Annotated in this window: 214 protein-coding genes, 6 tRNA genes, 1 pseudogene and 1 riboswitch (1 of these 222 running past the window's edge); of the genes and pseudogenes, 124 read left to right on the top strand and 97 right to left on the bottom strand. The window is 71.2% G+C overall.

Going from position 1 to position 224,762, the window contains the following annotated elements:
* The 3 genes from Ari01nite_RS04925 to Ari01nite_RS04915 all read right to left on the bottom strand — a co-directional run.
* Positions 1-10 carry the 5' end (the start) of an amino acid ABC transporter permease gene (locus Ari01nite_RS04925; protein WP_203779738.1) on the bottom strand. Its footprint begins 668 nt before the window's first position, so only the first 10 of its 678 coding nucleotides appear in the window; its start codon is at positions 8-10; its stop codon lies off the left edge, out of view.
* 71 nt (positions 11-81) lie between these two features.
* Entirely contained in the window at positions 82-951 is an 870-nt protein-coding gene (locus Ari01nite_RS04920; protein ID WP_203779737.1) for a glutamate ABC transporter substrate-binding protein, read from the bottom strand.
* A 55-nt stretch (positions 952-1,006) separates the two neighbouring features.
* Complete coding sequence (locus Ari01nite_RS04915; RefSeq protein WP_203780313.1) at positions 1,007-1,750, bottom strand: amino acid ABC transporter ATP-binding protein; 744 nt, start codon at positions 1,748-1,750, stop codon at positions 1,007-1,009.
* 141 nt (positions 1,751-1,891) lie between these two features.
* On the opposite strand from Ari01nite_RS04915, the gene Ari01nite_RS04910 reads away from it, so the two are divergent.
* From Ari01nite_RS04910 to Ari01nite_RS04900, 3 genes are read left to right on the top strand one after another with little or no spacing between them, the layout of a single operon-like run.
* On the top strand, positions 1,892-2,371 hold the full coding sequence (locus Ari01nite_RS04910) for a hypothetical protein (protein WP_239162483.1): 480 nt from the start codon (positions 1,892-1,894) through the stop codon (positions 2,369-2,371).
* Between the two features lie 37 nt (positions 2,372-2,408).
* Positions 2,409-3,896 (top strand): tRNA (N6-isopentenyl adenosine(37)-C2)-methylthiotransferase MiaB, encoded by a 1,488-nt coding sequence (gene miaB, locus Ari01nite_RS04905; protein ID WP_203779735.1) that lies wholly within the window; start codon positions 2,409-2,411, stop codon positions 3,894-3,896.
* 31 nt (positions 3,897-3,927) lie between these two features.
* Complete coding sequence (locus Ari01nite_RS04900) at positions 3,928-4,179, top strand: hypothetical protein (protein WP_203779734.1); 252 nt, start codon at positions 3,928-3,930, stop codon at positions 4,177-4,179.
* Between the two features lie 106 nt (positions 4,180-4,285).
* Here Ari01nite_RS04900 and Ari01nite_RS04895 read toward each other — a convergent pair whose 3' ends face one another.
* Positions 4,286-5,494, bottom strand: coding sequence for a DUF349 domain-containing protein (locus Ari01nite_RS04895; protein WP_203779732.1), 1,209 nt, complete (start codon positions 5,492-5,494; stop codon positions 4,286-4,288).
* A 205-nt stretch (positions 5,495-5,699) separates the two neighbouring features.
* On the opposite strand from Ari01nite_RS04895, the gene miaA reads away from it, so the two are divergent.
* Genes miaA through Ari01nite_RS04880 form a run of 3 tightly spaced genes read left to right on the top strand, consistent with a single transcriptional unit; the run spans position 5,700 to position 8,247 of the window.
* A complete protein-coding gene (gene miaA, locus Ari01nite_RS04890) occupies positions 5,700-6,587 on the top strand; it encodes a tRNA (adenosine(37)-N6)-dimethylallyltransferase MiaA (protein WP_239162482.1) in 888 nt (295 codons plus the stop codon).
* A gap of 47 nt (positions 6,588-6,634) precedes the next feature.
* Positions 6,635-7,531, top strand: a complete 897-nt coding sequence (gene dapF / locus Ari01nite_RS04885) for a diaminopimelate epimerase (protein ID WP_203780311.1) — start codon at positions 6,635-6,637, stop codon at positions 7,529-7,531.
* On the top strand, positions 7,531-8,247 hold the full coding sequence (locus tag Ari01nite_RS04880; RefSeq protein ID WP_203779731.1) for a glycerophosphodiester phosphodiesterase: 717 nt from the start codon (positions 7,531-7,533) through the stop codon (positions 8,245-8,247). Before dapF ends, Ari01nite_RS04880 begins: the two co-directional genes overlap by 1 nt.
* Positions 8,248-8,266: 19 nt before the next feature.
* On the opposite strand, the gene Ari01nite_RS04875 is transcribed toward Ari01nite_RS04880, so the two are convergent.
* Complete coding sequence (locus Ari01nite_RS04875; RefSeq protein ID WP_203779729.1) at positions 8,267-9,727, bottom strand: NAD-dependent malic enzyme; 1,461 nt, start codon at positions 9,725-9,727, stop codon at positions 8,267-8,269.
* Between the two features lie 169 nt (positions 9,728-9,896).
* On the opposite strand from Ari01nite_RS04875, the gene hflX reads away from it, so the two are divergent.
* On the top strand, positions 9,897-11,306 hold the full coding sequence (hflX, locus tag Ari01nite_RS04870) for a GTPase HflX (RefSeq protein ID WP_203779727.1): 1,410 nt from the start codon (positions 9,897-9,899) through the stop codon (positions 11,304-11,306).
* A gap of 72 nt (positions 11,307-11,378) precedes the next feature.
* Positions 11,379-13,052 carry a hypothetical protein gene (locus Ari01nite_RS04865; protein ID WP_203779725.1) on the top strand — a complete coding sequence of 558 codons (1,674 nt, stop codon included), beginning with the start codon at positions 11,379-11,381 and terminating at the stop codon, positions 13,050-13,052.
* A 121-nt stretch (positions 13,053-13,173) separates the two neighbouring features.
* Here the strand turns inward: Ari01nite_RS04865 and lexA are convergent, their stop codons facing one another.
* Positions 13,174-13,962 (bottom strand): transcriptional repressor LexA, encoded by a 789-nt coding sequence (gene lexA, locus Ari01nite_RS04860; protein ID WP_438872128.1) that lies wholly within the window; start codon positions 13,960-13,962, stop codon positions 13,174-13,176.
* A gap of 254 nt (positions 13,963-14,216) precedes the next feature.
* Between lexA and Ari01nite_RS04855 the strand changes: the two genes are divergently transcribed.
* From Ari01nite_RS04855 to Ari01nite_RS04840, 4 genes are all read left to right on the top strand, one after another.
* On the top strand, positions 14,217-14,546 hold the full coding sequence (locus tag Ari01nite_RS04855; RefSeq protein WP_239162481.1) for a LysM peptidoglycan-binding domain-containing protein: 330 nt from the start codon (positions 14,217-14,219) through the stop codon (positions 14,544-14,546).
* Positions 14,547-14,819: 273 nt separating this feature from the next.
* Positions 14,820-15,272 carry a transcriptional regulator NrdR gene (nrdR, locus tag Ari01nite_RS04850; RefSeq protein WP_203780308.1) on the top strand — a complete coding sequence of 151 codons (453 nt, stop codon included), beginning with the start codon at positions 14,820-14,822 and terminating at the stop codon, positions 15,270-15,272.
* 29 nt (positions 15,273-15,301) lie between these two features.
* Complete coding sequence (locus Ari01nite_RS04845) at positions 15,302-18,172, top strand: vitamin B12-dependent ribonucleotide reductase (protein ID WP_203779723.1); 2,871 nt, start codon at positions 15,302-15,304, stop codon at positions 18,170-18,172.
* Between the two features lie 76 nt (positions 18,173-18,248).
* Positions 18,249-19,145 (top strand): Gfo/Idh/MocA family protein, encoded by an 897-nt coding sequence (locus tag Ari01nite_RS04840; protein ID WP_239162480.1) that lies wholly within the window; start codon positions 18,249-18,251, stop codon positions 19,143-19,145.
* Between the two features lie 4 nt (positions 19,146-19,149).
* Here Ari01nite_RS04840 and Ari01nite_RS04835 read toward each other — a convergent pair whose 3' ends face one another.
* On the bottom strand, positions 19,150-20,784 hold the full coding sequence (locus Ari01nite_RS04835) for an alpha-amylase family glycosyl hydrolase (RefSeq protein ID WP_203779719.1): 1,635 nt from the start codon (positions 20,782-20,784) through the stop codon (positions 19,150-19,152).
* A gap of 203 nt (positions 20,785-20,987) precedes the next feature.
* On the opposite strand from Ari01nite_RS04835, the gene Ari01nite_RS04830 reads away from it, so the two are divergent.
* The 3 genes from Ari01nite_RS04830 to Ari01nite_RS04820 are packed head-to-tail and all read left to right on the top strand — an operon-like array spanning position 20,988 to position 22,653.
* Positions 20,988-21,668, top strand: a complete 681-nt coding sequence (locus Ari01nite_RS04830; RefSeq protein WP_239162479.1) for a hypothetical protein — start codon at positions 20,988-20,990, stop codon at positions 21,666-21,668.
* Positions 21,665-22,078 carry a phage holin family protein gene (locus tag Ari01nite_RS04825; RefSeq protein WP_203779717.1) on the top strand — a complete coding sequence of 138 codons (414 nt, stop codon included), beginning with the start codon at positions 21,665-21,667 and terminating at the stop codon, positions 22,076-22,078. Before Ari01nite_RS04830 ends, Ari01nite_RS04825 begins: the two co-directional genes overlap by 4 nt.
* Positions 22,054-22,653, top strand: coding sequence for a DUF3618 domain-containing protein (locus Ari01nite_RS04820; protein ID WP_203779715.1), 600 nt, complete (start codon positions 22,054-22,056; stop codon positions 22,651-22,653). Before Ari01nite_RS04825 ends, Ari01nite_RS04820 begins: the two co-directional genes overlap by 25 nt.
* A gap of 18 nt (positions 22,654-22,671) precedes the next feature.
* Here the strand turns inward: Ari01nite_RS04820 and Ari01nite_RS04815 are convergent, their stop codons facing one another.
* On the bottom strand, positions 22,672-23,703 hold the full coding sequence (locus Ari01nite_RS04815) for a LacI family DNA-binding transcriptional regulator (RefSeq protein WP_203779713.1): 1,032 nt from the start codon (positions 23,701-23,703) through the stop codon (positions 22,672-22,674).
* A 146-nt stretch (positions 23,704-23,849) separates the two neighbouring features.
* On the opposite strand from Ari01nite_RS04815, the gene Ari01nite_RS04810 reads away from it, so the two are divergent.
* The 5 genes from Ari01nite_RS04810 (at position 23,850) to Ari01nite_RS04790 (ending at position 31,193) form a co-directional block, all read left to right on the top strand.
* On the top strand, positions 23,850-25,661 hold the full coding sequence (locus Ari01nite_RS04810) for a glycoside hydrolase family 127 protein (RefSeq protein ID WP_203779711.1): 1,812 nt from the start codon (positions 23,850-23,852) through the stop codon (positions 25,659-25,661).
* Between the two features lie 14 nt (positions 25,662-25,675).
* Positions 25,676-28,132: an MGH1-like glycoside hydrolase domain-containing protein gene (locus Ari01nite_RS04805; RefSeq protein ID WP_239162478.1), complete on the top strand. Its 2,457-nt coding sequence runs from the start codon at positions 25,676-25,678 to the stop codon at positions 28,130-28,132.
* A 28-nt stretch (positions 28,133-28,160) separates the two neighbouring features.
* Positions 28,161-29,435 (top strand): ABC transporter substrate-binding protein, encoded by a 1,275-nt coding sequence (locus tag Ari01nite_RS04800; RefSeq protein WP_239162477.1) that lies wholly within the window; start codon positions 28,161-28,163, stop codon positions 29,433-29,435.
* Between the two features lie 63 nt (positions 29,436-29,498).
* Positions 29,499-30,395, top strand: coding sequence for a carbohydrate ABC transporter permease (locus tag Ari01nite_RS04795; RefSeq protein WP_203779709.1), 897 nt, complete (start codon positions 29,499-29,501; stop codon positions 30,393-30,395).
* A gap of 12 nt (positions 30,396-30,407) precedes the next feature.
* Positions 30,408-31,193, top strand: coding sequence for a carbohydrate ABC transporter permease (locus Ari01nite_RS04790; protein ID WP_203779707.1), 786 nt, complete (start codon positions 30,408-30,410; stop codon positions 31,191-31,193).
* A gap of 9 nt (positions 31,194-31,202) precedes the next feature.
* Here Ari01nite_RS04790 and Ari01nite_RS04785 read toward each other — a convergent pair whose 3' ends face one another.
* A complete protein-coding gene (locus tag Ari01nite_RS04785; protein ID WP_203779705.1) occupies positions 31,203-31,565 on the bottom strand; it encodes a diguanylate cyclase domain-containing protein in 363 nt (120 codons plus the stop codon).
* Between the two features lie 42 nt (positions 31,566-31,607).
* Positions 31,608-34,511, bottom strand: a complete 2,904-nt coding sequence (locus tag Ari01nite_RS04780; protein WP_203779703.1) for a galactose oxidase family protein — start codon at positions 34,509-34,511, stop codon at positions 31,608-31,610.
* A 345-nt stretch (positions 34,512-34,856) separates the two neighbouring features.
* Here Ari01nite_RS04780 and Ari01nite_RS04775 point away from each other — a divergent pair, with 345 nt between their 5' ends.
* Positions 34,857-36,080, top strand: a complete 1,224-nt coding sequence (locus Ari01nite_RS04775; RefSeq protein WP_239162476.1) for an MFS transporter — start codon at positions 34,857-34,859, stop codon at positions 36,078-36,080.
* Between the two features lie 178 nt (positions 36,081-36,258).
* On the opposite strand, the gene Ari01nite_RS04770 is transcribed toward Ari01nite_RS04775, so the two are convergent.
* On the bottom strand, positions 36,259-37,155 hold the full coding sequence (locus tag Ari01nite_RS04770; protein ID WP_203779701.1) for an alpha/beta fold hydrolase: 897 nt from the start codon (positions 37,153-37,155) through the stop codon (positions 36,259-36,261).
* A complete protein-coding gene (locus Ari01nite_RS04765) occupies positions 37,152-37,595 on the bottom strand; it encodes a hypothetical protein (RefSeq protein ID WP_203779699.1) in 444 nt (147 codons plus the stop codon). The genes Ari01nite_RS04770 and Ari01nite_RS04765 overlap by 4 nt, the downstream gene beginning before the upstream one ends.
* 96 nt (positions 37,596-37,691) lie before the next feature.
* Here Ari01nite_RS04765 and Ari01nite_RS04760 point away from each other — a divergent pair, with 96 nt between their 5' ends.
* On the top strand, positions 37,692-38,243 hold the full coding sequence (locus Ari01nite_RS04760) for a hypothetical protein (RefSeq protein WP_239162475.1): 552 nt from the start codon (positions 37,692-37,694) through the stop codon (positions 38,241-38,243).
* On the opposite strand, the gene Ari01nite_RS04755 is transcribed toward Ari01nite_RS04760, so the two are convergent.
* Positions 38,240-38,938, bottom strand: a complete 699-nt coding sequence (locus Ari01nite_RS04755) for an iron-dependent transcriptional repressor DtxR (protein WP_203779697.1) — start codon at positions 38,936-38,938, stop codon at positions 38,240-38,242. The two genes, Ari01nite_RS04760 and Ari01nite_RS04755, sit on opposite strands and share 4 nt — an antisense overlap.
* A 120-nt stretch (positions 38,939-39,058) precedes the next feature.
* Here Ari01nite_RS04755 and Ari01nite_RS04750 point away from each other — a divergent pair, with 120 nt between their 5' ends.
* Both Ari01nite_RS04750 and Ari01nite_RS04745 read left to right on the top strand, forming a co-directional pair.
* Positions 39,059-40,243 (top strand): acetoin utilization protein AcuC, encoded by a 1,185-nt coding sequence (locus Ari01nite_RS04750; protein WP_203779695.1) that lies wholly within the window; start codon positions 39,059-39,061, stop codon positions 40,241-40,243.
* An 11-nt stretch (positions 40,244-40,254) separates the two neighbouring features.
* Positions 40,255-42,795: a bifunctional acetate--CoA ligase family protein/GNAT family N-acetyltransferase gene (locus tag Ari01nite_RS04745; RefSeq protein ID WP_203779693.1), complete on the top strand. Its 2,541-nt coding sequence runs from the start codon at positions 40,255-40,257 to the stop codon at positions 42,793-42,795.
* Positions 42,796-42,976: 181 nt separating this feature from the next.
* On the opposite strand, the gene sigB is transcribed toward Ari01nite_RS04745, so the two are convergent.
* Positions 42,977-43,939, bottom strand: coding sequence for an RNA polymerase sigma factor SigB (gene sigB, locus Ari01nite_RS04740; protein WP_203780304.1), 963 nt, complete (start codon positions 43,937-43,939; stop codon positions 42,977-42,979).
* Positions 43,940-44,232: 293 nt separating this feature from the next.
* On the opposite strand from sigB, the gene Ari01nite_RS04735 reads away from it, so the two are divergent.
* The gene (locus Ari01nite_RS04735) at positions 44,233-45,021 is read left to right on the top strand and encodes a sporulation protein (RefSeq protein ID WP_203779691.1); all 789 of its coding nucleotides are present in this window, start codon (positions 44,233-44,235) and stop codon (positions 45,019-45,021) included.
* A gap of 113 nt (positions 45,022-45,134) precedes the next feature.
* On the opposite strand, the gene dtd is transcribed toward Ari01nite_RS04735, so the two are convergent.
* Positions 45,135-45,557, bottom strand: a complete 423-nt coding sequence (gene dtd / locus Ari01nite_RS04730; protein ID WP_203779690.1) for a D-aminoacyl-tRNA deacylase — start codon at positions 45,555-45,557, stop codon at positions 45,135-45,137.
* Between the two features lie 149 nt (positions 45,558-45,706).
* Complete coding sequence (locus Ari01nite_RS04725) at positions 45,707-46,048, bottom strand: BUD32 family EKC/KEOPS complex subunit (RefSeq protein WP_203779688.1); 342 nt, start codon at positions 46,046-46,048, stop codon at positions 45,707-45,709.
* Positions 46,049-46,099: 51 nt separating this feature from the next.
* Between Ari01nite_RS04725 and Ari01nite_RS04720 the strand changes: the two genes are divergently transcribed.
* On the top strand, positions 46,100-46,798 hold the full coding sequence (locus Ari01nite_RS04720; protein ID WP_239162474.1) for an HAD family hydrolase: 699 nt from the start codon (positions 46,100-46,102) through the stop codon (positions 46,796-46,798).
* 16 nt (positions 46,799-46,814) lie between these two features.
* Here Ari01nite_RS04720 and Ari01nite_RS04715 read toward each other — a convergent pair whose 3' ends face one another.
* Positions 46,815-49,121, bottom strand: coding sequence for an FtsX-like permease family protein (locus Ari01nite_RS04715; RefSeq protein WP_203779686.1), 2,307 nt, complete (start codon positions 49,119-49,121; stop codon positions 46,815-46,817).
* Positions 49,115-49,849: an ABC transporter ATP-binding protein gene (locus tag Ari01nite_RS04710; protein ID WP_203779684.1), complete on the bottom strand. Its 735-nt coding sequence runs from the start codon at positions 49,847-49,849 to the stop codon at positions 49,115-49,117. The genes Ari01nite_RS04715 and Ari01nite_RS04710 overlap by 7 nt, the downstream gene beginning before the upstream one ends.
* 119 nt (positions 49,850-49,968) lie before the next feature.
* Between Ari01nite_RS04710 and Ari01nite_RS04705 the strand changes: the two genes are divergently transcribed.
* The 17 genes from Ari01nite_RS04705 (at position 49,969) to Ari01nite_RS04625 (ending at position 65,518) form a co-directional block, all read left to right on the top strand.
* On the top strand, positions 49,969-51,150 hold the full coding sequence (locus Ari01nite_RS04705; protein WP_203779683.1) for a sensor histidine kinase: 1,182 nt from the start codon (positions 49,969-49,971) through the stop codon (positions 51,148-51,150).
* 70 nt (positions 51,151-51,220) lie between these two features.
* Positions 51,221-51,865, top strand: coding sequence for a response regulator (locus tag Ari01nite_RS04700; RefSeq protein WP_203780302.1), 645 nt, complete (start codon positions 51,221-51,223; stop codon positions 51,863-51,865).
* 40 nt (positions 51,866-51,905) lie between these two features.
* Complete coding sequence (locus Ari01nite_RS04695) at positions 51,906-52,901, top strand: hypothetical protein (protein WP_203779681.1); 996 nt, start codon at positions 51,906-51,908, stop codon at positions 52,899-52,901.
* 53 nt (positions 52,902-52,954) lie between these two features.
* Positions 52,955-53,521, top strand: a complete 567-nt coding sequence (locus Ari01nite_RS04690; RefSeq protein WP_203779678.1) for an HhH-GPD-type base excision DNA repair protein — start codon at positions 52,955-52,957, stop codon at positions 53,519-53,521.
* Positions 53,522-53,802: 281 nt separating this feature from the next.
* Positions 53,803-55,737 (top strand): methyl-accepting chemotaxis protein, encoded by a 1,935-nt coding sequence (locus Ari01nite_RS04685; protein WP_203779676.1) that lies wholly within the window; start codon positions 53,803-53,805, stop codon positions 55,735-55,737.
* Between the two features lie 12 nt (positions 55,738-55,749).
* Positions 55,750-57,294: a chemotaxis protein CheW gene (locus tag Ari01nite_RS04680; RefSeq protein ID WP_203779674.1), complete on the top strand. Its 1,545-nt coding sequence runs from the start codon at positions 55,750-55,752 to the stop codon at positions 57,292-57,294.
* A 9-nt stretch (positions 57,295-57,303) separates the two neighbouring features.
* A complete protein-coding gene (gene cheB, locus Ari01nite_RS04675; RefSeq protein ID WP_203779672.1) occupies positions 57,304-58,347 on the top strand; it encodes a chemotaxis-specific protein-glutamate methyltransferase CheB in 1,044 nt (347 codons plus the stop codon).
* Positions 58,348-58,362: 15 nt separating this feature from the next.
* Positions 58,363-58,959 carry a HEAT repeat domain-containing protein gene (locus Ari01nite_RS04670; protein ID WP_203779670.1) on the top strand — a complete coding sequence of 199 codons (597 nt, stop codon included), beginning with the start codon at positions 58,363-58,365 and terminating at the stop codon, positions 58,957-58,959.
* Positions 58,956-59,822: a CheR family methyltransferase gene (locus Ari01nite_RS04665; protein WP_203779668.1), complete on the top strand. Its 867-nt coding sequence runs from the start codon at positions 58,956-58,958 to the stop codon at positions 59,820-59,822. The genes Ari01nite_RS04670 and Ari01nite_RS04665 overlap by 4 nt, the downstream gene beginning before the upstream one ends.
* Positions 59,822-60,214: a response regulator gene (locus tag Ari01nite_RS04660; RefSeq protein WP_203779666.1), complete on the top strand. Its 393-nt coding sequence runs from the start codon at positions 59,822-59,824 to the stop codon at positions 60,212-60,214. The genes Ari01nite_RS04665 and Ari01nite_RS04660 overlap by 1 nt, the downstream gene beginning before the upstream one ends.
* Complete coding sequence (locus tag Ari01nite_RS04655; RefSeq protein WP_203779664.1) at positions 60,211-62,559, top strand: chemotaxis protein CheA; 2,349 nt, start codon at positions 60,211-60,213, stop codon at positions 62,557-62,559. Before Ari01nite_RS04660 ends, Ari01nite_RS04655 begins: the two co-directional genes overlap by 4 nt.
* The gene (locus tag Ari01nite_RS04650; RefSeq protein ID WP_203779662.1) at positions 62,540-62,812 is read left to right on the top strand and encodes a hypothetical protein; all 273 of its coding nucleotides are present in this window, start codon (positions 62,540-62,542) and stop codon (positions 62,810-62,812) included. The genes Ari01nite_RS04655 and Ari01nite_RS04650 overlap by 20 nt, the downstream gene beginning before the upstream one ends.
* Positions 62,809-63,180 (top strand): response regulator, encoded by a 372-nt coding sequence (locus Ari01nite_RS04645; RefSeq protein WP_203779660.1) that lies wholly within the window; start codon positions 62,809-62,811, stop codon positions 63,178-63,180. The genes Ari01nite_RS04650 and Ari01nite_RS04645 overlap by 4 nt, the downstream gene beginning before the upstream one ends.
* Positions 63,181-63,213: 33 nt before the next feature.
* A complete protein-coding gene (locus Ari01nite_RS04640) occupies positions 63,214-64,254 on the top strand; it encodes a methyl-accepting chemotaxis protein (protein WP_203779658.1) in 1,041 nt (346 codons plus the stop codon).
* A 12-nt stretch (positions 64,255-64,266) separates the two neighbouring features.
* Positions 64,267-64,539, top strand: a complete 273-nt coding sequence (locus Ari01nite_RS04635; RefSeq protein WP_203779656.1) for a hypothetical protein — start codon at positions 64,267-64,269, stop codon at positions 64,537-64,539.
* The gene (locus Ari01nite_RS04630) at positions 64,536-65,057 is read left to right on the top strand and encodes a GAF domain-containing protein (RefSeq protein ID WP_239162473.1); all 522 of its coding nucleotides are present in this window, start codon (positions 64,536-64,538) and stop codon (positions 65,055-65,057) included. Before Ari01nite_RS04635 ends, Ari01nite_RS04630 begins: the two co-directional genes overlap by 4 nt.
* 29 nt (positions 65,058-65,086) lie before the next feature.
* Positions 65,087-65,518, top strand: coding sequence for a DUF3099 domain-containing protein (locus tag Ari01nite_RS04625; protein WP_438872127.1), 432 nt, complete (start codon positions 65,087-65,089; stop codon positions 65,516-65,518).
* An 11-nt stretch (positions 65,519-65,529) separates the two neighbouring features.
* Here the strand turns inward: Ari01nite_RS04625 and Ari01nite_RS04620 are convergent, their stop codons facing one another.
* Both Ari01nite_RS04620 and Ari01nite_RS04615 read right to left on the bottom strand, forming a co-directional pair.
* Positions 65,530-66,411 carry a carbohydrate kinase family protein gene (locus Ari01nite_RS04620; RefSeq protein WP_203779654.1) on the bottom strand — a complete coding sequence of 294 codons (882 nt, stop codon included), beginning with the start codon at positions 66,409-66,411 and terminating at the stop codon, positions 65,530-65,532.
* Positions 66,408-67,358: a pseudouridine-5'-phosphate glycosidase gene (locus Ari01nite_RS04615; protein WP_203779653.1), complete on the bottom strand. Its 951-nt coding sequence runs from the start codon at positions 67,356-67,358 to the stop codon at positions 66,408-66,410. Before Ari01nite_RS04615 ends, Ari01nite_RS04620 begins: the two co-directional genes overlap by 4 nt.
* Before the next feature lie 147 nt (positions 67,359-67,505).
* Here Ari01nite_RS04615 and Ari01nite_RS04610 point away from each other — a divergent pair, with 147 nt between their 5' ends.
* Positions 67,506-67,724 (top strand): DUF3039 domain-containing protein, encoded by a 219-nt coding sequence (locus Ari01nite_RS04610; RefSeq protein WP_203779652.1) that lies wholly within the window; start codon positions 67,506-67,508, stop codon positions 67,722-67,724.
* 110 nt (positions 67,725-67,834) lie between these two features.
* Positions 67,835-69,559 carry a DEAD/DEAH box helicase gene (locus Ari01nite_RS04605; protein ID WP_203779651.1) on the top strand — a complete coding sequence of 575 codons (1,725 nt, stop codon included), beginning with the start codon at positions 67,835-67,837 and terminating at the stop codon, positions 69,557-69,559.
* Between the two features lie 95 nt (positions 69,560-69,654).
* On the opposite strand, the gene Ari01nite_RS04600 is transcribed toward Ari01nite_RS04605, so the two are convergent.
* Together Ari01nite_RS04600 and Ari01nite_RS04595 are read right to left on the bottom strand one after the other, a co-directional pair.
* On the bottom strand, positions 69,655-69,894 hold the full coding sequence (locus tag Ari01nite_RS04600; RefSeq protein WP_203780300.1) for a DUF7455 domain-containing protein: 240 nt from the start codon (positions 69,892-69,894) through the stop codon (positions 69,655-69,657).
* A gap of 299 nt (positions 69,895-70,193) precedes the next feature.
* Positions 70,194-71,816: an RNA polymerase sigma factor gene (locus Ari01nite_RS04595; RefSeq protein ID WP_438872126.1), complete on the bottom strand. Its 1,623-nt coding sequence runs from the start codon at positions 71,814-71,816 to the stop codon at positions 70,194-70,196.
* Between the two features lie 225 nt (positions 71,817-72,041).
* Here Ari01nite_RS04595 and Ari01nite_RS04590 point away from each other — a divergent pair, with 225 nt between their 5' ends.
* On the top strand, positions 72,042-72,854 hold the full coding sequence (locus Ari01nite_RS04590) for an inositol monophosphatase family protein (protein ID WP_438872144.1): 813 nt from the start codon (positions 72,042-72,044) through the stop codon (positions 72,852-72,854).
* Positions 72,855-72,858: 4 nt separating this feature from the next.
* Here the strand turns inward: Ari01nite_RS04590 and Ari01nite_RS04585 are convergent, their stop codons facing one another.
* On the bottom strand, positions 72,859-73,410 hold the full coding sequence (locus Ari01nite_RS04585; RefSeq protein ID WP_203779649.1) for a LytR C-terminal domain-containing protein: 552 nt from the start codon (positions 73,408-73,410) through the stop codon (positions 72,859-72,861).
* Positions 73,411-73,746: 336 nt separating this feature from the next.
* On the opposite strand from Ari01nite_RS04585, the gene Ari01nite_RS04580 reads away from it, so the two are divergent.
* Positions 73,747-74,043 carry a DUF4193 domain-containing protein gene (locus tag Ari01nite_RS04580; protein ID WP_203779647.1) on the top strand — a complete coding sequence of 99 codons (297 nt, stop codon included), beginning with the start codon at positions 73,747-73,749 and terminating at the stop codon, positions 74,041-74,043.
* A gap of 137 nt (positions 74,044-74,180) precedes the next feature.
* Positions 74,181-75,020 (top strand): hypothetical protein, encoded by an 840-nt coding sequence (locus Ari01nite_RS04575; RefSeq protein WP_438872125.1) that lies wholly within the window; start codon positions 74,181-74,183, stop codon positions 75,018-75,020.
* Here Ari01nite_RS04575 and Ari01nite_RS04570 read toward each other — a convergent pair.
* Complete coding sequence (locus tag Ari01nite_RS04570) at positions 75,017-75,508, bottom strand: DUF3093 domain-containing protein (RefSeq protein ID WP_239162471.1); 492 nt, start codon at positions 75,506-75,508, stop codon at positions 75,017-75,019. The genes Ari01nite_RS04575 and Ari01nite_RS04570 overlap by 4 nt on opposite strands.
* A gap of 108 nt (positions 75,509-75,616) precedes the next feature.
* Here Ari01nite_RS04570 and dut point away from each other — a divergent pair, with 108 nt between their 5' ends.
* The 4 genes from dut to Ari01nite_RS04550 all read left to right on the top strand — a co-directional run bounded on the left by dut (position 75,617) and on the right by Ari01nite_RS04550 (position 78,054).
* Positions 75,617-76,075: a dUTP diphosphatase gene (dut, locus tag Ari01nite_RS04565; protein ID WP_203779643.1), complete on the top strand. Its 459-nt coding sequence runs from the start codon at positions 75,617-75,619 to the stop codon at positions 76,073-76,075.
* A 15-nt stretch (positions 76,076-76,090) separates the two neighbouring features.
* A complete protein-coding gene (locus Ari01nite_RS04560) occupies positions 76,091-76,786 on the top strand; it encodes a DUF3710 domain-containing protein (protein WP_203779641.1) in 696 nt (231 codons plus the stop codon).
* Between the two features lie 102 nt (positions 76,787-76,888).
* A complete protein-coding gene (locus Ari01nite_RS04555; protein ID WP_203779640.1) occupies positions 76,889-77,266 on the top strand; it encodes an OB-fold nucleic acid binding domain-containing protein in 378 nt (125 codons plus the stop codon).
* Positions 77,263-78,054, top strand: a complete 792-nt coding sequence (locus tag Ari01nite_RS04550) for a DUF3159 domain-containing protein (protein ID WP_203779638.1) — start codon at positions 77,263-77,265, stop codon at positions 78,052-78,054. Before Ari01nite_RS04555 ends, Ari01nite_RS04550 begins: the two co-directional genes overlap by 4 nt.
* Before the next feature lie 13 nt (positions 78,055-78,067).
* Here Ari01nite_RS04550 and Ari01nite_RS04545 read toward each other — a convergent pair whose 3' ends face one another.
* Together Ari01nite_RS04545 and Ari01nite_RS04540 are read right to left on the bottom strand one after the other, a co-directional pair.
* The gene (locus Ari01nite_RS04545; protein WP_203779636.1) at positions 78,068-78,745 is read right to left on the bottom strand and encodes a potassium channel family protein; all 678 of its coding nucleotides are present in this window, start codon (positions 78,743-78,745) and stop codon (positions 78,068-78,070) included.
* 2 nt (positions 78,746-78,747) lie between these two features.
* Positions 78,748-79,413 carry a potassium channel family protein gene (locus tag Ari01nite_RS04540; RefSeq protein ID WP_203779634.1) on the bottom strand — a complete coding sequence of 222 codons (666 nt, stop codon included), beginning with the start codon at positions 79,411-79,413 and terminating at the stop codon, positions 78,748-78,750.
* Between the two features lie 104 nt (positions 79,414-79,517).
* Here Ari01nite_RS04540 and Ari01nite_RS04535 point away from each other — a divergent pair, with 104 nt between their 5' ends.
* Both Ari01nite_RS04535 and Ari01nite_RS04530 read left to right on the top strand, forming a co-directional pair.
* Complete coding sequence (locus Ari01nite_RS04535; RefSeq protein WP_203779633.1) at positions 79,518-81,560, top strand: APC family permease; 2,043 nt, start codon at positions 79,518-79,520, stop codon at positions 81,558-81,560.
* On the top strand, positions 81,557-82,843 hold the full coding sequence (locus tag Ari01nite_RS04530) for a class I SAM-dependent RNA methyltransferase (protein ID WP_203779631.1): 1,287 nt from the start codon (positions 81,557-81,559) through the stop codon (positions 82,841-82,843). Before Ari01nite_RS04535 ends, Ari01nite_RS04530 begins: the two co-directional genes overlap by 4 nt.
* Here the strand turns inward: Ari01nite_RS04530 and Ari01nite_RS04525 are convergent.
* Positions 82,832-83,716 (bottom strand): bifunctional 5,10-methylenetetrahydrofolate dehydrogenase/5,10-methenyltetrahydrofolate cyclohydrolase, encoded by an 885-nt coding sequence (locus Ari01nite_RS04525; RefSeq protein ID WP_203779630.1) that lies wholly within the window; start codon positions 83,714-83,716, stop codon positions 82,832-82,834. The genes Ari01nite_RS04530 and Ari01nite_RS04525 overlap by 12 nt on opposite strands.
* Positions 83,717-83,727: 11 nt before the next feature.
* Positions 83,728-83,809, bottom strand: a riboswitch (ZMP/ZTP riboswitch).
* A gap of 126 nt (positions 83,810-83,935) precedes the next feature.
* Here Ari01nite_RS04525 and dxs point away from each other — a divergent pair.
* The 6 genes from dxs (at position 83,936) to Ari01nite_RS04495 (ending at position 91,859) form a co-directional block, all read left to right on the top strand.
* Entirely contained in the window at positions 83,936-85,861 is a 1,926-nt protein-coding gene (gene dxs, locus Ari01nite_RS04520) for a 1-deoxy-D-xylulose-5-phosphate synthase (RefSeq protein WP_203779628.1), read from the top strand.
* A gap of 59 nt (positions 85,862-85,920) precedes the next feature.
* Positions 85,921-87,225, top strand: coding sequence for an outer membrane protein assembly factor BamB family protein (locus Ari01nite_RS04515; RefSeq protein ID WP_203779625.1), 1,305 nt, complete (start codon positions 85,921-85,923; stop codon positions 87,223-87,225).
* A gap of 3 nt (positions 87,226-87,228) precedes the next feature.
* Positions 87,229-88,590 (top strand): outer membrane protein assembly factor BamB family protein, encoded by a 1,362-nt coding sequence (locus tag Ari01nite_RS04510; RefSeq protein WP_203779624.1) that lies wholly within the window; start codon positions 87,229-87,231, stop codon positions 88,588-88,590.
* 11 nt (positions 88,591-88,601) lie between these two features.
* A complete protein-coding gene (locus Ari01nite_RS04505) occupies positions 88,602-89,873 on the top strand; it encodes an outer membrane protein assembly factor BamB family protein (protein WP_203779622.1) in 1,272 nt (423 codons plus the stop codon).
* A gap of 73 nt (positions 89,874-89,946) precedes the next feature.
* Positions 89,947-90,621 (top strand): response regulator transcription factor, encoded by a 675-nt coding sequence (locus Ari01nite_RS04500; RefSeq protein WP_203779620.1) that lies wholly within the window; start codon positions 89,947-89,949, stop codon positions 90,619-90,621.
* Positions 90,618-91,859, top strand: a complete 1,242-nt coding sequence (locus tag Ari01nite_RS04495; protein WP_203779618.1) for a sensor histidine kinase — start codon at positions 90,618-90,620, stop codon at positions 91,857-91,859. The genes Ari01nite_RS04500 and Ari01nite_RS04495 overlap by 4 nt, the downstream gene beginning before the upstream one ends.
* A gap of 178 nt (positions 91,860-92,037) precedes the next feature.
* Here Ari01nite_RS04495 and Ari01nite_RS51655 read toward each other — a convergent pair whose 3' ends face one another.
* From Ari01nite_RS51655 to Ari01nite_RS04475, 4 genes are all read right to left on the bottom strand, one after another.
* Positions 92,038-93,192, bottom strand: coding sequence for a DUF2637 domain-containing protein (locus tag Ari01nite_RS51655; protein ID WP_275410822.1), 1,155 nt, complete (start codon positions 93,190-93,192; stop codon positions 92,038-92,040).
* A 220-nt stretch (positions 93,193-93,412) separates the two neighbouring features.
* Positions 93,413-94,453, bottom strand: a complete 1,041-nt coding sequence (locus Ari01nite_RS04485; RefSeq protein WP_203779616.1) for a flagellar basal body-associated FliL family protein — start codon at positions 94,451-94,453, stop codon at positions 93,413-93,415.
* Between the two features lie 170 nt (positions 94,454-94,623).
* The gene (locus Ari01nite_RS04480) at positions 94,624-96,684 is read right to left on the bottom strand and encodes a 3-hydroxyacyl-CoA dehydrogenase NAD-binding domain-containing protein (protein ID WP_203779614.1); all 2,061 of its coding nucleotides are present in this window, start codon (positions 96,682-96,684) and stop codon (positions 94,624-94,626) included.
* Positions 96,681-97,877, bottom strand: coding sequence for a thiolase family protein (locus Ari01nite_RS04475; protein ID WP_203779612.1), 1,197 nt, complete (start codon positions 97,875-97,877; stop codon positions 96,681-96,683). The genes Ari01nite_RS04480 and Ari01nite_RS04475 overlap by 4 nt, the downstream gene beginning before the upstream one ends.
* 170 nt (positions 97,878-98,047) lie before the next feature.
* On the opposite strand from Ari01nite_RS04475, the gene Ari01nite_RS04470 reads away from it, so the two are divergent.
* Positions 98,048-98,191, top strand: coding sequence for a hypothetical protein (locus tag Ari01nite_RS04470; protein WP_203779610.1), 144 nt, complete (start codon positions 98,048-98,050; stop codon positions 98,189-98,191).
* A 34-nt stretch (positions 98,192-98,225) separates the two neighbouring features.
* On the opposite strand, the gene Ari01nite_RS04465 is transcribed toward Ari01nite_RS04470, so the two are convergent.
* Positions 98,226-99,548, bottom strand: a complete 1,323-nt coding sequence (locus Ari01nite_RS04465) for a ribonuclease D (protein WP_203779608.1) — start codon at positions 99,546-99,548, stop codon at positions 98,226-98,228.
* 141 nt (positions 99,549-99,689) lie between these two features.
* Between Ari01nite_RS04465 and Ari01nite_RS04460 the strand changes: the two genes are divergently transcribed.
* Positions 99,690-100,763, top strand: coding sequence for a S1C family serine protease (locus Ari01nite_RS04460; RefSeq protein ID WP_203779606.1), 1,074 nt, complete (start codon positions 99,690-99,692; stop codon positions 100,761-100,763).
* Between the two features lie 8 nt (positions 100,764-100,771).
* Here Ari01nite_RS04460 and Ari01nite_RS04455 read toward each other — a convergent pair whose 3' ends face one another.
* Genes Ari01nite_RS04455 through Ari01nite_RS04445 form a run of 3 tightly spaced genes read right to left on the bottom strand, consistent with a single transcriptional unit; the run spans position 100,772 to position 102,843 of the window.
* Positions 100,772-101,374 carry a hypothetical protein gene (locus Ari01nite_RS04455; RefSeq protein ID WP_203779604.1) on the bottom strand — a complete coding sequence of 201 codons (603 nt, stop codon included), beginning with the start codon at positions 101,372-101,374 and terminating at the stop codon, positions 100,772-100,774.
* Positions 101,371-102,243 carry an ATP-binding cassette domain-containing protein gene (locus tag Ari01nite_RS04450; protein WP_203779603.1) on the bottom strand — a complete coding sequence of 291 codons (873 nt, stop codon included), beginning with the start codon at positions 102,241-102,243 and terminating at the stop codon, positions 101,371-101,373. Before Ari01nite_RS04450 ends, Ari01nite_RS04455 begins: the two co-directional genes overlap by 4 nt.
* 33 nt (positions 102,244-102,276) lie before the next feature.
* Complete coding sequence (locus tag Ari01nite_RS04445) at positions 102,277-102,843, bottom strand: DUF3000 domain-containing protein (RefSeq protein WP_203779601.1); 567 nt, start codon at positions 102,841-102,843, stop codon at positions 102,277-102,279.
* 84 nt (positions 102,844-102,927) lie between these two features.
* On the opposite strand from Ari01nite_RS04445, the gene hemE reads away from it, so the two are divergent.
* The 3 genes from hemE to hemQ are packed head-to-tail and all read left to right on the top strand — an operon-like array spanning position 102,928 to position 106,098.
* Positions 102,928-103,965: a uroporphyrinogen decarboxylase gene (hemE, locus tag Ari01nite_RS04440; protein WP_203779599.1), complete on the top strand. Its 1,038-nt coding sequence runs from the start codon at positions 102,928-102,930 to the stop codon at positions 103,963-103,965.
* Between the two features lie 37 nt (positions 103,966-104,002).
* Positions 104,003-105,394, top strand: a complete 1,392-nt coding sequence (locus Ari01nite_RS04435) for a protoporphyrinogen/coproporphyrinogen oxidase (protein WP_203779597.1) — start codon at positions 104,003-104,005, stop codon at positions 105,392-105,394.
* Positions 105,394-106,098 (top strand): hydrogen peroxide-dependent heme synthase, encoded by a 705-nt coding sequence (hemQ, locus tag Ari01nite_RS04430; RefSeq protein ID WP_203779595.1) that lies wholly within the window; start codon positions 105,394-105,396, stop codon positions 106,096-106,098. Before Ari01nite_RS04435 ends, hemQ begins: the two co-directional genes overlap by 1 nt.
* Here the strand turns inward: hemQ and Ari01nite_RS04425 are convergent.
* Positions 106,070-106,546 (bottom strand): GNAT family N-acetyltransferase, encoded by a 477-nt coding sequence (locus Ari01nite_RS04425; RefSeq protein ID WP_203779593.1) that lies wholly within the window; start codon positions 106,544-106,546, stop codon positions 106,070-106,072. The two genes, hemQ and Ari01nite_RS04425, sit on opposite strands and share 29 nt — an antisense overlap.
* Positions 106,547-106,628: 82 nt before the next feature.
* On the opposite strand from Ari01nite_RS04425, the gene Ari01nite_RS04420 reads away from it, so the two are divergent.
* The 5 genes from Ari01nite_RS04420 (at position 106,629) to Ari01nite_RS04400 (ending at position 109,695) form a co-directional block, all read left to right on the top strand.
* Positions 106,629-106,910: an early set domain-containing protein gene (locus Ari01nite_RS04420; protein ID WP_203779591.1), complete on the top strand. Its 282-nt coding sequence runs from the start codon at positions 106,629-106,631 to the stop codon at positions 106,908-106,910.
* A 44-nt stretch (positions 106,911-106,954) separates the two neighbouring features.
* Positions 106,955-107,257, top strand: a complete 303-nt coding sequence (locus Ari01nite_RS04415) for a hypothetical protein (RefSeq protein WP_203779589.1) — start codon at positions 106,955-106,957, stop codon at positions 107,255-107,257.
* 38 nt (positions 107,258-107,295) lie between these two features.
* Positions 107,296-108,135 (top strand): thymidylate synthase, encoded by an 840-nt coding sequence (locus Ari01nite_RS04410; RefSeq protein ID WP_203779587.1) that lies wholly within the window; start codon positions 107,296-107,298, stop codon positions 108,133-108,135.
* Complete coding sequence (locus tag Ari01nite_RS04405) at positions 108,132-108,611, top strand: dihydrofolate reductase (protein WP_239162470.1); 480 nt, start codon at positions 108,132-108,134, stop codon at positions 108,609-108,611. Before Ari01nite_RS04410 ends, Ari01nite_RS04405 begins: the two co-directional genes overlap by 4 nt.
* Before the next feature lie 118 nt (positions 108,612-108,729).
* Positions 108,730-109,695: a glycosyltransferase family 2 protein gene (locus Ari01nite_RS04400; protein ID WP_307837751.1), complete on the top strand. Its 966-nt coding sequence runs from the start codon at positions 108,730-108,732 to the stop codon at positions 109,693-109,695.
* Positions 109,696-109,698: 3 nt separating this feature from the next.
* Here Ari01nite_RS04400 and msrB read toward each other — a convergent pair whose 3' ends face one another.
* A complete protein-coding gene (gene msrB, locus Ari01nite_RS04395) occupies positions 109,699-110,106 on the bottom strand; it encodes a peptide-methionine (R)-S-oxide reductase MsrB (RefSeq protein WP_203779583.1) in 408 nt (135 codons plus the stop codon).
* A 76-nt stretch (positions 110,107-110,182) separates the two neighbouring features.
* Here msrB and Ari01nite_RS04390 point away from each other — a divergent pair, with 76 nt between their 5' ends.
* The 3 genes from Ari01nite_RS04390 (at position 110,183) to ligD (Ari01nite_RS04380) (ending at position 112,520) form a co-directional block, all read left to right on the top strand.
* Complete coding sequence (locus tag Ari01nite_RS04390; RefSeq protein WP_203779581.1) at positions 110,183-110,713, top strand: hypothetical protein; 531 nt, start codon at positions 110,183-110,185, stop codon at positions 110,711-110,713.
* 93 nt (positions 110,714-110,806) lie between these two features.
* On the top strand, positions 110,807-111,316 hold the full coding sequence (locus tag Ari01nite_RS04385; RefSeq protein WP_203779579.1) for an LPXTG cell wall anchor domain-containing protein: 510 nt from the start codon (positions 110,807-110,809) through the stop codon (positions 111,314-111,316).
* A 169-nt stretch (positions 111,317-111,485) separates the two neighbouring features.
* On the top strand, positions 111,486-112,520 hold the full coding sequence (gene ligD / locus Ari01nite_RS04380; RefSeq protein WP_203779577.1) for a non-homologous end-joining DNA ligase: 1,035 nt from the start codon (positions 111,486-111,488) through the stop codon (positions 112,518-112,520).
* 11 nt (positions 112,521-112,531) lie between these two features.
* On the opposite strand, the gene Ari01nite_RS04375 is transcribed toward ligD (Ari01nite_RS04380), so the two are convergent.
* Positions 112,532-113,818 (bottom strand): HNH endonuclease signature motif containing protein, encoded by a 1,287-nt coding sequence (locus Ari01nite_RS04375; protein WP_239162469.1) that lies wholly within the window; start codon positions 113,816-113,818, stop codon positions 112,532-112,534.
* A 375-nt stretch (positions 113,819-114,193) separates the two neighbouring features.
* On the opposite strand from Ari01nite_RS04375, the gene Ari01nite_RS04370 reads away from it, so the two are divergent.
* Positions 114,194-115,624 (top strand): sensor domain-containing diguanylate cyclase, encoded by a 1,431-nt coding sequence (locus Ari01nite_RS04370; protein WP_203779575.1) that lies wholly within the window; start codon positions 114,194-114,196, stop codon positions 115,622-115,624.
* Here Ari01nite_RS04370 and Ari01nite_RS04365 read toward each other — a convergent pair.
* Positions 115,621-116,076, bottom strand: coding sequence for a GNAT family N-acetyltransferase (locus tag Ari01nite_RS04365; protein ID WP_203779573.1), 456 nt, complete (start codon positions 116,074-116,076; stop codon positions 115,621-115,623). The two genes, Ari01nite_RS04370 and Ari01nite_RS04365, sit on opposite strands and share 4 nt — an antisense overlap.
* A 47-nt stretch (positions 116,077-116,123) precedes the next feature.
* On the opposite strand from Ari01nite_RS04365, the gene Ari01nite_RS04360 reads away from it, so the two are divergent.
* A complete protein-coding gene (locus Ari01nite_RS04360; RefSeq protein WP_203779572.1) occupies positions 116,124-116,582 on the top strand; it encodes a potassium channel family protein in 459 nt (152 codons plus the stop codon).
* Here Ari01nite_RS04360 and Ari01nite_RS04355 read toward each other — a convergent pair.
* From Ari01nite_RS04355 to Ari01nite_RS04320, 8 genes are all read right to left on the bottom strand, one after another.
* Entirely contained in the window at positions 116,533-118,098 is a 1,566-nt protein-coding gene (locus tag Ari01nite_RS04355; RefSeq protein WP_438872143.1) for an alpha/beta hydrolase, read from the bottom strand. The two genes, Ari01nite_RS04360 and Ari01nite_RS04355, sit on opposite strands and share 50 nt — an antisense overlap.
* A gap of 63 nt (positions 118,099-118,161) precedes the next feature.
* Complete coding sequence (locus Ari01nite_RS04350) at positions 118,162-119,229, bottom strand: ATP-dependent DNA ligase (RefSeq protein WP_203779571.1); 1,068 nt, start codon at positions 119,227-119,229, stop codon at positions 118,162-118,164.
* 41 nt (positions 119,230-119,270) lie between these two features.
* Entirely contained in the window at positions 119,271-119,639 is a 369-nt protein-coding gene (locus Ari01nite_RS04345; RefSeq protein WP_203779570.1) for a DUF3037 domain-containing protein, read from the bottom strand.
* Positions 119,636-120,355: a HipA family kinase gene (locus tag Ari01nite_RS04340; RefSeq protein WP_203779569.1), complete on the bottom strand. Its 720-nt coding sequence runs from the start codon at positions 120,353-120,355 to the stop codon at positions 119,636-119,638. Before Ari01nite_RS04340 ends, Ari01nite_RS04345 begins: the two co-directional genes overlap by 4 nt.
* Before the next feature lie 10 nt (positions 120,356-120,365).
* On the bottom strand, positions 120,366-120,914 hold the full coding sequence (abmR, locus tag Ari01nite_RS04335; RefSeq protein WP_203779568.1) for an ATP-binding transcription factor AbmR: 549 nt from the start codon (positions 120,912-120,914) through the stop codon (positions 120,366-120,368).
* Positions 120,915-120,941: 27 nt separating this feature from the next.
* Positions 120,942-121,718 carry an ArsR/SmtB family transcription factor gene (locus Ari01nite_RS04330; protein ID WP_203779567.1) on the bottom strand — a complete coding sequence of 259 codons (777 nt, stop codon included), beginning with the start codon at positions 121,716-121,718 and terminating at the stop codon, positions 120,942-120,944.
* 47 nt (positions 121,719-121,765) lie between these two features.
* The gene (locus Ari01nite_RS04325) at positions 121,766-123,256 is read right to left on the bottom strand and encodes a deoxyguanosinetriphosphate triphosphohydrolase family protein (protein WP_203779565.1); all 1,491 of its coding nucleotides are present in this window, start codon (positions 123,254-123,256) and stop codon (positions 121,766-121,768) included.
* Between the two features lie 11 nt (positions 123,257-123,267).
* On the bottom strand, positions 123,268-123,864 hold the full coding sequence (locus Ari01nite_RS04320) for an LURP-one-related family protein (RefSeq protein ID WP_203779564.1): 597 nt from the start codon (positions 123,862-123,864) through the stop codon (positions 123,268-123,270).
* Positions 123,865-123,936: 72 nt separating this feature from the next.
* On the opposite strand from Ari01nite_RS04320, the gene Ari01nite_RS04315 reads away from it, so the two are divergent.
* A complete protein-coding gene (locus Ari01nite_RS04315; RefSeq protein WP_203779562.1) occupies positions 123,937-125,034 on the top strand; it encodes an MBL fold metallo-hydrolase in 1,098 nt (365 codons plus the stop codon).
* Here Ari01nite_RS04315 and Ari01nite_RS04310 read toward each other — a convergent pair.
* The 4 genes from Ari01nite_RS04310 to Ari01nite_RS04295 form a co-directional block, all read right to left on the bottom strand.
* Positions 125,031-125,879 carry an RNA polymerase sigma-70 factor gene (locus tag Ari01nite_RS04310; RefSeq protein WP_203779560.1) on the bottom strand — a complete coding sequence of 283 codons (849 nt, stop codon included), beginning with the start codon at positions 125,877-125,879 and terminating at the stop codon, positions 125,031-125,033. The two genes, Ari01nite_RS04315 and Ari01nite_RS04310, sit on opposite strands and share 4 nt — an antisense overlap.
* On the bottom strand, positions 125,876-126,988 hold the full coding sequence (locus tag Ari01nite_RS04305) for an NAD(P)/FAD-dependent oxidoreductase (protein ID WP_203779558.1): 1,113 nt from the start codon (positions 126,986-126,988) through the stop codon (positions 125,876-125,878). Before Ari01nite_RS04305 ends, Ari01nite_RS04310 begins: the two co-directional genes overlap by 4 nt.
* Before the next feature lie 44 nt (positions 126,989-127,032).
* On the bottom strand, positions 127,033-127,944 hold the full coding sequence (locus Ari01nite_RS04300; protein WP_203779556.1) for a diacylglycerol/lipid kinase family protein: 912 nt from the start codon (positions 127,942-127,944) through the stop codon (positions 127,033-127,035).
* A gap of 76 nt (positions 127,945-128,020) precedes the next feature.
* Entirely contained in the window at positions 128,021-128,599 is a 579-nt protein-coding gene (locus tag Ari01nite_RS04295) for a GAF domain-containing protein (protein ID WP_203779549.1), read from the bottom strand.
* A 165-nt stretch (positions 128,600-128,764) separates the two neighbouring features.
* On the opposite strand from Ari01nite_RS04295, the gene Ari01nite_RS04290 reads away from it, so the two are divergent.
* Positions 128,765-129,595 carry a PfkB family carbohydrate kinase gene (locus Ari01nite_RS04290; RefSeq protein WP_203779547.1) on the top strand — a complete coding sequence of 277 codons (831 nt, stop codon included), beginning with the start codon at positions 128,765-128,767 and terminating at the stop codon, positions 129,593-129,595.
* Positions 129,596-129,870: 275 nt separating this feature from the next.
* On the opposite strand, the gene bioD is transcribed toward Ari01nite_RS04290, so the two are convergent.
* Together bioD and Ari01nite_RS04280 are read right to left on the bottom strand one after the other, a co-directional pair.
* Entirely contained in the window at positions 129,871-130,587 is a 717-nt protein-coding gene (bioD, locus tag Ari01nite_RS04285; protein ID WP_203780294.1) for a dethiobiotin synthase, read from the bottom strand.
* Between the two features lie 614 nt (positions 130,588-131,201).
* Positions 131,202-132,338 carry an 8-amino-7-oxononanoate synthase gene (locus Ari01nite_RS04280; protein ID WP_203779546.1) on the bottom strand — a complete coding sequence of 379 codons (1,137 nt, stop codon included), beginning with the start codon at positions 132,336-132,338 and terminating at the stop codon, positions 131,202-131,204.
* Positions 132,339-132,424: 86 nt separating this feature from the next.
* Here Ari01nite_RS04280 and bioB point away from each other — a divergent pair, with 86 nt between their 5' ends.
* The gene (gene bioB / locus Ari01nite_RS04275) at positions 132,425-133,420 is read left to right on the top strand and encodes a biotin synthase BioB (RefSeq protein ID WP_203779544.1); all 996 of its coding nucleotides are present in this window, start codon (positions 132,425-132,427) and stop codon (positions 133,418-133,420) included.
* Positions 133,366-133,596: pseudogene (bsaP, locus tag Ari01nite_RS04270) on the top strand (biotin synthase auxiliary protein BsaP); the annotation flags it as partial. The gene bioB and the pseudogene bsaP, both read left to right, overlap by 55 nt.
* Here the strand turns inward: bsaP and Ari01nite_RS04265 are convergent.
* Both Ari01nite_RS04265 and Ari01nite_RS04260 read right to left on the bottom strand, forming a co-directional pair.
* Entirely contained in the window at positions 133,593-134,636 is a 1,044-nt protein-coding gene (locus tag Ari01nite_RS04265; protein ID WP_203779541.1) for a GNAT family N-acetyltransferase, read from the bottom strand. The pseudogene bsaP and the gene Ari01nite_RS04265 overlap by 4 nt on opposite strands.
* A 123-nt stretch (positions 134,637-134,759) precedes the next feature.
* A complete protein-coding gene (locus Ari01nite_RS04260; protein WP_203779539.1) occupies positions 134,760-135,482 on the bottom strand; it encodes an ACT domain-containing protein in 723 nt (240 codons plus the stop codon).
* A 360-nt stretch (positions 135,483-135,842) separates the two neighbouring features.
* On the opposite strand from Ari01nite_RS04260, the gene Ari01nite_RS04255 reads away from it, so the two are divergent.
* Entirely contained in the window at positions 135,843-136,571 is a 729-nt protein-coding gene (locus Ari01nite_RS04255) for a pyrimidine reductase family protein (protein ID WP_438872123.1), read from the top strand.
* Here Ari01nite_RS04255 and Ari01nite_RS04250 read toward each other — a convergent pair.
* Positions 136,559-137,485 (bottom strand): CU044_5270 family protein, encoded by a 927-nt coding sequence (locus Ari01nite_RS04250; RefSeq protein ID WP_203779536.1) that lies wholly within the window; start codon positions 137,483-137,485, stop codon positions 136,559-136,561. The genes Ari01nite_RS04255 and Ari01nite_RS04250 overlap by 13 nt on opposite strands.
* Positions 137,478-138,044 (bottom strand): RNA polymerase sigma factor, encoded by a 567-nt coding sequence (locus Ari01nite_RS04245; protein WP_203780293.1) that lies wholly within the window; start codon positions 138,042-138,044, stop codon positions 137,478-137,480. Before Ari01nite_RS04245 ends, Ari01nite_RS04250 begins: the two co-directional genes overlap by 8 nt.
* Before the next feature lie 232 nt (positions 138,045-138,276).
* On the opposite strand from Ari01nite_RS04245, the gene Ari01nite_RS04240 reads away from it, so the two are divergent.
* The 13 genes from Ari01nite_RS04240 to Ari01nite_RS04180 all read left to right on the top strand — a co-directional run bounded on the left by Ari01nite_RS04240 (position 138,277) and on the right by Ari01nite_RS04180 (position 153,682).
* On the top strand, positions 138,277-140,055 hold the full coding sequence (locus tag Ari01nite_RS04240; RefSeq protein ID WP_239162467.1) for an ATP-binding protein: 1,779 nt from the start codon (positions 138,277-138,279) through the stop codon (positions 140,053-140,055).
* A gap of 9 nt (positions 140,056-140,064) precedes the next feature.
* Positions 140,065-141,216 carry an exonuclease SbcCD subunit D gene (locus Ari01nite_RS04235; protein ID WP_203779535.1) on the top strand — a complete coding sequence of 384 codons (1,152 nt, stop codon included), beginning with the start codon at positions 140,065-140,067 and terminating at the stop codon, positions 141,214-141,216.
* Positions 141,213-143,714, top strand: coding sequence for an AAA family ATPase (locus Ari01nite_RS04230; RefSeq protein WP_203779533.1), 2,502 nt, complete (start codon positions 141,213-141,215; stop codon positions 143,712-143,714). Before Ari01nite_RS04235 ends, Ari01nite_RS04230 begins: the two co-directional genes overlap by 4 nt.
* A complete protein-coding gene (locus Ari01nite_RS04225) occupies positions 143,711-144,673 on the top strand; it encodes a hypothetical protein (protein ID WP_203779531.1) in 963 nt (320 codons plus the stop codon). Before Ari01nite_RS04230 ends, Ari01nite_RS04225 begins: the two co-directional genes overlap by 4 nt.
* Before the next feature lie 421 nt (positions 144,674-145,094).
* Positions 145,095-145,769: a sigma-70 family RNA polymerase sigma factor gene (locus Ari01nite_RS04220; RefSeq protein WP_203779530.1), complete on the top strand. Its 675-nt coding sequence runs from the start codon at positions 145,095-145,097 to the stop codon at positions 145,767-145,769.
* Positions 145,769-146,545: a zf-HC2 domain-containing protein gene (locus Ari01nite_RS04215; protein ID WP_203779528.1), complete on the top strand. Its 777-nt coding sequence runs from the start codon at positions 145,769-145,771 to the stop codon at positions 146,543-146,545. The genes Ari01nite_RS04220 and Ari01nite_RS04215 overlap by 1 nt, the downstream gene beginning before the upstream one ends.
* A 214-nt stretch (positions 146,546-146,759) precedes the next feature.
* A complete protein-coding gene (locus Ari01nite_RS04210) occupies positions 146,760-147,437 on the top strand; it encodes a COG4315 family predicted lipoprotein (RefSeq protein WP_203779526.1) in 678 nt (225 codons plus the stop codon).
* Positions 147,438-147,485: 48 nt separating this feature from the next.
* Positions 147,486-148,262 (top strand): DUF4142 domain-containing protein, encoded by a 777-nt coding sequence (locus Ari01nite_RS04205; RefSeq protein WP_239162466.1) that lies wholly within the window; start codon positions 147,486-147,488, stop codon positions 148,260-148,262.
* Between the two features lie 42 nt (positions 148,263-148,304).
* Positions 148,305-149,615: a Pecanex-like protein 1 gene (locus tag Ari01nite_RS04200; RefSeq protein WP_203779524.1), complete on the top strand. Its 1,311-nt coding sequence runs from the start codon at positions 148,305-148,307 to the stop codon at positions 149,613-149,615.
* Between the two features lie 256 nt (positions 149,616-149,871).
* Entirely contained in the window at positions 149,872-150,771 is a 900-nt protein-coding gene (locus Ari01nite_RS04195; protein WP_203779522.1) for a DNA-3-methyladenine glycosylase family protein, read from the top strand.
* A 67-nt stretch (positions 150,772-150,838) separates the two neighbouring features.
* Positions 150,839-152,128, top strand: coding sequence for a hemolysin family protein (locus Ari01nite_RS04190; protein WP_203779520.1), 1,290 nt, complete (start codon positions 150,839-150,841; stop codon positions 152,126-152,128).
* A 65-nt stretch (positions 152,129-152,193) separates the two neighbouring features.
* Positions 152,194-152,949, top strand: coding sequence for an ROK family protein (locus Ari01nite_RS04185; RefSeq protein ID WP_203779519.1), 756 nt, complete (start codon positions 152,194-152,196; stop codon positions 152,947-152,949).
* A 1-nt stretch (position 152,950) separates the two neighbouring features.
* The gene (locus Ari01nite_RS04180; protein WP_203779517.1) at positions 152,951-153,682 is read left to right on the top strand and encodes an HAD family hydrolase; all 732 of its coding nucleotides are present in this window, start codon (positions 152,951-152,953) and stop codon (positions 153,680-153,682) included.
* Positions 153,683-153,838: 156 nt separating this feature from the next.
* Here the strand turns inward: Ari01nite_RS04180 and Ari01nite_RS04175 are convergent, their stop codons facing one another.
* Entirely contained in the window at positions 153,839-154,300 is a 462-nt protein-coding gene (locus tag Ari01nite_RS04175) for a hypothetical protein (protein WP_203779516.1), read from the bottom strand.
* A gap of 67 nt (positions 154,301-154,367) precedes the next feature.
* Between Ari01nite_RS04175 and Ari01nite_RS04170 the strand changes: the two genes are divergently transcribed.
* Genes Ari01nite_RS04170 through Ari01nite_RS04160 form a run of 3 tightly spaced genes read left to right on the top strand, consistent with a single transcriptional unit; the run spans position 154,368 to position 156,606 of the window.
* Positions 154,368-155,105, top strand: coding sequence for a class I SAM-dependent DNA methyltransferase (locus tag Ari01nite_RS04170; protein WP_239162465.1), 738 nt, complete (start codon positions 154,368-154,370; stop codon positions 155,103-155,105).
* 50 nt (positions 155,106-155,155) lie between these two features.
* Positions 155,156-155,518, top strand: a complete 363-nt coding sequence (locus tag Ari01nite_RS04165) for a PadR family transcriptional regulator (RefSeq protein ID WP_203780289.1) — start codon at positions 155,156-155,158, stop codon at positions 155,516-155,518.
* Positions 155,515-156,606, top strand: coding sequence for a hypothetical protein (locus Ari01nite_RS04160; RefSeq protein WP_203779514.1), 1,092 nt, complete (start codon positions 155,515-155,517; stop codon positions 156,604-156,606). The genes Ari01nite_RS04165 and Ari01nite_RS04160 overlap by 4 nt, the downstream gene beginning before the upstream one ends.
* A 50-nt stretch (positions 156,607-156,656) precedes the next feature.
* Here Ari01nite_RS04160 and Ari01nite_RS04155 read toward each other — a convergent pair whose 3' ends face one another.
* From Ari01nite_RS04155 to Ari01nite_RS04140, 4 genes are all read right to left on the bottom strand, one after another.
* Entirely contained in the window at positions 156,657-157,166 is a 510-nt protein-coding gene (locus Ari01nite_RS04155; RefSeq protein ID WP_203779513.1) for a P-loop nucleotide/nucleoside kinase family protein, read from the bottom strand.
* Between the two features lie 10 nt (positions 157,167-157,176).
* Complete coding sequence (locus tag Ari01nite_RS04150; RefSeq protein WP_203779511.1) at positions 157,177-157,854, bottom strand: glycosyltransferase family 2 protein; 678 nt, start codon at positions 157,852-157,854, stop codon at positions 157,177-157,179.
* Between the two features lie 201 nt (positions 157,855-158,055).
* The gene (locus Ari01nite_RS04145; protein WP_239162464.1) at positions 158,056-158,712 is read right to left on the bottom strand and encodes a YdcF family protein; all 657 of its coding nucleotides are present in this window, start codon (positions 158,710-158,712) and stop codon (positions 158,056-158,058) included.
* Between the two features lie 117 nt (positions 158,713-158,829).
* On the bottom strand, positions 158,830-159,462 hold the full coding sequence (locus Ari01nite_RS04140; protein ID WP_203779510.1) for a class I SAM-dependent methyltransferase: 633 nt from the start codon (positions 159,460-159,462) through the stop codon (positions 158,830-158,832).
* Positions 159,463-159,547: 85 nt separating this feature from the next.
* Between Ari01nite_RS04140 and Ari01nite_RS04135 the strand changes: the two genes are divergently transcribed.
* Positions 159,548-162,574 (top strand): putative bifunctional diguanylate cyclase/phosphodiesterase, encoded by a 3,027-nt coding sequence (locus Ari01nite_RS04135; RefSeq protein WP_203779508.1) that lies wholly within the window; start codon positions 159,548-159,550, stop codon positions 162,572-162,574.
* 63 nt (positions 162,575-162,637) lie between these two features.
* Here Ari01nite_RS04135 and Ari01nite_RS04130 read toward each other — a convergent pair whose 3' ends face one another.
* Positions 162,638-162,982 (bottom strand): histone-like nucleoid-structuring protein Lsr2, encoded by a 345-nt coding sequence (locus tag Ari01nite_RS04130; protein WP_203779506.1) that lies wholly within the window; start codon positions 162,980-162,982, stop codon positions 162,638-162,640.
* Between the two features lie 291 nt (positions 162,983-163,273).
* On the opposite strand from Ari01nite_RS04130, the gene Ari01nite_RS04125 reads away from it, so the two are divergent.
* A complete protein-coding gene (locus Ari01nite_RS04125) occupies positions 163,274-164,431 on the top strand; it encodes a glycoside hydrolase family 12 protein (RefSeq protein WP_203779505.1) in 1,158 nt (385 codons plus the stop codon).
* A 72-nt stretch (positions 164,432-164,503) separates the two neighbouring features.
* Here Ari01nite_RS04125 and Ari01nite_RS04120 read toward each other — a convergent pair whose 3' ends face one another.
* On the bottom strand, positions 164,504-166,150 hold the full coding sequence (locus Ari01nite_RS04120; RefSeq protein WP_203779503.1) for an FAD-dependent oxidoreductase: 1,647 nt from the start codon (positions 166,148-166,150) through the stop codon (positions 164,504-164,506).
* Between the two features lie 100 nt (positions 166,151-166,250).
* Here Ari01nite_RS04120 and Ari01nite_RS04115 point away from each other — a divergent pair, with 100 nt between their 5' ends.
* Entirely contained in the window at positions 166,251-166,541 is a 291-nt protein-coding gene (locus tag Ari01nite_RS04115; RefSeq protein WP_203779501.1) for a hypothetical protein, read from the top strand.
* Here Ari01nite_RS04115 and Ari01nite_RS04110 read toward each other — a convergent pair.
* Together Ari01nite_RS04110 and Ari01nite_RS04105 are read right to left on the bottom strand one after the other, a co-directional pair.
* Positions 166,525-167,541: a zinc-dependent alcohol dehydrogenase gene (locus Ari01nite_RS04110; protein WP_203779499.1), complete on the bottom strand. Its 1,017-nt coding sequence runs from the start codon at positions 167,539-167,541 to the stop codon at positions 166,525-166,527. The genes Ari01nite_RS04115 and Ari01nite_RS04110 overlap by 17 nt on opposite strands.
* A complete protein-coding gene (locus Ari01nite_RS04105; protein ID WP_203779497.1) occupies positions 167,538-168,371 on the bottom strand; it encodes a helix-turn-helix transcriptional regulator in 834 nt (277 codons plus the stop codon). The genes Ari01nite_RS04110 and Ari01nite_RS04105 overlap by 4 nt, the downstream gene beginning before the upstream one ends.
* Positions 168,372-168,458: 87 nt before the next feature.
* Here Ari01nite_RS04105 and Ari01nite_RS04100 point away from each other — a divergent pair, with 87 nt between their 5' ends.
* Complete coding sequence (locus Ari01nite_RS04100) at positions 168,459-170,114, top strand: AMP-binding protein (RefSeq protein ID WP_203779495.1); 1,656 nt, start codon at positions 168,459-168,461, stop codon at positions 170,112-170,114.
* Here the strand turns inward: Ari01nite_RS04100 and Ari01nite_RS04095 are convergent.
* The 5 genes from Ari01nite_RS04095 to Ari01nite_RS04075 form a co-directional block, all read right to left on the bottom strand.
* Positions 170,086-171,543 carry a hypothetical protein gene (locus Ari01nite_RS04095; RefSeq protein WP_239162463.1) on the bottom strand — a complete coding sequence of 486 codons (1,458 nt, stop codon included), beginning with the start codon at positions 171,541-171,543 and terminating at the stop codon, positions 170,086-170,088. The genes Ari01nite_RS04100 and Ari01nite_RS04095 overlap by 29 nt on opposite strands.
* Before the next feature lie 76 nt (positions 171,544-171,619).
* Positions 171,620-173,278, bottom strand: coding sequence for an ArnT family glycosyltransferase (locus tag Ari01nite_RS04090; RefSeq protein WP_239162462.1), 1,659 nt, complete (start codon positions 173,276-173,278; stop codon positions 171,620-171,622).
* 9 nt (positions 173,279-173,287) lie between these two features.
* Positions 173,288-175,045, bottom strand: a complete 1,758-nt coding sequence (locus Ari01nite_RS04085) for an AMP-binding protein (RefSeq protein WP_203779493.1) — start codon at positions 175,043-175,045, stop codon at positions 173,288-173,290.
* 55 nt (positions 175,046-175,100) lie between these two features.
* Entirely contained in the window at positions 175,101-175,937 is an 837-nt protein-coding gene (locus tag Ari01nite_RS04080) for a dioxygenase family protein (protein WP_203779492.1), read from the bottom strand.
* A 48-nt stretch (positions 175,938-175,985) separates the two neighbouring features.
* Positions 175,986-176,810: a CDP-alcohol phosphatidyltransferase family protein gene (locus Ari01nite_RS04075; protein WP_203779490.1), complete on the bottom strand. Its 825-nt coding sequence runs from the start codon at positions 176,808-176,810 to the stop codon at positions 175,986-175,988.
* A gap of 96 nt (positions 176,811-176,906) precedes the next feature.
* Here Ari01nite_RS04075 and Ari01nite_RS04070 point away from each other — a divergent pair, with 96 nt between their 5' ends.
* A complete protein-coding gene (locus Ari01nite_RS04070; RefSeq protein WP_239162461.1) occupies positions 176,907-179,066 on the top strand; it encodes a TRAP transporter permease in 2,160 nt (719 codons plus the stop codon).
* A gap of 230 nt (positions 179,067-179,296) precedes the next feature.
* Positions 179,297-180,301: a TAXI family TRAP transporter solute-binding subunit gene (locus Ari01nite_RS04065; RefSeq protein ID WP_203779488.1), complete on the top strand. Its 1,005-nt coding sequence runs from the start codon at positions 179,297-179,299 to the stop codon at positions 180,299-180,301.
* 1 nt (position 180,302) lies between these two features.
* Here the strand turns inward: Ari01nite_RS04065 and Ari01nite_RS04060 are convergent, their stop codons facing one another.
* Positions 180,303-180,821: a VOC family protein gene (locus tag Ari01nite_RS04060; protein WP_203779486.1), complete on the bottom strand. Its 519-nt coding sequence runs from the start codon at positions 180,819-180,821 to the stop codon at positions 180,303-180,305.
* Between the two features lie 258 nt (positions 180,822-181,079).
* On the opposite strand from Ari01nite_RS04060, the gene Ari01nite_RS04055 reads away from it, so the two are divergent.
* The 3 genes from Ari01nite_RS04055 to Ari01nite_RS04045 all read left to right on the top strand — a co-directional run bounded on the left by Ari01nite_RS04055 (position 181,080) and on the right by Ari01nite_RS04045 (position 181,498).
* Positions 181,080-181,152, top strand: a tRNA-Trp gene (locus Ari01nite_RS04055).
* A gap of 194 nt (positions 181,153-181,346) precedes the next feature.
* A tRNA-Lys gene (locus Ari01nite_RS04050) sits at positions 181,347-181,418 on the top strand.
* A gap of 2 nt (positions 181,419-181,420) precedes the next feature.
* Positions 181,421-181,498 (top strand) — tRNA-Met (locus Ari01nite_RS04045).
* A 6-nt stretch (positions 181,499-181,504) separates the two neighbouring features.
* On the opposite strand, the gene Ari01nite_RS04040 is transcribed toward Ari01nite_RS04045, so the two are convergent.
* Genes Ari01nite_RS04040 through Ari01nite_RS04030 form a run of 3 tightly spaced genes read right to left on the bottom strand, consistent with a single transcriptional unit; the run spans position 181,505 to position 184,272 of the window.
* On the bottom strand, positions 181,505-182,455 hold the full coding sequence (locus tag Ari01nite_RS04040) for an oxygenase MpaB family protein (protein ID WP_239162460.1): 951 nt from the start codon (positions 182,453-182,455) through the stop codon (positions 181,505-181,507).
* Positions 182,452-183,237, bottom strand: a complete 786-nt coding sequence (locus Ari01nite_RS04035) for an SDR family NAD(P)-dependent oxidoreductase (protein ID WP_203779484.1) — start codon at positions 183,235-183,237, stop codon at positions 182,452-182,454. Before Ari01nite_RS04035 ends, Ari01nite_RS04040 begins: the two co-directional genes overlap by 4 nt.
* 27 nt (positions 183,238-183,264) lie before the next feature.
* Positions 183,265-184,272 carry a fatty acid desaturase family protein gene (locus Ari01nite_RS04030; RefSeq protein ID WP_203779482.1) on the bottom strand — a complete coding sequence of 336 codons (1,008 nt, stop codon included), beginning with the start codon at positions 184,270-184,272 and terminating at the stop codon, positions 183,265-183,267.
* 110 nt (positions 184,273-184,382) lie between these two features.
* Here Ari01nite_RS04030 and Ari01nite_RS04025 point away from each other — a divergent pair, with 110 nt between their 5' ends.
* From Ari01nite_RS04025 to Ari01nite_RS04015, 3 genes are all read left to right on the top strand, one after another.
* Positions 184,383-185,669: a sensor histidine kinase gene (locus Ari01nite_RS04025; protein ID WP_203779480.1), complete on the top strand. Its 1,287-nt coding sequence runs from the start codon at positions 184,383-184,385 to the stop codon at positions 185,667-185,669.
* On the top strand, positions 185,621-186,256 hold the full coding sequence (locus Ari01nite_RS04020) for a response regulator transcription factor (RefSeq protein WP_203779478.1): 636 nt from the start codon (positions 185,621-185,623) through the stop codon (positions 186,254-186,256). The genes Ari01nite_RS04025 and Ari01nite_RS04020 overlap by 49 nt, the downstream gene beginning before the upstream one ends.
* Before the next feature lie 64 nt (positions 186,257-186,320).
* The gene (locus Ari01nite_RS04015) at positions 186,321-187,109 is read left to right on the top strand and encodes an ABC transporter ATP-binding protein (protein ID WP_203779476.1); all 789 of its coding nucleotides are present in this window, start codon (positions 186,321-186,323) and stop codon (positions 187,107-187,109) included.
* Positions 187,110-187,714: 605 nt separating this feature from the next.
* Here the strand turns inward: Ari01nite_RS04015 and Ari01nite_RS04010 are convergent.
* Together Ari01nite_RS04010 and Ari01nite_RS04005 are read right to left on the bottom strand one after the other, a co-directional pair.
* The gene (locus tag Ari01nite_RS04010) at positions 187,715-188,749 is read right to left on the bottom strand and encodes a WD40/YVTN/BNR-like repeat-containing protein (protein ID WP_203779474.1); all 1,035 of its coding nucleotides are present in this window, start codon (positions 188,747-188,749) and stop codon (positions 187,715-187,717) included.
* A 15-nt stretch (positions 188,750-188,764) separates the two neighbouring features.
* Positions 188,765-190,576 carry an alpha/beta hydrolase gene (locus Ari01nite_RS04005; RefSeq protein WP_239162459.1) on the bottom strand — a complete coding sequence of 604 codons (1,812 nt, stop codon included), beginning with the start codon at positions 190,574-190,576 and terminating at the stop codon, positions 188,765-188,767.
* Between the two features lie 115 nt (positions 190,577-190,691).
* Between Ari01nite_RS04005 and Ari01nite_RS04000 the strand changes: the two genes are divergently transcribed.
* Genes Ari01nite_RS04000 through Ari01nite_RS03980 form a run of 5 tightly spaced genes read left to right on the top strand, consistent with a single transcriptional unit; the run spans position 190,692 to position 197,614 of the window.
* Complete coding sequence (locus Ari01nite_RS04000; RefSeq protein ID WP_203779472.1) at positions 190,692-192,566, top strand: alpha-amylase family glycosyl hydrolase; 1,875 nt, start codon at positions 190,692-190,694, stop codon at positions 192,564-192,566.
* A 48-nt stretch (positions 192,567-192,614) separates the two neighbouring features.
* Positions 192,615-194,435 (top strand): sensor domain-containing diguanylate cyclase, encoded by a 1,821-nt coding sequence (locus Ari01nite_RS03995; protein WP_203779463.1) that lies wholly within the window; start codon positions 192,615-192,617, stop codon positions 194,433-194,435.
* Positions 194,436-194,453: 18 nt separating this feature from the next.
* Positions 194,454-196,178 (top strand): acyl-CoA dehydrogenase, encoded by a 1,725-nt coding sequence (locus tag Ari01nite_RS03990; RefSeq protein WP_203779456.1) that lies wholly within the window; start codon positions 194,454-194,456, stop codon positions 196,176-196,178.
* Positions 196,179-196,187: 9 nt separating this feature from the next.
* Complete coding sequence (ligD, locus tag Ari01nite_RS03985) at positions 196,188-197,168, top strand: non-homologous end-joining DNA ligase (protein ID WP_203779454.1); 981 nt, start codon at positions 196,188-196,190, stop codon at positions 197,166-197,168.
* Entirely contained in the window at positions 197,165-197,614 is a 450-nt protein-coding gene (locus Ari01nite_RS03980) for a YdeI/OmpD-associated family protein (RefSeq protein ID WP_203779453.1), read from the top strand. The genes ligD (Ari01nite_RS03985) and Ari01nite_RS03980 overlap by 4 nt, the downstream gene beginning before the upstream one ends.
* A 10-nt stretch (positions 197,615-197,624) precedes the next feature.
* On the opposite strand, the gene Ari01nite_RS03975 is transcribed toward Ari01nite_RS03980, so the two are convergent.
* Positions 197,625-198,815 (bottom strand): hypothetical protein, encoded by a 1,191-nt coding sequence (locus Ari01nite_RS03975; RefSeq protein WP_203779451.1) that lies wholly within the window; start codon positions 198,813-198,815, stop codon positions 197,625-197,627.
* A gap of 173 nt (positions 198,816-198,988) precedes the next feature.
* Positions 198,989-199,111 carry a hypothetical protein gene (locus Ari01nite_RS50810; RefSeq protein ID WP_275410821.1) on the bottom strand — a complete coding sequence of 41 codons (123 nt, stop codon included), beginning with the start codon at positions 199,109-199,111 and terminating at the stop codon, positions 198,989-198,991.
* 92 nt (positions 199,112-199,203) lie between these two features.
* On the opposite strand from Ari01nite_RS50810, the gene Ari01nite_RS03970 reads away from it, so the two are divergent.
* Entirely contained in the window at positions 199,204-200,160 is a 957-nt protein-coding gene (locus tag Ari01nite_RS03970) for a GlxA family transcriptional regulator (RefSeq protein ID WP_203779449.1), read from the top strand.
* Positions 200,161-200,188: 28 nt separating this feature from the next.
* The gene (locus Ari01nite_RS03965; RefSeq protein WP_203779442.1) at positions 200,189-201,571 is read left to right on the top strand and encodes a glucose-6-phosphate dehydrogenase; all 1,383 of its coding nucleotides are present in this window, start codon (positions 200,189-200,191) and stop codon (positions 201,569-201,571) included.
* A 67-nt stretch (positions 201,572-201,638) separates the two neighbouring features.
* On the opposite strand, the gene Ari01nite_RS03960 is transcribed toward Ari01nite_RS03965, so the two are convergent.
* From Ari01nite_RS03960 to cbiE, 3 genes are read right to left on the bottom strand one after another with little or no spacing between them, the layout of a single operon-like run.
* On the bottom strand, positions 201,639-202,385 hold the full coding sequence (locus Ari01nite_RS03960; protein ID WP_203779440.1) for a cobalt-precorrin-6A reductase: 747 nt from the start codon (positions 202,383-202,385) through the stop codon (positions 201,639-201,641).
* On the bottom strand, positions 202,373-203,116 hold the full coding sequence (gene cobM / locus Ari01nite_RS03955; protein WP_203779439.1) for a precorrin-4 C(11)-methyltransferase: 744 nt from the start codon (positions 203,114-203,116) through the stop codon (positions 202,373-202,375). Before cobM ends, Ari01nite_RS03960 begins: the two co-directional genes overlap by 13 nt.
* The gene (gene cbiE, locus Ari01nite_RS03950) at positions 203,113-204,324 is read right to left on the bottom strand and encodes a precorrin-6y C5,15-methyltransferase (decarboxylating) subunit CbiE (protein WP_239162458.1); all 1,212 of its coding nucleotides are present in this window, start codon (positions 204,322-204,324) and stop codon (positions 203,113-203,115) included. Before cbiE ends, cobM begins: the two co-directional genes overlap by 4 nt.
* 188 nt (positions 204,325-204,512) lie before the next feature.
* On the opposite strand from cbiE, the gene Ari01nite_RS03945 reads away from it, so the two are divergent.
* From Ari01nite_RS03945 to Ari01nite_RS03935, 3 genes are all read left to right on the top strand, one after another.
* A complete protein-coding gene (locus Ari01nite_RS03945; RefSeq protein WP_239162457.1) occupies positions 204,513-206,261 on the top strand; it encodes a ferredoxin reductase family protein in 1,749 nt (582 codons plus the stop codon).
* Positions 206,262-206,417: 156 nt separating this feature from the next.
* Positions 206,418-206,903 carry an FMN-binding protein gene (locus Ari01nite_RS03940; protein ID WP_203779434.1) on the top strand — a complete coding sequence of 162 codons (486 nt, stop codon included), beginning with the start codon at positions 206,418-206,420 and terminating at the stop codon, positions 206,901-206,903.
* 32 nt (positions 206,904-206,935) lie between these two features.
* On the top strand, positions 206,936-207,661 hold the full coding sequence (locus tag Ari01nite_RS03935) for an FAD:protein FMN transferase (RefSeq protein ID WP_203780283.1): 726 nt from the start codon (positions 206,936-206,938) through the stop codon (positions 207,659-207,661).
* Here the strand turns inward: Ari01nite_RS03935 and Ari01nite_RS03930 are convergent.
* A complete protein-coding gene (locus Ari01nite_RS03930; RefSeq protein ID WP_203779426.1) occupies positions 207,658-208,329 on the bottom strand; it encodes a response regulator in 672 nt (223 codons plus the stop codon). The two genes, Ari01nite_RS03935 and Ari01nite_RS03930, sit on opposite strands and share 4 nt — an antisense overlap.
* Positions 208,330-208,530: 201 nt before the next feature.
* Between Ari01nite_RS03930 and Ari01nite_RS03925 the strand changes: the two genes are divergently transcribed.
* Complete coding sequence (locus tag Ari01nite_RS03925; protein WP_203779424.1) at positions 208,531-208,908, top strand: hypothetical protein; 378 nt, start codon at positions 208,531-208,533, stop codon at positions 208,906-208,908.
* Here the strand turns inward: Ari01nite_RS03925 and Ari01nite_RS03920 are convergent.
* Entirely contained in the window at positions 208,905-210,077 is a 1,173-nt protein-coding gene (locus Ari01nite_RS03920) for a GNAT family N-acetyltransferase (RefSeq protein WP_203779422.1), read from the bottom strand. The genes Ari01nite_RS03925 and Ari01nite_RS03920 overlap by 4 nt on opposite strands.
* Positions 210,078-210,192: 115 nt before the next feature.
* Between Ari01nite_RS03920 and Ari01nite_RS03915 the strand changes: the two genes are divergently transcribed.
* The 3 genes from Ari01nite_RS03915 (at position 210,193) to Ari01nite_RS03905 (ending at position 210,461) form a co-directional block, all read left to right on the top strand.
* Positions 210,193-210,265, top strand: a tRNA-Gly gene (locus tag Ari01nite_RS03915).
* Positions 210,266-210,302: 37 nt separating this feature from the next.
* Positions 210,303-210,373: transfer RNA gene (locus Ari01nite_RS03910), tRNA-Cys, on the top strand.
* Positions 210,374-210,386: 13 nt separating this feature from the next.
* Positions 210,387-210,461, top strand: a tRNA-Val gene (locus Ari01nite_RS03905).
* Positions 210,462-210,563: 102 nt separating this feature from the next.
* Here Ari01nite_RS03905 and Ari01nite_RS03900 read toward each other — a convergent pair.
* The 11 genes from Ari01nite_RS03900 to Ari01nite_RS03850 form a co-directional block, all read right to left on the bottom strand.
* Complete coding sequence (locus Ari01nite_RS03900) at positions 210,564-212,078, bottom strand: LacI family DNA-binding transcriptional regulator (protein WP_203779420.1); 1,515 nt, start codon at positions 212,076-212,078, stop codon at positions 210,564-210,566.
* A gap of 13 nt (positions 212,079-212,091) precedes the next feature.
* The gene (locus Ari01nite_RS03895; RefSeq protein WP_203779418.1) at positions 212,092-212,412 is read right to left on the bottom strand and encodes a helix-turn-helix domain-containing protein; all 321 of its coding nucleotides are present in this window, start codon (positions 212,410-212,412) and stop codon (positions 212,092-212,094) included.
* Positions 212,413-212,469: 57 nt separating this feature from the next.
* Positions 212,470-214,140 carry a replication initiator gene (locus Ari01nite_RS03890; RefSeq protein WP_203779416.1) on the bottom strand — a complete coding sequence of 557 codons (1,671 nt, stop codon included), beginning with the start codon at positions 214,138-214,140 and terminating at the stop codon, positions 212,470-212,472.
* A gap of 11 nt (positions 214,141-214,151) precedes the next feature.
* Positions 214,152-215,180, bottom strand: a complete 1,029-nt coding sequence (locus tag Ari01nite_RS03885; RefSeq protein ID WP_203779414.1) for a hypothetical protein — start codon at positions 215,178-215,180, stop codon at positions 214,152-214,154.
* On the bottom strand, positions 215,177-215,440 hold the full coding sequence (locus tag Ari01nite_RS03880) for a hypothetical protein (RefSeq protein WP_203779412.1): 264 nt from the start codon (positions 215,438-215,440) through the stop codon (positions 215,177-215,179). The genes Ari01nite_RS03885 and Ari01nite_RS03880 overlap by 4 nt, the downstream gene beginning before the upstream one ends.
* Positions 215,427-216,113 (bottom strand): hypothetical protein, encoded by a 687-nt coding sequence (locus tag Ari01nite_RS51265; protein WP_307837749.1) that lies wholly within the window; start codon positions 216,111-216,113, stop codon positions 215,427-215,429. Before Ari01nite_RS51265 ends, Ari01nite_RS03880 begins: the two co-directional genes overlap by 14 nt.
* Positions 216,110-216,751, bottom strand: a complete 642-nt coding sequence (locus Ari01nite_RS03870; RefSeq protein WP_203779409.1) for a DUF6197 family protein — start codon at positions 216,749-216,751, stop codon at positions 216,110-216,112. The genes Ari01nite_RS51265 and Ari01nite_RS03870 overlap by 4 nt, the downstream gene beginning before the upstream one ends.
* Positions 216,752-216,874: 123 nt before the next feature.
* Positions 216,875-217,228, bottom strand: coding sequence for a PH domain-containing protein (locus tag Ari01nite_RS03865; protein ID WP_203779408.1), 354 nt, complete (start codon positions 217,226-217,228; stop codon positions 216,875-216,877).
* A 105-nt stretch (positions 217,229-217,333) separates the two neighbouring features.
* On the bottom strand, positions 217,334-218,206 hold the full coding sequence (locus tag Ari01nite_RS03860) for an FtsK/SpoIIIE domain-containing protein (RefSeq protein ID WP_203779407.1): 873 nt from the start codon (positions 218,204-218,206) through the stop codon (positions 217,334-217,336).
* A 1-nt stretch (position 218,207) separates the two neighbouring features.
* Positions 218,208-218,660: a single-stranded DNA-binding protein gene (locus Ari01nite_RS03855; RefSeq protein WP_203779405.1), complete on the bottom strand. Its 453-nt coding sequence runs from the start codon at positions 218,658-218,660 to the stop codon at positions 218,208-218,210.
* Between the two features lie 64 nt (positions 218,661-218,724).
* Positions 218,725-219,435: a hypothetical protein gene (locus tag Ari01nite_RS03850; RefSeq protein ID WP_203779404.1), complete on the bottom strand. Its 711-nt coding sequence runs from the start codon at positions 219,433-219,435 to the stop codon at positions 218,725-218,727.
* 302 nt (positions 219,436-219,737) lie between these two features.
* Between Ari01nite_RS03850 and Ari01nite_RS03845 the strand changes: the two genes are divergently transcribed.
* Positions 219,738-220,517, top strand: coding sequence for a GntR family transcriptional regulator (locus Ari01nite_RS03845; protein WP_203779403.1), 780 nt, complete (start codon positions 219,738-219,740; stop codon positions 220,515-220,517).
* A gap of 605 nt (positions 220,518-221,122) precedes the next feature.
* On the opposite strand, the gene Ari01nite_RS03840 is transcribed toward Ari01nite_RS03845, so the two are convergent.
* A complete protein-coding gene (locus Ari01nite_RS03840; protein ID WP_203779401.1) occupies positions 221,123-222,202 on the bottom strand; it encodes a toll/interleukin-1 receptor domain-containing protein in 1,080 nt (359 codons plus the stop codon).
* 276 nt (positions 222,203-222,478) lie between these two features.
* Entirely contained in the window at positions 222,479-222,805 is a 327-nt protein-coding gene (locus Ari01nite_RS03835; protein ID WP_203779399.1) for a hypothetical protein, read from the bottom strand.
* A 1,265-nt stretch (positions 222,806-224,070) separates the two neighbouring features.
* Between Ari01nite_RS03835 and Ari01nite_RS03830 the strand changes: the two genes are divergently transcribed.
* On the top strand, positions 224,071-224,556 hold the full coding sequence (locus tag Ari01nite_RS03830; RefSeq protein WP_203779397.1) for a peptidoglycan-binding domain-containing protein: 486 nt from the start codon (positions 224,071-224,073) through the stop codon (positions 224,554-224,556).
* Positions 224,557-224,762 lie beyond the last annotated feature (206 nt).

The raw sequence follows: 224,762 nt of genomic DNA, 5'->3' as shown, positions 1-224,762 counted from the left end.
AGACGTCCATCGTCACCTTCAGCGGGGGGTGGGAACAGGGCGGCGGGGCCGGTTCACCCGGCCCCGCCGATCCGTGCTAGATCAGGAACAGTTGGACAGCTTCGCGACGTCCAGCTCGGGGGCCGGCTTGCCGCTCTTGCCGAGCGTGTCGTCCCAGGCCTTCTTGTACGAGCCGTCGGTCACGGCCGCCTTGAGGATGTCGTTGATCTTGTTGCAGCCGGCCGAGTCGTCCTTCTTGACGCCGATGCCGTACGGCTCCTCGCTGAACGGCTTGCCGACCACCTTGAACTTGCCCGCGTACTGGTCCTGGGCCGCGTAGCCGGCCAGGATGATGTCGTCCGTGGTGACCGCGTCCACCTGGCCGCCGGCCAGCGCCGTCACGCACTTGGAGTAGGAGTCGAACTCCTGCAGCTGCGCCTTCGGGTAGTCGGACTTGATCCGCTTTGCCGGCGTCGAGCCGCTCACCGAGCAGACCTTCTTGCCGTCCAGCGACTCCGGGCCGGTGATCGTGGAGGCGGTCGGGACCAGCAGGTCCTGGCCGGCCACGTAGTACGGACCGCCGAAGTTGACGACCTTCTTGCGCTCGTCGTTGATGGTGTACGTCGCGACGACGATGTCCACCTGGCCCTGCTGGATGTACGGCTCGCGGTTGGCCGACACCGTGGTCTTCCAGGTGATGCCGCTCTCGTCGACGCCGAGACCCTTGGCGATGATCTTGCCGATCTCGATGTCGAAGCCGGTGTAGGTGCTGCCGGTCTGAAGGCCGAGGCCGGGCTGGTCGGCCTTCACGCCGATGGTCAGCTTCTTGTCGCTCGACGCCTTGCCGACAATGCCCGAACTCGCGGTGCCGCCGGTGCTGCCGGTGTCGGAGCCGTCGTCCCCGCCGCAGGCGGCCACCGCCAGCGACATGGTCAATGCACCGAGCGCCGCTGCCAATCGGGTGATGCGCATCATTACGCTCCTCGAAATAGTGCTTTCCGGTTCTGGGGAAGAAAGATCCGTGTCGTCAATGAGTAAGAATTTTTGAGAGGAAGTCCTTGGCGCGATCACTTTTCGGATTTGCGAAGAACTCGGCCGGCGGGGCCTGCTCCACAAGTTGACCGTCGGCCATGAAGACGACCCGCTTGGCCGCGTGCCGCGCGAATCCCATCTCGTGGGTGACCACCACCATGGTCATCCCCTCCCGCGCGAGTGACGTCATCACGTCCAGGACCTCGCCCACCATCTCGGGGTCGAGCGCGCTGGTCGGCTCGTCGAACAACAGCGCCTTGGGCTGCATGGCGAGGGCGCGCGCGATGGCGACACGTTGCTGCTGCCCACCGGAGAGCTGGGCGGGATACTTCTCCGCCTGGTTGGCGATGCCGACCCGATCGAGCAGCGACATGGCCCGCTCGCGGACCATGTCCGACTTCTCCTTACGCACCTTGATCGGCCCGATCATGACGTTCTGCAGGATCGTCTTGTGGGCGAACAGGTTGAAGGACTGGAACACCATGCCCACCTCGCTGCGCAGCCGGGCCAGGGCCCGGCCCTCGGCCGGCAGGGGGCGTCCGTCGAAGGTGATGGTGCCGGAATTGATCGGTTCGAGCCGGTTGATGGCGCGGCAGAGGGTCGATTTGCCGGATCCCGACGGTCCGATCACGACCACGACCTCACCCTTGGCAACCGAGAGGTTCACGTCGTCCAGCACGTGGAGTGGCCCGAACCATTTGTGGACGTTCTCAAGGACGATGAGAGCCTCATCGGACACCGCTGAACCACCGTCCCGTTCGTTGGAGATCACCCGGTTGGGCTCACTCTAATTGGACCGTTGTATCGGTTCGCACCGATAATGGTCACGGAGCGGTAACTTAGCGGACGGAAGGCCCGGGCATTGTCGAGCATGTTCGGTATGGGTGACGACGATCCGACAGGTGGCCCATGGAACTGGGCGGTCGGAAATCGCATTGATGCGGAACTGATACGCGGGGCGCTGGCCGGCGCACTCGAGTTGAGTGTCGTCCCGCTGGGTGACGACGGTGCCGTGCTCTGCGACGTCTATCCGGTTGGTGGTGATTTCCCCACCCTGGTCGACGTCTATCTGGCCCCGGCCGGCGTCGCCGAGGAGGTGGCCGCGAGCGCCGTCGCGGTCCGGCTGGGTGCCGCGCTGCTGCTTCCCGACGACACCCTCAACCCGACGCGGTACGTGCTTGCCGAGCCGGACGGCACGCTGCGGGCGGTGCACGTCGACGAGGAGGAGACCGACGACGGCCCGGAACGGCGCCGGGTCCGCCCGTGCACCGGCCTGGACCCGGCCTGCGCCGCCGGACCGGGTTGTGGCCGCTCCCGGTTCAAGCCGGCCGCCGAGCCGGACCGCCCAGCAGCCGCTTAGGCCCTCGGCGCCGCAGGGACTACCCTGGTCAATTGCCATGACTACCGAACTGCACGGCGCCCCGCGCACCTATGACGTGCGCACCTACGGCTGCCAGATGAACGTGCACGACAGCGAGCGCATCTCCGGGCTGATGGAGGATGCGGGCTACGTGCGGGCCGCCGATCCGGACGGCGCCGACATCGTGGTGTTCAACACCTGCGCCGTACGGGAAAACGCCGACAACCGCCTCTACGGCAACCTGGGTCACCTGCGCCCCACCAAGCTCAGGAACCCCGGCATGCAGATCGCGGTCGGTGGCTGCCTGGCGCAGAAGGACCGCGGCGACATCGTCAAGAAGGCGCCCTGGGTCGACGTCGTCTTCGGCACCCACAACATCGGTTCGCTGCCGGCGCTGCTCGAACGCGCCCGGCACAACAACGAGGCCGAGGTGGAGATCCTCGAGTCGCTCGAGGTGTTCCCCTCCACGCTGCCGACCAAGCGCGAATCGACGTACGCCGGCTGGGTTTCGATCTCGGTGGGGTGCAACAACACCTGCACCTTCTGCATCGTGCCGTCGTTGCGCGGCAAGGAGAAAGACCGCCGCCCCGGCGAGATCCTGGCCGAGGTGCAGGCCCTGGTGGCCGAGGGCGTCCTCGAGGTCACCCTGCTCGGGCAAAATGTCAACTCGTACGGCGTCGAGTTCGGCGATCGGTTGGCGTTCGGCAAACTGCTGCGCGCCTGCGGTGAGGTCGACGGCCTGGAGCGGGTCCGGTTCACCAGCCCGCACCCGAAAGACTTCACCGACGACGTGATCGCCGCGATGGCCGAGACACCGAACGTCTGCCACTCGCTGCACATGCCGCTGCAGTCCGGTTCCGACCGGGTGCTCAAGGCCATGCGCCGCAGCTACCGCCAGGACAAATACCTGGGCATCATCGACAAGGTCCGGTCCGCGATGCCGGACGCGGCGATCACCACCGACATCATCGTGGGCTTCCCCGGCGAGACCGAGGAGGACTTCGAAAAAACCCTGGAGGTGGTACGCGAGGCGCGCTTCTCCAGTGCGTTCACCTTCCAGTACTCGAAGCGCCCCGGCACGCCCGCCGCGACCATGGACGAGCAGGTGCCCAAGGCCGTGGTGCAGCAGCGTTACGAGCGGCTGATCGCCCTCCTCGAGGACATCACCTGGTCGGAAAACAAGAAGCTGGTCGGCGAAAAGGTCGAGGTGCTGGTCGCGGTCGGCGAGGGACGCAAGGACGAGCGCACCGGCCGGCTCAGCGGCCGCGCCCGGGACGGCCGGCTCGTGCACTTCGCGACCGGTGGCACCGCGCCCCGCCCCGGCGACGTGATCGAGACCGTCATCACCTACGCGGCCCCGCACCACCTGAACGCCGACGGCGACCCGCTCAGCCACCGCCGCACCCGGGCCGGTGACGCGTACGAGGCCGGCCGGATGCCGCGCATGCAGGGCGTGTCGCTGGGCCTGCCCACGATCGGGGTTCCGGCGCCGCTGCCGCCCGCCACCGACGGCTGCACCCGCTAAACCGGGCGCCGCGCGGGCAGCGGTCGCCCTGGTGGGTGATGGTGACCGCGCTGGGCCTCGACAACACGGGCAACGCGATCTGGATCTGGCTGGTCACCGGCGGCGGATCACCGGCGGCGGCACCTCGCGCCGCCCGGTCGCGGTCCACCTGCTCACCGCCGGCATCTTCTGCGGCCTGGCCGGCAACGTGGCCGCCGTGCTGACCACCGGCCCGCTCACCGATGTGCGCCCGGACTGGACCAGCATGGTCTTCCTGGCCGCGATGGGCGTCGAGGGGTTGTAGCCCGGCCATGCAATAACGCGAAAGGGGCGTTACGGCCAGGTCCATGCAGAGCCCCGGCCGGTGCGCCACGGGACCGGTGCTGACCTCGTACCTCTGCTTTGTGGTTTTATCCGGCCTGTTCGGCGAGGGAGAGGAACTGGCGCTTGGAGGCCAGGGCCTGCTCGGCCTCCTTGATGCGGCGCTGGTCGCCGGCCGCCTGGGCGCGGGCCAGACGCTGCTCGGCCTCGGCCACCTGCTCGCGCATCTGCTGGAGCAAGGGGTTGTCCTGCGGGGTGGTCTTGCGCCACGCGGAGTCCATCGCCAGCCGGATGCGGTCCTCGGCGGCGCGCCAGCGGCGGTCCAGGCCGGCGGCGGACTCGCGGGGGACGCGGCCGGCGTCGTGCCAGGCGGCCTGGGCGTCGCGGAGCTTGTTCTGTGCGGCGCGCGGGTCGGCGTCGACGTCCAGGGCCTCGACCTCGGCGAGGATGGCCTGCTTCTTTTCCAGGTTGCCCTGGTATTCGGCGTCGCGGGCCGAGAAGACCTCGCTGCGTCGCGTGAAGAAGGCGTCCTGCGCGGCCCGGAAGCGTTCCCAGAGGCGCTGCTCGGCCTCCTTGGCGGCGCGCGGGGCCGCCTTCCACTCGGTCATCAGCTCCTTGAGCCGGTTGGCGGTGCTCGACCACTCGGTCGAGTCGGCCAGGCTCTCCGCCTCCTTGACCAGCTCCTCCTTGGCGCCCTGCGCCTGCTTGCGCTGGCCGTCGAGGGTGGCGAAGTGGGCGCCGCGCCGGCGGGTGAAGCCGTCCCGGGCGGCGGCGAAGCGCTTCCACAGCTCGCCGTCGGTCTTCTTGTCGACCCCGCGGATGGTCTTCCACTCCTCGAGGATCTCCTTGAGGCGGTCGCCAGCCGTCTTCCAGCCGGTGGCGTCGGCGGCGATCTTTTCCGCCTCCTCGACCAGCGCGGTCTTGCGGGCCAGGGCCTCGCCGCGGGCCGCCTCGCGGGCCGCGCGGGCCTCGCCGGCCTTTTCCTCGGCCACGGTCGAGAGGTTGTCGAGCCGGACGGCAAGACCGTCGATGTCGCCCACCACGTGTGCCTCGTCGAGCGTGGCGCGCAGGCGCTTCACGCTGGCGAGCGAATGTGACGCGTCGGCGGCGCCGGACTTGAGGCGGGCCTCGACCAGGTCGACCTCGGTAACCAGATCGGCGAAGCGCCGGGCGAAGTGGGCCAGCCCCTCCTCGGGGGTGCCCGCCTGCCAGGAGCCGACCACGCGGTCGCCCTCCGCGGTCTTCACGTACACGGTGCCGTCGGCATCCACGCGCCCGAAGGCCGTCCAGTCGTTCATAACCCGTCCTCAGTCTCCCGGCCCCACCCGGCCCCGTCGGACCCGGTGACTACCGCCACAGCGCAGTGGAACGCCGAAGGTTCCCATCGGCATTCTTTCTCGCGCATTGTCACAGGTCCAACCCGGTTATGGGGAAGCGCCCGCCGATGACCGTGACACAACAGTGTCTTACGGTTGCTCGGTGCCGTTCGGAACAGTTCCGCGCGTGATCACCGTTGTGGGACCAACCGCCGCGGGGAAGTCCGCTCTGAGCGTGTCACTGGCCCAGGAACTGGGCGGTGAGGTGGTGAATGCCGACTCCATGCAGCTCTACCGGGGGATGGACATCGGCACCGCCAAACTGACCGTCGGTGAGCGCTCCGGCGTACCCCACCACCTGCTCGACATCTGGGACGTCACGGTGCCGGCGGCGGTGGCCGAGTATCAGGCGCTGGCCCGCCGCTCAATCGACGACATCCTGGCCCGCGGCCGGGTGCCGCTGCTGGTCGGCGGCTCCGGGCTGTACATCCGGGCGGTCCTCGAGGAGTTCGACTTCCCGGGCACCGATCCGGACATCCGGGCCCGGCTCGAGGCGGAACTGGCCACCGGCGGCGCTGCCCCGCTGTACGAGCGGCTGCGGCGCTGGGACCCGGCCGCGGCCGACAAGATCCTGCCGTCGAACGGGCGCCGGATCGTCCGCGCCCTCGAGGTGATCGAGCTGACCGGCCGCCCGTTCACCGCCTCGCTGCCGCAGCCCACGCCCTACTACGAGTCGGTGCAGATCGGCGTCGACCGGGCGGTGGCCGAGCTGGACGAGCGGATCGAGCTGCGGGTCGACCTGATGTGGGAGTCCGGCCTGCTCGACGAGGTCCGTGGGCTGATACCGGCCGGCCTGCGCGAGGGGCGGACGGCCGGCCGCGCGCTCGGCTACCAGCAGGCGCTCGCCCAGCTGGACGGCGAGATGACCGAGGCGGACGCCAAGGCCGAGACGGTCCGGGGCACCCGGCGGTTCGTGCGCCGGCAGCGATCCTGGTTCCGGCGCGACCCCGCGGTGGTCTGGCTGGACGGGACCTCGGACACGCTCGTGGCGGACGCTCTGGCGGCTGCGCGATGATGGGTGGCGTGTTGTTCACTGAGCCTTCCCGCGGCGGAAAACCCCATATCAAGTTCACAAAGGGCCACGGAACAGGCAACGACTTCGTCATCCTCCCCGACCCCGACGGCGCCCTCGAGCTGACCCCGCAGCGGGTCACCGAGCTGTGCGACCGCCGCTTCGGCATCGGCGGTGACGGCGTGCTGCGCGTGGTGCGCAGCGCCAAGGAGCCGGACGGTTCTCCGATGGCGGCCGAGGCCGAGTGGTTCATGGATTACCGCAACAGCGACGGCTCGGTCGCCGAGATGTGCGGCAACGGCGTGCGCGTCTTCGCCCGCTACCTGCTGTCCGAGGGCCTCGCCACGCCCGGCCCGTCGGGCCTGCCGATCGCCACGCGAGCCGGCGTCGTGGTCGCGGTGGTCGAGGGCGACGAGATCCGGGTGCACATGACAACCCCGCGGGTGTACGCGGCCAGCACCGCGACCGTGGGCCCGCTGACCTTCACCGGCATGGCCGTCGACTGCGGCAACCCGCACCTGGTCTGCACCCTGCACGACGGCGTGGAACTGTCGTCGCTCGACCTGTCGGTGTCCCCCGGCTTCGACCGGTCGCTGTTCGCCGCCGGGGTCAACGTCGAGTTCGTGGTCGGCGCCGAACCGGTCGAAAGCGCGGATCTGCACGTGGCCATGCGGGTCTACGAGCGAGGCTCGGGCGAGACGCTCTCCTGCGGCACCGGCGCGCTGGCGGTCGGCGCGGTGGCCCTGCGCGACGCGGGCCGCTCCACCGGGGTGGTCGCGGTCGACGTCCCGGGCGGCCGGCTCACGGTCACCCATGACGAGACCGGCCGCTGGTGGCTGGCCGGCCCCGCGGTCCTGGTCGCCACCGGTGAGGTCGCGCCGGGTCCGGGCGCCGCTTCTGGCGGCGGGGGCGCCTCGGGCGTCGCTGCCGGTGAGGTCGCCGGCTGATGCGGTACCGGGTTGCGCACCGCGGCTACTCGGCCGTGGCGCCGGAGAACACGCTGCCCGCGTTCGCGGCGGCGGTCCTGGCCGGTGCCACGCATGTGGAGTTCGACGTGCGCACCACGGCCGACGGGGTGCCGATGGTGATCCACGACCGGACCGTCGACCGCACCACGAACGGCACGGGGCAGGTGTGGGATTTGTCGTTTTCCGAGGTTGCTGCATTCGACGCCGGGTCGTGGCTGTCGCCCGCCTACGCCGGACTGCCGGTGCCCACCCTCGCGGCGACGCTCGACCTGCTGGCCGGCACCGCACCGGAGCTGCTTCTGGAGATCAAGCGGCCGGCCAGCCCGGCCGAGGTGAAGGCGATCGTCGAGGCGGTGGCCGAACGCGACCTGCTGCCGCGCACGATCGTGCAGAGCTTCGACCCGGACATCGTCCGGCTGGTCCGCGAGGTCGCGCCCGAGGTGCGGCGCGGCCTGCTCCGGCTGCGGTACGACGAGGAGACCGTGCCGCTCGCCGTCGAGCTGGGCGTGGTCTGCTGCAACCCGTCGCTGGACGACGTGCTCACCGGCCGCGCCACCACGGACGCGCTGACCGCCGCCGGCATCGAGGTGATGCCGTGGACCGCGAACGACGTGGGCCAGTGGACCGCCCTGGTCGCGGCGGGCGCGGCCGGCCTGATCACCGACCGCGTCGCCGAGCTCACCGCCTGGGGCTAGGCCGCAGAGTCAGGCAGAGTCAGAACGCCTCCTCCGGGGCCGCTTCGAGGTCGGCCTCCGGGATGGCGGCCGCGTTGTGCTGGATGTGGCCGCCGCGGACCACGGCCCGGATGGCGGCCGCCACGGCCGGCGTGACCCGCGGGTCGAAGACGCTCGGGACGATGACCGTGGGGTTGAGCTTGTCCTCGCCCACCACGTCGGCGATCGCCCGGGCCGCGGCCAGCGCCATCTCCTCGGTGAACTCCTCGGCGCTCGCGTCGAGCATGCCGCGGAAGACACCCGGGAACGCCAGCACGTTGTTGATCTGGTTGGGCTGGTCGGAGCGGCCGGTCGCGACCACCGCGGCGTGCTGGCGGGCGGCCCGCGGGTCGACCTCGGGGTCGGGGTTGGCCAGCGCGAACACGATCGACTTGTCGGCCATCCGGGCGATGTCGTCGCCGGTGAGCAGGTTGGGCGCGCTCACGCCGATGAAGACGTCGGCACCCGCGATCGCGCCCGGCAGGTCGCCGGAGTAGCCGGTCTTGTTGGTGTGCTCGGCCAGCCACTGCCAGGTGGGCGTCAGGCCGGGCATGCCGCGGTGCAGGGCGCCCTCCCGGTCGTACGCGATGATGTCGCCGACGCCCTGACGCAGCAGCAGCTTCATGATGGCCGTGCCGGCCGCGCCGGCGCCGGACACCACCACGCGTACCGCTGCCAGATTTTTGCCCACCACCCGCAGCGCGTTGGTCAGCGCGGCCAGCACGCAGATCGCGGTGCCGTGCTGGTCGTCGTGGAAGACCGGGATGTCCAACTGCTCGCGCAGCCGCGCCTCGATCTCGAAGCAGCGCGGGGCCGCGATGTCCTCCAGGTTGATGCCGCCGTACGCCGGTGCGATCGCCTTGACGATCCGGACGATCTCGTCGGTGTCCTGGGTGTCGAGCACCACCGGCCAGGCGTCCACCCCGCCGAACCGCTTGAACAGCGCCGCCTTGCCCTCCATCACCGGCATGGCCGCGGCCGGCCCGATGTTGCCGAGACCGAGCACCGCGGAACCGTCACTGACCACCGCGACGGTGTTGCGCTTGATGGTCAGCCGGCGCGCGTCCGCCGGGTTCTCCGCGATCGCCATACAAACCCTGGCAACCCCAGGGGTGTACGCACGGGACAGCTCATCCCGGTTGCGCAGCGCAACCTTGGAGCTCACCTCGATCTTGCCGCCCAGGTGCAGCAGGAAGGTGCGGTCGGACACCTTGCGGACGTCCACCCCGTCCTGCTCCTCCAGCTGCTTGACCACCTGGTCGGCGTGGCTCGAGTCGGCCGTGTCGCAGGTGAGGTCGACCAGCACGCGGGTCGGGTCGGAGTCGACCACGTCCAGCGCCGTGACGATTGCACCGGCCTCGCCGACGCAGGTCGTGAGCCGGCCGATGGACGAGGCGTCAGCGGTTACGGCGATACGGATCGTGATCGAAAATCCTGCGCTGGGCAGGCGGGTGGTCACCACGGTGTGTCCTCCGGCTTTGATGGGTACACCGCATTCTTGCTCGTCAGGAATGCCGGCAACCAATCCGGTGGTTACTGCTGAGTTGGGCACTATTGAGCAACGGCCGGCCCGGTTATGTAGATGCGCTCGACCCTACGACGTGTCACGATCGGGCCGAGGAGGTTCCCTTTTGCGAAACACTTACCAGACACCCGTTCTTGACGAGGTGGACCCGACTACGGGTGAGCTGGAACTCGAGGAGCGGCACTCGCTGCGGCGGGTGGCCGGCCTTTCCACCGAGCTCACCGACGTCACCGAGGTCGAGTACCGGCAGCTGCGGCTCGAGCGGGTCGTCCTGGTCGGCGTCTGGACCGAAGGCAAGATCGCCGACGCGGAGAACTCGCTGACCGAGCTCGCCGCGCTGGCCGAGACCGCCGGCTCCCAGGTGCTGGAGGGCCTCATCCAGCGGCGCGGCCGGCCCGACGCGGCCACCTTCATCGGCCGCGGCAAGGTCGACGAGCTGCGCGACGTGGTGCTGGCCACCGGCGCCGACACGGTCATCTGCGACGGCGAGCTGTCCCCGTCCCAGCTGCGCAACCTTGAACAGCAGATCAAGGTCAAGGTCGTCGACCGGACGGCGCTGATCCTGGACATCTTCGCCCAGCACGCCAAGAGCAAGGAGGGCAAGGCCCAGGTCGAGCTCGCGCAGCTGCAGTACCTGCTGCCGCGACTGCGCGGCTGGGGTGAGTCGCTCTCCCGGCAGACCGGCGGTCGCGCCGGCGGGGCGGGCGGCGGCGTGGGTCTGCGTGGTCCCGGTGAGACCAAGCTCGAGACCGACCGGCGCCGGATCAACACCCGCATCGCGCGCCTCAAGCGCGAGATCAAGGCCATGCGCACCGTACGGCAGACCAAGCGCTCGCGGCGGCAGGCCAGCGGCGTACCGGCCGTGGCGATCGCCGGCTACACCAACGCCGGCAAGTCCAGCCTGCTCAACCGGCTCACCCAGGCGGGCGTGCTGGTCGAGGACGCGCTGTTCGCGACGCTCGACCCGACCACCCGGCGCACCGCCGCGGAGGACGGCCGGGTCTACACGCTGTCCGACACGGTCGGCTTTGTCCGGCACCTGCCGCACCACATCGTCGAGGCGTTCCGCTCGACCCTCGAAGAGGTGGCGCACGCCGATCTGGTGGTGCACGTGGTCGACGGCGCGCACCCCGACCCGGGCGGTCAGGTGAGCGCGGTCCGCGAGGTGCTCGGCGAGGTCGGCGCCGACCGGATCCCGGAGCTTCTGGTGATCAACAAGGTGGACGCCGCCGACGAGGAGACCCTGCTGCGGCTCAAGCGCACGTGGCCGGACGCGGTGTTCGTGTCGGCCCGTTCGGGGTCCGGCATCGCCGAGTTGCACGCGGCCATCGCCGACAAGTTGCCGCGTCCCGCGGTCGACATGCGGGTGCTGTTGCCGTACGACCGGGGTGACCTGGTCGCTCACATTCATCGATCCGGTCAGGTACTGAATACGCGCTATCTGGATGATGGCACGGAGCTCCAGATACGCGTTGACGAGCGGCTCGCTGCCGAGCTGGAGTCGTTCCAGCACTGAGCGTGCCACCTGCTGACCTGCGTTGATCCGTGCGTAACACCGGCATGGGACGCCGCATGCGACACTGATCGGATGCGGCGTCTCGTCTTTCCGGTCATCGTGGCTTCCGGCCTGGTGATGACCGGTCCGTCCAGCGCGTTTGCGGCGGAACCGACACCTACGGTCAGCGTCAAGGCGACCGCGGGCAAGAAGGTCTGCAAGATCACCGATGACCGGCTGGACGAGCTGTCCGGGATCGTGGCGACCAGGACCGGTTTCATCGTGGTCAACGACAGCACCGACCGCGACGCCAACAAGAAGGTCTTCTTCCTCGACACCAAGTGCAAGGTCGTCGATGAGGTGTCGTACAGCGGCAACGGCCCACGCGACCCCGAAGACCTGATCCTGTCACCGGACGGCAGGACGCTGTGGATCGCCGACATCGGCGACAACAACTTCAACAAGGACGAGCGCCGCGAGACGGTCGTGCTCTGGACCATGCCGGCCGACGGTTCCAAGAAGCCGGTGATCCACCGCCTCGCCTATCCCGAGGGCGCCGCGCACGACGCCGAGGCGATGCTGCTGACCGGCGACAACATTCCGCTGATCGTCACCAAGGAGATCGGCAAGCCGGCCGCGATCTACCAGCCGTCCGCCGCCCTCGAGGCCGGCAACGAGACCGGCATCCCGCTGAAGAAGGTCGGCGACCTCCAGGTGTCGGCGACCGAGACGCCCGGCAACCCGTACGCCCGCATCGGCAACAAGACCGTCGACGGCGGCGCGGTCGCCCCCGGCGGCGGCAAGGTCGTGCTGCGCACCTACACCGACGCGCTGGAATGGGACGTCAAGGACAACGACGTGCTGGCCGCGCTGAAGGGCAAGCCGCGCACCACCGGCCTGCCCAATGAGACGCTCGGCGAGGCCATCACCTACAGCGCCGACGGCAAGACCTTCTACACCGTCTCGGACATGAGCGGCGACACCGAGGCCGACAACTACATCCTCTCCTACACCCCCGCCACTACGGTCGCGGTTGTCAAGCAGTCGGCCGCCGACGCGGATTCCGGCAACGGCAAGGCCTGGTACGCCGACCTGACCATCGACCAGATCATGTACCTGGTCGGCGGCGTCGGCATCATCGGCCTGATGCTGGTCGGCGCCGGCGTGCTCGGCATCGCCCGGCACCGCAAGCGGGTGGCCCTGCTGCCCCCCGCCGACCTCGACCGCGTCCCGTCCGAGCCGGGCGGCCCGCAAACCGAACTGATCGGCGTCGGCGGCCCGCGCGGCGGTGGCGGTGGCGGCGGTGGCGTCTACGGCGGCGGTGCGCGCTCCGGCCCGGCGCCGGGTGGCCCCGGCGGGGTGTACGGCGGCGGCGCCCAGCGCGGCGGCGCTGGTGGCAACGGCGCTGGTGGCGGCGGTGCTGGTGGCAACGGCGTTGGTGGCGGCGGCGTTTATGGCGGCGGTGGCCAGGGCCCGCAGTACGGCCGGCCGCAGGAGGGCGGACGCCCGCGCGGGCCGGTCTACGGCGGCGGCGGTGGTGCCGGCGGTGGTGGCCAGCAGTACGGCCGCCCGCCGCAGGGTGGGCAGCGTCCCCAAGGCGGCGGTCAGCGCCCGCAGGGTGGCGGCGGGCAGGGTCAGCGCCCGCAGGGCGTCTACGGCCAGCCGTCCGGTCGACCGGACCGCCCGCCGCAGCGCAACGACGGCTACGCCGACCGCAACGGCCGCCCCGACGGCCGCTTCGACAACCCGGGCTACGGCCGCCGCTGACGGCCGGACCTCGGCGCTTCGGCAAGCCGAGCCCGAGGCTGCGGACGGCCTGGTGTTGCCGCCAGGCCGTCCGGTGTCCGGAGGGCTGGGGGTCGCGCGTACCCCCTCTTTGTTTTTGGTTTCAGACTCTGCGCAGGACGGCTACCACCCGGCCCATGATGGTGGCGGTGTCGCCGGGGATGGGGTCGAAGGCGGGGTTGGCGGGCATCAGCCAGACGTGGCCGTCGCGCTGGCGGTAGCTCTTGACGGTGGCCTCGCCGTCGATCATGGCGGCCACGATGTCGCCGGCGTTGGCGGTGGGCTGCTGGCGGACCACGACCCAGTCGCCGTTGCAGATGGCCGCGTCGATCATCGAGTCGCCCTTGACCTCGAGCATGAAGACGTCGCCCTCGCCGACCAGCTCGCGCGGGAGCGGGAAGAACTCCTCGACGGCCTGCTCGGCCAGGATCGGGCCGCCGGCGGCGATGCGGCCGACCAGCGGGACGTAGGCGGGCTGCGGGCGGGCCGAGCGCAGCGTCTCGTCGTCGACCAGCTCGTTGGGGGAGCGGACGTCGACGGCGCGCGGGCGGTTGGGGTCGCGGCGCAGGAAACCCTTGGTCTCGAGGGCCTTCAGTTGGTAGGCCACGCTGGACGGGGAGACCAGGCCGACCGCCTCGCCGATCTCGCGCACGCTGGGCGGGTATCCGTAGCGCTCCACCCAGTCGCGGATGAACTCGAGGATGCGTCGCTGCCGCGCGGTGAGGTCGGCGGTGACCAGGTCGGGGAAGTGGCTCACCACCGGCGTGACGGAACGCAGCTGCGGCGCGTCGGCACCCCGGGCCCGGGTCGACGCGCGGCGCCGCAGCGGTGTCGCGTTGTCGGGCTTGGAGATCTGCTCTTGTTGCCGGCTCGTCCGGTCGTCGGTCGACACGTCCGCCCTCCCTGTCGGCCAAGTGCCTGGCTCGGCACGTGGTGCATTCGCGGTGGCCGGAGGAACACCGTGGGGATGGTGTTCCTCCGTCTTGACCCCAGACCGTAATCGGGGGGTACGACATATTCAAACATCTGTACGACATTCTCCCCGGCGTGTCGCCCGGAAGTGCTCGACTTCCGTACGCGTGTTCTGATAGACCGTCGTACGGGCGTTCGATCGAACGCCTGTCCGATCGAGCTTGACGAGGGGCGATGGCCATGGTGGGGCACGACGTCCGGCAGGTGGCACCGCCGCTGCGACTGACCCGGCGCGGCCGGGCCGTGGTTCTCGGCCTCCTCATGCTGGTGGCCTCGCTCGCCAGTGCCGTGTTGTTCACCACGGCGTCCCGGGCCGGCGATCCGGTCGCGGGCCCGCCGCCTACGATCACCGTTCGATCCGGCGACACGCTGTGGGACATCGCCGCCCGGGTGATGCCCTCGCGGGACGGCCACCGGGCGGTCGCCGAGTTGCGTGATCTCAATGATCTGGACGGTTATGGTGTGCAACCCGGCCAAGTTTTGATCTTGCCGCGGAACGGGTGAACCGCGCGCTCGGTGATCGCCGGTACACCGCACGTGTTGAGTCGCAAAATACGGCGCGTCGGCGTGCCGCTGAGCTTGCGTCCGCGTCCGCCGAGGCTTAGCGTCTACCCCAACATCTAGTAGTTACATGGGTGTAAGTCATCCACAGGTTGGGGTTTCACCTCCCCGGTTATCCACAGGCCGTCCACGGCGCTGCGCTGGTTGTAACCATCGCGTCGCCGTGTCTTTGCATGCCTGCAGATGACCACCGGAGGGCTCCGGAGGGAGATCGCGGTGCGCTGCCCGTACTGCCGCCACGCCGACTCGCGCGTGGTCGATTCGCGTGAGGCCGACGACGGCGCACTCATCCGTCGCCGTCGCTCATGCCCGGAGTGCAGCAAGCGGTTCACCACCGTCGAGGAGGCGGTGCTGGCCGTCGTCAAGCGCAGCGGCGTGACCGAGCCCTTCAGCCGCACCAAGATCATGAGCGGGGTCCGCAAGGCCTGTCAGGGCCGGCCCGTCGACGAGGACTCGATCGCGCTGCTCGCACAGAAGGTCGAGGAGACCGTTCGGGCCCGCGGCGCGGCCGAGATTCCCAGCCACGAGGTGGGGCTGGCGATCCTCACCCCGCTGCGCGAACTGGATCAGGTGGCCTACATCCGGTTCGCCAGCGTCTACAAGTCGTTCGACTCGCTGGACGCATTCGACAAAGAGATCGCCGCGCTCCGAGCCGCGGCGCGCGACTGATCTACGTAGTACCGACGAGGGGGAGCAGTATGGCCGGGGACGGCATCACAGCAGGTCGGCAGCGCAGCCGTGCGAACGGCAACGCCGCCGGCGGGGGGCTGCGAGTCGAGCGGGTCTGGACGACCGAGGGCGTCCACCCGTACGACGAGGTCGAGTGGGAGCGCCGGGACGTCGTCATGACGAACTGGCGGGACGGCTCGATCAACTTCGAGCAGCGGGGCGTCGAGTTCCCCGCGTTCTGGAGCGTGAACGCGGCGAACATCGTGACCACCAAGTACTTCCGCGGTGCGGTCGGCACCCCGGAGCGCGAGTGGTCGCTCAAGCAGCTCATCGACCGGGTCGTCGACACCTACCGCCGGGCCGGCGAGCAGTACGGCTACTTCGCCACCAAGGCAGATGCCGAACTGTTCGACCACGAGCTGACCTGGATGCTGCTGCACCAGGTGTTCAGCTTCAACTCGCCGGTCTGGTTCAACGTCGGCACCAAGTCGCCGCAGCAGGTCAGCGCCTGCTTCATCCTGTCGGTCGACGACTCGATGGACTCCATCCTGGACTGGTACAAGGAGGAGGGGCTGATCTTCAAGGGCGGCTCCGGCTCCGGCGTCAACCTCTCCCGCATCCGCTCGTCCAAGGAACTGCTGTCGTCCGGGGGGACCGCCAGCGGACCGGTGAGCTTCATGCGCGGCGCCGACGCGAGCGCCGGCACCATCAAGTCCGGCGGTGCCACCCGCCGCGCCGCCAAGATGGTCATCCTCGACGTCGACCACCCCGACATCGAGGAGTTCGTGCAGACCAAGGCGCGCGAGGAGAACAAGATCCGCGCGCTCCGGGACGCCGGCTTCGACATGGACCTCGGCGGCTCCGACATCGTCTCGGTGCAATACCAGAACGCCAACAACTCGGTACGGGTCAGCGACGAGTTCATGCGGGCCTACGAGGAGGGCGGCGAGTTCGCGCTGCGCGGCCGCCTCGACGGCGAGGTCATCGAGCACGTCGACGCCAAGAAGCTGTTCCGCGACATCGCCCGGGCCGCCTGGGAGTGCGCCGACCCCGGCATGCAGTACGACGACACCATCAACGACTGGCACACCAACCCCGAGACCGGCCGGATCACCGCGTCCAACCCCTGCTCGGAGTACATGTCGCTGGACGACTCGTCGTGCAACCTGGCGTCGCTCAACCTGATGAAGTTCCTCAAGGCCGACGGCGGCTTCGAGGTGCAGAAGTTCGTCCGGAGCGTCGAGTTCATCATCACCGCGATGGACATCTCGATCTGCTTCGCCGACTTCCCGACCGAGAAGATCGGGGTCACCACCCGCGCCTACCGCCAGCTAGGTATCGGGTACGCGAACATCGGCGCGCTGCTGATGGCGTCGGGCCTGCCCTATGACTCCGAGGCCGGGCGCGGCGTCGCCGCGGCGATCACGTCCCTGATGACGGGTACGGCGTACCGGCGCTCGGCCGAGCTGGCCGCCGCGGTCGGCGCGTACGACGGCTACGCCCGCAACGCCGAGGCGCACAAGCGGGTCATGCGCAAGCACGCCGCCGCGAACGACAGCATCCGGCCCACCGGCACGGTCGCCACCGAGATCGTCCGCGAGGCCACCAAGCAGTGGCAGAACGGCAACAAGATCGGTGAGAAGAACGGCTGGCGGAACGCGCAGGCGTCGGTGCTCGCCCCCACCGGCACCATCGGCCTCATGATGGACTGCGACACCACCGGCATCGAGCCCGACCTGGCCCTGGTCAAGTTCAAGAAGCTGGTCGGCGGCGGCTCCATGCAGATCGTCAACCAGACCGTTCCGCGGGCCCTGCGCAGCATCGGCTACCCCGAGGAGCAGGTCGAGGCGATCGTCGAGCACATCTCCGACCACGGCAACGTGGTGGACGCGCCGGGCCTCAAGCCGGAGCACTACGCGGTGTTCGACTGCGCCATGGGCGAGCGGGCCATCGCGCCGATGGGCCACGTGCGGATGATGGCCGCGGTGCAGCCGTTCATCTCGGGCGCCATCTCCAAGACGGTCAACATGCCCGAGTCGGCGACCGTCGAGGAGATCGAGAACATCCACTACCAGGGCTGGAAGCTCGGCCTCAAGGCGCTGGCGATCTACCGCGACAACTGCAAGGTGGGCCAGCCGCTGTCGGCTGCCTCGCCGAAGAAGGCCGCCGAGCCGGCCCCGGTGGCGGCCGAGGTCGCGAAGGTCGTGGAGAAGGTGGTCGAGTACCGCCCGGTCCGCAAGCGGCTGCCCAAGAAGCGCCCGTCCGAGACGGTGTCGTTCTCGGTGGGCGGCGCCGAGGGCTACCTCACCGCGTCGTCCTACCCGGACGACGGCCTCGGCGAGGTCTTCCTGAAGATGTCGAAGCAGGGCTCCACCCTGGCCGGCGTGATGGACGCCTTCTCGGTGGCGATCTCGATAGGGCTCCAGTACGGCGTGCCGCTGGAGACCTACGTCGGCAAGTTCACCAACATGCGCTTCGAGCCGGCCGGCATGACCGACGACCCGGACGTGCGCATGGCGGCGTCGGTGATGGACTACATCTTCCGCCGCCTGGCGCTGGACTTCCTGCCCTACGAGACCCGCGCCGAACTGGGCATCTTCACCGCCAAGGAGCGCGCCGCCCAGGTGCAGGCCGAGGCGGCGGCGGAAGCGGCCGCGGTCGTCGATCTGGCCGGCATGGCGGCCTCCGCCCCGGTGTCCGCACCGGTGGGCGCGATCACCGCGCCCGCCGAGGAGGAGAAAGCGGCGCCGGCTCCGGTCGGCTCGTCGACCGAACTGCTCGAGGTCGTGATGGGGCAGGCGGCGGATGCGCCGCTGTGCTTCACCTGCGGCACCAAGATGCGGCGGGCCGGCAGCTGCTACGTGTGCGAGGGCTGCGGCTCGACGTCCGGCTGCTCGTAGACACACACCAAAGCAGACTGTCCCCCGGATCCCCGTGGTCCGGGGGACAGTCTGTTCAGAGAGGCAGGGTATTACCGTGCGTTTCGGACTTTTCGGCACCGGCCCGTGGGCGCACCTGGCGCATGCCCCCGCCCTGGCCGAGCACCCCGATGTCGAGTTCGTCGGGGTCTGGGGGCGCAATCCCGGCAAGGCCGCCGAGCTTGCCGACCGGCACGGCGCCCGCGCGTACGCGCACCAGGACGACCTGATCGCCGACGTCGACGCGATCGCCGTCGCGCTGCCGCCGGACGTTCAGGCCCCGCTCGCGCTGCGCGCCGCTCGAGCCGGCCGGCACCTGCTGCTCGACAAGCCGATCGCGTTCACCAACGCCGAGGCCGCCGCGATCGTCGCCGCGGTCACCGAGCGCGACCTGGCCTCGGTCGTCTTCTTCACCCGCCGGCTCATGCCGCAACTGGCCGAGTTCATCGCGGGCGCGGTGGCCACCGGCGGCTGGATCGAGGGCCGCGTCGACCACTTCGGCTCGATCTTCACCGGCGACAACCCGTTCGGCGCGTCGGCGTGGCGCCGGGAGAGCGGCGGCCTCTGGGACGTCGGCCCGCACGCGCTCGCGCTGGTGCTGCCGGTCCTCGGCCCGGTCACCGAGGTGGCCGGGCTGGCCGGCCCGCGCGACATGACCCACCTGCTGCTCCGGCACGCGGGCGGCGCGATCAGCAACCTCACCCTGACCGTCGACGCGCCGCCGGCCGCCGAGCGCGAGAACGCCGCGTTCAGCGGGGACGCCGGCGTGCTCGCCGTGCCCGACCTGCCATGGCAGCCGATCGAAGCTCTCCAGACCGGGCTCGGCCAGCTGATGGCGGCGGCCGCCGGTGGCCCGGCGTCCGAGTTCGACGTCCGGTTCGGCGCCGAGGTGACCGCCGTCCTGGTCGCCGCGCAGGAGTCGATCCAGTCGGGCCGGACCGCCACCGTCGGCTGACGGCTCAGGCGACCCACACCGCGGTGTCGGCCGGTAGCGACAACAGGCCGCCGGCCGGCGGCCGCACCGCCGGGTCCGAGGCCAGCAGCAGCCGTCCGGCCGGGATCGTGAAACCGGTGGCGCCCATGTTGATCCAGCAGGTCACCGCCGGCTCGGCGCCGGCGGTGGCGGCCAGGTCGATCTGGAGGACGTCGCCGTGCCGGGTCAGCGTGGCGGCGCCCGAGCCCAGGGCCGGGTGGGTCGCTCGCAGGGTCAGGGCGCGCTCGTACAGCGCCAGCGTGGAGTTGGGCTCGCGGCGCTGGCGGCGGACCGCGTGCTGCTGCCAGCCGGGTGGGACCGGGAGCCACGGCGCGGCGCTGCCGGCGGGGGAGAAGCCCACGCCGGGGTCGCGGTCGTCCCACGGCATCGGCACCCGGCAGCCGTCGCGGCCGGCGCGCTTGCCGCCGGAGCGGAAGTAGATCGGGTCCTGGCGGGCGTGGTCGGGCACGTCGGCCTCGGGCAGGCCGAGTTCCTCGCCGGCGTACAGGTAGGCGGCGCCGGGTAGTGCCAGCATCAGCAGCGCCGCGGCCCGGGCCCGGCGCCGGCCCTGGTCGCCGCTGCCGTAGCGGGTCACCTGGCGGGCCTTGTCGTGGTTGCCGAGCACCCACGGGACCGCGGCGCCGACCCGGCCGAACGCCGTCAGGGCCTCGTCGATCGTCGCAGCGAACGCGGGTGCCCCCCATTTGCTCTTGAGCAGCCGGAACTGGAACGCCTGGTGCATCTCGTCGGGGCGGGCGTAGAGGGCGACCTGGTCCAGGTCGGCCAGCGAGACCTCGCCGACGATCATGCGGTCGCCGTACTCGTCGCAGATCGCGCGCCAGCGCCGCCAGATCGCGTGCACCTGGTGCTGGTTGGTGCTCATCGCCTGTTCGGGGCCGTGGCCGAACAGGGTGGGTGAGTAGACGCCCGGATTGTCGCGGTACTCGGGATCCTTGAAGAGGCCGTACGCGACGTCCACCCGGAAGCCGTCGACGCCCAGGTCGAACCAGAACCGCAGGGTCTCGTCGAAGTCCTCGGCGACCATCGGGTTGGCCCAGTTCAGGTCGGGCTGCTGCGGCGTGAACAGGTGCAGGTACCAGCGGCCGTCGGGGGTCCGCGACCAGGCCGGGCCGCCGAACATGCTCTGCCAGTTGTTCGGCGGCTCGTCACCGGCCGGCAGGAAGTGGTAGCAGCCGGCCTCCGGTGAGTCCGGGTCGGCCAGCGCCTTCTGAAACCACACGTGCTGGTCGCTGGTGTGGTTGGGCACGATGTCGAGCAGCACCTTGAGGCCGTGCGCGTGCGCGTCGTCGATCAGCGCCCGCACGTCGTCGAGGGTGCCGTACTGCTCGTCGACGGCCCGGTAGTCGATCACGTCGTAGCCGCCGTCGGCGCCGCCGGAGGGGTAGTGCGGGGTCACCCAGAGCGCGTCGACGCCGAGTTCGACCAGATACGGCAGCCGCGACCGCAGACCGGCGAAGTCGCCGATGCCGTCGCCGTTGCCGTCCGCGAATGAGCGCAGATACACCTGATACACGACGGCGTCGCGCCAGCAGGAGGCCGTGGCGGGCTGGTCCTGGCGCGGTGCGGGCACGGCGTGCGCGGTCGTCGACTCGGCAGACATGCCCGCAATATCGGCAGCCTTTCCGGCCGCACGAGAATCGCGTGCCGATCGCGGTAGCTACCTGATGGCAACCGGCCGGCACCGAGGCCGTGACCTGGATGGATACCCCCGCGGTGACCGGTCAAACGACCTAAAAAATGCCGGAATAAAAGCCGTTCGGCTGGTAACCCACTAACCAGAATCACCGCCCACTAGGAGGCAACGTGAGTATCTCCACTGGAGACGATTCGTCCCAGGCCAAGCAGGTTGCCGAGCGCGGCGCGCATGCGGCCGGCCAGGCGGCCACCGACGTCAAGGACACCGCCGCCGAGCAGGCGCAGCGGGTCGCCGGCGAGGCCAAGACCCAGGCGCGCAATGTCGCCGGCGAGGTCAAGGACCGGCTGGGCCAGCAGGCCCGCACTCAGAACGACCGTCTGGTCGGCAGCATCCGGCAGACCGCCGACCAGCTCGACGAGATGCGCGGCGACCGGGGCGACTCCCCGGCGGCCGCGGTGGTCTCCCGGGTTGCCGACGGCGGCCGGCAACTGGCCGACTACCTGGACCGGCACGGCCCCGAGGGGGTTCTGCAGGAGGTCCAGGACTTCGCCCGGCGCCGGCCGGGTGCGTTCCTGGCCACCGCGCTGGCGGCCGGCTTCGTGGTGGGCCGGCTCGGCAAGAGCGTGGTGAAGGCCGACCCGGACGCCGGCAAGCCCGCGGCGGACACATTCAGCACGAACTACCCGCCGGCCACCCCGACCTACCCGGCGGACACCGGGTACACCGCCACCACCGCTACCACGGGCACCGGGTACACCACCGGGACCGAGTACGCCGCCACCGGCACCGGCACGCCCGCGCTGGTGGACGACGAGTACCCGCCGGCCACCCCGGGGACCCGGCTATGACCACGCCGCATCAGCACCGTTCCGAGGATGTCACCGAGACGTCGATCGGTGAGCTGATCGGCGATATCAGCAACGACCTGTCCCGCCTGTTCCGGCAGGAGGTCGAACTCGCCAAGGTCGAGATCAAGGAGGAGGCGGGTAAGGCCGGTAAGGCGGCCGGCATGCTCGGCGTGGCCGGGTTCGCCGGTTACCTCGCGATCGTCCTGCTCAGCTTCGCCGTGGTCTTCGGCCTGTCGAACGTGATGGACCCCGGGTGGGCCGCCCTCATCGTGGCGGTCGTCTGGGCCGCCGTCGGCGCCGTCCTGTACGTGAACGGCCGCAAGAAGCTCAAGACCGTCGACCCGGTGCCGCGCCGCACCGTCGACACCATCAAGGAGGACGCGCAATGGCTGAAGAACCCGACCGGCTGAGGCGGGACATCGAGAACACCCGCGCGTCGCTCACCCGCGACGTCGACCTGCTGGCCGAGAAGACCAGCCCGCGGCAGGTGGCCCGGCGCCGGTGGACCGCGGTCCGGGAACGGGTGATGGGCAGTACCGAACAGGCCCGGGAGAGGACCGGCAACGCCGCCTCCTCGGCGGCGGACACCGTCAAGGAGAAGGCAGGAGACGTGCAGGACACCGTGCAGGAGAAAGCGCATCAGGCCGCGGACGCCGCGCGTTCGGCACCGCACGCCGTGGCGTCCCAGACGCAGGGCAACCCGATCGCGGCCGGGATCATCGCGTTCGGCGTCGGCATGCTCGCCGCCACGCTGATGCCGGTCACCGACGCCGAGCGCCGGGCCGGCCAGGAGCTCAAGGAACGCAGCAGCGACCTGACCGACCGGGCCAAGGACCTCGCCACCGAGATCAAGGACGACCTGGCCGAGCCGGTGCAGCAGGCCGCGAGCGAGGTCAAGGCGACCGCGCAGGACGCGGCGCAGACCACCAAGCAGGCCACCAAGGAGAGGGCCCAGGACGTCCGGGACGAGGTGCGTAACCCCTGACCACGGCGGGCCGGGTCGTCAGCGCCGCCTGATCGGCCCGGCCACCGCCGTGGATTCGCGGATCACCAGGCGGCCCGGCTGGCGGATCACGCCCGAGTGGCGGTCGCCGTCCAGGGCCGCGAAGAGATGCCGCACCGCGGTGGTGCCCAGCTGTTCCAGGTTGAGGTCCACAGTGGTCAGCGGTGGCCGGCACTCGGCGGCCAGCACCTCCCAGTTGTCGTAGCCCACGATGGCCACGTCATCGGGGACCGAACGGCCCATGTCGCGCAGCGCCTCGGTGACCCCGGAGGCGATCTGGTCGCTGCCGCAGAAGATGGCGTCGACGTCCGGGTTCGAGGCGAGCAGCCGGGACGTGGCGTGCCGGCCCCAGCGCTGCGACCACTGGCCGAACAGCGGCTCGCCGGCCAGCGGCAGCCCGGCGTTGTCGAGTACCTCGCGCAGCGCGACCGCGCGGTCGCGCGCCGCCCGGTAGCCGGGGTCGCCGGTGATGTGCGCGATCCGCTTGCGGCCCAGCGACACCAGATGTTCCGCGGCCAGCCGGGCGCCACCCGCGTCGTCGGCCACCACCGACAGGTCGGACGGGTCGTCGGATTCGCAGTACGCGTACACGACCGGCACCGGGATCTCGCGGCTCAGCGACGGCCGGATCTCGTTCGAGTCGCCCAGGATGATGAAGCCGTCCACCTGCCGGGCCAGCAGTGTCCGGATGTAGTGCCGGCGGCGGATCGCGTCGCCGCGGGCGTCGCAGAGCAGCACGCTCATCTGTTCGTCGCCCAGCGCGTTCTCCGCGCCGAGCAGCACCGGGATGGCGAACCGGGCCGCCGACAACTCGTCGGTGAGCAGCCCGACCGTGCGGGTGTTGCCGGAGATCAGGCCGCGGGCCAGCACGTTCGGCTGGAAGGCGAGTTCCTCGGCGGCCTGCCGCACCCGGTCGCGGGTAGCGGGCGCGACCTCGTCACGTTCATTGAGTGCCTTGGAGGCCGTGGCAACCGAGACACCGGCCCGCTTCGCGACGTCCGTCAACGTCACCTGCGCCCGTTTTCTGCCCACCCGAGTGCCTCCCCGAAAGTTTTCGGCAGCATATCGGGTTGGCCTGCCCGGTCCAAATAGAAATCGACCGTTGACACTGTATCGACCGACTGACACCATCTCCGAAAAGGTTTTCGATCCTTTCGGGGGAGGGGAAGGCGGTGGCTGTGACGGCCTACTGGGGACCGGTCGTGCCCTCGCGGGGCGTACTCCGGCCCGTTGGCCCGCACCAGGTGCGGCTGACCGGCGGGCTCTGGGGAAGACGCCAGGCGGTCAACGGCACCGCCACGATTGAACATTGTGCCTCGTGGCTCGACCGGATGGGCTGGACCGGCAACTTCACCGAGCCGAACGGTGCGATGCGCCGCGGCCGCGAGTTCAGCGACTCCGAGGTCTACAAGCTTACCGAGGCGATGTGCTGGGAAACCGCCCGCCCCGGCGGCAACCGTCACGACGAGCGCCTGGCCCGGTTCACCGCGCTGATCGCCGGTGCCCAGGATGCCGACGGCTACCTGCACACCGCGTACGGGCGACCGGGCCAGCCGGCCCGCTACCGGGACATGAACTTCGGCCACGAGTTGTACTGCGCCGGTCACCTGATCCAGGCGGCGGTCGCGGCCGAGCGCACCGGCGCCGCGCCGGGCCTGCTCCAGGTGGCCTGCCGGGTCGCCGACCACGTCGGCGAGGCGTTCGCCGACGAGGGCTTCTGCGGCCACCCCGAGGTCGAGACCGCGCTGGTCGAGCTGTACCGGGTGACCGGGCAGCAGCGCTACCTCGACCAGGCCGCCGCGTTCGTGCAGCGGCGCGGTTACAAGACCCTGCCCGAGCACGAGTTCGGCTGGGGTTACTTCCAGGACGCCGTGCCGGTCCGCGACGGCGAGGCCTTCGCCGGCCACGCGGTGCGCGCGCTCTATCTGGCCGCCGGCGCCGTCGACGTGGCCGTCGAGACCGGTGACGACGATCTCCTGCACGCCATCGCCCGCCAGTTCGACCGCACCCTGGCCCGCCGCACCTACCTGACCGGCGGCATGGGTTCGCGGCACCTGGACGAGAGCTTCGGCGAGGACTTCGTGCTGCCGTCCGACCGGGCGTACTCGGAGACCTGCGCCGCGGTGGCCACCGTCCACCTGGCCCACCGGCTGCTGCTGGCCACCGGCGAGATGCGCTACGGCGACATCGTCGACCGGGTGCTGCACAACGTGATCGCCACCGCGGTCGCCGACGACGGCCAGTCCTTCTTCTACGCCCACACGCTGCACCAGCGCATCCCGGCTCCGCTTCCCCCGCCGGACCACGAGCAGCTGCGGTTCGGCGGCGGTGGCCGGGCGCCCTGGTTCGAGGTGTCCTGCTGCCTCAACAACGTGGCCCGGCTGCTCGCCTCGCTGGGCACCTATTTCGTGACCGAGAGCGACGACGGTGTGCAGCTGCACCAGTTCGCCCCGATGCGGGTCGAGGCCGCCGGCCTGACGCTGGACGTCGACACCGCATACCCCGACTCCGGCACCGTGACCGTCACCGTGGTCGACGCGCCGCCGGAACCGCGCACCCTCACCTTGCGGCTGCCCGCCTGGGCAGCCGGAGCGGACGCCCCGGAGGGCGTCTTCCGCCGGGTCTTCCGCCCGGGCGAGCAGGTGCGCGTCGAGCTGCCCATGCGTCCGAGGTGGACGTTCCCCGACCCGCGGATCGACGCGTTGCGCGGCTGTGCCGCGGTCGAGGTGGGCCCGCTCGTGATGTGCGCCGAGTCGATCGACCAGGAGGCCGATGTCCGGCTCGACGAGTTGCAGGTCGACACGTCGGTGGCGCCCGAAGCCACCGCCGTGAAAGGCCGCCGTACCCGGCCCACCGACCGGGAATGGCCGTACCAGAGCCACCGCATCACCACCGAACGCCCCGATCCGGTCGTGGTCCCGCTCCTTCCTTACCACCGCTGGGCCCGTCGCGGCCCGTCCACGATGCGGGTCTGGCTACCCACCACCTGACAAAGGAGGTCGCGATGCCGCACCGTCCCCGCTGGCTGGCATTCGCGCTGACAACCGTCCTCACCGGCACGACCGCCGCCGTCCTGGGAGCCGAGCCGGCCATGGCCGCCCAGACCATCGGCTACCCAACGTTCTCCGGTCCCGCCGTGCCGGCCCCACCGGTCGCGATGACCACCGGCAACACCATGCAGGCCATGTACGACGCCGAGGCCGGCGGCACCGATTTCTGGATGGACCGGCTGCTCGCCCGCCCCGGTAACGACCCGGCGGGCACCTGGCTGATGTCCCGTGGCCGGGCCCTGTTCATGAAGACGCACACCCCCTCGGTGCTCGGCTTCGGTGGCCAGGTCGCGTACTGGGAGAGCATCAGCAACCAGGCCGCGTTCACCGTCACGGCCGGCAGCGGCACGTGGACCGAGCAGGTCAACTCGCGCTGGCAGGCGCCGAGCCACTGGAAGAGCACGCACACCAACGGCTCGCTGCGGCTGCTGCAGACCAAGTTCATGTCCCACAACAACGTGGCGGTCGACAACCTGGCCTTCACCAACACCGGCACCGCGTCGCAGACCGTGGCGCTGCGGGTGACCTCGCCGTACGCCACCACGGTGACCGGCGCCGAGCTGACCGGCTCGCGGGCCGTGAAGAACAACCTCACCACGCTGTACCCGCGGCTGTCCGGCGACGGATTCACGGCCGCGAGCGGCGCGCTGACCCGCAACGTGACGATTGCGGCCGGCGCCACCGTGACGGTCAAGGTGCAGATGGGCTTCGTGGCCAACGAGATCCCGGAGTCGCTGACGGAGTACAACGCCTACCGCAACGCCGCCGCGCAGGACGTGTTCGGTGCCCACGTGCGGGCGTACAACCTCTGGTGGGCGCAGAACCTGCCGTACATCGACGTGCCCGAGCCGGCGATCAAGAAAGAGATCTACTACCGCTGGTGGCTGATGCGGTTCAACCACCTGGACGCCAACATGCCGCGGCACTTCGAGTTCCCGATCTCGGTCGAGGGCTCGCTGGGCTACAACAACGCCATCGTGCTCACCCAGCCGATGCACATCGACGACCTGAAGTACCTGCGCAACCCCGCATGGTCGTACGGTGACTGGCTGTCGGTCGGCAAGGTGTCCAACGGTGGCCGGTTCGTCGACAACCCGGGCGACCCGGAGAACTGGTCGAACAGCTACACCCAGTACATCGCCGAGGCGGCCTGGCGCAGCTACCAGATCCACGGCGGGCAGCCGGCAGTGGCCAGCAAGCTGGCGCAGTACGCCGAGGGCGACGTCAAGGGCCAGCTCTCGTACTACGACCGGGACAACAACGGCCTGATCGAGTACGACTGGGGCGCGCTCACCGGTAACGACGCCGACGCGGTGTCGTTCCACTGGCGCGCCGGCAACCTGGACCGCGCCGAGTCCGCGTACGTCTACAGCGGTGCCGTCGCCGCCGCCGAGGCCTACGCCGCGACCGGCAACACGGCCAAGGCCGCCGAGATGACGACGATCGCCAACCGGATCAAGAACGCCATCCAGACGGTCCTGTGGGACAACGCGAACGGGCTGATCAAGCACCGGCACGTCGCGACCAACGCCCTGGTGCCGTGGAAAGAGATCAACAACTACTACCCGTACGCGGTCGGCGCGATGCCGAACACCGACCAGTACAAGCAGGCCCTGCGCCTGTTCGCCGACCCGGCCGACTACCCGATCTTCCCGTTCTTCACCGCCAACCAGCGGGACAAGGCGGCAGCGGCGGCGGCCGGCCAGCCGGGCTCGAACAACTTCTCGACGATCAACTCGACGGTGCAGTTCCGGCTGTACTCCTCGGTGCTGCGCAACTACCCGAACCAGTGGATGAGCGCCGAGGACTACAAGAAGCTCCTGTACTGGAACACCTGGGCGCAGTACGTCAACGGCAACACCCAGTGGCCGGACGCCAACGAGTTCTGGGCCGACTGGAACGCCTCGTCGCGGACCATCCAGTACCGCTCCTGGATCCACCACAACATCCTCGGCAGCAGCAACTTCACGGTCATCGAGGACGTGGCGGGCCTGCGGCCGCGCAACGACAACCAGGTCGAGCTCAGCCCGATCAACATCAACTGGCCGAACTTCGCGGTCAACAACCTGCGGTACCGCAACGCCGACCTGAGCATCGTCTGGGACGACCCGGCCGACGGCGTGGTCAAGTACGCGGGCATCCCGCAGGGCTACTCGATCTTCATCAACGGGACCCGGGTGGCCACGATCGACCGGCTCGCGCGGTTCGTCTGGAACCCGGACACCGGTGCGGTCACCTTCCCGAGCGGCAGCGCCACGGTCACCTACAACCAGGCGTACGCCGGACTGCAGTCGCCCGTCCAGGTGCGGCAGACCAGCACCCAGATGGTCAACATGTTCCAGAAGGTCGGCGTCAACCTGAACACCGGCCTTACCAACCGCGCCCTGGGCCGGCTCGAAGAATCGCGGTAACGCCGCGTACCTATAGGAGGAACGTCCGTTGAAACGATGGTTGTGCGGCACCGCCGCTGCACTGTTGGTGGCCGGCCTGGCCGGCTGCGGGGGTGACGGGAACGACGACGCCGGGTCCGCCGAGACTGCGGACAGCGGCGCCACGCTCACCCTGTGGACCCGGGCCGCAACCGAGTCCATCTCGAAGCAGTACGCGGAGGCCTACAACGCCACGCACAAGAACAAGGTGCAGGTGACCGCGTACCCCAACGAGGAGTACCCGGCCAAGATCGCGTCGGCGGCGGGCGCCAAGGCGCTGCCGGACCTGTTCGCCTCCGACGTAGTGTTCGCGCCTCAGTACGCCTCGCAGGGGCTGTGGATGGACATCACCGACCGGTTCGGCGCGCTGCCGATCAAGGACAAGGTGGCGCCCGCCCACGTCACGAACGGGACGTGGAAAGAGCGCAACTACGCGGTGCCGCACACCATCGACATGTCCGTGATGCTCTACAACAAGGACCTGTTCACCAAGGCCGGTCTCGACCCGGAGAAGCCGCCGGCGTCGCTCGGTGAGTTCGCGGCGGCCGCCCGGGCCGTCGACAAGCTCGGCGGCGACATCAACGGCACCTACTTCGGCGGCAACTGCGGTGGCTGCAACGTGTTCACCCTGTGGCCGTCGGTGTGGGCCTCCGGCGGCGACGTGATGAACGCCGAGGGCACCGAGAGCACGATCAACGGCAAGGAGATGACCGACGTCTTCGCGCTGTACCGCAAGCTCTTCGAGGAGGGGGTGGCCGCGCCCGCGTCCAAGGACGAGGCCGGACCCACCTGGCTCGGCGCCCTGCAGACTGGCAAGATCGGCATCGCGCCGGGGCCGTCCGCGTGGCTCGGCGTCATCGAGGAGAAGGCCAGCTTCAAGCTGGGTGTGGCGCCGATCAGCGGGCTGGACGGCGGCGAATCCACGTTTGTCGGCGGTGACTCCATCGGCATCGGGGCGACCAGCAAGAACGCCGCCGGGGCCTGGGACTTCCTGTCCTGGACCCTCGGCGACGAGGCCCAGGTCGAGGTGATCGCCAAGAACAAGGGCGTACCGGTACGTACCGACCTGGCCGCCAACAAGTACGCCTCCGCCGACCCGCGGATCGTGCAGATCAACAACCTGATGGCCAAGGGCAAGACGCCGTACGCCAAGAACTTCAACGCCACCTACAACGACCCGCAGAGTCCCTGGGTCACCGCGTTCCGCGGCGCGCTGTTCGGCGCCGACCCGCAGAAGGCCCTGAACGACGGGGCCGCGGCACTGAGTTCGTCACTGCAGAAGTAATACACCGGACCGGTCCGCCCTCCGCCCCACACGGAGGGCGGGCCCCTTCTCGGAGAACCACATATGACGTTGCTAGCCCCCACGAGCCCGCCGGAAGCCGAACCGATAGCCGCCGGCCGTGGTGGCCGGCGCCGCCGTCGCTGGACCGGCGCCCTCTACGCCGCGCCGACGGCCTTCGTGGTGGGCCTGTTCTTCGTCGTCCCCCTGGGCCTGGTGGCCTGGATGTCGCTGCACCGGTGGCCGCTGCTCGGCCCGCCGACCCTGAACGCGCCGGAGAACTTCGCCGCGCTCAGCGACGACGACCTGCTGAACACCGCGGTCTGGTTCACCCTCAAATACACGGTGATCGTGACCGTGCTGCTGTTCGCGCTGGCCTTCGGGATGGCGCTGATCGTCCAGCACTCCGGGCGCGGCATCGGCTTCCTGCGCACCGCGTACTTCCTGCCCGCCGCGGTCGGTTTCGCCAGCGCCTCGCTGCTGTTCCTCGGCATGCTCAGCGCCGAGATCGGCCCGTTCGGCGACCTGGTCTCGGTCAGCGGCAGCTCCGGCGAGGCGCTCGGCTCGGCGGTCGGGCTGGTGCTGTGGCGGTTCGCCGGCTTCAACATGCTGATCCTGCTCACCGGCCTGCAAGCAATTCCCGATGAGGTGTACGAGGCGGCCCGGCTGGACGGCGCCTCGGCCTGGCAGTCGTTCCGCCGTATCACCCTGCCGCTGATGCGGACCACCACCGCGCTCGTGCTCACCCTGATGGTCACCGGTTCGCTGCTGGCCTTCGACCAGTTCTGGATCCTCACCCGCGGCGGCCCCGACAACAGCACCACGTCGCTGGTCATGGTGATCTACCGCAAGGCCTTCATCGAACTGGACCTGGGCTCGGCCGCCGCCGTCTCGGTGGTCCTGCTGGTCGTCCTCGTCGTGCTCAACGCGGTGCAGCTCGGCATGCTGCGCCGCCGGTCCTAGGGGGTCTGGACGATGCGCATGTCCCGGGTCACCGGCGCTGCCCTGGCGATTCTCTTCCTGTTCCCGCTGGCCTGGAGCGCGTACGCGTCGGTGCGTACCCCCCAAGGTTTTGGGTTGGAAAACTACGAACGGCTGTTCACCTCGGACAACGGCATCCGCTTCGAACACGTCTGGAACAGCATCGTGGTCAGCGGCCTCACCGTCGGCGGCACGCTCTTCGTCGCCACGCTGGGCGGGTACGCCTTCGGCCGGTTCAACTTCCCCGGCAAGAACGCCCTGTTCCTGCTCACCCTAGCGATCCTCATGGTGCCGTACGCGACCATCCTGATCGCCCTGTACGTGCTGCTCGGCTGGCTGGGCCTGCAGGACTCGCTGGTCGGCCTGAGCCTCGTACTGATCATGTTCCAGCTGCCGTTCTCGATCTTCATGATGCGCAACGCGTTCGAGGCCATCCCGAAGGAACTCGAGGAGTCGGCCCTGATCGACGGCTGCGGCAGCCTCGCGGTGCTGGTCCGGGTGCTGCTGCACGCCGTGCGGCCCGGGCTCGTCACGGTTTCACTCTTCGCGTTCCTCACCTCGTGGGGCGAGTTCTTCGCCCCGCTGATCCTGCTCAACTCCACCGACAAGTTCACGATGATGCTGGCCGTGGTGAACATGCGGACCGCCACCTTCGGCGCCATCGACTACCCGGCACTCGAGGCCGGCGTCACCTTCATGGCGATCCCGTGCCTGCTGCTCTTCGTCGTCCTGCAGCGCAGCTACGTCCGCGGCTTCATGTCGGGCGCCCTGCGCGGCTGACCGGCCGGGTCAGCCGGCCGCCGCGACCCGGTTGCGGCCGCCGTTCTTGGCTTCGTAGAGGCACCGGTCGGCCTGTTTCAGCAGGCCGTCCGGCCGGGTGCCGCGGCGGGGCGCCGAGGTGGCGACGCCGGCGCTGACCGTCAGGAAGCCGGTCGGCGAGCCCGGATGCGGCGCCTCGAGAGCGGCGACCGCCGCCCGGATGCGCTCCGCCGTGCGGTGCGCGCAGTCCAGGTCGGCGCCCGGCAGGACGACGGCGAGTTCCTCGCCGCCGTAGCGGGCCACCATGTCGGTGTCGCGGGCGGTGCCGGCCACCGCCGCGAGGGTCGCCGGCGGCCTGGCCGGGCCGGTCCCAGCTGTCTGCACAGTCCTCATATCGGCAGGTTCCGGCAATCGGCGCACGGCTGAGGCGGCCGGTTATCCGATTTTGAAGATCTTGGCGACGCTGGGCACACCCTTGGCGTCCAGGGCGAAAAGCATCCAGTAACCGGGTACGGCTATCCCGGTGTCGGGCGGGATGGTCAGTTCGTAGCCGCCGTCCGCGGTCGTGGTGTGCGGCAGCGACAGCCGGCGCTGGTCGGTGTTCACGGTGTGGGTCACGGTGCCCATCCGGACCATCGCGAAGCCGGTGACCTCGCGGTCGGTCCGGACCGTGACGGTGTCGCCGTTCGCGGCCTCGGTGGGCGCCTCGGTCAGCACCGGCCGGGGCGCCGCGGCGCCGGTCGCGGTCAGCAGGTACGGCGGGGTCCAGATCTCGCCGTCGAAGTGGTTGGTCGAGCAGCCCGCCCCGCACAGGCCGCCGCCGCCGCTGAACACCCGGCCGTCCGGCAGCAGCAGCGCCACGCTGTGGTACGTCCGGGGCACCCGGGCCGTGGCCATCGTGCTGAACGACTCGGTCACCGGGTCCCACAGTTCGGCGTTCAGCACCGCGGTGTTGTCCGAGAACGGCACCGGGAAGTTCTGCCCGCCGATCACCGCGACCCGGCCGTCCGGCAGCACGACGCTGCTGTGGAAGGACCGCGTATTGGCCATCGACGAAACCTGCCGCGAGGTCACCGTGCTGCCCCGCACGGTGATCAGGTGCGCGTCCGCGGTGGCCTCGACACCCTCGTAGCTGGTCGCGCCGCCGACCGCGAGGATCTTGCCGGTGTCGTACATGACCGCGGTGCCGTTCATCGCGTCCGTCCCGCCCCGGGTGCCGGCCGTGGTGACCGAGCCGGTCCCGTCCGCGGAGTACCAGTTCATCCGCCGGCTCGGCCCGGCCTGCAGCACCTTGCCGCCGCTCCACGCGAACAGCCAGGTGTGGTTGTCCTTGCGGTAGTCGCCCAGCGGGTTGGCGTCCGCGGTCAGGCTCGGCGTGGCGTCCGCGCCGGGCAGCGCCTTCCAGCCACCGCTCGCCGACCAGACCTCGCCGGCCTTGTGCGGCACGCCGTTGGTGCCGCCGATCGGCCCGCTCCACGATCCGCCGATGGTGAAGACCCGGCCGTCGCCGAGGGTGACGCTGGACTGGTAGCCGCGCGGCGTCGTCATGTTCGGCCCGCCCGTCCAGGCGTCCGTGGCCGGGTTGTAGATGCTGGTCTTCTCGCTGTTGTTGCCGCCGGTGACCACGACCCGGCCGTCCGGCAGCGCCGAGATGCCGGGGCAGAACATGTCGTGCCCGGTGTTGCTCACCGTGCGCTGGGTGGACACCCCGGTGGCCGGGTCCCAGATCGCCGTCACGGTCTTGCCGGTACCGCCGCTGAACGCGTCCTTCTGGAACGCCGACCAGGTCAGCACCTTGCCGTTGGGCAGCAGCGCGGCGGCCACCGGCACCAGCGGGAAGCCGACCGGCGCACCCCAGGCGCCGCGCTGCGGCACGATGGAGCCGCTCGGGCCGAGCAGGTAGATCTCGGCCGCGGTGCTCCACGGCCCGCGGTTGCCGGCCTCGGTGACCGCGATGAGGCGCACGTAGCGGGCGTCCACCGGCGGGAACACCACGGTCTGCTGCGCCGCGCTGTCGCCGAACGTGCCGTTGGCCTGCACGTCCCAGGTGCTGTTGTCGGTGGAGGTGGCGATCCGGTACTGCCCGATCCGGCCGTTCACCCCGGTGGGCCGCGGCAGGTAGGACAGGCCGCCCAGGTTGACCACCCGGGTGAGGTCGAACTGCAGGGTGTGCGGCAGCGGGACGGCCGGCGCGGGGGAGTAGCGGCTGTGCCAGAAGGTGGTGGCGTTGTCGTCCAGCACCAGGGCGGCCCGGTTGTCGGCGGCGGCGGTCTCCTGCGAACTCGCGGTGACCGTCCAGCCGGAGCGGCTCAGCGTCGGGTTGGCCCGGCCGAGCAGGTTGACCTCGGCCACCGACGACCACGGCCCGCGGTTGCCGGCCTCGCTGAGCGCGGTGAGCTTGACGAACCGGGCCAGCGTCGGCGCGAACCGCGCGATCTGCGCCGACTTGGAGTCGGTGAACGCACCGGTCGACGGCGGTGCCCACACCGTGCCGTTCATGCTGGTCTCGATGCGGTAGCGGCCGATCTGGCCGTTCTTCGACGTGTCCTGGCGGGGCAGGTAGGCGAGGCCGGACACCAGGTTGGCGGTCTTCATGTCGACCGTGATCGCGTGCGGCAGCGGGCCGGCCGGCGCCGGGCTGTACCTGCTGTGCCAGAACGTGGTGGTGTTGCCGTCCAGCGCGTTGACCGCCCGGCCGTTCTGCGCGGCCGTCTCCTGGCTGTCCGGTGCGATCGTCCAGCCGGTGCGGGGCAGTGCCGGGTCGGTGCCGCCGAGCAGGTTGATCTCCGCGGCGGCCACCGCGCTGGTCCGGTTGCCGGCCTCGGTGAGCGCGCTGAACCGCACGTACCGGGTCACCACGGTGCCGATCGCCACGGTCTTGAGCACCTCGTCGTCGGCGAAGGTGCCGGTCGCCACCGGTGCGCTCCAGGTGGTGCCGTTGTCGCTGATCTGCACCTGGTACTGCCCGATCCGCCCGGTCTCGCCGGCGGCCGGCAGGTAGGTGAGCCCGCTGAGCGCGACCCGGTTGCGGGTGTCGATGGTGAGGTGGTGCGGCAGGGCGGTCGCGGCGGTCCGCCACGAGGTGGCGGGATCGCCGTCCAGGACCCGGGTTGCGGTCTCTGCCGCGTCGTCGGCCGTTATCTCCCATCCGGTACGCGGCAGCGGCGCGGCCGTGGTGACCGCGGCCGGCACCAGCGACGGCACGATATGACCGGCGTGCGGGTCGGCGGCCGGGCCGGGTGGCGCGTCCGGTTGCTGGTGCACCACCGCCGCCACGCCGACCAGCACACACAGCATCGCCGTGGCAACGGCTCCCCGTCCGCGTCGCCGCACACGCATCGATTCCCCCAAGATTTCTCCTGGTGGAAAGCCAACGTCGATACGCGGCGTGACGATATCGACGCTGCGACGTAACTAATGTCCACACACGGCCTACAGACACGTGCGGATCGACGACCTAAACTGCCGCGTCGAAACCGTGCGTTAACGGCCTTTCCCGCATTAGCCGCGAACCGGCGCGCCCGGCTTTAGCCGTACGCGTGCCGCTTTTGGGCTTTTGGGGGTTAAGCCTTTTCTCGTTTGTGGACACTGTCGTGTCTCGTCACCCCCTTGCCGAGCTTTCCGTGGCACTCCGGCTTAAACGTGTAAGTTTGCGTTGTGGTCCTCCAATCACCCCGCCTGAACTTGGCCAAAGTCGCGGTCGGCGCCACGTTCGCCACCAACGGCCTGGCGTTCGGCGGCTGGCTGGCCCGCGCCCCCGCGGTGCGCGACGACCTGAGCCTCTCGGTGGCCGGCTTCGGGTTGCTGCTGCTGTGCATCTCGGCCGCCGCGATCACCGCGATCCCGCTGGCCGGCCCGCTGGTGCAACGCGTCGGCCCGGCCCGCGCGATCCTGCTGGGCAGCGGTGCGATGGCGCTGGGGCTGGCCGGGCTGGGCACCGGCACGCTGACCGGGAGCGTGTCGGTCGCGGCGGCCGGCCTGGTGCTGGTGGGCGCCGGCAACAGCACCTGGGACGTCGCGATGAACGTCGAGGGCGCCGACGTCGAACGCCACCTGGGGCGGACGCTGATGCCCCGCTTTCATGCCGGCTTCAGCCTGGGCACGGTGCTGGGCGCCGGTCTGAGCGCCCTCGCGGCGGCCGCCGGCCTGCCGATCTGGGTGCAGCTCTATCTCACCGCGGCACTGACGGCGGGCGCGACAATTCCGACCGTACGGGCATTCCTGCCGTACACGCCTCTCCCGCCCGGCGAGAAGCACCCGATGAGCGTCCTCGAGGCGTGGCGCGAACCCCGAACCGTCCTCATCGGACTGATCATGCTCGGCTTCGGCTTCACCGAGGGCGTCGCGAACGACTGGCTCGCCATCAGCCTGGTCGACGCCTACGGCGCGTCCGAGACCGTAGGAGCAATCGGCTACGGCACTTTCGTGACCGCGATGACGCTGTCCCGCTTCTTCGGCGGCACCGCGATCGAACGCTGGGGCCGGGTGCGCGTCCTGCGCGGCACGGTGGTCCTGGGCGTCGTCGGGCTGACCCTGGTGGTGGCCCAGATCGGCGTGCCGGCGGTGCTGGTGGGCGCACTGCTGTGGGGAGCCGGTGCGTCCTTGGGCTTCCCCCATCGGCATGAGCTCAGCGGCCGACGACCCGACGAGATCCGCGATCCGCGTGTCGGTGGCGGGCTCGATCGGGTACGGGGCTTTCCTGGCCGGCCCGCCACTGATCGGCGTGCTGGCCCACAGCTACGGCGTCCTGAACGCGCTGCTCTGCGTGTTCGGGGCGTTGGCCATCGGCTTGCTGGCATCCGGCGCCGCCAAGCCGCTGCCCACCCGATAGCCCGCGTGACCCCGTACATTCCCGGCCGCTATCGGGGCCTCGGTCCCGGGATGCGGGTGGGTGCGCTCAACGGGTGAGAACCGACGGTCGAGCGGTGGCTGCTGCTGACGATCAAGAGGAGGCGTGCGGTGCGCGGGACCTGGTCTTGCGCGTGCGGCGGCGTTACCAAGGGGCCGGAAGCGGCGGACGGCCTGGATGTGCAGCAAGCTGGACTGCTCGGAGGTGACCTGTGGTCGCCCGTACTTTCATAGGTTTTCAGGCTCGCAGGAAATCGGTGATCAGGCCGGCCAGGACGGCGGGTTGCTCGATCGGCATGGCGTGCGACGTGTCGGCGAGCGAGAGGTATTTCAGGTGGCCGATCGCGGCGGCCCGGGCGACCAGGTAGCGGCGGTGGGCCTCGTAGAGTTCGGCGAACGGCTCCTGCTCGGGCAGGTTGCGGGTGGGCAGCACGAGCAGCTCGGGGCAGGTGGTGGCCTGGTAGACCGGGGTCAGGTCCAGCTCGTTCATCAGCGTGCGCAGGCGGGCCGTGGTGGCGGCGGACGGGCGGATCGAGGTCTCGCCGTTCTCGTGGGCCAGGTTGCGGCGGAACGCCTCGATCCAGACCTTCTCGTTCGCGCCCATGTCGCGGGCCGCCATCCGCTGGCGTTCCACCAGGTCGGGGAGCTGCTCGGCGGGGATCACCCGGCCGGCGGCGGACTCGAACTGGTCGAAGACGGCGTGCAGGCGGGCCAGTTCGGCGGCCGCCTTGTCGGGGTCGAGGCCGGGCAGGTGGTCGGGGCGGGTGGGCGGCGGGTTGCCGTCGAGGCTGACCACGCCGGGGCACTCGGGATGGCGCTGGCCCCACAGTGCCGCCAGCATGCCGCCCAGCGAGTGGCCGACCACGGCGGGACGGTCGAGTTCCAGCTGGGCGCACACCGAGGCCAGGTCGCCGAGGGCCGCGTCCCAGGTCCAGTCGGCTTCGCCGGACCGGCCGTGGCCGCGCAGGTCGACGGTGACCACCCGGTGGTTCGGACGCAGGGCGCGCGCCAGGGTTGTCATCTGCGCCAGGTTGCCGCCGGCGCCGTGCAGGAGCAGCAGCGGGTGCTGGTCGCCGCCGAAGTCGCGGACCGCCAGGGGCAGGTCGCCGGCGTCGATGAGGCGGTCGTTGATCATGGAGTTTCTCCTCGGAGGCGGTCGCGGATCGCCGCGGACGGCACGCCGCCGTCGGGGTGGCGCGGCAGGCGGCCGCGGCGCACCAGGTCGTGGACGCCCTGGCGGGTGATGCCGAGCATGGCGCCGGCGGTGGCATAGGAGACCGACTCGGCCCACGGGTGCCCGGCCCGGACGGCCACCGCCTGGCCGAGCGGGGTGGCCCACCAGTCGGCCGGCGGGTCGAAGGCGCGGTCGCCCGGATACAGGTTGGCGATCAGCCTCGCCGCGGTCATCGTGGCGGCCGGGTCGTCGCCGTTGAGCAGGGTGTCGGCCCAGCGCTTGGCCCGGGTGCGGAGCAGGACCCGAACCGCGTCGACCGTCTCGTCGCCCTCCAGCAGCACCTCGAGCGGGTCCAGCAGGCGGACGTCGAGCAGCCGGACGATCTGCTCCACCAGGGTCACCGGGCCATCCTCACGCTACTTGACAGTGAGTGTCAAGTAGCGTCGGCTGGTCGCGCACAGTACGGTGTGCCCCGGACACCGTCGGGAGGATTACTCGTGCGTTCGCGTTGGGTCGTGCTCGGCGCCGCCGTGCTCCTCGCGCTGACCGGCTGCGACGACCGGGACGCCGAGACCGCCGCGACACCGCCGGTTGACCTGGTCCAACAGCCCGCGGCCTCGGCGGGTGGCGCCTGCATCCTCTGGGACTACGCCTTCATCGAGGAGAAGATCGGCGTCAAGTTCAGCGTGGCCGCCTCCGACCAGGTCGACGACACCTCCACCTGCGTCGTACAGACGGTCACCGGCAACTGGCCCGACTTGACACTCTCCGTGGTGGAGAGCACGTCGGCCGACGCGGAACTGTTCAACTCCGACCTCAAGCCCCGGAAGGCCACCACCCTCAAGGGGCTGGGCAAGGCCGGCTACCGGCTGAACTCCGCGGCGAAGGGCGAGCACGGGCCGACCGTGGAGATCGGCTGGCTCAGCGAGGCCAAGCAGTTGCAGACGCTGCGGTTCACGTTTGCCAAGAACGCCAAGGCTGCCGACGTGACCGCGATGAACAACAAGCTGCTCGCCCTCGCCAAGGCGATGGACACGACCGCCGGTTAGTGGGCCGCCACGAAGACGCGGGACGCCACCTCGCGCGGCAGGCGGATCTTGTCGCCGGAACGGTCGATCGTCACGGCGTCGCGCTCCTGCGCCACGGTGACGGTCGTGCCCGGGTCGATGCCGGCCGCGTGCAACTGGCGCAGCACGTCGGCGTTGGTCTGCACGCTCTCGCAGATGCGGCGCACCACGACCGTGCCGGACAGGCCGGGGAAGGCCAGGTTACGCTCGCCCTGGTTGCTCACCCCGAAAGCCTCGGCCGGCTCGCCGTCCTCGGCCGCGCCCAGCTTGTCGAGGCCGGGGATCGGATTGCCGTACGGGGAACGGGTGGGACGGTTGAGCAGCTCGTAGACTCGCAGCTCGACCGCGTCGCTCATCACGTGCTCCCAGCGGCAGGCCTCCTGGTGGGCCTCCTCGTAGGGCATGCCGATGACGTTGACCAGCAGCAGCTCGGCGAGGCGGTGCTTGCGCATGACCGCCACGGCGGCGATCCGGCCGGCCTCGGTGAGGACCAGATGCCGGTCGTTCTCCACGGTCAGCAGGCCGTCGCGTTCCATCCGGGCGACCGTCTGGCTGACCGTCGGACCGCTCTGGTGCAGGCGCTCGGCGATCCGGGCACGCAGCGGCGGAACGCCCTCCTCCTCCAGTTCGAGGATGGTGCGCAGGTACATCTCGGTGGTGTCAACGAGATCATTCACGGTGGGGCCTCCCAGCAGCGATAATACCCCGTCACCGGGGGTTGACAGCCGCCCCGTCTGGTAGTCAGACGACCTTACCCGACCGCGCCGCGCGAAGCCGCAGCGTGGCAGCATGAGGCCATGGCAGACCGGACGACCGCGGTGGTGTGGGACAGCGCGCTGCTCGCGTACGACATGGGCGATCACCCGCTCAACCCGGTCCGCGTCGAGCTCACCATGGCGCTGGCCCGCGAACTGGGCGTCCTGGACCGCCCCGGGGTGCAAATGATCACACCCCGGCCCGCGGACGACGTCGACCTCACCCGGATCCACCGCGCGAACTACCTGGACGCGGTCCGGCACGCGCCGCTCGACCCGTTCTTTCAGGGCTGGGGTCTGAACACCTCGGACAACCCGGTCTTCGACGGCATGCACGAGGCCTCGGCGCGGATCTGCGGCGCCACCATCGCGGCGGCCGAGGCGGTCTGGCACGGCACTGCCACCCGGGCCGTCAACGTGGCGGGCGGCCTGCACCACGCGATGTCCGCCCGGGCGGCCGGCTTCTGTGTCTACAACGACCCCGCGGTGGCGATCGCCCGGCTGCTCGACCAGGGCTGCCGGCGGGTGGCCTATGTAGACGTCGACGTGCACCACGGCGACGGCGTGCAGGACGCCTTCTACGACGACCCGCGGGTGCTCACGATCAGCCTGCACGAGACGCCGCTCGCGCTGTTCCCGGGCACCGGGTTCGCCGACGAGACCGGCGGCCCGGGTGCCGAGGGCATGTCGGTGAACGTGCCGCTGCCGCCCGGCACCAACGACGCCGGCTGGCTGCGCGCGTTCCATGCGGTCGTCCCGTCGGTGCTCCGCGCGTTCGCCCCCGAGATCATCTTCAGCCAGTGCGGCGCCGACACGCACCGCCTCGACCCGCTGGCCGACCTCAACCTGTCGGTCGATGGCCAGCGCGCGGCGTACCTGGCTTTGCGCGACCTGGCCGACGAACTGTGCGGGGGTCGCTGGGTGTCCACCGGCGGCGGCGGATACGCGCTGGTCGAGGTCGTGCCGCGGGCCTGGACCCACCTGCTCGCGGTGGCCACCGGCGAACCGCTCGACCCCGCCACGCGTACCCCCTCGGGGTGGCGCAGGCTGGCCGCCGAACGCTGCCCGCAGCGGGTCGTGCCGGAGACGATGACCGACGGCACCGACCCGGTGGTCGAACCGTGGCAGCCGGGCACCACACCGGACGCGGTGGACCGGGCCATCCTGGCCGCCCGGACGGCCGTCTTCCCGCTGCACGGCCTCGACCCGCAAGACCCCCGCGACTGAGGGAGTGCCCGGTGGACCAGAGCGCGGACGTGCTGCTCTCCGACGGCAGCGCTATCCACCTGCGACAGATCAGCCCCGACGACGCACCGGCCATCGTGGAGTTCCACTCCCGGATGAGCGACCGCACCCGCTACCTGCGCTACTTCTCGCCGTACCCGCGCATCCCGGAGCGCGACCTGGAACGCTTCGTCAACGTCGACCACCACGACCGCGAGGCGTTCGTCACCGTGAACGGCCCCCGGATCACGGCGGTGGGCCGGTACGAGCGGCTCGGGCCGGACTCGCCGGACGCCGAGGTGGCGTTCGTGGTCGAGGACGCGCATCAGGGCCGGGGCATCGGCTCGGTGCTGCTCGAATTCCTCGCCGAGGCGGCCCGCGCCAACGGCATCACCCGGTTCGTGGCCGAGGTGCTGCCCGAGAACGGCGGCATGCTGCGGGTCTTCAGCGACTTCGGCTACCAGGTGCAGCGCGAGTACGCGGACGGCGTGGTGCACCTGAGCTTTCCGATCGCGCCCACCGAGAAGTCCCGCGAGGTGCAGGAATCCCGCGAGCAACGCACCGAGGCCAGGTCGATCGCGCGGCTCCTGGCGCCGCGGGCGGTGGCGGTGTACGGGGCGAGCGCGAGTGGCCAGGGCATCGGCGCCGCGATGCTGGGTCATCTGCGCGACGGCGGTTTCACCGGGACGATCGTGCCGGTGCACCCGTCCGCCGACCGGGTCGCGGGCCTGCCGGCGTTCCGGTCGGCCGTGGACGCCGGTGCGACGGTCGACCTGGCGCTGATCGCGGTGCCGCCGGAGAGCGTCGACGAGGCGGTGTCGGACGCGGCGGCCAGTGGTGCGGGCGGTCTCGTGGTGGTGTCGGCCGGCTTCGCGGAGACCGGCGCCGAGGGCGCCGCGGCTCAGCGCCAACTGGTGGAACGCGCGCATGCTGCCGGGTTGCGCGTGGTGGGGCCCAACAGCATGGGGGTGGCCAACACCAATGCGGCCGTACGTCTCAACGCGACGCTCGCGCCTGCGCTGCCCGCGGCCGGCCGCGTCGGCTTCTTCAGCCAGAGCGGTGCGCTGGGGGTCGCCCTGCTGGCCGAGGCTGATCGGCGCGGCCTGGGCCTGTCCAGCTTCGTCTCGGCCGGCAACCGGGCCGACATCTCCGGCAACGACCTGCTCCAGTACTGGCAGGACGACCCGGGAACCGACGCGGTGCTGCTCTATCTGGAGACGTTCGGCAACCCGCGCAAGTTCGCCCGGCTGGCCCGCCGGATGTCCCGGGTCAAGCCGGTGGTGGCGGTGGCCTCGGCGACCCGCCCGCCCGGCCTGGCCGGTGACCTGCCCGGACCGGACGCGCACGCGGTGACGGCCCTGTTCGCCCGCTCCGGCGTGATCCGGGTGGACACGGTGCCGGAACTCTTCGACGTGGGCGTACTGCTCGCCCACCAGCCCCTGCCGGCCGGCCGCCGGGTGGCCGTGGTGGGCAACTCGTCGGCCCTGTCCCAGCTGGCGGTGGCGGCCTCCCGGGCGAACGGCCTGACGGTGGCAACGGGCTACCCGCGCGACATCAGCCCCCAGGCCGGCGCCCACGAGTTCGCCGGCGCGCTGGCCGAGGCGGCCGCGGACGACGGCGCCGACGCGCTGGTGGTGGTCTTCGCGCCGCCCCTGCCCGGCCAGTTGCCGGACGAGGACACCGACTTCGCGTCGGCCCTGGGCAGCGTGGCACTGGCCGGAGAAAAGCCGACGGTGGCCACGTTCCTGCTGGGCAGCCTGCCGCCCGGCGTGCCGGCGTACCCGTCGGTCGAGGAGGCGGTGCGGGCGCTGGGCCGGGTGGCGTCCTACGCGGACTGGCTGCGCCGCCCGCCCGGCGTCCTGCCGTCGTTGTCCGGCGTGGACCACCTGGCGGCGGACATCGACGGCCCACCCGCCGAGCTCCTGGCCGCGTACGGCATCAACGTGGTGCCGTCCACGGTGGCCGGTTCGGCAGACGCGGCGGTGGCGGCGGCCGAGGCACTGGGCTACCCGGTGGCACTGAAGTCGGCCCGCGGTGCCCTCCGGCACCGCATCGACCTGGGCGCGGTCCGGCTGGCGCTGGCCGACGAGGATGACGTACGAGCGGCGTACCGTTCCCTGTCCGGCAGCTTCGGCCCCGGCGTGGTGGTGCAGACCATGGTGACGCCCGGCGTGGCCTGCGTCGTCGAGGTGGTCGAAGACCCGGCGTTCGGCCCCGTGGTCGGCTTCGGCCTGGGCGGCGTCGCCAGCGAACTACTGGGCGACCTGGCCTGGCGCGCCTCCCCCTTGACCGATCGCGCGGCCGAGGCCCTGGTCGACGAGCCAAGGGCGGCACCACTCCTGCACGGCTACCGGGGATCAGCACCGGTGGACCGCGAGGCGTTGATCGACCTGTTGCTGCGGGTGGGACGGTTGGCAGACGACCAGCCGAGGTTGCGGTCGCTGTCACTGAACCCGGTTCTAGCCCGCCCGGACGGCTGTTCGGTGCTGCACGTGTCAGCGGAGATCGGCCCACCGGCCTCCCGGCGCGACACCGGCCCCCGCCGTCTGGGGTAGGAGATCGCAGAGTGCGGCCGCGCCCCACCCTTACGCCTGCTCCCGCAGTGGCCGCGCCGGGTCCTTGACCCTCGCGCTCCGCGGCGGGCGCGCCCGATTTATCGGAGATATCGCCTTAAGGCCCCGTGTGCGCCGCCCGGCGGGAGGAATCTCCGCCGGGCGGTGTCTGCTCCCGCCAGCGTCAGCTGGCGTAGGCCTCGAGGCGGGAGGAGCGCTGCGGGTCGCGCAGCTTGAGCATGGTGACCTTTTCGATCTGGCGGATGCGCTCGCGGCTCAGGCCGAACTCGCGGCCCACCTCGTCCAGCGTGCGCTGCCGGCCGTCGTCCAGGCCGAAGCGGAGGCGGATCACCGCGGACTCCCGCTCGGACAGGGTGGACAGCACGATTTCGACCTCGTTGCGCAGTTCGCCCCGGCCGACGGTGGCGCCCGGGTTGCTGGAGTCGACCGCGGCCACGAAGTCGCCGAGCGCGCTCTCGCCGTCCTCGCCGACGGCCTGGTCGAGGCTCACCGGCTCCCGGTCGTACGAGATCAGCTCGATGACCTGGAACTCCGGCACCCCCATGGCCTCGGCGATCTCGGCGATGCTCGGCTCGCGGCCGAGCGAGGCCGAAAGGTCGCGCCGGGCCCGGACCATGCGGTTGACCTGCTCGACCATGTGCACCGGGATGCGGATGGTGCGGGCCTGGTCGGCCATGGCGCGGGTGATGGCCTGGCGGATCCACCAGGTGGCGTACGTGGAGAATTTGTAGCCCTTGGTGTAGTCGAACTTTTCCACCGCGCGGATGAGGCCGAGGTTGCCTTCCTGGATCAGGTCGAGGAAGGCCATGCCGCGGCCGGTGTACCGCTTCGCGATGCTCACGACGAGGCGCAGGTTGGCCTCGAGAAGGTGGTTCTTGGCGGCTTTGCCCTCGAGAACGATGATCTCGAGCAGCGGGGCGACATCGTTGTCGGCCTCCGGAAGCTTCTCCTCGGCGTAGAGGCCTGCCTCGATCCGCTTGGACAGCTCGACCTCCTCGACGGCGGTCAGCAGACGGGTGCGACCGATGCCGTTGAGGTAGGCACGGACCAGGTCGGCGGAAACGCCACGCTCGTCCGTCGCGTCCAGGTCGGTCAGCTCGGTCAGGAGCTCGACACCGTCCGTCATGCTGTTGTCGACGGCAACCGCCGTCGTGGACTCCGACGCCTTCATCTGCAGGACCACCTTTCAGTCCCCTCCCCGCTAAAAACCGTCTCGTCGAGCGTTCCCCAGCCGCAATTCGTGCCGGTGATCGATAGCTTGGCCCGGGACGCGTTAAGCGGAGGTGAGGCAAGCGTCCAGGTGGCATGAATCAGGGAGAACCCTGACGTCGCCAAGCCGACATTGCCCGGATTGCCAGGTCTGGGATGTTGTCGTGCGCCGATAATGTTCTCGAAACGCCGACGAGGAGGATTCGGTTCATGGTCTTCAAGAAAATGTTGCAGGCGCTCGGTGTCGGCGGTCCGTCAGTCGAGACGGTCCTGGCCAACCCCAACTGCCGGCCCGGCGGGTTCCTCGAGGGCCAGGTCCACGTCGTCGGCGGCGACCACGCCGTGGACGTGGAATACCTGGCCATCGGTCTGATCACCCGGGTCGAGGTGGAGAGCGGCGACAGCGAGTACAACACCGACCAGGAATTCCACCGCCAGCGGCTGACCGGTTCGTTCCGGCTCGACCCTGGTGCGAAATACGACGTGCCGTTCCGCTTCGACGTGCCGTGGGAAACCCCGATCACCGAGGTCTACGGCCAGCACCTGCACGGCATGACGATGGGCCTGACCACCGAGCTCGAAGTGGCCCGAGCGGTCGACAAGTCTGACCTGGACGCCGTCGCGGTGCACCCGCTGCCGGCCCAGGAGCGCATCCTGGACGCCCTGCTCAGGCTGGGTTTCCGCTTCAGCCGGGCCGATGTCGAACGCGGCCGGGTGTACGGGGTGGAGCAGAGCCTGCCGTTCTACCAGGAGATCGAGTTCCACCCGCCGTCCGCCTACGCGAGCGGCATCAACCAGCTCGAACTCACGTTCATCCCGACGCCGCACCGCCTCCAGGTCGTGCTCGAGCTCGACAAGCGCGGCGGCATGTTCACCGAGGGCCACGACTCCTTCGGCAGCTTCAATGTCGACTATGCGACGGTCGATCAGGTCGACTGGGCCGGCCAGCTCGACAACTGGCTGCGCCAGTCCGCGCAGCGCCGCGGTCTGTTCTTCTGATCGGTTTCGTCAGGCAGCGCACTTCCTTCGGGAGGTGCGCTGCCCTGTTGCAGCTCGGGCACGAGCGCGCTGCCCTGTTTTGCAGCTCCAGCATGAGCGCGCGCTGCCCCTCGTTACAGCTCGAGCATGAGCGTGCGCGGCCCGACGTTCACGCTTTCCACCAGCATGTGCGCCCGGAACCGCCCGGTCGCCACCGTCGCGCCCCGGCCCCGCAGCGCTTCCACGTAAGCGGTTACCAGCGGCTCGGCGACCTCGGCGGGTGCGGCCGCGCTCCAGCCCGGCCGCCGTCCCTTGCGCGCGTCGCCGTACAGCGTGAACTGGCTGATCACCAGCAGCGGCGCTCCCGTATCGGCGGCCGACGTCTCCCCGTCCAGAATGCGTAGTTCGTACGTCTTACGCGCCAGTTCGGCGGCCTTGGCCGGGGTGTCGTCGTGAGTAACACCGAGCAGAACGAGAAGTCCGTCCTCAATTTTGCCGACCACTTCGTCATCCACCGTCACACTGGCCCGGCTGACGGTCTGCACCAACGCCCGCACGTCCGTCACTCCTCATTCTCATCGCCGCGGTATTCGTATTGCTTGTCCAATAATCAGTTATTCCGTCGCATTGCCCGCGCAGCCGCCACCCCCAGCGCACCAACCTCGTCGGCCGACAGATGCTCTGCCGCCCCCGATATTCCACCGCGTCATCCAGCATGCGCACCGGGCCAGTCGATCACCACCGGCCCGCGCCTTGTCATCAGGACGTTCTCCGGATGCAGATCAAGGTGAACGATCGACCCCAGGCCGCCCCGAGCCGGCACCGCGTGCAGCCGCCGGAGCAACCCAGCCAGAATCTCCGCGCCCTCGGCAATCGACACACTCCCAGCGAGCATCGCCTGCGTCATGGTCGGCCCGTCGAGACGCTCCATGACCATGTCAGTGCCAGCAGCCGAGTACACCGCAGGCTCCTCCCGGAGGATCGGCAGCTCCGGGTTGTGGGTGTGGTGGTCGGCCGCGGCGTTGGCTGGTGGGTTTTGGTCCGGCACGGTCGTGACGGTAGCCGACATCCGCAGGTCTGCCGGATGCGCGGTGGGCGGGTGACTGAGCAAATAGCGGAGGGCTGCGGGCGGCATGATGCGGGGGTGCTGCGAGCGATCGTCTTTGACCTGGACGGGACGATTCTGGATACCGAGACGCCGGAGTTCGTCTCGTGGCAGGAGGCGTTTGCGGCGCTTGGAGTCTCGCTGGACCAGGCCGTCTGGTCGCGAACCATCGGCACCGCGGACTCCGGCTGGGACCCGTACGTGCACCTCGAGGCGCTGGTCGGCGCGCCGGTGGATCGCGGATCGGTGCGGGCCGCCCGCCGGGCGCGGTTCGACGAACTGATCGCCGGCGCCGAGCCGCGGGCCGGCGTTTTGGCCTGGCTTGACGATGCTCGGGAGCTGGGGCTGAAGGTCGGGCTCGCCTCCAGTTCGGACGAGGTCTGGGTCGACCGGTTTCTCGACGCTCTCGGGCTGCGCGCCCGGTTCGAGGTGATCGCTACCCGGGACCGGGTGATGCTGAGCAAACCGGCTCCCGACCTGTACCGGCTGGCCCTCGACGAGCTCGGCGTGCCCGCGTCCGAGGCGCTGGCCGTCGAAGACTCGCCGAACGGTGTGGCCGCTGCCAAGGCCGCCGGACTCTTCTGCGTAGCCGTGCCCAACCCGCTCACCGCCGATCTCGCCCTGGACGGCGCCGACCTGACGCTGACGTCGCTGTCCGACCGGTCACTCCGCGAGGTGGCTGCCGGGATCTGAGACGGCGTGAGCCCGGTCACTGGACGTCCCTTCGTAGCCCGGCACGGGACAGCTGAGCCCGGGCGGGCAGCAGGCTGCCGACGAGCGCAAGCAGCAGACACGCGCTCACGGCGACGACGACCGTCGTCCACGGCACAGCAAGCGGGACCGGAGTCTCGGTCTGGTGACGTAGCCCGACCGTGGCGCCCCACAGTGCGAGGACCGCGGCGGAGGTGCCCAGGACCGCACCGATGGCGACCACCAACGTCGACTCGCCGGCGATCGAAAGCAGCACCTGCCGCGGCGTGGCTCCGGCCAGGCGCAACAGGCGGTAGTCAGGTGCGCGGCGCGAGGTGGCCATGAACAGTGTGTTCGCCACCGCGAGGGCGCCGTAACCCACCGACACTCCGATCAGCAGCAGCGTGAAGATCCATATCAGGCGGTCCTCGTCGGCGTCAGCCTGCCTGCTGTATTCGGCGACGTCGACGACTTTGGCACCCACCACGTCGGCGGAGGCGGGCGTGGCGGTCAGCGGAACGGCGGGCGCGAGCGCGGACGGATCGTGCCTGCGAACGGTCGCGCGGTTGACCACCAGCTCCGCCGGCAATGTGCCATCCGGGGCGACCCGGCCGATCCGCAGCGGCATCCGGCTGCCGTCCGCGAACGTGACCTCCACGGTGTTGCCCAGGCCGAGCTGACGGCGGACGGCCATCGCCTCGGCTATCACCATCGCGTCGGGTCCGGGACCCTCGCCGGTCGTCTGATCGACGCCGACGGCCGCCACCACGGTGTCGTCGAGATAGAGAAGAGTCGGCAACGGAGCCGAACCAGTGACCGCGTCGGTCAGGCCTGGAGTGTCGTCGGGGACGAGGACCGTTCCGGTCCCGACCGCCTCGGCCCTCCGATCCGCGTACGCGTCGGCCGAGGTCTGCACATTGCCCGCGATGAAGACCGCGAACGCGATGGTCAGCAGCACCGGCGCGGCCGTGGACGCCGTCCGCCGCGCACTGGTCACGGCGCTTTCCCGCATGACGGTGCCGATCGGGCCGCGGCCCGCCAGCAGGACGCGCACCAGCAGCGGGACTGCCGCCGGTGCCAGCAGCGTCGCGGCTACGACCAGAGCCATCGCTCCGCCCAGCGTGTACGTGCCGAGATCGGAGAGGTCGTCGGCGCACTGGGTCGCGAGCAGCGCACCCAGCCCGGCCGCGGTGCAGATCAGCCCGGCCGCCCACCTGGTCCGGCTCATCGGCCGAGTCTCCACCTCGGCCTCACGCAACGCCTCGAGCGGTCCGACGCGGGCCGCACGCCGGGCAGCCGCCAGCGCACCTGCGACCGAGACGAGCGGGCCGGCCGCCAGCCCGGCCAGCACCGGCCACAGGTGGAAGCCGACCGTGAACGACTCCGGTTCGAACCCGGCGTCGACCAGCACCCGCCCGACCGGCCGGGCGAGGAGCGTGCCGAGGAAGACTCCCGCCACGGCCGCACCGAACCCGACCATGGCGGCCTCGACCAGCACCGTACGGCGGACCTGTCGCGGCGTGGCACCGATCGTGCGTAGCAGGCCGATCTCCCGTCGTCGCTGGTGGACGGTGAGCGCGAAGGTCGACGCGATCACGAAGACGCACGCGAACACCGAGAGCGCCGCCATCGCGCTCAGCACCTGCAGGCCGATCCAGCGGGTGGTGGCGTCGGCGCGCGGCTCCAGGTCGCCCAGCGTCGCGCCGTGCAGGACCGTCGCGCCCGCGGCGGCCTGTCGCACCTGTGCGGGATCGGGGTGTCCGGTGAGTCCGATGACGCGGACGCCGGGTGCGAGGCGGGCGGCCGTCGTATCCGAGACGTAGAGCCGGGGCGCCTCGATCAGGCCGCTGACCGTCCACGTCGCCGGACCGGTAGCGGTCAGGATCGTCACCGTGCCACCGACCGGGATGCCCAGGGCCTGGGCCACCACGATCTCCTTGTCGGCCTGCGCCGCTCGGCCGGCGACGATCGTGTCCCGAGCCAGGACGGCGCTGGCCCAGCCGTGGCCCTCCGCCAGACCGGACACCGGTCGGCCGGCGAGGACAGGCTGCGCATAGAAGCGCCGGTCGGCCACCGCCGCCGCTACGCCGGGGACTGCCGCAAGTCGTCCGGCCAGGGCGGTTGCTTCCGCAAAGGACCACGGCCGAGACTCCGGGAACGGGTCGGCCGCTGTCTGGACCGCGGGGCTCTGCACGGCCACGGTGACCGCCGCAAATCGCTCGGGCGTCCGCGGCGCGGCCGAAGCGAGCAGTGTCAAGGTCAGCGCTACGACGGCCGTACCGAATAAGACCGCGACAAAAGCACCCAGCCGGTCCCGTGTCAGCACGTCGCCTCCACCGTCGCCATCCGCGCGGCGATCGACTCGGCGGGCGCCGCCTCGAGCCGGTCGACCACGCGGCCGTCGGTCAGAAGGAGCACCTGGTCGGCCACCGCGGCCGCGACCGGATCGTGGGTGACCATCACGATCGTCTGGCCCTGCTCGTCGACCAGGCTGCGCATCAGCGCCAATACCTGCCGGGAGGTGACGCCGTCGAGCGCGCCGGTCGGCTCGTCAGCGAACAGCACGGCCGGCCGGGTGACCAGGGCGCGGGCGATCGCGACCCGCTGCTGCTGGCCACCGGACAGCTCGACCGGCCGGTGCCGGGCCCGGTCGGAGAGGCCGACCTGGGCGAGCGCCGCGGACAGCTCACCAGGCCCGATCCGACGGCCGGCCAGCCGGGCGGGCAGCGCGACGTTTTGCTCCGCGGTCAGCGACGAGATCAGGTTGAACGTCTGGAAGACGAAGCCGACCCGCTCGCGACGCAACACAGTAAGACCGGTCTCGTCTAGGCCGCCCAGCGGGACGCCGTCGATCTCAACCTCGCCGGCGGTGGGCCGTTCCAGACCCGCGGCGCAGTGCAGGAGCGTTGACTTGCCCGATCCGGACGGGCCCATGATCGCGGTGAAGGTGCCCGCCGGCAGCTCTTCGGTCACCCCGGCGAGCGCGGTGACCCGCTGCGGGCCGGTCTCGTACTCCATCCGTACGTCGCTGAGCGAGACCATCGGTTTTGTCATGGCTCGACAATCGCGGTCGGCGGGCCGGAAGTCGTCACACCGTGGTCCACGATCGGGGACGCGAAAATCAGACCCTGGTCTGACGCGGCGCGCGTCGCCCGCTGGCTAATCTCGCCGGCATGACCACCGCCACGCCATCACCGCTCATCCGCGGACTCAGCCGTGGCCAGCTGCTCGTCATCGACGGGGTGCTGGCCACGGTGGTTGCGGCGTGCGGGTGGTATGCGGCGGTCGACGGCCCGTCGCCGGTCGGCTGGCACGAGCCGGTCTGGCTGCCGGTGGTGGCCGGCGTGCTGCTGGGCCTGCCGGTGGCCGTTCGCCGGATCCGGCCCGTAGCGGCCGTCTGGTTGGCCTTGGCGCTCGTGGTCGCCTGCGTGGCCACCGGCGTGATCCCGCACTATGCCGGGTTAGCGCCGATACTCGCGATGTGTCCGGTGCTTTATACGGTCGGCGCCGACGTGCGCCGGCGCCGCTCGGTGCCGATCGTTATCGGCTGTGTCGTGGCCACGGCGCTGGCGTTCCTCGCGGGTGACGGCACACCTTTCGAGATCGGGTTGGTGGGTTGGGTGCTCGGAGCCGCTTGGACGGCCGGGCGGACTGTCCGGGAGCGTCGGGCCTACGCGGCCCGGGCCGCCGAGCAGGCCACCGAGCTCGCGGTCGGCCAGGAGCGCCTGAGGATTGCTCGCGAGCTGCACGACATCGTTGCGCACAGCATGAGCATGATCGCGGTGAAGGCGGCGATCGCCGATCATCTCGCCGACTCGCAGCCGCAGGAGATGCGAGCGGCACTCCGGGTGATCGCCACGACCAGCCGGGACACGCTCGGCGAGCTGCGCCGGGCGCTCGGGGTCCTGCGCACCGAGGGCACCCTGGTGCCCGCGCCGGGCTTGGCCGACCTCGACGAGTTGGTCACGGCCGCGCGCACGTCCGGCCTCTCGGTGGATTTGGTGGTACGTGGCGGCGACAGGATTCCGGACGGCGTGGCGCTGGCGGTGTTCCGGCTGGTGCAGGAGGCGCTGACCAACGTCGTCAAGCACGCCCGTGCCAGCGAGTGCCGGGTCGCCATCGAGATCGGTGACGGCTCGCTGCGCCTCGACGTGGCCGACAACGGCAGCCCCGTCACGGCCGAGCCGCGGCCGGCCGCGGTGGACGATCCGGGCTCTCCCGCTCCGGGCCGGCCCGGAGGCCAGGGTTTGATCGGGATGCGGGAGCGGGCGGCCATGTTCGGCGGCGACCTGGTCGCCGGGCCGTCGGCCAAAGGCGGCTGGGCGGTCACGACCACGTTGAGTTGGGCGGCCTGACGTGAACCGGTCCGAGAGCGACCAGGCAGAGGGCAGCCAGGCGGAAGGCGGCCGGACACCGCTGGGCGCTGTGAACAAGCTCCGGGTAGCGCTGGCCGATGATCAGGCGCTGCTGCGGGCCAGCTTCCGGCTGCTCATCGACAACACGACGGGGCTCAGCTGCGTCGGAGAGGCCGGCACGGGTGCCGAGGCGGTTGCGCTGGCGCGGCGGGTGGAGCCGGACATCGTTCTGATGGACGTTCGGATGCCGGAGATGAACGGGATCGAGGCGACCAGGGAGATCTGCCGGTCGGGGAGGTTGCGCACTCGGGTGATCGTGTTGACCACGTTCGACCTGGACGAGTATGTGTTCGGGGCTCTGCGGGCGGGTGCCAGCGGGTTTCTGCTCAAGGAGGTGTTGCCGGAGGAGTTGATCAGGGCCATTCGGGTGGTCGCGTCCGGTGAGGCGTTGTTGGCGCCGGGGGCGACGCGGCGGTTGATCTCCGCCTATGTCGGGCAGCCGGAGCGGCGGGTGACGCCCCTGCCGGAGGTCACGGCGCGGGAGCGGGAGGTTCTGGAGTTGGTGGCGCGCGGCCGGTCGAACGAGGAGATCGCGGCGGAGCTGCACGTGAGCATGGGCACGGTGAAGACGCATGTGGGGCGGCTGCTTGCCAAACTGGACGCCCGCGATCGCACCCAGCTGGTAGTGGCCGCTTACGAGGGTGGGCTGCGCTGAGCGACAGACGGCGGCCGGGTGGCGCGCTTACGGTGAAATCATGTTCAAGCGGGGAAGTGGGACCTTTCGGTCTGCGGTCAGCCTTCCGGTGAGCCTCGCGGTCGCCCTGGGCGTGGGCCTGGCGGCGGGCAGCGTGGACGTCGCGCCGTCGGCGGCCGCTGCGGCGCCGGCCGTCGGCGCGGACCGGAGCGGCATCACGCCGGAGCAGCTCAAGGCGGCCCTGCTCGCTGCGGCAGACCTGCCCGCGGGATACAAAGCGGAGAGGGAGCCGGTCATTGTCGACGGCGGCCGCGTTCCGGTGAACGGGCTCGGAATCTCACCGGCCGAGACCGGCTGCGACCTCACTATCGGCCCCGCGCAGCCAACGGCGGCGACGAGACCGCCGGCGACAGAACCGCCGCCGACAGAACCGCCGGCGACAGAACCGCCGGCGACAGAACCGCCGCCGACAGAACCGCCGGCGACAGAACCGCCGCCGACGAAACCGCCGGCAACCGAATCGCTTACGCGACCATCGGCCGCGAGGGAGCTTGCTTGGGCGAGGACGGCCGCGACGGATCTGGCTCGGGCGAAGACTGCCGTGACGGACCTGGCCTGGGAATTGGCTCGGGCGAAGGCGGCGACCGACCCCGGGCACCCCGCGTACGTGGCGAGCGTTTCGTTCAGCAAGAGTGAAGCCGGGCCGGTCCTGGCCGAGATGTTGATGACCGGCGCGCCGAAGGCAAACCGCGGCTTTGTTGCGGCGTTTGCTGAGCAGGCGCGGCGCTGTCCGCGGATCAGCCTTGGTTTTTCGGGCGTGGACGAGAGGATCGTCATGACGCAGGCGCCGTTGTCCATGCCGTCGGTGGGGCATGCCTCGGCGGCGATCGCGTATTCGGTCACGTTGCCTGGGGAGGCGCCCGCGCACGGCACCATGGTGGCGTTTGCGAAAGGTCGTGTGGCCGGAACGGTGACGGCCGTCGGCGCTGAGAAGGAATTCTTCGCCATTGTGCGGGCGGCTGCGCGGAAGGCGGGCGGCGCTGCTCAAGGTTCGTGATCTCGGGCGGGACTGAGTCTTGCCTGGCGGGGGCGTAGCGGCAAGATAGGTGCATGACGCTCAGCCTGCCGATCGACGCCGACGCCAACACGTTGCTCTCCACTGACCCGTTGGCGCTGCTCATCGGTATGGTGCTCGATCAGCAGATTCCGCTGGAGAAGGCGTTTTCGTCACCCTACGTGCTGTCTCAGCGGCTTGGGCATGTGCCTACCGCTGTTGAGTTGGCGGAGTTTGATCCGGACTCGCTCATTGCGATCTTTGCCAAGCCGCCGGCTCTGCACCGGTTTCCCAAGGCCATGGCCGGGCGGGTGCAGGAGGTCTGCCGGGCGCTGGTGGAGCACTACGACGGGGACGCCGCCAACCTGTGGGCCGGCGTGGCGGACGGTGCCGAGTTGCTCAAGCGGGTTGCCTCTCTGCCGGGGTTCGGCAAGCAGAAGTCGCAGATCTTCGTTGCGCTGCTCGGCAAGCAGTACGGGGTGGAGCCGGCCGGATGGCGGGAGGCGGCCGGGGCGTACGGCGATGTTGGTTCTTTCAAGTCTGTTGCCGACATCGTCGACGATGAGTCGCTGGGCAAGGTGCGCGCCTACAAGAAAGAAATGAAGGCCGCCGCCAAGGGCTGACGCGTACGGCCGAACGGGTGGGTGGTCCCCGGTTGGCATTCAAGTGAGCGCATATCTGCACCTCCATCCGAGGGCCGATGCCAGGATTCGGGAGTAGGCGGGGAAAGCCCAGCAAGACCGCAATGAGCAGGAATTTTGCCTGGCACGGGTGGGACGGCCGAAGAAGGAGCCGGCGCCTGGCGGGCTGGGCCAAGGATGGCGGCGCGATCCCCGAATGACACCTCCGGTGACCGTTGGCGTGCACGGGCACGGCAGCTCACACGAGACGGGAGATCACCCCCATGCCATTGACCACGAGCACCAACGGGCGCGCCGAAACCCGTTCGGTCCGACCCACCTCGGCGCCAGTCTCCACGCGCCCGCCGCGCGGCGGGGACACCGAGGCCAACCGGCGGCAGGCGCGTTCGGTGGCCAAGCAGCAGCAGGCCGCGGAGCGGATCGCATCCGCCACCGCCGAGATCTCCGCGCAGAACGCCGAGGCGGCCGAGGCCTCGCGCCAGCTCTCCGAGTCGATGCAGCAGATCTCGGCGGGCGCCGAGGAGGCGTCCGGCGCCACCCAGCAGAGCCTGGCCGCGATGAACCAGGTGGAGGAGCGGGTTTCCCGCCAGGAACAGACCACCCGGCAGGTGGCCGAGCTCAGCCAGGCCCTGCAGAACCTGCTCACCGAGACCCGGGCCGGCATCAACGGCCTGCTCGCCAACGTTGACGGCGCCTCGACCCGGCAGACCGCCTCGGTCGTCACGATCACCGAGTTGGAGAAGCAGGCCGACGAGATCGGCGAAATCGTCAAGACGGTCGCGCACATCGCCGACCAGACCAACCTGCTCGCGCTGAACGCCGCCATCGAGGCCGCCCGGGCCCGGCAGCACGGCAAGGGCTTCGCCGTGGTGGCCGACGAGGTTCGTACGCTCGCCGAGACCTCCGAGCGCAGCGCCAGGCAGATCCGTGACCTGATCGACGAGGTGCGAGCCAGCGTTGCCGAGATCACCTCGGGCGTGCAGTCGTCGGCCGAGATGGCGCGCGGCGAGGTGGAGAAGGGCAAGACGATCACCGGCCAGCTGGAGACCATCCGGGCCGACATGGGCACGATCATGCAGGGCGCCACCGAGGTGGCGCAGGCCGCCAACGACGCGAAGGGTGCCACGGCCACCGCCAAGACCCGGTCCGAGGAGATCGCGGCGGCGGCCGAACAGCAGTCCGCCGCCTGCGAGGAGTCGCTCCAGACGGTCGGTCAGCAGACCCAGGCCCTGCGGCAGAGCGAGCAGGCCGCCGAGGAACTCGCCGAGATCTCGGAGAGCCTGCGCAGCAGCACGGACATCAACAAGAGCGCCGAGGAGGTGGCGGCCGCGGCCGAGGAACTGTCCGCCGCGGTCGAGGAGATCAACCGGGCGGCAGCTCAGATCAACACCGCGATCACCCAGATCAACGTGGGCGCGCGGACCGCCGCCGAGAAGGGGCAACAGACCGCCGAGCTGGTGACCCAGATCGAGCGGGGCGCGCAGCTGTCGGCGGACCGTGGCGGTTCCGCGGTGGAGCGGTCCGACTCCATCCTCGGCATGCTGGTCACCAACAAGGATGCGGTCGACTCGATGATCGAGGCGATCGGCCAGGCGGCCCGGGACGGTATCGAGAACGTACGCAAGGTCTCCGAGCTGGAGCAGATCTCCCGGCGGATCGACAAGATCGTGGACGCAATCGCCAACGTCTCGATCCAGACCAACATGCTCGCGGTGAACGGGTCGGTCGAGTCGGCCCGGGCCGGCGAGTTCGGCAAGGGCTTCGCCGTGGTCTCCACCGACATCCGCAACCTGGCCCGGGACTCGGCGGAGAACGCCGACCGGATCAAGGATCTGGTCAAGGCGGTGCAGGACCGGATCGTCGAGGTCCGCGCCGACCTCGAGGAGACCAGCCGGCAGGCGCTCGCCGAGGTGGAGGCGGCCAAGGCCACCACCGCCCGGCTCGAGGAGATCGAGCGGGACATGCAGCAGGTCCGGTCCGGCAACGAGGAGGTCCGCGAGTCGGCGCTGCAGATCGCGTCGGTTCTCGGCGAGGTCAAGACCGGCCTCGAGCAGATCTCGTCTTCCGCCAACGAGGCCGAGCAACTGGCTGGACAGGCCTCGACCGCGGCCAAGGAGCAGGCTCAGGGCGCCGAGGATCTGGCCACCGCCGTGGAGGAGATCGCCGCCTTGGCGGACGAGCTCCAGAACGCCGCCTGAACGGGGGCACCGATGAGCATCGATGACGAGCAGGCCGTAGAGGACGACAACGCCGACTACGTCACCTTCGACATGGCGGGCGAGCGCTACGCGTTCCCGATGAACCGGGTCCAGGAGATCATCCGGATGCCCGCCGTGGTGAAGGTGCCGCTCGGCCCGCCGTCCCTGGAAGGCCTGGCCAACCTGCGCGGCCGGGTGCTGCCGGTGGTGAGCCTGCGGATGTGCTGCGACATGCCGGCGGCCGAGCACGACGAGACCACCCGGGTGATCGTGGTGGACGGCGGGGTGCCCTTGGGCTTCGTGGTGGACCGGGTGGCCAGCGTGATCAGCATCGACCCGGCGGCCATGGAGTCGGCCGACGCGGTGCAGTCCACGGTCAACTCGGACGTGCTGATCGGCGTGATCAAACTGGACGGCGGCGCGATGACCAGCGTCCTGGACGTGGACCGGCTGGTGGGCAGCCAGTTCGATCGGCTGGGCGGCAAGTCCGACGGCCGGGACACCGGCGCCGCAGCCCGGATCGCCGCCGAGCCGGACGACGAGGGCGACAGCGACGACACCCTGGAACTGGTCAGCTTCGCGGTGGAGGGCCAGGAGTACGCGCTGCCGATCGACCAGGTGCAGGAGATCGTGCAGGCCCCCGAGTCGGTCAGCCACGTGCCGAACGCCGGCAGCCGGGTGCTCGGCGTGATCGACCTGCGCGGCCGGCTGCTGCCGGTGGTGAGCATGCGCCGGGTCTTCGGGCTGCCGATCACACCGCTGGAACCGAAGAACCGGATCGTCGTGGTCTCGCTGGACGGCGGCGTGGTGGGCGTGGTGATGGACACCGTCCGCGAGGTGCTGCGGGTGCCGCATCAACTGGTGGCGCCGCTGCCCAACTTCGTGGCCGGTGACGGCCGCAAGAGCGAGGTGGAGTCGGTGTGCCGGCTCGAGGAGGGCAAGCGCCTGGTCTCGGTGCTGAGCGTGAACCGGATGTTCGACTCACCCGAGGTACGCAACGAGCTCGCCGAGCATCAGAACCGGGAGGAGACACCGGACATGGCCGAGGACCAGCGGGGCGCCGACGACGGCCGGGGCGACGAGGAACTGTTCGTCGTGTTCCGCCTCGACGAGGAGGAGTACGCCGTCGACGTGGACGCGGTGCAGGAGATCATCCGGGTGCCGGAGGCGCTGATCCGGGTGCCCAAGTCGTACGACTTCGTGGAGGGCCTGGTCAATCTGCGCGGCACGGTGCTGCCGGTGGTCGATCTTCGTACCCGCCTCGGTCTGGAACGCGGCGAGCGTGACGAGCGGCAGCGCATCGTGGTGCTGATCATCGGCGGGGTTCGCACCGGCTTCATCGTGGACTCGGTGGCCGAGGTGGCTCGGGTCGGCCGGCACGTCCTGGAGCCGGCCCCGGAGCTCTCCGCCGAGCAGGCGCGGGTGGTGTCGCGGGTGGCGAACCTGCCGGACCAGAAGCGGATGCTGCTGCTGGTGCAGGTCGACCAGCTGCTCGCCGCCGAGCAGGCCCGGCAACTGGAGGAGGTCGTCGCCGAAGACGACCTGGTTCCGGCATAGGGATCCGACGTGGCCACCTCCGTCCTGGTCGTTGACGACTCGGCGCTGATGCGCCGCGCGCTCAAGGGCATCCTGGTCGACTCCGGCCAGTTCGAAGTGCACACCGCCCGCAACGGGGTGGACGCGCTGGAACAGCTGGACCGGATCCAGCCCGACGTGGTCACAATGGACGTGAACATGCCGGAGATGGACGGGCTCACCTGCCTCGTCAAGATCATGGAGCAGCGGCCCACCCCGGTCGTCATGGTGTCGTCCATCACCGAGCGGAACGCGCTGGTCACCCTGGAAGCGCTGGAGCTGGGCGCGGTCGACTACGTGCCCAAGCCGGGCGGCACGGTCTCGCTGAACATCGACGAGGTCGCGATCGAGCTGGTGCAGAAGGTAAAGGCGGCGGCCTCGGCCCGGCTCAACCGGAGCACCGGACTGAGCGCCCGGATCAAGGCGGACCGGCCGCGGCCGCGGGAGGCGGCCCCGGCCGGAGCCGTGGATCTCGTGCTGATCGGCTCGTCGACCGGCGGCCCGCAGTTGCTCGCCGACCTGCTGCCTCGGTTGCCGGCCTCGCTCGGTGCGCCCGTGGTGGTGGCCCAGCACATCCCGGCGTCGTTCACCGCGGCGCTGGCCCGCCGGCTGGACGGCCTGTGCGCGCTGCGGGTGCACGAGGTGGACCGGATCATGACGATCCAGCGCGGCAACATCTACCTGGGCCGGGGCAGCGCGGACGTGGTGGTGGCACGGCGCACCGACGGCCTGATCGTCAAGAGCGTGCCGTCCAGCGCTGAGTACCGCTGGCACCCGAGCGTGGACCGGCTGGTCGCCTCGGCCCGCCGGCACCTGGATTCGTCCCGGCTGGTGTGTGCGCTGCTGACCGGGATGGGCGACGACGGCGCCGCCGAGATGGCCGCGGTGCGGGCCGACGGCGGGCGCACGGTCGCCGAGGCCGAGGAGACCGCGGTGGTGTGGGGGATGCCGGGCGAGCTGGCCCGGCGCGGCGGCGCGACCGAGGTGCTGCCGGCCGAGGCGATCGCCGACCAGCTCGCCGACTGGGTCCGCTAGAGGCAAGGAGAAAAGATGGGACTCGTACGCCGGGAGTCGAAGCCGGACGAGACACCGCAGCCACCCTCGACGGAGGTCCTGCTCACGCAGCTCGACGATCCCGATCCGGAACTCCGGCGGGAGGCGGCGCTCAGCCTGGACAGGGTCGACGAGGCGGTGCCGGCCCTGCTCGAGCGGGTCGCGGGCGAAACGGAGACGAGGGCCCGGGACGCGATGCTGACCACCCTGGCCGCACACGACACCGACACCGTGGCCTCGGCGCTCGCCGTCCATCTGGCCAGTGACGACGCCGATCTGCGGACCGCGGTGGCGGAGGCGCTGTCGACCATGCCGCTGTCGGTGCCACCGATCGTGCCGCGCCTGCTGGCCGACGAGGATCACGACGTCCGCGTCATGACCGCCATGGTCCTGGCCGACCTCCAGCACCCGGCCGCGCTCGCCTGGCTGGCCGACATGATCCGCGACGACCCGCACCCGAACGTGGTGGCCTCGGCCATCGACGCGCTGCTGCCCTCGCTCGGCCCGGAACACCACGACCTGCTGGAGCGGGCGGTGCGCCGGTTCCCGAACGACCCGTTCCTGCGCTTCACGGTCGAGGCGGCGCTGCGATGACGACCGCAGCCGCGAGCGGGCTCAGCGAAGCCGACTTCGAGAAGTTCCGCGAGTACTTCTACAAACGCACCGGGATCCAGTTCACGGCGGCGAAACGGTACTTCGTGGACAAGCGGATCGACACGTGCATCCGCAACGGCGGCTTCGACGGGTTCTACTCATGGTTCGCGGCGCTGCGGCTGGACAACCGGCCCGACCTGCTGCAAGACCTGATCAATCAGCTGACCGTCAACGAGACCTACTTCCTGCGCGAGGACTACCAGTTCGACGCGCTGCTCAACGCGGTGCTGCCGAACGTGGTGGAGATGCGCGGCGGACCGCACCGGATCAGCGGACCCGTCAAGATCCTCTCGCTGCCCTGCTCGACCGGCGAGGAGCCGTACTCGATCGCGCTGCGGCTGCTGGAGGAGTGGCCGCACATCGACACCCTGGACGTGGAGATACACGGCGCCGACATCGACAGCGACGTGCTGGCCCGGGCCGGGCACGCCAGCTACGGCGAGCGGTCGCTCCAGCGGGTGCCCAAGCCGTGGCTGGCCAAGTACTTCGCCGGGGTGGGTTCCGGCCGCTACCAGCTGGACGAGGGCATCCGCGGCGCGGTCACGCTGCATCAGATCAACGTCTGCGACACCGCGGACATGCGCCGGTTCAAGGACTTCGACGTGATCTTCTGCCGCAACGTGCTGATCTACTTCGACGAGCTGTCCAGCCGCCGGGCGGCCGAGAACCTGTACGGCGCGCTGCGCCCCGGCGGCTACCTGTTCCTCGGCCACTCCGAGTCGATGAGCCGGATCTCCCCGATCTTCACCCCGAACCGCCTGCCGGAGGGCATCGTCTACCAACGACCGACCGGAGCCAAGTGATGACCGACACCGAGCCCAAGGTGCTCGTCGTGGACGATGCCGCGACGGTGCGGATGTACCACACCAAGCTGCTGGCCGACGCCGGCTTCGGGGTGGCCGAGGCGGCGAACGGCCTGGAGGCGGTCGAGTCGGCGCTGGCCACCCCGTTCGACCTGTTCGTGGTCGACGTCAACATGCCGAAGATGAACGGGTACACCTGCGTCGAGACGCTGCGCTCGGAGACGGTGGGCACCGCCGCGCCGGTGGTGATGATCAGCACCGAGGACCGGGCCGGCGACGCCGACCGGGCCTACGAGGCCGGCGCCAACCTCTACATGGTCAAGCCGGTGTCGGCGGACCGTCTGGTGCGGGTGGCCCGGATCCTGACCGCCGACAGGGGTGTGCCGGCATGAATCCGCTGCTCTCCCAGTTCCTCGCCGAGGCCGCCGACCTGCTGACCAGCGTCGACGAGGGCCTGCTCCAGCTCGAGCGCACGCCGGGCGACCCGGAACTGGTCAACGAGGTGTTCCGGGCCGCGCACACGTTCAAGGGTTCGTCCGGCCTGTTCGACTTCCCCGAGCTGACCAGGCTCACCCACGCTGCCGAAGATCTTTTGGACCAGGTACGCGGCGGCGCGCTGGCGCTCGACTCGGGCATGACGGACGACCTGCTGGCCGCGTTCGACCTGATCCGGGGCTGGCTGGCACACGTCACCGCGAACGAGTGCCTGCCGGACACCGCGGGCGCCGACGCGGCCACCCTGATCACCCGGCTACGGGCGCCGATCGGTGGCGAACCCGCCCCGGCCGAGGCCGCCACGGCGCCGGTCGCGCGGCCGCGGCAGGTGGCGCCGGACTGGCTGGGCAGCTTCGACGAGGAGTGGCTGGCCGAGACCGCGACCTGGCTGCGCACCACCAGCGCCACCCTGCGGTTCGCCCGCTACCTGCCGGACTCCGGCTGCTTCTTCCGGGCCGAGGACCCGCTGCACCTGATCCGCCAGGTGCCGGCCCTGGAACGGCTGGTCGCCATCCCGCCGGACGAGTGGCCCGACCCGGCCGACTACGACGAGTACGCCTGCCTGGTCTCGTTCGTCTTCGCGGCGCGCGCCGCCGGCGGCGAGATCGACTACCTGTTCCGCTACGTGAACGACCAGCTCGAGTGGGCCGACCTGGACGGCGACGCGATCCAGCGGTACCTGGCCGGCGAGACCGAGGCGCCGGCGCCGGTGCCGGTGGCCGAGACCGGGTACGCCGAGGTGGAGGACCCCGACCTGGTCGCCGACGCCCGGTCCCTGCTCACCGCCGCGCTGCGCTGCCTGGCCCTCAACCCGACCGGTGACGTCCACCTGGCCGCCATCGCGCACGCGGTCACCTCGGCCGCGCACGCCCTCGGCGACCCGGTCGAGATCGTCGAACCGAACGACGTGGTCACGCTCACCGCCACCACCACCCGGCTGCTCGGCGACACCCCGCCGCCCGAGGACGCCGTCCCGATCGCGGCGCCGATGCCGATGGCCGAGCATGCCCCGGTGGACCGCGGCCGCGCCGACGACCCGGGCGGCCAGGTCGGCAGCCGCATCCTCAAGGTCGACCAGGAGAAGGTCGACCACCTCATGGAGCTGGTCGGCGAGCTCAACGTCGCCAAGAACGGCCTCACCTTCCTGGCCCAGGCCGCCGAGGAGGAGTTCGGCAGCCGGGCGCTGTCCCGCCGGATCAAGGACCAGTACTCCGGCATGCACCGGATCGCCGAGGAGCTCCAGGCCGCCGTGATGGACGTCCGGATGCTGCCGCTCTCGGTCGCCTTCTCCCGGTTCCCGCGTCTGGTGCGCGACCTGAGCCGGCGGCTCGGCAAGACCATCGAGCTGGTCATGGAGGGCGAGGACACGATGGCCGACAAGGACGTCATCGAGGCGCTCGCCGACCCGCTGGTGCATCTCGTCCGCAACAGCCTGGACCACGGCATCGAGCCGTCCGACGAACGGGTGTCGGCGGGCAAGGCGCCGACGGCCCGGATCACCCTGGCCGCCGTCGCCGACGGGGACGCGGTGATCGTCGAGATCTCGGACGACGGCCGGGGCGTCGACCCGGACCGGGTCAAGCGCAAGGCGTACGAGAAAGGTTTGATCACCGAGGAGGAGCTGGAGACGCTCACCGATGCGGACGCCGTCGACCTGGTGTTCCGGCCCGGCTTCTCGACCGCCGACCAGGTGTCCGACCTGTCCGGGCGGGGCGTGGGCATGGACGCGGTGCGGGCCAGCGTGGAAAAGCTGGGCGGCTCGGTGACCATGAAATCCCAGTTCGGCCGGGGCACCTCGACCCGGCTGCGGCTGCCGCTGTCGATGGCGGTCACCCAGGTGATGGTGGTGAGCGTGGCCGGCCAGCGCTTCGGCATCCCGGTCGACCTGGTGGTCGAGACGGTACGGGTGCCGGCCGACGAGCTGAACCGCGTCCTGCACCAGGACGTGGTGGTCCTGCGCGGGGAGGTGGTGCCGGTGGTCGACCTGGCCCGGGCGCTGGACATGCCGTGGGATGCGGCGAACGGCACGGACCGGAAGATCCTGATCGTGAACGTGAACGGCCAGCGGGTCGGACTGCTGGTCGAGCAGTTCCACCGCGAGGTCGACGTGATCCTCAAGCCGATGGAGGGCCTGCTGGCGTACGCCGACGAGTTCTCCGGCACGGCCCTGCTCGGCGACGGGCTGGTGCTGCTGGTGCTGAACATGAAGGAGGTGCTCGGTCTTGCCGCTCGAGTTGCATGAGAACACCGCGACGCTGACCGGGGTGGTCACGGTCGACGAGGTGGAACAGCTGGCCGCCTGGCTCCGGGTCACCCAGAAGGCGAAGGTAAACCTCCGACGTTGCAACCATCTGCACACCGGCGCATTCCAGGCGATGTTGCGGTTCCAGCCGAAGGTAACAGCGGCACCGGCGGACGCCTTTCTGGCGACCCAGGTGCTGCCACTGCTCGGGGGGAGCAGTGGGGTCAACCGACAAGGAAGTGAACCTCCATGACCACTGTGATGCTCGTCGACGACTCCGCCACCATGCTCATGAGCCTGAAGTCCATCCTCACCAAGGCCGGTTACGCCGTGGAGACCGCGGGCCACGGCAAGGAGGCGCTCGACAAGATCGGCAAGGGCCTCAAGCCCAACCTGATCATCAGTGACGTGAACATGCCGCAGATGGACGGGATCACGTTCGTCCGGGAGGCCCGCAAGGCGCCCGGCATGCGGTTCACCCCGATGCTCATGCTGACCACCGAGTCGGAGCAGACCAAGCGGGCCGAGGCCAAGTCCGCCGGCGCCACCGGCTGGCTGGTCAAGCCGGTCGCACCGGACCAGCTCCTCGGGGTGATCAAGCAGGTGCTCCCCGGCGCCTGAAAGCGCACCGTGTCTGCCCCGGAGGTGGTGTCCATGCCCAGCCTGCTCCGCCGGTCCGAGCCGATCGCCCCGGGCGAGCGGCAGGTCGAGGCTGACGTGGTCGCCGAGGCGCTGCGCCCGGTGTCGTCGTTCTGCGAGGTGGTGGACGCGCACCTCACCGACGTCATCGAGCAGACCGGCGAGGCGGCCGAGTCCATCGTCCAGCAGCTGATCAAGGTCGACGCGCTGGCCGAGGTGATGTCCGGCGACGTCGCCTCGCTGGCCGGCACCCTCGGCCGCACCCAGACCGAGCTGGGCCGGGTGACCGGCGCCAACGACCAGCTGGTGGACCGGCTGATCCGGTATTTCCTGTACCGCGACGAGCAGATCCACCGGCTGGTCGAGGAGATGCGCGGGCTCAAGCAGCACGTGAAGCAGATCGAGGAGGTCAGCCGGGCCACCAACATCCTCGCGCTGAACGCGATGATCGAGGCGGTCCGGGCCGGCGACGCCGGTGAGGGCTTCTCGGTGGTCGCCGACGAGGTGCGTAAGCTGGCCGACCGATCCCGCCGGGCGGCCACCGACATCGGCAGCAACATCGCCGACCTGACCACCCGGCTGGACGCGGCGCTCTCCGACGACAGCCAGTTCGACAAGGACAACGGCCAGGCCGAGCCGACCATCGACACCGCGATGACCCGGCGTCTCGCGGGCGTCGCGAACGCGCAGCGGGAGATGTCCGAGATGGTGTCCGGCATCCTGCAGGACACCATGCAGGCGGCCCGGCAGGTGGAGGCGAGCTCGGCGGCGCTGACGTCCGAAACCACCGGTGCGGTGGGTCACGTGCAGTTCCAGGACATCAGCCGGCAGATGCTCGAGCACGTGGCGGAGGCGGTGGGAGACGTGCGCCGCCAGACCGAGGACGTGATCGCGTACGCGGACGGCGAGATGCCCGCCGAGCAGGTGCGGGACCGCGCCATCCGGATCGAGGATCTGCGGGCCAAGCACGTGATGGGCCGGCAGCGGGCCACCCACGCGGTGAGCACCGGCGACCAGGCCGAGGCCGACGCCACGCCGACGATCGAACTCTTCTGACCGGGAGACGTGATGACTCCGAGCAACGAGTACGTGCAGGCCCGCCCCACCGAGGACGAGTCACTCAGCGCGCTCGCCGAACTCGTCGGCAGGCGGATGGCCGAGGGCCTCTGGGACCTGTCGGCCCGTGAGCTCGGCCTGAACCGGCCCGTCACCGACAGCGCCGACCTGCGCCGGATGGCCGAGCACATGATGACCATGGGTGACCTCATGCGGGTGGCCGGCCGCTCGACCAAGGTCCGGGTGATCACGTACGAGGCGCTGAGCCGGACGGTGGCGTCGTGATCGCATCGGTGACCGACTACCTTCCGGCGATCCGGCGGGTGGACCGGCTGGTCGACCTGGCCCGGCTCGGCCTGGACCGGGAGGCCGAACGCGGTTATCTGCGCGACATCGTGGACAGCGTGGCCGACCACCTGGACACCCCGTTCGTGGTGATCGACGTGCTGCTCAACGATGCCCAGCTGTTCCTGGCCGGCCGCGGCCCGATCCCGGACTTCATCGCCGAGGCCGGCGGCACCCCGCTGGAGTGGGCGTTCTGCCAGCCGCTGGTCACCGACCGGCAGCCGCGCGTCGTCGAGGACCTCAGCACCGACCCGGTGTTCCGGGACAACCCGCTGGTCGCGGTCGGCGGGGTGCGGGCGTACGCGGGCGCGCCGCTGATCTCGCGCACCGGTCAGGTGCTGGGCGGCATCTGCGGGCTGGACGTCCGGCCCCGCCCGTTCGTGGCCGCCGAGGTCGACTTTCTGGCCCAGATGGCCACCGAGACCGTGGCGCGGCTGGAGCAGTACGCCGAGGGGTAGGTGGGCAGCCGGCCGATGCCGGTGCAAGTATGGGGGGTCGATCGGAGAACCCCGTCGTGAAAAAGCAGCCGATCCTGATCACCGATGCCGCCCGCAGCCAGGACGAACAGTTCCGCAGCCGGCAGCTCCGGTACGTGTCGATGATGGGTCTGCGGGCCGCCTGCCTGATCGCCGGCGCCATCCTGATCAGTGTCCGGCCACCGCTGCTGGGCCTCTGGCTGGCCCTTTGCGCGGCCGGCATGGTCCTGCTGCCCTGGGCCGCCGTGCTGATCGCCAACGACCGCCCGGCCCGATCCAAGGCCGAACGCGCCGCCGCGGCCGCCGAGCAGGAGCGCGCCCGGCCGGTGCTCACCCAACACTCCGCCGAGCAGGTGGAATACCTGACCATCGACGTCGAGCCGACGGACGACGGCGAGCGCTGGGCACCGGCCGAGCCCGAACCGGACCGCAAACCGCGCTGACCGCCGCAGCGTCAGCCTGGGCTGGGACGGCCGCCGATTCTGGTGATGGCCTCGGCGCCCAGAGCGGCGCCGGCGGTGAGCGCCTCGACCGGGCCGGCGCCACCGCACCAGGCCGCGAGCAGGCCGGCCGCGAAGGCGTCGCCGGCGCCGGTCGTGTCCTCGACGGGCACGCTGGCGCCCGGCACCGACCAGGACTTTCCGCTCATTTCCCGCCAGACCGCTCCGGCCGCGCCCCGCTTCACCACCGCGTTGGCCACGTGACCGGTGAGCCGGGCCGCCTGCTCGGCCGCCAGGCCCGGACCGGCCAGCACCTCGGCCTCGTCGGCGTTCGCCAGTAGCAGGTCCGCCCCGCGTACCCACGCCAGGAAAGCCTCCGCACCCACTGAGCGCAACGGCGCCGCCGAGGCCGCGTCGACGCTCGTGGTGAGGCCGTGCTCGGCCGCGGCCGACAGGGCCGCGAGGCCGGCCCGCCGGGACCCCTCGTGCAGCAGCGGGTAGCCGGAAAGATGCAGGTGCTGCGCCTGGCTCGCGGCGATCGCGGCCACCACGTCCGCCGGATCGAGCAGCGCGGACGCACCCCGGTCGGTGATCATCGTGCGCTCGGCGGGGCCGGCCAGCACCACCACGCTGCCGGTCACCGCGCCCGGATGGGCCCGCACCGCGCAGCGCACCCCGGCCGCGGCCAGTTCGGCCACCCGCTCCTGGCCGGCCACGTCGTCGCCCACCGCGGCCACCAGCGTGACCGGACGACCGGCCCGGACCAGCCAGGCGGCCGTGTTCGCGGCCTGGCCGCCGCCGGACACCGTGATCGCGGCGGCCGTGTCCGACCCGAACGCGATCGGCCGGTCGTGCGTCACCAGCACGTCGGTGACCAGGTCGCCGACGACGATCACGCGGGTACGGAGAAGCCCAGCGGAACCGCGGCGGGGCTCGCCGACGCCACCGCGATCTGCGCCGCCAGCGCCGCGTTGCGCAGGATGATCCGGACGTTCACCGCGAGGCTCTGCCCCTGGGTGGTCTCGTGGAAGTGGGCCAGCAGGAACGGCGTGACCGCCTTGCCGGTGATCTTGCCGCGGGCCAGCAGCGCGAGGCCCTCGCCCAGGGTGCGGTCGTGCACCGCCGGGTCGAGTTGCTCGTCGAGCGGCAGCGGGTTGGCCAGGATCAGCGCGCCGGCCCCGACGCCGTGGTCGGCCCGGGCCCGGATCACGTCGGCCACCTGGGCCGGCGAGTCGAGTTCCCAGTCCAGGTCGAAGCCGCCGTCGGTGACGAAGAAGCCGGGAAAGCGCCGGGTGCGGTAGCCGGCCACCGCGACCCCCAGGGTCTCCAGTCGCTCCAGCGTGGCGCCCACGTCCAGGATCGACTTGACGCCGGCGCAGACCACGACGACCGGGGTGTGCGCCAGCGTGGTGAGGTCGGCCGACTCGTCGAAGGTGACGTTGGCCTCCCGGTGCACGCCGCCCAGGCCGCCGGTGGCGAACACGCCGATCTCGGCGGCGGCCGCGACCGCGCTGGTGGCGGCGACCGTGGTGGCACCGTCGGCGCGCCGGGCGGCGGCCACCGCGAGATCGCGCACGCTCAGCTTGGCCACCCCGTCGGCCAGCGCCAGGTGCTCGATCTGACCGTCGTCGAGGCCCACCATGAGCTCGCCGCCGATCATGCCGATGGTGGCCGGCACGGCGCCGTTGTCGCGGACGGTCTGCTCGATCTCCCGGGCTACCCGCAGGTTGTCGGGGTGCGGCAGACCGTGCGAGATGATCGTGCTCTCCAGCGCGACCACCGGGCGGCCGTCCCGGCGGGCACGGGTCACGTGCTCGCCGTAGCGAATAGCGAAGTCAGTCACGACTCTCACGGTACGGCGCGGTGCGCTCGAGCCGCCGTTGGACCGCTCCGGCGTGAGGTGTCAGACTTGCTGGTTGGAGCATGCATACCGTCCAGCCGCGCTTGGGGGCGCCGGCGGGATGACCCCGTAAACCGAAGGGCAGATGCCGTGAGCACGCAGATTCTCGAGCGTCCGGAGACCAAGGACGCCGATACCGGACCGGAGATGTTCCACTACGTGCGTAAAGAGAAGATCGCCGAGAGTGCCGTCATGGGCACCTTCGTGGTCGCGCTGTGCGGCGAGAAATTCCCGGTGACCAAGACGCCCAAGCCCGGCTCCCCGGTCTGCCCGCAGTGCAAGGAGATCTACGAGGCGATGTCCCACTAGCGCGGCCCGGGGCTGACGGAACTGGCTATGCTGGTTGGCGCCTCCGGTGACGGAGGCGCTTTCGTGTGGTGGACGTTTCACCTGTGGCCAGTGAAGGGATCATCCGAGTTTTGAGCCCGCCCCTGCCGGACCTGGATACCTTCCCGTCGCTTCGTGCCTGGCAGCGCAGAGCCCTGGTGGAATACCTGCGGCGGCGCAGCGAGGACTTCATGGCGGTGGCCACTCCGGGCGCCGGCAAGACCACGTTCGCCCTGCGGATCGCGGCCGAACTGCTCGCCGACGGCACGGTCGAGGCGGTCACCGTGGTGTGTCCCACCGAGCACCTCAAGACCCAGTGGGCGTCCGCCGCGGCCCGGGTCGGCATCCAGCTCGACCACGCGTTCCGCAACGCCGACGTGCACTCATCCCGCGACTTCCACGGCGCCGTGCTCACGTATGCCCAGGTCGGCATGGCCCCGGCCGTGCACCGGCGGCGCACCATGACCCGCCGCACGTTCGTGATCCTCGACGAGATCCACCACGCCGGCGACTCGCGCAGCTGGGGTGACGGGGTCAAGGCCGCCTTCGAGCCCGCCGTACGCCGCCTCATGCTCACCGGCACGCCGTTCCGCTCCGACGACAACCCGATCCCGTTCGTGACGTACGAGCGGGGCCAGGACGGCCTGCAGAAGTCCCGCTCCGACTCCACGTACGGCTACGCGGACGCGCTCCGTGACGGCGTCGTGCGGCCGGTGCTGTTCATGGCCTACTCGGGCGAGACCCGGTGGCGCACCAGCGCCGGCGACGAGCTGGCCGCCAAGCTCGGCGAGCCGATGACCAAGGACCTGGTCGCCCAGGCCTGGCGCACCGCGCTCGACCACCGCGGCGACTGGATGCCGCAGGTGCTGCGGGCCGCCGACGCCCGGCTGTCCCGGCTGCGCGAGCACGGCATGACCGACGCCGGCGGCCTGGTGATCGCGAGCGACCAGCAGACCGCCCGGGCGTATGCGAAACTCCTGCACGAGGTCGCCGGAGAGCCCGCCGTGGTGGTCCTCTCCGACGACGAGGGCGCCTCCGGCCGGATCGCCACTTTCGCCGCCTCCGAGCAGCGCTGGATGGTCGCCGTGCGGATGGTCTCCGAGGGCGTGGACATCCCGCGGCTGGCCGTCGGCGTGTACGCGACCAGCGCCTCCACCCCGCTCTACTTCGCCCAGGCGATCGGCCGCTTCGTGCGGGCCCGGCGCACCGGCGAGACCGCCACCGTGTTCCTGCCGAGCGTGCCGCACCTCCTCGGGCTGGCCACCGAGATGGAAGCGCAGCGCGACCACATCCTCGGCGCGCCCAAGGAGAAGGACGGCCTCGACGACGACCTGCTGGAACGCGCGCAGCGGGCGGAGGACGCCGAGGGCGACCTGGAGAAGCGGTTCGAGGCGCTGTCCGCCACCGCCGAGCTCGACCAGGTGATCTACGACGGCACGTCGTTCGGCACCGGCGCCCGCACCGGCACGCCCGAGGAGGAGGAGTACCTCGGCATCCCCGGGCTGCTCACCCCCGACCAGGTGGTGGTCATGCTGAACAAGCGCCAGGAGGACCAGCTGGCGGCCCAGAAACGGCGCAGGACGGCCGAACCGGTGCCGGCCCAGCGCGACCCCGTCCCGGTGCCGATGAGCGCGGGGGAGCGGCGTAACAGCCTGCGGCGCCAGCTCAACACGCTGGTGGCCGCGCACCACCACCGCACCAACCTGCCGCACGGCAAGATCCATGCCGAGTTGCGCCGGCTCTGCGGCGGCCCGCCCAGCGCCCAGGCCACGATCGAGCAGCTCGAGGAGCGGATCGCCACCATACAGACGCTGTGACACCCGGACGGGTGACCGGCGGTGAGATGTGAAGAAGGGCGCCCCACACCGGGCGCCCTTCCTATCACGTCTTCACCGGGGGATCTGGGGAGAATCTAGTTGGAGTTAGACATCATGTCCGCGCCGCGCCAGCTGAAGTCCGGGTCCGCCGCATACTGAACCGCGATCTTTACCAGGTCTTCGGCGTACCGGTTGGCGTGGTGTCCGCAGAACACCAGCTCACCTCCACCAGCCAGGGTCAAACGGAGCTTTCCGGCTGCATTGCAGCGGTCGCACCGTTCATCGGCTGCTGGGCCGGCCACGCTTCCCGCCGGCGGCGTGAGGGTCGGGGTCATCGCCTTCCTCCTCTGTTCGTCACCGATGAACATGTTCCTCGGCTACTGCTCACATCGTGCAACACCCTGCACCGTTGCAGCCTTCCCACGGTGCCCCGGCGGGACCGAGGTCACACGTGTTCCGGCTAGTGTGCCGTGAAACAAGGGTGCCACGTCAACGATCACTTCTGCACCACGGCCCGACCACCACCCGACGATGTACGGGTGGTGATCAAACGGGCACGTTGTGTTGACCGAATGTCCAGTTCCTGTCTCAGGCCAGCCTGTCTTGGCCCGGCCTGTCTTAGCCCGGCCTGTCCCTAGTCCAGGTAGTCGCGCAGGACCTGGGAGCGCGACGGGTGCCGCAGCTTGGACATCGTCTTGGACTCGATCTGCCGGATCCGCTCGCGGGTGACCCCGTACACCTGGCCGATCTCGTCCAGCGTACGCGGCTGGCCGTCGGTCAGGCCGAAACGCAGACGGACGACGCCGGCCTCGCGCTCGGAGAGGGTCTGCAGCACCTGCTGGAGCTGGTCCTGGAGCAGCGAGAAGGATACCGCGTCGACCGCGACGACCGCCTCCGAGTCCTCGATGAAGTCACCCAGCTGGCTGTCACCCTCGTCGCCGATGGTCTGGTCGAGCGAGATCGGCTCCCGGGCGTACTGCTGGATCTCGAGGACCTTCTCCGGGGTGATGTCCATCTCCTTGGCCAGCTCCTCCGGGGTGGGCTCACGGCCCAGGTCCTGGAGCAGCTCGCGCTGGATGCGGCCGAGCTTGTTGATCACTTCGACCATGTGCACCGGTATGCGGATGGTGCGGGCCTGGTCGGCCATGGCGCGGGTGATGGCCTGGCGGATCCACCAGGTGGCGTACGTGGAGAATTTGTAGCCCTTGGTGTAGTCGAACTTTTCCACCGCGCGGATGAGGCCGAGGTTGCCTTCCTGGATCAGGTCGAGGAAGGCCATGCCGCGGCCGGTGTACCGCTTGGCCAGCGAGACCACCAGTCGCAGGTTGGCCTCGAGCAGGTGGTTCTTGGCCCGCTCGCCGTCCCGGCCGATCCAGCGCAGGTCACGCTCCATGGTGCGTTCGAGCTTTTCCTCGCCCTCCTCGCAGGCGCGCAGGCGCTCGGCCGCGTACAGGCCGGCCTCGATCCGCTTGGCGAGTTCGACCTCCTGCTCGGCATTGAGCAGGGGGACCTTGCCGATCTGCTTGAGGTAGGCGCGGACGGAGTCGGCCGAGGCGGTCAGCTCGGCGTCCCGGCGGGCCTGCTTGAGCGCCTCGGACTCCTCGTCGTCCCACTCGAAGTCGCCGTCGGTGGCCGAACTGGCGGCGTCGGCCGTGGCGGCCTCGACCATGGCGGCCGGTTCCTCGACGACGACGTCCTCGATCTCGGCGGCCAGTTGCTCGGGGTCGATCTCCTCGCCGTCCTCGGGAGCCTCCTCGCCGGGGGCGGCAGCCTTGGCCGGAGACGCCTTCTTGGCGGCGGGTGCGGCCTTGGCGGCGGCCTTTCTGGCGGGTGCGGCCTTTTTGGCGGCTGCGGTCCCCGGCGTTGCCTCGGCGGCCGCAGCCGCGGGCGCGGCGGGCGCACCGGCGGCGGGCTGCTTGGGCGCCGCCTTCTTGGCGGCCGGGGTGGCCTTGGCGGTGGTGGCCTTGGAAGCGGGGGTCACGGCGCGAGCCGCGGCCACCTTGCGGCGGGTGCTCGCCGAGCCGTCGACGACCACGGTGATTCCGGCGTCCACGAGGCCACGCAGAATCTTCTTGGCCTGGGCCGAGTTCACCTCGGCGGACTCCAGGGTCCGCGCGACCTCGGCCGACGTGAGCTGCCCGCCCGCGCCCTGCGCATGGGCGATCAGGGCCTCGGTGAGGGAACGAACGTCGGCACCGTTCTGGTGGGCTTCTGTCACGAATGACCTTCCGGAGGCGATGAGGTTGTGTGCGGCCATGAGCCCAGCGCAGCGCACGGCGAGGAGGCTGGCCGGTGTGGTGTGGGGACCCCCGGGACGCGGACGATCGGTGGATCTGATGTCCGCGAAGCGGTGGGCAGGGGTGAATTGTAGCGCCGTCCAGCGAGATCCTCCCGCCGCAGCACGCCGCAGGGGGTCGCCGACCTCACCGGAGAACCTCGGCGGGATGATGGTAACGGCGGAAAGGGCGGACACGTGAACCAGATTCGGACCGGATCGACGGTCGACGAGTTGCTGGCTGTCGCGGTGCCGGTCGCGCGCGCCGCGGCCGGGACGGCGCGCCGCATGCGGGCGGAGGCGATCACCGACGTCGAGACCAAGAGCACCCGCACCGACGTGGTGACCGAGGCGGACCGCGCGGTCGAGCGGCAGGTGGTCGAGGCGCTGCGCGCGGCGCGGCCGGGCGACGGCGTGTTCGGCGAGGAGTACGGCGACTCCGCCATGCCGGAGCCGGGCGCGGTGCGCTGGGTCCTCGACCCGATCGACGGCACGGTCAACTACCTGTACGGGCTGCCGCAGTACGCGGTCTCGCTGGCCGCCGAGGTGGACGGCGCGGTGCTGGCCGGCGTGGTGATCAACGCGGCCACCGGCGAGGAGTGGACCGCGACCCGAGGCGGCGGCGCCTGGCGGGACGGCCGGCGGCTGCGGTGCTCGGGCCAGACCGAACTGGCCGAGGCGCTGGTCGGCACCGGCTTCGCATACCGGGCCGAGCGCCGGGCCCACCAGGGCGCCGTGCTGGCCGGCCTGATCACCCAGGTGCGTGACATCCGGCGGTTCGGCTCGGCCGCGCTCGACCTCTGCTCGGTCGCCGAGGGCGCGCTGGACGCGTTCTACGAGAAGGGGCTCAACCCGTGGGACCACGCGGCCGGCGGCCTGATCGCGGCCGAGGCCGGCGCCACGGTGGCCGGCCTGCACGGTGCGCCGGCGGGTGCCGACCTGGTGGTGGCCGCGCCGGCCGGGCTGTTTCCGGCCCTGCACGCCGTGCTGGCCGGGCTGGACGCGGCCGGCGGCGCCTGAGCCCCTACGAGGCCGCGTCGGCGTCCTTCTTGGCCGGCTTGAGGCAGGCGCCCGGCGGCAGGGTCGGCTCGCCGACCTCGACCAGCGACTGGTTGACCTCGGTGGTGGTGGCGAGCTGCCGGAACTGGCTGCCGATGATGATGTCGATGAGCGCGCCCTTGCGCTTGGGGTTGTATGCCATCTTCGACTGGGCCAGGAAGTACGCCCGGAGCAACTGGGCCTTGCCGACGGCGTCCGGGCCGTACCGGATCTCGGCGACGCCCTTGAACTTCGTCTTGCTCTCGCCCGGCTTCTGCACGGTGAACCGGCGGTTCTTGAATTCGTTGGTCACGCCCTCCGCCAGCCCGGCGGTATTGGTGCCGTTGTACACCTTGATGGTGACCTCGGCCGGATCGTCGGGAAGAGTAACGTCGGCCAGAGGGGCGCCGGCCGGGCAGTCCTCACCGTTTACCGCGCCACCCTGGGTGTCCTGCACCAGGGCGGTGATCACGAACACCATCGCGGCCACGGCCAGCACGCCGACGACGACGAGCGCTCGGACGCGCGCAAAACTCATGGGGCTGGCTCCAGGATCGGGTGGGGGTGACCCGCCGGTGGCGAACGGGACCTGTCGAGAGGTTAGCGTCTGTCCGCCAAGCATGCTGAAACAGGGAATCGTTCCGGCGCGGCGACGATGATCCAGACACTTGTGCCCCTACCTTGATGTCGCCTCGGTCACATCGGGAACAATGGGCCGCCAGTACGCGTACAAGCCTGCCGCCACGGCGGTAAGGTTCCGCGCTCGCCGGGGCAGTTTCAGTGTCGGAAATCGTCTAGCAGAACCGGGAACCGAAACCTCGTCACCGGCGTTACTAACGCCAAGTGACACATCGATACAGGAGAGTGAAAACCGATGGCCACCGACTACGACGCCCCGCGTCGCGATGAGGTCGACCTCGGCGAGGACAGCCTCGAGGAGCTCAAGGCCCGTCGCGCCGACTCGCAGTCGGGCTCAGTGGACGTCGACGAGGTCGAGGTGGCGGAGAGCTTCGAGCTGCCCGGCGCCGACCTGGCCGACGAGGAACTGACCGTCAAGGTGCTGCCGATGCAGTCCGACGAGTTCCGTTGCGCCCGCTGCTTCCTCGTACACCACCGCAGCCAGCTGGCCGTGGAGCGGAACGGGGACCTGATCTGCCGCGAGTGTGCCTGACGGCCACCCGCGCGCAGCGCGTCAACCTACCCGGCCGCAGCGTGGCGGTCGGGCGTGCAGCCGGTCCCTAGTTTGGAGAGGGCCGGAGACGGGGCATGACACATGCAGCCGATGCGAAGCACGACGGGAGGACGAGGGTGAGCCACCCGGACCGCACCACCGACCCGGACCGCGCCACAGACCCGGACCGCGCCACAGACATCGGGCCGGGCGCAGAGGTCGAGCCGGCCGACGCCGGGCTGGGCCGCACCGTGGCCGAGCTGACCTCCGACAACCTCGAGCCGGCCAGCCGCCGTGAGCTGCTCGGCCGCCTGGTCGGCGACATCCGCCGGCGCGGGCTCGGCCAGCTGTTCCGGCCCAAGGCGGCGTTGCGCTGGATGGCCGACGTGGTCACCGAGGTTTCGCCGCACGTGCCGGTCCGCGACCGGGCCACGCTGCACCGGCACTTCCCGGGCCTGACCGACGACGACCTGGCCGAGCGCCTGATCCGCAACGCCGCGCGCAGCACCGCCGGGATCGGTGCGGTGGGCGGCGGGGTGGCCGCGGTCGAGTGGGTCGCCACGCCCAGCCTGCTCTCCATGCCGGTGCTGCTGGCCGCCGAGACCGTGGCCGTGGTCGCGATCGAGCTCAAGCTGGTCGGCGAGTTGCACGAGGTGTACGGCCGCCCGGTGTCCGGCGCCCCGGCCCACCGGGCCATCTGGCTGTTGCAGGCCTGGTCGCAGCAGCGCGGCATCAACCCGCTGCTGCCCGGCGTCGGCGTGGCCACCGTGCTGGGTACGGCCGCCCGCCGCGACCTGCAGAGGAGCCTGCTGCGCCGGTTCGGCCGCAGTCTGAGCACGCTGGGCCCGATGCTGACCGGTGCCGCGGTGGCCGGTTATCTCAACCGGCGGGCCACCCGCGCCCTCGGCGAGCAGCTGACCAAGGACCTCCGCCGTAACCCGGCCAAGGTCATCGAGTCGGCCCAGGACAGGCCCTAGGGGCGCTGGGCGTCGCGGGCCGCGAGCAGGGCGGTGGCCAGCTCGACCGGGCGCCGGGTGCTGACCACCCAGTACGGGGTGGGGTCGGCCGGGTCGTCCAGCAGGACCTGCACGGCCGGGCCGATCCACGGCCGCTGGATCACGAAGGCGAGCGGGTGTGCGCCCACGCCGAGCGCCTCCCGTTTGCCGTCGGCGTCGAGCGCGATCACGTCGGCGACCACGGTGACCGGCAGCCGGGCGTCGTCGACCTGGAACTCCGCGGCGGTCACCGCCACCCGGATCCGCCCGATCCAGAGCAGGGCGGCCACCGTGAGCGGGGCCAGGACCAGCAGCACCAGCCAGGCCGGCACGCCGTTGAACGCGAGCAGCACCTCGAAGCCCAGGATCAGGGCGAGCAGCACGCCGCCCAGCCAGCCCCACCAGGACAGCCGGAGCCGTTCGAGATAGGCGGCCGGCGCGGCGGTGCGTGCGGGGGACTGCGGTGTCACCCTGGAAGGGTACGGCGCGCCTCCATGGCCGGGCACGGCAGGATGGCAGGGTGAGTGCTCGCCCTCCCCGCTCGATCGAAGAACCCTCAGCATGAAGGACGCTCAGCCTTGACCGACGTTGTGATCCCGATCCGCCGGCTGGACCCCGACCTGCCGCTGCCCGAGTACGCGCATCCCGGTGACGCCGGCGCCGACCTGGTCGCCGCCGAGGAGGTCGAGCTGGCCCCCGGTCACCGGGCCAAGGTCCGCACCGGCATCGCGGTGGCGATCCCGGAGGGCTACGTGGGCCTGGTGCATCCACGCTCCGGACTCGCGGCACGCCTCGGTGTGACGGTCCTCAACGCGCCCGGTACGGTCGACGCCGGCTACCGCGGCGAAATCATGGTGATCCTCGTCAATCACGACCCGGCGAACACCGTCAAGATCTCCCGCGGGGACCGCATCGCCCAGCTGGTCGTGCAGCGGGTCGAGCGGGCGGCGTTCGAGGTGGTCGACTCGCTCGACGACACGGCACGCGGCGCCGGCGGGCACGGGTCGACCGGTGGCCACCAGGCGCTGGAAATCTAACGGAAGGTGGCAGTGATGTTCTCCCGCAAGCGCGGCGGTCCCAAGCACGTTCGTGCGGCCGACGCACCACCGTCCGAGGCCCTCGCCAACAGCCTCGCGGCCGACGGCGAGCCTCCGGTGCCCGAGCAGGGCCCGTGGGACGTCAAGCACGCTCCCGAGGGCGTGCAGCGGCTCGACCTCGGCAGCCTCCAGATCCCCGCGGTCGAGGGCGTCGAGGTCCGGGTGCAGGCCAACCCGGACGGCGGCGTCGAGCAGATCGTGCTGGTCGACGGCGAGAGCGCGCTGCAACTCGGCGTGTTCGCGGCGCCGCGCAGCGAGGGCATCTGGAACGAGGTCCGCGAGGAGATCGCCGGGGCGATGACCGCCGACGGGGTCACGCCGCGTGAGATCCAGGGCCCGTACGGCGTCGAGCTGACCGCCCGGGTCAACACCCCGGACGGGCCGGCCGACGTGCGGTTCGTCGGGGTGGACGGGCCGCGCTGGATGGTCCGGGCACTCTTTCAGGGCGCGGCCGCGGCCGACCGGAACCGCGAGGGCGCGCTCGGCGTGGTGCTGTCCGGTCTCGTGGTGGTCCGCGACGACGAGGCCCGGCCGGTCCGCGAAGCGCTGCCGCTGCGGCTGCCCAAGGAGATGACCGAGCAGGCGCAGGAGGGCGAGCACGAGCACGACGGCCCGGCCCAGCCCGGCGCCAACGGCCGCGCACCCATTTAGCCGCCGGTGACGGAGGTCACCGGTGGCCGTTCCGGCGTACCGTGTAGGGACGGCACATGCCCACACTGTGCCGTCCATCCCCGGCGGGCGTGAGGAGAGGTCATGACGACCGATGAGCGCACCGGCCTGCGCAAATTCCTCGACCGGCTGACCGCAACCGACTCCGAGCTCGACGCGCGCGAACTCCAGCGGGAGAGCGCCGAGTGCGGCGCCGTGCCGGCCGGTGAGTGTCACCGCGGTCAGGTCGTCTCGGTGTCGGGCCGGCTGCGCACGGTGGCGTACACTCCTCGGACCAACCTGCCGACGCTGGAGGCCGACCTCTACGACGGCAGCGACGTGGTGACCCTCGTGTTCCTGGGCCGCCGCTCCATCGCCGGCATCGAACCGGGCCGGCAGCTCACCGCGCGTGGCCGGATCGCGATCCGGGACGACCGTAAGGTGATCTACAACCCGTACTACGAGCTGGAGGCGCCCCGGTGAGTGGCAGCGAGCCGCGTCACGCCGCGCACGAAACCGTGGAGGAGCGGCTCGCCGAGGAGGTCGTCGAGGAGCTCGACCTCCACCCGGTTGCCGAGCGCGAGGACGACGACGAACCCTTCCCGTCGATGAGCGAGCAGATCGCCGAGCAGTTGGGCGGCGTCCGCGGGCTCGTCGAGTCCAGCCTCCCGGTGCTGGCGTTCGTGCTGTTCAACGTCCTGCTCGGCGAGTCGGTCATCGGCCTCGACAAGCGCACCGCGCTGTACTGGGCGATCGGCGGGGCGGTGTTCTCGGCGCTGGCCATCGGTGCGTTCCGGCTGGCCCGCCGGCAGCCGGTGCGGCACGCGGTCAACGGCCTGTTCGGCATCGCGGTGGGCGCGTTCCTGGCCTGGCGCACCGGCAACGCCGAGGACTTCTACCTGCCCGGCATCCTGCTGACCTTCGGCCAGGCCGCGGTGCTGCTGCTCTCCGTGGTGGTGCGCAAACCCCTGATCGGGTACGCGTGGGGGATCATGGCCAACAAGGGCCACCAGGACTGGCACGACAACGCCCGGCTGTTCCGCACCTTCCAGTGGCTCACCCTGCTCTGGGTCGCGTCGCTCAGCCTGCGGGCCGGCATCCAGTACTACCTGTGGGCGCTCGGCGAGGCGAACGCGCTCGGCATCGTGCGCATCCTGATCAGCTGGCCGATCTACGCCGCCACGTTCGCGTTCACCGCCTGGGCCATCCACCGGGTGACCTCGGCACAGAAGGAAGACGTCGACGAGGCCGAGGCGGCCCCGGCGGCCTAGCCCAGCCCAGGCCCTAGCCCAGCTCGCGGCTCTCGCTGCCGAGCACCACGGCCCGGATCTGGTCCTCCACCTCGGCGATGCAGACGAAGATCAGCTCGTCGCCGGACTCCAGCGTGTCGTCCGGGGTCGGCACCAGCACCCGCTTGCCGCGCAGGATCGCCACCAGCGCCGCATCCCGGGGCAGCGGCACGTTGCGCACCGGTTTGCCCTCGTAGGGGGCCTCCTTGGGCAGGGTGATCTCGACCAGGTTGGCCTCGCCCTGCCGGAAGGTCATGAGCCGGACCAGGTCGCCGACCGTGACCGCCTCCTCGACCAGGGCGGCCATCAGGCGCGGCTTGCTGACCGAGACGTCCACGCCCCACTGCTCGGTGAACAGCCACTCGTTCTCCGCCCGGTTGACCCTGGCCACCACCCGGGGCACCGCGAACTCGGTCTTGGCCAGCAGCGAGACCACCAGGTTGGCCTTGTCGTCGCCGGTGGCGGCCACCACCACGTCGCAGCCGGCCACGTCGGCCTCCTCAAGGCTGCTCAGCTCGCAGGCGTCGGCCAGCACCCACTCGGCCTCGGGCACCCGGTCGGGCTGCAACTGGCGGGGCTGGCGCTCGATCAGCATGACCCGGTGGCCGTTACCGATCAGTTCCTGGGCGATCGACCGGCCCACGTTGCCGGCCCCGGCGATGGCGATCCGCATGATCAGCGTCCCTCCTTGTGAGCCAGCGAGCCGATGTCCAGGACGGCCTGCACCGTCTCGTCGGTGACCAGCATGAAGACTTGGTCGCCGTCCTGCAGCACGGTGGACGGGGTGCCCAGCGTGCCCATGCCGAAGCGCATCAGGTAGGCCACCCGGGCGCCGCTCTGCTCCTCGAGCGTCTTGACGGTGCGGCCCACCCAGTCCCGGTGCAGCGGCACCTCGACGATGGAGATGACGCTGGTCGGGTCGCGGAACACCTCGACCCGGCCCTCCGGCACCAGGTGCCGGACCATCCGGTCGGCGGCCCACCGGATGGTAGCCACCGTGGGGATGCCGAGCCGCTCGTAGACCTGGGCCCGGCGGGCGTCGTAGATGCGGGCCACCACCCGGGAAACGCCGAACGTCTCGCGGGCCAGCCGGGCCGAGATGATGTTGGAGTTGTCGCCGCTGGAGACGGCCGCGAACGCGTCGGCCCGCTCGATGCCGGCGGTCCGCAGCACGTCCCGGTCGAAGCCGATGCCGGTCACCGTGGTGCCGTTGAAGTCGGCGCCGAGCCGGCGGAAGGCGTCCGAGTTCTGGTCGATGACCGCGACCGAGTGACCCCGGCCGTCGAGGTTGTGCGCGAGCGTGGAACCGAGGCGGCCACACCCCATGATCACGATGTGCACGGTACGCACCCTCCCCGGTCGGTCCTCACCTGAGAGAGGGTGTCACGAGCCCGCGACGAACGGCGCCCGGGGCGGCATACGCGGTCAACCTCCCGCCCGTACGCTTGGCACTCGTGGCAAGACCCACCTCCCTCGCCAAGCGGTTGCTGCTCGGCCGGCCGTTCCGCTCCGACAAGCTGCAGCACACGCTGCTGCCCAAGCGGATCGCGCTGCCGGTGTTCGCCAGCGACGCGCTGTCGAGCGTCGCGTACGCGCCGGACGAGATCCTGCTGACCCTCTCGATCGCCGGCGCGACCGCGTACCTGTACTCGCCCTGGGTCGCGCTGGCCGTGGCCGTGGTGATGATCACGGTGGTGGCCAGCTACCGGCAGACCGTGCACGCCTACCCGTCCGGCGGCGGCGACTACGAGGTGGCCACGGTCAACCTCGGTCCCCGGGCGGGGCTCGGGGTGGCCAGCGCGCTGCTGGTCGACTACATCCTCACGGTCGCCGTGTCGACCGCGGCCGGCGTCAACAACCTCGGCTCGGTCATCCCGTTCGTCGACACCCACAAGGTCCCCTTCGCGATCGGCGCCATCGCCCTGCTCACCGCGCTCAACCTGCGCGGCATGCGGGAGTCCGGCACCGCGTTCGCCGTTCCGACCTACCTGTTCGTCGTCGTGATCGTGGGCATGGTCGGCACCGGGCTGTTCCGCGAGTACGCCCTCGGCCACGACCTCCGGGCGCCCAGCGCCGACCTGCAGATCGTCGCCGAGCACGGGCACCTGAGCAGCCTCGCGTTCGCCTATCTGCTGTTGCGGACGTTCTCGTCGGGCTGCGCGGCGCTCACCGGTGTCGAGGCCATCTCGAACGGCGTACCCGCGTTCAAGCCGCCCAAGAGCCGCAACGCCGCCACCACGCTGATGCTGCTCGGCGGGATCGCGATCTTCATGCTGATCGGCATCGTCCTGCTGGCGAAGGCCACCCATCTCCAGTACGTCGAGGACCCGCTCACCCAGATCGTGTCCGGCCCGCCCGGCTACGAGCAGAAGACGGTCACCACCCAGCTCGGCGAGACGGTCTTCGGCTCCGGATCGATCATGCTGTACGTGGTCGGCGCGGTCACCGCCCTGATCCTGTTCCTGGCCGCCAACACCGCGTTCAACGGCTTCCCGGTGCTCGGCTCGATCCTGGCCCAGGACCGCTACCTGCCCCGCCAGCTGCACACCCGCGGCGACCGGCTGGCCTTCTCGAACGGCATCGTCTTTCTCGCGGTGGCCGCGTCGGTGCTGGTGGTGGCGTTCCAGGCGGAGACCACCCGGCTGATCCAGCTCTACATCGTGGGCGTGTTCGTGTCGTTCACGCTGTCCCAGGCCGGGATGATCCGGCACTGGAACCGGCTGCTGCGGATCCAGCGCGACCCGGAACGGCGCCGCCGGATGGTCCGGTCCCGGGCGATCAACGCGTTCGGGATGGGCCTGACCGGCGCCGTGCTGATCGTGGTGCTGATCACCAAGTTCACCCACGGCGCCTGGATCGCGATCGCCGCCATGGTGGTCATCTACGTGACCATGCTGGGCATCCACAAGCACTACACCCGGGTGGCGGCCGAGCTGGCGCCCACCGACGAGCGCCCGGTGCTGCCCAGCCGCAACCACGCCGTGGTGCTGGTCAGCAAGGTGCACCTGCCCACCCTGCGTGCGGTGGCGTACGCGCAGGCCACCCGCCCGGACTCGCTCACCGCGGTCACCGTGAACGTGGACGACAAGGACACCCGGCAGATCCAGGAGGAGTGGGAGCGCCGGCAGATTCCGGTTCCGCTCACCGTGGTCGACTCGCCGTACCGGGAGATCAGCCGCCCGATCATCGACTTCGTGAAGGGCATGCGCCGCAGTTCGCCGCGGGACGTGGTGTCGGTGTTCGTGCCCGAGTACGTGGTCGGCCGCTGGTGGGAGAATCTGCTGCACAACCAGAGCGCGCTGCGGATCAAGGGCCGGCTGTTGTTCGAGCCGGGCGTGATGGTGACCAGCGTGCCGTGGCAGTTGCGCTCCAGCCAGGACCGCGACCTGGACCGCCTGGACCGGGGCCTGATCCGGGCGCCGGCCCGCGGCCCCCGGACCCGCTCCGGCGACGACATCCCCTCCGAATCCGAGGACACCCGCACGTGACGAAGTTCTCCGCCGACCCCGCTTCTGCCGATCCCGCGCTCGACCTGGTCGAGGGCGACCGCGTCGAGCTCACCGTGGGTGCGCCCGCGCATGGCGGGCACTGCGTGGCCCGGCTGGACGGCCGGGTCTTCTTCGTCCGGCACGCGCTGCCCGGCGAGCGGGTCACCGCCGAGATCACCGAGCGTCACAAGGCCTACCTGCGAGCCGACGCCGTGGAGATCCACGAGGCCGCGCCGGACCGGGTGACGCCGCCCTGCCCGTACGCCCATCCGGGTGGGTGTGGCGGCTGTGACCTGCAGCACGCCTCGGCCGAGGCCCAGCTGCGCTGGAAGACCGCGGTGGTTGCGGAGCAGCTGGAGCGTCTCGCCAAGATCAATTTCCCGGTACGGGTGGAGGCCCTGCCCCCGGGCGAGCTGCTCGGGTGGCGCAGCCGGGTGCGGTACGCGGTGGACGCCACCGGCCGGGCCGGGCTGCTCCAGCACCGGTCGCACCAGGTGGTGCCGGTCGACCGCTGCCGGATCGCGCACCCGGCCGTCCAGGAGCTCGACCTGCTGGCCCGGGACTGGCCGGACGCGGACGCCGTGGAGGTGGTCGCCTCGACCGGCGGCGACGTCGCCGTGCTGGCCCGTCCGGCCGGCGCCGGCGCGCTGCCCACCGACGACCCGGCCGACACCGTCGCGGGCGGGCGGGTCCGGCTGGCTGGGCCGCACGAGGTGGCCGAGGTCGCCGCCGGGCGGCGCTGGCACCTGGCCCCGGAGAATTTCTGGCAGGTGCACCCGGCCGCCGCCGAGACGCTCACCTCGACCGTGCTGGAACTGCTCCGCCCCGCCGAGGGTGAGACGTGCTGGGACCTGTACGGCGGGGCCGGGCTGTTCGCGGCGGCGGTAGCCGTTCGGACCGGCGCCCGCACCACCGTGGTCGAGTCGTCGCCGACCGGCGCCGCCGCGGCCCGGGCCAACCTCGCCGACCTGCCCGCGGTCGAGGTGGTCGAGGCACGGGTCGAGGTCGCCCTGAGCCGGCGCCGCCCGGACCGCGGTGACCTGGCCGGTCCGGTCGACCTCGTGGTGCTCGACCCGCCGCGAGCCGGCGCCGGCGCCCGCGTGGTCCGTGGGATCGCTGCCGCCGGCCCGCGTGCCGTGGCCTATGTGGCCTGCGACCCGGCCGCGCTGGCCCGGGACCTGGCCACCTTCCGCTCACTGGGCTGGGAGCTGCGCGACCTGCGGGCGTACGACTGCTTCCCGATGACCCAGCACGTCGAATGCGTGGCGCTGCTAACGCGCTGACGCCCGCTCGGCGGCCTCGATCACGTTGCGGAACAGCATCGCGACCGTGGTCGGGCCGACGCCGCCGACCCGCGGGGTGATGGCGCCGGCCACCTCGGCGCACGCCTCGTCGACGTCCGGCAGCAGGCGGCGGCCCTCGTACCGGACCCCGGCGCCGATCACCACGGCACCCGGCCGTACGTGCTCGGGCCGGACGATGCCGGGCACACCGGCCGCGGCCACCAGGATGTCGGCGCGCCGGGTGTAGCGGTCCCAGTCCGGCACGCCGGTGTGCACCACCGTGACGGCCGCGTTGGCGGTCGGCCGCTTCTGCGCCAGCAGCATGGCCAGCGGGCGGCCCAGCGTGGCGCCGCGACCCAGGATGACCACCTCGCGGCCGGCGACCGGGATCTCGTGGTGGGCCAGCAGCGCCTCGATGCCGGCCGGCGTGCAGGGCAGCGGGCCGGGCAGGCCGACCGCGAGCCGGCCCATGTTCAGCGGGTGCATGCCGTCGACGTCCTTGTCCGGGTCGAGCGTCTGCAGTGCCGCGTCGTAGTCGAGGTGGCCGGGGATCGGGTACTGGATCAGGACGCCGTGCACGGCCGGGTCGTCGTTGAACTCGGCGATGGTGGCCAGCAGTTCGGCCTGCGTGGTGCTCGCCGGCAGATGCCGGTGCGGCGAGGCGAAGCCCAGCTCGGCGGCCTGCTGCTGCTTGATCCGGATGTATCCGGCGCTGGCGTCGTCGTCGCCGACCAGCAGGGTGGCGAGGCTGGGCCGGACGCCGCCCTCGACCAGCTTGGCGGCGCGGGCGCGGACGTCGGCCAGCACGGCCTCGGCGACGGGTTTGCCGGGCAGCAGGCGGGCGGTGCCGGCGGTGGGCGTCTCGTTGGGCATGAGGCTCCTCCGCACGGGGCCCAGGCGGTCGACTCCCGTGACAGGCTCCCCGATGGTTGACCCATCCCTGTGCCGCCAGTCGCGTTCGGCATCCAGCTTGCCATGTGCGGCACATCACGCCCGTCCCCGGGTCGGGTGATGTGCAGGTTGTGTGTAGGACCCGGCTGTGACCGTTCGCGCCAGATGCGTACGCGCCGCGCGCCGATAGACTTGCGGCCCATGAGCGATGCCCTCCCCGGCTCGGCCGGACTGCTGGCGAGCGTGACCTCCCCCGGTGACCTCAAGCGGCTGTCCGCCGAGCAGCTGACCCTGCTGGCCGCCGAGATCCGTGACTTCCTGGTGGCCAAGGTGTCCCGCACCGGCGGGCATCTCGGACCCAACCTGGGCGTCGTCGAGACCACCCTGGCCCTGCACCGGGTGTTCGACTCGCCGCGCGACCGGCTGCTGTTCGACACCGGACACCAGGCGTACGTGCACAAGATCGTCACCGGCCGGCAGGACGGCTTCGACCTGCTGCGCCAGCGCGGCGGCCTGACCGGCTACCCGAGCCGGGCCGAGAGCGAGCACGACTTCATCGAGAACTCGCACGCCTCCACCGCGCTGTCCTACGCCGACGGCATGGCCAAGGCGTTCGCGCTGCGCGGCGAGGAGCGGCACGTGGTGGCCGTGGTCGGCGACGGCGCGCTCACCGGCGGCATGTGCTGGGAGGCGCTCAACAACATCGCGGCCACCCGCAACCGGCTGGTCATCGTGGTCAACGACAACGGCCGCTCGTACGCGCCGACCATCGGCGGCCTCGCCGACCACCTCACCACGCTGCGCCTCAACCCGGGCTACGAGCGGGTGCTCGACCTGGTCAAGGACGCGCTCGGCTCGACGCCCGTGGTGGGCAAGCCGGTCTACGAGGTGCTGCACGCGGTCAAGAAGGGCATCAAGGACGCGGTCAGCCCGCAGCCGATGTTCGAGGACCTGGGCCTGAAATACCTGGGCCCGATCGACGGCCACGACGTGCAGGCCATGGAGTCGGCGCTGCGCCGGGCCAAGGGCTTCAACGCGCCGGTGATCGTGCACGCGGTGACCCGCAAGGGTTACGGCTACCGGCCCGCCGAGGAGGACGAGGCCGACTGCCTGCACGGCCCGAGCAGCGCGTTCGACGTCGAGACCGGCAAGCTGCTGGCCGCGCCGGCCCTGAAGTGGACCGCGGTCTTCGCCGACGAACTGGTGCAGATCGCCGACGAGCGGCCGGATGTGGTGGGCCTCACCGCCGCGATGGCCGAGCCGACCGGCATCGCCAAGCTGGCCCGCAAGTACCCGGAGCGGGTCTTCGACGTGGGTATCGCCGAGCAGCACGCGGCGACCAGCGCGGCCGGCCTCGCGATGGGCGGCCTGCACCCGGTGGTCGCGGTCTACGCCACGTTCCTCAACCGGGCGTTCGACCAGGTGCTGCTCGACGTCGCGATGCACGAGCTGCCGGTCACCTTCGTGCTGGACCGGGCCGGCATCACCGGGCCGGACGGGCCGAGCCACTACGGCATCTGGGACATGAGCGTGTTCGGCGTGGTGCCGGGCCTGCGCATCGCCGCCCCGCGGGACGCCGCCACGCTGCGCGAGGAACTGCGCGAGGCGATCGCGGTCGACGACGGGCCGACCGTGCTGCGCTTCCCGACCGGCGCCGTACCGGGTGACCTGCCGGCGTTGCGCCGGGTCGGCCAGGTCGACGTGCTGCGCGAGGACGACCGCAAGGACGTGCTGCTGGTCGCGGTGGGCTCGTTCGGCAAGCTCGGCCTCGAGGTGGCCGACCGGCTGGCCGAGCAGGGCTACGGGGTGACCGTGGTCGACCCGCGCTGGGTGCGCCCGGTGCCGATCGAGCTGACCGGGCTGGCCGGCCAGCACCGCCTGGTGGTCACGGTCGAGGACGGCGTACGCGCCGGCGGCGTGGGCGATGCGGTGGCCGCGGCGCTGCGGGACGCCGGGGTCGAGGTGCCGCTGCGCGATTTCGGGGTGCCGGCCGGGTTCCATCCGCACGGCAGCCGGGCCGAGATCCTGGCCGCGCTGGGGCTCACCGCGCAGGACATCGCGCGGGAGGTCACCGAGTGGGTGTCCGGCCTGGAGGAACCACTCTCCAAAAAGGCGTATGTGCCATAAAGGCTCACGAACTGGGCTCCGCAAGGGCGGCATCGTTATCTGGTCGTTACCTTTGATACATGGAAGTCAACGGTGGCGCGGTCCTCATCGATCTTGGTTTGGAACGCGGTGAGCCACCCACGTACACGGCACCGGGACGTTCCACGGTGCCGTCGTGGTTCCCCGCCGCGTTCCTCTCGGTCCTCGTGCTGCTGCTGGCGGGCGCATCGTCCGCACCCGCCCGCTCGCCGCTCAACGCCCTGTTCAGCCTGCAGATCGGTCCGGCCGACACCTACGCGCTGACCGGCGACGGTCACCTGCTGGCGCAGACGTTCGGCCTGCTCACCTCGTACGACCTCGACAACGGCCGGATGCAGTGGCAGGCCGGCCAGTCCGCGCCCAGCTACCGGCTGCGGCTCGGCGACGGGCTGGTGCTGATGCGGCCGTGGAGCACCGGCTCGGGCGACCCGGGCACCGCCGCGGTCTCGGTCTACACCGGCGCGGCCCAGTGGGAGCGGTCCGGCAACGTGGTCACCATCGCCGGCTCGTCCACGCTGCTCGCGGTCACCTCGGTGCGCAGCATCGGCGGCTCCGGCCGGCGGGTGCAGGGCGCCGTCGACGCGGTCGACCCGGTCACCGGGCAGACCCGCTGGACCATCCCGGTGCCGAACACCGCGGTGCTGCTCGGCGTGCCGGGCGCGGCCGACGAGGGCGCCCGGATGCTGCTCATGCACGACAACCGCACGCTCGCGCTGCACGACCTCGACGACGGCCGGCTGCTGGCCCGCAACCAGGTGCCGGCCGCCGACTACAACCCGGGCAACCCGGTGGTCGCCGGCGGGATGGTCCTGCTACGGCACCCGGGCCACTGGGGCGCCGAGATCTCGGCCTACGACCCGGTCACCCTCAAGCAGGCCTGGACCGCGCCGGCTGCCGGCGCGTACGAGATCGAAGCTTGTGGCTCTTTGGCCTGTCTGAGCGGTCCGCACCGGGTGCGCGCCATCGACCCGGCCACCGGCGTCACCCGATGGGTGCACCAGGGCTGGCGGAGCGTCCAGTCGTTCGGCCCCGCCTTCGTGGCCTACGGGGCACCGGACGACACCGATCCGGTCACCACCTTCGACCCGGACACCGGTGCCACCGAGGCCGGCCTGCGCGGCTGGCGGCCCGTGCCCGGCGTGGGCGTCACCGACCGGCTGGTGCTCACCCGGGAAGGCGAGGCCGGAGCCCGTACGATGGTCGCCGTCGCCCGCCCCCGGGACCAGCGCCTGCACCTGCTCGCGGCGCTGCCCGCGGGGACCGGCGACTGCCAGGCGGTACCGAGCCGGCTGGTCTGTCGGTCGATGTACGGAGAACTGGTCGTCTGGGCGTACCGGGAGGGATAAGCGATGGCGGTGATCGAGCTGGACCTGGCCGCCCAGCCCGACCCGCCGCTCAGCTCACCACCACCCGCCTACCGGTACCGCGTCCCCGGCCTGATCCTGGTCGCGGTGCTCGCGCTCGCCCTCGGCGGCGCGGCACCGGCGGTGCCCACCATGTGGCGGTTCCTCGGCGAGGTGCCGGTGGACGCCAGCGCGGAGAGCCCGTTCCAGCTGGCCGGCGGCAAGGTCTACACGGTAGGTCTGGACGGCGCCGACCGGCTGGCCACCGCATGGATCATGGCCGAGCCGCCGCGCAAGCTGTGGACGACCCGGTTCCCGGCCCGGGTGATCGGCCCCGACGAGGTCCGCTTCGGCGGGCTGATCGCGCGGCAGGCCGGCGATGTGGTGCTGCTCTCCGACGGTCCCGCCACCACCGCGGTCGACGTGCGCACCGGCGCGGTCCGGTGGAGCTCGCGGGCCTGGGTGGACCTGCTCGGCGGGGGCCGGCTGGGCGTGGTGCGGGAGCCGGTGTTCCGCCCCGGCACCGTCTATGACCAGGCGTCCGGCGAGCCGGGCGCGCTCTACTTCTCAGCCACCGGCGAGCCGCACGTGGAGCCGCCGATCCGCACCGAGGTGCGCGGCCTCGACCTGCGCACCGGCGACGAACTGTGGCAGGCGGCGCTGCCCGGCGCGGTGAACGTGTTCGCGGCACCGGGCAGGGCGCCGGCCGTCCTGGTCCTGGCCTCGGACCGGATCGAACGGCTGGCCGGCGAGACCGGGGCGCTGGACCGGCGGATCTCGCTGCCCGAGCCGTACGGCGATGGCGTGTCCGGTGGGGAACTCGTCGGCGACCTGCTGCTGGTGCGGTACGGCGACTACCAGTCCAAGGGCTACGAGATGGCGTACACGGCCGACACCCTGGACCTGCGCTGGCACCGGGAAGTGCCGGCGATCCTGTTCGACCCGCCGCGCTGCGACTACCTGATCTGCGCCGGGCCGCGCGCCGCGCTCGACGTCATCGACCCGGCCACCGGCAAGGTCGCCTGGCGGGCGCGGGCCGACGTCGACCTGGCCCGGCAGGCCGGCTACGTGGTCGAGTACGACGAGGAGACCGGCGCGCCGGAACGGCTGGCCGACGCCGCCACCGGCGCGGTCCGGGTGCCGCTGGACGGCTGGACCGCCGAGCTCTCGCCGGAACCCGACCTGCCGGTGGTGCTGCGGATGCCGGGCAAGGAGGGCCGCAGCGTGTTCGGGACCGTGCTGGCCGACCGCGACCGGGTGCAGATCCTCGGCGAGACCTCCGGGCCGATCAGCGACTGCACCGCGGACCGCGCGCACGTGGTCTGCCGGGGGCTCGAGCGGCTGCTGATCTGGGCGTACCGGGCCTGACCATGACCGGCGTGCAGATCGACCTGGGCGAGGTGCGGGAAACCGGCACCGCGCCGCCGGGCCGCCCGCCGGTGCCGTACAAGGCCCTGCTGGCAGCGCTGTCGGTGGTGCTGGCCGGGCTGCTCGGCGGCGCCGCGCACCGGGGGCCGCCGGACGAGCCCACGATCGTGCCGGCCCGGATCGGCGACGACACCTGGGTGATCGGCGACCGGCTCTACGTGGTCGGTTCCGGGCGGCTGGAGAACGGCGAACCGGCCACCGAGCGGACGGTCACCGGGTACGCGCTGCCCGACGTCGAACTGGTCAGCCGCACCGCGGTGCCGCTGGAGGGCGAGATCGAACGGATCGAGCCGGCCGGCGACGTCCTGCTGGTGTCGTACCGGTTCGACGCGGACGGCACCCGCACCGTGGTGGCCGTGCGGACCGGCACCGGCGAGCGGCTCTGGCAGCGCTTCGTCCGGCTGGTCGACGCCTCGCCGGAGGCGGGCACCGTCCTGCTCGCCGACGACCGCCGGTTCTATCTGGCCGACCTCGCCACCGGCGCGCTCCGCTGGCGGGTGGACCGGCCCGCCGACGGCTTCGTGGCCGAGGCCGGATTCCGCTCGGGGCGGGCGAGCTGGCTGGTCACGGTCACCGACTCGGGCCGGCTGGAGACCCGGGACGCGCGCACCGGCCGGGTGATCGCGACCGCCCGGGTGGCCGGCCACCGCAACCGGGCCAACGGGCAGGTCTGGCCGACCGGCGACGTGATGCTGGTGCAGGACGGCGACGAGTACTACGGGTTCCGGCTGCCCGAGCTGACCCGGTTGTGGCGCACCGACGCCGACATCATGCACAGCTGGGGACAGTCGGACTGCGGGGTGGTGCTCTGCGCGTACCGGATGGAGCGCGGGATCATGGCGCTGGACCCGGCGACCGGGGTGCAGCGCTGGACCTCCGACCGGTGGGCATATGCCGAGGCGGCCGGCGCATACCTGCTGGCCAGCTCGCAGGATCGGACGGTGGGCACGCCCTGGCTCTGGGTGCTCGACCCGGCCACCGGCACGGTGCTCGGTGACTTCGGCGAGTGGCAGGGTGCCGGGCCGGCCGCCGACGGCCGGATCTACGGCGTCCGCGAGATGCCCGGCAAATACGTGATCTCGTACGGGGTGCTGGACCCGGCTACCCGGCGGGCCGAGATCCTCGGTCAGGCCGGCATGATCTCCGGCGGCTGTCAGGCGGCGGCGGGCGTGCTCTACTGCCGGCGGGTCGACGCGTCGATCGCCGTGTGGCGGCTTGGGTAGCCTTCTCTTACGGCCTCTTCACACCTGCTCGGGGAGGCTGGACCCGCGCTGGGTCGGCTACGGAGGTCTTGCGGTGCGCGTGCTGGTGGTGGAAGACGAACGGAACCTCTGCGACGCGATCGCCCGGGGTCTGCGGCGCAAGGGCATGGCGGTCGACGTCGCGTACGACGGCCTGCAGGGACACGAGATGGCGTACGTGACCCGCTACGACGTGGTGGTGCTCGACCGCGACCTGCCGGGCATGCACGGCGACGAGATCTGTGCGCAGCTGGTCGCGTCCGGCGCGCTCACCCGGGTGCTGATGCTGACCGCGAGCGGCACGGTGGCCGACCGGGTCGAGGGCCTGCAACTGGGCGCCGACGACTACCTGGCCAAGCCGTTCGCGTTCGAGGAACTCGTGGCCCGGGTGCAGGCCCTGGGCCGGCGCGCCACCCCGGCCGCCCCGCCGGTGCTGACCGTGGGCAACCTGATGCTCGACCAGACCCGCCGGGTGGTGACCCGCGGCGGCACCCCGATCGAGCTCACCAACAAGGAGTTCGGCGTGCTCGAGGAACTGCTCAAGGCGCGCGGCGGCGTGGTGTCCAGCGAGGAGCTGCTGGAACGGGTCTGGGACGCCAACACCGACCCGTTCACCACCACGGTCCGGGTGACCGTGATGACGCTGCGCAAAAAGGTAGGCGACCCGCCGCTGATCGAGACGGTCGTCGGCGCGGGTTACCGGGTGCCCGAACCGGTCGTCCTCTCATGACCGTCTACCCCGGGCGGCGTTCCCTGGCCCAGCGGCTCGAGCTGAGCCTGCGGCCCACGCTGCGGCTGCGGCTCACCCTGCTCAACGGCATCCTGCTGGTCGGCGCCGGCGCCATCCTGATCATGCTGGCCTGGCTCCTGGTCGGCGACGCCATGCACTCCAACGACGACCTGCTGCGCGGCAGCACGGTCACGCTGGCCGACGGCACCACCCGCGACGCGCTGCAGTACCAGGACGGCATGGTCGCGCGGGCCTCGCAGGAGGTGCTGGTCAAGGGCCTGGCGGCGCTGCTCGCGATCGGCATCATCGGCATCGCGGGCGCGTACGCGGTGGCCGGTCGTGCCCTGCGCCCGCTGCACGCCGTGACCCAGACCGCCCAGCGCCTCGGCGAGGAGACGCTCGACCAGCGCATCCGCTACTCCGGCGCGGACGACGAAGTGGCCGAGCTGGCGCGCACCTTCGACGCCATGCTCGACCGGCTGGCCGGTGCGTTCGAGTCGCAGAAACGCTTCGTCGCGAACGCGTCGCACGAGTTGCGCACCCCGCTGGCGGTGATGCGCACCGAGATCGACGTGACGCTCTCCGACGACGAGGCCGACGTGGCCGAATACCGCCGGATGGCCAAGGTGGTCCGCAACGCCTCCGAACGCGCGAACGGCCTGGTCGATGCGCTCCTGGTGCTGGCCCGGTCGGAGGCGCAGTCCGGCCGCCGGCTGGCCCGCAAGGCCCCGGCCGACCTGGCGACCAGCGTGTGCAACGCGCTGTCCGCGGTCAAGGCCGAGGCCGAACGCCTGAAGCTGGACGTCACCAGCGATCTGCAACCGGCGCCGGTGGTCGGCGACCCGAGCCTGCTGGACCGCCTGGCCGGCAACCTGATCGAGAACGCGATCCGGTACAACCACCTGCTCGGCAAGCTCTGGCTGCGCACCGAGACGGTGAACGGCCAGGCCCGCCTGATCGTGGGCAACACCGGGTACGAGGTCGAGCCGGCCGACGTGCCCGGCCTGTTCGAGCCGTTCCGCCGGGGCGGCTGGGAGAGGACCGGGTCGCGCGGCTCCGGGCTGGGGCTCTCGATCGTCCGGGCGGTCTGCGACGCCCACGGCGGGACGGTGTCGGCGGTGGCCCAGGCGGGCGGCGGCCTCGAGGTGACGGTGTCGCTGCCGACCGCGGACAACACGCCGGTGGTGGCGGCCAAGGCGGCGGTGCCGCGGGCCAAGAACCTGGGCATCGCGTCGTAGGCGCCCGCGCGCCGGCCGGCCGCGGGTCGCGGCCGGCCAGCGCGTGTCGGACGGCGCCAGCGCTTCGGAACGGGCCCGGGCTGTCAGTCGGGCTCGGGCTTGGCAGGCGGGCTCGGGCTTGGCAGGCGGGCTCGGGCTTGGCAGGCGGGCTCGGGCTTGTCAGGCGGGCTCGGGCTTGTCAGGCGGCCAGGGTGGGCTGGGTGGCCTCGCGGCGCACGGTGCGCAGGCGGGACGTGGTGATGCCCAGTTCGGCGGCGATCTCGGTGTCGGTCATGGCGGGGCGGGCGGCCTTCAGCTGGTCGGCCAGGGCCAGCGTCTCGGCCGGGCTGCGGCGGGCGCGGGCCGGCTTGCCGCTGCCCGCGCCGGCGTTGGCGGGGCGGGTGACCTTGGCGGTCGCGCTCGCGGACCGCTGGGCCGGCACCGAGCGACCGTTGCCTGGCGCTGGGCGGCCGTTGCCCGGCGCCAGGCGACCGTTGCCCGGCACCGGGCGGCCGTTGCCCGGCGCCGGGCGGCCGTTGCCCGGCGCCGGGCGGCCGCTGCCCGGCGCCGGGCGGGCGGCGGAGCGGGCCGGGCCGGCGGCCGCCGCGGGGCGAGGCTGGCCGGCCTGGCGGCGGGTGAGCGCGGGGGTGAATGCCGGGTTGGCGGGTGCCTGGTTGGCCCGGGGGAGCGCGGCAGCGGCCTCGGCGAGTGCGGCCGCGGTGGTGCGGCGCAGCGGGGTGTTGCCGTTGTTGCCGGGGTAGATGGCGGTCGCAGGCGCGGCGGCTGATCGGCTCGGTGCGGGGACCAGGCCGGGGATGGGCTTCGCCCAGTCGTCGGGGGAACCGCCGCCGGAAGCGGGACCTGCGGCCGTTGCCGCGTGGGCGGGGAGGCCCGCGGCGACGGGAACTACTGCGGCCGGGGGTGCGCTGACCGGGGTGGTGGCGGGGGTGGGCGGGTTTTCCAGGGACTGGATCCGGCCGCCCAGTTCGACCAGGCAGATGCTGGCCACCACGATGAGGCCGTCCACCGAGAGCGGGAGCAGGTAGGGGGAGGCGCCGGTTTCGCCGTAGCGGGCGGCTACGCCGGCCATGTGCCAGTAGGAGACCCAGGCGGCGATGCCGGCGATCGTGGCGGTGGCCAGCAGGCGGGCCGCGGCCAGGATGGGGCGGTGGACCGGGACTCGGGAGATCAGCTCGACGGTGAGCAGCAGCGCCAGCGGGGGCCAGGCGGCGATGGCCTGGCTGATCGGGTTGTCCAGCGCGTGCAGGATGTTGGCGACCACGGACGCGGCCACGCCTAGGAACAGCGTGGCGCGGACCGCCCATCGGACGCGGCGCAGCTGCCGTAGGACCACCGGGAAACTCCTCAGCCTGTCGATAACCAGTCGAAAATTCGTCAAAAGCCCATCAGAACGGTCCTGAACGATCCAGGTCCGACGATCGACCTATGGTGACTGGTCCCGGTTACACAAACGCTCCCGGCACGGAACCGTGTCCGGTCCGTGCCGGGAGCGATGCGATCATGTGATCGCGCCTCTCGGCGTGTCGGCTTGACTGAGGAGGTCTCGCCCCTCGTTAGCCCTTCGTCTCGATTTGTGCCCGCAGCTTCGGGAACTCGGCCTTGGCCTTGCTCACCGACTTGAAGTACCAGATGACCATGCCGAGGCTGCCCTCGTCGGCCCAGCTGCAGATCGCCATGTCGATGCCGGAGGTCTCGGCGCTGCCGCACTTGGCGGAGCCGCCCAGGTTGCCGGTCGAGGCGTCGCTGATGTTCGAGATCTTCAGGCCACCGATGCCGGCGCCCAGGAAGGTCTGGTCGAGCTCCTTCTCCGGGTCGGAGAGCGGGGCCTCGGCCGCGGCCACGATCACGATGTCCTGCTTTTCCGGGGTGCCGTAGAGGGCGCCGACCGAATTGGTCGCGCTCGGCACCTCCTTGAGGCTGTTCTGCAGTTCCTCCGCCACGCCGGCGAACTGCGGATCGGTCAGCTTGGGACGGCCGCCCAGGGTCGCCGGTTCCTTGATCTTGATCGTGGCGGCGGCCTTGGCGGGCTCGGTGGCCTGGGCCGAGGCGCCCGGGGTCTCGATCGCCTGGATCTGGTCGTTGATGTCGTCGGCCGCGTTCTTACCGATCATCACGACGGCCACGATGCCACCGATGCAGAGCACCAGCACGATGCCGACCACGGTCAGCACGATGGGCAGCGTCTTGGACTTCTTTTTGGGCGGGGTGGCCGGCGGGTAGCCGGGCTGGCCGAAGCCCTGCTGCGCGTAGTCACCCTGGCCGTAGCCGGGCTGCCCGTACTCCGGCTGGGCGCCGTACTGGGGCTGGTTGCCGTACTGCGGCTGGTTGCCGTACTCCGGCTGGCTGCCGTACTGCGGCTGCTGCGAGTAGTCAGGCTGGCCGGACGACGGGTAGGCCGTGGTCGGTGGGTAGCTCGGTGGCACCGAGGTCGGCACGTCGGGGTTCGGCTGGCCGGGGTACGGCTGCTGATTGGGGTAGTTCTGTCCCGGGTACTGCCCGCCCTGATACGGCTGCCCCGAGGAGGGCTGGCCGGAAGAAGGCTGCTGGCCAGGGTTGGGCTGGCCGTAGTTGGGCGGCTGCGGGGGCTGCGACATCAGGGCTCCATGGATTGGGTGTAACCGCCCCGCGAGCCTAGCCTCAGACGGCAATCGGGGTGGGCCCCCTTTACGGGTGGCGGATCACAACCGTCCGGACAAACCACCCCTGAGTACGACAACGCCCCACGCCGGGCGGCGTGGGGCGTCGTTCATCCGACTTTCCCAGGTCAGGCGGGCAGGCTGCCGACACCCGGGGGCAGGAACCGCCGGCCGGTCACCCGTTCGGCCACGCCGCTACGGTCCAGGTACGGCGTCACGCCGCCGAGGTGGAACGGCCAGCCGGCGCCCAGAATCATGCACAAATCGATATCCTGCGGCTCGGCCACCACGCCCTCGTCGAGCATGATCCGGATTTCCTCCGCCAGCGCCGCCAGCGCGTTCTCGCGTACCTCCTCGGACGAAAGCGGAGCCGGACCGCCGGCAACCAGCTTGCCCACCTCGGGGTTGATCTCGTCGTCGACCATCAGCGGGAGGCCGGCGTCGACGATCTTCTTGAGGTTCGGGCTGTCGCCGAAGCGGTCCGGGAAGGCGCGGTGCAGGGTCTCGCCCACGTGGTAGGCCACCGCGGGACCGACCAGCTGGAGCAGCGCGATCGGCCGCATCGGCAGGCCCAGCGGGTCGAGCGCCACGTCCACCGTCTCGAGCGGGGTGCCGGCGTCGACCGCCTTGAAGACCTCGCTGGTGAAACGGGTGAGCAGCCGGTTGACCACGAACGCCGGAGCGTCGGAGACCAGCACCGACGACTTGCGCAACTCCTTGCCGACGGCGAACGCGGTGGCCAGCGTGGCGTCATCGGTGCGCTCGCCCCGAATGATCTCCAGGAGCGGCAGGACGGCGACCGGATTGAAGAAGTGGAAGCCGACCACGCGCTCGGGGTGGTCGAGCTCGGCCGCCATCGCGGTGACCGACAGCGAGCTGGTGTTGGTGGCCAGGACCGCCTCGGGGGAGACGATTTTTTCGAGTTCCGCCCAGATCTGCTTCTTGAGGTCGAGGTTCTCGAAGACCGCCTCGATCACGAAGTCGGCGTCGGCGAACACCGACTTGTCGACCGAGCCGCTGACCAGGCCGCGCAGCTTGGCCGCGGTGCCCTCGTCCATGCGTCCCTTGGCCACGGTCCTGTCGATCTGGTCGTGGACGTAGCCGACGCCCTTGTCGACCCGGGTCTGGTCGAGGTCGGTGAGCACCACCGGCACCTGGAGCCGGCGGGCGAACAGCAGGGCCAGCTGGGACGCCATCAGGCCGGCGCCGACGATCCCGACCTTGGTGACCTTGCGGGCCAGCGAGCTGTCGGGGACGCCCACCGGGCGCTTGGCGCGGCGCTGGACCAGGTCGAACGCGTACAGGCTGGCCCGGGACTCGTGGCCCATGATCAGGTCGGCGAGCGCCTCGGTCTCGGCCGCGGTGCCGTCCTCGAACGTCGCGTCCTTGGCCAGGGCGAGCAGTTCGAGGGCTTTGTTCGCGGACGGGACGGCGCCGTGCAGCTTGGCGTCCAACTGCTGCTTGGCGAAGAACAGCACGCCGTCCCACATGTCCTTGTCGACCTCGGGCCGCTGGACGATGACCTCGCCGCCGATCACGCCGGCCGCCCAGGCCAGCGAGCGCTCGAGGAAGTCGGCCGGCTCGAACAGCTGGTCGGCGACCCCGAGCTCGACGGCCTGCCGGGGCTTGAGCACCTTCTGGGTGAGCGGGTTCTGCAGGATGACCTGGGCCGCGCCGGGCGCGCCGATCAGGTTGGGCAGCAGCTGGCTGCCGCCCCAGCCGGGGATCAGGCCGATGGCGACCTCGGGCAGGCCGAGCGCTGCGGCGCCGCCGGAAACCGTGCGGTAGTGGCAGTGCAGGGCCACCTCGAGGCCGCCGCCGAGCGCGGCGCCGTTGATGAAGGCGAAGGTCGGAATGTCGCTGTTCTTCAGGCGGGCGAAGACGCGGTGGCCGAGGTTGCCCAGCTCGACCGCCTGCTCCCGATCCGTCAGATAGGGAATGCCCGTGATGTCGGCTCCGACGCAGAAGATGTACGGCTTGCCGGTCAGCGCGATGAATGCCGGGTCGGCCTCGGTCGCCGCGGTGATGGCCGCGTCCAGAGAGGCGAGCCCGCCCGGGCCGAAGCTGTTCGGCTTCTTGTGGTCGAAGCCGTTGTCCAGGGTGATCAGGGCGGCCGCCTTGGCCAGGCCGGGGACCCGGACGAACCGGACCAGCGCCTTGGTGACTACCTCGTTCGGGTGCTCGATCACTTCGCCGCGCCTTCCCAGTTCGGGTTCTCCCAGATGACCGTGCCGCCCATGCCGATGCCGATGCACATGGCGGTCAGCCCGTAGCGGACCTCGGGGTGCTCGGCGAAGTGCCGGGCCAACTGCGTCATGAGGCGTACGCCCGAGGAGGCGAGCGGGTGCCCGATGGCGATCGCGCCGCCCCACGGGTTGACCCGGGGGTCGTCGTCGGCGATGCCGTAGTGGTCGAGGAACGCGAGCACCTGCACCGCGAACGCCTCGTTGAGCTCGAACAGCCCGATGTCGCCGATCGTCAGCCCGGCCTTGGCCAGTGCCTTCTCGGTCGACGGGATCGGGCCGTACCCCATGACCTCCGGTTCGACGCCGACGAAGCCGTACGACACCAGCCGCATCGCCACCGGGAGGCCGAGCTCGCGGGCGGTGGCCTCGTCGGCCAGCAGGGCCGCGGTGGCGCCGTCGTTGAGGCCGGCCGCGTTGCCCGCGGTGACCCGGCCGTGCGGGCGGAACGGGGTCTTGAGGGTGGCCAGCTTCTCCAGCGAGGTCTCGCGGGGCGCCTCGTCGGCCGTCGCGAGGCCCCAGCCCTGCTCGGCGCTGCGCAGGGCGACCGGCACGAGATCCGGCTGGAGCTTGCCGTCGGCGTACGCCTTGGCGGTTTTGATCTGGGAATTGAGCCCGTAGCGGTCGGCCCGCTCCTTGGTGATGTGCGGCAGCCGGTCGTGCAGGTTTTCCGCGGTCGAGCCCATCACCAGCGCGGACGGGTCGACCAGCTTCTCGGCCAGGATGCGCGGGTTGGGGTCGACGCCCTCGCCCATCGGATGCCGGCCCATGTGCTCGACGCCGCCGGCGATCGCCACGTCGTAGGCGCCCATCGCGATGCCGCCGGCCACGTTGGTCACCGCGGTCATGGCGCCGGCACACATCCGGTCGATGGCGTAACCGGGCACGGTCTTGGGCAGCCCGGACAGCAACGCGGCGGTGCGGCCGATGGTCAGGCCCTGGTCGCCGGTCTGGGTGGTGGCCGCGATCGCCACCTCGTCCACCCGCTCGGGCGGCAGTTGCGGATTGCGGCGCATCAGCTCGCGGATGCAGCGGATGACCAGGTCGTCGGCGCGGGTCTCGGCATACATGCCGCCCGCCTTGCCGAACGGGGTCCGGACGCCGTCGACGAAGACGACCTCACGTACTTCACGGGGCACTGGTGGCCTCCTTGCCAGGGAGTGGTGTAAGCGATGCTACTCGCCGGTAACTAAGGGGTGCCAGCGCCCCGCGAGAACGTCACACCCAGGTAATCACTGCCTCGGCCGCGCTGTCCGGAATCGGCGAAACGGGGGAGTTAGATGATCTCCGCCGAGCGTAGCTTCCGGCCATGACGAAGCCGTTCGTGTGCCGCCTCGGGTGGCACAAGTGGGTCACCCGCTCGACCGAGGACGGAAAAAAGTTCCGTCAGTGCTCGCGCTGCAGCAGGGACGACGGCCAGGGCAAGATCCACTGGTTCGCCGGGCAGGGCTGACCCGGCCGGTTTCGTGTCCGGCCGGGCCCGCCCGTCACACCGTGGGCGCCGGGTCCGGCAGAGCCTCGGCCAGTTGATCCGCGAGCAGGGTCAGCTGCCAGTTCCGTGCGCCGAAACCACGCAGCGTGTCGGCCACCGTCTGGGTGCTGACCTCGTCGGGCGGTGACCAGGCCAGGCGGCGTACGAAATCCGGGCTGATCAGGTTTTCCGGCGGCAGCCGGTTGCCCTCGGCCGTCGCGATCACCACCTGCCGGCACCGGGCCAGCCGGGCCGCGGCCACCGGGTCGCGCTCGGCCCAGCGGTGCGGCGGCGGCGGACCGTCCACCGGCTGGTTGATCGGCAGCGCGTCGTCCGGCAGGGCCCGAGCCTCGTCCAGCGCGTCCAGCCACACCCGGGCCAGCCGGCGCACCGAGCGCCCGCCGAAGCCGGGAATGCCGAGCAGGGCGCGCTCGTCCTTCGGATCCTGCTCGGCGGCCGCCACGATGGCCGAGTCGGGCAGCACCCGGCCCGGTGCCGAGTCGCGCCGGGCGGCCACGCCGTCCCGGGCGAACCAGAGCGCCCGCACCCGCGACTGCGCCCGCGCGCCGCGCACCCGGTGGATGCCGGACGTGCGGCGCCACGGGTCGGGGCGGACCTTGGGCGGCCGGTCGGCGCTGGCCACCAGGGCGGCGAACTCCTCGGCCGCCCAGCCGGTCTTGCCCTGCCGGTCGAGCTCGGCGGCCAGGTGGTCGCGCAGGTCGGTGAGCAGTTCCACGTCCAGGGCCGCGTAGGTCAGCCAGGACTCCGGCAGCGGCCGGGTCGACCAGTCCGCGGCCGAGTGGTGCTTCTCCAGCGAATATCCGAGCAGCTGCTCGGTGAGCGCCGCCAGGCCCACCCGCTCGAACCCGGCCAGCCGCGCGGCCAGCTCGGTGTCGAACAGCCGGCGCGGCCTCATCCCGAGCTCGGCCAGGCAGGCCAGATCCTGGCTGGCGGCGTGCAGCACCCACTCGGCCTCGGCCAGGGCCTCGTCGAGGGTGCGCAGGTCGGCCAGCGGCAGCGGATCGATCAGCACGGTGCCGGCCCCGGCCCGGCGCAGCTGCACCAGGTAGGCCCGCTGGGTGTAGCGGTAGCCGGAGGCGCGCTCGGCGTCCACGGCAATCGGCCCGGAGCCGGCCGCCATGCGGGCGACCACCTCGGCCAGTTCGGTCTCGGTCTCGACGGGGCGGGGAGTGCCCTCGCGGGGCGCGGTCAAGGGGATGGCGGCGGCGGGTTCGGGATCGGGACCGCCAGACGTCGGGTCGGGCGGCTCGGCGTGCGGTCGTCCGTCCCCTGCGTGCTCTGGCAAGTCCCGACGGCGCAGGGGTGCTTCGTCGGTCACTCCGTAACCGTACGGGTGCACCACCCCAGCCATGTGCAGCCGGGTCCCGGCGCGTCGGTTCTCGATCGACGACGGACTCATCCGCGGAGGCTTCCCGTCCGTATAACCGGTCAGCGCCGATACCCCGGGAGGCCGTGCCGGATGACCACCACGTACGACCCGTTCATCCCTGCCGAAGGCGCTGACCAGCCCGGATATGACGGTCACCGGCGTGCCGAGGGCCGGGCGGGCGGTGTGGCGTGGGGTGGCGAGCAGTCCTGGGACCCGGAACCACGATGGTCCGCGCCGGCACCGCAGCGCACCGTCCCGGAACAACGATGGTCGCCCGATCCGCGCTGGGAGCAACCGGCCCCGGCGCCGCGCTGGGATCCGGAACCGGCCGGGCCGCCGCGGTGGCAGACCGGAATGTCCGATTCACGGTCGGCCGTGCCCCTGCCGCTGCCGGAACCGGAGCCGGAGCCGGTGCGGCCCGCCCGGAGCCGGGCCAAGCCCGTGCTCGTCGGACTGGTGGTGCTGCTGGTGCTGGTGGCGGGCTGGCAGGCGTACCGGATCGAGCTGATGAGCAGCGACAACGCCTCCATGCACTCGGTCCTGGCCACCGAGAAGGAGCGGACCGACCGGCTGGAAAAGGAACTGGCCGGGGTCTTCGACCCCGAGGCGGTCTCGTCGAGCGTGCTGCCGAGCGTGTTCCGGGTCCGCGCCGGCGAGTTCACCGGCACCGCCTTCGCCGTCGGTTCGAAGGCGGACAACGGCACGTCCAACCTGTTCACGAACTACCACGTGGTCGCCGAGGTGTGGGTCGACGGCGGGCGCACGGTCAGCCTGGAGCGCGGCAACACCAAAATCGAGGCGACCATCGTCCGGGTCAACAAGGGCAAGGACCTCGCACTGCTGCGGGCCGACCAGGAGATCGACGGGCTCAGCGCGGCAACCGGTCAGGTCAAGCCGGGCCAGCAGGTGGTCGTGGTGGGCGCGCCGCTCGGCCTGGACGACTCGGTGACCACCGGGGTGATCAGTGCGTACCGCCCGAACGACAAGGACGGCACCACGATCCAGTTCGACGCGCCGATCAACCCCGGCAACTCGGGCGGCCCGGTGGTCAACGCCAGCAACCAGGTGGTCGGGGTGGCCACCGCCAAGGCCAAGGACGCCGAGGGCATCGGGCTGGCGATCGACATCAAGGTCGCGTGTACGACCTACAAGAACATCTGCTGATCCGGAGCTCAGCCGTCGGCGAGATCGCGGCGGATCGACCAGATCGCGGCGGCCAGGAAGAGCGCGGTCCACCCGGCGAAGGCCAGCAGGTAGGCGGGGTTTCCGGACGCGCCGATCAGCATGCTGCTCAACGGCAGCCGGCTCTGGAATTTGCCGATCACCCCCTCGACCGCGATCATCCACAGCGCCCAGCCGGCGAACAGCCAGGTGGGGCGGCGGACCAGGGTGGCGTTCGCGACGCCGAACACCGCGATCAGCGGGACGGCCGTGAGCGTGTACCGGAACACGTCACCGTCGCCCTGACCGATCACGATGACCCCGCTCACCGTCGCCGTCACGAGCGCCAGCACCGCGCCGACCAGGCATTGGGCGGCCAGGACCAGTAGGCGGTTCGGCTGGCCGAGGAAGAGCAGGACGGCCGTCCGGTGCTGGTAGTGCTGGGCGGTGGTGACCGCCGTGACCGCGAACGCGCCGATGCTGATGAACAGCGTCCAGAACTGCGCGCTGAACCAGCCGGTCGCGATGCCGAGCGTGGCGTAGCAGGTCATCGAGAGCCAGGCGGATCGGACGGTCAGCGTCCGGTACATCTCGCTGAGCACCACCCGGGTCACGGGTTGGCCGCCAGGCTCAGGAAGACCTCCTGCAGGTTCTGGACCTCGGTGACCAGCTGATACACCGGCACCCCCACCTGCAGAGCGATCTCGCCGGCGTCCTCGGCGGTGAGCCCGCTGACATGCAACTCGGCGCCGTCGGTGGTGACGGTCGCGCCGGCCCGCTCGTACGCCAGCCACAGGGTGTGCGGGTCCCGTCCGCGCACGCGCAACCGGCCGCCTCCGCCCAGCGACGCGAGCGGTGCGGCCAGCCGCACCCGGCCGGCTGCGATGATCACCACGTCGTCAACGGTCTGTTCCAACTCGCCCAGCAGGTGACTGGAGATCAGCACGGTGCCGCCGGCCGCCGCCCGCTCGCGCAGCAGTGCCCGTAGCCACGCCATGCCGCCCGGGTCGAGCCCGTTGGCCGGCTCGTCGAGGATCAGCACCGGCGGATCGGTCAGCAGCCCGGTCGCCACCGCGAGCCGTTGCCGCATGCCGAGCGAGTAAGCGCCGGTGCTCTTGTTGCCCGCCTCGGTCAGACCGACGTACTCCAGCAGTTCCTCCACCCGGCGGCGCGGGACGCCGGCGAGCAACGCCTGGGTGGCCAGATGCGAGTAGCCGCTCTGCCCCGGATGGCTGAGTCCCTGTTCCAACACCGCGCCGACCTGCCGCAGCGGCTTGTCGAGATCGCGGTAGCGCTTCCCGTTGATCAGGGCCGCGCCGGCGGTCGGGCGGGCCAGACCGAGCAGCATGCGCATGGTGGTGGTCTTGCCGGAGCCGTTGAGTCCCAGGAAGCCGGTGACCCGGCCGGGCGCGGCGGTGAAGGTCACGTCCCGGACGGCGTCGACGCCGCGGTAGGTCTTCGTCAGGTCCCGGGTCTCGATCATCGCGGCGAATTGTTCCGGATCCTGTCAAGGATGCTAGGCGACCCGGTGGCGGTCGTTCAGGTTGGTCACGCCGGGCGGCGGCAGGCCGGCCGTCGAGGCCAGCATCGCGCACCAGCCGAGCAGGTGCGCGCCCGTGCTGGTGGAGGTCGGCGTCCAGGACGCGCGCACCTCGAGGTCGGCCGTCGGCACCGGCCCGGCCAGCTCGCCGAACCGGGTGGACGCGGTCTGCGTGATGGTCCCGCCGATCGCGGTGTACGCGGCCGCGTGCTGCTCCAGCGCGTCGGTCAGCCAGGTCCAGGCCACCGCGGGCAGCAGGGGGTCGCCGGCCATGTCCGGTTCCAGCTCGGCGGTGACCAGCGTGACCAGCCGCAGGTCGCCGCGCCAGGCCTCGTGCCCGGCCGGGTCGTGCAGCAGGATCAGCCGCCCGCTGGCCACCTCGTCGCCGGAGCGCAGCACGGTGGCGCTCAGCGCGAACGAGAACGGCGCGAGCCGCTGCGGTGCCGGAATCTCCTCGAGCAGGATCTCGGGCCGGGGCGCGGCCGCTCGCAGCCCGGCGACGGCGCGGGTGAACGCCTCGGGGTCAGCGGAGGGGGTCGCCATGCCGGAAGCCTATGCCGATCACCGGTGTCCGTCGTCGATCGGCGCGCCGCAAACCGTGCCACCGGACCGTGGGACTATGACGCGGTGACTTCAGCGCTGAACGATTCGCCCTTTGTGCGTGCGTGCCGCGGCCAGGACGTGCCGCACACGCCGGTCTGGTTCATGCGGCAGGCGGGGCGGTCGCTCCCCGAGTACCGCAAGATCCGCGAGGGCATCGGCATGCTGGAGTCCTGCCGCCGTCCCGATCTGGTCACCGAGATCACCCTCCAGCCGGTCCGCCGGCACAACGTGGACGCGGCCATCCTGTTCAGCGACATCGTGGTGCCGATCGCGGCGGCCGGCGTCGACCTGGACATCGTGGCCGGCACCGGGCCCGTGGTGGCGGAGCCGATCCGCACGGCCGCCGACCTCGAGCGGCTGCGCCCGATCACCGGCGAGGAGGTCGCGTTCGTCGGTGCCGCGGTCCGCCAGCTCGCCGGCGAGCTCGGCAAGACCCCGCTGATCGGCTTCGCGGGTGCGCCGTTCACGCTGGCCAGCTACCTGATCGAGGGCGGGCCGTCGAGGACCTACACCAGGACCAAGGCCATGATGTACGCCGAGCCGGCGCTGTGGCACGCCCTGCTGACCCGGCTGTCCGGCATCACGCTCGCCTTCCTGCGTACCCAGATCGAGGCCGGCGTCAGCGCGATCCAGCTGTTCGACTCCTGGGCCGGCGCACTGTCCGAGACGGACTACCGCGAGTTCGTGCTGCCCCACTCGGCGGCCGTGCTGGGCGGCCTGGCCGACGCCGGCATCCCGCGCATCCACTTCGGCGTCGGCACCGCGGTGCTGCTCGGCGCGATGGGCGAGGCCGGCGCCGACGTGGTGGGCGTCGACTGGCGCACGCCCCTCGACCGCGCGACGACGCTGATCGGGCCGGCGCACGCGGTACAGGGCAACCTCGACCCCGCGGTGCTGTTCGCCGGCCGGGAGGTCGTCGAGCGCGAGGCCCGGCGGGTCCTGGAGCAGGGCCGCGCGGCCCCCGGCCACGTCTTCAACCTGGGCCACGGCGTCCTGCCCGAGACCGACCCGGACGCCCTGACCCGGCTGGTCGAGTTCGTCCATGTGACCTCGCAGCGCTGATCGCCACCCCGGTGGCCGGACGGGGGCGCGGCCTGCAATGGTGGACCTCGTGCGGAAGCGGGTTGCGGTCATCGGCGGTGGCATCGCCGGGCTCGCCGCCGCGGTGCGCCTGCGGGACCTCACCCCGCCGGGCACCGAGCTCATCGTGTACGAGCAGGGCGGCGCACTCGGCGGCAAGCTGCGCACCGGCGAGCTGGGCGGGCTGCCGGTCGAGCGCGGCGCCGAGTCGTTCCTGACCTCGGCGCCGGACGGCGGCGAGTCGGCGGCCGTCGCCCTCGCCAAACGCCTCGGCCTGCCGCTGGTGCACCCGGCGCAGGTCCCGGCCGCGCTGTCGATCGGCGGCCGGCTCACCCCGATCCCGGCCGGCACCCTGGTCGGCGTGCCGGCCGACCCGGCGGGCGTGGGCGCGGTGGCCCGGGCCGGCGGCGACGACCGGGACGACGGCCGCCCGCTGCTCGGCCCCGGCGAGGACGTCGCGGTCGGCGCGCTGGTCCGCGCGCGGTACGGCGACGAGGTGGTGGACCGCTTGGTCGACCCGCTGCTCGGCGGCGTCTACGCGGGCCGGGCCGACCGGCTGTCGCTGCAGGTGGCGATGCCCCAGCTGGCGGCGGCCGCGCGGGTCGAGCACACCCTCGGAGCGGCCGTCCGCGCCGCGCAGGCCCGGTCCCGGCGGGTGCCCGGCCGGCCGATCTTCACCGCGGTCGAGGGCGGCATGTCCCGGCTGGTGGCCGCCGCGGCCGCGGCCGGCGGCGCTCGGATCAGCCTCGGCCTGCCGGTGCGCGAGCTGTCCCGGACGGCTCACGGCTGGCGCCTGCTGCTCGGCCCGGTGCCGGCGCCGCAGACCGACGATGTGGACGCGGTGGTTCTCGCCGTACCCGCCAAACCCGCCGCGCGCCTGCTGGCCGGCGCCGTGCCGGACGCGGCCGACGCGGCGGCCACGCTCGACTACGCGAGCGTGGCGCTGGTCGGGCTGGCGCTGCCGCCCGGCACGCCGCTGCCCGAGCTGTCCGGCTTCCTGGTGCCGCCGAGCGAGGGCACGGTGGTCAAGGCGGCCACGTTCTTCACCCGCAAATGGCCGCACCTGACCACCGCCGGGGGGCCGGTGATTCTGCGGGCCTCGCTGGGCCGGCACGGCGAGGAGGCGCGGCTTCAGTTCGACGACGCCGCGCTGATCGCGCTGGCCCGCCGCGAGCTGGGCGAGCTGATCGGCGCCGAGCTGCCGCCGCCCGCCGCGGCCTGGCTGCAGCGCTGGGGCGGTGGCCTGCCGCAGTACGCGCCCGGCCACGCCGACCGGGTCGCGGCGGTGCGGGCGCAGCTCCCACCCGGGCTGGCCGTGGCCGGTGCCGCCTTCGACGGGGTCGGCATACCGGCGTGCATCGCGAGCGGCGAGCGGGCCGCGGAAGACGTCAGCAAGTCTCTGGAGGAATGATGAGCGAGCAGCAGACGAACGCGGCCCGGATCAACGAGCTGAACGCCACGATCCGGTACACGATGTGGTCGGTGTTCCGGGCCGGCACCGCGCTGCCGGCCCTGCGCGACGACCTGGCCGGCGAGGTGGACGCGCTGTTCGAGCAGCTCGCCGGCAAGGACGTGACGATCCGTGGCACGTACGACGTGGCCGGCCTGCGCGCCGACGCCGACCTGATGATCTGGTGGCACTCCGGCTCGCCGGATGCGCTGCAGGACGCGTACGGCCTCTTCCGGCGCACCGCGCTGGGCCGGCACCTCGCGCCGGTGTGGTCGCAGATGGCGCTGCACCGGCCGGCCGAGTTCAACAAGAGCCACCTGCCGGCGTTCCTGGCCGGCGAGGAGGCCCGGCCGTACATCTGTGTCTATCCGTTCGTCCGCTCCTACGAGTGGTACCTGCTGCCGGACGACGAGCGCCGCCACATGCTGGCCGAGCACGGCCGGATGGCGCGCGGATACCCGGACGTGCGGGCCAACACGGTGGCGTCGTTCGCGCTCGGCGACTACGAGTGGATGCTCGCCTTCGAGGCCGACGAGTTGCACCGGATCGTCGACCTGATGCGCGACCTGCGGGCCTCGACGGCGCGCCGGCACGTGCGCGAGGAGGTCCCGTTCTACACCGGCCGGCGGCGTTCGGTCACCGAGCTGGTGGCTGCGCTGCCGTAGGCAAGCTTCCCCTGGCCATCGGGATGTGTGGTATGCCGTCCTCCAGGAACTCCGGGCCGGCCTGCTCGTAGCCGAACCGGGCGTAAAAATTTTTGAGGTGCGCCTGGGCGTCCAGCACGCTCGGGCGGTTCCCAATCACGGTCAATGCCTCGGCGACCAGCCGGGCCGCCAGACCGGTGCCGCGGGCGGCCGGTGCGGTGACCACGCGGCCGATCCGCTCCACCCCGCGGTCGTCCAATATGCGGAGGTACGCCCGAATCTCGCCGTCCCGTTCGATCCACAAGTGGCGGGTGCCGGGCTCGGTGTCCCGCCCGTCCGGATCGGCGTACGCGACTTCCTGCTCCACCACGAAGACGTCGCTGCGCAGCTTGAGGATCGCGTACAGGGTCGTGGTGTCGAGGTCGCGGAACGAGGCTGCGCGTACCTGATCGGTCGGTTCCGGATGCATGCGGCTCAGCCTAAAACGACCCCCCGTCACCCGTAACGTCGTACACCGTTGTACGGGTACAGCCTGAATTGTGGAGGTCTTCATGATCAAGAAGAGCAAGCTCTTCGGCAACAAGACCCGGGTGACCTTCTCGCTGCCGCCGGAGGTCGAGGTGCCGCCCGGCCCGGTGAGCGTGGTGGGCACGTTCAACGACTGGGAGCCCGGCCTGCACGAGTTGAAGCAGCGCAAGGACGGCACCCGGACGGTCAGCGTGCCGCTGACCGCCGGCGACCACACGTTCCGCTACCTGGCCACCGGCGGTGTCTGGCTGGACGACGAGCAGGCGGACGCGGTCGGCCCGCACGGGAGCGAATTGCGCATCTAGCCGGATAAGCCGGAGAAAGATTCATTTCTGGCTAATCTGGCTGCATGACGATGTACGAGACCTCGGACCTGCACAAGCGGGTCGCACGGTACGAGGCGGCCCTGGACGAGCTTCGGGCGGCGCATCAGGACATCCGGAACATCCTGCACGACCAGGTCCTCTACGACCGCTGGCAGCAGATCGGCGCGGAACTGGGCTTCGCGCTGGCCCCGCAGTCGGCCGGCCAGCCGCAGGCCGCACAGCCGACCGGGCACCAGCCGACCGGGCAGCAGCAGGCCGGGCTGCAGCAGGATCTGGGCGCGATGAACCAGCAAATACCACAGATGTCGGAGGCTTGGGCGGGCTGAATGGGCCCGGAGCAGCGCGAACCGCTAGGTTGCTCCCCATGTCCACCACGCCCATCCGCCCTCGTGTCGCCGCCGGCAAGTCCGTAGATACCCAATATGAAGAGTTGCTGCGGCGCGTTCTCGAAACCGGCACCGCGAAGAGCGACCGCACCGGCACCGGCACCGTGAGCCTGTTCGGCGAGCGGCTGCGCTACGACCTGTCGGCCGGCTTCCCGCTGATCACCACGAAGCGGGTGCACTTCAAGTCGATCGCCGTGGAGCTGCTGTGGTTCCTCCGGGGCGACAGCAACGTGGGCTGGCTGCGCGATCAGGGGGTGACGATCTGGGACGAGTGGGCCGACGAGAAGGGCGAGCTCGGGCCGGTCTACGGCGTGCAGTGGCGGTCCTGGCCCACTCCGGACGGCGGTCACGTCGACCAGATCGCCGGCCTGATGGACACGCTGCGCCGCGACCCGGACTCGCGCCGGATGATCGTGTCGGCGTGGAACGTGGCCGAGCTGCCCGCCATGGCGCTCGCTCCCTGCCATGCGCTGTTCCAGTTCTACGTCGCCGACGGCCGGCTCTCCTGCCAGCTCTACCAGCGCAGCGCCGACCTGTTCCTCGGGGTGCCGTTCAACATCGCCAGCTACGCGCTGCTGACCCGGATGGTGGCGGCGCAGGCCGGACTGGAGCCGGGTGACTTCATCTGGGTGGGCGGCGACTGCCACGTCTACCGTAACCACGTCGAGCAGGTCACCGAGCAGCTGTCCCGGGAGGCGTACGAGTTCCCGCGGTTGGAGATCGCGCCGGCCGGCTCCATCTTCGACTACCGGTACGAGGACTTCACGGTGGTGGACTACCGGCACCACCCGCGCCTGACCGCACCGGTGGCGGTGTGACCGTCCACATGATCTGGGCCGAAGCCCGGGACCGGGTGATCGGCGCGGACGGCGGCATCCCCTGGCACCTGCCGGGGGAGCAGCGCATGTTCCGGGAACGGACGATGGGCGCGACCGTCGTGATGGGGCGCGCCACCTGGGACTCGCTGCCCGAGCGGGTGCGGCCGCTGCCCGGCCGGCGCAACGTGGTGCTGACCCGCGACCGCGACTGGGCCGCCGAAGGGGCGGAGATCGCGCATTCGGCCGCCGAGGTCGACCTTTCCGCGGGTGAGATCTGGATCATTGGTGGCGCCGCGATTTACCGAGAATTTCTCCCGATGGCCACCCATATTTTGCGAACCCGGATAGATCTCCAGGTGACCGGCGACACCCGGGCACCCGAGCTGGGCGACGAGTGGGTGCTTTCGGCGGATTCGGGTTGGCAGACCGCTCAGAACGGCCTGCGGCACGTCGTCGAGGAGCTGGTTCGCGGGTAACCCCGGGCGTGCCCGGATCGATCAGATCCGCTACTCTTCCCGCCCGACGCGATAGGCGAATAGCGTTCGAATAAACGAGCGGGAAGAGATGACAATGCCGCAGAGTTTCGTGTCGCCGGTGACTCTCTCGGTCGTCACCCCGATGTACAACGAGCGCGAAGCCGTCGATCATTTCGTGGGCCGGTTGCGACCGGTTCTGGACGGGCTCGGCGTCACGTACGAGGTGGTGGCGGTCGACGACGGCAGCCGCGACGCCACCGTGAGCCGGCTGCTCCAGCTGCGCGCCGACTGGTCCGCCCTGCGGGTGGTTGCGCTGCGCCGCAACGTCGGGCACCAGGCCGCGCTCGCCGCCGGCCTCCAGTCCGCCCGCGGTGAGTTCGTGGTGAGCATCGACGCCGACCTCCAGGACCCGCCCGAGGTGATCGGCGAGATGCTGGCCGCGGCCCACGAACAGCGGGTCGACGTGGTCTACGGCGTGCGCGGCGACCGCAGCACCGACACGGTCTTCAAGCGCCGGACGGCCGGCATCTACTACTGGACGATGCGGCGCCTGGCCGGCCCCTGGGTGAGCGACCAGGCCGGCGACTTCCGGCTGATGAGCCGGGCCGTGGTGGACGTGCTGAACGCGCTGCCCGAGCAGAACCCGATCTACCGGCTGGTGGTGCCGTCGCTGGGCTTCGCCTCGGCCGAGGTGAGCTACGTCCGGGCCGAGCGGGTGGCCGGCGAGACGAAGTACCCGCTCAGCAAGATGATCAAGCTCACCCTGGACAGCCTCACCAGCTTTTCCGCGGCGCCCCTGCGGATCGCCACGTGGCTCGGCATCCTCAGCTTCCTGGTCTGTCTCGGGCTGATCGTCAGTGGACTGACCGCCTGGGCGATGGGTGCCGTGGTGCCGGGCTGGACGTCGCTCTACATCGCGGTGCTGCTGCTCGGGGGCATCCAGCTGATCTGCCTTGGCCTGCTCGGCGAGTACATCGGGCGGATCTATGCCGCCACCCAGAACCGGCCGCGGTTCCTCGTCGCGTTCGACACCGACAAGGACGCTGCGGCGGTCGACCCGGCCGAACTGGCCGCCCGGCGGTAGCGCTCAGTCCTTCGGGTCGAGGCGGATCGACAGGCTGTTCACGCAGTGCCGGGTGTTTTTCGGCGTGAAATGCTCGCCGCGGAACACGTGCCCGAGGTGCGAGTCGCAGCGGGCGCAGCGGATCTCGGTGCGGACCATGCCGAGGCTGTGGTCGTCGATCTCCTTGACCGCGCCCGGGATCGCGTCGTCGAACGAGGGCCAGCCGCAGTGCGAGTCGAATTTGTAGTCGCTGGGGTAGAGGGCGGCACCGCAGGCGCGGCAGTCGTACGTGCCCTCGGTCTTGGTCTCGACATATTCCCCGGACCAGGGCGCCTCGGTGCCGGCCTGGCGGAGCACGCGGAACTCCTCGGGGCTCAGGCGCACCCGCCACTCGTCCTCGGTGGTGGGCAGGGCGGTCTCGTTCGTAGCCATGCCTCCACGGTACGTCGATGGCGTGCCGACGCACTCGCGGTGCGGCCGAGGCCGTCACCACCGCCGTTGGGCAGACATGGAAGATGCATCCCCGACGTTCCGGCCCACCCCGCAGCAGGCCCTCGGTCGTGGCCTCTACCTCGGCACGCTCGTCTCGGTGGTGGGTGTGGCCGCCGCGCTGCTCGCCTACGCCGTGCTGACCTGGCAGCAGGCCGCTCCGCCGCCGGCCTGGCTGTGGCCGGTGCTGGCGTTCGGGCCGCCGGTGGCCGGGGCGCTCGCCGGCCTGCTGGTGAGGCGCCGGACGGGTACCCAGGTGTGCGTCGGCGGCATCCGGACCCGGTCGGCCTTCGGCAGCCGGGTCTGGCCGGCCTTCGGCAGGCGGGCCGGCGCCGACGGGCTGGAGCCGTGGAGCCGGGTGGTGGACATGCGGGCCGAGCGCCGGGGTGGCCGGACAGTGGTGTCGGTGTATCTGGACTCCGGCGCGAGTGTGCAGCTCCAGGCCCCGTACAGCGGCGGTTTGTTCGCGGCCGACCCGCACTTCGAGGTAAAAATGTTCGCTTTGTCCTATATGTGGCGTAGTCACCGTTTCGGTGGTCTTCCGGGATGATGACCCGCCGAGGACTCTTAGCGGGTAAATCGGGCAATTACCGCTAAGCTCCCCTGCGGACCTGGAAATACCGCAACAGAACGGATACTCCTCATGAGCCCAATTCGCCGGATTCTCGTCGCCGGACTGCCCGCGGCCGGCCTCACTGTCGCGGCCTCGCTGGCCCTCGCCGGCTCGCCGGCCACCGCAGTCGAGGACCACGCCGCTCGCCCGGTCGCCCTGACCACGCCGTGCACCGCGGCCGACCGGGACAAGTGTGACTACGGCACGACGGCGGGCGGCAACGTCTCCGACGCGCCCGGCGGCGGCCCCACCCGCGGCCAGACCGGTTACGGCGGCGAGAGCCCCGCGCCGAGCACGCCGGCCACCACGTCGCCCGCGCCGACGCCGTCGGCCAGCGTCGACACCGTGCCGCCGACCAGCCCAGGCGTCCTCAGCAGCGAGACCCCCGCGCCCACCCCGAGCATCAGCGGCGGGGTCAGCGCCGGCCACGCCCTGCCGGTCACCGGTGCTCCGATGGGCACGATCGTGACCCTCGGCGCCGTGCTGGTCGCGGGCGGAGCTGCCTCGGTCTGGTACACCCGCCGCCGGCGCAGCGCCTGACGCCCGATTTGTGAGCAATTGCCGCAGACGGCCACCCGGTGTTCGCCGGGTGGCCGTCGCGCTTTCCCGGCACGACCCGCGAGGATGGGGCGGCGGTGCGGTTCGCTTTGTTGGGACGGCAGAGGCGGCAAGGGCGGCCGGCGCGGGCTTGGCGGCATAGGGTCGGTGCATGCCGAAAGCCGCTGCGGAAGAGCATGAGATCGCCGGGCACACCGTCCGGCTGAGCAGTCCTGACAAGATCGTGTTTCCGCGCCCGGGCTACACCAAGCGCGACGTCTTCGAGTACTACCGGGCGGTCGGCGACGGCATCCTGCGCGCGCTGCGGGACCGGCCCACCACATTGCAGCGCTTCCCCGACGGCATCGAGGGGGAGATGTTCTTCCAGAAGCGCATCCCGACCCGCGGCGTGCCACCGTGGATTCAGACCGCGAAGATCAGCTTTCCGAGCGGGCGTACGGCCGACGAGTTGTGCCCGGCCGACCTGGCGCACGTGGCCTGGGCCGCGCAGATGGGCACAGTGGTGTTCCACCCGTGGCCGGTGCGGGGCGCGGCCGCCGACAACCCGGACGAACTGCGGATCGACCTCGACCCGCACGCCGGCACCGACTTCGGCGACGTGGTGGCCGCCGCCGGCGTGATCCGCGAGGTGCTGGCCGACCTGGGCTGGGTCGGCTATCCGAAGACGTCCGGCGGCCGGGGTGTGCACGTCTATGTGCGGATCGAGCCGCGCTGGTCGTTCGTGGAGGTGCGCCGGGCCGCGATCGCGTTGGCCCGCGAGGTTGAGCGGCGCAGCCCGGACCGGATCACCACCTCCTGGTGGAAGGAGGAGCGCGGCGAGAAGGTCTTCCTCGACTACAACCAGATGGCCCGGGACCGCACCATCGCCTGCGCCTACTCGTTGCGCGCCAATGGCCGGGCGACCGTGTCCACGCCGGTGACCTGGGACGAGCTGACCGAGGTCGAGCCGGACGACTTCGACCTGCGCACGGTGCCGGCCCGGTTCGCCAAGATCGGTGACCCGCACGCCGCGATCGACGACCTGGCTCACGACCTCACGCCGCTGCTGGAGTGGTCGCAGCGCGACGAGAAGGCGGGTCAGGGCGACATGCCCTATCCGCCGGACCATCCGAAGATGCCGGGCGAGCCGCCGCGCGTGCAGCCCAGCCGGATCAACCCGGCGAACTGGGAGAGCCCCAAGGAGTAGCCCGGTGGGACTCACTTACGCGGGTGGTAGAGGTTGTGCCGGGGGGCCTGAGCCGGATCGACCCAGACCGGCGGGATGAACTCGGGCAGGCGGTCCGCACCCAAGCGGGCCGCCCAGCCCAGCGCGGGCTCGTGCAGCGCGCGGTGATGGTGACGGCAGACCAGGACCAGGTTGTCCAGGCTGGTGACCCCGCCGGCGGACCACGGGTGCAGGTGGTGCGCGTCGCACCAGCGCGGCGGCCGGTCACAGCCCGGGAAGGCACAGCCGCCGTCCCGCACCGCCAGGGCACGCCGGATCGGGGCGGTGGCCAGGCGGCAGGCGCGGCCGACGTCGAGGATCTGGCTCTTGCCGCCGAGCACGACCGGCACGATCCGCGCGTTGCACGCGAGCCGCCGGGCCGTGGCCGCGGAGATCCGGTCACCGCCGTCGGTGATCCCGGCCCCCAGCAGGCCGGCGATCGGATCGAACGGGATTGTCACCATCACCTGAGCCGGCTCGCCGCCGCTGTCCGGCAGATCTCCGCCCTTCATGGCCAGCCGGCACACGTCGACCAGCGCGTCGGCGCGGCGCTGGGCGGGCAATCGGTCGTCCTCGGGCAGCGGCGCGCACAGCGGTTCGATGGCGGCCGTCACGGTCTCGGCATCTTCCACGGTGAACGACCCGGAAACCCGGACCACCCCCTCGTACGGACGCGTCAACGTGAAGCCGCGCTTCGCGTGCGCCCGGGCCTCCTGCCGTCGCAGCGCGGCCGCCTCCACCCGTTCGGCGATCTCCGGAGCTACGTGGGTCAGGATCCGCTCGCCGAGCCGTCGCAGTTGCTCGGCGGGGAAGTGGGCAGCCTTCTCGATCAGGAACGCCTCGGCCTGGTCAGCGATCAGCGCACCGTCCGGGACCGGCTCGCCGTCCTCGCCGACTACCGCGAGGTCGCCCGGGATCGCCTCCAGCGCGTCGGCGACCGCACCCGCCTGCCGTAGGTCCAGCGCACCGTCGAGCAGGGCCTGCTCGACATTGGGGCGGTTGACCAGCGCGGTCGCCCGATCGGCCAGCTCGCGGGCCGGCCCGTGGTCGATCAGCAACTGGCTGCGCAACCACCCGGCCGCGGTGCGATGCCCCTGAGTGCCGGGCACACCCCGCCCGCAAGCCACCTGCACCAGCCGGACCACGATCAGTAGCGCGACCTGCACCAGCAGGTATGCCTCGCGCAGGCAGGGGATCAGCTCGTCGTCGGACAACGACCACATGGCCGACCCCGCCACCTGCGCGGTGTCGGCGCGGAGCCGCTGCACATCCCCAAGCACCCGGCCAAATTAGAACACCCGTACGACAAAACCCGGATCCCCCAAGATCGACCCACACCATCCGGCACACCACCCAAACCGGACCGCCAGGCCGGCTTCATGCCCCTCGTGCGAGGCCACGAAGCCAGCCCGGTGTAGAGCCGCTGGGCGATCGCGCTGGCCCGCGAGGTCGAGCAGCGCAAGCCCGGACCGGGTGCCGGCCCGGTTCGCCAAGGTCGGTGACCCGCACGCCGCGATCGACGGCCTGGCTCACGACCTCACGCCGCTGCTGGAGTGGTCGCAGCGCGACGAGAAGGCCGGCCAGGGCGACATGCCCTATCTCAATTGGGCACCGCGCCTGCCGATCAGGGGTACATGCGGCCTGGTTGGCGAAGGGTGGCGGACTACCTCCGGCACGGGGTCGAACCGGCGCTGGTACTCGTCGTCGTCGCCGTGCTGCACGCGCTCGACCTGGCCGGCCGCGCCCCGCTCTGGATGCCAGCGACCGCCCTGCTGGGGGGCATGCTCTATCAGCAGCCCCAGGTGCAGCGCCGGCTGGCCGGTGGCGACCTGAGCCGGCGGCTGTGGTTGCGGGTCGGCGGCCACATGGTGCAGGTGAGCCTGGTGATGTACCTGCTCGGCTGGGGACCGCTGCTGGCCGTCGCGCACCTGCACATCCTGTCGATGCACCTGGGCTGGTCCGGCTCGCGGGCGTGGCGCCCGGCGGTGGCCGGCAGCGTCGGCACGCTGCTACTCGGCCAGATCGCGGTCGCCGCCGGCTGGGTGTACTCCTACCTGCCGCAGCCCGAGGTGCACGGCGCTGCCGCGCTGATCGCCGTCGGCACGGCCACCACCTGCCGGGTCCTCGGCCGCAGCGTGCACCGGCGGGAGCGGGCCGACCTCGCCCTGCGCCGCAGCGAGGAGCGCATGAAGGCGCTCGTCCACGACGGCACCGACATGATCGTCGTCTGGGCGGCGAACGGCGAGATCACCTATGCCAGCCCGGCCGCGCGGACGGTCGTCGGGCAGCCGCCCGACCAGTTGCTGGGCCGGGTGATGTGGGATCTCGTGCACCCGGACGACGCGGCCGTCGCGGCCGGGCTGCGCGAGCGCGTGCACACCACCGACGGCTCCACCGCGCACCGCGCCGAACTGCGCGTGCGCACCGGCGACGGCACCTGGCGGTGGCACGAGACCACGGTGCGCAACCTGCTCGACGACCCGGCGGTGCGCGGCATCGTCGCCCATCACCGCGATGTCACCGAGCACCGCGCGGTCCGCGAGCGCACCGCGTACGCGGCCACCCACGACGGGCTGACCGGCCTGCTCAACGCCTCCGCCTTCCGGCGGGCGGCCGGCGAGGCGCTGGACGCGGAGCCGCCGCGGCCCGTCGGCCTGCTCTTCCTCGACCTGGACAGCTTCAAGCCGGTGAACGACACCCACGGCCACGAGGTGGGCGACCACCTGCTGGCGCTGATCAGCGACGTGGTCCGGGCCTGCGTGCCCCGGCCCGACCTGGTGGGCCGGCTGGGCGGGGACGAGTTCGGGGTCCTGCTCGACGACCTTGAAGACCCGGACGAGGCGGCCGCGGTGGCCCGGCGCATCATCGCGGGCGTCGACCGCGACCTGGTCGTGGACGGCCGCCCGGTCCGGGTCGGGTGCAGCGTCGGGATCGCGCTCGCGCCGCCGGGCAGCACCGACGCCCGCGGCCTGCTCCGGCACGCCGACCAGGCCATGTACCGCGCGAAGCGCCAGGGCCGCAACCAGTTCGTCGTGCACGCCGAGCCCGAGTACGCCATCCGCCGGACGGCGCCGGGCGGACCCTAGAGGGCCAGCTTCATCCCCTCGTGGGAAGCGACGAAGCCCAGGCCGGCGTAGAACCGCTGCGCCTCGGCCCGGCGCTTGTCGGTGGTCAGCTGCACGATCCGGCACCCGCGCTCCCGGGCGCGCGTGATCGCGTACGCCATCAGCTTTTTGCCGATCCCCGCACCGCGACGGTCCCCGCGGACCCGGACCGCCTCGATGGTCATCCGCCAGGCTCCGCCGCGGCTCAGGCCGGGGATGAAGGTCAGCTGGCAGGTCGCCACCACGTCGCCGTCGTGCTCGCCGACGATCAGTTCGTTGGCCGGGTCGGCGTCGATGGCCTCGAAGGCCGCCCACGTCGCCGCGTCGGCCTCCTCCGGCACGGCGCCGAAGCCGCGGGACCGGCTGATCTCGTCGTCGGCGAGCAACTCGAGGATGGCGGGCACGTCGGCGCGCCCGGCGAGCCGGAATTTCATGAGCCGCAGTCTCACACACGCGAGCCCGGCTCAGGCACGATGACGCCATGCATGTGCTGCTCACGCCGTTCCGGCTGACCTACCGGGTGATCGTCTGGCTGGCGAACTCGCCGCGCAAGCTGATCCTCGCCTACGCACTGATGATCGTCATCTGCGGGCTGCTGTACCACTATTTCGAGGACACCGGCTCGATCGGCGACGCGTTGTGGTGGGCGATCGTCACCGCCTCGACGGTCGGGTACGGCGACATCTCCCCGGAGAGCTGGCAGGCCCGGATCCTGGCCGGTTTGCTGATCTCGGTCATGGTGCTGCTGGTCATCCCGCTGATCACCGCGCACTTCGCCAGCAAGCTGATCGTGGACACCGACGCGTTCCGGCACGAGGAGCAGGAGGAGCTCAAGCGGAACCTGCGCCGGGTGCGCGCGCTGCTCGAGGCGATCGCCGAACGGGACGGAGTTACTTTGCCGGACAGCGCAGACCCTCCTGCGGCACCTGGAGATCGATGAGGTAGCCGTCCACCGCGTCGACGACGCACTTGGTGCTCGGGTACGCGGTGTGGCCCTCGCCCTCCCAGGTGAGCACCCGGCCGACGCCGAGCATCGAAGCGAGATCGGCGGTGTTCTCGTACGGTGTCGCGGGGTCGCCCGTGGTGCCGACCACCAGGATCTGCGGTGCGCCGGTCGCCGCGCCGGCCGGGTACGGGTCGCGGTCGCCGGGCCAGAACGTGCAGGGCAGCATCCCGACCGCGAGCGCCGCACCGAACAGCGGGTACTTCTGCCGCCACTCGCCCTGCAGCCGCCGGATCTCGTCGATGTCCGGCGCGTCCTTGGTGTCGGCGCAGTTCACCGCGAGGTTGGCGTCGAACAGATTGGTGTACGAGCCGTCCTGTTTGCGCTCGGTGTACTGGTCGGCGAGCGTGAACACGCCGCGCGGGTTGCCCTGCTTGAGCCCGGCGATCGCGGCGGCCAGCGCCGGCCAGCCGGTCTCGGTGTAGAGCGACGAGATCACCGCGACGAAGATCCAGCCGGAGGTGGCCTTGCGGCCGTCGGTGTGCTCGATCGGGTCCTTGTCGGCGGCCGCCAGCGCGTCGGTCACCGCCTTGCGCGCGTCCGGCGCGATCGGGCACCGGTCCGGCGTCGCCTTGCACCAGTTGCTGAAGTTGGTGAACGCCCGCTCGAAGCCCTTGGCCTGCGACTCGGAGCCCTCGATGAAGGTCTGCTTGGGGTCGACCGCGCCGTCCAGCACCATCGCCCGGATGTTGGTGGGGTAGAGCTGGGCGTAGGTGGCGCCGAGCAGGGTGCCGTACGAGTAGCCCAGGTAGGACAGCTTGTCGTCGCCGACCGCGATGCGCAGCGCGTCCATGTCCTTGGCGGCCTGCTCGGTGGAGAACAGCGGAAGCTGGCGGCCGTACTTGCCGCCGCAGCCGTCGGCGATCTTGCGGTTGAGCGCCACCAGGTCGTCGAACTGCTCGGGGGTCACCGGGTCGGGCGGCGCCGCGAAGCTGGCGTCCTGGTCGTCGGCGTCGATGCACTTGACCGGGTCGGACCGGCCGACGCCGCGCGGGTCGAAGCCGATGATGTCGAACCGGTTGGTGATCTCGGTGGGCAGGCCGCCGAGCCGCTCGCCGAAGGACAGATAGACCGCGGTGTCGATGCCGGAGCCGCCGGGGCCGCCCGGGTTGATCAGCAGCGAGCCGATCCGGTTCTGCTGGGTGTTGGACCGGATCCGGATCATCGCGATCGAGTACGTCTCGCCGCTGCCCGCGTTGGTCCAGTCGCGCGGCACGGTGACCGACGCGCAGGAATACGTCATGTCGCTCGCGCCCCGGCCGACCAATTCCTGCGGGATCTCCGGGCACGGCTTCCAGTTCGTGTCCGTTCGCGGGTCGGCGCTGGCTCCGGATCGGGGCAGCACCTCGCCGGCCCCGTTCGGCGCGAACGTGGGCACGGTGCAGCCACCGGACGTGACCGCCACCAGGGCGGCGAGGAGTCCGGCAGCCAGACGGGAGCGACGCGGCACGATACGGGCCTTTCGACGGCACGGTTTGCTGGGCACGAGGCTAGCCGGTCTGCCTGAAAGCCGTTCTCAGCGGCTGGTCAGCACCTCGGCCAGGTTGAACTGGACGGGCCGTTCCAGCTGCTCGTACGTGCAGGTGTGCGGGTCCCGGTCGGGCCGCCAGCGCTCGAACTGCGCGGTGTGCCGGAACCGGATGCCCTCCATGTAGTCGTAGCGCACCTCGACCACGCGCTCCGGCCGCAGCGGCACGAACGACAGGTCCTTGCCGTTGTTCCACCGGCTCACCTCGTTCTTGCGCGGGGTGCGCTCGCCCTGCATGTGCGCCGCCCAGTCCCACGGGTGCCCCTCGAACGGCGTCACCAGCGGCTGCATCTCCTCGAACAACTCCTCGCGGACCTTGATCGGGAAAGAACCGATGACCCCCACCGAGACGAGTACGTCGCGTTCGTCGTAGAGCCCCAGCAGGAGCGACCCGATCCGGTTGTCCGCCGACTTGTGCACCCGGTAGCCGGCCACCACGCAGTCCGCGGTCCGCTTGTGCTTGATCTTGGCCATCACCCGCTTGTCGGGCTGGTAGACCAGGTCGCGGCCCTTGGCGATGAGCCCGTCCAGGCCGGCGCCCTCGAATTCGGCGAACCAGCGGCGGGCCGTGTCCAGGTCGTCGGTCGCCGGCGTGGTGTAGATCGGCGGCTTGGCGTGCCGCAGCGCCTCCAACAGGCGTTCCCGGCGCTCGGCGAACGGCCGTTCGGTGAGGTCCTCGTCCCCGATGGCCAGCAGGTCGAACGCCACGAAGCCGGCCGGGGTCTGCTCGGACAGCAGCTTGACCCGGCTCGCGGCCGGATGGATACGCTGCTGGAGCGCCTCGAAGTCGAGCGTGTTGCGCGCGGTGTCGGCCACGATCACCTCGCCGTCGATCACCGCCCGCTCCGGGAAGTTGGCCAGCACGGCCTCGACGACCTCGGGGAAGTAGCGGGTCATCGGTTTCTCGTTGCGGCTGCCGATCTCGACCTCGGCACCGTCCCGGAAGACGATCGAGCGGAAGCCGTCCCACTTGGGCTCGTAGATCTGGCCCGGTGGGATGTCCGCGACGGGCTTGGCGAGCATGGGCTTGACCGGCGGATTGATCGGCAGCTGCATCGCTACAGTCTGCCCCGCGCCCTCAAGATCTGTCCGGCCCCTCAGCGGACCAATAAACCCTCCAGGCGCTCCAGCTCAGCCGCGGGATCGGCGGCCAGACCCATGTGCACCGGCCCGGCCCGCAGGATCGTGCTCCGCGGCGCCACCAGCCAGCGGAACCTCTCGCCGGGTTTCATCTCGGCTGCGGCCCCCGCCCCCGAGCAGGTCTTCTCCCAGGAGGCGAGGGCGGCCGCGATCGCCGGCACGTCGGCGTCCGGGTCCAGCGCGCGGAGCCGCTCCGGGTCGAGGTGGGTGCGGGCGGCCAGGAACCCGGCGCGCTGGCTGTAGAGCAGGACACCCACGTTGATCACTTCGCCGCGCTCCACCCGGGGCACGGCCTGGATGATCGCGTACTCGTAGGGGATCTTCACGGCAGCCACGCCTCCGGCCGCGCCGCCCGCGCCGTCAGGTGCGACAGGTACGCCGCCCGGTCGCCGTCGTCCAGCCACTCGTCCGGTACCAGGTCGATCACCTCGGGCAGCAGCGCCGGGATCCGCTCGGCCAGGGCCGGCCCCTCGGTGGCGAGCTTTTGCGCGTACGGCTTCAGCACGTGATCGTCCCAGCGGTACGGGCGGTGCACGACCGCTTCGGCCCGCGGCCAGTTGTGGTGGAAGTAGAGGGTGGCGCCGTGGTCGATCAGCCACAGGTCGCCGTGCCAGATCAGCAGGTTGGGGTTCCGCCAGCTGCGGTCCACGTTTTCCACGTATGCGTCGAAGGCCAGCACCCGCGAGGCGAGCGCCCGGTCGACGTCGTGCGCCACCGGGTCGTAGCCGAGCGCGCCGGGCAGGAAGTCCATTCCGAGGTTGGCGCCGGCGCTGGCCTTGATCAGCTCCTGCACCTCCTCGTCCGGCTCGGCCCGGGCGACGACCGGATCGAGGTCGACCACGGCCAGGTCCGGCACCGGCAGCCCGAGCCGCCGGGCCAGCTCGCCGGCGATCACCTCGGCGACCAGCGCCTTGGGCCCCTGTCCGGCGCCGCGGAACTTGACCACGTACGTCCCCAGGTCGTCGGCCTCGACGACGCCGGGCAGGGATCCACCCTCACGCAGCGGAGTGACATAACGGACGGCGGTGACCTGGCGCAACACGCCGATCACCCTAGACGGGTCCCTGCTTCCGCAACTCGTCGACCTTGGTCATGGCGGCCCGGAGGTCGCCGAGCCACTCCTCGGTGTGCTGGCCGACCAGCTTGACGCACCAGGCGAGCGCGTCCGACCGGGACCGGGCCACCCCGGCGTCGACCAGCGTGTCGAGGATCTGCCGCTCGGGCTGCCGCAGCCGGGTCATCACCGGCGCGGACAGGTGGGTGAACAACTCGGAGGTGTCGCCGCAGCGCAGGCCCCAGGCGACCTTGCGCTGGTAGCGGTGTTCGAGCTGGCGGGCCACCCGGATCCGGTCGTCGCGGGTGTCCTCGCGGAACTGGTTGATCCGGCCGGCCTGACCGGCGGCCCGGTCGGCTTCGGTGGCCTCGGCGCCGAGGTCGGGGTCGGACACCCGGCCCCAGATGATGATCTCGTCGCGGTCGACGATCACCTCGGGCCGTTCGGTGAACCAGCCGTCCGGGATCGCTCCGGTCACCCAGGCTGCTGCGTCGTCGGCGGATGGGGGTTCGTGGCGGGCCCCGGGCGGGGCGTGTCGGAATCGCATGATTACATGCTTACACCGTTACAGTGCTTACGGCGAGCGCAATTCGGCGTGCATCTCCCAGGGCGCCTGCGGCAGGACGGACCCGGTCTCCAACTTCGACTTCAAATTCGCGAGTACGGCCGGCCAGCCCGCGGAGATGTCCCGCAGTTCGTCCTCGCCGGCCAGGTTCTCGTGGGTCACGGTCAGCCGGACGATCTCCTGGTGCGGCTCGATCGTGAAGGTCACCACCCCCGGGTCCGGTGTCCCGCCCGGGTCCTCGAATGTCATCACCAGGCGGGTCGGCGGCACCGCCTCGAGCACCTTGCCGCCCGCGTCGGCGATGCCCGAGCCGTCGGTGCGCTGGTGCTCCCAGGCCGACCCGGGCTGCCAGTCCGACACGTTGCGGTGGCCCCAGTACTCGCCGGTCAGGTCGGCGTCGGTCAACGCGTGCCACACCCGCTCGGGCGTGCTGTGGATGTACGTCACGTACACGTAATGGGGTTTGTCCATGATCTTCTCCGCATTTCGCTTGATGGCGTCGAGATCGCGCAGCCGGGGCTGTTCGAACGGCGCCAGCCAGCGCCGCTGGATCTCGTAGATAGGTACCGGGTTGAGGTAGTGCAACTTCTCCCGGCTGCGCCGGACCGTGCTGATCAGGTTGGCCGCCTCCAGCAGGGCCAGGTGCTGGGTGGCCGACTGCCGGGCCATCGCGAGCTGGCCGCAGAGTTGACCGAGCGTCTGGCCGTCGGACCGGCGCAGGCTGTCGAGCAGCCGGCGGCGGGACGGGTCGGCCAGCGCCTTGAAGACCGGGTCGAGGTCCTCCACCCGGTCATTATGCAGGTAATTACCTGCATGTCGTCAAGGGGTGCCGGTCAGAGCACGAACGCGTCGGTCCAGAGCTGCCGGGAACGGCCGGACAGCGCCTCCATCAGCGCCACCGCCTGGTGATCGGTGAGGCCGGCCACGAAGTCGATGACCGCGCGCCCGCGGGCCCGGCCGACCCGGTCGGTGGCGCCGTCCGGCAGCTCGGATTCGGCCAGCTCCACCAGGTCGCGCAGCCGGCGCGGGATGCGCTGCTCCTCGTCCGGGTCGGTGAGCCAGGACAGCAGGGCCTCGACCAGCGAGCCCAGCAGCCGGGCCTGGCCGCGCTGGTGCAGGGCCAGGTCGGGGCGTTCCAGCACGAACCGGTTCTGAACGAACTTGAGGACCTGCACCTCGTGCCACTGGGCGGGGGAGAGCTGCACATGCCCGGACCGCACCGCCGGCTGACCGGTCAGCTCGACCGACTCGACCAGGCGCCTGGTCCAGCTCGCCGAGAACGCCGCCACCTGGGCCTCGGCCTCCAGCGAGCCGTCGAAGGGCCGGGCCAGCAGTCCGTCCACCAGCTCGGCCCGGACCAGCTCCACCGCGGCGGCGAAGGCGTCGTCGTCGGCCATCCAGGCGTCCTTGCGGTGCAACTGGCGGCGCAGCGACTCGATGGCGCCGCCGGCCCGGTTGAGGTCGGTCCGGGTGCCCCAGCGTTGCCAGGCCATCAGCTCGGTGGCCACCGCGCCCTGCTGCAGCACGCCGACCCGGTGCACATCTTCAAGATCATGGATGGCGTACGCGATGTCGTCCGCGGTATCCATCACGCTGGCCTCGACGGTCTGCTGCCAGTCGGCGATCCGGCCGCCGAACGGGGCCCGGGCGGCTCGCAGGTCGCGCAGCTCGGTGGTGTAGGCGCCGAACTTGGCCGAGCCGCCCTCCGGGTCGTCCGGCGGCGGGGCGGCACCGCGCGGCGGCGGGTCCATGAAGCGGGCCCGGTCGTGCCGGGTCCACGGGTACTTCAGGATGGCGGCCCGGACCGCGTTGGTGAGGTTGAGGCCGATGGTGGCCTGGCCGCGGATCTCGGTGCTGGTGACGATGCGGTACGACTGGGCGTTGCCCTCGAAGCCGTCCGGCAGCCGCAGCCGCTGCCGCGCCAGCTGGTCGAGCACCCGTTCGCCGAGGTGGCCGAAGGGCGGGTGGCCGAGGTCGTGGGCCAGCGCGGCGGCCTCCACGACGTCCGGATCGCAGCCGCCCAGCTTTTCGGACAGGTCAGATTTCTCCGGCCGGAGCGCGACCCGTTCGGCGATCGCCCGGGCCACCTGGGCGACCTTGAGGCTGTGCGTCATGCGGTTGTGCACCAGCAGGCCGGCGCCGCCCGGGCTGATCACCTGGGTGACGCCGGCCAATCTGGCGAAGAAGGGGGAGCTGACGATCCGGTCCCGGTCGACCCGGAACGGGCTGGCGGCGAGATCACCGGGAGCGATCAGGCTGTCGCCGAAGAGCCGCTGAGCTCGCGGATTCTGTGCTCGTGAATCGTGGGCTCGCGAATCGTCCATACCCCGCTACGCTACCGCGCCTGGAGCGCGTCCAACGCGACCGACATGGCCGCCACCAGCCGACGGTCCAGCTGCGGGTCGTGAATCGTGATCACGTAACGGTCCCGCAGGCCCCACTTCTTCACCACCGAGAACGCCGGCCGGTCGCCGATCAGGAACTCGAAGTGGTACGGCAGCCAGGACAGCGAGTCGACGAACCGGCGCAGGATCGCCACCAGCATGTTGGTCTCGCGGCCGATCATCTCGCCGTAGCCGGGCTGCTCCAGGTGCCAGGTGGACCGCAGCAGCGACTCCTTGAAGTTCTTGCGGAACAGGCCGATCGGGGTGCCGGCCGCGTCGGTGACGTCGTACGTGGCGCCCAGGTCGATCACCTGGCGGGCCTTGAAGCCCAGCACCGGCGTGGTCTTGGTGTCGTCGGTGTAGAGCGTCACCTGCTCCTTGAACGCCATCCGCTTCTGCTGGGCGAACGCGAGCAGGCCCGCCTCGCCGCCGTCCGGGCCGACGGCGTGGACCTCGTATTGGTTGACCATCAGCCGCACGCGCTGACGGATGATGAGCTGTTGCTGCGCTTGAAGGGTGTGAACTGTCACGGCCGGGCAGTCTGTCATACCTCAGCCCGGCTGTGGGGATCCTGAGCACCTCGGTGGCGAGACGCCCGCCCGGCCGGTCAAACTTGGCTCATGGCGAAGCGAGGATCTTTGGTGGCCCTGGCAATCGGCGCGGCGGCCGCGGCGTGGTTCGCGCGGGAGGTCCCGCGCCAGATGGGCGCCAAGGCCCGGGGCGAGCGGCTGGCCCGGATGCAGGCGTCACCGCAGTACGCCGAGGGCAAGTTCCGCAACTCGGTGCCGGCCAGCCAGGTCACGGTCGGCTCGATGCCGCGCATCCTGGCCGCCACCCTGCGCGACCGCGACGCCCGGCACCCGCACCAGCCCATTCCGGTGGTCGCACCCAAACCCGGCCTGGACGCCGAGGGCCTGCACGTCACCTGGTACGGGCACTCGACCGCGCTGGTCGAGATCGAAGGCCGCCGGGTGCTGCTCGACCCGGTGTGGAGCGACCGCTGCTCACCCTCCCGGCACACCGGCCCCAAGCGCCTGCACGAGCCGCCGGTGCCGCTGCGTGACCTGCCGCCGCTGGACGCCGTGCTGATCTCCCACGACCACTACGACCACCTCGACATGGAGACGATTCAGAATCTGGTCGACCTCCAGGCCGCGCCCTTCCTGGTGCCGCTCGGGGTGGGCGCCCACCTGGAGCGCTGGGGCGTGCCGGTCACCCGCATCGTCGAGCTGGACTGGAACGAGCAGCACCGGGTCAACGGCATCGAGTTCCTCGCGACCCCGGCCCGGCACTTCTCCGGCCGCGGCTTCACCCGGGACGAGACCCTCTGGGCCAGCTGGGTGATCAAGGGGCCGTCCCGCAAGGTCTTCTACTCCGGCGACACCGGCTACTTCCCCGGCTTCGCCGACATCGGCGAGCAGCACGGCCCGTTCGACGTCACGCTGGTGCAGATCGGCGCGTACGGCGACGCCTGGCCGGACATCCACATGCTGCCCGAGGACGGCGTGGCCACCCACGTGGACGTCCGCGGCGGCCTGCTGATCCCGGTGCACTGGGCCACGTTCAATCTGGCCCTGCACGACTGGGCGGAGCCGGCCGACCGGGCCTGGCGGGAGGCCAAGGCGCGCGACGTGAAGCTCGCCGTCCCCCGCCCGGGGGAACGCGTCGACGTCGACAACCCGCCCGCGGTCGACGGCTGGTGGCAGCAGATCGCCTAGAACGCGCCCAGCTTGTCGGGGTTGGCCACGTTGTAGATGGTGACGATCCGGCCGTCCGGACCGATGTCGAAGGTGATCGTCGCGACCACCCGGTCCGGGCCGCGGAACAGCAGCCCGGCCGCGCCGTTGATCTCCACGATCTCGGCGTGCATGTCGGCCGGCGCCACCCCTTCATAGCTGACCGTGCCCAGGGTGGCGAACCACGCGGCCACCCGCTGCGCGCCGGTCACCGGCCGCGGCGCGTGCCGCACCTTGCCACCGCCGTCGGTCCACACGGTCACGTCCGGGGCCAGCAGGTCCAGCAGCGCGTTCAGGTCGCCGCCGGTCGCCGCGGCCACGAACCGTTCGGTGACCGCCCGCTGCCGGGCCGGGTCGGCGGCGAACCGCGGGCGCCGCGCGCGTACGTGCTCCCGGGCCCGGTGGGCCGCCTGCCGCACCGACGGCTCGGAGCGCTCCACCGCGGCCGCGATCTCGGCGTGGCTGAAGTCGAAGACCTCGCGCAGCACGAACACGGCGCGTTCCAGCGGGCTGAGCGTCTCGAGGACGACCAGCATCGCCATCGACACCGACTCGGCATCGACCGGAGCGTCGGTGGGGATGGGCTCGGGCAGCCACGGTCCCACGTACGTCTCCCGCCGGCGCTTGGCCGCCCGCAGGCGCTCCAGCGCCAGGTTCGTGACGATCTTGCAGAGGTACGCCCGCGGGTCGTCCACCCGCGTGCGGTCCGCGGCGGTCCACCTGAGCCAGGCGTCCTGCACGGCGTCCTCGGCGTCGGCCGCGCTGCCGAGGATCCGGTACGCCACCGCGAAGAGCAGGCCGCGATGCCGGTCGAAGTCGCTGGTCATCGCGCCGCCGCCCGGGTGAACCGGCCGCCGCGCGGCCACCACGCGCCCGAGGCGGGCAGGCGCAGCATCCGGCGGTAGGCGGGCCAGGGCGCGGCGGTCACCGCTTCCTTATAGCGGACCGCGAGCCGCCCGGTCAGGACGATCCGGCGCGGGCTGTCGTCGGGGCGGGTGAACTGCACCACGGCGTCGTGCCGGCCCAGGCTGATCGGGGTGTGGTAGTAGCCGAAGCGGAACGGCCGGGGTCCGCCGCAGATCGACAGCGCCGCGTGCACGCCGGTGGGCATGCCGCCCTGACAGGTGCCATGCATGAGGCCGTACGGCTGGCGGATCGCGGCCGCGTCGCCGACGGCGTACACGTCGGGATGTGAGACCGAGCGCAGCGTGCCGTCGGTGACGATCCGGCCGTTGCCGTCGACGGCCAGCCCGGCGTCGGCCGCCAGCGGGGCGACCCGGGTGCCGCCGGTCCACAGCACGGCGTCGGCGTCCAGGCTGGTGCCGTCCGCGAAGTCGACCCGGCCGGGGTGCAGCCCGGTGACGCCGCCGCGCAGCCGGACGCCGAGCCGGTCCAGGGCGGCCAGCAGGTGCTTCCGGGCGCGGGGATGCAGACCGGCGCCCGGCTCGGTGCGGCCGGCCAGCACGACGGTCAGCGCCGGGAACCGCTCGGCGATCTCGGCGGCCGACTCCACGCCGGTCAGGCCGCTGCCGACGACGACCACGGTGCCCCGGTCCAGCCCGGTGAGCCGGCGGGCCAGCCGGGCGGCGTCCGTCGCCGAGTTCAGCGTGTAGGCGTGCGGGTCCGCGGTGTCGGCGACGCTGCCGAGGGCGTATACCAGGGTGGAGTAGTGCAGGGTGTGCTCGTCGTCCACCCGTACGGTATGCGCCTTTGGATCCAGCGCCGTGACCCGGCCCGGCACGAAGGACGCGCTCGTGGCCGCCAGCAGGTCGGGGATGCGCAGGTCGGCGACCTGCTGACCGGTCGCCGTCAGCGACAGCCGGAGCCGTTCGGTGAACCGGTCCTGCGCGTTCACCAGCGTCACCGGCACCCGCCGGGCGGCCAGTTGCACCGCCGCGGCGAGCCCGGCGTAGCCCGCACCGAGAACGAGGATCATCGCGTACCTCCCTGGTCGAAGTGACGACCAGGAGATGGCGGCGGCTACCCGTTCTGTGACACGCGGGGCAGACAGATTTTGACGGCGCCCGGCGCGACCTCGGCGGAGAACTTCTTGGTCAGCGTGCGGGCACCGCCGTCGAGCTCGTACGGCATCTTCGACTGGAGTTTGACGTCGACCCGGCGGGCCCGGGTGGTGCGGACGAACGGGGAGTTGTCCGAGCGGCCCACCGCCATGGTGCCCAGCGCGCGGGCCCACTGGAGGGCGCCCTGCGCGGTGGCCACCCCGACGTCCAGCCAGCCGTCGTCCGGCTTGGCGTCGTCGAACGCCTGGATACCACCGGTGATCTTGCCGACGTTGCCGATCAGCACGCAGCTGGCCTCGTCGTCGAACCACTTCACGCCGTCGATCATCACCCGCGCGGTGGCCGGCTCGCCGTTCACGTGGCGCAGGCCGGTCCAGACGTACGCGAGCTTGCCCAGCCGGTCCTTCAGGTTCCGGTCCGCGTCGTTGATCATCGCGCCGTCGAACCCGACCCCGGCCATCACGCCGAAGTACTCGCCGCCCAGCTTGCCCAGGTCGATGCGGTGCGGGCGGCCGTGCAGCGCGACCTCCAGCGCCTCGTCCAGGCGGGGCGGGATGCCCAGATTGGTGGCGAGCAGATTGCCGGTGCCGGCCGGGATGATCCCGACCGGCACCTTGCTGCCGCCCTTCTGGTGGGCCAGCACGTCCAGCGAACGCTGCACCATGCCGTCGCCGCCCCACACGATCAGCAGGTCGACACCCTCGTCGACGACCTTGCGCACCTGCTTCGGTGCCTTCTTGCTCTTGGGGACCTCGTGCCAGAGCAGTTCGTCGACGCCGGCGTCGGTGATCCGGCGGCGCAACTCGTCCAGGCCGCCGTCGAGAGTCTTGCGCTGATGGGCGACCACGGCGATCTTCCGGGGGGTACGCATGGCCTGCGCACTACCCGAATCTATCGATCAATAATCAGGCTGCTCCGGTCAGACGGCGCCCGTCAGGCAGTGCCCGTCAAGACACCGTTTCCCGCATGCGCTGCTCGGCGGCCGCGCTGCGGATCACCATGAGGCGCAGCTCCAGCTCGTCGGAGACCATCGAGGCCAGATGCTCGAGGGCCTGCAACTGCCGCGGCGTGGCCTCCCGGGGCCGGTTGTCGATCACGTTGACGGTGCCCAGCCGGTGCCCGTCGTGGGTGCGGATCGGCGCCGCCGCGTAGAACCGCAGCCCCAGCTCACCGCGCACCAGCGGGTGCTCCAGCGTGCGCGGGTCGACGGCCGCGTTGTTGATCACGTAGACGTCGTCCTGCGCGATGACCGACGCGCACAGCCCCGGCTCCTTGCCGACCTCGCGGACCCCGGTCAGGCCCTGGCAGGCGGCCAGCCAGACCCGGTCCTGCTCGACCAGCGAGACCGTCGCGATCGGAGTGTCGAAGATCGCCCCCGCCACGTACGCGATCCGGTCGTAGGCGTCTTCCACTGGCTGATCCACCAGCCGGTAGCGACGTACGGCCTCGAGGCGCGCCTGTTCCTCGGGCCCGACGTTGTCCAGATATTCGTACGCGTCGGAGGACACCGGGTTGCTGTTGGTCATCGGGAAGCTCCCTATTACACGACTGATAGCTCACGGTCACTGGGTACGTCCCTGGGAGCCTAGAAATCACCCCGGTGTCCCGCAATGCTCTCAGTGGGCGAATTGCTCGCCGCGGCGCGCCCCGAAGGTGAAAGTCGCACACGGTGTGGGACATAGCCTTCGGAGATGGACCACACCGCCACGGTCGTCGGCCAGCTGGCCCGTGACCTAGTCGTCACCGTCGACCGCCTGCCCGCGGCCGGCACGTCCGCGGCCGCCACCGGCCGCCGCGAGCAGCTCGGCGGCAAGGGCGCCAACCAGGCGGTGGCACTGGCCCAGCTCGGCGTGCGGCCCGCCCTGGTGGCGGTGGCCGGCGACGACGTGATCGGCGACGTGCTGCTCGCCCAGGCCCGCGCCGACGGCATCGACACCCGCCCGGTGATCCGCCGGCGCGGCGCGCTCACCGGCCTGATCGTCGAGATTCTGGAGGAGGGCGGCGACTGGCGGTACGTGGAGCACCTGCCGCCCGAGGTGTTGTTGACCGAGAGCGACGTCGAGGCCGCACGGTCGGTGATCGCTGCGGCCGACGCCGTGCTGGTGCAACTCCAGCAGCCGCGGGCAGCCGCCCTGGCCGCGGCCCGCATCGCCCACGAGGCCGGTCGTCTGGTGGTGCTGGACGGCGCGGTCGAGGACGAGCGGATCCTGGCGTTCGCCGACGTGCTCCGGGCCGACGCCCGCGAGGCGAAGGGCTTGAACCGGGAGACCCTGGCCGCCGGCCCGTCGCTGCTGGCCCTGGCCGAGCCGGACGGCAACGCGCTGATCTGGCCGGACGGCGAGATCAAAATCCCGCTGGGCCAGGGCCCGGTCGTCGACACCACCGGCGGAGGCGACTCGTTCACGGCGGCGCTGACCGAGGCGCTGCTGCGCGGCCTGCCCTACCCCGAGGTGGCGAAGAGGGCCGGCGCCGCCTCGGGGAGCACCGTCGCGCACGTGAGCGGCCGGCCTCAATTGGGGTAGTAGCCGCGCTGTCGCAGACCGGGACCCGATGACGCGTCGTCACCGGCGGCCAGCCGCGACTCGAGCTCCCGCACGCGACACCCGCCGGGACATATCCGATAACTGCCGCTTTAACCGGGCGGCGGTGGGCCGCCGGGACCAGATCTTGGCGATCTACGGTCATCCCCGAACTGTCCCCGAACAGCAGATCCACATCGCCTCGCGGACGAGCGCCATCGGGCGGTGCGCGGAAACGCCAACGAAGGCGGGAAAGCGCGCTACGCGGACTGCGTGTGTCAGTGGCCTTCGCTGGCTTCTTCGGCCCAGACGCGCCAGTTGTCGAGGAAGCCGTAGAGGGTGGGGGTCAGCCAGCCGGGAGCGGAGCGGCGGAACACGCCGGGGTCCATCCGGCCGGCGCCGGCTGGCAGGGCGCCGAGCAGGTGCGGGACCATGTCGCTGAGGTTGGCCCAGTGCACCAGGTCGGGCTCGGCCGGCCAGGCTCCGATCACGACGCCGGCCGGGACTCCGCGCCGGTCCAGGGCCTCCAGGGTCAGCGCGGTGTGGTTGAGGGTGCCGAGGCCGGCGCGGGCCACGACGACGGTCTTGGCACCGAGGGTGGTGGTCAGGTCGGCCACGGTCCAGGCTTCGCCGGAGGGTCGAACGCCCATCGGGACGAGCAGGCCGCCGGCGCCCTCGACGAGAACGAGGTCGTGTTTGTCGGCCTCGGCGCGGATGGCGTCGACCACCTCGTAGAGCTCCAGCGGCGGCAGGCTGGCCACGGTGGCGGCGGCCAGCGGCGCCATCGGCTCGGGGTATTCGGCGAGCGTGCGCGTGGTGTCCGGCGCCGCCAGGCGAGTGATCACCTCGATGTCGGTAGGTGCCCCGGTGGCGATGCCGGTCTGTCCCGGCTTGACGACGGCGACCCGCAGGCCGGACGCCAGCGCGGCGGCGGCCACCGCGGCCGTCACGATCGTCTTGCCCACGTCGGTGTCGGTCCCGGTGACGACCACGATGCCGCGCCACTCGCCGGCCTCCGCCCGGCGCGGGGCCGCCTGCGCGACAGCCGAAGATTCATCGGCCGCTGCTGCGCCGGTTCCGTCTGCGCCGGCCGTGTCTTGGCCACCGGCCGGTTCGCCTCTGCCGGTGGCCGGGCCCTCCCCGTCGGCTGGATCAGCGGTGTCGCCCGCGCCGTTACCCGGGAGATCGGTGTCCCCCGACGGGGGATCCTCGGTGATGGGTTCGCTGTACGCACCGGCATCGTCCCGCGTAGAACCGACATTTCCTGAAATGTCGCCCATGGCTGGGACGGGGGCTACGGCGACGGCATCCGTGAGGCGGGAGGAAGGCGTGGTGGGCGGGGAAGGAACCTCGGCCGGGGAAGGCGCGGCGGGCGGGGAAGGCGCGGCGGGCGGGGAAGGCGCGGCGGGCGCCGGTTCGCCGGTGGGCGGGGGATCTTGCGGGAGGGGGGTGGCCGGGGCCTTGGTGGGTGGTGCCTCGGTGGGTGGCGGCGTGGGCTGGGACGGTAGGGGTGGGAAGGTGAAGCCCTTCAGGACCACGTTCGCGTCGGGGAGGCGGGCCATCACGCCGCTCAGGTCGGCGGAGGTGGGGTCGGGTGGGCGGGCGGTGGTCACGGTGCGCACTCCACGATGACGTCCAGGGCTCGGGTGAAGTCCTCGTCGGACACGCCGGCGTTCAGGGTCAGGCGCAGCCGGGAGGTGCCGTCCGGAGTCGACGGTGGGCGGAAGCAACCCACCGCCACGCCGCGGTCGCGGCAGTCGGCCGCCCATGCCACCGCGGCCTCGGGGCCGGGGGCCAGCACCGACAGCACGCCGGCAGCGGGGGGCGCGACCTCGAAGCCCGCCGCGGTCAGGCGGGCGACGGTGTGGACGCCGCGTGTCAGCAGCACGTCGCGGCGGTCGTCGGCGGCCGCGGCGACTCGGATGGCCGCCGCCACGCCGGCCACCACGGCGGGGGGCAGCGCCGTGTCGTAGATGAACGTGCGGCCGGTGTCGACCAGGTGGTCGATGAACTGGCGCGGGGCCGACACCACGCCGCCGGCGCCACCCAGGGACTTGGACAGGGTGGCGGTGACGATCACGTCGGGGTGGCCGGCCAGGCCGGCCGCGGCGACCGCGCCGGCGCCCCGGGGGCCCAGGATGCCCACGGCGTGGGCGTCGTCGACCAGCAGCAGGGCGCCGCGGGCGGAGGTCACCTCGTGCAGTGCGGGCAACGGGGCCAGGTCGCCGTCCACCGAGAACACCGACTCGGTGACCACCACCGCCGTCGCGCCGGGGTGGGCGTCGAGAATGGCCGCCACCGCCGCGGGGTCGTTGTGCGGCGCGACCACCGTACGCTGCCCGGAGATTTTGCAGCCGTCGATCAGGGACGCGTGGTTGTAGGCGTCGGACACCACCAGGTCGGCCACGGCCGACAGACCGCGGACGGCGGCCAGGTTGGCCAGGTAGCCCGAGGAGAAGACCAGTGCGGCCGGCGCACCCAGCCAGGCGGCCAGATCGGACTCGAGCGCCGCGTGGGCCTCTGTGGAGCCGCGTACGAGTCGGGAACCGGTGGCTCCCAACCCGTACGCCCGCAATGCCTCAGCGGAAGCCCCGACCACCGCGGGATGGGCGCTCAGGCCGAGATAGTCGTTGCCGGCCAGATCGACGACGAAGTCGTCGGCCGGACGCGGGCGCAACTGACGGGTGAGCCCGGCCTTGGCCCTGCTCCCGGCGAGGCGCTCCAGCGCATCCAACCAGCCCGTCAAGGCACCCCCCACGATCACGAGAAAGGGAAACTATCACCCACCACCGACACTCCCACCGCCCCTCAACGGCTTGTTAGGGTCGGGGCATGCCAGAGATCCTCGACCGGGCTCGCGCCCAGGTGCTCGCCAGCGGTGTCGGTCTCGACGAGGCGGGGATCCTCGACGTGCTGCGGCTGCCCGACGAGCACCTGACCGAGCTGCTCCAGCTGGCCCACGACGTACGCATGAAATGGTGTGGCCCCGAGGTCGAGGTCGAGGGCATCGTCTCGCTCAAGACCGGCGGCTGCCCGGAGGACTGTCACTTCTGCTCGCAGTCCGGCCTGTTCGCCTCCCCGGTCCGGGCCGTCTGGCTGGACATCCCCTCGCTGGTCGAGGCCGCCCGGCAGACCGCCGCGACCGGGGCCACCGAGTTCTGCATCGTGGCCGCCGTGCGCGGGCCCGACCGGCGCCTGATGGACCAGATGCGCGAGGGCGTCAAGGCCATCAGGGAAGCGGTCGACATCCAGGTCGCCGCCAGCCTCGGCATGCTCACCCAGGCGCAGGTCGACGAACTGGTCGAGATGGGCGTGCACCGGTACAACCACAACCTCGAGACCTGCCGCTCCTTCTTCCCCAACGTGGTCACCACGCACAGCTGGGAGGAGCGCTGGAGCACGCTGACCATGGTGCGCGAGTCCGGCATGGAGGTGTGCTGCGGCGGCATCCTCGGGCTCGGCGAGACGGTCGAGCAGCGGGCCGAGTTCGCCGCCCAGCTCGCCGCACTGGACCCGCACGAGGTTCCGATGAACTTCCTCAACCCCCGACCGGGTACGCCTCTGGGCGAGCAGCCGGTGGTCGAGGGCAAGGACGCGCTGCGGGCGATCGCCGCGTTCCGGCTGGCGATGCCGAAAACCATTCTGCGGTACGCGGGCGGGCGCGAGATCACGCTGGGCGACCTGGGCACCCGCGACGGTCTGCTGGGCGGCATCAACGCGGTCATCGTCGGCAACTACCTGACCACCCTGGGCCGTCCGGCCACCGAGGACTTGGCCCTGCTGGCCGACCTCAAGATGCCGGTCAAGGCGCTGTCGGCGACGCTCTGATGTACTGCGACCGGTGCGGCGGAGCGGCCGCCGAGGGTGACCACGCGGCGTGCGCGGCGGCCCGCCAGTTGGAGCCGCCGCGGTACTGCGGGCAGTGCCGGCGCCGGATGAAGGTGCAGGTGGTGCCGACCGGCTGGACGGCCGCCTGCGTCGAGCACGGCGCGGTGCGCAACTAGCTTGAGGTGGCCGGAGCCTCCACCGGCTGGCGACCGGCGATCGGCAGTGTCACGGTGACCATGCCGCCGTCCCGCTCGGCCGGCCCGGCTCCCATCCGGCGCAGGGTGCGCAGGATCGCCACGTTGTCGGCGGCGGCGTGTGCCACCAGCGCGGCGAACCGGCCCCGCTCGGCGTAGGCCAGCAGCCGGCGCATCAGCGCGGTGCCGAGTCCGCGCCGCTGCCAGTCGTCGTCGACCAGGGCCGCGATCTCGCCCAGGTCGCCCTCGGCCACCAGGCTGGCCATCGCCACCACCCGGTCGTCGGCGGTGACCGCGATCAGGGTGCGGCCGCCGAGCGGTTCGAGCAGCCGGCGCAGCCGGGCTTCGCCGGGGACGCCCGCGGTCAGGTAGCGCCGCTGCAGGGTGGCCGCGGACGCGCGCTCGTGCAGGCCGCGCACGCCGTCCAGGTCGTCCGGCCCGGCGGTGCGCAGGGTCACCTCGGCGCCGTCCGGCAGCAGCATCGTGGTCTGCTCCCGGTGGTGCCGCAGCACCGAACCGGACAGTTCGACCAGCGCCTGGGCCCGCGCGTATTCGGCGGGGGTGAACGACGGCCGGTTGCGCAGCACCTCGTAGGAGCCGCCGGCCGGGTCGGCCAGTGTCATCCGGGCGTCCGCGAAGCCGGGCCGGCCCGGCAGCGGCTCGGGACGCCAGCGCACCTCGGTGGCGTCGAGCAGGTGCACCAGCGCCTCGCCCAGGCCGTCCGGGTCGTGCACCAGCCGGCCGGCCAGGGCCAGCGCCCGGGTCGGCTGGTCGGCGAGACCCTCGGCCTCGGCACGGGCCACGAAGGCGTCCCGGCCGCGGCCGCGGGCGATCGCGGCGTGCAGGTCGGCCTCGGTGAGGTTGTCGGGCGCGTCGATCAGGAAGTCGTCGACGGCGCCCGCCTCGGTGGTGTGCACCTGGACGGCGAGGATGTTGACCGACCGCAGCGCGAGGCTGGCGGTCAGCACGGAGAGGTATCCCGGTCGGTCGTCCACCGTTGCCCGGATCCGCCACAGCGCCATGACGGCACTCCCTTCGGCGAGTCAGGTGAGCAGTTCTTACCGGGTTCAATACTGCACCGCAGCTGTTAAGCAGACATTGCTTGAGCTGGGATTATGGCGAGAGGCCGATCACAGAGAGCCGGGTCACACACCCTGAGCAGCGGCCGGTTCGCTGGCCGCGTCCAGCCGGTCGCCGAGGATCACCGCGGCGGCCCGGACCAGCTGTGCCACCCGGTCGACCTCGGTGATGTGGAAGGCCGCGGCCGGCAGGTCGTCCTCGTCCTGGCGGGCCACCACCAGCACCAGCCCGGCGCGGCCGAACGGCGCGATCGCGTACCGGGTGTGGTCCGGGCCGGTGAGCGGCCGGGCGCGCAACGGGGTGATCTCGGGCAGCTGGAGCGGGACGGGTGCCCGCCAGCTCGCGTACACCATGGTGGGGTCGCCGGCGCTGTCCACCTGGCGGGGTGCGCCGGAGCGGACCGCCCAGTCGGCCGGCACCACCGCGGCGGCGGCCCAGTCGGCGGCGAGCAGCCCGGGCACGGCGTCGACCAGGGTGGCGAGGCCGTCGGCCGGGTTCGCCGCCACCTGGGCGAGCAGTTCCGCGTCGTGGCCGCCGTTGACCGGGGCGCCGATCGCCTTCCACACGCCGTCGACCTGCACGCCGGGGATGGCGGCCAGGCCGGCGAGGAGCCGCTCCACCCGGGCGGCGCCCGGCCACACCACGGTGAAGTCGTCGACGGCGCGGCCGCCGAGCCGTTCCAGGACGATCACCTGAACGATGTCGGCTCCGGCCACACCGAGCGTGCGGGCCACCTGGCCGAGGGCACCGGGACGGTCTGGCAGGGTGACTCGAACCCGCAGCAACATGCAACTCCTCCCGTCGTGCGGACGGCACGACGATGCCGCCTCCGTGGTTGACCAGACTGCCAAATCGGCGTTTCGCACCGGTTGCGGAGCCATGTCCCGGCGGTCAAGCCCCGGGCGGTCAAGCCCGGCGGTCAAGAGGTGTACCGGCCTCGCCCGCGCCCATCAGCCTATGGCCGGTCGCTCGCGAGTTGCGACGACGCGCGCTGGGGTCCGCAGAACGTGCGAATCCGGCTACCATCGGCGGGTGATCTGCCCGGCCTGCCGGGACCGCCGGCATGACGACTGCCGGGGCGGTTCGTGGTGCGACTGCCAGCACAAACGACCCGAGCCGACCCCGCCGGTCACCGGCCCGCCCGGCCCGTGACCGTGCTACGCGCATGGCCGTCCGACCTCGACGGCCTGGTCGCGCTCTATCCGCGTACGCCCGAACCGGTCCTGCGGGTGAATTTCATCGCGAGCCTGGACGGCGCCGCCACGGTCGGCGGCCTCTCGGCGGGGCTGCAGGGACCGGGCGACAAGGAGATCTTCGACACGCTCCGGATGACCTGCGACGCGCTGGTGGTGGCGGCCGGCACGGTCCGGGCGGAAAACTACGACGCGTTGCGCCTGACCGCCGGCGCGCGGACCTGGCGCCGGGCGCACGACCTGCCCGAGTTCCCGCTCATGGTGATCGTCTCGGGCTCGCTCGACCTCGACCCGGAGCAGCTGATCTTCGCGGACGCGCCGATCCGGCCGATCGTGCTGACGCACCGGGCCGCGCCGGTCGAGCGGGTGGCCGGGTTCGCCGAGGTGATCACGGCCGGTGACGCCGACGTCGACCTGGCCGCCGGGGTGGCGGCGCTGCGCGCGCGGGGCGCCGGCCAGGTGCTGTGCGAGGGCGGGCCGGCGCTGTTCGGCGCGCTGATTGCCGCCGACCTGGTCACCGAGCTGTGCCTGACGGTCTCGCCGCTGCTGGTGGGCGGCGGCCCCGGCCGCATCGCGACCGGGGCCCCGGGAATCCCGCGCAGCATGTCGCTGCGCCACGTCCTCACCCGGGAGGACATGATTTTTCTGCGGTACGCCCGCCCACCGGTCGATCAGGGCAACTGACCGGCCCGGTCGACGATGGCCACCTCGAGCTGCGCGGTCCAGCCGATGGTCGCGCCCTTCGGGAGGTCGTCGACCTTGCCCACCACGACGTCCCGCTCGCCCAGGAACCGGTAGGTGCTCCGGTCGAAGATGATGTCGTGCTGGACGCCGGACTCGGTGCGGGAGACCGCGATGCCCTTCCGCCCGGCCAGGTCGACCTGGCTCACCTTGCTGGCGCCCCCGATCCCGGCGGCGGCCTCGAACAGGGCGGCCACCGACTTGGGCGTCAGGTACTGCTCGCGCAGCGTGTCGCCGACTTTGGTCCAGGCCAGGCTGTCGGCCGACCGGCCCTTGGGGTCGCCGGCCGTGCCGTCGTAGAGGTAGGCGCGCATCGCCTTCGCGTCGGTGGGCAGGTCGGCGCGGTACGCGGGCGGCACGTTGGCGTCGAGCGGGACGTTGCTGTTCGGGCCCTCCTCGCGCAGCAGGCCCGGGAGCTTGCCGTCGGCCGACAGCCAGATCCGCCGTTCGTGGTCCTTCGGCGGGGTGTAGGTGCCTCCGCTGAGGTTGAAGCTGGCCCAGGCGACCCGGGAGTGGACGTAGACGAACTGGTCGGGCCGGGCCTTGAGCTCCGGTTCCTTGCGGGCTCCGGCCGCGGCCAGCTGGAACACCTGTGCCGCGCCCAGCGCCGACGGGGTGTCCGGCGGCAGCGGGGTGACGGTCTCCGGCGGGCGGAGCACCACGACGGCCGCCGCGACGGCGACCGCCAGCACGCCGGCCGGCACCAGGCTCCAGGCCCACCGGCGGCGGGGGCGGGCCGGAGACCGGAGGCCCGGCGCCGGGTCGCGGAACATCCGGGCGCGGGCCCGGCCGAGCGCGGCCGGGTCGGCCGGCGGCAGGTCGGAGCGGAATTCCTTGATCAGGTCGAGGTCATTCATCGTCGATCCCATCGGCGAGGTCGGGGAGGGCGGCACGGAGGCGTTTGCGGGCGCTGTGCAGCCGCGACCGGACCGTGCCGATCGGGATGCCCAGCGCGCGGGCGACTTCGGGATAGCTGAGCTGGGCCTGGCTGACCAGGGTCAGCACCTCGCGCTCGCCGACCGGCAGGCGGGCCAGCACGGCGGCCAGCGCGCGGACCCGGCCGGCCGCGGCGACCCGGGAGAGCACCCGGTCGCCGGCGTCGTCGTAGGCCGGGTCGACGCCGGTCCGGGCCAGTGCCCGGTACTGCCGGATCTCGGTGCGCTGGTGGCCGCGGAGCAGGTTGGCGGCGATGCCGTACAGCCACGGCAGGCTGTCCGGCTGGCTCAGGTCGTAGCGGTCCCGGCCGCGGAAGGCGATCAGGAAGGTCTCGGCGGTCAGGTCGTCGGCGAGCGTGCGGCCGACCCGCCGGGCCAGGTAGCGGTGGATGGTGCCGGCGTGCCGGTCGAAGATCGGGCCGAACGCCTCGGGCTCGGTCGCCGAGCGCCGGATCAGGTCGTGGTCGTCCACGACCTCCACGGCGGTCACCGCGGCTGCGGGTGGTCGGGCGGTCTCATACGCGTACCCCTTCGGCGGTCGGATGACTGTCACCCGGTACTTGGCCGATAGGCCGCGATCGGTTCGATTGTCGGGCGTGCCTCCACAGCTTGGGCAAGATCTTGTGGATAAATCTGTGGATGGCCACCAGAAGTTGTGGACAACCAATGCCAACCCACTCCACGTGCGGCTTCTGTCGTACCCCTGGTGCACGATGATCGGCGTGTCTGACGAAACTGGGCTTCCCCGCGGCGGAAAACTGAATGCAAAACCGGAGGATGACCCCGTCGGGCGGGTCCTGGGTACTGCCGACGCGACCCCGCTCCAGTTCTGGACGGCCGTGACCCCCGGCAACTACCTGCAACTCGACGACGTCGTGGTGACCCGCCGCGGGCTGCCGGACCGCGAACCGGTGACGATCGCCGGCGTGGTCACCCAGGTCCGAGCCCGGCACGAGGGCGCACAGTTCGACTCGGACGTCTTCGCCATCGCCGACGGCACGCTGCCCGCGCTGGTGCAGGAGGCCGCCGAGATCACCACCACCCGGGTCGACCCCGAGCTGTATGTCCCGCCGCAGCCCGGCGCCGTGGTGCACCGGGCCGAGGGCGAGGCCCGCGACGCGGCCCTGCACTTCGACCGGATGGACCGCCGCATCCCGATGGGCACCGGCCGCGACGGCGTGCCGGTCTTCCTCAACGCCGACTTCCTGGACGGCACCCGCGGCGCGCACGTGTCCATCTCCGGCATCTCCGGCGTGGCCACCAAGACGAGCTTCGCGACCTTCCTGCTCTATTCGGTGTTCCGGTCCGGCCAGCTGGGCGCCGACGGCACCAACGCCCGCGCCCTGATCTTCAACGTCAAGGGCGAGGACCTGCTGTTCCTCGACCACCCCAACACCCGGCTCGACGACCACACCCGGTCCGCCTACAAGCTGCTCGAACTGCCCGCGAGCCCGTTCGCCGACGTCCGGGTCTACGCTCCGCCGCGGGCCGGTGACTCGTCCGGCGCGCCCGACGTGAGCAGCCGCCTCACCGGGGTCGACACGTTCTACTGGACGCTCGAGGAGTTCTGCGACCGCAAGCTTCTGCCGTACGTGTTCGCCGACGCCGACGACGAGCGCCAGCAGTACACGATGGTGGTGCACTCGGTGACCGCGCACCTCAACCGGCACGCGGTACCGGCCGAGGGCGGCATCAGCATCGACGGCCGGCGCATCTCCTCGTACGGCGACCTGGTCGACCACATCGTCGATCAGCTCACCGACGACGAGACCCGGTCCACCTGGGCGGGCAGTGCGGTCAACATGGGCACGGTCAACGCGTTCGCCCGCCGGCTGATCGGCAGCAAGCGCGACCTGGCCCGGCTGATCCGCGGCGACCTGGCCCAGCGCCGCCCGCACCAGATCAAGACTGCCGAATCGGCCCAGGTGACGGTCGTCGACCTGCACAACCTGCCGGACCGCGCGCAGCGCTTCGTGGTCGGCGTGACGCTCAAGACCGAGTTCGACGAGAAGGAAAAGAGCGGCACCGGCCGCCCGCTGCTGTTCGTGGTCCTCGACGAGCTCAACAAGTACGCACCGCGCGAGGGCAGCTCACCGATCAAGGAGGTGCTGCTCGACATCGCCGAGCGCGGCCGCTCGCTGGGCGTCATCCTGATCGGCGCCCAGCAGACCGCCAGCGAGGTCGAACGCCGGATCGTGACCAACTCGGCGATCCGGGTGGTGGGCCGGCTCGACCCGGCCGAGGCCGCCCGCCCGGAGTACGGCTTCCTGCCGCCGGCCATGCGGCAGCGCGCGCTGCTGGCCCGCCCCGGCACCATGTTCGTCAACCAGCCGGACATCCCGGTCCCGCTCTGCGTCGAGTTCCCGTTCCCGGCCTGGGCCACCCGCAAGTCCGAGTCCGGGCCACCGCCGTCCAGCACGATGCGCTCGATCGTCCAGGGCGCCGACCCCTTCGCCGTGGTGAGTTCGTCCGGCGACGAGATTCCGTTCTAAGGTTCCGCGATGCGCATCCTGCATACCTCCGATTGGCACGTCGGAAAGGTCCTGAAGGGCCGCAGCCGGCACGACGAGCACATCAAGGTGCTCGCCCAGGTCGTCGAGATCGCCCGCGCCGAGCGCCCCGACCTGGTGATCGTGGCCGGCGACCTGTACGACTCGGCGGCGCCGGCCGCCGACTCGACCCGGGTGGTGACCCGGGCGCTGTCCGCGCTGCGGCAGACCGGCGCGCAGGTGGTGGCGATCGGCGGCAACCACGACAACGGCCCGGCACTCGACGCGCTGCGCCCGTGGGCCGAGGCGGCCGGCATCGTGCTGCGCGGCGCGGTCCGCGACAACCCGGACGAGCTGCTGATCGCCGGCGAGACCGCGGGCGGCGAGCGCTGGCGGCTGGTGACCCTGCCGTTCCTGTCCCAGCGGTACGCGATCCGGGCCACCGAGATGTACGAGCTCACCGCGGCCGAGGCCACCCAGACGTACGCCGACCACATCGCCCGGCTGATCGGCCGGCTCAGCGAGTCGTTCGCCGAGCCGGGCGCGGTCAACCTGCTGACCGCCCACCTGACCATCGTGGGCGCGGCGTCCGGCGGCGGCGAGCGCGAGGCGCACACCGTGATGGGATACGCGGTACCGGCCACCGTCTTCCCGCCGAACGCGCACTACGTGGCGCTCGGCCACCTGCACCGGGCCCAGCAGGTGCTCTCGCCGTGCCCGGCCCGGTACAGCGGCAGCCCGCTCGCCGTCGACTTCGGCGAGGAGGAAAACGTCTGCTCGGTGGCGATCGTCGACGTCAGCACCGACAAGGCGGCCCGGGTGCGGGACGTGCCGATCGGCTCGGCGCTGGCCCTGCGCACCGTACGCGGCACCCTCGAACAACTCGCCACGGTGAACCTTCCGGACGCCTGGCTCCGTGTCTTCGTGCGCGAGACGCCGCGGGTGGGCCTGCGCGAGGACGTGCAGGACCTGCTGCCCAACGCGCTCGAGGTGCGGATCGACCCGGACATGATGCCGAGCAGGGCGGGTGAGCGGATGGCGCAGCGGGCTGGCCGGTCGCCGCGTGAGCTCTTCGGCGACTACCTGGACAACCGCGGCATCGCCGAGGACGGCGTCCGTGAACTCTTCGACGAGCTGTACGACGAGGTGAGCAGCCACTCATGAGGGCGATTCGGTTGGATATGGCCGGGTTCACGGTGTTCCGGGACGAGACCACCGTGGACTTCACCGACACCGACTACTTCGCGCTGGTCGGTCCGACCGGTTCGGGCAAGTCGACCGTGCTCGACGCCATCATCTTCGCGCTGTACGGCATGGTCCCGCGCTGGGGCGGCGCCCGCGGCATCGGCAACGCGCTGGCGCCCAGCGCGAGCGAGGCCCGGGTCCGGCTGGTCTTCGAGTCGGCCGGCGACCGCTACGTGGCCACCCGGGTGGTGCGCCGGGACGGCCGGGGCAACGTCAAGACCGCCGGCGCCGGGCTCCAGCTGATGCCGGCGGGGTTCGACGTCAGCAAGCTGGACACCGGCATGGACCTCGACGACCTCGGCGAGGTGCTGGCCGGCACCCCGGCCGAGATGGACGAGGCCGTCCTGCACGCCGTGGGCCTGCCGTACGAGCAGTTCACCAGCTGCGTGGTTCTGCCGCAGGGCCAGTTCGCCGACTTCCTGCACGCCAAGCCGGCCACCCGTCAGCAGATCCTGGTCAACCTGCTCGGCCTGCACGTCTACGAGCGGGTGCAGACCCTGGCGACCGGCCGGGCCAGCACCGCCGAGGCCAAGCTCGGCGTGGTCGACCAGCAACTGGCCGGCCTGGCCGACGCGTCCGACGAGGCGGTCGACGCGGCCGAGGCACACCTGGCCCGGATGCGCGAACTCGCCGCCGCCGTCGAGCGGTCGGTGCCCGGTCTGCGATCCGCGCGCGAGGCCGAGACCGCGGCCGCCGCCGCCCGCGACGCGCTGGACGCCGAGCTCCGGGCGCTGGTCGCCGTGCGTACCCCGGCCGGTTGTGCGGAGATCGCGGGCGTGACCGCGGCAGCCAGGGCGAGCGCCACCGAGGCCGCGGACGCCGTGCACGCCGCCGAGGAACTGGAGGAAAAGGTCCGCGGCGAACTGGCCGCGGCCGGTGACGCCGGCTCGCTGCGGCTGATGCTCGACCGGCACGCCGAGCTGGAACGCCTGGTCGGCCAGGAGGAGTGGTTCGCCGGCGAGGTGTCGGTGGCCGAGGTCGAATACAAGGACGCCGTCGCCGCGGCCGACCTGGCCAACAGCGCCCACCTGGGCGCCACCCAGCTGCTCGAACAGGCCCGGCTCGACTACACCGAGGCGCAGCGGCTCGACAAGGCCGCCGCCCTGCGCGCGCACCTGACCGCGGGTGACAACTGCCCGGTCTGCGACCAGCCGGTGTCCGCGGTGCCGGCCATGCCCGCCGGTTCCGCGGTGCGCGAGGCCGAGGCCACCGGCAAGGCCGCCCGGGCCGCCGCCGAGGTCGCCGAGTCGGCCTGGCGGCAGCGCGACGCGGTGGCCCGCAAGCTGGAGGGCAACCTGGAGCGCAAGCGCGCCCAGCACGAGCACCACCTGTCCCGGCTGGCCGAGGTGCGCGGCGTGGTGGCCGGATCGCCCGGCGCGCCGGCGCTGGAGCGGCAACTCGCCGAGCTGGCCGGCCTGCAGCGCAAGCTCGACCTGGCGGCCGGCGCGGTGCGCGCCGCCCGCGAGGCGCAGCGGGCCGCGCAGGCCGCGGTGCTCACCGCCGAGGAACGGCAGCGGGCCGCCTGGCGGGCCTTCGACCAGGTCCGCGACCAGGTGGCCCGGTTCGCCCCGCCGCCCGCCGACCGCGACGACCTGGCCGGCGCCTGGCAGACGCTGGTCGACTGGGCGCAGGGCGAGCACCGCAGCCGGGCTGCGGCCCGCACCGGCGCGGAGGCCACGGTGACCGCCGCGCACGAGGCCGTGGTGCACGCGCACGCCGAGGTGGACGCGCTGTTCATCGCGGCCGGCGTGACCCCGCCGGCCCGGTCCCGGGACGCCAGCGGCGAGTCCGAGCTGATCCGGGCCGCCGCGGTCACGGCCGAGCGGGCCGAGGCGGCCTGGCGCCGGCTGTCCGACCGGCGCGAGCAGGCCCGCCAGCTCACCGAGCAACGGATGACGCTGCAGCGCGACGGCCGGGTGGCCAAGGCGCTGGCCGGCCACCTGCGGGCCAACAACTTCGAGCGCTGGCTGCTCGAGGAGGCGCTCGACCTGCTGGTCGACGGCGCCTCCCGGATACTGCGCGAGCTCACCGGCGGGCAATACGACCTGGTGCACGACAAGGGCGAGTTCTACGTGCTCGACCACCACGACGCCGGCCTGCGGCGCGGGGTGCGCACGCTGTCCGGCGGCGAGACGTTCCAGGCCTCGCTGGCCCTGGCCCTGGCGCTGTCCGAACAGCTGGCCGGCATGTCCACCACCGCCGCCAGCCTGGAGTCGATCGTGCTGGACGAGGGCTTCGGCACGCTGGACGCGGCCACCCTCGACGTGGTGGCCGCGACGCTGGAAAATCTCGCGGCCCGCGGCGACCGGATGGTCGGCGTGGTCACCCACGTGAACGCACTGGCCGAGCGGGTGCCGGTGCGCTTCGAGGTGCACAAGGACGCCCGGTCCGCCCATGTCGAGAGGGTCGGTCTGTGACCCGGATGTTCGTGGACGCCTGGGACCCGTCGTACGGCTCGTCGTTCGAGGGCGGCGACGGCGACGGGCCGGCCTCGCCGAGCAGCGCCCAGGTCGACACCGACGTCGAGGTGCCGGCCGCCGAGTGGGCGCCGATCGACAAGTCCGTCTCGGCCCGGGTGCCGGACGTGGTCTTCCTGGTCGACGGCGTGCGGCGCAACGACGCCGGACTGTGGACCGCCGAGGAGGACGGCACCTCCTATCCCGGCCTGGCCGCCTCGTTCGCGGCCGGCGTGGTGCGCTGCGACCTGGGCCGGGGCGCGGCCGAGTTGGTCGGGCACGCGGTGCGGCGCGGCCTGTTCACGGCCAGCCCGTCGGCGGGTGACGTGCAGGCCGGCTCGGTGTGCTACGAGGTGCACCGGGTGTCCGGCACGGGCGAGATGAGCAAGCTGCCGGCCGCCGTGCAGCCGTCGCTGACCGCGCTCGAGATCGACATCTCCGCGGTGGCCCGGGACGGCAGCGACGACCTGCTGGTGGTGGACGGCCCGCTGCGCAACCGGCGCCAGTTGCCGCGCACCATCGGCTACGTCAAGACCCAGCAGAAGCAATACCTGCCGGCCGCGCTCACCCAGGTGGTGACCGCGCTGCGGCCCGGGCAGCGCACCCCGGTGTTCCACCTGGGCACGGTGTGGGGTGGCTGGTCCTGGTATCTGCGGCTGCCCGGCGCCTCCGGTGCGCCGTGGTCCGGGATCGTGCGGGTGGAGTGCTCGCCCGATCTCACCCCGGATCAGGCGATCGAGCTGGCCGAGGTGTCCGGGGCGACGCTGCCGCGGTTCGCCTCGGCGGCGTACAAGGATCCGCGGGCCCCGCAGAATCTGGTGCCGATCGCCGGTCTGGAGCGCCGCCTGCGCGGCCTGCTCGGCGACTCCCGGGTGCTCCATCGGGCGCTGACTTTTGCCGCTGCGCGGGCACGCGCTTAATCGGACATCCCGCTCGACTCGGGCGGGTGACACCCGATCGGGCCATCCGGTTACGAGACATCCTCCGAACAGCCGTCCCGCCCCTCGGGAGCACTCATGGGAGCGCTCCCAAAGTCCGGGACGGAAACGCTGTGCAGGCACCTGCCTACGTAGCGGCAGCACCGCACCGCCAGTGCGTCCGCCCAGCTCAGCATGACGTTTCCTGGGACGCCCGCGGCTGAGTATTATTCGGCTGCCCCGCCAGGCATATCGGTGCAGATGGATGAATATGATCGGCTGCAACGTGCCTCGTGACGCCCCCACACGAGACCGGAGGACCGTTGAGTACCCACGTCCCAGAAATTTTCCCGCCTAGGTTGATCCCGGCCGGCACCCCCAGCCGTATCTCAGGCGACGGGGAAAGCTCCGGGCGGAGGTATCGATGCATGCGGTGGCCGAGGATCGGCTCGCGCTGGGCGGGGTGTGCCTGATGACACAGCAACGTTCGGGTGGCCGGTGGCAGTCTCTCGACGGAGGCCGTAGTGCGAACGACGGAGGTTCGGTGATCCCGCGGCAGGCTCCTCGGCACGGCTCTACCGAGCCGAGCCACGAGGACACTCTCGTGAAGATGCTCTACGAGGAGCACGCCGGACCTCTGCTGATGTTCGTGCTGCGACTGACCGGCGGTGACCGTCAGCGTGCCGAGGACATCGTGCAGGAAACGCTGCTCCGGGCCTGGCGCAACGCGCACCGGCTCGGCGCTCAGGGCCAGCAGTCGCTGCGGCCGTGGCTGGTGACCGTCGCCCGGCGGATCGCCATCGACGACCACCGCAGCGCGAGTGCCCGCCCCGCCGAGACGTACGACCGGGAGCTCGAGAGCTTCCCGAGCATGTCGGACGACACCGACCGGGTTCTGCAGTCCATGACCGTGTCCGACGCGCTGCGGGAACTCAGCCAGTCGCACCGGGAAATTCTTATCGAGACTTACTTCCGGGGACGCACCGTCCCGGAGGCGGCGGAGAAGCTCAATCTTCCGTTGGGCACCGCCAAGTCACGGGTGTACTACGCTCTGCGTGCGCTGCGTACGGCGTTGCAGCAGCGGGGGGTGACGGAGTAATGACGCAGGAAGAGCACTACGACGTCGCGTCGTATGCACTGGGGGTGCTGGACGAACGCGACGCCGCGCGCTTCGAGGACCACCTCATCGAGTGCCCGCGATGCGCCTTCGAGCTGGAGTCGTTCGTGCAGGTCGCTGACCTGCTGGCGGACGTCGATGCCGGCTCGGTGATCGCGGCCGAAGAGTCCCGGCAGGACGGCGTCGTCCTGCAGAAGATGCTGGGCGAGGTCAAGGTCGAGCGCCGCCGGGCCAACAGCCGCCGGCTGTACTCGCTGGCCGCCGCCGTGGTCGTGTTCGCCATGCTGTCGATCGGCGCACTGTTCGCCGGTGGCCGCTGGTTCGCCCCCGACCAGAACTCGCCGGGCGGTGGCAACGTCGTCCAGCGCGACTCGAGCCAGCTCGACCCACTGCCGCCCAGTACGGGCGGTGCCGGCGTCGGTGGCCCCGAGCTCGCCGGCCAGAAGTACAGCGGACAGGACCCACGGTCCGGGGTGAGTGCGGACGTGGCCCTGGAGAAGAAGGACTGGGGCACCCAGATCTCGTTCGCGATCTCCAACATCAAGGGCCCGATCGTCTGCCGGCTGGTTGCCCGGCACACCGACGGCACCACCGAGCCGCTCATCTCCTGGGCCGTCGGTGACCGGGGCTGGGGCACCGCCGCCAACCCGGAGCCGCTGATGCTGCAGGCGGTCACCGCCACCGCGCGGGAGAACATCGCCTACATCCAGGTGCAGGAGGTCAGCAGCGGCGACACGCTGGTCCAGGTGCCGCAGTAACCGACCCGGAAACAGGCTCGTCAGCAAGGGCCCGGCCGTTTCGGCCGGGCCCTTTGCCGTGCTCCGGGCCAGCTCCGGGGTGGTTCAAACAAACTTAAGGAAATTGATCGGCCCTACTTCGAACCGCGTCGACCCCAGTCCCCGTACTACTGCCCGGAAACGCCAGATGCAGGAATCACTGGAGGGCACGTTGGTACCCGAGAAGCGAAAGTTGATGGTCGTAGGCGCTGCCATCGCCGCGGCATTCGCACTGTCCGGCTGTGCCCCGACCGGATACGACGCCGCTGACTACGGCAACGCCCAGGAGGCCGCCGATGCCGGCGCCGCGTCGCCCGAGGCGACGTCGACAGCCGACCCGATTGCGCAGGCCGACCCGGACGCCACCGAGCCGCCGGGCGCCGACGCCGTCACCGATCTCCCCGAGGAGCAGATCACCGCGAAGCTGGTGGGCTCCGAGGTCAAGCGGATGGGTGAGGTCATCGAGAGCGAAGAGGGCATGGTCCTCTACCGCTTCGACGACGACGGCGACAACCCGTCGAAGTCCAACTGCAACGGCGAGTGCGCCGAGATCTGGCCGCCGGCGCTGACCAACGACGGCGAGCCCGAGGTCGACGGTGTCGACCAGGAGCTGGTCGGGACGGTCACCCGGGCGGACGGCACCAAGCAGCTGACGGTCAAGGGCTGGCCGGTCTACTTCTACATCGGCGACAAGAAGGCCGGTCAGTGGAAGGGCCAGAACGTCGGCGGCAAGTGGTTCGTCATCAAGCCGGACGGCGCCAAGAACCTGACGTGTCTCCCGCCGGTCTCCAAGCCGGTGGCGCCGCCCAAGGACGACGCCGAGGAATCCGAGTCCGGCGACGCCGGCGGTGCCGGTAGCGACTACAGCTACTGACCCGAGTCTCTTTCTTCAGAAACCCGCGGAATTCGGAGGTCGTGAGAAATGAGAGCCGTCCGCTCCTCTCGCCAGTTGCAGCGCTGGCTGGTGGGTGTCTCGGCGATGGTCCTGACCGTCCTGCTGGCACCGGTGGCCCCGGCGCAGGCAGCGGACGGGATCCCCGTTCCGGCGACGACCTTCAAGGATCGTGGCGTCGGTGCGGTCAGTGCAGCCGATCGGGACTTCGTCATCAAGGTCCGGCTCGCCGGGCTCTGGGAGATCCCCGCCGGCAACATGGCCGTGGAGAAGTCGGACGACCCGCGCGTCGTCAACATCGGCAAGTCGATCGCCGCGCAGCACGTGGTGCTCGACAACCTCGACCGTACGGTGGCGAAGAAGCTCGACATCATGCTGCCGAACGTGCCGAACGCGGCCCAGCAGATCTGGCTCGACGAGATGCGGGCGGCGAACTCCACGACGTTCGATCAGATCTTCATCGACCGTCTCCGTGCGGCGCACGGCAACATCTTCCCGGCGATCGCGACGATTCGGGCCAGCACCCGGAACGACTCGGTCCGTCAGCTGGCCCAGCAGGCCAACCAGTTCGTCATGACGCACATGACGCTGCTCGAGAGCAGCGAGATTGTCGACTATGGCGCGCTGCCCACCGCTCCCGCTCCCGCGGGCGCTGGCGGACCGGTTCCGGTCGACGGTCAGATGATCGCCGCCGCGAGCGCCAACAGCGGTCTCCCGGGTGTCAACACCACGGTAATTCTTCTAGTCCTCGCCGCCGCTCTCGTGGTTGGCGTCATCACGACCATGCGCATCTTCCGGGCGCGGTAAGTCCCCCCACGTCCAGGTCGCGACAGAGAAAGGTGTCATCCAATGCGAAGGTCCAAGTACCGGCGCGCATCCACCAGTAGGGCGGCGAATTGGTTCAGCGGCCGTCGCCGGATCGTCGCGGTGGCTGCCACCCTGGTGGTATTCGGTGGCATCGTCACCGTCACACAGGTCTCGAACGCGGCGACCGACCGTACTCAGCGCCGGGCTCTCGCCCAGTGCGACCGGATCGAGCGGCCGGCGCAGACCCGGCTGTCGACCCAGACCCGGCGCGACTCGTACACCACCAACGGTGGCCGGGTTACCCAGCACCCGGACGACGGTGCCGGCAACACGGTGAGCGCGGCGACGCTCCGCCAGCGGTGCCGTCAGTGGGTCATGGAGAACGTCGGCAACAACGGCGGCAACGGCGGTGGCGGCCAGGCGACCGTCGCGCCCAGCTCTGCGGCGCCCGCGCCGGCTGAGGGCGAAGGCGAAGGCCAGCAGCCGGGCGGCGACGGCCAGCAGCAGGGCGGCGACGGCCAGCAGCAGGGCGGCGACAACCAGCAGGGTGGCGACAACCAGGGCGGCGACAACGGCCAGCAGGGTGGCGACAACCAGCAGGGTGGCGACAACCAGGGCGGCGACAACGGCCAGCAGGGCGGCGACAACCAGCAGGGCGGCGACAACAACGGCGGCCAGCAGGGTGGTGACAACAACGGCGGCAACAACGACGACGAGGAGCCCGCGCCTGCTCCCACCAACCCGCCGCCGGGCGTTGGCCTGGGCATCCTGACCAACAACTGCGGTGACAGCGACCTCGAGGCCCACAACGGCTTCCAGCTCGGCAACCGGTGCGTCTCCACCGAGTTCGGTGAGGTCGGCGCCGCGGCCAACAACCCGTCGCTGCTGATCGTGCAGGCGCCCAACAACGTCGGTGTGAACCAGCCGTTCACCCTCGTCGTGAGCACCCGCAACCTGATCCGTGACCGGTTCCTCGCGGCCGGCCAGGGTGGTTACTACGTGGAGAGCTCGGTGCTGCAGAACGGCCTGGTGCGCGGTCACTTCCACACCGCCTGCCGGCTGCTGGGCAACACCAACAACGCTCCCGACCCGGCTCCGGTCCCCGCGTTCTTCGTGGCGACCGAGGACAACGGCGGTGACGCCCAGCCGGACTCGGTCACCATCCAGGTGCCCGGCATCCCGGCCGCCGGTACCGCGCAGTGCGCCTCGTGGGCCGGTGACGGCTCGCACCGGATCCCGATGATGGAGCGGGCCAACCAGACCCCGGCCTTCGACGCGGTGCGGATCAACGTCGGCAATAACAACAACAACGCCGGCAACAACAACGGCGGTCGCGGCGGTCGCCGCAACTGATCGAGGAGCATCGCCGCAGAACCGGAGCCGAACCCGGGACGGACGAGGTCACCGACATGGCCTCGTCCCGACCGGGACCCCCCGTCGGCACCGGCGGTCGCCCTTCCCCCTGACGGACGACAACAGCGGCCGGCTCCAACGGCGATCCGGATCACTCGGGTGTCCGATCGCCCACCGATGGCCCTGACCGGGAGCGCGGTCAGGGCCATCGGCTTGCCTATGGCCGGGTGGCGGGTCGAGGTGGCACAGTTTCCCGGTGACCCCCCGCCGGCTGACCCCGCCCGAGCGCTATCAGTTCGGCGCCACGCTCGGCCCGCTGCAGGTGCCCAGGCACGACCCGTGCGTCCGGGTCACCGCCGATGAGCTCTGGCTCGCCGCCCGCACCCCGGCCGGCCCCGGCACCCTGCACCTGGCCCGCGCCGCCGGTGAGCTGGTCGCCACCGGCTACGGACCGGGCCGCGACTGGCTGGTCGAGCGGGCCGACGCGATCGCCGGCCTCCGCGACGACCTGACCGGCTTCCCGGCCCTGGCCGCGGCCCACCCGCTGGTCGAGCGCCTGGCCCGGACGTTCGCCGGGGTCCGGTTGCCGGCCACCGGGCTGCTGTTCCACCGTCTCCTGCGGGCCGTGCTGGAGCAGAAGGTCACCGGCACCGAGGCCTTTCGCGCGTACCGCAAAATCTGCCGGCATTTCGGTGAGCCGGCGCCGGGCCACGCCGATCTCCTCCTCCCACCCGATCCCGCCGCGGTCGCGGCGACGGCCTACTGGGAGTTCCACCCGTTCGGGGTCGAGCAGAAGCGCACCATGGCCCTGCTGCGCGCCGCGCTGGCCGCCGAGCGGCTGGAGCGCTGCACCGACGCCGCCGACGCCACCCGGCGCCTGGTCGCGCTGCCCGGGATCGGCCCGTGGACGGCGGCCGAGGTGGTCCGCACCGTCCACGGCGACCCGGACGCGGTGAGCGTCGGTGACTACCACATCCCCAACACGGTGGCCTGGGGCCTGGCCGGCGAGCCGCGCGGCACCGACGCCCGGATGCTGGAGCTGCTGGAACCGTTCCGCGGCCACCGCGGCCGGGTCTGCGAGTTGCTGGGCCGTGGCGGCATCGCGGCACCCCGGTTCGGCCCGCGGATGCCGATCCGCTCATTCGCGCGGTTCTGACGAGCGGCGCGGCCCCACTCTGGGTACCTTGTTCCCCTCGTGATCGATTTGTGCCGGGAGCTGGGTAATGGGTGGAACCACCGGAGAGATCGTCCTGGTCCTGGTGCTCGTGCTGGTCAACGCGGTGTTCTCGGGGAGCGAGATGGCCCTGGTCTCGCTGCGGGACAGCCAGGTGCAGCGGCTCGAGCGGCAGTCCCGCAGCGGCAAGGTGCTGGCCCGGCTGACCCGCGACCCGAACCGGTTCCTGGCCACCATCCAGATCGGCATCACGCTGGCCGGCTTCCTGGCCTCGGCGGCCGCCGCGGTGTCGCTGTCCGAGCCGCTGATCAAGCATCTGGCCTTCCTCGGCACCGCCGCCCGGCCGGCGGCGATCGTGCTGGTCACCATCGCGCTCACCTTCGTCACGCTGGTGATCGGCGAGCTGGCGCCGAAGCGGATCGCGATGCAGCGCAGCGAGGGCTGGGCGCTGCTGGTGGCCCGCCCGCTGGACGTCCTCGCGGCGATCTCCCGGCCCGCGGTGTGGCTGCTCGGCGCCGCCACCAACCTGGTGGTGCGGCTGGCCGGCGGCGACCCGTCCGCCCAGCGCGAGGAGGTCACCACCGAGGAGATCCGCGACATGGTGGCCGCCCAGCAGGACTTCTCGGCCGAGCAGCGCACGATCATCAGCGGCGCGTTCGAGATCGCCGACCGGATCCTGCGCGAGATCCTGGTGCCCCGGCGGGACGTGGTCAGCCTGCCCACCGGCATGAAGGCGTACGACGCCCTCCGTCTGCTGCTCGACGGCGGGCACTCCCGGGCGCCGGTGGTCGGCCCGGCCGGCCTGGACGACGTGATCGGCGTGGTGCACCTGCGCGAGCTGATCGACGCGGACGGCCCGGTCGACGCGCTGTGCCGCCCCAGCCTGTTCCTGCCCGAGACGCTGCGGGTGTCCGACGCGCTGCGGCAGATGCGTGCCGAGCGGCAGCAGATCGCCATGGTGGTCGACGAGCGCGGCGCCATCGACGGCATCGTCACCATGGAGGACCTGGTCGAGGAGATCGTGGGGGAGATCTACGACGAGACCGACCGGGACGTGGCCGCGGTGATCCGCGAGGCCGACGGCGCGCTGCTGATGCCGGGCTCGTTCCCCATCCACGACCTGCCCGACATCGGGCTGCACGACGAGACCAACGCGCACGAGGACGGCGACTACACCACGGTCGCCGGCATGATGCTGGCCGCGCTGGGCCACATCCCCACCGACCCCGGCGAGGTGGTGACGCTGCCCGAGTTCACCGCCGAGGTGGTCGAGGTGACCGGCCGGGCCATCACCCGGGTGCGGCTGCGACCGCTGGCTACGGCCGAGATCGCGGATTAGCCCCTGGGGCGGCGCACGGGTCACAATTGCTGTGCGGGGAGGTGACCTCCATGCAAACTGGCGGCGTGGCTTTCACCCTGACGATCGACTGCGGCGGGGGCGGCATCAAGGGTTCCGTGCTGGACGAGGCGGGCACCATGCGGGCCCAGCCGCTGCGCGTGCCGACGCCGTACCCGCTGCCGCCGGAACTGTTCGTCAAGACCCTGGTGCAGCTCGGCGCGCGGCTGCCGACCGCCGACCGGGTCACCGTCGGGATGCCCGGCATGCTGCGGCACGGCGTGGTGGTGGCCACCCCGCACTACGTGACCCGCAGTGGCCCGCGCACCCGGGTCGATCCCGAGCTGGTGGACGCCTGGCACGGTTTCGACGCGCGGACCGCCCTGGCCGAGGCGTTCGGCCTGCCCACGCTGGTGCTCAACGACGCCGAGGTGCACGGCGCCGGGGTGGTGGCGGGCACCGGCTGCGAGCTGATGCTGACCCTGGGCACCGGCCTGGGCTGCGCCCTGTTCGACGGCGGCGTGCTGGCCCCGCACCTGGAGATGTCGCAGGCGCCGGTGCGCTGGGGGATGAGCTATGACACCTACATCGGCGAGCACGAGCGCCGCCGGCTGGGCGACGCGCTCTGGTCCCGCCGGGTCCGCAACGTGGTCGAGGGCCTGCGCCCGGTCTTCCTCTGGGACCGCCTTTATCTGGGCGGCGGCAACTCCCGGCTGATCACCGCCACCCAGCTGGCGCGGATGGGCGACGACGTGGTGGTGGTGCCGAACACGGCCGGCATCGTCGGCGGCGTGCGCGCCTGGACCCTGGGCACCGCCCGCTGACATGCGGCCCGGCGCCCTCCTCCTCGACTTCGGCGGCGTGCTCGCCGACGCGCCGCCGCAGCGTGCCGCCCCGCCGGATCTGGTGCTGCGCATCTACAACATGAGCCGCGGCGCGCTGACCCCCGGCCAGATCCAGCGCGCGCTCACCGAGGGCGCCGAGGCCTGGGCCCGCTGGCGCGACGAGGACTGGCCGGACGAACTGAGCCAGGCCGAGGTGTGGGAGCGTTTCGTGCTGCCCGGCTGGCCACCGGCCGCGCGGGTCCCGGTGCGGGGCGCGGTGCGGCGGCTGAGCTACGACTGGGCCTTCCGCAGCGGCTGGCAACTGCGCCCCGGCGTCCCCGAGGCGCTGGAGACGGCCTTCGCCGCGGGCATCCCGCTGGCCGTCGTGAGCAACACGCTGTCCGGCGCCGCGCACCGCGACTTCCTGGCCCGGGCTGGCATCGGCCGCCTGTTCGCCGCGCAGATCTACAGCAACGAGGCCGGCGTCCGCAAACCCAACCCCCAGATGATCTGGAACGCCACCGACGAACTGGGCATCCCACCCGAATCCTGCTGGTTCGTCGGCGACAGCCCCCGCCGCGACATAGCCTGCGCCCGCCGGGCCGACGTGGCCCGCGCCATCCTGATGCGCTCCCCCCGCACCGCATCCGAACCCGCCGGCCTGGGCCCCACCCCCGACGACACGATCAGCAACGGTTTCGAGCTGAGCGAAATACTACGAAAAACCATTTGAAAGTACGCATGAGCACCGGTCCCCGGACCGCAGTTGCCGCCAGGCGACCCACCGGGCCGTCCGCCCGCTGCGGCCCGGTGGGAGCCGGCCGCTCGGCCGGGAGCACGGCCGGCCGATGGGGCCGTGACGCCCGCCGCGGTCCAGCCCGGTCCCGCCCTAGGGTGTCGGGTCCGGGTGGGGGCCGTCCGGGCAGACCTCGGCCCAGCCGACCGCGCCGGCCCAGTCCTCCCGGCCGGCGTTGTTGTAGGTGAGCTTGATGACCGACTTCTCGCCCGCGGCTTCCAGCACGCCGTTCCAGCCGTCCCCGGGCCGGCCCTGGAACTGCTGCAGGATCATCGGGTCGCGGTCGCGCCGCAGCACCATGTTCTGCCCGCTCAGCACCTCGGCGACCCGCACCCGGGGAGCGTCCACCCGCAACTCGGTGTTCAGCTGCCACGGCTGGTCGACCGGCAGGTCGTAGCGGCAGGTCTCGGCGATCGTCGCCGGCATCCCGGCCGCGGCCAGCGGCGTCAGAAAGCCGTCGACCAGCCGCTCCTCGACGCTCGGCACGTCGTGGGCGACCGAACATCCACTCAGCGCCAGGACCGCCGCCGGCAGCGCCCACCAACACCGTCGCATCGGAGCACCGTAATCGACCGCCGTAAATTGGGTGGACCCCGGTCGACGCCGCGACGATCGTGAAGGCGTGCACAACAACGACATCTGGGACGTACAGACCGCCCGCACCTACGACACCCCCGGCACCGGGATGTTCGCGCCGGACGTGCTCGACCCGGCCGTGACCAGGCTCGCCGAGTTGGCCGCCGGCGGCGCCGCGCTCGAGTTCGCCATCGGCACCGGCCGGGTCGGCGTGCCGCTGGCCGGGCGCGGCGTGCCGGTCACCGGCATCGAGATGTCGCCCGCCATGCTCGATGAGCTGCGGACCAAGGCCGGCGAGGACGCGATCCCGGTCGTGGTCGGCGACATGGCCACGGCTACCGCCCCTGGCGAGTTCAGCCTGGTCTACCTGGTCTTCAACACCATCTCCAACCTGCTCACCCAGGACGAACAGGTGGCCTGTTTCCGCAACGCCGCCCGGCACCTCGGTCCCGGTGGCCGCTTCGTGATCGAGCTGTGGGTGCCCGACCTGCGGGTCCTGCCGCCGGGCCAGCGGGCCATCGTCGAACACGTCGAACCCGGGTACATCGGGCTGGACACCGTCGACCCGCTCCGGCAGCTGGTCGTGAGCCACCACTTCCGGTTCGGCGAGGGCCGCGAGGCGCACCTGTTCCGCTCGCCGCACCGCTACATCTGGCCGGCCGAGCTCGACCTGATGGCCCGGCTCGCCGGCTTCACCCTGGAAACGCGGCACGCCGACTGGTCCGGCGCCGAGTTCACCGCCGAGTCCCGCTCGCACGTCTCGGTGTACCGGCTACCGGCATAGTACGGTTGACGATATATAGCGGCCGACGTAAGGTGCTCCGCATGGTTGCCATGCAGGAACCCACGTTCTTGATACTCACCGCGCTCGCCAGCGGACCCCTTCACGGCTACGGGGTCATCCAGGAGGTGGCGGCGCTCTCGGCCGGCGACGTCCAACTGCGGGCCGGCACTCTCTACGGGGCGCTCGACCGGCTGGCCGAGCAGGATCTCATCAAGGTCGACCGGGAGGAGGCCGTCGACGGCCGCCTCCGGCGGTACTACCGGCTCACCGACGGCGGCGCCGGCGTGCTCACCACCGAGGTGGAGCGGCTCCAGCGCAACGCCGCGGCCGCCGCGACCAGGCTCCGGCTCCGGGGTTCGGGCGGGTTGGCGATGCTCGGGCTGGCTCCGCTCGGATCGGGAGGCGCGGAATGACCGACGCCTGGGTGTTGCAGCGGCGGTTCCGGCGGCTGCTGGTCGCCTACCCGCGGGGTTACCGGCGCCGGCACGGCGACGAGATCCTCACGACCCTGATGGACGCGGCCGAGGACGGCCGGGAGCGGCCCACCGCGGCCGAGGTCCGCGATCTGGTCGCCGGCGGCCTGCGGCAGCGGTTCCGGCTGCCGGTGGGCCGGCTGATCGTGGTGGCGGCACTGCTCACCACGCTGACCGTCGGGGCGCTGGGTGCGGCCCTCGGGTCGGTGGCCGGCTGGGCCACCGCCGAGGACGTGCCCGGCGACGGCGAGGTGCGCGGCTACGCCGCGGTGGCCGGCGGGGTGCCGTTCGCGGGCGACGTCGACCGGTTCACCTGGCCGCTCAACCTGCACCCGTCGACCAGCGTGCACGCACCCGAGTTCCTTCCCGGCTGGGAGCCGGCGGCGGCCGAGGCACGGCTGACGGCCGCCGGCTGGAGCGTCGACCCGTACACCAGCACGGCCGAGACGTCCGGATACTTCACCGGCCGCGAGGACGGCACGCTGGAGGTCGTCCCCACCGACGTGACCCGGCTGGTGGCCGAACGCGACGGCCTGCTGCTCCGCGTCTTCGCCAGCAGCTTCCGGGGCGGTCCCGCCGACGTGGCCGGCCGCACCGCGCTGCACGTCATGGTCGAACCGGCCCAGCCCGGCGCCATGCTGCCGCTGACCCTGGCGGGCGCCGTGCTGGGTTTGATCGCCGGCTGGCTGCTCGCGGTCCGGGTGGGTTACGCCGTGCGTCGCCTGCCACTGTCCCGGCGGCTGCCGCTCACGGTGGCCGGACTGGCCGCGGTGGCCGTGCTGGCCCCGCTGACCGTCGGCACCCTCCGCCTGGTGGCGCGCGCACTCGGCCAGGTGGGCACCAGACCGACCGGCGACCTGCGCTTCGAGGTGATGCCGGTGTACTACCAGTACGCCCACAATTTCACCCACGGCTGGAACGCTGCCACCGGCCTGGCCGTCGCCCTGCTGGTCGTGGTCCTGGCCCTGGCACTGCGTCCCGCCCCAGCACCCGCCCCAGCACCCGCCCCGGAACCCGTCACCGACTGACCCCGCCGGCACGGGGCCGCGGGCCGAAATCGGTCTGCGGCCCCGTCGCCCTACCAGCCCACGGCGCTCGCGACCTTTTCGGCCACCTGAGCGGCCGGCCCGGCGCCCGGCACCACGACATCCTCGACCCGGGCGTCGACCAGGATGCGGTCGAGTTCGCCCGAGCGGTTCAGGTGCCAGGACAGGCCGCCGGGGTCGCTCGCGTGCCGGCGGGTCAGCCGCTGCCGCACCTCCGCGAGGTCGACCTCGAGCCGGCACACCGTGAGCGGCGCACCCACCGCGTCCTGGTAGGCAGCCCGCTCCGCCCGGCTCTCGATCACCCCGGCCAGCACCAGCCGTTCGGCCCCCGCCGCCCGGAAGTTCCCGGCCACCGCACGCAGGTTGACGAGCGTGACGGCGCCGTTGAACGGGTCGCCCGCCGGCGCCGGCCAGGAGCGGCGCAGCCAGTCGACGTCGATCACCGCGTGCGGAATCCGGCGCTCCGCGAGCAGGTCGCCGAGCGTTTCGGCCGCCGTGGTCTTACCCGATCCGACGGTTCCGGTGATGAGCAGCGCATCCACGGCGCCGAGGTTAGGGCACGACCGAGGCTGCCGCGTACCGCAATAGTGCGCAGTAGACCCGGACCGAGTCGCCCAGACCGTCGAAATGCGAGGCCGCGTTCCCGTTCAGATAGGTGGCCGGGATTTCCACCTCTTCGATCGGATGCCGGGTACGCGCGGCGTCCAGCAGCACGCTCATCTCGTATTCGAACCGGTCGCCGGGCACCTCCAGCAACCGTTCGAGCAGATCGGCCGGGTAGGCCCGCAGCCCGGTCTGGGTGTCCGACACGTCCCGCCCGGTGGCCGCCCGGAACACCACCCGCGTCACCGTGTTGCCGAACCGGCTGCGCGGCGGCATCCGGTCGAACCGGCGCACCCCCAACACGATGTGACCGCGGCCGGCCCGCTCCGCGATCCGCCCGATGTCGGCGGCCGAGTGCTGCCCGTCGGCGTCCGCGGTCACCACGTCGAGCCCCGGGTGGTCGGCGAGGGCCCGCCGGAAGCCGGTCTTGAGCGCGGCGCCCTTGCCCCGGTTGACCGGGTGCCGCAGCACGGCGCAGCCCATCTTCCGGACCGCCGCGAGGTGCGGCTCGGCGTCCGCCCCACTGCCGTCGTCGACAACCACCACCCGCCCGGCGTCGGGCAGGGCGGAGACAAGTTCCGGCAGATGCACGCCGGGCCGGTAGACCGGCAGCAGAATCACGGTCACGCGGCCCACATTCCCCGCGCGGCGCTTTCTCATACCCGCCGACACCGGCCGTCACCCGCCGGGTGGGTGCCGCGGCCGCGCCGGGCGCGCGGCTGGCCGGCTGGGTGGCCGGGTGGGCGGCTGGCTGGGTGGCTGGGTGGGTGGCCGGCGGGCGGCTGGTGGGGCGGGCGGCGCTCTCGACTCAGGGGCGGCGGTTGTTTCTCAGGCGCGGCTGGAGCGGCGGCGCAGCTGCTCGGTGGCTCGGAGGACCGCGACCATGCGGCGTTCGCGGCGTAGCAGATGGTGGGCTCGGCGGACGCCGGCGAAGCCGAAACGGGCGGCCAGCAGGGCGCCCCGGTCGTTGTGGTCCTCGCCGCCGGTGGCGGGGACGTCGAGCAGGGCCGGGCCGCGCAGGCCCAGCACCTTGCCGGCCAGGAAGCGGACCCGGGGCAGGTGCCAGGCGTGCGACACCAGCCCCAGCGGGCGCGTCGCGCCGAAACCGTAGCCGCTCAGCAGGCGGTCCTCGACGGTGTGCAGGAGGTTTTCCAGGGTGCTCCGGGAGCGTGTCTCGGCGTGCAGGTCGGCGTGGTCACCCAGGCCGGCGGATTGGGCGGCGGCCAGCATCAGGTCGCCCTCGCGTGCGCCGGCCGGCGGGGGTGCGGTGCCCTCGCTCGCCTCGGGCCAGCCGCCGGTGAAGACGATCCGCGGGGCCGCGGCTCGGGCGAAGAACGGCTCGTGGGCCCGGACGTAGGCGGCCGCGGCGAGCACCCGGGCGGTGCTGGCCGCGGTGAGTGCGAAGCCGTCGTCGGTCCGCACCACGCCTCGACCGAACACCAGGAGCACCGTGGCGGGCACGCTGATCTCACCGGAAGCGCCCACCGAGCCATTGTGCGCCGGAGATCGCCGGGGTGACCCGCCGGTGGGCCGCAGCGGGCGGACGGCCCGGTGTTGCAGGTGCCGGAACTGCTCGGACGGGACTCGTCAGAACGCGTACTTTCAAAGCTTTTGCATTTCCCAGACGGTCGTGGTCCGGGAGGAGACGCCCTCCAGCGACTCGGGCACCGGGACCTCGTGGATCGCGCGCTGTCGCAGGCCCTCGGGGCGGTAGGCGCGGCCGGGGTCGCCCACCAGGACCAGCGCGCCACCGGCGGCGGCCCGGCGCAGGAACGGCAGCACCCGGGCGGCCATCGCGCGGCTGTAGAAGACGTCGCCGGCGAGAATCACCTGTTCGGTGGGGGTGCTGTCGAGGAGGTCGGCCTCCCTGGTCCGCAGCGACATGCCGTTCAGGGCGGCGTTGGCCTCGGCCGCGGCCAACGAGAGCGGGTCCACGTCGTTGGCCGTCACCGGATCGGCGCCGGCACGGACCGCGGCCAGCGCCACCAGGCCCGAGCCGGTGGCCAGGTCGAGCACGCTGCGGCCGGCCACCAGCTGCGGATGGTCGAGGATGTGCCGGGCCAGGGCCTGGCCGCCGGCCCACGGAAAGGCCCAGAACGGCGGGGGCTGCTCGGTGCCGGACTCCTCGGTCTTCTCCCAGAGAGCGATCGGCTCGTCGGCCTGGTAAATGGTTATCTCCGGGACCAACGGGACCGGCGTGGCGATCGTGTGGGACCGGATGAAGTCGGGGAGCACCGGGTGATTGTGGCGCTTTCGCTCAGAAAAGGCGGCAGCGGGCCGAAAGGGAGGCCGATACGGATCATCGGCTGTAGGGAGCGGGATGCCGCCACGGGTTGCCGCCTGGGCGTTCGGCGCGTGGATGGCGTTGCTGGCGCTCGTGTTCTGCCTGACGCCGGACGCTCAGCCGGCCTTGCGGCTGGTGACCGGGGCCTCGGCGGTCGCGGCGATCGTCTGGGGCGTGCAGCGCAACCGGGCCGCCGACCGGGCGCCGTGGTGGCTGCTGGCCGGCGCGGTCGTGCTGTCGGCCACCGGGACGGCGGTGTACGGCCTGCTGCCGGGCGCCGGGTCGCTGCTGATCATCGCGGCCTATCCGGCGCTGGCCGGTGTGCTGTTCATCTTCATCCGGCGGGGGAGCGGCGGGGCCCGGGACCAGGCCGCGGTGCTGGACGCGCTGGCGCTCACCTCGGGTCTCGCGCTGCTGGCCTGGACCTTCGTGCTCGGGCCGGACGCCGAGGCCGGGTCCTGGGCGGCGCTCGCCCTGCCGATCGGTGACCTGCTGTGTTTCGGGGCGCTCAGCCGGCTGCTGACCTCCTCCGGTCGCAAGGTGCGGGCCGGCAACCTGCTCGGCGCCGGCCTGATGATGATGCTGATCGGCGACGTCGGGTACGAGTTGTCGCTGCTCGTCGGCGACATGCAGTTCCTCGCGGCGCTCGGCCGGATCGCGCTCTACACCGGCGCCGGGCTGGCCGCGCTGCACCCGTCGATGAACCTGCTGAGCATCCCGGCCGAAGCCGAGCCGGCCCGCGCCGAGGCCGGCCGGGTGCGGCTGGCGCTGCTCGGAACGGCCTCGATGGTGGCGCCGGGCGTGCTGCTGAGCACGATCTTCCGGGAGCCGTCGGTCGACGACCTGGCCGTGGTCGCGGTGCTGAGCGCGCTCACCTTCTTCCTGGTGCTGGTGCGGATGGCCGGGATCATGGCGAACCACCGGCTGGCCCTGGCCCGCGAGCGGGGCCTGCGCGAGGCGTCCGAGGCGCTGGTCTCGGCCGCCGACGTGGAGGCGGTGGGCGACGCGGTGCGGGTCGCGGTGGCCCAGCTGCTGCCGGCCGACACCCCGCACGGGGTGGTGCTGGCCCGGGCGATCGCGCAGGACGGCACCCCGTCGGCGGAGGCGGCCGCGCAGGCTGCGGTGGACCGGGCCGCGGGCACGGCCGCGCGCATGGTGCCCACCCGGGACGTCGACTGGGCCGTCTCGGTGCGGCTCACCCAGTTCAGCACCACGCTGCGCTGCCCGATGGTGCTGCGTGACCGGCCGACCGGCGACCCGCTGGTCGGCGTGCTGCACGTGGCCGCGCCGGACCACGCGCTGCCGGGGCTCAAGCGCGCGCTCGAGGTGCTGGCCGGGCAGGCCGCGCTGGCGCTGGAGCGGATCGAGCTGAGCCACGAGGTGATCCGGCGCAACAGCGAAACCTATTTCCGTACGCTCGTGCAGCACACCTCCGACGTGATCCTGATCGTGGACGAGGCCACCGATATCCGGTACGCGAGCCCGTCCGCGCTCCGGGTCTTCGGCGGCGACCCGACCGGCCAGGCGCTGGCCGACGTGATCCACCCGGCCGACCGGGAGCGGCTCGTCCAGGTGCTGGCGGCGGTGCGCGGCGGCGAGAACCTCCAGGAGGGCCTCGACTTCCGGGCCGCCGGGCCGGTCGAGGTGCTGCTCGAGATGCACTGCTCGGACCTGCGCGCCGAGCAGACGGTGGCCGGCCTGGTGCTGACTCTGCGGGACGTCACCGAGCGGCGCCGGCTCGAACGGGAGCTCACCCACCAGGCGTTCCACGACTCGATGACCGGACTGGCCAACCGGGTGCTGTTCCACGACCGGCTGGAGCACGCGCTGGCCCGGGGGGCCCGGGACGGCTCGGTGGTCGGCGTGCTGTTCATCGACCTGGACGACTTCAAGATCGTCAACGACACGCTCGGGCACGCGGCCGGCGACCAGTTGCTGATCACGGTGGCGCACCGGATCGCCGGCGCGCTGCGGGCCGACGACACCGCGGCCCGGCTGGGCGGCGACGAGTTCGCGGCGCTGGTCGAGAACGTGCAGGACCCGGGCGCGGTGGAGGAGACCGCGGAACGGATCCTGGCCGCGCTCGCCGACCCGGTGCTGCTCGACGACGGCGGCACGGTGACCGCGGTGGCCAGCATCGGCATCACCACCACGCCCGAGGCGGACAGCGCCGACGAACTGCTGCGGCAGGCCGACCTGGCGCTGTACGTGGCGAAGGGCGCCGGCAAGAACCAGTGGCGCCGCTACCAGGCCCACCTGCACGGGGCCATGGTCGAGCGGCTGGAACTGCGGTCAGCGCTCGACCACGCGGTCAACGAGGGGCACTTCCTGCTCGCGTACCAGCCCATCGTCGATCTCGGCAGTGACGAGCCGGTCGGGTTCGAGGCACTGGTGCGCTGGTTCCACCCGACCAAGGGCGTGGTGTCGCCGGCCGAGTTCATCGAGGTGGCCGAGGAGAGCGGGCTGATCGTGCCGATCGGCCGCTGGGTGCTGGAGCAGGCCCTGCACACGGCGGCCCAGTGGCGCCGGATCCTGCCGCGCACCCGGCAGCCGTACGTGAGCGTGAACGTCTCGGTCCGGCAGTTCCGCGAGGACGGGTTCGTCGAGGAGATCCTGGCCGCGCTCGCCTACGCCGAGGTGCCGCCGCACGCCCTGATGGTGGAGCTGACCGAGACGCTGCTGGCCGGCGAGCACGAACCGATCTGGCGGGACCTCGCGGTGCTGCGCGAGCACGGGGTCCGGGTCGCGATCGACGACTTCGGCACCGGGTACTCGTCGCTCGGCTACCTGCGGCACCGCCCGATCGACGTCGTGAAGATCGACAAGATGTTCATCGACGACATGGTGGACAGCCCGCAGCAGCTGGCCCTGGTCACCGGGATCGTCAGCCTGGCGCAGTCGCTGGACCTCACCGTGATCGCCGAGGGCATCGAGTCCGGTACGCATCGGGATCTGCTCGCCCGGCTCGGTTGCCCGCTCGGTCAGGGCTATTTCTGGTCGAGTCCGGTGGACGGCACCGAGGCGCTCAGTCAGATGACGGCGCGTCAGCCGTTGGTGGCTTAGCGGTAATGCGCGAAACGGCGCCGCCGGAAGTCCGGCGGCGCCGTTTTCAACGGTTCGTTCGACCTATCGCTTGCTGTGGTACGCCTCGACGATGTGGCTCGGGATGCGACCGCGCTCGGAGACCTCGAAGCCGTTCTTGTTGGCCCACTCCCGAATCGCCTGATTCTGGTCGCGGCTGGCGCGTCCGGTGCTGGCCGGGGCGCTGCGCCGGGCAGACGAGACGACGCCGCTGCGGCCCACCCGAGTAGCCGCGTTCAGGAACGGGTCGAGCGCCTTCCGCAACTTTCCGGCGTTCTTCTCGGAGAGGTCGATCGTGTAGTTCACACCGTCGAGTCCGAACTCGACGGTGCGGTCGGCCTCTCCGCCGTCGAGGTCGTCGGTCAGAAGGGTTATTACCTGCTTGGCCATGGTGTGCCTGCTCCTACAACGATGTCATTTGAGTGACGACTATACGCACACTGCGCGCATGCGGCGTGGGCGCCGCGAATGTCGATACACATTCATTCTGTCGTTTATCAGTTCGCAGTGCAAATTGCCCGCACTGCATGTCGCAATTCTGTCCCTCGCGGACGCTCGCGGCGGGGCGTGGAGATCGCTCGTTGACACATACTTTTCAGTCCGGTCATCATCCTGTAACGTGTCGTGGGAGCGCTCCCATCAACCCCGTCCCCGCGGGATCCCCCCTCAAGGAGCTTCGCAATGAGACGTGCCCTCCGTGGTCTCATGGCCGCCGGTCTCCTCGCCGGCGCCGCGGTCGCCGCCCTGTCTGTCGCCGGCCCCGCGGCGGCAGACGCGGAGATCTGCGAGCAATACGGCACCACCACGATCGGCGGCCGTTACGTCGTGCAGAACAATCGCTGGGGCACCACCGCCCAGCAGTGCATCAACGTGACCGACTCCGGGTTCTCGATCACCCGGCAGGACGGCGTCGGCAACACCAGCGGCGCCCCCGTCTCGTACCCCTCGGTCTTCGTCGGCTGCCACTACACGAACTGCTCGCCGGGCACCAACCTGCCGATGCAGGTGAGCCGGATCAGCAGCGCGAGCAGCACGATCAACTACCAGTACGTGTCCGGGGCCACCTACAACGCCTCGTACGACATCTGGCTGGACCCGACGCCGCGGACCAACGGCGTCAACCAGCAGGAGATCATGATCTGGTTCAACCGCCAGGGCAACATCCAGCCGATCGGCTCGCCGGTGGGCACCGCCACGGTCGCCGGCCGGACCTGGGAGGTCTGGCAGGGCAGCAACGGCGCCAACGGCGTCGTCTCATACCTGGCGCCCTCGGCGATCACCAGCTGGACCTTCAGCGTGCTGGACTTCATCAACGACGTGCGCAACCGCGGCGTGATCACCAACTCCTGGTACCTGACCAGCATCCAGGCCGGCTTCGAGCCCTGGATCGGCGGCGCCGGGCTGGGCGTCAGCGGCTTCGCGGCCTCGGTGAACACCGGTGGCGTCGCCACCACGGCACCCACCACGCCGCCGGCCACCACGCCCACCACGTCGCCGACCACCCCGCCGCCGTCGGGCTCGGCCGCCTGCCGGGTCTCGTACGCCACCAACGTCTGGAGCGGCGGCTTCACCGCCAACGTGACCGTGACGAACTCCGGCGGCAGCGCGGTCAACGGCTGGACGCTCGGCTTCACGCTGCCGTCCGGGCAGTCGCTGAGCAGCACCTGGAACGCGAACGTCACCGGCACCAGTGGCGCGGTGACCGCCCGCAACCTGACCTGGAACGGCAGCCTCGCCCCCGGCGGAACGGCGTCCTTCGGATTCCAGGGGTCGTATTCGGGGAGCTTCACGGCCCCGTCCGCGTTCACGCTGAATGGATCGACCTGCACCAAAGCCTGACCCTAGGCAGGCTCCATAGTCCCGAGCCGCCTCGTCGCCGATTCTCCGGTGCCGGGGCGGTTCGTCCAATTATTAGGTCGGTCGCTCGACAAGGCGGAGAGCGGCCGGTGCGTGGGCCGGTACCACGGGTGCGTGCGGGGCTATCGGATCGATCGGGTGATATTCGGCACCCAGTGGAGGACGTCGATCGGTTTCGCCCTTGTTAGGCCAGCGGGAGATCGCGCGTTCGGCCATCGCGGTGATGGTGAGTGACGGGTTTACGCCCAGATTCGCGGGAACGGCGGAGCCGTCGACCACATGCAATCCGGCGTAGCCGTATACGCGGTGATAGCCGTCGACCACGCCGGTGGCCGCTGAATCACCGATCGTGGCGCCGCCGAGAATGTGCGCGGTCATCGGAATGTCGAAGATGTCACCCACCGTGCCGCCCGGGAAACCGCCGATCTTCTCGGCGATCCGGCGCACCGCTTCGTGTCCCTGCGGAATCCATGTCGGATTCGGCTCGCCGTGTCCCGGTCCGGTGGTGAGGCGGCCACGTTTCGTGCGCCGGACGGTCAAGGAATTGTCCAGCGTCTGCATCACCAGCGCGATGATGGTGCGTTCGCTCCAGCGCCGCACCGACAGAGAACGGGCCAGCACGTACGGGTGGCGCAGCGCCTGGCCGAGGAACTTCAGCGGCCGGGGCAGCCGGCCGCCGCCGTCCACCAGCAGGGTGGCCATCAGGCCCATGGCGTTGCTGCCCGGCCCGTACCGCACCGGCTCGATGTGGGTCTGGCCGTCCGGGTGGAACGACGAGGTGATCGCCACGCCGGTCGAGTAGGGACGCTCGGGCACCGCGCCGGTCTGCGCGCCGAGCAGCGCCTCCGAGTTGGTCCGGGTCAGCGAGCCGAGCCGGGCCGAGATCGCCGGCAGCACCCCGGTGTCCCGCATCGCGTGCAGCAGGCGCTGGGTGCCGAGCGCGCCGGCCGCCAGGATCACCTGGTCGGCGGTGAACCGGCGGCCGCGGGTCTCGACGACCCAGCCGGCGCCGTCCGGTCGCAGCGCGGTCACCTCGGTGTCCGGGTGCACCGTGGCGCCGGCCCGTTCGGCCAGGTAGAGGTAGTTGACGTCGAGGCGGTTCTTGGCGCCGACCTTGCAGCCGATCATGCAGTTGCCGCACTCGACGCAGCCGGTGCGGTCCGGTCCGGCCCCGCCGAAGTACGGGTCGGGCGCGGTGACCCCGGGCTTGCCGAAGTAGACACCCACCGGCGTGCGGCGGAAGGTGCCGCCCACCCCCATGTCCTCGGCCACCTGCTTGATGACCTCGTCGGACGGCGTCATGCTGGGCTGCTCGGTCACCCCGAGCATCCGGGACGCCTGGTCGTAGAACGGCGCGAGTTCGCCGGCCCAGTCGGTGATACCCGACCAGTGCGCGTCCGCGAAGAACGTGGCCGGCGGCCGGTAGAGGGTGTTCGCGTACACCAGCGAGCCGCCGCCGACCCCGGCGGCCGACAGCACCACGATGTCCTTGAGCAGCGTGATCCGCTGGATGCCGCGCAGGCCGATCTTCGGCGCCCAGAGGAAGTTGCGCAGGTCCCACGAGGTCTTGGGGAGCATCTCGGGGGTGTACCGCCGGCCCGCCTCGAGCACGCCGACCCGGTAGCCCTTCTCGGCGAGCCGCAGGGCGCTGACGCTTCCGCCGAAGCCGCTGCCCACGATTACGACGTCGTAGTCCGCCACCCGACTACCTTTGCATTACCGACGGGTAACCACCAGGGGTCTGATTTCTCAGTTCAGTCACCGTTAGGCCGCTCGAAGTCCACCGGCACACGCTGTGGCCATGACCGACAAGCACCGACTCCTGACCGGCAGCGGCGCCGCGCTGATCGGATCGTTCCTGCTCAGTGTGGCCGGCGGGCTGGCGCCTACCTGTTCGCCGGCCCGGCCCTCGGCCGCCTCGGCCGGACCGGGCTGGCGCTCTACTTCGTGGCCGGCGCGGTCGCGGGTCCAGGGCGGGCTGATGGTCGAGGGCTTCGTGCTGCCGGCCGTCGCCCGCGACCCGGCGGCCCGGCACCCACCCGGAACTCCTTCCCGCAGCTGGTTGCAGCTTCAACCTACATCTGGGGGCTGAGCAGGACCTTGATGTGGGTGCCCGAGGCCGCGTCGGCGAAGGCGTCGGCGGCGGAGGTGAGCGGGTGCACGGCGGTGGCCATCGCGCTCACGTCGACCGCCCCGGAGGTGAGCAGGTCGATGGCGCCGGCGAAATCCTCGGGGAGGTAGGTGGCGCTGCCCTGGATCCGCAGCTGGCTGTCCTGGATCAGCGGCAGCGGCACGGTGACCTCGGCCGGCGGGACGCCCACCACGACCACCGTGCCGCCCTTGTCGGCCAGGTGCAGCGCCTGCGTGGTGGTGGACTGCTCGGCCACGCAGTCGAAGACCACGTCGGCGCTCTCGCCCAGCGCGGCGCGGCACTGCTCGACCGCGTCGGCCGCGGTGGCGTCGACCACCGCGTCGGGGCCGAACTTCGCGGCCCGCTCGCGGCTGCGCTCGGAACGCGCGGTCAGCACCACCCGGGCGGCGCCCTGCGCCCGGGCGACCTGGAGGGTGAGCAGGCCGATCGTGCCGGCGCCGAGGATCGCCACGGCACGGCCGGCCAGCCCGCCGGCAAGCCGGGCGGCGTGCACCGGTGTGCCGAGCGGTTCGATGAACGCGGCGGCCGGCCAGTCGAGCGCGTCGGGAATGACGTGCAGGCGGCGCTCGTCGATGGTGAACCACTCGGCCATGCCGCCCTGGTCGTGTGCACAGCCGAAGAAGCGCAGCCGCTCGCACAGATTTTGCCGGCCGGCCCGGCACTGCTTGCAGTCCCAGCAGGGCAGGAACGGTTCGAGCGTGACCCGCTGGCCGGCCTCGACCGAGCGCACGCCGGCGCCGACGGCTTCGACCGTTCCGCTCACCTCGTGGCCGGGCGGATAGGGCAGCGTGATGAACGGGTGCCGGCCCTGCAGCGCGTGCACGTCGGACCCGCAGATGCCCGCCAACGCCGTCCGCACCAGCACCTCGCGCGGACCGGCGACCGGCACCGGTGCCTCGGTCACCTCGACGCCGGACGGGGTGACCAGCACCCGCCTCACGGCAGGAAGCCCAACCGTCGTGCCGTCACGATCGTCTCCATCCGGCCGTGCGTGCCCAGCTTGCGCATCGCGTTGCGCAGGTAACTTTTCACCGTCTCGGGCAGCAGGCCCAGCCGCCGCGCCGCCTCGGCGTTGCCGCAGCCCACCGCGACCATGGCGAGCACGTCCAGCTCGCGCGGCGAGAGCGGGTTGCCCGCGGCCCGGCCCGGGTGGCGGGCGGTCAGCCGGCCGGCGATCCGTTCGAGGCGCTCGCGCAGGCCGGGGTCGGTGGTCTCGGCGGCGAGGGTGCGCAGGTCGGCATGGGCGAGACGGACCTCCTCCCACTCCCGGGCGGTGCTCTCCGGCGGGGTGCGCGCGGCCGCGGTCTCCAGCGCGGCCATCCGGCGCGCCACCTCACGGCGTACGGTCATCTCCGTCCCCACGCCCAGCGCGACGCGGGCGATGGCATCGAGTGCCCGCGCGCCCACCGCGAGCGGCTCCCGGGTGCCGGCATAGAGCACCGCCAGCACCGAACCGCCGGTGGCCACCGGCACGGCCGCGATCGCGCGCAGGCCCTCGGCGGTGACCGGAGCGTCGTACTCGTGACTGATCCGCGGGTCGGCCGCGTAGTCCTCGACCCGGCCGGGCCGGCCGGTGCTCACCACCCGGCCACCCAGCCCGTTGCCGGCGCACACCACGAGGCCGTGCAACGCCGGGGTGGCGGTGCCGGCGAAGTCGCTGAGCCGCATGTGCCGCCCGTCGGCCGCCACCACGCCGCCGAACGCGACCGGGAGGCCGGTGACCCGGCGGATCCGGCCGAGCGCGGCGGGCAGGCCGGCTGTTTCGAGCACGTTCTCAGCATGTCACGGCCCGCCGGGGCCGGCCTCACCCCCGAACAGGGGTGGCGCGGTCGTCGCGGACGGGCCCATGCTGCGGAAATGGTGTCCTATGCGTCCGGTACCTCCGCGCTGCCCCTGCTCGGCGACACGATCGGGGCAAATCTGGAACGCACCGTGGCCCGGTTCGGCGACCGGGAGGCGCTGGTCGACGTCGCGGCGGGCCGGCGGTGGACGTACGCCACCCTGAACGCCGACGTGAATCGCCTGGCCGCGGGCCTGATCGAGCGCGGGATCGGCACCGGGGACCGGGTCGGGATCTGGGCGCCGAACTGCGCGGAATGGGTGATCACGCAGTATGCGACGGCAAAGATCGGCGCGATCCTGGTGAACGTCAATCCGGCCTACCGGACGCACGAGCTCGAGTACGTGGTGCAGCAGTCCGGGCTCAAGTTCCTGATCAGCGCGGTGTCGTTCAAGAGCAGCGACTACCGGGCGATGATCGAGTCGATCGGGTTCGGGGCGGTGGCCTACATCGGCGAGGACGATTTGTTCCTCTCAGGCGACAAATCGGAAATGTCCGGCGGGAGGATGGGCGCGGGGGGCGTGGGCGGCGCGGAGGGCGTGGGCGGCGTGGGCGCCGACGGCCTCGGGCTGGCCTTCGACGACCCGATCAACATCCAGTACACCTCGGGCACCACCGGCTTTCCCAAGGGCGCCACCCTCTCGCACCACAACATCCTGAACAACGGCTACTTCGTCGGCGAACTGCTCGGCTACACCGACCAGGACCGGATCTGCCTGCCGGTGCCGCTCTACCACTGCTTCGGCATGGTGATGGGCAACCTGGCGGCCACCTCGCACGGCGCCTGCATCATCCTGCCGTCGCCCGGCTTCGACCCGGCCGCCACGCTGGCCGCCGTCCAGAGCGAAAAAGCCACTTCGCTGTACGGCGTGCCGACCATGTTCATCGCCGAACTGGGCCTGCCGGACTTCGGCGACTACGACCTGTCCAGCCTGCGCACCGGCATCATGGCCGGCTCGCCGTGCCCGGTCGAGGTGATGAAGCGGGTGGTGGCCGAGATGAACATGGCCGAGGTCGCGATCTGCTACGGGATGACCGAGACGTCGCCGGTGTCCACCATGACCCGCGCCGACGACACCCTGGCCCGGCGCACCGAGACCGTGGGCCGGGTGATGCCGCACCTGGAGTCCAAGGTCATCGACCCGGGCACCGGCCGGGTGCTGGGCCACGGCGAGCCGGGCGAGTTGTGTACCCGCGGCTACTCGGTCATGCTCGGCTACTGGGACCAGCCGGACGCCACCGCCGAGGCGATCGATGCGGCCCGCTGGATGCACACCGGCGACCTGGCCACCATGGACCCGGACGGCTACGTGAACATCGTCGGCCGCATCAAGGACCTGGTGATCCGCGGCGGCGAGAACGTCTACCCCCGCGAGGTCGAGGAGTTCCTGCACCGCCACCCCGACATAGCCGACGTCCAGGTCATCGGCGTCCCCGACGCCCGCTACGGCGAGGAACTGATGGCCTGGATCGTCCTGCGCCCAGGCGCCACCCCGCTCAGCGCCGACGACGTGCGAGCCTTCTGCACCGGCAAGCTGAGCCACTTCAAGATCCCGCGGTACGTCCACGTCGTAGACGGCTTCCCGATGACGGTCACCGGCAAGGTCCGCAAGGTGGAAATGCGCGAACGCGCCGCGGAGATCCTCAGCTCGCGAGCACCCGGGCGATCTTGATGGTGCTGCCGGAACTGCCGGCGGCCGGGTAGGCGACGCTGCCGTCGGAGTAGGACTTGAAGGCCTGGTAGGCGTGGTCCTTGGCGGCGATGGTGAAGGACTTGCCCACTGTGGAGCCGGTGCCGGCGTCGTAGACCTGTGCCTTCATCGACGAGCCGGACTGCCAGGCCAGCAGCATCTTGCCGGTGCCGTAGCGGACCAGGTGCGGGTGCTGGGACGAGGACGCTGTGGTGACCGTCTTTTTCGCCGCCGAGCTGCCGGAGAAGTTGGACAGGCGCACCTTGCCGCCCTGGCTCCACGCCGTCCAGTAGCCGGAGCTCTTGGCCAGCACCAGGTCGCCGCCGAACAGCGTGCCGTCGCAGGTGCTCGCGGCGACCGTGCGGTACGGGCTGGGCTGCGCGATCCGGCAGTTGTTGTCGGTGGCGCACACCATGGTGAACTTCTTGGCCTTGGGATCCCACACTATCCGGGACGTCCAGGCGTGACTGCAGCCGACCTCGAAGCTGTTCTTGCCGCTCACCAGCTTGCCGGACTTGCTCACCACCTGCATCCGGTCGCCCTGGTGGATGTCCACGCAGTTGCCGTTCCGGACCGTGATGGCCACCCCGAAGTAGGCCGCGTAGTTGCTGCCGTCGTACGCCAGCCGGCCGTGGTGCTGGTACCACCAGACGAAGCGGGCGCCGTCGTCGTAGCCGGCCCGGCTGCTGCTCAGGTTGGTGACCTGGCGCTCCCAGACCAGCTTGCCGGAGTTGTCGAACCGGACCATGTGCATGGTGTTGCACGGGCTGGACGAGCCGCCGCACAGCGGTCCGTCGCCGCAGTTGCCCTTGCGGGTCAGCAGCAGCACGCCGCCGTTCGCGTCGGCCGCCACGTCCTGCAGGTCGATGCCGGTGAACGAGGTGGGCTTGCCGACCAGCTTGTCGTCGCAGCCGAGCTTGCCCAGGTAGACCTTGCCGTTGGTGCCGAGCCAGGCCAGCCAGGAGCCGCCGTTCGGGGTGGCGGCGATGGCCATCGGCAACGCCTCGGTGTCGCCCTCGCCGCCGTACCCCTTGACCGAGGTGCCGACGTTGACCTGGGTCACCTTGGTGGCCGGCGCGTTGCCCACCGTACGGCCGCATGGACCGGAAGGCGCCGCGGCCTTGGCGGACGCAGATGCCGAGGCGGACGCCGAGGGCGCCGCCGAGCCGGACGGAACCGCGGCGGCCGACGCTCCCGGGGCGGACGTGGCACCGCCGGACAGGGCACCGGCGGAGGACGAGGTCGGCGCGGAGCTGGCGCCGAACAGTCCGAGGCCACCGGCACCGGCCGGCATCGAGGCGACGGCGATGCCGGTGGCGGCGAGCACACCCGCCACCACACCGATCAGGATGAGCCGGCGGACCTTGGGATCGGCTCGGTGGCTGGCTGGTTCTCCGGACGGGTCAGTCACGGGCGGAAACATTACTGGGAACGCTCCCACGGGAGAAGCGCCAACCTGCAGGAAAGCCTTTACCCAGCCTTAAGCTTCAGCGGCGGTAGATGGTGATCGAGTGCCCGACCTGATCGATCGGTGTGCTCGACTCGACCAGCTGCTTCAGCCGGCCGGTTGCCAGGGCCACCCGGGAGTTCGAGACCACCAGCAGCCCGCGCACCTGGTCGGCCGGGACGCTGTACGGGTTCTGGCTCCGGATGCCGTAGTAGCCCGGCGCCCCGCTGCCCTTGTAGACCAGCCACACGGTCTGTCCTGGATAGTGTTGGCGCAGGTGGGAGCCGAGCCGCGCGAGATCCTGGCCCCAGTCCACGTTGGCGTCGTGCAGGTTGTGGTGGGTGTTCGCGGTGCCGCCGAACGCCTCGTTCGAGTACGGCAGGTAGTAGGGAAACGTGCGCAACGAGCTAACCGCCACGAACGCCACCAGCACCGCCGTCGCCACCCGCGCCCACCGCCATTTGAGCAGCGCCACGGTCCCGGCCACGATCGCCAGGAAGATCGGCAGGAAGATCACGTACCGGGTTCCGTAGTTGCGCGAACCGAGCATCGCCACCACCGTCAGCACGCCGGCGGGCAGCAGCAGATAGAGCGCGACCGGCCGCAGCGCCGGCTTGGCCAGCACGGTGATCGTGCCGGCCAGCCACAGCGCCAGCATCCCGAGCGGCGTCTTGATCAGCACCGCGACCGGCAGGTAGTACCAGGGCGAGCCGCGGTAGGCCTCGCCGAGCAGGAAGCCGTTCCAGTTGCGCGCCTCGAACCGGAACTGCATCAGCATGCCGTCCTGGTACGCCTGCGGCATCGGCATCAGGTCGACGGCGAGTTCGCGCAGGCCGCCCGGGTGCACGAGGTTGGCCGGCGGGGTCCAGGTCAGCCGCGGGTCGACCGCCAGATAGGTCAGCCACACCACGGCCACCGCGAGGCTGCCCATGCCGGCCGCCCACAGCAGTCGCCGGCCGGCGCGCTTCCCGATCTTCGCCGGGCCGATGGCGCGCAGCTTGGCCGGCGTCGGCAGACCTCGAGGCAACAAGATCAAAAAAAGCAGGAGGGGTACGGCGACCAGCGCGCTCATCCGGGTGGCGATCGCGGCTCCCATGGCCAGCGCCGCCAGCGGCAGGTAGAGCTTGGCCGGCCAGCCGACCTTGAACGGGGTGGCCGCGGCCCCGGTGGCGCGCGCCCGCCAGGCCATCCAGAACGCGATCAGCATCATGCCGGTGGCCGGCACGTCGAGCGTCGCGAGCGAGCCGTGCGCGATCACGTCGGGGGAGAAGGCGTACAGCGCCAGCGCGATGAGCCCGGCCCACGGCCCCGCCAGGTCTCGCGCGAAGAACAACACCACCAGCCCGAACAGCAGGGTCAGCAGGATGATCGGCAACCGGGCCAGGAGCATCAGCTGGAACGGGTTGTTGTTGCTCTCGTAGAGCAGGTGCCGGCCGAGGCGGGTCTGGTTTCCCACGTACGCGGGATCCGGCGTGGCGTCGTCGAAGGCCAGGCCGGCCGCCATGATCAGCTTGCCGAGCGGCGGATGTTCGGCGTTGTACCGCAGGCTGTGCTGGTCGGTGAGCACCTTGGCGGTGGCCACGTAGACCGGCTCGTCGATGGTTGGCGACTGCTGCACCGCGGTGGTCACCATGGCGAAGGCCATCTGTCCCAGTAACGCCACCACCACGGTCAGATAGAGCAGGCGTCTCTTCGGCACCGCGCAAACTTAGCCGGTGAACTCGCCGGCCGGCCGGGTGTCCGGGTCGGCGTGCTTCTCGCGTTCGGCGTCCCGCAGCTCGACCCGGCGGATCTTGCCGGAGATGGTCTTCGGGAGCTCGGCGAACTCGAGCCGGCGGATGCGGGCGTACGGCGGCATGTGCTCCCGGCAGTGGGCGAAGATCGCCGCCGCCGTGGTCTCGTCGGCGGCCCAGCCCTCGGCCAGCACGACGTATGCCTTCGGCACCGCGAGCCGCAACTCGTCCGGCGACGGCACCACGGCCGCCTCCACCACGGCCTCGTGCTCGATCAGCACGCTCTCCAGCTCGAACGGCGAGATCCGGTAGTCGGACGCCTTGAACACGTCGTCGGTGCGCCCCACGTAGGTGATGTAGCCGTCCGCGTCCCGGCTGGCCACGTCCCCGGTGTGGTAGTAGCCGCCGGCCATCCGCTCCGCGGTCAGCTCGTCGTCGCCGTGGTAGCCGACCATCAGCCCGGTGGGCCGCGGGTCGAGCGCCACACAGATCTCGCCCTCCTCGGCCTCCGCGCCGGTGTTCGGGTCGATCAGCGCGATCCGGTAGCCCGGCACCGGCCGGCCCATCGAGCCCGGCTTGACCGGCTGACCGGGCGTGTTGGCGATCTGCACGGTCGTCTCGGTCTGCCCGAACCCGTCCCGGACAGTCACCCCCCACGCCTTCTCCACCTGGTCGATCACCTCGGGGTTGAGCGGCTCGCCGGCACCCACCACCAGCCGCGGCGGCGTCGGCAGCGCGGACAGGTCGGCCTGGATCAGCATCCGCCACACGGTCGGCGGCGCACAGAAGCTGGTCACCCCGCAGCGCTGCATCTCGGCCAGCAGTCGCGCCGGGTCAAACCGCGTGTAGTTGTAGATGAAGACGCAGGCCTGCGCGTTCCACGGCGCGAAGACGTTGCTCCAGGCGTGCTTGGCCCACCCCGGCGAGGAGATGTTGAGGTGTACGTCGCCCGGCCGCAGCCCGATCCAGTACATCGTCGAGAGGTGCCCGACGGGGTACGACTGGTGGGTGTGCTCGACGAGCTTGGGGCGGGCGGTCGTGCCGGAGGTGAAGTAGAGCAGAAGCGTGTCGGTCGCCCGGGTGATTCTGCCCGCGCCTGCCGTGCCCTCCGCGCCGCCCGTGCCCTCCGCGCCGCCCGTGCCCTCCGCGCCGCCACCTCGAAGTTCGCCGCCGGCTCCCTGGACAAATCCGTCATCTCCGGAATAGGCATCGCGGAGGAGGAGCCAGCCCTCGATCGGGGCGCCCACCGCGATCTTTGTGGCGTCGACCGTGTCGAACTTGGCCGCCCAGGCCGCGCCGGCGATCACATGCTTGGCGCCGCCGCGGGACACCCGGCCGGCCGCGTCCGCCGCACCGAGCAGCGGGGTGGCCGGGATCAGCACGGCGCCCAGCTTCATCACGGCCAGGATGGTGTCCCACAACTCGACCTGGTTGCCGAGCATCACCACGATCCGGTCGCCGCGCCGCACCCCGTTCGCGCGCAGCCAGTTCGCCACCCGGCTGGACCGGCTCGCCATCGCGGCGTACGAGAAACGCTCCTCGGTCCCGTCCTCCTCGACGATCCAGAGAGCCGGCTCCTCGTTGCCCTCGGCGATCACGTCGAACCAGTCCAGCGCCCAGTTGAACTCGTCAAGTTCCGGCCAGGCGAACCCGGCCGTGGCCGCCGCGTAGTCCTCGGCGTGGGCCAGCAGGAAGTCGCGCGCCGCCCGGAATGCCGCCGTACCCGTCGTCATCCTGCCAGCGTCCGCCCGGCACCGGCGGGACGCCACCCCCGGACGGGGGTGGGTGTCAGATCGCTACGGTGCGTACCGCCGTGAACCCGCGCTCGATGCAGCCCGTGACGCCGGCCATCTCCAACGCACCGTCACCGGCCAGGTCGGCACCCAGGCTCGCGCGGCTGGCCGCGTAGTCCGGCCGGGCATAGACGGTGGCGCAGGCGTCGGCCGGCAGGGTGAGCCGGCATCTGTGCAACCGGCCGCTGGCCTCGGTCGCCGCGGCCAGATTCGGGTAGACCTCGAAGTGCAGGTGCGGCCACCGGTCGGCGGCCGCGCCCGGGAAGATGCTGCGGAACTGAACCCACCCGTTGTCGTTGCTGGCCTGCACGCCGCGCAGATAGTTCTCGGCGGCCAGCCCCGGCGAGTACAGCGAGTAGTTGCCGTCTCGGTCGCTCTGCCACAGGTAGACGGCGTATCCCGCGACCGGCTTGCCGGAGTTCGCGCTCACCAGCCGCAGCCGCACCGTCAGCGGCACGCCCCGGGCGACGCCGTGCGAGGTGCCGAAGCTGCGCCGGATGTCGTCCCGGACCAGACCGGAGCGCATCAGCCGGGTGGCCAGGGCCGCGGCCAGCTCGGGCCGGCCCCGGGTGACACCGGCCAGCGCGGCGACAGCGGTGCCGCCGGTCAGCGGGGCGGTGCCGCCGGTCGGCGCGACCGTCGCGGTGCCGGCCAATGCGGCCGTCGCGGTGCCGGCCAGCGCAGCCGTCGCGGTGCCGGCCAATGCGGCCGTCGCGGTGCCGGCCAGCGCGGCGACCGTGGTGCCGCCGGCCAGGCCGGTCATCCGGCGCCGGCGGACCAGCGGGAAGTCGTGGGCCAGTCCGCCGTCGTGCCGGGTCGCGAGCTCGGTCATGCCCCTCAGCAAACCCGCGGCGGGTTGCGGTGACGGCCAGGAACGGGATCAGAACGGGTGTTTCGCCCCCGGCCGGGCGCGTTCCGCCTCGACCGCCGCCAGCCGGGCCGGGAACTGCTGCGCCTGCTGGAAGAACTTCAGCACCAGCCACGCCTCGAACAGCAGCAGCAGCGCGCCGGCACCGACCGTGAACGGGATGATCAGCCCGGTCAGCGGTGCCAGGATGAAGACGGTCATCTCGTATTCGATCCCGCTGAACAGGTGGGTGCGGATGCGGCGGTTCTTCAGGTACGCACCGACCTGGCGCTTCGCCGAGGTGGCCGCCTCCTCGGTCGCCGGCTCGGCGTCGTCCTCGTCGGCCGGGCCGCGCGCCTCGTCCAGCCGCTCCCGCATCTCGGCGCGGACCTTGGCCATCTGCGCGCCGTTCAGATAGCGGAACAGGTCCAGGAAGATCACCACGGACAGCAGCCACAGGAAGACGTCCCGGCCGGTGTGCAGGTACTGGCCGCCGAACAGGGCCACCGAGCAGACGAACACCCGCAGCCGGTCGAAGACGAAGTCGAACCAGGCCCCGAAGATCGTCCCGGTGCCGTTCAACCGGGCGATCTTGCCGTCCATGCAGTCGACCACGAAGCTCGCGTGGAACAGCAGCGCGCCGGCCACCAGCCACCACCGGCCCTGCACCAGGAAGCAGGCGGCCGCGCCCAGGCCCAGCGCGGTGGCCACCAGGGTGAGCACGTTCGGCGTGATCCGCCGATATGGAGCGACCAGTTTGACCAGTCTGGCGGCGAGCGGGTCGACGAGCAGGACAGTCCACCATGCATCGCGCGGCTTGTACGTGCGTTCGCGAATCTCAGCCAGGGTCACGGTCACGCGGTACAACTCTAGTGAAGATCGCTATGAAAATGCTGTACGCCCGTTACGTAAGTAATGATTACCAATCGGACGACGCGTAGTAATGTCCGTCCCATGGGTGGAGATCGATCTTCGGCGCTCGAAGATCCCCCCGCCGTGCACTACGACGACGAGGAACTCCCGGCCCGCAAACTGACCGGCCGGGTCGGTCTCGGCGTGTCGATCGTGGCCTTCCTGGTCGCCGTACTCGTGCTCTGGCAGGTGTTCCGCCCGCTGGCCAAGGGCAGTCAGTACTACCTGATCGTGTTCCTGGCCGGCACCCTCCCGCTGGTCTTCCTCGCGTACCGCTCCCGGCTCTCCAAGCGCGGCGGCGACCGCCCCACCGTGCCGGACTGGCTCCTGACCGGCGTGGCCCTGGTCGCGTGCCTCTACCCGCTCGCGCCGGTGCGCGGCGGCTACGACGGCTTCCTCAACCGGCAGGGCCTGCTCGAACCGGTCGACGTGCTGTTCGGCGCCCTGCTGCTGGTGGTCGTCGTGGAGGCATGCCGGCGCACCACCGGGCTTGCGCTGCCGATCGTCTGTCTCGCTTTTCTGGCGTACGGGTACTACGGCGGACTGTTGCCGCAGGACTGGCCGATCGCCCACGCCGGACTCGACTTCGCGCAGATCATCGACGCCCTCTACAACTCGGCGAGCGGCTTCTACGGCACCCCGCTGGACGTCGCGGCCAGCTACATCGTGCTGTTCACGATCTACGGCGCGGTGCTCGACCTGTCCGGCGCGAGCCGCTTCTTCGTCGACCTGTCGGTGGCCGCCTTCCGCAAGTCCCGCAGCGCCGCCGGCCGCACCGCGGTAGCGGCCGGCTTCCTGCTCGGCACGGTCTCCGGCTCCGGCACGGCCACCACAGTCAGCGTCGGCGCGGTCACCTGGCCGATGCTGCGGCGAGCCGGCTACCCCGCGGAGCAGGCCGGCGGCATGCTGGCCGCGGCCGGTGTCGGTGCCATCCTGTCGCCGCCCACGCTGGGTGCCGCCGCGTTCATCGTGGCGGAGTACCTCGAGGTCTCCTACCTCACGGTGCTCGGCTGGGCCATGATCCCCACCCTCCTCTACTACCTCGGCATCCTGCTGGCGGTCGAGATCGACGTCCGCCGTTTCCGGGTCCGCGGCCTGGTCGTCGACGCCGCGAGCCCCTGGCGCCTACTGGCCCGGTTCGGCTACCACTTCTCCTCCCTGATCCTGATCGTGGTCCTGCTGGCGCTGGATGTGAGCGCCACGCGCGCGGTCGTGTACGCCACCCTGGTCGCGTTCCTGCTGTCCTTCCTGGACCGGCAGGCCCGGCTCACCCCGCAGCGCCTGTTCCTGGCGCTGTCCGCCGGGGTCCGCGGCGTGCTGCCGGTGGTCGCGGTGTGCGCCGCGGCCGGCATCATCACCGCCACCACGACCAAGACCGGTCTCGGCGCCCAACTGGCCTCGCTGCTGGTCTCCGGCGCCCAGGCGGTCACCTCCAACCCGACCGCGGTGCTCGCCCTCACCGTGGTCCTGGCCGCCGTCGCGCTGGCCATCCTGGGCCTGGCCGTCCCGGTCACGGCGAGCTTCATCATCGGCTGGGTCATCATCGGCCCGGCCCTGATCGTCCTCGGCGTCCCCGAGCCGGCGGCGGCCATGTTCGTCTTCTACTACTCGGTGCTGTCCGAGGTGACCCCGCCGACGGCCCTGGCCGCGGTCGGGGCGAGCGCCATCACCGGCGGCCGCACCGTGCCGACCATGTGGCAGGCGCTGAAGTACGCGCTGCCCGCCTTCCTGGTGCCCATCGCGTTCGTCCTGACGTCGAGCGGCTCCTTCCTGCTGGCACGCGGTTCGGTGCTGGAGGTGGTCTGGGCCACCGGGGTCGCGGTGCTGGCGGTGGCCGGCCTCGCGGTGGCCACCGGCGGTTATGTGCTCGGCATCGGCCCGGCGAACACCCCGAGCCGGGTGCTGGCCGCGGTGGCCGGCCTGCTCCTCCTCTACCTCGAGCCGACCACGATCGCGATCGGCGTCGCCACACTGGCGGCAGCCGTCCTGCTTGCCGCCGTCAACCGCCACCGGTCCGGACCAACCCCAGCCGAGCCCTCAGTCTCGCCCACCCAGGCAGCCGCCCCCGGGTTATCCACAGAGGCCCCTTCATCCACAGCCTCCGCGCGGGGCGACGACCCGCCGGCCGAACCGGCGGGCGGCGAACCCACGCGGCCTGCACCACCCCCGGCGCCTTCCCCATCGACGGAATCCGCGCCCTGATCCGCACCTCCCTCGCCTTCGTCACAAGCGCCGGCGGGACCACAACCGCATAAAGGCCCGCCCTGCGGCGACCGGCAGGGCGGATTCGATCCCCGAAACAGCACCACAGTGGCCGGTCTCCGGACCGGCCGGCACGGCCGACCGCCCCACCCGGGACGGCCGGAACCGATGAACAGCCCTCCCGTGCCCGGCGGGCGGGCCGGACCACATACCGAAGGAACGGGGATGACATGAGACGGATGGCAATCGCCGCGGCCACCCTCGTACTCGCCGGGGGCGCGCTCAGCGCCTGCGGCGGCCGGCAGGACGCCGCCTCCACCGACGCCGGTGGGGCCGTCACCTGCGAGGTCACGACCAACACCCGGGTGGGCATCGCCACCGGGAACGCCACCGGCGTCTACTTTGCGCTCGGCAACGCGTACGCCGAGCAGATCAACACCGCTGGCGGCCGGCTCCGGGCGACCGCGGCCGAAACGGGCGCCTCGGTGCAGAACATCCAGCAGGTGGTCGCCGGCACATACGCCGTCGCCTTCTCGCTGGCCGACACCGCGGCCGATGCGATCAACGGCACCGGCAGCTTCACCAGCAAGCAGCCGGTTACCGCGCTGGCCCGCATCCACACCAACTACACGCAGGTCATCGTGCGCAAGGCGGCCGGCATCAAGGACGTCGCCGGCATGAAGGGCAAGCGGGTCTCGACCGGCTCGCCCAAGTCCGGCACCGAGGTCATCGCCAACCGGGTGCTGACCGCGGCGGGCCTCGACCCGGCCAAGGACATCAGCGCCCAGAAGCTCGACCTCACCAAGACCGTGGACGGGATGAAGGACGGCTCGATCGACGCCTTCTTCTGGTCCGGCGGCCTGCCCACCCCCGGCGTCACCGACCTGCTGACCACCAGCGGCGACAGCGTCGAGTTCCTGGACATCACGAAGGTGCTCCCGGATCTGCAGAAGATCAACCCGGTTTACGAGGCCGGCACGATCCCCGCGGCGACCTACAAGACCCCCGCCGACGTACCGACCGTCATCGTGCCCAACGTCCTGCTGGTGAAGGACGACCTGGACCCGAACGTGGCCTGCTCGTTGACCCGCCTCCTGTTCGACCGCAAGTCGCAACTGGAGCAGGCGAACGCGGCGGCCAAGGAGATCACCCTGGACCAGGCCCGCAAGACCGACCCGGTCCCGCTGCACCGCGGCGCGGTCGAGGCTCTCGACGACCTCGGCGCGCCCCAGTAGCTCACCCGGCCGGGCCGACGGGCGCGCTGCTGCGTCCCTCGGCCCGGCCACTGAGCTCGGCGTCCAGCGTCTCCTGAGCGACCTTCATGGATTCGGCATAACGCGGCTCCTGCAGGCGCCGCCAAACTTCGTTTTCCGGTACGTCTTCGACGTGGCTCACCACCCACCAGATGTTGCCGAACGGGTCCCGGACCCGCCCGCCCCGCTGCCCGAACGCATTGTCGTCGAGCCCGGTGACCACCGTCGCGCCGGCCGCGACCGCCCGCCCGAACGCCGCATCGGCATCCGCCACGAACACCCGCAGCAGGCTGGGCATGGCCGGCCACTCGGGCCGCCGGTCGAACGCCAGCACCACGGTGTCGCCCACCCGGATCTCGGCGTGCCCGATCAGCCCGTCCTCGGTAGGCACCCGACCGGTCTCCACCCCCTCGAACGCCGCCGTGATGAAGTCGAGCAACGCCCCGGTGTCGTCGGTGACCACCCACGGCGCCACGGTCGTGTATCCCTCAGGTGTACTCATGGTTCCTCCCTCTCCTGGCGACGGTAGCGTCGATTGCGGTCACCCCGTGACCTATAAAAGGATTGCCACCGCGCCCATTGTCCTCTAACGTTTAACGAGCCCGCAGAGAGCGTCGCAGGAAAGGGGAGCAAGATGATGTGGCAGGCCGCCATGAAGTTGTGCTCCCCGGGAGTGAGTTGGCGAAACGGCTGATGCCGTAAGGTTTCCGCCGCCGCCCTCCCACGCCGGGACGGGCGGCTTCTTCGTCTTCGGCCACCCGCGGGCGTAGCTCAACCGGTAGAGCAACGGCCTCCAAAACCGTGTGTTGCGGGTTCAATTCCTGCCGCCCGTGCGTGCCTTTTATTCGACAATTCATAAGCAAATAATGGGGGAGGGCCGGCGGTTTTCCGCGGGCCGGCTGCGGCGGGTGAGACGACCGCCGGGCTCGCTGGCCGGGACTACTTGCGCTACCCGGCCAACGCGGTGTGCCGCCGTCCCTCCCCAGCCCGTCAAGGGCGAAAGCGAGGGCGTCCACGCACGCAGTACGCGCCGCTAGCTCAACGGTAGAGCAGCTGCCTCTTAAGCAGCGGGTTCAGGGTTCGAGTCCCTGGCGGCGTACTCGCAGGGCGGAGCAGTTCGGAGTGCTCGCGGGCCTCATGAGCCCGAGATCGTGGGTTCAAATCCCACCCCTGCCACCAACCCCGCTACGGTATGCCCCCATGGGAGCGATCAAGCCGTTGCACCTGGCCCTCTGTCTGCTGCTGACGCTGGCCGTCACCGGCATCCTCGCCGCCGTCATCGTCCGGGCGGTCCGGAAGCGCTGACGCCGGCCCGAGCTCGGCGATTTCGTAGCCGTCCGGGTAGGTCGCGGTGGTGATGACGCCACCCTCGAACAGCCCGGTCCTCCGCGGCCGGCCCAGATGCCGCAGCCACCGGGCGCGGGCCCGGAGCGCGGCGTGCAGCCCGGCCCGCACCCGCCACGGCGGCCGCGCAACCTTGGCCGCGGCCCGGAACCGGTCGTCGTAGACCGCCCCGATCAGCGCGTCGGTGAGCAACGGCAGCCGCTTGCGCAGGTGCATGCGGGTGGCGCGTTCGATCGCCGCCGCGTTGTCGTCCGGCACCAGCCTCCGGTCGTACGCCTCGAACCAGCTGTGCAGGTCGTCCGCGCTCTCCGGGATGCCGGTGATGTGCATCCGGCGGCCCAGTTCGCGAAAGAACCGGTATGTCGCCTCCCGCTCGTGGCAGCACGGCTGCCGCCAGCCGTACCGGTCCAGCCAGCGCAGCGGGATGACCACGGCGCACGCGAGCACGTACAGGTACTCGTCGCCCGGCACGTCCCGGTACGGCCGGTGGATCTGGTTGACCCGGCGCAGCGCCGCCCGGCCGCGCGGGTGGTCGAACCCGTTAAGCACGATCTCGTACATCAAAATGCCGGTGTCGTCGATGCGCTTGCGGGTGCGCTCGGTCAGCTCGCCGGTGCCCACCAGCAGCGCGGCCACCGGCGGCATCGCGAACGACCGGTTGAACGCCAGGTTGATCCCGAACCGCAGGTCCCACGGGAACTCGAACCGCAGCATGGTCTGGTAGATCGCCAGGTAGTCGCGGGCCGGGTCCAGAGCCTGGATGCGGCGCAGCGTGGCGTAGCGGTCTCTCACGTGGTCACATTCAACCAACCCCCGTCGATGTAGAACGTGGACCCGACCGTGTAGGCGGCCCGGGGCGAGCACAGGAAGACGAACAGGTCGGCGACCTCCTCGGGAGTGGCGAACCGCCCGATCGGCGCGTTGTCCTCGGCGATCTTCTGGAGGTACTGCTCCCAGGTCTGGCCGGTGCCCTCGGTGAGCAGCTTCGCGGTCTTGACCCAGTCGCCGGTCATGACCAGACCGGGGTTCACCGTGTTGACCCGGATGTTGTCCCCGATCAGCTCGTTGGCCAGGCACTTCGAGAACATCACGAGGGCCGCCTTGGTCACGTTGTAGATCGGCTCGTAGCCCAGCGGCTGGGTCGCGCAGATCGACGCGTTGTGCAGGATCACCCCGCCGCCGCGCGCCTTCATGCCGGGCGCCAGCGCGCGGGCCAGCCGGACCGCCGCCATCACGTGCAGGTCCCAGTAGTGCTGCCAGCGTTCGTCGGGGGCGGTGAGGATCTTCTCCTCGCTGCCCGTACCGGCGTTGTTGATCAGCAGGTCGGCGCCGCCGAACTCCCCGGTGACCGCCTCGGCCAGCCGCGCGGCCCCGTCCGGCGTGGCCAGGTCGGCGGCGACCGGCAGGACCCGCACGGCGGTGATCTCGGCCGCCACCGCCTGTAGCCGGTCCGGGTCGCGCCCGGCCAGCGCCAGGTGCACGCCCTCGGCCGCGAGACCGTGCGCGACCGCCCGGCCGATCCCGGCGCTGCCACCGGTGACGACCGCGACCTTGCCGGCGAGTTGAAGATCCATGGCACACCTCCGTCAGAAGTCCTCCTCCTAGGGTCGCCGCAACTCGGCACCCACGTCGTGCAGGTGCCGCAACGCCTGCACGTACGACTCGGTCAGGCTGGTCATCTCGTACGGCACCCCGATCTCGGCGCAGTACGCCTGCACGATCGGCTGCGCCCGGCGCAGGTTCGGTGTCGGCATCGCCGGGAACAGGTGGTGCTCGATCTGGTAGTTGAGCCCGCCCAGCGCCGCGTCGACGAGCCGGCCGCCGCGAACGTTGCGCGAGGTCAGCACCTGCTTGCGGAGGAAGTCCTCGGTGCCGTCCGGGTGCGGCATGCCCTTGTGGTTGGGGGCGAAGGTCAGGCCCAGGTAGACCCCGAACAGCGCCTGGTGCAGCACCAGGAAGGCGAGCGCCTGGAGCGGGCTGAGCACCAGCAGCAGCGCCGCGGCGTAACCGATCAGGTGGACCGCGAGCAGGGCGCCCTCGAGGCCGGGGCGCTTGACCGTGCCGTCGCGCAGCGCCCGGATGCTGTCCCGCTTCAGCGAGATGCCCAGCAGGGTGAGCAGCGGAAAGAAGAAGTACGCCTGGTAGCGGATCAGGAACCCGCGGCCGCGGGCGGCCTCCCGGGTCCAGACCAGCACCCCCGGCCCGACGTCCGGGTCCAGATCGTCATGGTTCGGGTTGGCGTGGTGCTTGGTGTGCTTGTCCATCCAGTAGCCGTAGGACATGCCGATCGCCAGGTTGCCGGCGATCAGCCCGGCCCGGCTGCTCGGCCGGTTGGTGCGGAACACCTGGCGGTGCGCGAGGTCGTGGGCGACCAGCGCGACCTGGGCGAACACCACCGCCAGGAAGGCGGCCACGGCCAGCGTCCACCAGGACGCGCCGACCAGGAAGAAGGCGGACCAGCCGGCGACCAGCGCCGTGGCCACCAGGCCCAGCCGCACCGCGTAGTAGGCCGGCCGCCGGCGTAGCAGGCCGGCCGCACTGATCCGTCGGTTCAGCTCCGCGAAGTCGCTACCGGCCGCCGCCCGCGGCCGATCTGCCGTTGTCGTCATGGCTGACAAGACAACCGGTTAGGGGCCGCGCGGTCAGGAGTGCCAGGCCTACATCTGAGGTAGGGCTAGCACTACTGCCATCCGGGCGCCGCCGCGTCAGGATGAACCCCATGGAAACGCGAGACTGGATACGCGACGGGCTGCGGGCCATCGCCGGCGGCGTGCTCGCCATCGGCCTCGCGCTCACGAACTTCCTGCTGTTCGTGCTGTTCGTGGTGTCCCTCGTGCTGACCCCGGTGCTGGGTCTCGGGCTCGTCCTGCTGCCGCTGGTCACCAGGCTGATCCGGGCCCGGGCCGCCGCGGCCCGGCACATCGCCGGCTGGTGGGGCGTGCCGATCGCGCGGCCCTACCGCCCGCGTCCCGAGGGCACCCTGCCGGTCGGCCCGGGCGCCTACCGGCAGATCGTCACCGACCCCGCCACCTGGCGCGACTTCGCCTGGCTGCTGCCCGGAGCGCTGGTCGGGGTGGTGCTCGGCGTGGTCTCACTGGCGGTGCCGCTGTACGGGATCGAGGGCATACTCCTGCTCCCGCTGTGGATCTGGCTCGGCACCGGCGATTACGGCTACGGCGCGATCTGGCCGATCGAGAACGTCGGCGACGGCCTGCTCTCCGTGCCGCAGGGTGTGCTGATCCTGACCATCGGCGTGCTGGCGGCGCCGTACCTGCGCCGGGCCGACGCCTGGTTCACCCGGCTGCTGCTGGCGCCCACCCGCAACGCCGAGCTGCGGTCCCGGGTCACCGAGCTGACCGTGACCCGGGCCGACACGGTCGACGCCCAGGCCGCCGAGCTGCGCCGCATCGAGCGCGACCTGCACGACGGGGCCCAGGCCCGGCTGGTCGCGCTCGGCATGACGATCGGCCTGGCCGAGGAGATGGTGCACCGCGACCCGGAGTCGGCGCTCAAGCTGCTGGCCGAGGCCCGGGAGACCAGTTCCACGGCCCTGGTCGAGCTGCGCCACCTGGTCCGCGGCATCCACCCGCCGGTCCTGGCCGAACGCGGGCTGGACGGCGCGGTCCGGGCGCTCGCCCTGCACCTGCGCATCCCGACGAGCGTCGATTCGGAGGTGACCGAGCGGCTGGCCACCCCGGTCGAGTCGGCGGCCTACTTCGCGGTGGCCGAGGCGCTGGCGAACGTGACCCGGCACAGCGGGGCGACCTTCGCTTTCGTCAGCATCCGGCGCGCCGGAGACGTGCTCCACCTCGAGGTCGGGGACGACGGTGCCGGTGGCGCCGACCCGTCCGCCGGCACCGGCCTGCGCGGTATCGAGCGCCGCCTGGCCGCGTTCGATGGCACGATGTCGCTGTCCAGCCCGCCGGGCGGACCGACCATCGTGACCATGGAGCTGCCGTGCGAGTTGTCATCGCCGAGGACCACGCTCTCCTCCGGGACGGACTGACCCGGCTGCTGGAGGCGTTCGACTTCAAGGTGGTAGCCACCGTCGACAACGGTCCGGCCCTGCTCCCGGCCTTGCTGGCCCACCGGCCGGACGTCGCGGTGGTGGACGTGCGGTTGCCGCCGACGTTCACCGACGAGGGCCTCCAGGGCGCCATCGCGGCCCGTGCCGAGGCCCCCGGCCTGCCGGTGCTGGTGCTGTCCCAGCACGTCGAGCCGCTGTACGCCCGGGAGTTGCTGGGCGACCGCAGCGGCGGCGTGGGCTACCTGCTGAAGGATCGCGTGTCCGACGTGACCCAGTTCATCGACGCGGTGCACCAGGTGGCCGGCGGCGGCACGGTGATGGACCCCGAGGTGGTGGCCCGCCTGCTGGACCGCAGCCAGCCGCTGGACGTGCTGACCGTCCGGGAGCGCGAGGTGCTGGGCGAGATGGCCGCGGGCCGGTCGAACGCCGCGATCGCCGGCCGGCTCTACGTCACCGAGAAGGCGGTGAGCAAGCACATCAACAACATCTTCACGAAGCTGGGCCTGCCACCGTCGGACGACGACAACCGCCGGGTGCTGGCCGTTCTCGCCTACCTGAACGCCTGACCGTCCGGTTCTCAGCGACAGATGTCATTCTGTACGTCCCGACGGAAGACCTGGGGAAGACACGATGATCACCATCGACGGCGTTGCGCAGACGTTCCGCGGCCGGTCCGGCCCGGTCGAGGCGCTCCGCGACATCAACCTGACCATCGGCAACGGCGAGTTCCTGGCCGTGATCGGCCGCTCCGGCTGCGGCAAGTCCACGCTGCTCCGCATGATCAGCGGCCTGCTCAAGCCGACCGCCGGCAACGTGCACGTGGCCGGCGAGCGGGTCCGGTCACCACGCCGCGACGTCGCCATGGTCTTCCAGCGGCCGGCCCTGCTGCCCTGGCGCTCGGTCGAGGACAACGTACTGCTGCCTGTTGAGATCTTCGGCTGGCGCAAATCCGACCACAAACGCCAGGCCGAGGGCTTGCTGGAAATGACCGGCTTGACCGGCTTCCGCAAGCGCCTGCCCCACGAACTCTCCGGCGGCATGCAACAGCGCGTCTCCCTCTGCCGGGCGCTGATCCAGAACCCCAAGGTCATGCTGATGGACGAGCCGTTCTCCGCCCTGGACGCCCTGACCCGCGAGGAACTGGCCGTCGAACTCCAGCGCATCCACATGGAACTGGGCACCACCATCGTCTTCGTAACCCACTCGATCCAGGAAGCCGTCCTCCTGGCCGACCGGGTAGCCGTCCTGAGCGCCCGCCCCGGCCGCCTCCGCCGCCTGGTCGAGATCCCGATCCCGCGCCCGCGCACGTTCGGCCACAACGCCCACTTGGAGCAGGTGGCAACCGTCTCCGCCGAGCTGCACTCCCTCCTGCTGACCGACGAAATTCAACAAATGCAGAGGTACGCCAGCCGGGGCTGACAACCGCACAAACCGCGAACCCCGCCTCCGGCGGCTGCCGCCGCGCCCCAGGCGCGTGGCTGAGGCCGCAGCGCGCCCGCCGGGCTGAAGTGGGTGCCGGGCCGCGCCGCGGTGCCGCCGCCCTTCCACCGCCCTGATCGCTATCCAGCCGGCCTGATCGCCCTCCCGCCGGCCCGATCGCTATCCTGCCGGCCCGACCGCTCTCCCGCCGGCACGCCGCCCTCCCGCCGGCACACCGCCCTCCCGCCGGCACGCCGCCCTCCCGCCGGCCCGACCGCCCTCCCCCCGGCCCCGCTGGAACGCCGCCATGGTGCCGGACAAACCCGAAAAGTCGGGCGCATCGTCGGCGGGTGACGGCGGTGCGGGATAGTGCCGCGGTGATGGCGCCCTGCTACCGGATAAATCCGGAATGTCGGGCCTCACTCGGGGATGAGGGCGGTGGGTGACGGGAGTGGGTGACGGCGCGGTGGGTGATGGGAGTGGGTGACGGCGGTGGGCAACGGCGCGGTGGGGGACGGCAGTGGGGGACGGCGCGGTGGGTGACGGGAGTGGGTGCCGGCGGTGGGTGCCGGCGGTGGGGGACGGCAGTGGGGGACGGCAGTGGGTCAGTGCCAGCGCAGTTTGGCTACCCGGCCCTGCTCGCCCGACGCCCAGCACGCCCTCGGGACGCAGAGGACCGCGTCGAAGCTGCCGGTGTCGAAGCGTTTCCAGGTGCGGCCGCCGTCCGTGGACAGGTCGCTTCCCGTGGGGCCTACCGCCAACGCCGCCGGGCCGCGGCCCACCCACGCGGCGCCCGAGCGGTACTCGCCGGGGACCGTTCGGGCGACCTTCCAGGTGTGGCCGTGCAGGTAGGCGGCGCCGTCCGGGGCCGAGCCGGGGGCCGCGTAGTCGCCGCCCACCGCTATGCCGTGGTGGCGGTCGCGGAAGGCCAGGCTGTAGATGCCGGCGCTGGGGCCGCTCGGGATCGGGGTGCCGGTCACCGACCAGGTGCGGCCGGCATCGGATGACGAGAAGACCCTTGCCGACGCGCCGCCGCCGGTGGCGAACCACGCCTTGCCGGCCGCCGCGACCAGGCAGGTGCCGCTCGCGGCGAAGGCGAACTCGCCGGGCAGGGCGTCCGGCATGCCCGCCGTGGGGCGCAGCTGCCAGGAGCGGCCGCCGTCGGCGGTGGCCAGGATGCGGAATTTGCCGTCCACCGGGTCGGACAGGGCCAGGCCGCGGCGGTGGTCCAGGAAGGTTATGCAGTCGTAGAAGGCGTTCGGGTCCTCGTTGCGGAACGACTCGGTCCAGGAGCGGCCGCCGTCCGATGTGGTGTAGATGCGGGAGTCGGTGCCGGTGCCGATGGTCAGGGCCACCGCGCGCCGGGCGTCGGTCGCCTCGATGTCGCGGAACTGGAGTTCGGCCGTGCCGGGCGGGCCCACCGACTGCCAGGTGCGGCCGCCGTCGACGGTCCGCAGGATAGTGCCGGCCGAGCCGGACACCCAGGCCACCTTGTCGCTCACCGGGGCCAGGCCGCGGAAGCGCGCGGTGGTGCCGGTGTCGCTGAGCTGCCAGGTCGGTGTGCCGCCGGCGGACATACCGGTCGTGGTCGCCAGGACGGCCGCAAACAGAGCGATCGACAACTTTCGCTGCATCGTCATTCCGGCACGTTATCGCTACCGATCGAGCAGGGCACGCAGACGCACGGTGTCGTCGACCGTCCAGCCGGGCGGCGGGGCCACCGCGGCCCAGCCGTCGACGGTGCCGGACTTGTAAACGTGGCCGTGGCCGGTGGGCGCCTTGTTTGCGAACAGCAGGTCGACCGTGGTCTGCCAGAACGTGATGCCGGGATACCAGTGCATGTCGGGGCTGACGTCGGGGCCCCGCTGGCCGTTCAGCCACTGCGGGCGGTGCCAGAACAGGCTGGGGCTCCACCAGACGACCGGGTCGGAGGAGTTCTGCATGTAGACGACGCGCGGCCGGGGGCCGGTGCGTTCGCGCAGTTCGGCCGCCCGGGAGGCGAACTCGACCGGCAGGCCGCGGTAGGACGGGTCCCAGACCGTGCTGCCGGTGGCGCGGCCGGCGGTCAGTTGCTGGTGGATCGGGTTGGCGAAGGTCGGCCCCTCGAGCAGGATGCCGTCGGCGCCGGCCACCATCCGCTCCGCGCTGCCGAACGTCCGCTCGGTCCCGTACGTGCCCAGGCTCTCCCCGAAGATCAGCAGCTTGGGCCGGCTCTGCGGCGGCATCGCCGCCCACCGCTGCTGGACCGCGGTGATCAGGGCGGCGGACGCTTCGGCCACGGTGCCGCGGTCGACCGCGAACGAGATCCAGCTGGGCAGGTACGAGTACTGCATGGAGACCAGCGCGGTGTTGCCGTCGTACATGTACTCCAGGCTGCTGGTCACGTCGTTGTCCACCCAGCCGGTGCCGGTCGGGGTGAAGACCGCGACCACCGAGCGGCCGAACGCGCCGGTCCGTTCCATCTCGCGCAGCACCAGCGCGGCCCGCTGCGGCACCGTCTCGGCCGAGGCCAGGCCGGCGTACAGCCGGATCGGTTCCAGCGCCGGGCGGCCGGTGAACGCGGTCAGCTCGGTGGGAGATGGCGCCTTGGACACGAAGTTGCGGCCCTGACGGCCCAGCGAGTCCCAGGTGATCAGCGAGCCGGGCGCGCCCGAGCGCAGCGGCGAACCGGGCCGGACCACCCCGTGCCCGGTGCCGCTGTCGGTGAGCGCGGCGGACCGGTCGGCCGTCAGGTACAGGTTGCTGATCAGCAGGTTGTCGAACGCGCCGTAGCTGAGCAGGGTCACCACCAGGAAACCGGCGCAGTACGCGGCCGACTCCGGCACCAGGCGGCCGAGCAGCCGGGCGATGCCGTGCGCCGCGAGCCGCAGCAGCCGGGTGATCAGCAGCAGCGTGCCGAAGGTGAGCAGGCTGATCCCGACGGTGCGCAGCACGTCGTACTCCGGCTGGGGTTCCATGCCCAGGCGGATGCGTAACTCGCGCTGCCAGCGGGTGCCGAGCCAGAGAAAAATCAGGACGAGTACGGGGATCAGCGCGAACAGCAGGTGCCAGGCGATCCGTTCGATCCGCCGGCTGGGCCACCAGCGCATCCGCACCAGCGCGCCGATCGCGGTGCCGGCCGCGTAGCCCATGGCCGCGGTGATCCCGGCGACCGCGCCCTGGAGAAACCACGGGCGGGGGAGCAGGGACGGGGTGAAGGACAGGCAGTAGAACAGCGCGGACAGGCCGACGCCGGTGACGCTCAGGCCGCACCGGACGACCCGCCGGCGCGGCTGCGCTGGCGGAGCGGGCTTGGCGCCGGCCGGCCCTTCCGGACCGGGCTGCTCGGGACTGGGCCGCTCCGGACTGTGTTGCTCCGGACTGTGTTGCTCCGGACTGGGCTGCTCCGGACTGGGCCGTGGAGCGGGGACCCGGGTGCGCCACGGCGCGAACGTGTCCGGCGGGAATGTCACCACCAGTCTGCGCACACGTGCTCCCCCCATGCCGAGTTTTCGGCGTCAGCGCGACGGCACGGACGGTTACGTTGACCTGATGGAAGGATCATCCGTCCGCTCACGTGCCGCAACCAGGTTCCGGGCCCTGATGCCATCATTGACGGCCGATGCCACCCGGCTCCTCGGTCGTTCGGACGCGGTCGCGTTTCTCGCCAGGCTGGAGACGTCGCTGCTGGACATCGTCGAGCCCCTGGAGATCGTCTATGGCGACGTGCCGCTGGACGCCCTGGTAGGTGTCGCCCTCGCGGCGGCCGCGGACCGCCCGGCCGGCCTCCGCGATCTCGACCGGCGCCGGGAGATAGACGCCCATTGGTATCAGCGGGCGCGGCAGGTCGGGTACGTCTGCTACGCGGACCGGTTCGCCGGGTCGCTTCGTGCGGTAGCCGACAACTTGGACTATCTGGACGAGCTCGGCGTCACATATCTCCATCTCATGCCGCTGCTGAAGCCGCGCGCGGGCGAGAACGACGGCGGCTACGCGGTGCAGGACTACCGGGCCGTCGACCCGCGGCTCGGCACCATGGACGACCTCACCGAGCTGGCCGGCGACCTGCGCGGGCGCGGCATCAGCCTGTGCGTCGACCTGGTGCTCAACCACACCGCGATGGAGCACCCGTGGGCGGTGGGCTGGCGGGCCGGCGATCCGGCGTACGCGCACTTCTATCTCTCGTTCCCGGACCGCGAGCTGCCGGACGCGTACGAGCGGACCATCGTGCCGGTCTTCCCGGACCGGGCGCCCGGCTCGTTCACCCGCTTCGACGACCGCTGGGTGTGGACCACGTTCTGGAGCTACCAGTGGGACCTCAACTGGGCCAACCCGGCGGTGTTCCGGGCCATGCTGGAGACGATCCTGTGGCTGGCCAACCGGGGCGTCGACGTGTTCCGGCTGGACGCGGTCCCGTTCATGTGGAAGCGGCTCGGCACCACCTGCATGAACCAGCCCGAGGTGCACCGGATCGTGCAGGCGTTGCGGGCGCTGGTCCGGCTCGCCGCCCCCGGCGTGATCTTCAAGGCCGAGGCGATCGTGGCGCCCGACGACCTGGTGCCGTACCTGGGCGGGCACGACCGGTACCGGCCGGAGTGCGAACTCGCGTACCACAACCAGTTGATGGTGATGCTCTGGAGCAGCCTCGCCACCCGGGACGCGCGGCTGATGAGCCAGTCGCTGTCCCGGATGCGGCCGATCCCGGCCGGGGCGTCCTGGGTCACCTACGTCCGCGGGCACGACGACATCGGCTGGGCGATCAGCGAGCCGGACGCCGCCGCGGTGGGCTGGGACTGGTGGAACCACCGCAATTTCCTCAACGCGTTCTTCTCCGGGCGCTTCGCGGGCTCGTACGCCCACGGCGCCCTGTTCCAGGAGAACCCGGACACCGGGGACGCGCGGATCTCCGGGACCGCGGCGTCGCTCTGCGGGATAACGGGTGATCCGGCGAGCTGGCCGCTGGGCGTACGGCGCATGCTTCTGCTCTATGCCGTGGCTTTTGGCTTCGGTGGGATTCCGCTGATCTACATGGGCGACGAACTGGCCATGCGGAACGACGACGGGTATCTCGATGATCCGGCGCTGGCCGACGACAACCGCTGGATGCACCGGCCGCACCTGGACCGGGCCGCGATGGCCCGGCGCACCGACCCGGACACGCTGGAGGGGATGGTGTTCGGCGGACTGCGGCGGCTGATCGCGGCCCGCAAGGACCTGCTGGCGCTGCGGGCCGGCGGCGAGACCGCGGTGGTCGGGGTGGACAACAAGCACGTCTTCGCCTGGCGCCGGCGGCACCCGCGCAGCGGCACATTCGTGGGGCTGGCCAACTTCAGCGAGCAGCCGCAGACGGTCGGGGCGGCGCCGATCGGGCACTACGGCTGGCTGGAGACCGTGCTGAGCAGCGACGGCCCGCTGGTGGTGCGGGAGGGACGGGCCCAGCTGCCGGGGCTCGGTTTCGTGTGGTTAGCAGAGCGGTGAGGGTGCAAATCAGTTCAAGTTCCCGGCTCGCTGCCGATGACTTCGGGCATGAGGCGGTTCGTCAAGCGTGTACGCAACTGGTTGGCCGTGCTGGTCAGCGTGCTCCTGCTGGCTGCTGCGGGAATCGTGGGCATCCTGGTGAACCAGTCGGCGCTGCGCGCGGCCGACTCGGTGCACCGGGCCGACTCGCTGGCTCTCGCGGTGAACAACGGGCGGCTGACCAAGCAGCTCAAGATGCTCACCGCCGCGGAACTCAACGACTTCCAGGCGGAACACCCGATGAGCCTGGTCAAGGGCGACCCGGAGGACACCCGGGCGCTCGCCACGCTGACCGCCAAGAGCGCCACGTTCGGCTACGCCGCGCTGATCACCGACCTCAAGGGCGCCGTGCTCAACGCGAGCCGCCGGGACGGCCTGCCGGCCATGAACGACCCGGCCTGGCAGTCGCTGCGTAAGCAACTGGCCGCCGGTCAGCCGGGCTTCTCGCCGCTGATGACGGTCGACGGCACGTACGTCGAGGCGGTGGCCGTGCCGATCGTGCAGAACGGCAAGCCGGCCGGCGTGCTGGTGGGCCTGAACGCGGTGGCCTCCACGTCGCTGCAGAAGTACCTGGAGCAGCTGCGGGACGAGACCCACACGACCGTGGTGGTGGACTCGGCCGGCCGGATCGGCGCCACCGACACGGCGAGCAACGTCGGCAAGCGGATCGACCCGGCGCTGATCTCGGCGCTGCCGTCGGCGGTGGCCGCCGGCACCTTCGTCGAGTACACCGTGGACGACACCGCGATGGTGGCGATCGTGGTGGGCGGCATGCCGGGCGGCTGGGCGTACGTGCGGACCCAGACCCAGCAGTCGTTCGACGGCGCGGTGCACGCCAAGAGCCAGACGCTGAACGTCACGCTGCTCGCCATGCTGCTGATCGGCGTCGCCGGCATCACCCTGCTCGGCTACCGCACGGTGCTCCAGCGCCGGCGCTCCGACATGCGCTTCCAGGCCCTGTTCCAGCACGCTCCGGACCTGGTGTCGGTGCTCGACTCGCAGGGCCGGCTGTCCTACTCCAGCCCGAGCGCCGCCAAGGTGCTCGGCTTCGAGACCGGCGTGCTGACCGGCACCAGCGTGTTCGACATCGTGCACCCGGACGACCGGTCGTACATCGTGCAGAACTTCGGCGCGCTGCTGGCCCAGCGCGAGGCCGTGCTGCGGCTGCAGTGCCGGGTGCGCTCGGCGCACGGCACCTTCCGCTGGCTGGAGCTCACCGCGTCCAACCAGATGCACAACCCGGCGCTGAACGGCGTCGTGATCAACGCCCGGGACATCTCCGACACCCGGGCCTTCCAGGAGCAGCTGGAGCATGAGGCGTCGCACGACGCGCTCACCGGCCTGCCGAACCGGCGCCGGATGCAGGACGTGCTGGGCGCGTCGCTGCGTAACGACGCGGTGGCGGTGCTCTTCGTCGACCTGGACGGCTTCAAGCCGGTCAACGACGCGCACGGCCACGAGGCCGGCGACGAGCTGCTGCGCCAGGTGGCGGCCCGGCTCAGCGCCTGCATCCGGGAGAACGACGTGCTGTCCCGGGTGGGTGGCGACGAGTTCGTGATCCTGATGCCGGGCGTGCTGGACGAGTCGGACGCCGAGGCGATGCACGACCGGCTGCAGGAGGCGGTCGAGGCCCCGTTCCTGATCGACGGGCACGAGGTGGTGATCGGCGCGAGCGTCGGCGTGCACGTGGCGCCGTCGGCCTGCGACCCGGACGAGGCGCTGCGGGCCGCCGACCACGCGATGTACACGATCAAGAAGTCCGGCGGCGGGCGCGCCCAGCACGAGCCGACGTTCGCCGGGTGGGTGGGCCGGCACCGCAGCGAGCCGTGATGCGGGCACACTGGTGGGGTGTCGAAGATTCTCTCGCGTCGTGACCTGGACTTCCTGCTCTACGAGTGGCTCGGCGTCGAGGCGCTGACCGCCCGGGAGCGGTTCGCCGAGCACTCGCGGGAGACGTTCGACGCGTTCCTCGACCTGTCCGAGCAGATCGCCGAGCGCGACTTCGCCCCGCACAACCGGCGCAACGACATCGAGGAACCCACCTTCGACGGTGTCCGCGTGCAGGTGATCCCCGAGGTGGCCGCCGCGCTCAAGGTCTTCACCGAGTCCGGGTTGCTGGCGGCAACGCTGGACGTCGGGCACGGCGGCTACCAGCTGCCGCACGTGGTGGCCCGGGCCTGCTTCCTCTGGTTCCAGGCCGCCAACATCGGCACCTCGTCGTACCCGATGCTGACCATGGCGAACGCCGGCCTGCTGCTGGCGCACGGCACCGAGGAGCAGGTTGCGACGTTCGTCCGGCCGATGCTCGAGGGCCGGTTCACCGGCACCATGTGCCTGTCCGAACCGCAGGCCGGTTCGTCGCTGAGCGACACGCTGACCCGGGCCGTGCCGGCCGGCGACGGCACCTACAAAGTCTCCGGATCCAAGATGTGGATCTCCGGCGGCGACCACGAGCTGAGCGAGACGATCGTGCACCTGGTGCTGGCCCGAGTGGCCGGCGCGCCGGCCGGGGTCAAGGGCCTGTCGCTGTTCGTGGTGCCCAAGCACCTCGTCGAGCCGGACGGCACGGTCGGCGAGCGGAACGGCGTCACGCTGGCCGGGCTCAACCACAAGATGGGCTACCGGGGCACCACCAACGCGGTCCTCTCCTTCGACGAGGCGACCGGTTACCTGGTCGGCGAACAGGGCCGCGGCCTCGCGTACATGTTCCACATGATGAACGAGGCGCGGATCGGGGTGGGCGCCGGCGCGGTGGCCCTCGGCTACACCGGCTATCTGCACGCGCTGGCCTACAGCCGGGAACGCGTGCAGGGACGACCGGTGGCCGGGAAGGATCCGGCCGCGCCGCCGGTGCCGATCGTGCAGCACCCGGATGTCCGCCGGATGCTGCTCGCGTCGAAGGCGTACGTGGAAGGTGGTTTGGCCCTGGTGCTCTACGCGGCCAAGCTGCTCGACGAGCCGTCGCCCGAGCACGACCTGCTGCTCGACGTGCTCACGCCGATCGTCAAGGCCTGGCCGTCGCAGTGGTGCCGGCTGGCCGACGATCACGCGGTGCAGATCCATGGCGGGTACGGCTACACCCGCGAGTACCCGGTCGAACAGTTCTACCGGGACAATCGCCTCAATTCAATTCATGAGGGTACGGACGGGATCCAGGCCCTCGATCTGCTGGGTCGCAAGGTCACCATGCGGGACGGCGCCGGGCTGGCCCTGCTGCTCGACCGGATCCGGGCGACCGCCCGTCAGGCACCGGACGACCTCGGCGGCCCGGTGCTGGCCGCCTGCGACCGGCTGGCCCGCACCACGGCGACGCTCTGGCGGGACGGCAACCCCACGGTGGCGCTGGCCAACGCCACGGCGTACCTGGACGCGGCCGGGCACCTGGTGGTGGCCTGGATGTGGCTGGCGCAGCGGAACGCGGCCGGCGACCGGGCGGGCGCCTTCTACGACGGCAAGCGGCTCGCGGCCCGCTACTTCATCACCCACGAGCTGCCCCGGACCGGCCCGCTGCTCGACCTGCTCGACTCCCGGGACACCCTGATGGCCGATCTAGACGACCGGTGCCTGGGTTAGGTTGGCGTCATGGCCGCATCCCCTTCGACGCAGGTCGAGGTCGGCGAGTTCGACGTGCGCGTCTCCAACCCCGGCCGGATCTACTTCCCGGACCTCGGGCTGACCAAGCTCGACCTGGTCAACTACTACCTGTCGGTGGGCGACGGCATCGTCCGGGCACTGCGCGAGCGGCCCTGCATGCTGCACCGCTTCCCGGACGGCCTGGCCGGCGAAAAGGTGCACCAGAAACGGGTGCCGCACGGCGCGCCGCCCTGGCTCGAGACGGTCCGGGTCACCTTCCCGCGGTACAACCGGCACGCCGACGAGCTGTGCGTGACCAAGCTGGCCGACGTGATCTGGGCGGTGCAGATGTCGACCGTCGAGTTCCACCCGTGGAACTCGCGGCGGGCCGACACCGAGTGCCCCGACGAGTGGCGCATCGACCTCGACCCGATGCCGGACTGCCCGTTCGACCGGGTGCGCCGGGTCGCCGGGGTGGCCCACGAGGTGCTCGACGAGCTGGGCATCACCGGTTATCCGAAAACCTCCGGCGGACGCGGCCTGCACGTCTATGTCCGGATCAAGCCGGACTGGGGCTTCGCCGACGTACGCCGGGCCGCGCTGGCGTTCGCCCGCGAGGTCGAGCGGCGGGCGCCCGACGACGTGACCACCACCTGGTGGCGCAAGGACCGCGACCCGGAGAAGCTGTTCGTCGACTACAACCAGAACGCCCGCGACCACACCATCGCGAGCGCGTACTCGGTGCGCGGCGTCGCCGAGGCCACCGTGTCGACGCCGGTGGACTGGTCCGAGATCCCCGAGGTCGACCCGCGCGAGTTCACCATCCGGACGGTGCCGGAGCGCTTCGCCCGCCTCGGCGACCTGCACGCCACCATCGACGACCGGGCGCACTCGCTGGCGACGCTGCTCGACTGGGCCGACCGCGACGAACGCGAGGGACTCCCCGACCCCGACGACCCCGACCCCGACGACGGAGGGCAACCGGCATGAAGACCCGCCTCGATCTGCAGCGGACCGGTGGCAACACCACCGGGTTCGAGGTGCCGGAGGACGTCGTCGCGGCGCTCGGCGGCGGTGGCCGGCCCAAGGTCGTGGTGCAGCTCAACGGCCTCACCTTCCGCACCACGATCGCCAAGATGGGCGGCAGCTTCTGGCTCGGGGTCAGCGCCGAGCGCCGGGCCGCGGCCGGCGTCGAGGGCGGCCAGACCTACGACCTCGACATCGAGCTGGACACCCAGCCGCGGGTCATCGAGGTGCCCGCCGACCTCCAGGCGGCGCTGGACGCCGAGCCCGCGGTCGGCGACTTCTGGCAGACCGTGGCGTACAGCAACCAGCGCTGGCACGTCGAGCAGCTGACCTCGGCGAAGACCGACGAGACCCGGGCCCGCCGGCTGGCCAAGTCGCTCGACCTGCTGCGGGCCGGCCGAGCCCGCTAAATCAGGCGCCCTAGCCGGTGCGGTAGGCCACCTCGGGGTCGAGCAGGCGCATCCAGGACGGCCGCCACTGCGGATGGCGGGCGCCCAGCTCCTGCTGGAGGTTGGTGCGCCACGGCCCGGACACGCCGTCGTCGGGCCACCACTGCGGCCACGAGTCGTAGCGGCGTTCCACCCGTATCCCGGTGTCGCCCGTCTCCACCCGCAGGAACAGCCAGTGGCCGTAGCGTGGGTCGCCCTCGGCCCGCCACAGCCGCCGGACCAGCTCGCTCAGCTCGCGCCGCGGCACGCCGGCCGGCGGAAGCTCGCCGCCCTGCAGGCTCAGGCTGGCGCCGTCGGCATAGGCCAGCACGGTGCACCGGCCGTCGCCGGTCGGCGACCGGTCGCGCATCCAGGCGGCCAGCGCGTCCAACTCGGCGGTGGCCGGCGGAGCGGGCCGGTCCAGCTCGCCGGCGTCGTGCATGGCAGCCCACACCATGCGGTCGTGCTCGCCCTGGCTGAGCCGGCGGACCCGGCGCATGGTCGGCCGCTCGCCCGGCGGGATCCGCGGCGGCCGGGTGCCGGTCGTGATGCCGGCCCGGGCCGCCTCGCCCAGCGCGGCCCGGACGTCGAGCGGCGGGTCGGTGAGCCGGCCCAGCAGCCGCTCGAACGCCTCGCCGGTGACCTGCCCGCGGACCGCGGCGGCCAGCAACTGCTCGCCGGCCTCGCGCACCTCGTCCCGCTCGGCCGGGCTGCGCAGCTCGTGCTGGCCCCACTCCTCGACGATCTCACCGAGCTCGCGCAGCGTGTTCTCGTTGCTCAGGATCGGCCCGACGGTCTGCACCAGGCCGTCGGTGACCGGCGTCTGATAACGGGCCCGCGACCACCGGCCCTCGGCGTGCCACACCACGAAGCCGAGCCGGTCGTTCTCGGCCAGCTCGACCAGGTCGTCCCAGGGCAGCCAGGACGGCGCACCGGTGAGCACATCGACGGGCGGATCGGCGGTGACGGTCTCGCTGTGATCCCGGTCATAGCCGAACAGCACGGCCCGCGCGCCGTCGAGCAGCGCGAAGCGGGCCCAGCTGCCGCCGTGGTCGTCGTGATGTGCGCCACTTTCGTCCACGAACCACACATCGGCATAGCCGAGACCGGTAAGCGCGGACGCGATGGTCGCCCATCGGGTCCACAACAATCCGGGCGCGGGCAGGTCGACGTCGGTCAGCATCAGTCCACTGTGCCAAATGCGTTGCCCAACGGGAAAGTTGCGGGACGGTGGCATCACTCCGAACGCGGCCCGGCGCCCGGCGGACCTTCCCCGCCGTCCGCTTCGCCTGGACAGCTTCCGGATTCGAGGCAGACGTGGGACGCCCGGCCCAACCGGCCGGGCGTCCACTTTGGTCAGGTTTCTCGGAAGCCGCCGTTCGTGGGCTTCCAGTCGGCGTACTCGCGTGTGTCCGCGGTCTTACCGGCGATCGAGGCGACGGTGATGAGCAGGAAGAAGATGAGGATTCCGAGTGCCATACGTCGAGCATGCGCGCGTTCGGGCCGGGCCGACAGTGGCAGACTTGCCATACATCTTCTAAATCCTGCCAACCGGCCGTATGCTCCGTCACATGCTCCGCAACATCGCCGTGATCGCGCTTCCGGACGTGGCCGTCTTCGAGCTCGGCGTGCTCTGTGAGCTGTTCGGATACGACCGGACCGCGGAGGGACTGCCGGGTTACGACTTCGCCGTGTGCTCGATCGACGGCCGGCCGGTGACCACCCACGCCGGCTTCGACGTGGTGGCCCAGTTCGGCCTGGACCGGGTCGAGGAGGCCGACCTGGTGGCGGTGGCGCCGTACGCCTACAGCCGCTTCGCGCCCCCCGAGCCGGTGCTCGCGGCGCTGCGCCGGGCCCACGAGCGCGGCGCCTGGGTGATGAGCGTGTGCACGGGCGCGTTCGCGCTGGGTGCGGCCGGGCTGCTCGACGAGCGCCGGTGCACCACCCACTGGCTGCACGCCGACGCGCTGGCCGAGCGCTACCCGGCCGCCAAGGTCGACCCGGACGTGCTCTACGTGCAGGACGACAAGGTGCTGACCAGCGCCGGCACGGCCGCGAGCGTCGACGCCGGCCTGCACGTGGTGCGCCAGGAGCACGGCACCGCGGTGGCCACGATGATCGCCCGCCGGATGGTGGTGCCGCCGCACCGCGACGGCGGGCAGGCACAGTACATCGAGACCCCGGTGCGGCCGATCCAGTGCGAGACGCTCCAGCCGGTGCTGGCCGTGGTGCTGGAGACGCTCGACCGGCCGCACACCGTCGACACCATGGCCGGGCTCGCGCACATGGCCCCGCGCACCTTCGCCCGGAAATTCCGCAGCGAGACCGGGGCCACCCCGCACGACTGGCTCACCCACCAGCGGCTGCTGCTGGCCCGGCGCCTGCTGGAGGAGTCCGACCTCGGCATCGACGCGGTCGCGCTGCGGTCCGGCTTCGGCAGCGCGGCCACCCTGCGGCACCACTTCGCCCAGCGACTGAGCACCACCCCCCAGGCCTACCGCGGCACATTCCGGGGCCAGCCGGTGTGACCCGCCGCCCGGCGGGAACATCGCTGGTATGACCGTGTTCGTGCTGTTCGGCGCCACCGGTGACCTGTCCCGGCGGATGGTTCTGCCGGCGTTCTACACGCTGGCGATCGAGGGCCTGCTCCCGAAGAACTGGATCCTGGTCGGCAACGGCCGCGGCGACGTCTCGCACGAGAACTTCCGGGAGCGGGTGAAGGACGCGCTGGCGGAGTTCGGGCCCAAGCCGGAGGCCGGTCCGTGGCGGGACTTCGCGCGCCGGCTGCGCTTCGCCGGCGGCGGCTTCGACACCGGGTCGCCCGGCAGCCTGCTCGACGTGATCGCCGAGGCGCGCCGGGAGGCCGGCGCCGACGCCCAGCTCATCCACTATCTCGCGGTGCCGCCGTCGACCTTCTCCGGGATGACCGAGGCACTCGCCACGCACGGCCTGGCCGAGGGGTCACGGGTGGTCTACGAGAAGCCGTTCGGCACCTCGCCGGACGCGTTCCGCAAACTCGACCGGCAGGTGCACCGGGTGCTGGACGAGTCGCAGGTCTACCGGATCGACCACTTCCTCGGCAAGGAGGCCACCCAGCAACTGCACGTGATGCGGTTCGCGAACGAGGCGTTCGGCGCGCTGTGGCACCGCCGGCACGTGGAGAGTGTGCAGATCGACGTGCCCGAGACGCTGAGCGTGCGGCAGCGGGCCGAGTTCTACGACGCCACCGGCGCGGTGCTGGACATGCTGGTCACCCACCTGTTCCAGGTGGCCGCCGAGGTGGCCATGGAACCACCGGCCTCGCTCGCGGCGGCCGACCTGCAGGCGGCCCGGGAGCGCGTCATCCGGCGCTTCCGGCCGATCGATCCGGCCGAGACGGTGCTGGGTCAATTCAAAGGCTACAAAGACATCGCGGGGGTACGCGCGCGCTCGCGCACCGACACGTACGTGGCCACCAAGTTGTGGATCGACACCCCGCGCTGGCGTGGCGTGCCGTTCCTGCTGCGCACCGGCAAGCGGATGACCACGAACGCCGAGCAGGTGAGCCTGGTGCTGCGGACCCCGGCCGGTCCGTTCGCGAAGCTGCCGCCGCAGTCCAACGTGCTCACCTTCTCGCTGGCCGGCAGCGGCCAGGTGGAGCTGTCGCTGCTGGCCGGGCAGCCCGGCATCGAGGACGACCTGGCGGCCGCGAAGGTGGCGCTGCCGCTCGCGCACCTGCCCGAGGCGGACCCGCTGCCGCCGTACGCCCGCCTGATCCACGACGTGCTGACCGGGGACCGCTCGCTGTTCACCCGCCCGGACGGCCTGGCCGCCGCGTGGCGCGCCATCAAACCCCTGCTGGACGCGCCGCCGCGGCTGGTCACCTACCCGCCCGGCTCGTGGGGCCCGCCCCAGGCGGCCGGGCTCGCGGCGCCGCACCGCTGGCTGCTGGGTCAGTGAGGGCCGGGCCACTGACGATCTAAGGCCGCTTCGTGGTCGAGCCGGCGACCCACTCGCGCGACCAGTGTCAGCGGCCCGCAACCGTCCGTAGCACCCAATCCGCCGCCTCCGCCACGCTCCCGGCCGCCGCCCCGGCCGCCGGCCGATCGACCAGGATCACCGGGATGCGCAGTTCCCGGGCGGCGTCCAGTTTGGCCGGGTCACCACCGCTGTCCTTGCTGACCAGCACATCGATCCGATGCGCCCGCAGCAGCCGGAGCTCGCCGTCCACGCCGAAGGGTCCGCGGTCCAGCACGACCTCGAGGTGCCGGGGGAGCGGCGGCGCGGGTGGCTCGACCGAGCGGGCCAGAAACCAGCAGTCGTCCCGGCCCGCGAAGGCCGCGATGCTCTGCCGCCCGGTGGTGAGGAAAACGCGGCGGCCGAGGCGGGGGAGCAGCGCGGCGGCCCGCTCCAGGGTGGGCACCCGGTGCCAGACGTCCCCGGTTTGCTCGGTCCAGCCCGGCCGCCGAAGCGCGAGCAGCGGCACGGCGGCGTGCGCGGCGGCCGTGGCGGCGTTGGCGCTGATCCCGGCGGCGAACGGATGCGTCGCGTCGACGACGGCATCGATGCGGTGCTCGCGCAGGTAGGCGGCCAGGCCGTCAGCGCCGCCGAAGCCGCCGATCCGGAGCTCGCCGCGGGGGAGGAGTGGCTTGGTGGTGCGCCCGGCCAGCGAACTGATCACCCGGAGCGGGACGGCGGCGAGCACGTCGGCGAGCGCACGGGCTTCGGTGGTGCCGCCGAGTATGAGGACGGCGGGCGGGGTTACGGGCGGCATCGGGCTGCCGAATACAGGTGGCTGTCGGGGAACTGGGCTGCGGTCAGGGCCGGGCCGACGATTATCACGGCGGTTCGGCGGATGCCGGCCTCGTGGACCGCGGCCGCGATGGTGGACAGGGTGGCTCGCAGGATCTGCTCGTCGGGGCGGCTGGCCCGGGCCACCACCGCCACCGGGCAATCGGGGCCGTAGGCGGGCAGCAACTCGGCCATCACCGCCTCGATGCGCTGCACCGCCAGGTGCAGGACCATCGTCGCTCGGCTGGCGGCCAGGGTGGTCAGGTCTTCGCCGGGGGGCATGGCGGTGGCTCGTTCGGCGGTGCGGGTCAGGATCACCGTCTGGGCCACGCCGGGGACGGTGAGTTCGCGGGACAGGGCGGCGGCGGCCGCGGCGAAGGACGGGACACCGGGGACCACGTCGTAGGGGATGCCGGCGGCGTCCAGGCGGCGCATCTGTTCGGCCACCGCGCTGAACACCGACGGGTCGCCGGAGTGCAGGCGGGCCACGTCGTAACCGGCCGTGTGGGCGGCGGTCATCTCGGTGAGGATCTCGTCCAGGGTCAGGCCGGCGGTGTCGACCAGGCGGGCGCCGGGTGGGCACTCGGCCAGCAGTTCCACCGGCACCAGGCTGCCGGCGTACAGGCACACCGGCGCCGCCGCGAGCAGGCGCTGGCCGCGTACGGTGATCAGGTCTGCGGCGCCCGGACCCGCACCGATGAAATGGACCGTCATCGCACGATCGTCCAGATCGTCACCGGCATCATCGCCCGCCAGCCCGTGAAGCCGCCGACCGGCGCGCCCCGGCTCACCGCGACCCGGGTGAGCTCGCCGCCCAGCCTGGCGTGGCCGGCCGCCAGCACCGCCTCGGACTCGACGGTCACCGCGTTCGCCACCAGGCGGCCGCCGGCGGGCAGCGCCGCAAGGCAGGCGTCCAGCACGCCGTCGCGGGTCACCCCGCCGCCGATGAAGACCGTGCCGGGCGCGGGCAGGCCGGCCAGCGCTTCGGGAGCGCGACCGGGCACCACCCGCAGGGCCGGGACACCGAGGGCGGCCGCGTTCGTGCGGATCATCTCGCAGCGGGCCGGATCGGACTCGACGGCGATCGCCCGGCACGACGGGTGGCTGCGCATCCACTCGATGCCGATGCTGCCGGCGCCGGCGCCGACGTCCCACAGCAGGGCGCCCGGTGCGGGCGCGAGGGCGGCCAGGGTCACGGCGCGGACCTCGCGCTTGGTGAGTTGACCGTCGTGGCGGTACGCGTCGTCGGGCAGACCGGGGACCGCGGCGACCGAGGGGCCGTCGCCGCACTCGACCGCCACCACGTTGAGCGGGTCGCCAGGCGGCTCCGACCAGGTCGCTGCGGTGCCGGTGACCAGGCGTTCGGCGGGACCGCCCAGCTGTTCCAGCACGGTGATCCGGGCCGCGCCGTGACCGGCCGCGGTGAGCCGGGCGGCCAGTTCGGCGGGAGTCGCGGCGCCCCGGGACAGCACCAGGAAGCGGCGGCCGGGGTTGATCAGGCGGTGCACCTCGGCGGGGTCGGCGGTGACCAGGCTCAGCACCTCGGTGGTCGCCAGCGGCCAGCCCAGCCGCGCGGCGGCCAGGGACGCCGCGGACGGGTGCGGCAGCACCCGGACAGCCTCCGCGCCCAGCTGGTTGACGATCGTCGCGCCGATCCCGTGGAGCATCGGGTCGCCGCTGGCCAGGACGCAGACCGAGGCTCCACGGCGGGACTCCAGCAACCCGGGCAGGGCCGGCATCAGCGGGCTCGGCCAGGCGATCCGTTCGGCGGTCACCTCGGCGGGCAGCAGATCGAGCTGGCGGGCGCTGCCGAACACGACGCGGGCCCCGGTGAGCGCGCTTTTACCCGTACCGCCAAGCTCTGACCACCCGCTGGCGCCGATGCCGACCACCGTGACCAAGGCGGGGTTTACGGGCTGCACGCGGTGACGGTATCGCGGGTCCCAGCCAGCAGAATTTCCGGATCCCGTTTGAGCGAAGGGCGCGCCGGGTGCGTACAACATCCAGACGGCTCCCCGAGACCGGGTCGTCACGCCGGCCGCAAGGGGGTGGCAGGCGCCGAAAGGACGACATGCTGGACGGGTGAGGACGAATGGCGCAAGGATCGCCGATGTTCCAGACCTCTCGGGATCAGCGCTATGCGCCCGGAGAGGAGGACGCGCAGTTCTTTGCCGGGCTGCGGTCCGCTCCAGCTGAGGACGACGACGCCAACTACTTCGCGGGCATGCGCCCGCAGGCCGCCGACGACGACCAGCGGTACTCGACCGGTACGCGGATGTCGGACCCGCGGATGCCGTCGGCCCGCAACGCTCCCGCCGCGGCCGATCCGTGGGCCGAGGAGGACGTGGCCGACAGCCGGGGCTACCGGCAGCAGGCGCCCACCTCCTGGGACTCGTACATCGAGCAGGACGACTACGCGCCGTCGAGCGACGACCCGTACCGGCGCAGCGACATCGTCTCGGAGTCGAACACCGACCCGACCGGCTGGAAGGCCACCGGCCCGGCCCGGCCGCCGATCCCGGACGACCGGCCGCCGGCCGAGTCGATCTCCGGGAACCGGCTGCTCACCATCCTGCTGTTCTTCTCCGGCCTGGCCACCAGCGTCGCGCTGTGGCTGTTCAACACCCAGGCCGGCGCGATCAACGACACCGCCACGCTGATGCTCGCGGCCGGCCGGGTCACCGGGCTGATGGGCGGCTACATCCTGTTCATCCAGCTGCTGATGATGAGCCGGGTCTCCTGGCTGGAGGAGTGGGTGGGGGCCCGCGACCTGCTGCGCTGGCACCGCTGGCTGGGCACCTCGCTGGTGATCTTCGTGCTCGCGCACGTCGTGTTCATCGTCTACGGCTACGCGATGCCGGCCAACACCGGCGTCATCGACCAGGGCTGGTCGATCATCACCACCTTCCCGGACATGATCGCGGCGACCGCGGCCACCGGGATCCTGGTCCTGATCAGCCTGATCTCGATCCGGGGCCTCAAGACCAAATTGCCGTACGAGTTGTGGCACGGCATCCACCTGATGGGCTACCTGGTGCTGCTGCTCGGGTACGGCCACCAGGTCGCCACCGGCGCCGACCTGAGCGGCAAGTTCGCCTCGGTGTTCTGGCCGGCCCTGACCGCGCTGGTGATCTCGGCGCTGATCTGGGGCCGCCTGGTCGAACCGCTGTGGCTCAACATGCGGCACAAGTTCGAGGTCGCCGAGGTGGTGGCCGAGGGCGCGACCGCCACGTTCTCGATCTACATCGACGGCAAGAACCTGGAGAAGCTGCCCGCGCAGGCCGGTCAGTTCATGCGGTGGCGGTTCCTGACCCGCAACGGCTGGTGGCAGTCGCACCCGTTCTCGCTCTCGGCGGCGCCCAACTCGGAGTGGCTGCGGCTGACCGTCACGGCGGTCGGCGGGCACACGTCCCGCCTCGCCAAGATGGAGCCCGGCACGCCGGTGTGGGCGCAGGGCCCGTTCGGCGTCTTCACGGCCCAGCGGCGCACTCGGCGCCGGGCCCTGCTGATCGCGGGCGGCAGCGGCATCGCGCCGATCCGCGCCCTGCTCGAGGACATGCCGCCGGACACCATCGTGATCTACCGGGCCGGCCGCCCCGACGAGCTCGTCTTCCGCGGCGAGCTGGAGGAGCTGGCCGAGCGCCGGGACGCCTGGGTGCGCTACATCGTCGGCGGCCGGAACGACCCCGGACCGAAGCGGCTGTTCACCCCGACCGGCCTGCTCGGCCTGGTGCCGGACGTGAGCCGCCGGGACGTGTACCTGTGCGGCCCACCCGGGCTGGTCGAGACCGCCGTGGCCACGCTGCGCGAGCTCGACGTGCCGGACAGCCAGCTGCACCTCGACCCGTTCGAATTCTGATGTGGAAGCTCAACCAGTCCCCTTTTCCTGGTCGGAGCCGCACCCGGCGCAGCGACGCGCCGGCGGCGGTCACCCCGGTACCTCCCGAGGAGCCGGAACCCTCGATCGACCCGGACGACTCTGATCCCGCTTCCGTGGTGAAGGAGAGATCTCGCGATGCGACGTAGTACCGCAGCCGCCGTCGGCACCCTGACCGGCGCAGCCCTGATCGTGGGCGTGCGCCTGAGCGTGCAGCCGCCGGAGGGGCCGGCCGCCGCACCGCCCGCAGTCGACCTGGCCGGCAACGAGCCGACCACGAAGCCGTCCGGCACCAAGAAGCCGGCCCCGCCGAAGGAGGACGCGGCCCAGGAGGCCCCCAGGAGCGGCCTCAAGGACGGCACCTTCAAGGGCAAGGGCGCGACCAACCCGTACGGCACCATCCAGGTCTCGATCAAGGTCGAGGACGGGAAGATCACGGCGGCCGACGCCACCTACCCGACGACCAACGACAGCGCCACGATCAACCCGCCGGCCATCAAGGCGCTGCGGGAGGCGACGCTCGAGGAGCAGAGCGCCGAGGTCGCGGCCGTGTCCGGTGCCACCTACACCACGAAGTCCTACCAGGAGTCGCTGCAGGCAGCGTTGGACGCCGCCAAGGCGTAGGGTCACTGTCCGTGCGCCACGTCGAGCAGGTCATGGGTACGGCGGTCAGCATCGAACTGGCCGCCACGTCCCCGGATCTGCCCGACCTGATCTCCGACGTGTGCGCCTGGCTGCACGCCGTGGACGCACGGTTCAGCACGTATCGGGACGACAGCGAGGTCTGCCGGCTGCGCCGCGGCGAACTCAAGCCCGCCGACTGCTCGCCCGACCTCCAGCACGTGCTGTCCGCGTGCGACGCCCTGTGGCACGACACGGACGGTTACTTCGACGCGTACGCCCGCGGCCCCCTCGACCCGTCCGGCTACGTCAAGGGCTGGTCGGTCGAGGTCGCCTCGGAGCGCCTGGTGGCGGCCGGCTGCGCCAACCACTTCATCAACGCGGGCGGCGACATCCGCACCCGCGGGCACCAGGCCGACGGCACCCCGTGGCGGATCGGCATCCGGCATCCGTCGGTACCCGACAGGCTGAGCTGGGTGCTGGCGCTGACCGACGGGGCGGTGGCGACGTCCGGGATGTACGAGCGGGGCGACCATGTCATCAACCCGCGCACCGGCATGCCGTCGAAAGGCCTGCGTTCGGTCACGGTGGTCGGTCCCACGCTCGCCATGGCTGACGCGTACGCGACGGCGGCGCTGGCCATGGGCGAACCGGCCCTGTCCTGGCTCGCGAAGCTGGCAACCGACGGCTACGAGTCGGCCGTGGTCACCGATGACGGCCGTGCCTTCACCTCCGCGGGCCTGCCGGTGGCCCCTGCCTAGACGGTCCGCCCGGGCGCCACCAGGTGGTTCTGGTAGGCGGCCACGATCGCCTGGCCGCGGTCCTTCACCTCGAGCTTCATGAGGATGCGGCAGACGTGCGTCTTCACCGTCGCCTCGGAGAGGAACAGCCGCTCGGCGATCTCCTGGTTCTGCATCCCGAGGGCCATGTGCTCGAGAACTTCCCGCTCCCGCGGCGTGAGCCGGTCGAGAATGCCGGAGACCGCCCGGGCCGGCCCGGACCGGCTGGCGATGTCGGCGATCACCCCACGCGTCACGGCCGGATGCAGGTAGGCGTTCCCGGCACAGACCTCCCGGATCGCGGCCGCCAGATCGGTGGGTGCACCGTCCTTGAGCAGGAACCCGGAGGCACCCGCCCGCAGCGCCGCATAGACGTCCTCGTCCCCGCTGAGGGTGGTGAGAACCAGGACCTTGACCGGGTGCTCGAACTCGTCCGCGGTGATCTCCCGGGTCGCCCCGATCCCGTCGAGGTTGGGCATCTTGAGGTCCATCACGACGATGTCCGGCTTGAGCTCCCGAGCCATCTGCACGGCCTGAACCCCGTCGTCGGCCTCGCCGACCACCTCCATCCCCGGCTGCGCCGAGAGCAGCATGGCCAGCCCGGCCCGGATGAGTATCGAGTCGTCAGCCAGCAGCACACGGATGACCATGCGGTGATTATCGCCCCAGTTTTCCCAGGTCGCAGGCGTTCCGGGCGCGGGCATACCGCTGTGGCGGTACATCCCCGGCGGTAGTTCGGGGGTGCGGTCACCAACCGGGGCCGTAAGCCGGCGACACCGCCGTGGGCGGACGCGGTTTACCCGGCCGGGCTCGCACGATATGTGCAGTTCGAAGCCACCAGGAGGAACGCCGTGAACACCACCACCAGGACCGCATCCGGTCATGTCGCACTGGGCCTGCTCGCGGCCTCGGGCACCGCCTTCTTCGGTACCGCCGCGACCGGCTTTGTCACCCGCCTCGCCGGCGGCGGAGCGGTCGACGCCGGCCTGCCGATGGCCGTCGCGCTGCTCGCCACCGCCCTCGCCTTCGCGTGGGCCCGGCGGACCTCGCCGGTCGCCCGCTTCCACGGCCGGGCGTTCCGCTACCTCCTCGACACCCAGGTGCTCGTGCTGCTGACCGCCCTGAGCGGCCCGCACCCCGGCGTCATGGCCACGGTCGCCGTCACCTTCGTCGTGCTCCGCCTGCTCACCGCCTCCGCGCTGAGCCCCACCACGACCCGCCGCCCTTAGAAGTCGGCCACGATGTACGGCATCCGGCGCGGGAACATCTCGGCCAGCACCGGAACCGCCGCGACGTCTCCCAGCCCGCGGACGCCGATCTCGACGGGGTCCAGCACGCCGTACAGCAAACCGCTGAAACCCGCCGCACTCAGCGTGGCCACCGGGTTGGTGCCCTTGGTGACCGACAGCCGGCCGGCGGCGCTCTCCAGCTGCCACACGCCGCCGATCAACTCGTCGTCGACGATCTCGACCGTGACCGCTCCCGGTCCCGCCGGAGTGCCGGTGAGCGCCTCCATGTCGAGCACCCGGACCATCGGGGCGTTCCGGTCCGGGCCGCCCACCTGACCCTCGGTAACAACCGCGATATCGGTGCCCCACAGCTCGGGCACCTCGTCGGTGCTGACGGTCAGCACGATCCGGGAGACCTGGTCGACGTGCCGGCCGAGGAACTGGAGCAGCAGCGCCTGACCGACCGGCCCGGTGGTGAGCAGGTGGGAGGCCCGGAGGTCACCGGCGGACCGGTCGATCCGGTAGCGCAGCACCCCCACCACCTCGCCGCCGGAGCGCGCGATCGCCACCCAGTACCGATCGTTGCGGAAGCCGGCCGCGCGCACCTCGTCGAACACCGCGAACCCGTGCCGCCGCGTCAGCAGGTGCCGGGTGAACGCGTCGTACACCTCAAAGCCGTCGGCCATCGAGACCTGCTCGACCTCGCCGCCCAGCTCGGCCCGGGTGAGATGGCTGAGCCCCTCGGGCGAGAACGACGCCGTGCGGTGCCGCGGAATCCCCACGAAGCCGAACCGCGCGTAGAAGCTGGGCCGGAACGGGTAGAGCGCGCTAACCACGCAGCCCTCGTCGCGCATCTGCCGCAGCAGCCGCCGCATCAGTTCGCGCACCAGCCCCCGCCGCCGCGCCGACGGGTGCGTCGCCACCGAGGCCACGCCGGCCATGTCGTGCACCAGCCCGCGCACGTTCTGCTGCATCCGGAACGCCGCCGCCCCCGCCAGCGCCTGCCCGTCCTCCTCGGCGACGAGGCTCACCGCCGACTCGTAGTACTGCATGCGCTCGCGGTATTTGTCCCGCTCCTCCGCAGGCCAGGGCGAGGGCATGAAGGCGTACGCCTGCAGCGGAAACATCTTGTCCGTACGCTCGGCGGCGGTGATCTGTCGGAAGTCCATGCCCCATCCAACACCGTCCGCCCGACGCGCCGGGGTACCCCGGTTTGGCAAGGCGCAGGCGGACCAGCTAAGGTTTCATCCGTCGCCAGGGAGCGCAAGCCCCCCGGACAGACAAGCGGACGTAGCGCAGCTGGTAGCGCATCACCTTGCCAAGGTGAGGGTCGCGGGTTCGAATCCCGTCGTCCGCTCGGAGCGGCCTTCACAGGTTAAGTGCGGGGCCAACTCGGTGGAGTGGCCGAGAGGCGAGGCAACGGCCTGCAAAGCCGTGTACACGGGTTCAAATCCCGTCTCCACCTCGGCGAAAGCCTAGGGCGATTGGCGCAGCGGGAGCGCGCTTCCTTGACACGGAAGAGGTCACTGGTTCGATCCCAGTATCGCCCACCAAGCAAAACGCCAGGTCAAAGCGGGTTTCGTTCCTTGGGGACGGAGCCCGTTTCTTGTTGCTGGGAGCCCCCAGGAGAATCCTGGGAGAAAATCTTGGCTGGCTCACTGTGCCTCTCCTGTCAGGAGACGGTCGAGCACGGCGACCGGTGATCTCGGGTTGAGTTGGCGCCGAGCTTCCAGCGCCTCCGACCAGACGGTTGTCAGCCCGTCCAGCAGCCGCCGGACCATCTCGGCCGTGACGTGCGAATATAGCGCCTGGACGGACCCGTCCGCGTGGCCCATCTGTGCGTCCATCAGCCCGGCAGGCGTGCCGAGTTCGATCATCATCGTCTTGTAGGTGTGCCGGAGGCCGTGCGGGGTCAGACCGCGTGCGATTGGCAGCCAGCAGGCGTCCGCCTTTTCCGATGCCCCACGGCCCCGGATCGGGACGCCGGGCCACGGGTCGGCGAGCACCGGCACCGGTGCGGCGAGCCGGGGAGCCTTCGCGGGGTAGCCACCCGTGGCCGCCGGCTGGAACAGCCAGGTCGCGAACCCGTTGCGGCGCCAGTGCGGAGCGAGCTGCCCGGACGGCCGGCCCCGCGCATAGCCCAACTGTTGGGCTGCCGCCAGCACCCGTGCCCGGGTCACCTCGGCGACGACCGGCTTCCCGCTCAGCACCGCCGATGCCGTGCCCACGGCGACCTCGGCGAGCCGGGCAACGTCGGCCAGCCGGGGACCGACCGGTTCTGCCTTACTCTTCGTCGCCCGATGCCCGCTGAACACGCACCGCAGGTTGTGGCAGGGGCAGGGCTGCGGGCGCACCCGACCCAGGTGATCCGTCAAGAGCATGGTCAGCCAATCGGGCGCGGCCACGGTGCGGCGGGACTCGTCCTTCGGCGGGCAGCGCTCGAACCGGCCGTTGTCCAACTCGTACAGCTGCCACTCCACACGGATCGCGGCCGGGCGCACGTACTGCGTTTCCAGCCCGACGAGTTCACCCCACCGCATGCCCGTGAAGCCCAACGTCGTGACCGCCACGAACTCGTCGTCACGGCCGGACAGCAGCGCCGCCCGCTCTGCGATCAGCAGCACGCCGAGTGCCGACGTGATGACCTTTTCGGCGGCCCGGTGTTGCGCGCGGCCGGTGCGCTTGCCGCGACCCTTACGCCGGGCCGCGACGTTCACGTCCGCCAGGTTCTCCTCCACCGCGTCGGCCAGGAGCAGATGCAGCAGGGAACGCCACGAGCGGATGCTCGACTCGGCGTAGCCCGCAGCCCGCTCCCGCTTCTCCCACTTGACGACCTCATCCCGGGTGATGTCGGCCAGCGGCATTTCCCCGAAGAACGGCAGGAGGTGTTCTTCCAGCCGACGGCGGTAGTTCTGCATCGTGGACGCCGCCAGGTCCTGCCGGGCATACCAGGTGTCGGCGTACCGGCCGAAGGTCCAGCGGCCGACCGGCCTGCTCCGCAGCAGACCAGCCCGTACCTCAGCCTCCTTCTCGTTCGCGGCCTGTTCGGCAGCGCGCCGGCTGCGGAACTTGACCGCGGCCCCGGTCTCATCCAGGATCGTCAGATACGTTCCCGGCTTGGACTTGTACCGGGCACGCCAGTAGTCGCCTCTCCGCTCGGCGAATCCCATTTCCTACTCCCTCTCATGCAGCGTTGGTTCTGGTCGGCACCTCGCGTAGACGGCGGGGTACCCGTGGTCGCAGTCCGCCGGTGAGCGCTTCGCCGGGTAGAACTGGCAGCACCTCACGGACTGGAGTCGGCAGTTCCTCGGCGGGCAGCACCTCGCAGACGCGAAGGATCACGGCGTAGTGCTCGGCGCTGAAACGGCAGCTGCCCGCGATCTCTTCGTAGGGGAAACGACGCTGCCGGACCTGTTCCTGCACCCACCACGTTGAACAGCGCAGCGCCTCAGCCACCTCAGCGGCTGTGTACAGGCGCGGCAGTCCAGGGGGCGTGCCGGTCATGGCGGTCGCTGTCTCCTCCGGTTCGGCGTAAAGATGGGGTTGATGGTTGGCGGCCGTTTACGCGGCCAGGGTGGTGAGGTACTGCCTGGCGGTTTCGGCGTGTTCCCGGGCCATCTGAGCGGAGGTGTTCGCGAGCAACGCATCGGCGGTGGTGTGCCATCCGGCGCCGACGAATTGCAGGAAGTTGACGACCAGGGTGGTGGGCTGTTCGCCGGCCTCGGTCTGTTCCGGCCCGGCGGTTTGTGCCCGGCGGAATTCGACGCGGCCACTGCGGAGCACGGCGAAGGTGATGGAGTAGCGGCGGGATTTAGTAAGGAAGTGGCCGCCGAAGCCGAGCATGTGTGCCCAGCGTTGCAGTCGCCGGTACGGGCTGGCCTCGGGCACCTGCTCCAGGGCTTCGCGGCCCCGGGCAGCGCAGGTCGGGCAGGGCTGCCGGGTACTGCGCTGGTGGCAGGCGGGGCAGGTCCAGCGGGCCCGGCCGAGGCGCCAGCAAGCGGCGACAAGCCGCTCGGTGTGAGAGCCCTGCGCATCGGCGTACAAGTCGATCGTGTCGAGCGTGAGGCGGCTTGACACGTGCCCGGTCACGTCGGTCGACTTCGTGGCGTATTTGGCGAGATAGCCGGCCACCTGACCCATCGAGATCTCACCCGAGCCGCGCCCGTCCGTGGTGATCACTTTGGTCAGGACCTGGTCCCCCCAGCCGATCCGCCAGCCGTCCGGCTTTGCCGGGTGCGGGTCGGTGGTGAACGTGACGGTGCGGGCGGCATGGTCGACGGCCGCTTTCAAGTCGTGGGCGTCAAAGCCGGACGGAGGCGGGGTGATGGCGTCCGGATCGGGACCGTCCAGACGGAAGATCGCGTGGAAGTGCACAGCGGCGCGGCGCTGCATCTCGGAGCCTTTGTCGAACTCCACCCGCACCGGCGGGCGGCGCCGCGTCCGGGTCGTGCCGTCCGTGCTGGCCGAGGTGACGTGAACATCAGCGATGCCGCGTTGCCGGGCGAGGCGGTGCAGGTAGCGGCCGACGGCGATGGTGGTGCGGCGCCACAGTTCGCCGGACATCAGGTTCCACACGGCGTGGGCGTCGTAGTCGTAGCAGTCGCGGCACAGCGGGGTGCCCAGGAGCGGGGCGTCCTTGTCGTGGCGGGCGAAGCACACGAGGCGGGTGCCGTGGTCGCAGACGGTCAGGTCGCGGCGGGCGTGGCAGGGTTCCGGGCGGCAGTCGCAGTCGATGCGCCGGGTGCAGGTGTGCCGCTTCACCACGCGGGTGTGGACCTGGCCGAACGAGGGTGCGGTGAAGGTGGGGAATACGGCGGGGTGCTCGGCTACCTGCTCGGGGACGCCTTTACCGCCAGCGAGGCCGGTGCGGACGATCTGGTAGGCGTCGTTCTGGTACAGCTTCGAGCAGGACGGGCAGACGGAGGCGCGCCGGTTGCCGCACGGCTTGTAGATGACCCCGTCGGGCATGTCCGCGGTGTGCCGCTCGGCGAGCAGGCGGCCAGTGGCGGCTTCGACGGTGGTCATCGTTCCGGCCAGGCGAATCGGCCGGGTACATGCGGCAGCCGGTTTGACGTGGGCGAGCCAGGCTGGGTAGTCCGGGCGGGCGGCGCGGGCGATGGCCTGCTCGTGCAGATGTGGGGAGCGGCGCCACCACAGCGGTGCGGCGAGAGAGGTGTCCGGCTGCGCGGTGGGGGCCGTACCCGAAGCGGTTGCTTCGGGTACGACGCTCAACGTGGAGACGGTCACCGGGTGGCCTTCACTGGCGTGCCGTTGACAGTCGGAATCGGTTTGGTGGGGCTGTTCGGTTCGAGGTCGAGCACGGCCAGGGCTTGCGCTGCCTGGTCGGAGTTCACCCGCAGGCGGGCGGCGAGCTGGTTCGCTGTGATCGGCGTGCCGTGTTCGATGCGGTACTGCTTGGCGATCTCGCGGGCCTTGACCAACAGGGCCGGGTCGACGGTGTACGGCAGGGGCAGCTGTGCAGGCTCCGGCTCGGTGACAGAAGTGTCGGCGGCGGAAGCGGCCAGCGGCTGTGCCGTCTCGGTCGGCTCAGTCGTGCGGGGCTTGGCCTTCGAGGTGCCAGCAGCGGCCGGCCGGGCGGTCGGTCGTAGCGGGATGCTCGTCGGGCTCGGGGTGACCCGGGCGGCAACATCAGCCGGGGTCGGAACCTCGATGCGTGCGGCCGCCGGTTCCGGGTCGGTCTCGGCGGACACTGTGGGCGGTGCGGTTGCGGCGGCCGGGGCCGTCACAGGTGACGGCAGGTCGGCGGCCGGGCTCGGGGCCGGGACACGGTTGTCCGGGATGGCCGGGATGGCCGGGGTGGGCAGGGAAGTAGTAGGGGCAGGGTTGATGTTGTCGTTGTGGAGGCTGATGGCCAGCAGTGCGCCGGTTGCCATCACCATGAGTCCATCTGCGGCCAGTGGGCCGACGATGTAGACGATGGGCTCTTCGCCGTAGTACTTGAGGAGCCCAGACAGGTGCCGGTAGGACACCAGGGCGGCGACGAGCGCGACGGGGGTGATTCCCGCGAAGCGAACGAGTCGCCAACTCCAGCCGTGCGGCCAGGCCACGCGGACCAGGATTTCCACGGCGACGAACAGAAAGACGGGCCAGACGATAGCGCCAATGACAGCGCCGGGCTGGGGTGCCCAGTCGGCGGGGGCGTTCTCGGGCGGCACGAAGGAATGTGCGATGTTCGCGGCGATCGAGACGACGCCGCCGATGATCGCGCCGGTGTAGGCCCAGCCGCGACCGGTGCTGTTGTTGTCGGTCATAGCTTGTGCTCCCGGGGTGCCGGGGCGGGTTCCTGCCTCAGCAGGGCGAAGCCCATGACGACCGGTCGGGAGTAGCCCTTCGAGCTGAGGTGCTGCTCGACGAACCGGATGTCGTCCATCGCCTCGATCGGGAACGACAAGGGCAGCTCGGTGTTGCTGAAGCCCATCCCGACTCCAGCGTTGAACTGGAAACCGATGAAGTAGACGTGCCAGACCGTCACGGTCGGCGGATTGGTGTTGGAAGGGCTAGTGGTTGTCATCGCGTCGGGTCCTTCCAGGAAGGTCGAACAGGGTCGGTCGTGGAAGGTCCGGACTCGGCGTAGGGTTGGCCGCCTGCCGGACCGCTGCCCTGAAGCGGGCTTTGACGGGTTCGTGCAGGTCGGTGAAGGCGTCCGCGGACAGTCGTGCGACTTCCGCGCGGTTTTCGTCGCGCCGCTTGTAGAGCAGCGGCCGGACGGTGGCGTTCGTAGGGCAGTCGCTGACCCCATCGGGGTAGCGGTAGCCGCAACCCGGGCAGCGCGAGGCCGGCGGGTTACCGGGATGGTGGTCGGCGAACACCTGCACGAGGGTCGCCAGGGTGACGCCCAGGCCGGACTCCAAGAGCCGGCGGTCGAGGGCGTTGCGGTCGGAGGGTTTGCCGAACCGTTGCTGCGCACCCTGCGGGGACACGCCGAGTCGGTCGGCTATCTGCGACCAGGAGTAGGAATACGGCTTGGTACGCAGGCCCGCGACGGCAGCCCGGGTCACGGCGTCCACCTCGGCGGACAACCCGGCCAGCATGCGCAGGGCTTCGATGTCACCGTCAGCGACCCGACGGGCGTAGGCCCGCAGGATGCGCCGGACGAACGCATCGAACTGTGCAGTTTCGGTGTGCCGCTTGGCCCGCTTGCGCGGTTTCGGCGTCAAGGCGGGGTTGATGGTGTTCTTGCTCATCCGGCGCCACCGCCGATCAGGTCGGCGAGCCGCACATCGGCGGCGTCAGCGACGCGCAGAGCGTTCATCAACTCGTGCACCGGGACGGTGGCCGCCTTACGCAACACCGCGGTCACGTCCTCGGCGCGACGGCCCGGGGCGTCGTTGAACTCGTAGGCTTGCGAGCCGTACTCGACCAGCAGGAACCGGTCGAGATGCAGGACAGCCTGTTCGAAGTCCAGGAAGCCCGGGTCGTCGAAGTGTTGCGCCGGTGCCTCGCACGGGCCGCCGTAGCAGACCATCGCGATAGCGCCGACCATGTCCGCCGCCGGGGTGAAGATGGTGGCGGTCGGGTCGTAGTAGACGTGCTGGGTCCAGCCGTGCCGCTCCAGATACAGCGCGGCAGAGGTCAGAACCTGCGCGACCGGGTCCGGCGCCGCAGCGACGGCCTGAGCCAACGCCCGCAGACCCGCATAGGTCACCGTGTAGCCGACCTCGGCGACAGCGCCGGGGAAGGGCTCAGGCTCGATGGCGACCGGGCCGCTGACGGCCTCGGCGACCTGGCGCAGCCAGACCTCGAAGCCTGCGGCCGGGATTCCGTCCTGGCCGGTCGGGCGGGTGTCAGGGACCTGGTTGTCCTGATTCTGGGTAGGGTTCATTACGCCGACTCCTTCCGTCGGATGTGGGTTGGTTGGTAGGGCGGCGGCACTGGGTCGCTTTTCCAGGGCTTGATCCCGGTGTCGTCCGCTCGGACCGTGGTCCGTGGGTTGTGTTGCTGCTGGTCAGTGCATGTGTTGGATGATGGTCACGCAGCGGCGGCCACCAATGACGGCGACGAATCCGGCGCCGAGGATCAGCGGGACCGCCAGTGCGCCGAGACCGATCGCGGCCAGGGCTTGCCAGAGCATCCAGCCGCCGATGAACAGGGCGGTCAGCAGGACCACCGCGATGACGGCGCCGAAGCCCGTCCAGAAGCGGCGGAACTTACGGTCGCGTTCCTCGATCTCGGCCTGCCGAGCCTTCCAGCGCAGGTACAGCTCGTGGTTGCGCTGCTGCTGCATGCGGATCTGCTGCTCGTCGTAGACGGCCGGGTACCGCTCGTGCGGTGCCGGGTCGACGTAGTGGATCACCCGCATCGGTTGCGGCTGACGTGGAACAGGTAGCCGTCGGCTCATTGTCGGAGCCTCCTTCGGGTAGCGATGAACGGGGTTCTTCCCAGTTCGGGAAGCATGTGGAGCGCGTCAGGCCGCCCGTGGTCTCGGCCGGCGAAGCGGCGTGACCATGCCAGCGGCGGTAGCGCGCAGGGTGGCCGCGTAAGCGGCGATAGCCGCGCACGTGCGGTCATCCAAGAAGGCGACTTTGACCAACTCCGGGCTACCGCTCTCCGCGATCAGCAGACCGGCGCCGGGGTTGTTCGGGCTGATCACGTTCGCGGACCAGCCTTTCTGTGCCCAGCCGTGCCCGAGGACGATGTCCGACGAGCTGTCGTTGGTGCAGCGCCCGGCGAACCGCCACGCGAACAGGTCCCGCAGATCAGTCGGGATGATCGTCGAAGACGGGCGCTGGGTCGCGGCGACCACGATGATGCCGACCGCACGCCCGCGGGCGACGAGGTCACGCAGCCGCGTGGAGAACTCCTCGCGCTGCTGCTTACTGCCGACCGTGGCCGAGTAGTAGGCGATCTCGTCGATGGCCACCAGGTACGCGGTGAACACGTCGGCGGGCTTGATCTTGCGGCGCTCGCACGACTCCAGGTAGGCGTACCGGTTGTCCATCATGATCTGGAGCCGGTGCAGGGTCTTGTTCGCTTCGACAATGTCGGGGCCGACGAAGACGTCCGCGCATTTACGCCACTGGCCCAGTTCGACCCGCTTGCCGTCGAGCAGGCACAGCCGGCAGTCCAGCGACAGCGCCGCGTGCGCGACCACGCCGTTGAGCAGACCCGACTTACCCGAACCGGGCTCGCCGCCGATCAGCATGTTGCGTTCGATCAGCGGCACCCGCTTCGGATGACCGAATTCGTCGATCCCGATATACACCGGGTCGAAGATCGACAAGGCAGGTCCCAGCTCCACCACTCCAGAACCGGTTTCGGCGGTCAGGACAGGCGACATCTCACGCCGCCGCAGCCGGAACCGACGGGGACGCGGTGTTCCACGCGTCGTCCGGAACGATGTCCGGGGTGAACCCGTCCGACTTGGCACGGGTCATCCGGGTGACCTTCGCCGAGGCGAACCGCAGCGACGGGCCGATCTCGTCGACCTCCAGCCCGTACGCGGAACGCTTCTCACCCTCCGGGGTCTCCCAGCGCGACAGCCGCAGCCGGCCGCTGACGATGACCCGGGTGCCCTTCGTGAGGGACTCGGCGATGTGCTCGGCCATGTCGCGCCAGCCGGTGCAGTTCAGGAACAGCGGGTCGCCGTCCTTCCACTGGCCCGACTCCCGGTCCAGCGTCCGAGGGGTCGACGCCACGGTGAACTTCACCAGCGCGGCACCGGACGGGGTGAACCGCAGTTCCGGGTCGTCGGTCAGGTTCCCGACGATCGTGATCTGAGTTTCTCCAGCCATCGTGATCACTCCTTGTCAGTGATGGCTTGCGAACAGGACATTTGGCCGTCCGGGACGTGGCGGGTCATCGGCGACCGCCACGTGGTTCCGGTGCCGGAGGTACTTCGATGTCGGCCAGTTCCAGGCCGACCGGCGGCAGCGCAGGCGACACCGGCATGGTGCGGTTGTTGTTACGCAGGCTCGGGATCAGCAGCGCCAAGGGCAAATCGATCCGGCCCGTCAACGCGTCCCGGCGACCCAGGTCGACCCGGACGAACGCAGCGAACCGCTCCGAGGCGGCCACCACCCGTGCCTGCTTCGCCATACACGCCACCGCGATCCGGGCGGTTTTGCCTTCCAGGTCGTCCAGCGACAGACCCGGACGCAGCCACAGCCACACCCGCTCACCGGCGGGAGTCGGTCGCGCCCACAACAGCAACGGCACTGGAACCGGCCGCGAACCGCCGCTACCCGAGGTCGCGTTCCGCACGATCCCTGTGAAACACAGCCGCAGCCGGTGCCGCACCAGCAGGCACCACGACAACGCCACCAGGAACCGGCGAACTGGACCTACCGCAGTGCAGACGACCGCGACGAGCAGCACAGCCATCGACGCCAGCCACCACGTGGCCGCGTGCGCCAGAGTGACCCAGCCAGCCACAAGCAGTGCCGACGCGGTGATCTCCAACGACCACCACCACAGCGCCCGCAGCACCGGCCATATGCGCACCAGCACACCGGCCAGCACACCGAGCACCAGGCCCGACACGGCGCCAAGCAACACCGCCGCCCACAACGGGACGAACACGCTCAGCACCGCCGTCGCGGCAGCGTCCGAAGCCAGTCCAACGACGAGCGCTGTCACCCTGGCCCGGCGGGCGTACCACTGCGACACCGGCGGTTCGACGATTGCGACCGCCCCGATAGGCCCTGCGTTGAAGATCTTCCCCTGTGCCATAGCCACCTCCAGATTTGGCCATCACATCTAGATTATCTAGCCAAATCCACGATCTATGCTCATGGCGGGCGTGTCAAGGTATTTGGCTAGACAAATCTTGGGGAAGCCTGTAGAACAGGACGGTGAGTGCAGGTCTTCCGATGTACCGCAAGATCGCCGCTGATCTTCGCGACAAGATCAAGTCGGGGGAGCTGCCCCCGGGTTCACTACTGCCTACGCAGCAGGAACTCTCGCGGAAATACGAAGTGGCTCGGATGACCACTCGTCAGGCCATCGCTGAACTGATCAACGAAGGCTTGGTTGTCGCCCAGCAGGGCCGAGGTGTCACTGTTCGCGACAGGCAGCAAATGGTCTATCGGCCACAGGACGGCTGGGAGGCGCCGACCAGCCCCACCATAGACCGGTTCACAGCTGCCTTCACCCGCCACGGCCGTAATCCTTCGATGGAAATCGATGTGTCGGTGGTCCAGGCGGACGACTTCGTAGCCGAGCGCCTCGGTGTGGAACCCAGGTCGCAGGTCGTAGCGCGCCGACGTGTCATATCGCTCGACGGCACGCCCTTCCACATCAACGACACGTACTACCCGTACGAGCTCGTTCGCGACACCGAGATCATGAGCCCTGCCGATATCCCGGGCGGCAGCAACTATGTCCTAGCCGAGCGCGGCTATCGGGAGCGGTACGCGATCGACGAGTTCTTCATCCGGATGCCCACCCCGGAGGAAATCGGCCGGCTAAGGCTCAACCCCGGAACGCCCGTCGCTATGCACGTCGTGACCGGCTTTACCGCGAGGGAAGAGCCAGTCCGCTGCGACATCTTCATCCTGCCCGGCGACCGTCACGTCATTATGTACGAGCGAGTCCACCCAATCGACGATGAAGGCCGCCCGGTCTCGACACCTCGCGGCGGGCAGTCGTGACGCTCTCCATCCGCCCGGCTGAGCCGACCGAGCGGGACATCGTGGCAGACCTGTGGAATGCCGCTGCGGCGTGGCTACACGAGCAGGGCCAAGACCAGTGGCAGTACCCGATCCGCCTCCACGCAATTGAGGCGGCAATAGCAGACCGCACATGCTGGTTGGTCTGGCGAGCCCCCGGCGACCCAGTCGCGACCGTTACCCTGGATGACTTCGCCGATCCTCGGCTTTGGCTACCTGAGGACCAGCCCGGCGCCGGCCGCTACGTTCACCGACTCGTCGTCACACGAACTGGTGGTCCCATCCCAGATCTGGGATCCGCCATTCTCGACTGGGCCAGCATCCGCGCAGCCAACGTAGGCGCCACCTGGCTCAGACTTGACGCTTGGACAAACAACACCCGCCTTCACAAGTACTACCTAGAGCGCGGATTTCACCTCGTTAGATCTGTGTACGGACCGGATATAAGCTCCGGGGTGCTCTTCGAGCGCCGCGCGGGCGCCATTCTCGGAGTCGGGCCGCGAGTCGTCGAAGATGGAAGCGACGGGACTGCGAGAAGCTAGTCCCGTCGACCTTGCCCTGCATGTGCCCACAACGCTGGCCCAAGTTTAGGTCAACAAGAGGCGATCACGTTCGCGGCTGAATTCTCGGCACACTTCAGAGTCGATATCTATATCGAGCCTGAGTGTAATCGCAAGGTTTCCTACTGTGGATGCGTGGCTATTCAGAAATATTGGGATGCGTCCAGCTTCCTCCACAAACCGTTCTGCGAATGCGCGAACTTCGCGGATGGCAGCATCGGCGTAACGGGAGAGTAGGTACAAGAGGTTGCTGTACTCCTCCGGCGTCGTGGTCCCTCGAATGCCGGAAGCCCATTCCAGGATTTCGCCGTACGCACTGCCGAACCGCTTGCTTAGCTGCGCGATGCGCAAAGGATCGCCGGATTCGCCTGGCTCGCCGAGTGCCCAGATCTGTGCTTCCTTGCTGATTACGCGGACCAGCTTCGTTACCAGACCCTGCAACTCGCTCAGCTTACGGACTATAAGTTCCGAAATCTGATCAGAGTCGATGTATATGCCATTGTTGGGCGCGTACCCTAGCTCGTGGTCCAATGCCCTATCTTCAAGCCCTTTTACACTCTGCCAGATGCCACCCGCCAGAAGTAGATACTCCCATTTCTGTGGGCGGGTGGTTATTACCGCCTGAACCTCATCAGGGGTGAGTGGTACACCCAGATGCGGAGCCGCTTCTACTTGTGCTGGACTGTCGACAGATTTCCCCAGCTTTTCAACAAGAAGGGTAGATATTTGGCTCGGGCTGTACCGTCGACCATCTATGAATGCGATTGTTGGCGGGAGGCCCGGGATAGGCGAGTCGTCCAGTCGAACGGGTAGCAGATAAGCGGCGCCGCGTTCTTCGATCGCCCTCGCTTGGGCGCTACGCCGCTCGTGCGAAGTCCAGACCTTCGATATGTAGTGGGTAGAGCCAAAGAGGACAACATACCGCGACTTCTGCCTGTACACCTCGTCCAGGTAGACAGAAAGGTCTTCTCCCCACAGTTTCGCTTGTTCAAACTGGTCGTAGAAAACGGCGATGCCGCTCGCCTTTAGCGCCTGAGCGATCTGCTCCACGAATGCCCGGTCTTCCCCGGCGAAAGTCAGGGCTACGTCGAATTCATGCCGACCCATGGAGGCGAATGTTAGAGATCCGAATCCATGATCGCCAGCCGCGTTCAGTCTCCCGAGGCTTCCAGCTAACGGGCGGCGGGGTAGTCAGTGAGCCGAGGTCACCTCCGTTGGTGAGAACTTTCTATGCATCTTCAAGGCGGCCCTGCGGGCCGCAGCCGCCCGACCCCTGCCGGCTCCGCCTTATGCCTGCGGCAACGGCGGGCCGGCAGTCGGACGCACTGATGCCCTGCGCCGCTTGAAATCCAGCACAGGGCAGCGCTCTTGGCTGGGGCCAGACTATGGATCTCCCGTCGGGGCAGTTCGAGCCCGGGTCATTGCGGCGAACGCGACACGCTCCAAGCGGCGCTGTATCGCGCTCGGCTGCCGCTCGAATTCGACCGCCAACTGGTCAATCGTCTTCCCGGCGAGGTACCCCGCGGCCAGCTTGGCATCAGCCTGCGGAGTCCACCGATCATAGGCCTTCCGATGCTTCTCACGAATCTCCGCGATGCTGCGCCCATCACCTGCAGCGCCGCCCTCGTCAGGCTCGTCGGGCTCGCGCGCAGCGTCGAAGATCCAATCGGGCTCGCCTAAGACCTCTTCATCCCAGTCGGGCTCATCCATGGGCGCCAATCTATCTGACCGAGAGTGCTTGTCGATGCGCATAACGTGACAGTTCTGCCGTTGCCGGGAGGGCAGCGCCTCCGGCGGGCAGGATCTCCGACCCTGCACCCGGTGAAAGCCTCCGGCGGCCAGGGCTACCCGCCCTGGACCGGGGCAGCTCGGGGATGCCGAAGCCCGGCGGGAGGCCATCGCACACCGGGAGGCAGCCAGACCGCGCCCGTCTGGTCCAGGTCGGTCAGACAGTGGGGTGCTCCACCTGGACCAGACGGGCGCGGCCCGGCCGGGCGGAGCCTGCGCGACGGGATGCCCGCACAGGTAGCCGACCCCGTCGCTTGGGAGAATCCTGGGAGACGATCTTGCCAAACTCGCCCTGGAAGCCCGAACCAAACCGACCGACACCAACGTCGTGAGCAGGACGTATAGCCATCGGTCGACGTGGCGGGATGACCTTGACCTAGTTGACACGGAAGAGGTCACTGGTTCGATCCCAGTATCGCCCACGAGTCCCTGAGGCCCCTGTGTCCGCTGAGTAGCGCGGACCCGGGGGCCTCGTCATGTCTGCTCAGGGGGCCGAGCCCCCCTGAAACCCCACGAAAACCGTTCGTTGTCGGCTGGCTGGGATGGGCGGCCGGGTTCGAGCGACCAGGACGAGGTTGGCGGGCTGTTCGCACACAGGTCGCCAATCGCCTAGTCGCGCGCACGGTAGCGCAGGTTGTCGGTGGGGGTCCCACGGCCCGCCGCTACTACCGTGGCGACGACCGCGCGGTGCACGGCCGGGTACGGCCGCCCTTGGGCGTGGAGGTGTTGGGCACCCCGTCAACTTCTATCGCCCCCTGAATCCGGTGAGCCGCGAACGCGAAGGTATGGGCGGCCGATCAGCAGGTGTCTCAGGATCTCTTCGGTGCAGCAGGGAAACGACGGCAGGGACGGCAACAGAAGGTCCCTGAACAGGGAGTATGCGGTTCGTATTCGACCATTTATGGTCCGCCCATAGCCCTTGATCCTTTTGTTGGTGGGGGAGCGCTCCGCGAAGCCGATCCCGGACCGTTGTATGGAGGCGGTGGCAGCGTCGGGCATCCCGGGTCACTGATCGGTGTCGGCGGGACGGTTGACCGGACATCCGCAGACATTGAAGATGGTGGAGGTTTCATCGGCATGCGAGGCCACCGAGCGGGGCCATTCTTCTCGCGCTATTCCGCGTCGCCGATTTTGCGCCGGGGCACCGACCTGCAGGAACGACAAACTCCGCCCAACTGAGGAGAATCATGGCCAACCAGGGAATGCCGACCGTCGGTCCGGGCGACACCGGCGACACGGTAAGCCAGGCGCAGCGTGCGTTGCGGCGCACCCCGAACACCACGCTCGTCGTGGACGGCAAATTCGGGCCCAAGACGGAGGCCGCGACGAAAGACTTCCAGGCGGCGGAGGGTTTGCCGGTGACCGGCGTCGTCGATGAAGCGACGTGGAAGGCGCTCCCGGACGGCAACGCGATGCCGACGCTGCGACAAGGCTCGAAGGGTGATGTAGTCCGCAACCTGCAACAGGCCCTGACCTTGGGCGCTTCTGGCCTGTGGGAAACGACGCCACAGAAAATCGATGGGCATTTCGGGCCGAACACGGACGCTTCGGTGCGTGCCTTTCAGGGCTGGGCGAATCTTCCGGTGGACGGCGTGGTCGGCCAGCAAACCTGGACGGCGTTGCCGCTGGCGCTCGAATTCGTGGTCGGCCTTCAGCACACTGTGAGCGATTAGCGTCCGCGGCCCCGAATGCGCTTCTGCCCTGACCTCGATAGAAGGAGCAAGGCGTGCCCCCACCAGAGAACCCGCTCCCCGATCAGTCGTGCCGCGTCATCGACTTCGAGCGGGCCGACGTCGTCTCTCTCATGATCTATCCTCCGCCGCCTCCGATGCTCGTCGTGGCCGGCGAAAAGCCGTTCGCGAACACGCAGGTCTCGCTT

This window comes from Paractinoplanes rishiriensis, assembly GCF_016862375.1.
Lineage (GTDB): Bacteria > Actinomycetota > Actinomycetes > Mycobacteriales > Micromonosporaceae > Actinoplanes > Actinoplanes rishiriensis.
The sequence above is the reverse complement of the archived record's forward strand: the minus strand, read 5'-3'. Positions and strand labels throughout refer to the sequence as shown.

Bases quoted from the DNA above. Each gene is read 5' to 3' on its own strand.
- Ari01nite_RS04920 (WP_203779737.1), bottom strand. From the start codon at position 951: ATGCGCATCACCCGATTGGCAGCGGCGCTCGGTGCATTGACCATGTCG.
- Ari01nite_RS04910 (WP_239162483.1), top strand. From the start codon at position 1,892: ATGGGTGACGACGATCCGACAGGTGGCCCATGGAACTGGGCGGTCGGA.
- miaB (WP_203779735.1), top strand. From the start codon at position 2,409: ATGACTACCGAACTGCACGGCGCCCCGCGCACCTATGACGTGCGCACC.
- Ari01nite_RS04895 (WP_203779732.1), bottom strand. From the start codon at position 5,494: ATGAACGACTGGACGGCCTTCGGGCGCGTGGATGCCGACGGCACCGTG.
- Ari01nite_RS04880 (WP_203779731.1), top strand. From the start codon at position 7,531: ATGCGGTACCGGGTTGCGCACCGCGGCTACTCGGCCGTGGCGCCGGAG.
- Ari01nite_RS04865 (WP_203779725.1), top strand. From the start codon at position 11,379: ATGCGGCGTCTCGTCTTTCCGGTCATCGTGGCTTCCGGCCTGGTGATG.
- Ari01nite_RS04855 (WP_239162481.1), top strand. From the start codon at position 14,217: ATGGCCATGGTGGGGCACGACGTCCGGCAGGTGGCACCGCCGCTGCGA.
- Ari01nite_RS04845 (WP_203779723.1), top strand. From the start codon at position 15,302: ATGGCCGGGGACGGCATCACAGCAGGTCGGCAGCGCAGCCGTGCGAAC.
- Ari01nite_RS04835 (WP_203779719.1), bottom strand. From the start codon at position 20,784: ATGTCTGCCGAGTCGACGACCGCGCACGCCGTGCCCGCACCGCGCCAG.
- Ari01nite_RS04825 (WP_203779717.1), top strand. From the start codon at position 21,665: ATGACCACGCCGCATCAGCACCGTTCCGAGGATGTCACCGAGACGTCG.
- Ari01nite_RS04820 (WP_203779715.1), top strand. From the start codon at position 22,054: ATGGCTGAAGAACCCGACCGGCTGAGGCGGGACATCGAGAACACCCGC.
- Ari01nite_RS04805 (WP_239162478.1), top strand. From the start codon at position 25,676: ATGCCGCACCGTCCCCGCTGGCTGGCATTCGCGCTGACAACCGTCCTC.
- Ari01nite_RS04795 (WP_203779709.1), top strand. From the start codon at position 29,499: ATGACGTTGCTAGCCCCCACGAGCCCGCCGGAAGCCGAACCGATAGCC.
- Ari01nite_RS04790 (WP_203779707.1), top strand. From the start codon at position 30,408: ATGCGCATGTCCCGGGTCACCGGCGCTGCCCTGGCGATTCTCTTCCTG.
- Ari01nite_RS04785 (WP_203779705.1), bottom strand. From the start codon at position 31,565: ATGAGGACTGTGCAGACAGCTGGGACCGGCCCGGCCAGGCCGCCGGCG.
- Ari01nite_RS04780 (WP_203779703.1), bottom strand. From the start codon at position 34,511: ATGCGTGTGCGGCGACGCGGACGGGGAGCCGTTGCCACGGCGATGCTG.
- Ari01nite_RS04770 (WP_203779701.1), bottom strand. From the start codon at position 37,155: ATGATCAACGACCGCCTCATCGACGCCGGCGACCTGCCCCTGGCGGTC.
- Ari01nite_RS04750 (WP_203779695.1), top strand. From the start codon at position 39,059: ATGGCAGACCGGACGACCGCGGTGGTGTGGGACAGCGCGCTGCTCGCG.
- sigB (WP_203780304.1), bottom strand. From the start codon at position 43,939: ATGACGGACGGTGTCGAGCTCCTGACCGAGCTGACCGACCTGGACGCG.
- Ari01nite_RS04735 (WP_203779691.1), top strand. From the start codon at position 44,233: ATGGTCTTCAAGAAAATGTTGCAGGCGCTCGGTGTCGGCGGTCCGTCA.
- Ari01nite_RS04710 (WP_203779684.1), bottom strand. From the start codon at position 49,849: ATGACAAAACCGATGGTCTCGCTCAGCGACGTACGGATGGAGTACGAG.
- Ari01nite_RS04705 (WP_203779683.1), top strand. From the start codon at position 49,969: ATGACCACCGCCACGCCATCACCGCTCATCCGCGGACTCAGCCGTGGC.
- Ari01nite_RS04695 (WP_203779681.1), top strand. From the start codon at position 51,906: ATGTTCAAGCGGGGAAGTGGGACCTTTCGGTCTGCGGTCAGCCTTCCG.
- Ari01nite_RS04690 (WP_203779678.1), top strand. From the start codon at position 52,955: ATGACGCTCAGCCTGCCGATCGACGCCGACGCCAACACGTTGCTCTCC.
- Ari01nite_RS04685 (WP_203779676.1), top strand. From the start codon at position 53,803: ATGCCATTGACCACGAGCACCAACGGGCGCGCCGAAACCCGTTCGGTC.
- Ari01nite_RS04680 (WP_203779674.1), top strand. From the start codon at position 55,750: ATGAGCATCGATGACGAGCAGGCCGTAGAGGACGACAACGCCGACTAC.
- Ari01nite_RS04670 (WP_203779670.1), top strand. From the start codon at position 58,363: ATGGGACTCGTACGCCGGGAGTCGAAGCCGGACGAGACACCGCAGCCA.
- Ari01nite_RS04665 (WP_203779668.1), top strand. From the start codon at position 58,956: ATGACGACCGCAGCCGCGAGCGGGCTCAGCGAAGCCGACTTCGAGAAG.
- Ari01nite_RS04660 (WP_203779666.1), top strand. From the start codon at position 59,822: ATGACCGACACCGAGCCCAAGGTGCTCGTCGTGGACGATGCCGCGACG.
- Ari01nite_RS04655 (WP_203779664.1), top strand. From the start codon at position 60,211: ATGAATCCGCTGCTCTCCCAGTTCCTCGCCGAGGCCGCCGACCTGCTG.
- Ari01nite_RS04645 (WP_203779660.1), top strand. From the start codon at position 62,809: ATGACCACTGTGATGCTCGTCGACGACTCCGCCACCATGCTCATGAGC.
- Ari01nite_RS04640 (WP_203779658.1), top strand. From the start codon at position 63,214: ATGCCCAGCCTGCTCCGCCGGTCCGAGCCGATCGCCCCGGGCGAGCGG.
- Ari01nite_RS04635 (WP_203779656.1), top strand. From the start codon at position 64,267: ATGACTCCGAGCAACGAGTACGTGCAGGCCCGCCCCACCGAGGACGAG.
- Ari01nite_RS04625 (WP_438872127.1), top strand. From the start codon at position 65,087: ATGGGGGGTCGATCGGAGAACCCCGTCGTGAAAAAGCAGCCGATCCTG.
- Ari01nite_RS04600 (WP_203780300.1), bottom strand. From the start codon at position 69,894: ATGACCCCGACCCTCACGCCGCCGGCGGGAAGCGTGGCCGGCCCAGCA.
- Ari01nite_RS04595 (WP_438872126.1), bottom strand. From the start codon at position 71,816: ATGGCCGCACACAACCTCATCGCCTCCGGAAGGTCATTCGTGACAGAA.
- Ari01nite_RS04585 (WP_203779649.1), bottom strand. From the start codon at position 73,410: ATGAGTTTTGCGCGCGTCCGAGCGCTCGTCGTCGTCGGCGTGCTGGCC.
- Ari01nite_RS04580 (WP_203779647.1), top strand. From the start codon at position 73,747: ATGGCCACCGACTACGACGCCCCGCGTCGCGATGAGGTCGACCTCGGC.
- Ari01nite_RS04560 (WP_203779641.1), top strand. From the start codon at position 76,091: ATGTTCTCCCGCAAGCGCGGCGGTCCCAAGCACGTTCGTGCGGCCGAC.
- Ari01nite_RS04555 (WP_203779640.1), top strand. From the start codon at position 76,889: ATGACGACCGATGAGCGCACCGGCCTGCGCAAATTCCTCGACCGGCTG.
- Ari01nite_RS04545 (WP_203779636.1), bottom strand. From the start codon at position 78,745: ATGCGGATCGCCATCGCCGGGGCCGGCAACGTGGGCCGGTCGATCGCC.
- Ari01nite_RS04525 (WP_203779630.1), bottom strand. From the start codon at position 83,716: ATGCCCAACGAGACGCCCACCGCCGGCACCGCCCGCCTGCTGCCCGGC.
- dxs (WP_203779628.1), top strand. From the start codon at position 83,936: ATGAGCGATGCCCTCCCCGGCTCGGCCGGACTGCTGGCGAGCGTGACC.
- Ari01nite_RS04515 (WP_203779625.1), top strand. From the start codon at position 85,921: ATGGAAGTCAACGGTGGCGCGGTCCTCATCGATCTTGGTTTGGAACGC.
- Ari01nite_RS04510 (WP_203779624.1), top strand. From the start codon at position 87,229: ATGGCGGTGATCGAGCTGGACCTGGCCGCCCAGCCCGACCCGCCGCTC.
- Ari01nite_RS04495 (WP_203779618.1), top strand. From the start codon at position 90,618: ATGACCGTCTACCCCGGGCGGCGTTCCCTGGCCCAGCGGCTCGAGCTG.
- Ari01nite_RS04485 (WP_203779616.1), bottom strand. From the start codon at position 94,453: ATGTCGCAGCCCCCGCAGCCGCCCAACTACGGCCAGCCCAACCCTGGC.
- Ari01nite_RS04470 (WP_203779610.1), top strand. From the start codon at position 98,048: ATGACGAAGCCGTTCGTGTGCCGCCTCGGGTGGCACAAGTGGGTCACC.
- Ari01nite_RS04460 (WP_203779606.1), top strand. From the start codon at position 99,690: ATGACCACCACGTACGACCCGTTCATCCCTGCCGAAGGCGCTGACCAG.
- Ari01nite_RS04450 (WP_203779603.1), bottom strand. From the start codon at position 102,243: ATGATCGAGACCCGGGACCTGACGAAGACCTACCGCGGCGTCGACGCC.
- Ari01nite_RS04445 (WP_203779601.1), bottom strand. From the start codon at position 102,843: ATGGCGACCCCCTCCGCTGACCCCGAGGCGTTCACCCGCGCCGTCGCC.
- Ari01nite_RS04435 (WP_203779597.1), top strand. From the start codon at position 104,003: ATGGTGGACCTCGTGCGGAAGCGGGTTGCGGTCATCGGCGGTGGCATC.
- hemQ (WP_203779595.1), top strand. From the start codon at position 105,394: ATGAGCGAGCAGCAGACGAACGCGGCCCGGATCAACGAGCTGAACGCC.
- Ari01nite_RS04425 (WP_203779593.1), bottom strand. From the start codon at position 106,546: ATGCATCCGGAACCGACCGATCAGGTACGCGCAGCCTCGTTCCGCGAC.
- Ari01nite_RS04420 (WP_203779591.1), top strand. From the start codon at position 106,629: ATGATCAAGAAGAGCAAGCTCTTCGGCAACAAGACCCGGGTGACCTTC.
- Ari01nite_RS04415 (WP_203779589.1), top strand. From the start codon at position 106,955: ATGACGATGTACGAGACCTCGGACCTGCACAAGCGGGTCGCACGGTAC.
- Ari01nite_RS04410 (WP_203779587.1), top strand. From the start codon at position 107,296: ATGTCCACCACGCCCATCCGCCCTCGTGTCGCCGCCGGCAAGTCCGTA.
- msrB (WP_203779583.1), bottom strand. From the start codon at position 110,106: ATGGCTACGAACGAGACCGCCCTGCCCACCACCGAGGACGAGTGGCGG.
- Ari01nite_RS04390 (WP_203779581.1), top strand. From the start codon at position 110,183: ATGGAAGATGCATCCCCGACGTTCCGGCCCACCCCGCAGCAGGCCCTC.
- Ari01nite_RS04385 (WP_203779579.1), top strand. From the start codon at position 110,807: ATGAGCCCAATTCGCCGGATTCTCGTCGCCGGACTGCCCGCGGCCGGC.
- ligD (WP_203779577.1), top strand. From the start codon at position 111,486: ATGCCGAAAGCCGCTGCGGAAGAGCATGAGATCGCCGGGCACACCGTC.
- Ari01nite_RS04365 (WP_203779573.1), bottom strand. From the start codon at position 116,076: ATGAAATTCCGGCTCGCCGGGCGCGCCGACGTGCCCGCCATCCTCGAG.
- Ari01nite_RS04360 (WP_203779572.1), top strand. From the start codon at position 116,124: ATGCATGTGCTGCTCACGCCGTTCCGGCTGACCTACCGGGTGATCGTC.
- Ari01nite_RS04350 (WP_203779571.1), bottom strand. From the start codon at position 119,229: ATGCAGCTGCCGATCAATCCGCCGGTCAAGCCCATGCTCGCCAAGCCC.
- abmR (WP_203779568.1), bottom strand. From the start codon at position 120,914: ATGCGATTCCGACACGCCCCGCCCGGGGCCCGCCACGAACCCCCATCC.
- Ari01nite_RS04325 (WP_203779565.1), bottom strand. From the start codon at position 123,256: ATGGACGATTCGCGAGCCCACGATTCACGAGCACAGAATCCGCGAGCT.
- Ari01nite_RS04320 (WP_203779564.1), bottom strand. From the start codon at position 123,864: ATGACAGACTGCCCGGCCGTGACAGTTCACACCCTTCAAGCGCAGCAA.
- Ari01nite_RS04315 (WP_203779562.1), top strand. From the start codon at position 123,937: ATGGCGAAGCGAGGATCTTTGGTGGCCCTGGCAATCGGCGCGGCGGCC.
- Ari01nite_RS04310 (WP_203779560.1), bottom strand. From the start codon at position 125,879: ATGACCAGCGACTTCGACCGGCATCGCGGCCTGCTCTTCGCGGTGGCG.
- Ari01nite_RS04305 (WP_203779558.1), bottom strand. From the start codon at position 126,988: ATGATCCTCGTTCTCGGTGCGGGCTACGCCGGGCTCGCCGCGGCGGTG.
- Ari01nite_RS04300 (WP_203779556.1), bottom strand. From the start codon at position 127,944: ATGCGTACCCCCCGGAAGATCGCCGTGGTCGCCCATCAGCGCAAGACT.
- Ari01nite_RS04295 (WP_203779549.1), bottom strand. From the start codon at position 128,599: ATGACCAACAGCAACCCGGTGTCCTCCGACGCGTACGAATATCTGGAC.
- Ari01nite_RS04290 (WP_203779547.1), top strand. From the start codon at position 128,765: ATGGACCACACCGCCACGGTCGTCGGCCAGCTGGCCCGTGACCTAGTC.
- bioB (WP_203779544.1), top strand. From the start codon at position 132,425: ATGCCAGAGATCCTCGACCGGGCTCGCGCCCAGGTGCTCGCCAGCGGT.
- Ari01nite_RS04265 (WP_203779541.1), bottom strand. From the start codon at position 134,636: ATGGCGCTGTGGCGGATCCGGGCAACGGTGGACGACCGACCGGGATAC.
- Ari01nite_RS04260 (WP_203779539.1), bottom strand. From the start codon at position 135,482: ATGTTGCTGCGGGTTCGAGTCACCCTGCCAGACCGTCCCGGTGCCCTC.
- Ari01nite_RS04250 (WP_203779536.1), bottom strand. From the start codon at position 137,485: ATGAATGACCTCGACCTGATCAAGGAATTCCGCTCCGACCTGCCGCCG.
- Ari01nite_RS04240 (WP_239162467.1), top strand. From the start codon at position 138,277: ATGATCGGCGTGTCTGACGAAACTGGGCTTCCCCGCGGCGGAAAACTG.
- Ari01nite_RS04235 (WP_203779535.1), top strand. From the start codon at position 140,065: ATGCGCATCCTGCATACCTCCGATTGGCACGTCGGAAAGGTCCTGAAG.
- Ari01nite_RS04230 (WP_203779533.1), top strand. From the start codon at position 141,213: ATGAGGGCGATTCGGTTGGATATGGCCGGGTTCACGGTGTTCCGGGAC.
- Ari01nite_RS04220 (WP_203779530.1), top strand. From the start codon at position 145,095: ATGCATGCGGTGGCCGAGGATCGGCTCGCGCTGGGCGGGGTGTGCCTG.
- Ari01nite_RS04215 (WP_203779528.1), top strand. From the start codon at position 145,769: ATGACGCAGGAAGAGCACTACGACGTCGCGTCGTATGCACTGGGGGTG.
- Ari01nite_RS04210 (WP_203779526.1), top strand. From the start codon at position 146,760: ATGGTCGTAGGCGCTGCCATCGCCGCGGCATTCGCACTGTCCGGCTGT.
- Ari01nite_RS04205 (WP_239162466.1), top strand. From the start codon at position 147,486: ATGAGAGCCGTCCGCTCCTCTCGCCAGTTGCAGCGCTGGCTGGTGGGT.
- Ari01nite_RS04200 (WP_203779524.1), top strand. From the start codon at position 148,305: ATGCGAAGGTCCAAGTACCGGCGCGCATCCACCAGTAGGGCGGCGAAT.
- Ari01nite_RS04190 (WP_203779520.1), top strand. From the start codon at position 150,839: ATGGGTGGAACCACCGGAGAGATCGTCCTGGTCCTGGTGCTCGTGCTG.
- Ari01nite_RS04180 (WP_203779517.1), top strand. From the start codon at position 152,951: ATGCGGCCCGGCGCCCTCCTCCTCGACTTCGGCGGCGTGCTCGCCGAC.
- Ari01nite_RS04175 (WP_203779516.1), bottom strand. From the start codon at position 154,300: ATGCGACGGTGTTGGTGGGCGCTGCCGGCGGCGGTCCTGGCGCTGAGT.
- Ari01nite_RS04165 (WP_203780289.1), top strand. From the start codon at position 155,156: ATGCAGGAACCCACGTTCTTGATACTCACCGCGCTCGCCAGCGGACCC.
- Ari01nite_RS04160 (WP_203779514.1), top strand. From the start codon at position 155,515: ATGACCGACGCCTGGGTGTTGCAGCGGCGGTTCCGGCGGCTGCTGGTC.
- Ari01nite_RS04135 (WP_203779508.1), top strand. From the start codon at position 159,548: ATGCCGCCACGGGTTGCCGCCTGGGCGTTCGGCGCGTGGATGGCGTTG.
- Ari01nite_RS04130 (WP_203779506.1), bottom strand. From the start codon at position 162,982: ATGGCCAAGCAGGTAATAACCCTTCTGACCGACGACCTCGACGGCGGA.
- Ari01nite_RS04125 (WP_203779505.1), top strand. From the start codon at position 163,274: ATGAGACGTGCCCTCCGTGGTCTCATGGCCGCCGGTCTCCTCGCCGGC.
- Ari01nite_RS04115 (WP_203779501.1), top strand. From the start codon at position 166,251: ATGACCGACAAGCACCGACTCCTGACCGGCAGCGGCGCCGCGCTGATC.
- Ari01nite_RS04100 (WP_203779495.1), top strand. From the start codon at position 168,459: ATGGTGTCCTATGCGTCCGGTACCTCCGCGCTGCCCCTGCTCGGCGAC.
- Ari01nite_RS04085 (WP_203779493.1), bottom strand. From the start codon at position 175,045: ATGACGACGGGTACGGCGGCATTCCGGGCGGCGCGCGACTTCCTGCTG.
- Ari01nite_RS04080 (WP_203779492.1), bottom strand. From the start codon at position 175,937: ATGACCGAGCTCGCGACCCGGCACGACGGCGGACTGGCCCACGACTTC.
- Ari01nite_RS04070 (WP_239162461.1), top strand. From the start codon at position 176,907: ATGGGTGGAGATCGATCTTCGGCGCTCGAAGATCCCCCCGCCGTGCAC.
- Ari01nite_RS04065 (WP_203779488.1), top strand. From the start codon at position 179,297: ATGAGACGGATGGCAATCGCCGCGGCCACCCTCGTACTCGCCGGGGGC.
- Ari01nite_RS04060 (WP_203779486.1), bottom strand. From the start codon at position 180,821: ATGAGTACACCTGAGGGATACACGACCGTGGCGCCGTGGGTGGTCACC.
- Ari01nite_RS04035 (WP_203779484.1), bottom strand. From the start codon at position 183,237: ATGGATCTTCAACTCGCCGGCAAGGTCGCGGTCGTCACCGGTGGCAGC.
- Ari01nite_RS04030 (WP_203779482.1), bottom strand. From the start codon at position 184,272: ATGACGACAACGGCAGATCGGCCGCGGGCGGCGGCCGGTAGCGACTTC.
- Ari01nite_RS04025 (WP_203779480.1), top strand. From the start codon at position 184,383: ATGGAAACGCGAGACTGGATACGCGACGGGCTGCGGGCCATCGCCGGC.
- Ari01nite_RS04015 (WP_203779476.1), top strand. From the start codon at position 186,321: ATGATCACCATCGACGGCGTTGCGCAGACGTTCCGCGGCCGGTCCGGC.
- Ari01nite_RS04010 (WP_203779474.1), bottom strand. From the start codon at position 188,749: ATGACGATGCAGCGAAAGTTGTCGATCGCTCTGTTTGCGGCCGTCCTG.
- Ari01nite_RS04000 (WP_203779472.1), top strand. From the start codon at position 190,692: ATGCCATCATTGACGGCCGATGCCACCCGGCTCCTCGGTCGTTCGGAC.
- Ari01nite_RS03995 (WP_203779463.1), top strand. From the start codon at position 192,615: ATGAGGCGGTTCGTCAAGCGTGTACGCAACTGGTTGGCCGTGCTGGTC.
- ligD (WP_203779454.1), top strand. From the start codon at position 196,188: ATGGCCGCATCCCCTTCGACGCAGGTCGAGGTCGGCGAGTTCGACGTG.
- Ari01nite_RS03980 (WP_203779453.1), top strand. From the start codon at position 197,165: ATGAAGACCCGCCTCGATCTGCAGCGGACCGGTGGCAACACCACCGGG.
- Ari01nite_RS03975 (WP_203779451.1), bottom strand. From the start codon at position 198,815: ATGCTGACCGACGTCGACCTGCCCGCGCCCGGATTGTTGTGGACCCGA.
- Ari01nite_RS50810 (WP_275410821.1), bottom strand. From the start codon at position 199,111: ATGGCACTCGGAATCCTCATCTTCTTCCTGCTCATCACCGTCGCCTCG.
- Ari01nite_RS03970 (WP_203779449.1), top strand. From the start codon at position 199,204: ATGCTCCGCAACATCGCCGTGATCGCGCTTCCGGACGTGGCCGTCTTC.
- Ari01nite_RS03965 (WP_203779442.1), top strand. From the start codon at position 200,189: ATGACCGTGTTCGTGCTGTTCGGCGCCACCGGTGACCTGTCCCGGCGG.
- Ari01nite_RS03960 (WP_203779440.1), bottom strand. From the start codon at position 202,385: ATGCCGCCCGTAACCCCGCCCGCCGTCCTCATACTCGGCGGCACCACC.
- cobM (WP_203779439.1), bottom strand. From the start codon at position 203,116: ATGACGGTCCATTTCATCGGTGCGGGTCCGGGCGCCGCAGACCTGATC.
- Ari01nite_RS03945 (WP_239162457.1), top strand. From the start codon at position 204,513: ATGTTCCAGACCTCTCGGGATCAGCGCTATGCGCCCGGAGAGGAGGAC.
- Ari01nite_RS03940 (WP_203779434.1), top strand. From the start codon at position 206,418: ATGCGACGTAGTACCGCAGCCGCCGTCGGCACCCTGACCGGCGCAGCC.
- Ari01nite_RS03935 (WP_203780283.1), top strand. From the start codon at position 206,936: ATGGGTACGGCGGTCAGCATCGAACTGGCCGCCACGTCCCCGGATCTG.
- Ari01nite_RS03930 (WP_203779426.1), bottom strand. From the start codon at position 208,329: ATGGTCATCCGTGTGCTGCTGGCTGACGACTCGATACTCATCCGGGCC.
- Ari01nite_RS03920 (WP_203779422.1), bottom strand. From the start codon at position 210,077: ATGGACTTCCGACAGATCACCGCCGCCGAGCGTACGGACAAGATGTTT.
- Ari01nite_RS03900 (WP_203779420.1), bottom strand. From the start codon at position 212,078: ATGGGATTCGCCGAGCGGAGAGGCGACTACTGGCGTGCCCGGTACAAG.
- Ari01nite_RS03895 (WP_203779418.1), bottom strand. From the start codon at position 212,412: ATGACCGGCACGCCCCCTGGACTGCCGCGCCTGTACACAGCCGCTGAG.
- Ari01nite_RS03885 (WP_203779414.1), bottom strand. From the start codon at position 215,180: ATGACCGACAACAACAGCACCGGTCGCGGCTGGGCCTACACCGGCGCG.
- Ari01nite_RS03880 (WP_203779412.1), bottom strand. From the start codon at position 215,440: ATGACAACCACTAGCCCTTCCAACACCAATCCGCCGACCGTGACGGTC.
- Ari01nite_RS51265 (WP_307837749.1), bottom strand. From the start codon at position 216,113: ATGAGCAAGAACACCATCAACCCCGCCTTGACGCCGAAACCGCGCAAG.
- Ari01nite_RS03870 (WP_203779409.1), bottom strand. From the start codon at position 216,751: ATGAACCCTACCCAGAATCAGGACAACCAGGTCCCTGACACCCGCCCG.
- Ari01nite_RS03865 (WP_203779408.1), bottom strand. From the start codon at position 217,228: ATGCGGGTGATCCACTACGTCGACCCGGCACCGCACGAGCGGTACCCG.
- Ari01nite_RS03860 (WP_203779407.1), bottom strand. From the start codon at position 218,206: ATGTCGCCTGTCCTGACCGCCGAAACCGGTTCTGGAGTGGTGGAGCTG.
- Ari01nite_RS03855 (WP_203779405.1), bottom strand. From the start codon at position 218,660: ATGGCTGGAGAAACTCAGATCACGATCGTCGGGAACCTGACCGACGAC.
- Ari01nite_RS03845 (WP_203779403.1), top strand. From the start codon at position 219,738: ATGTACCGCAAGATCGCCGCTGATCTTCGCGACAAGATCAAGTCGGGG.
- Ari01nite_RS03840 (WP_203779401.1), bottom strand. From the start codon at position 222,202: ATGGGTCGGCATGAATTCGACGTAGCCCTGACTTTCGCCGGGGAAGAC.
- Ari01nite_RS03835 (WP_203779399.1), bottom strand. From the start codon at position 222,805: ATGGATGAGCCCGACTGGGATGAAGAGGTCTTAGGCGAGCCCGATTGG.
- Ari01nite_RS03830 (WP_203779397.1), top strand. From the start codon at position 224,071: ATGGCCAACCAGGGAATGCCGACCGTCGGTCCGGGCGACACCGGCGAC.